Below are 168352 nucleotides of genomic sequence, written 5' to 3'. Positions count from 1 at the left end.
CCGCCGAATGGCGACTGGTGATGCAACATGAACATTTTTTAAGTTCGGTGTTTCAGCAAAATAAATTTACATAAATTAGATATTCAACACGCGTGTTTTTTATTATGAAACTGGCTTCAAATCTGCTTCCTTTTTACAGCGAAATGGAGTCCCCCGGTGCCAGCACACGGCCCTCTAGCCCTCTTGCAGCGAGCTGCTGCACAAATTGCTCTGCGTCCTGACGGATGACAGGAAAGGTGTCATAGTGAACGGGAATGGTCAGCTTGGCATTAAACCATTCTGCCGCCTGCAGTGCATCCTCGGGTCCCATCGTATAATGCCCGCCAATTGGCAGAAAAGCAACATCAATGTTGTGACGGTCCCCGATCATTTTCATATCACCGAAGAGACTTGTATCTCCGGCATGCAGCACCGTTTTGCCATCAATATCAATAATAAATCCGGCGGGTAATCCCGCATACATAATCCGCTGCTCCTCTTCCAGCACAATGCCGGATGTATGGAAGGCCTGGATCATTTTTGCTTTGGCAAAGTCAAGATCGACTGTGCCGCCCATATTCATGCCAATGGTATCCAGCCCTTTCCACGACATATATGTAGCCAGTTCCACAATCGCCACCACTTTGGCATCATTGGCTTTGGCAATCGGTTCAGCATCCAGAATGTGATCCATATGTGCATGGGTTAACAGCACCACATCTGTCTTGATATCTTCCGGTTTAACCACCGCAAGCTCATTGCCACGCAGGAAAGGATCAATAATGAGCGACTTTTCTTCTGTGCCCAGCTGCACACTGGAGTGTCCGTGATACGTAATGTTCAACAATTCAGGTTCCTCCTGACATCTATATAAGTTGAATTAACGTTGTTCACAGTTTCTACTTCGATGACAGAATAACCTGGAGAGTAGCTGTTATCCCCAGATTTTTTCGATTCCTTTTCTAAAGGGAAAAATCCGGTGATAAAGGCGAAGCTTATGCTTCCGATGTAGCTTTCTTGCAGAAAGCTTTTAGCTCCGCTTTTCCAGGTTTTTTCTGTTCTCTCCGTGTCTGTGTGAACAAAAATTTCAACTTATATTCGAATATATTTTTAAATTAATTATAATTCAGTACACACTGCGAGCGCAAAACTGTCATCTTTGTTACGTACGACAGCCAACCACACTCAATAACATACTTACATACATGTAAGATGAAACGGTTTGAACGCATCCAATCTTGTGACGCAAATGTTATGGTTCTTTCTGTATACTGCCATGCTGTCAGCATAATGTGCGATCTGGATACTTACACATGATATTTATACACTGCTTGCAAGTTGCTTACTCGCCGCTCTTACGCTTCTTACAGTACACCCTCGCTTCATACGGCTGCAGCAACATAGCTCCTTCGTCGGTCGAATAACGCCTGCTGACGTTACACATCATACATTTGGCCTCTTCTGCATTCCAGCCCTCCGGCCAAGCCATTTCGGGCTCGTTGGCACTAAAGTTCATCACAATCAGCCACCCTTCCTCCTCCAGAGTACGCGTATATGCATAAATCTCCGGGTGATCCGGCAGCAGCAACTCATAGGCTCCATAGATCAGAGCGTGATGCTGTTTGCGCAGTGCAATCAATTTGCGGTAATAATGCAAAATGGAATGCGGATCCCTTTCCGCTTCCGCGACATTGATCCCGGCATAATTGCCGTTTACTTCAATCCACGGCTCGCCTGTCGTAAAACCTGCGTGCTTCGAGTCATCCCACTGCATGGGTGTACGGGCATTGTCCCGGCTTTTCAGCCAGATGGCCTCCATGACTTCATGTTTGGATTTCCCTTGCCCGATATAGTGATTGTAATAATTTTTCGTTTCGATATCCCGGTACTGCTCGATATCCGGGAAAGCCACATTGGTCATGCCAATCTCTTCCCCCTGATAGATGTATGGTGTGCCTTCCAGGGTTAACATCCACGTTGCCAGCATCTGAGCCGAGCGTACTCTGTATTTTCCATCATCTCCAAAACGCGACACCGGGCGCGGCTGATCATGATTGCCCATATAATTGGCATTCCAGCCCCGGCCATGCAGTACCGTCTGCCAGCGACTCATAATTTCTTTTAACTCGGTTAGCTTCCATGGCTTGTAATTCCATTTGCCAATGCCGGAAGAGCGGGCATCAATGAACATATGCTCGAACTGAAACACCATGTTTAACTCATCCCGATCTGTACCCACATAAGCCAAAGCCTGCTCAGGTCCAAGCCCCGAGGTTTCCCCTACTGTCATCGGGCCATACGGCTTGAGAATCATGTTGTTCAGCTTGCGCAGGATGGCGTGCACTTGCTCCAGATTGGAAAACAGCTCATACGCCTGCACCACAGGCAGATTGTTCGGGTTGTGGGCACTTGGCAAACCATCTGCCTTGGCGATATGAGCCACTGCATCGAAGCGGAAGCCGTCCACCCCTTTTTCCAGCCACCAATGCACCATCTCGTACATCTCTTCCGCCATCTCCGGGTTGTTCCAGTTCAGATCGGGCTGATGCTCCGAGTACAGATGCAAATAATATTCATTGGTTTCCGGGTCATGCTTCCACACCGAGCCTCCAAAATAAGACTCCCAGTTGTTCGGCACCTGCCCGTTTTTACCTGAACGCCAGATGTAATAGTCACGCTTCGCGTTTGTTCTCGAGGAACGAGATTCGGCAAACCAGGCATGTTCATCCGACGTGTGGTTAAGCACAAGATCCATCATAATTTTGAGTCCGCGCCTGTGTGCCTCGGCAAGCAGACGGTCGAAATCTTCCATCGTGCCGTATTTTCGTAAAATAGCATAATAATCACGGATATCGTAGCCGTTATCATGACCTGGTGAATCGTATATCGGACAAATCCAGATTACATCCACCCCGAGCTTCTCCAGATAATCCAGCTTCTCACAGATTCCCTGTAAATCGCCGTAACCATCGCCGTCAGTATCCTTGAAGCTGCTCGGGTAAATCTGATATACCACACTTTCCTTCCACCAAACGATAATGCCCACCTCGCTTTTCTCTCTTGTGAAGTAATTCACCCGTTAATATGTTTTATCCGAAAAGAAACCCTTGTAAACACCTGAACCCGGTTCATACGCAAAAAAGACCCGAAACCCTGGTCGCATCAAGCGATCCGCTTCGAATCTTTACTCCCGGAACGTCTATTTTAACGGAATATATATCTTCATATCCAGCCGCTCCGGTGTTGATTTCCACACATCCGTCACTTCAAAATCCGGCCCTTCGCGGCGCTCGTATTTGGATGCAGGCAGCCAGCTGCCATAGATCATTCTGCGCACGTCCTGCTCGGCGCCTTCGGTAATAAACTCGGCATACAAGCCGCCCGGAATCTCCAGGCTGGTATATCCGGGTTCAAGAGCGAAAGTTTCCAGAGATTCATTCCTTCCACCGCTCTCCTCCCCTATAATAAACGAAAATGCTCCATCCTCTTGAAAATGAGTCGCAACCCCGTACGCCATATCCGGGCGAAACCGATCAGGAATGCTCATGAACCTTTGCTCACGACCAAACTCATGATAGAATCCGGGAATTTCTCCGTAATGCTGCTCACCATTCAGATGTGTCTGATATTCGTAACCTATAATATGGATCGGCTTCAATGTAACCAGACGTGGCGGATTCATATGGAACGCAGTGCCAAGCTGTGAGCGGAATTCGTTAAAATTGATGCTGCACTGCATTTGTGCCTCTACAGCGGGTTCTTCTGCTTTTCGAAAACGGGCTGGTGTCGTTCCAAAGTGAGCATCAAATGCCCGGGTAAAAGCTTCCTGAGACTGATACCCATAATTCAAAGCAATCTCCAGCACCCCCATCGCCGTATTCCGCAGCGCAGAAGCCGCCTCTGTTAACCTGCGTTTGCGCACATACTCCAGCACAGTAAAACCGGTAATCGCTTGAAACAGTCGCTGAAAATGAAAAGCCGAAAAGCTCGCTGCTGCTGCAGCCTCCTTCATATTAAAAGGTTCATGCAGATGTGCTTCCAGATGTTCAATGGCAAGCTGAATACGTGAGTAATGATCCATAACATTTACATCTCCTGTTCCTGAATAGAATATGTACTTTACTGGTCTGTTCCTTCACTTAGTATGACTGGAGTACCCGGGCTTTTTTTGATACTGAATGCGAACTTGCTCCCTGTATGGGGGGGCGACTCTTGTATTGTTCAAATGATGACCAGAGCAAGTCGTGGGGAACTGCTCACATTATCCAAGCATATAGCAAAAAATCTCTTGTCCGCAGCTGCATCCTGCGGCAGACTTGGCTAACCACAGGATGCAGACTTTGAACAAGAGAGAACAGATTTCCTTTGAAACTTCTACGGCTAACCTCTTTAATACTCTGACAACTAAGCTCTCTAATCTCTCGACAACTAACCTTCTAATCTCCCGACAACTAACCTTTCCAATATCCCGACACCGGCTGAATGCCCCATATGTCTGTAGCATACTCGCTAATCGTGCGGTCGCTGGAGAAAATGCCTGAATGTGCTGTATTTAACACAGCCTTGCGGGTCCAGCCCGGAACATCCCGGTAGGCCAGATCAATGGCGGCATGTGCATCCGCATAGGCTGCAAAATCACGCAACACAAAATATTCATCGCCATGGGCAAGCAGCGAATCATAAACATCCCAGAACTCCCCATCCCGATAACAGAATGCGCCCGGGTGCACAAGCTGCTCCACGACCTCACGGATGCGCTCATCCTGCTCGACAATCTCGTTTGGCCGATAGCTGCCCGTTCGATAATACTCCAGCACTTCATCCGCGCGCAGACCATAGATGAACATATTTTCTTCGCCTACCTGCTCTGCCATCTCTACATTCGCACCGTCCATCGTGCCGATCGTTAACGCACCGTTCATCATGAACTTCATGTTGCCTGTACCCGACGCTTCCTTCCCCGCCGTCGAGATCTGTTCACTGACATCAGCCGCCGGAATAATCTTCTCGGCCAGTGAAACGGAATAATTTTCGAGGAAAAAGACCTTTAATCGATCATTCACGCCTGCATCGCGGTTCACCGTGTCCGCCACCGTGTTAATCAGCTTGATAATTTTTTTGGCAAAATAATAACTCGGCGCTGCCTTGGCTCCAAAAATAAAGGTTCGCGGCACCATATCAAACGAAGCATCACGCTTCAGCTTGTTATACAGATGCATCACATGCAAAATGTTCAGCAGCTGTCTTTTGTATCCATGCAGCCTTTTTACCTGTACGTCAAATACCGAATCCGGGTCAACGGTCGTTCCGGTATGATCGAGAATGTATGCCGCCAGGCGATTTTTATTGTCGCGTTTGATCGCACGAAACTGCTCCTGGAAGGAGGCCTGATTCGCAAAACCTGCCAGCTGCTCCAGTCTGCCCGGCTCGGTGACCCATTCATTGCCGATCGTTTCTGTAATGAGACTCGCCAGCTTCGGATTGGCATGCATTAACCAGCGGCGGTGTGTAATGCCATTGGTTTTGTTGTTAAAGCGCTCCGGGTACAAGGCGTAAAAAGGCGCCATCTCGCGCTCCTTCAGAATCTCCGTGTGCAGTGCGGCTACACCGTTCACGCTATGACTGCCCACGATGGCGAGGTGAGCCATGCGAACCTGATCATTCGCAATAATTGCCATATGCTCAACCCGATCCGAATCCCCCGGATAACGATCCAGCAGCATGCCGCAGAAGCGTTTATTGATCTCTTCGATAATCATATAGATCCGTGGAAGCAGCTTGCTGATCATGGACACAGGCCATTTTTCCAGTGCCTCACTAAGTGTTGTATGATTCGTATAAGACACGGTTCGTGTAGTAATATCCCACGCCTCGTCCCAGCCACAACCCTTCTCGTCCATCAGAATCCGCATCAGTTCAGGAATGACCAGTGTCGGATGGGTGTCATTGATATGAAACGCCGCTTTGTCTGGCAGACGGTCGTAAGACAGCCCCAGCTTGTTAAATGTACGAAGTGCACTCTGCACACCAGCCGAGCACATAAAATATTGCTGCTTCAAACGCAGCAGCTTGCCTTCATACTGGGAATCATCCGGGTACAAAAATTCGGAGATAGATTCTACCGAACGGCTGTAATCGAGATATCCATAATAATTCGACGGCGTATCCATCGAGGTTTCACGCTTCGGTTCAGCGCTCCAGAGACGTAATGTATTGACGTGCGGATGACCATAACCGATGACAGGCACATCGTAAGGCACAGCAATGACCGATTCGGCATCCTTCGTTACAAAATGGTACCGTCCATCCTGTTCATAAGTCTCGACCCGGCCCCAGAACTGCACCTCCACCTTCTTGTCTGCACGCCGGACCTCCCACTCATTGCCCTTTTCCAACCAGTTATCCGGCAGTTCCACTTGGTTGCCATTAATAATTTTCTGCTCAAATAACCCGTATTTGTACCGGATACCGCATCCATGTCCCGCATAACCAAGTGAGGCCAGGGAATCAAGAAAACAGGCAGCGAGTCGTCCAAGACCACCGTTACCCAAACCTGCATCCGACTCCTGCTCCTCTATACATTCCAGTGAAAAGCCCAGCTCAGCCAGACTGTCACGGACCAGCTCCAGCTCATTCACGTTCAGCAGATTGTTGCCGAGCAGACGTCCAATCAGAAATTCCAGCGAGAAGTAATACACCTGTTTATCCTGACGTTTCTTGAATCCCTGATTCGAGGCTGCCCAGTCCTGGCCTGCATATTCGCGAATCATGCTGCCGAGCACGTGGTACACGTCTTCCTTTGTAGCTTCTTCAATCGGTTTGCCCAGTTTGCTGACGAGATTCCGTTGAAAGATCGACTTGAACGTTTCCTTGTTGTCAAACAAAAGTAGGTTCCTCCCGGTGAAATCACTGCGAGCTTTGTGCGGTTCATGGCTTGTTTATCAGACATGAGGCGGCAGCTTTAAAATGCTGGACGTTGGCGCCGAGCACCCGTTTCGGTCACGAATCGTTCTTTCGATCGCTGTTGTCTCTTCCATTTCCTGATCACCTTTTACAAGGTTGAAATGGAGAGACAAAGGCGAGCGCTTCGCTTCTCCAGAATCGATTTCGTTCCCTCCACTGCGTCTGCACCAACATAGCAACTTTAACGGTGGCACTTCATGCGTTCAAAAAGGCAAGAACCTGAAAATTTACCCGCAGGATTTTATTTTTATATATAGTTATAGATGATATCGGATAAGGCTTTGTTTTAAATAATAGTGCTTTTTGCCAAAATATACGGCTTCGACGGGGCACCGATTAATGTCTGCCCGCCCGTCAGCTTCACATCTTTGTCCAGAATGACGTTTTCCAGCACGGTGCCCTCGCCGATGTAACATTTCTGCATAATGATCGAGCCCTTGATCCTCGCTCCTTTGGCAACATGCACACCCCGGAACAGGATGCTGTCCTCTACCTCGCCGCCTACGATGCAGCCGTTGGCAAGCAAAGAGTGTTTCACATCAGCCGACTCCAGATATTTGGCAGGAGCTTCATATTTGATCTTGGTTTGCACCGGATCTTCCTTGAACAGCTGGTCGTACTGCCCTGTATTCAGCAGGTCCATACTGTTGCGATAGTAGCTGTCGATGGAATTAATAACGGCATGATATCCTTCGTAGGCATAAGCCGCGATCTTCAGACCGCTCGGATTTTTCTGAATCGCGTCACGGAAGAAATGTGTTTCACCATGCTCGATGCAGCGCTGCACTTGCTTGAGGAACAGCCCTTTTTCCATAATAAAAATCTCCGTATATATATTCGTATGGTCCGCACATTGGTGAATGTCCACCACATTGCCATCTACATCATGATCAACTTTGATGCAGGCCTCATGCTCAGGCAGCAGCTGATCTACTTTTTTGCAAACGAGTGTTACGTCCGCTCCCGAACGGATATGATGCCGATAGACATCCTGAAGATCGGCTTTGGTCACATGCCGGCTGCCCGCGTGAACGACGTACTGCCCGGCACCCCTGTGGAAGAAATCCAGATTATTATGAAAATGCTGCAGGTCTCCCTGCGAAGTATCGGTCGGATCGTTCCAATCCGGGGGAAGAATAAACATGCCGCCGTGCTTGCGGTCCAGGTCCCACGGCTTGCCATCTCCCAGATGGTCCATCAGCGAACGATATTTACGGCGGACAAACACACCAATGCTCTCAATACCTGCATTCATCATGTTGGACAAGACAAAATCAATCAGACGATAACGCCCCGCATAAGGCACCGCAGCTCCGCAGCGAAAATACGTCAATTCCTTCAATTCTTCAAGTTCATGGTCCAGGTTAATAACTCCGATCAATGATTTCATCGCGCGCACCGTCCTTTTTGAAACAAATTGGTAAAATAAAACGTCTTGTATCCACACATTGCTCTCATCAACGGGTCAGGGTGTAATGCCTTGGCGCAGCTGACGCTCCAGCTCCTCCTGATCCACCAGCAGAATATCACTTTCGTCTCCGGGCGCAGGTGCAATACGGGTATCATCCGGTATCACTAAACCTTCCGAGATAATCGCTTTGTGGATCGATACATTCCGGCCAATGCGAACTCTCGGCATAACAACGGAATCAATGACGGTGCTGTTCTCTCCCACCTCGGTGCCATAGAACAGGACAGAATGCTTCACCTCTCCGTGCACGATGCTACCCTCGCTGATAATGCAGTTACGCACCTTGGCGGCAGGTGATATATATTGAGCAGGCTGATTCGGGTTGCGGGTAAAAATACGCCAGTTCGGATCATTCAGATTCAGCGGCGTCTCCTCATCCAGCAGGTCCATATTGGACTCCCACAGACTGCGAATCGTTCCAACGTCTTTCCAATAGCCTTCAAACGGATAGGCAAATAAGGATTTGTCATTTTCAAGCAGCAAAGGAATAATGTCTTTACCAAAGTCATAGGAGGTGGACGGCTGCTGTTCATCCTGGATCAGGAAGCGTTTCAGCACATCCCATTTGAAGAGATAGATGCCCATGGAAGCAAGGGTGCTTCGAGGCTGAGAAGGTTTTTCCTCGAATTCATAGATGCTGTAGTCTTTATTGGTATTCAAAATGCCAAAACGGCTTGCTTCCTCCAGCGGTACATCAATCACTGAAATGGTGCAGTCGGCATTTTTTTCCTTGTGATACTGAAGCATCTTGTCGTAGTCCATCTTATAAATATGATCGCCAGATAGAATCAGCACATGTTCGGGATCAAATTGTTCAATGAAGTTCAGGTTGCGATAAATCGCATCTGCCGTACCCCGGTACCAATTGCTTCCATCTTCCCGTTCATGGGGAGGTAGCACGAAGACCCCGCCATTTTTGCGGTCCAGGTCCCAGTCACTGCCAATACCAATATAGGAATGCAGCACGAGCGGTTCATACTGCGTCAGAACCCCCACCGTGTCAATTCCCGAATTCGAGCAGTTGCTTAGTGGAAAATCAATAATACGATACGTTCCTCCAAAATAAACCGCGGGTTTCGCGAGTGATTTCGTCAACCCTTTCAACCGTTTGCCCTGCCCTCCGGCCAGAAGCATTGCGACGACCTCTTTTTTTGCCATCATTACAGCCTCCTCCACATGCATTCATTCTGATTCATTTCAGAGCCCATAATCGTAATATTCAGTTGTGATAACACGGCTGTTATGACTAGGAGCGTGCTGTACAGATGTGTAACAAAACAAGACATCGCTCCTATGTAACGGGAAGTCTTTGTTTGAGATAACGAAGATGTGATCTTGGTGCTGATCTTGGTGCTGCTCCATTAATGGTGAAGATGACTGATGGCCTTTGTACTGCGGATCATGTTAATGGTATTCAGGTTGTTGAAGGTGCTGATCATTCGGAAAACGTTGCTCAACGTAGAATACGACTTTACTTGCGTTGAAGATGTTACACAGACAGGTATCGAAAAATAGTCCTAATACCCATTAAACAGGAATGTAATCGAGGAAACGTGCTGTAACTGCGGCGTTAGAAAAAATTGTGCTGTCCAGGCTGGAGAACAAGCATTTTTCTACCCTTTTCTGGCCCGGCCGCTGTTATTTTAATGTATTCGCTAAACATGAATTAAAATCCTTTTGGTAATATTCTGGTAAAATATTAAGTGTGAGCCCATTATCCTACAAAAATGAAAAAAGAGGGTCTTATGAATCACAAAACGGCAATTCGCTTGTAAATTTTTAGAGGAATATATATAAATGTGTCGAATGATATAGGAAAGTATGAAAGTAACATCGAATTGCGTCTGGCAATGAATCGAGAAATTACATACTAATAATTTATAGTTATTAGGAGGTTTTTCGCTACACCTTCAAGTTATTTCGTGGGTTAAATCTCGATAGTACGTCCTTCTTCCGCTCCACCGATACCTCTGTGTAAATTTGTGTTGTGCTGACGTTAGTGTGTCCCAGAATTTCTTGTACTGATCGGAGATCAGCGCCGTTGTTTAACAGGTGCGTTGCAAAGCTATGGCGAAGATAATGAGGCGTTGAAGTTTTACTTACCTTAGCCAAGTCTCTATATTTAGAAAAAATATCCTCAATGGAATATATGGAGAGTCTTTGACCGTATTTATTCAGAAAAAGCGCCTGACTCTGAGGCCGGAAATGCTCACGAGCTTCAAGCCAGCTTTTGATTTTTTGAATAACCTCTTCACTTGAGATATACAGTAATCGTTCCTTACGGCCTTTTCCGAAGATTAATACCGTTCTCTCTTCAAGATCAATATGGTCAAGGTCAATATTGACTAACTCACCAATTCGAATGCCAATGACATACAACAATTCGATGATCGCGGCGTTCCGAAGATTAATTCTTTTGCGAAAAATCGTATGCAGGTGGGCCATGTGCTCTTGCGGAGCATTCAATAATTTCTCAATCTCATTAACGGAGAGTGTCTTCGGAATACGTCTGGCTGTTTTAAACTTCTTTCCATAACCATATATTGGTGATTCCTCGATATCCCCATTTTGAACAAGATAATTGAAAAAAGCTTTGAAGCATATGTATTTTCTCTTAATCGTAGAGTCTTTAAGCGTCTGCTCGCTCGTTAAATGCTCAAGGTACATCCGTAGATTATTTCCAGTCAAATCATTCATTTCGTTAGCATTCAGCCATAGTACCAATCTGTTCAAATCCGAGAGATAGGCTTTAATGGATTTATGGGATAGGTTGCGCTCTACACTCAAATAAACCTCGTACTGCCTTAGATAACGGCTTAGATCGTTTGTACTGAGTTTCATGTGACCTCCTGATGTCATGTCATATGTTGACAATAGTCCGACCTACATTATTACTTATTACACCTTATTTGTGAAGATGTCTACAGCCACACTTCACAGATGCACGTCAAAAAAGCCGGATCTGCCCGGCTCAAACCTCGCCTATTTTACATTCCAATTGCCCTCATAGCGTACATATACAACATTGCTCAGCACATACTGCCCCTGATTCACAAAAATCTCGATCAAGTTGGGCTCCACAAAAATATCAAGCTATCACTCTCCATGTCATTCAGGCGTTTGAAAGTGAAGATTGTACTGCTCAAGACCCCGAAATACGTCCGAACGATCCGTACGCAATCTGCCATCCTTCAGCCATATGCGATAACCGCCGATATCCAGAACGTGATGCTCATGGAGCGTAGTTTGCAGCTGGAACGGCTGAGCGTAATCGAGCTGCTCCAAGGAGATATTTCTTTGGAAATATTGCTGCACCTCAGGATGCACACGGAAATAAATATGCTCCTGCTCCACCTCGATGACACGCGGTAGTACCATCATGCCAATCCACGACTCTTCTCCCGGCTTCTCTACAGGTTCTGGCATTCGCATCCAGGCTACCATGACTCGGCGTCCTGCCTCATCCAGATTAGTCTGCGGGGCATACAGATCCTGACCGTAATCTACCATATGCAGCTGGTCTGGAATTACGATATCACAGCTTTCCTCCTGAAAGGAAACCAGACTACACATCGCATGACTATGATATAACAGCCCCGGTTGAATACCCTCTGGAGACATCAGCAGCACATTTCGCTGTTCCCCACTTATCCGATCCGTCAGATTGAAAATATCCGGGCATTCCCACATAAATCCTGTTTCATAACAGCCTCCATCCCACAATGATTTCCTTCGAATTTCTATCATAATATGGAATGCAACTTACGTTAACTTTTTTATCATACAGGCTTCACTTCGAATTATGTTATCGTAAACCCGATCAGGTCAAAAAAGCCGCCAAGGTTGGCGACTTCAATGAAAGCAGGATTCAAATAAATAAATAAATAAATAACAGCGTGATTAGATTATTTTGCGGAACAAGTCTATGACTTCATCCCTGGATGGCTGGTACGGATTGCCTGGTGCGCAGGCATCCTTCATCGCATTGCTCGCCAGCAGCTCCACATCAGGGTTATGCACGCCGAGCTCAGACAATTTTTCAGGAATACCTACTTCCCTCGCCAGCTCGCGAATTGCTGTAATCACATAGTCGGCACATTCCTCATCCGTACGTTCCTTCACATCCAATCCAATCGCCTTGGCAATATGACGGAATTTGTCCGGTACATGCTTGGCATTCAACTCTTCTACATAAGGCAGCAGCATCGCGTTGCATACCCCATGTGGCAGATCGTATACACCGCCTAATTGATGCGCCATAGCATGAACGTAACCTAAGCCCGCATTGTTAAAAGCAATACCTCCCAGGAAACACGCATAGGTCATATACTCCCTGGCTTCCAGATCCGTACCATCCTTCACCGCTCGTGGCAAATATTCAAAGATTAACTTCACCGCAGCCGCAGCCGTTGCACTAGTTACCGTAAAACCACCAGGGGTTACCATCGCTTCTACAGCATGGGTTAACGCATCCATCCCGGTAGCCGCGGTCAGACTGGCAGGTTTATTCAGCATAAGCTCGGGATCATTTACCGACAGATCAACAAGACAGTTCCTATCCACCATTACCATTTTCACTTTTCTCTCCTCATCTGTAATGACATAATTCATCGTGACCTCGCTTGAAGTGCCTGCTGTTGTGTTTATAGCTACAAGCGGTACAGATTTATATTTCGATTGATGCAATCCTTCATATTCACGGATGTGTCCACCATTCGCAGCAACGATGCCTATCGCTTTAGCCGCATCCTGCGGTGAACCCCCGCCTATCGATATAATGGCGTCACAGCCATGTTTCTGGAATACTTGTAATCCCTCATGCACCTGATGACATGTTGGATTGGGCTGTACCTCATCATATACGACGTAGTCTACCCCTGCGGTCCGCAGCATAGACAAGACACGCTCGGCTACACCGGATGTGACCAGTGTATGATCCGTAACCACCAGCGCCTTGCGTATAGCCATCTGTTCAATCAATGGAGCTGCATCCTGCAAACAGCCTATTCCCATTAAATTCACGGGTGGGACATAATATGCATGTGTTGCCATCTGAATCAGCCTCCTGCAACCTGATTTACTAATTTTATTGTAACTGAATCCGTTTGCACTCATAGTGAATTAAATCACAATCAACTGATAAATGTTACATTCTTCCTATGTACAGGAAAAAAACGACCTGGACACCCGAGGGTCCAAGCCGCCTGAACGAAGTACGAAGATCGAGGTAGAAGGTCTAACGATCTCCAGAAGCCTCATTTCCACTCATTTACGCATAAAAAAATCTAACGATTCCCAGCGACGCTATTTCGCCTATTTGCGGATAAACACAGGACGAAACGGGCGAAAACCCGTAAATAACGTTACTACGAATCGTTAGATCACAAAATCACATCAAAATAGCGAAATAAGCTCTGTGGGGATCGTTAGCCGCCGCCTTTAAATCACTACAGCGCCTTGTCGTTCACACCATCAAGCCATGCCTCAATGTCACCGATGACGGAGGAAACACAGCCATCCTCAAATGGTGAGTTTAATCCAGCCAGCTCAACCAGTCCGGTGAAGGACAGACTTCCGCCAGCCTTACACAGTGTCAGATAATCTGCCCATGCCGATTTCATATCCTCATTGCTGCGTTTCCAGAACTGGAATGCACAGATTTGAGCCAGCGTGTAGTCGATATAATAAAATGGCGATGAGAAAATGTGCCCTTGCTTATGCCAGAATCCACCTTGCTCCAGATACGTATTATCCTTGTAGTTGATATGCGGCAGATAAATTTTCTCGATATTGCGCCATGCCTGCTTACGCTCTGTTGGTGTAGCATCAGGGTTGGCATACACAAAGTGCTGGAATTCATCTACAGCTACGCCGTACGGAATAAACAGCAGTGCAGAGGAGAGATGATCAAACTTGTACTTGTCCGTGTCTTCCTTGAAGAACAGCTCCATCCACGGCCAGGTGAAAAATTCCATGCTCATCGAATGAATCTCTGCAGATTCATACGTCGGCCAGTTATACTCCGGCACAGCAAAGTTACGGCTTTGGTACACTTGGAACGCATGTCCCGCTTCATGTGTCAACACATCAATATCACCCGACGTGCCGTTGAAGTTGGAGAAAATAAACGGAACTTTATAATCGTTCAGGAAGGTACAGTATCCCCCGCCCTGTTTACCTTTTTTGCTGACCAGATCCATCAGTTCATTATCCGTCATCATCTGGAAGAACACATCGGTTTCCGGGGACAGCTCGGCATACATCTTTTTGCCGTTCTCCACAATCCAGTCTGCATCACCTTTCGGTGTTGGGTTTCCCGTCTTGAAGCTGAAGCCTTGATCGTAAAAATAGAGCGTGTCTACATCGATCCGGCTGCGCTGACGTTCTCTGAGCTTAGTGGCTACGGGCACGATATAATCGCGAACCTGTGCACGGAAATTAGCTACCATCTCCGCATTATAATCCGTACGATTCATACGATCATAACCCAGCTCCACATAGCTTGCATACCCGAGCTTCTTCGCAATCTGTGTGCGCACCTTCACCAGCTCATCATAGATGCGGTCAAATTCAGCTTCATGCTCAGCCATGAAAGCATATCGAGCGGCCGAAGCACGTTCCCGCATAGCGCGGTCTGTTGACAACTCAAATGGATGCAGCTGTGGCAGTGTACGCTCTTCGCCTTCAAACGGAATTTTGGCTGAAGCAATCAGCTGGTTATATTCAGTAGAAAGTTTGTTTTCCTTTTGCAGCTCCTCAATCACTTCCGGGCTGAATGTTTTCAGCGAAAGCTCTGCCAGCTGGAACAGCTGTGAGCCCAGCTTCTCTTCCAGTGCCGCACGAAACTTGGAGTTTACGAGTGCACGGTAAAAATCAGTAATGTACTCCTGCACCACCGGCTGATTTTCATCCAGAAACTCATTCTCTGCTTTATAGAACTCATCGTTCGTATCAATGGAATGGCGGATGTAGACCAGTTGTGCCTGGGTTTCAAAATCACTGCGCATCGCATTGATCTTGTCCATGAATTCAGTTTGCTCTTCCACCGTAGCCGCTGCTTCAAATCCCTTCAGCAGCTCACCGAAAGAGGTTTTGATATGTTCCAGATCGGGACGTGTATACGTGTATTCACTAAACTTCATTTATGTACACCCTTTCCTGTTTGGCAAATTTCGGGAGAAACCCGAGAAGAAGCTTATCCCCTATTATACAAAAGTGAAGCCTAAAAATCCCAACTTTACGAAAAATATTTGTCCATCGGTCAAATGTTTTTATATAAAAATCAAAGCGCTCACATCATGGCGTGAGGTATTTTCATCAATAAGCGATCTCAAACACAAATAAGCCAGCCTCGCATCAGCGAAGCCAGCTTACAGGCTTGTCTTTGTCTAAATATGGCCCGGAGCCCGCAGCACGCCGAATTAGTGCTGGTCCTTATCAACGATCTGATAGAACCATCCCATTCCGATCATGCCCACAACCATAACAGCAGCCAGAATAATAATATAAGTCATGAATGTAACCCCCCTGCCCGTATATTCATCTCTATACCAGTTTACACGCGGAACCGCTGTTTGAATTGACGGAACATTGACAAAAATACGAAATCTTTAATTTTAGTCAACCTCATATGTCACTTTAAGAATATTATCACTGCAAAATTATATTTTTTCTTAACTTACCGCAAGGTTTGCCTTGGGATACGTGGTATTCGCATCTGTAAACATTCCGTTGTATACTATTTGCATATTACGAAATAGGACTTAAGCAGAAAGGCAGGAGCACATGTCAACTCGCAATACGATACGTCAATTATTATTTACTTGGTTGTTAATCTTCATGCTTGTTTTGTTATCCGCCTGTGCGAATGGAGAAGCCCATGTCACCGTAAATACGGATGGATCGACCGATCTGGCGCTGGACCTTAGTGTGTCAGACTCCGCTCTTGGCAAAATAGGTCAGGAGAATGCTATGCCTATGCTGGCAGAAGCTCTGGAACGAAACAATTTCAAAACTGAAGTCACCAAACAGGGTGATCAGAACGTGCTGAGAGCAACTACCCGTTATGAAAAAAGCAACATGACCGGCTTTGATGCCTCCAAGCTGCCAACGGGCATTCATATCGAACAATCCGCGGTTCCAGGCTTTTTTACGTCCAAAATGCATATTACTGCCGATGCAGACCTTATGGAATCCATGCCTGATGGGGATATTAAAGAACAGATCAACAAAGTTCCAGGCTTTCTCAAACGCCTGCTGTTGAAAGATATGAAATTTGATTTCAAGCTGACTCTGCCAATCAAGGCTGACGATTCCAACGCAGACGAGGTGCAGGATGGCGGTAAAACGTTAATCTGGAACATCTCCCCCCTGCAGAAAAATACGCTGGATTTAACCGTACAAATTCCGAATATCCGGAATATTCTGCTGGTGGCCATTCCGGGTCTGGTGCTGATTCTGGCGCTGCTCATCTGGTTCTTCATTCGTCGTAGACGAACAAGGAAACAATAACAGGTAATGCATAGTGCAACTAACCCATCTAATTTGTAACTTGCCAAACGCTGTTATGGATAGTAGAATACATCCGTACTGTGTGAACGGTTAACATTTTGGCCAAGCAAAAGTTAAAGAGGTGAACAAGTTTCATGAATATCCGGGAATGCGCCCTGCCTGGTATCGGGGTGAAGTACCAGTTCCATACAAAAGGCGGCAACCAGCTCGTTATTATCAAACATGAGGACGGACGCCGTGAATTATTTTCGGTGAATCCGTTGGATGAAGAAGAGCTTACGCTGATTGCAGAATTGGAAGATGATGAATGTGTAACACTCTCCGGTTTAATCGGAGGATGGTCTTAAACACTTCACGGTGATTCGAACTGCTGAATGATTCAATCGTTACTGCAGCTCCCAACTTCAAAACCTGTACCTCCGCTGGAGATACAGGTTTTTTTGGGGTATGAAGCACTTATCATTTCAGGCATACTATAACATGTCCAATCGGTATCATCTGATGTGTTTGGTCTGAATGTATGGCACCCACGTATGGAGTACCCGAATGATCTCTGCTGAATGGAACGGCTTGCTTATAAAATCCTGCATGCCGCATTGCAGACATGCCTCCCGATCACGTTCTTCTGCAAAGGCGGTAATCGCAGCGATCACCGGGATTTCAGGATGTTTTTTTCTAATCTCGCAAGTGGCTTCAATCCCGTCCATAACCGGCATTTGAATATCCATAAAGATCAGATCATACGACCTTTTTGCCAGCGATTCCACAGCCTGGGCACCGTTTGCTACAATATCACATACACCGCCGAATTTACGCAGCATCTCCTCCAGCAGATGACTGTTCACGGCCTGATCCTCGGCAATCAATATGCGAATGCCTTGAGCGAGACGGCTGCGGTCCAGCACCGCACTGCCTGCTGCAATTTCCGCTGCCGCATCTGTAACCGCCGCGTCTCTCCACTTCTCCATCACAAGGGTAAACTGGAACTCTGCTCCTTTGCCAATCTCACTCTGAACACCGATAGCTCCGCCCATGAGCTCCACCAGTTTTTTGCTGATCGCAAGCCCCAGCCCTGTTCCACCGAACTTGCGATTGATGGATGGGTCCAGCTGCGAGAAGGATTGGAATAACTGGTGCTGCTTGTCCAGAGCAATGCCAATGCCCGTGTCCTTCACCTTGAACGACAGCATGAGATGATCAGGTCCGTATTCTGGCGAATGAACTGCCTCGACGCTAACCGTGATGCTCCCTTGCTCGGTAAATTTAACGGCATTGCCGACCAGATTAATCAGAATCTGACGAATTCTCGTCTCATCTCCACAGACACGCTCAGGAATCTCACCCGTGACCTCACTGTGAAGGTCAATATTTTTCTCCGCAGTTTTGACAGAAAACAATTCAATTACACTGTTCAGCGTATCGCGGATATCCACTGGTCCATGGTCCAGATCCATTTTACCTGCTTCAATTTTGCTAAAGTCCAATATTTCATTCAGGATACATAACAGCGATTCCCCGCTGTCGATCATGATCTCGGCAAACCCTCGCTGTTCCTCGTCCAGCTCTGTATCCATCAACAAATGGGCCATGCCCATCATACCGTTTAGCGGTGTACGCAGCTCGTGGCTCATCACAGCCAGAAATTCTGATTTCGCACGATCGGCATGCTCGGCTGCTTCCTTGGCTCTTATAATTTCTTTGACAGACGTCATATCCCGGAATACGAGCACAGCCCCCCGTGTCTGCCCCTGATCCATAATAGGTTTCAATTGAAACTCTGCAAGAAAGCTGGATCCATCCTGACGCCAGAATACCGATTCTGTACGCGGCAGCGCTCTTCCTTCACGCACGGCCTGAAGCATCGGTGTACCTTTCCCTGAAAAAGGAATACCCTCGCTCTGCATCTGAATCATTATCTTTTCCAAAGGCTGACCGTTCATCTCGTTTGGACAGATATGCATCATCTCCGCTGCCGCCGGATTGGCAAAGTTCACGTTTCCATCCAGATCAAGCCCGATGACACCTTCAGACATACTATTGAGAATCAGAGCCCGCTCATAACTTAAATTTTCGATTTCCTCCACATAACGCTTCGCCGCAGTTACATCACTTGTGATGCCATACACCCCAACCACTTTGTCTTCCAGCAAAATCGGAACGTTAATGACACTGGTTTCAATTCGCTGACCATTTTTGTGAATCAAACCAATCTCGTAGCTCTGCGCTGTTCCTTTCACCGTCTCTTCAAAATGATGCCTTGTCTTCTCCAGATCCACCGGATCGATGAGATGATCAAAAGGACGGCTTAACAGCTCTTCCCGTGTATGACCGGTCAATTGCTCTTGCCCGATGTTTGCTTTCAGCAGGTTTCCATCCCTATCAAGAGATGCAACCCCCAGCGGATTGCAGTCAAATAACGATTTATATTCCTGTAAACTCAGCTGCTGCTGTTTACTTTCGGTAATATCACGCGTGACTGCAACCATCTCCTGCAGATTGCCCAATTCATCACACACATAATGAGTCAGTGTATCGGCCCATACAATGGAGCCATCCTTGTGTTGCAGGCGATAACTGATCCGCTCTGGTGCAAGTCCCTTCATCTGTTCGCGGATATATGCCTGCACTGCGGGGATATCATCAGGGTAAATGCAGAATGTCCCCGATTGTCCAACCATTTCCTCAGGTTCATAACCAAGCATGCTTCTGCTGGCATCAGATACATATTTAAACGTGCGCTCATCATCTGCTTGATGAATTGCAATCAGATCCATGGAGGATTCAGCCAGAATACGTGAAATACGACTGCTCTCCTCCAGCTGCTTGCGTTGTTCAAGCAGCCGTTCCTCTGCTTCTTTTTGCTTCGTAATGTCCGCAGCCTGTACTAACAAATACAGCGGCGTTCTGCTTTCCTCGTCCCGGACGATACAGGCGCTGATCGTTGCCCACACCAGCGTACCGTCTTTTCGTTTCAGACGTACTTCTGTTTCGTACATCGGCTGGCCACCGTTTGTCATTTCCCAGAAATTGCTGCGAAACTCTTCGTATCTAAGGTCTTCCTCATAAATCATATGTACAATTGAAGTGTCTAGCAGTTCCTCTTCGGTTGATCCAAGCATTTTGCAAAAGGCCGGATTCAGCTGCAGCCACAGCCCATTAACATGAGAAGCGACAGCAATGCCGATTGGCGCATGTTTATATAATTGTTCGAACAGAGAGCGACTCTGTGTGATGGAGTTCGACACTACGTATCCTCCTTTGATAAGAAGATGAAATGTTATTCGTATGAACAGATCGACCTGAACATAAGTTTATCTATAGAGGTAGTACCCCAAAAGCGATGATCGTTAAACGAAACAGATGAAAAATCTCTGGCAGCAATCAACATGTCTAGATTTAACAGCGTTTCTGTCATCTCCCAAGCCTATTGATGAACGGAGGTTTTGCCCCATGATTATTGTAGCTAATCAACCGGTTCAACTGTCGCCCTCCGAATGGTCTGCATTTGCTTGGCAGTGGTTACAACAGCTTCAGAATCACCCGGGACGATATGTATATCAATCGATGGAGCATCTGCACTTTGAATGGGATTTGAGAGAATCCCTCGTGAATGCTGCGGAAGGACTGGATCGAAGCGGAGTCAGCTTTGCCTCCTTCGAGGATTCACGATGTAATCCTGTGTTCTGGAATCGGAATGCCGAGGGTGGGTTTGAACTTCGACCGGATGTAACACCTGCAAACGGGATCAGAGATATATGGAACAACGGGCATTTATACGCATTTGAATGTGCCACTGCCGCTGTCATTGTACTGTATGGAGGAGTGCTTGGAAGCATACGTGAGGACGCCTTTAATTCTTTATTTCGTAACCTGCTGCTGTTTGACTGGCATTACGACAGTGATCTGCGGTTGACAGAAAAGAACGGCAAGGAAACGGCCCTGCCGGGAGATGTGCTGTATTTCAAAAATCCCGATGTATCTCCCGCAACACCTGAGTGGCAAGGTGAAAATACAATTATGCTGGGGGAAAACAGCTACTATGGGCACGGCATTGGCATAGCAAGCGGTGAGCATATTATACAAACCTTGAACCAGTTTCGCATTCCGGGTAGCCAGATCTCCGCGTATTTAATGGATACGGTTATTTTTCCGGACTTCCTGTATTTATCCCGCTACGCCAAAAACAGTCCTGTCAGCAACCCTGATGTATCCACACCTGTGTTGCCCGGACAGTTGTATGTCAGAGTGGGCGGCCGTCGTTATTTACGAGTACCCGGTCCAACCCATGTCGCAAGCGGCTAATTTAAGCCGTTTTCGTCACCACCTGGCATAAGCCCAATAAAGCGTGGCTGCGCCGTCTCTTCATTGGGCTTTCCTACAGTTGAAAATAATCAGCTAACCGGATCAAGCTGCACAACCACTTGTTTTCCGCTGACCTGAATACCCGTCGTCTTGCTTCCGACATCTTTAAGTGCTTTGCAAAGCTCTTCAGCCCAGGCTTTACCTGCTTCGCCCTCTTTGGCACCATGAACCTGAATCACAAACTTCACGGAATCGCCCTTTTTCAAAATGCGCTCTGCCTGTGACTGCTTAACATCACGATCATGATCCTCCATCTGGAGCTGCAGCCGAATTTCCTTTATTTTGCGTTTGTCCGGGGATTTGCTCACCTGTTTCTTCGCCTGCTGTGCTTCCTCACGCGCCGCACCGGCTCCGATTAGTTTGCAGGGAGGCGGGCTGCTCATCAAGGACGTGCATACGAGATCTACTTTATGTTGTTTAGCCAGCGCCAGTGCCTCCCGTGTGGACATGATACCCAGATCTTCTCCATTCAGACCCGTGAGCTGTACCTCGGCTGCTTTGATTTTTTCATTTTTAATGATCTGAGCCATAGTTGTTTCCTCCTTGACATGAAAAGCCTGTCCTGATCCATGAAAGATCAGAGCAGGCTTCATTATTGTGCTGCTTGTTATCAATTATACCGCTTCTTTGAATTACAGTGTGTTGAACGCTTCCGTCAGCACAGGTACAATCTGCGATTTGCGGGATACAACGCCTTTCAGCAGTGCTTTGTTGTCTGCCAGTGTTACGTTGTATGCTTTCTCTACTGCTTGGGTAGATGCACCATAAGCCAGGGCAACAGAATCATTGTTCAGGATATCTGTTACAACAAACAAGAACAGGTCAAGCCCTTTGCTGGAGATGATCGCTTCAATAGCCGCTTGAAGCTCTGGTTGTTTTACAAGCACATCATTGACGTCAACCGCATTCACCTGCGCGATTTCAACCTTAGCTGTACCCATAGCGAATTCCTTCGCATCCAGAGAGATCAATTCAGCAATTGTTTTCTGGCTCAGATCCGCTCCGGCTTTCAGCATGTCCAGACCGTAGCTGTCAGCATCTACACCAGCAATCGCTGCCAGCTCACGCGCTGCTGCAACGTCCTGCTCTGTACAAGTCGGGGATTTGAACAGCAAGGAGTCAGAGATGATAGCCGACAGCATCAGGCCCGCGATTGGAGCGCTGATTTCCACGCCGTTTTCTTTGTACATTTTATTCAGAATCGTTGCCGTACAGCCTACAGGCTCCGCACGGAAATACAAAGGCTGGCTTGTCTCAAAATTCGCAATACGATGGTGATCTATCACCTCAACAACCGTCACGTCTTCAATATCACTTACGCTTTGCTGACGTTCGTTGTGGTCCACCAGAATGACCTTGTTTACTTCGTTCGCTGCTGTTTTGATCAAACGTGGTGCTGCAACCTTGAATTGATCCAGCGCATATTGGGTTTCACCGTTCACTTCGCCCAGACGAACCGCTTCAACGTCCTGTCCCAATTTGCTTTTCAGGTCTGCATAAGCAATCGCTGAACAGATCGTGTCTGTATCCGGGTTTTTGTGGCCGAAAATTAATGCTTTTTCCATATTCATAGCCCTCCGTCAATTCGAATTTAAGTTCAATTCTAGTCTATATTAAATCATACCTTACTGATTATAGCGCTTATACGTCTTAATTCCAATCCCTTTACAGCGAATTAATTACAGATCAAGCTGCCGGCAGTGGAATAAACAAAAAATGACCGCGATCGCTATTAATTGGCTGATGTTTTGGCTACGTTAGCAATGAGATGTTTGTCCAGTTTGTCCCCATTACACAGAGCCTGCACGAGTTCCCGGCCTGATTCCGGCGTCATTTTACCATACCAGTCTCCCTGCGGATATACGATTGTTACACACCCGTCGTCACAGCGGCCATTACATTTGGTGCGCGTTGTATGAATAAATCCTCCAGCCTGCTGTTTCGCGATTTCGTCCCGCACCGCCTGAGTAACCTCTTCCCCCTCATTACGCATGCATGTTCCGCCGTTACAGAGTAAAATATGGTGTTGCAAGTGATCCAGATTATAAATAGCCAAACTCGCTTCATTCCCCTCACATTAATATAGTATGTATCCTGAACGATTACACAGACAACATGTATAACACTATAAATTAGCACACTAATCCAGGTTCGTGCAATGATATTTACAGTAAATTTTCAGGCTTTGGAGTCTGCTGTCCTTTGTTCACATAAAACGTCTCGATCCTGCCCTCTTCGTCAATCTGCAGCAGATTCAACTGTGCGCCATAGGCACAGCCGCCATCGATCCCTATTTTGTCTCCTCGCGGGTCCATCCACACTCCATGCTCATCATGCAGGTTCATGACAGGCGTATGTCCAAAGATAACCACTTCCTGAAGATTTGTCGGTCTAGTGTAAAAAGGTTCACGAATCCAGATAAAATCCCGTTCAGACTGGCTTCTCCAATCGGCTTCATCCGGGTTAATCCCGGCATGTACAAAAATGTAACCCGGGATCTCATACGACAGCGGAAGCTTGTCCAGAAAGTGCAGATGTTCACTGTAATGAGAGCGCATCCAATCTTTATCCTGAGCATAAGCCTGCCAATCCATCTGTTCCGGGTCGTAAGACACCTGCAGATAACTGGCCAGCGTCTGCAATCCCCCATTGCGAATCCAGTGCAGATCATACTCCTGCACGTCATGCTGCAGAGCCTTAACCATCATGGCATCATGATTGCCTTTAAGTACAACGATCCCGTGTTCCTGCCTCAGCTGCATAATCTGTTCAATGACCTGTTTGCTCTTTGGACCCCGATCCACATAGTCACCCAGTAAAATCAACTCATCCTGCGAAGGATCATAACCAGCCTGCTCAAGCAATGCATTGAATTCATCATAACAGCCGTGAATGTCACTTATAACACATCTGCGCAAGGTAATCTCCTCTCTCTCTGAAGCAGCCAAAAAATAAAAACGGGAATGCTGCTAAAATCTGCCCAGAACAAAACAAGCAGCACTCCATTCTATCATTAATATGCTATTCCCGCTCTGACCCCGTTACTCCTGCTTGAGCCCGAACGCTTCTGCAATCAGGCTGAACGAGCGCAGACGTGCTTCAAACGAATGAATGGCCGATGCAATAATGACTTCATCGGCTTCGTGGCGTTCAGCCATAGCGATAATTTTGTCCTTCACCTGATCCGGTGTGCCAATGATGGAGAAGGAACGGCGCTGCCGAATCTGCTCCAGCTCCATCGCTGTATAAGGGTAATTTTTCACCGTCTCCAGCGAAGGGAACGAGCGCTGCTCCAGTCCCCGCCCAAGGCGCAAGAAAAACAGTTCATTGCTGCGGGCCAGCTCGGCCGCCTCTTCTTCGGTTTCTGCACAGAAGGCCGATACCGCAATCATACTATGCGGCTTGTCGTTCAGAATCGAAGGTTTGAAGTGACGGCGGTAATGCTTCATCGCTTCCTCTCCTCCCGGAGTTCCAAAAAACTGGGCAAAAGCATACGCTGTACCTTGTGCCGCAGCAATTCTTGCCCCTTCCGAGCTGGAACCGAGCAGCCATACCTCGGGAACGGTGGAAACGGAAGGTCCGGCTACAAGAGAAGCAAATCGATGGTCTTCAGGCAACTGCTCGTGGAAATAACCACCAAGGTCAGCAATCTGCTGCGGGAAAAGGTGTATATTTGAGGCTTTGCCTTCATTCAGCGCCCGGCTGGCCAATGGCATGCCTCCCGGCGCCCGTCCGATGCCCAGATCAATCCGGCCCGGATGCAGGGCTTCCAGCAGACGGAAATTCTCGGCTACCTTATACGCACTGTAATGCGGCAGCATCACGCCTCCCGAGCCTACCCGAATATGTTCCGTATGAGCAGCCACATGTGCGATCATAACCTCCGGGCTGGAGAAGGACAATGCCCCGCCGCCGTGATGCTCTGACATCCAGAATCGGGAATATCCCAGCTGCTCGGCATGTCGTGCCAACGTAACAGCCTCCTGCAAGGCGTCCTGTACCTGACGTCCCTCACTGATGTGTCCATGCTCCAATACGCTCAATTTCATATATATTCATTCCTCTCGCTCGTGAAGTATGTCGTTTTTATCTTTCTTACTTGTTCATTGTAACATTAAAAATTACAGTTTCAAACGTTATGGCTCTTCTTACACGTTGAAAAAAAGAGATATGTTCGAACATTTCAATGAAAGAATATCTGCATTCCTTTGTGCAAAAAGCATAAAAAACGCTGCCAGCGTTGATGCTGGCAGCGTTCGAAGCGTTCACGTGTTGATCCTGTTACCATCACTGGTGCTGATCCGTTCGCGCGTTAAATCAAATTGGTCCCGCTCGCGTTATTTGAGTTCATCCCGATTGCAGGATTCAAATTAATACCGTTCATTCCCTTATGGTGTTCGTTTCGGCAGCAGCTTCACATACTCGTCAGAGAGCTTCATCAGATTCAGCACATGTTCATAGTCTGAACGGTATGGCTCCAGATCTGTCACCTGCTCATACGTTTTAAGCGAATAAGCTGTTCCGTCATCAAAGCCTGCACCAGGAATAAACATGATGTCATTGTTGACAAACGATCCTGTTGGCAAGTAATAACGAATACCAAATGCATTATGATCCATATTCAGCAGGTCATGCCCGAATGCAGTGAAGTTTTCCTGCTTCAGCGAGACGCCCATAAGATTCATTACAGTTGGTAAAATATCAAGCTGACCTCCCGGCTGCTCTATCACTTGCCCTTTCGTTTGCTTAGGGGTATGAATCATCAGCGGGATGTTGAGTCGGCTTACTTTGCCGTCATACGGGATATTGAGATTAGCCTGAATCTGCTGTGTAATTTCCTCCTCCTCAGGTAAGCCAAAGTGATCCCCGTATAGGACAAGAGTTGTGTTGTCCCACAAACCATTTGCCTTCAATTCCTGAATGAGCTGACCAACCGCATAATCGGTATAATTGATCGCCTGCAGATAATCGTGCAGAAGTTTATTGGTAATCGTCGCGGGAATTTCAATTCGCGCGCGGTCTGCTGGCACGGTAAACGGCGAATGGCTCGAGGCCGTAATAAACTGAGCATAGAACGGCTGGCTCGCAGCCTGATGCGCAGTCATTTTTTCCACACCGACCCGATATAACTCTTCGTCCGATGGACCAAAATCGTTAAATTTGTCATTGGTGAAGCTTGGTTTGTCAAAGTAACGTGTAAAACCAAGGGCAGGATACATTTTGTTGCGATTCCAGAAGGTCACGTCGTTCACGTGAAACGTCTCGGATTCATACCCTTCCTTGGCAAGCAGCTTGGGCAGACTCGGAAGATCACGGTCACTATACCCCGCTGACATCGGCACAACCCCCGTAGGATAGATCGATGTATTCGACATGAACTCCGCATCCGATGTATTGCCTTGCCCGATCTGTTGGAAGAAATGATTGAAATAATAGCTTTCTTTCGCAAGATTGTTTAAAACTGGCGTTAAGGCCTGACCATTCAGCGAAGCATTAATCGGAAAGTTCTGAAAGGACTCCAGCTGAAGCACAATCAGATTGCTGCCTTTGGCCTGACCGAAATATTTTGCTTTTACGGCTGCACCGTTTTTTGCTTTATCCTGATAAGGGTACTTGCTTACCAGTTCATTGATTTTAGTAATCGTTTCGTTAATGTTACCGTTAGCGATGGCTTCATTTTCCTTGCTTGTCAGAATAGCCGAGGATACCTGGTAGTTCAGAAAGCCGAGATTTTCGGCCCGCACCAGCTCGTTATCAATCGTTTCTCCTTTGACGATAAAGCTGCCTGAGCAGATGATACAGAAGGCCGCGGTAAGTGCAACTCCAAGCTTGCCCCAATAGCTGCTGCGTTTTCTGCCAAATGTCAGATGGCTGTCGCTATAACTGCTGCGATATGCATTTTTGCTTCTAATGCGTCGGCGTCTGATCCACCAGATCGGCACAGCAAGAATGATATCTGCAAAAAACAAAAAGTGTGTCGGCCGAATCAACGGCCCTATACTTCCTCTCACCTGCGCAACCTGCCCCAGCTCACTAAGTGCGGTATAGGTAGGAACCGAACTGAAATGTGCGTTATAAAGTGTCGCTGCAAACAGGATTAGCGAAAAGAGCACGTTAAATATCGCATACACCGTGCGTTTCCAGCTGAGTGGCACAATGAGATCAAGCACACACACAATGGTGAGCGCAGCAAGTGCATCCGTTAACAGCCCTACGCCTGACAGTCCGTTGAAAAAGAAATACCGCAGAAGCGATAACTTCAGCAGCATTAAAATAAACAAGACAGCGAATAAGGCCCGTGATGACGTCTGCCTGCTTTTTGTAGTCGATGTAAACATGGTCGATTTCAACCCTTATCTGAAATATTTTACGTTCATTTTACAAAACGCATATTTCAGTATAACAGTTTTCGGGTTACTGTTCCATTCAGATTGTGGTTCAGCATATAAAGGCCCACACTGGAGCAGTGTTTTTTTTAAAATGAAGATTCAGGCGATGGTGGATATATCCTCATCCTCGCTAGTATTTTGTTTCTCCTTTGCCTTTCGGATCACCGCCTGTGCTGCTGCAACCCGGGCCCATGGTATGTGCTCTGGTCTGACGCATACTGCGTCAAGTCCGATTTGCTGAATAAATGCCATCGACTGCACGTCTCTGCTGTACTCACCTGATATGACCGTTTTCAGATGCGGCTTGCGCAATCGGCTCTGGGCCACCGCGTGTTCAACCAAACGACCAACGCCTTCAATATCAAGTTTCCGTAAAGGGTCGAGCTCCGTCTGCAACATCGTTGCGTAATCCTCCTCCCGCTGCTCCGCTTCCTCACGAATGCAGCCCGAAGTCGATTCGCTTAACTCATCTCCAGCAAACAGAATAAAATCCGCGTATCTCGCAATCTGCGACGCTGTCAATGCAGCTCTTGGTAAGGAAATTACAGCGCCTACCTTATATATGCAGTGCCTCCTCTCTTCACCAAGCACCTGTGCAGCCACATGATCTGCCAGCTCTCTTATGTCCTGCATCTCCTGTGCATGCTCGACATGCGGAATGAGAATCTCGGGACGTACCCATAACCCTTCACGAATGCATCGTACAGCCGCCCGGAAAACAGCTTCAAGCTGCATTTCATACAATTCGAATAGATCAACGTGTCGCTGGTCGTCATGCTGATCTTCCTCATCTCGACCTGGAACCAGCTCATAGCGAGAAAAATCAAACAATTGAATCGCTGCCGGACGACCGTTCATGGCTTCAAAAAGAACTTCCAGGTCAGACTGCTGCATCGGCAGCAATCGTTCCAGACCACGCCTGCGTTCTTCTTCCGTATTTGCCATCATCATCTTCTGCACAAAAGGTTTTCTGTGTGGAGACATGAACATCGCATCGGTTACACACAAGCCAATTCCGTCGGCCCCCCAGGCCTTGGCCTGCAAAACATCAGCCGTTTCTTCCACTTTTGCGAGAATCGATATATCTTTTATTTCATCAGCCCACTCCAGCAGCCGTTTCATTTCCGGTATTTCCTGTTTCATGCCCTCCGCTACATTGTTTGATCTCATTCGCAGAATGGCATGTTCTGGTTGAATTACACCCTCCAGCACAAGGTCTACTGCACTCTTGATCGCAGCTGCCGGACTTAACAACGCGGACCGAATATGCTCTAAACAGATGGATGCCGAGTCTACCGTATAGGTGATCTCCAGCACTGTCCCTGTTTGTTTCTCCAATTCCGTACAGATCGCTTCAAGCTCTGCATACCGTTCTGAATCATGCCGTCTCAAATAAGAGAGCGCATGCAGCATGCCCGACTGGCTTTCAGCTGGCAAGTAGTCTCCTATTATGCCTTTTTCTCCCGTTGCCGGGTTACGTGTATATACGCTGCCTTTACCTTTCAAATCGCTATATTTACCTTGTCTGACTGCATGTATAAAGACGGGCCAAGCTATAGGCTCCTGTTGTGATGTTAAAGTCTCTACGGAACTTTCCTTCGGATTGGAAAAAGGCAACCCTTGGTTTGATTTGGAAAAAGACACTCCATGTATCGTTGCTTGAAGCTGAAGCCGCACATCCTGCGGAAACGGATGGCCACTCTTCTTCTGAATCAACTGTTTCCACTCGGCAATGGAACATTCAAGCTCCGCTTCTCCAGAAGAACGCTGGGCATCAATAGGCTGCACGGCAGCTGGATAGGCAATGCCATACTTGATGTGCCCATAGTGCTGTATTGCAGTCAGGTAACATTGAAGCGCATACACCCGATTGCCTGTCTGACGGGCAAAACCTTCCACCGTATTGTCATTCAAGCCGACATATGGTATGACACATGCTTCAGCCGTAACTGGAGCAACCAATGAATCTGCCTGTACATGAAGCAGCAGCGGATGGTCTGCATGGCCAAAAAGCTTACCCGTTTGCTGCTCCAGTTGCCTGATGGCATTGCCTGTTTCCTCGTTCATCTCATCCGAAAGATACCCAGGACGGGCACAGCATGCACGGCAGCTATCTGTCGTTACAACCCTTCCCGTAGGAACAGGCCATCCTGCTTCCCTTAGCGCTGCAAGAGCAGCTCCGATACTAGGAGTTATCCCTTTCATCTCTGCCGTACCGTCCTCTAACAGCATTACCCGTTTTATCATTGCAGCTCTCCCGTCTGCCGTCCGTGGCTGTGATTGATTGGCAGCTTCACTTATGCATATCTGCCTTCTCTCTAATGTTATGTTGCACTGCCAGCGTCAAGGACTATCGGTTCAGGTTTTTGTCTGCGTAATTCATTATTTTTGTAAAAATTAGATCATCATTAAAAAGAACAAGCAAAAAGCTCCCTCAGCCAATGCTGAAAGAGCCTGGATTACAGCCTGCATGCTTTATCCCATAAACCGCAGAATATCATCGATTTTCTTGTTGTGTGAGAGAACACCGTAATTCATCCACGTCATAAAGTCTACTTCATACACCTTGCCATGCCTAACTGCCGGGAGCTGTTTCCATTCCTGCGTGTTCAGCAGTCGTCGTTCCTCTCCGAAATTACAGGAATTAAGTGTATCAAAGGTAATTAAAAGATGATCCGCATCCAGCTGATTTAACTGCTCCAGCCCAATCTTCACTCCACGCTTCCCCCGTGTCCACTTCTGCACGTATGGATGCGGACGGAGGCCAAGGTCTTGATAGATGATTGGCCCAACATAACCGCATTCATCACCATACAGCGTGATTTCAGAAGCAGAGACTCGAAGGAAAGCAACCGTTTCCTGACGCACTCGAGCATGAAGATGCCTTCTGGCTCTTGAAACCTTGTGTTCATACGTATCAATAACGTCCTGTACCCGGTTATTTCTGCCAAGGATGTCCGCCGCTGATTTCAGGATCGTACGCCAGTCCTCACCGTCATGACTCACATAATAAACGGGGGCAACCTGTTCAAGGCGATCCAGATTCCACGTCTTATATCCCATGTCCAGCATAATAACTTCGGGAGTATGTTCTGTATGAAAACCAGCGTCCAGCTGACTTACATCAAATTCAGGTACATCATCCAGCTGCAGGTAACGTTGTCTTCCCCAAGCGCGATGTGAACCCTGAATGATCGGCTTGATTCCCAACGCCAGCAAGAAATCCTCCAGATAAGGAGCAAACACACGCACCTCCTGCCGATGATGGCGGCGGTATATGCCGGGTGAAACACCAGTGTACTGTTTGAAACGGCGGCTGAAATAATATTCATTGCTGAAGCCCACACGACTCGCAATCTCATGCAAACGATCATCGGTTGCTTGTAAAAGCTGCTTGGATCGCTCCAGTCGAACCCGGTTCACATAGTCAAGTGGAAGCTGTCCCGTCGATCTCTTGAAATGGCGTGTATAACTTGCTCTGGAAAGACCAGCGCGTGAAGCCAGTTCATCCACTGTAATCATCTGATCATAGTGTGCATCAATGTAATGAACGGTTTCCTGTAAAGAAAGGCGATCGTTATGCAGTTCAAGCCCGGCATCATTTTGACGAACCAGATCCCTGAACCACTGTTGAAACCGAATCTGTACATCCCATTTTTCATAACAATCTGCAGAGAATTGCTGACGATATAGCTGCTCTATATACTCCAGACATGCACTCCATGGCACATAAGCAAACGTCTTGACCATTGGAATGCTTGCAGTGCTCAATTTGGGACCAGCATCGGGATCAACATTGGCATTAACATTGGGGTCAACAACATCATGTCGTTCCCAAGCATTCTCACCCGGCTCCGGATGTTTACGATGTTTGTCAGCCATGTTTTGCATATCGATCTTGTACATTTTCAATGCTATCTCTGCTCCAGAATCAGCTCTTACAGAGAACTTTACATCTTCTGGCCCCGCTACCATATAGACAGAACCCGGCTCTACGCTTGCTTTATCATCCTTGTATTCCAGAACGCCTCTGCCTTGGATGACAACGATAAAAGAATAAACGTCGTCTGCATTCCAGGCATACTTTGCATACGTATTCGATGAAAATTCAAATTGTTGTATCGCTTGTAGGGAAAAGAGCCAAGGTGTGCTTGTTATGTCTACCAATGGCGAGTGCATGTTTATTCATCTTCCTTATTTGAGAATAGTTATCATTTAGATGAGTGTAATCGAAAAAAGAAAGCTCTTCAAGATAAATTGAAGAACTTCCTTAGCCAGAACGTTTCTTTTATGGCGTCATCTTAGTCAACAAATCATCGATCTTCATCGAGTTTGCAATAACTGCCCCGGACTGCCAATGGGATCTTTCCATGAAATACACCTGTTTGTTTTTGACTGCAGGAAGGGACTGCCACAGTTTTCCGTCCAATATATGAACGGCCTCCTGATTTTCTTTGGAATCCCAGGTTCCATTGGAAGGAAACACAATGATATGATCGGCATCGAGACTCGGGATGGCTTCCTCGGACAGAATCTCCTGATATTCCTGCATATCACGAGCGAGCGGATGAGGTGTCAGTCCAAGATCAGAATAGATGAAACCCGTATATCTGTTTTTGGCCCCGAATAATGCCAATCCTTTATCCGCAACATTGAGCCTTACAACAGCAACCGTTTCATTGCCGATGGAATGATGCAGTGAAGCTTTGGCATCTGCAATTTTTTGTTTAAACTGCTCGCTAAATTCTTTACCTTTCTCTGGCTGTCCAACGACATCGGCAACGGTTGCCAGGACTTGATTGGAGTCCTGAAGGACCTTTTCAGGTATACGATAGGTCGGTGCCACTTTTGTGTATTGTTCGTATTGTGCAGCATCTACCCCGCCATCCACAATGATCAGGTCTGGATTGTATTCCAGCAGTGCTTCAACACTTCCTGTGATATCAAACTGGGGCACATCCAAGTTCAGATAATCCTGCACACCCCATGCGGGATGATACCACTGCACAATCGGAGTGATATCCAGAGCTTTAAGATAGTCCTCTACGTATATACCTGCAATTCGCTGCGGATGGACCGGAATTGTAACTTCCCCGTATTCATCCTGAACCACGCGAGTATCCGCATTCGTCGGTTGCGCTTCCGCACTGCTGTTGCTGCCATCCCCTTGTTGATTAGCAGGTGAAGCTGTATTTGCTCCGCACCCGGATAACACCAATCCTGCGATCAGCAGCAGAAGTAACCACCCTTGAATATTGTAACTGAGCCTTGCCATAATGCCCTTCCCCCTAAATCTAATCTGTTTTTGTGCTTATGAGAAATGTTTAATTTATAATGATAATCATTCTCATATAACATGATAGGTGAATTGTACATGAAGTTGGCATCAGCACACAATACACATTTGAAGCCTCTTTTTTATACAAATAAAGCAGACGGATGAAACAAAACAACCCCTGGTATCAACCGAGGGGCAGTTTTCCTTGACGATAACTTCCTAACAATCGCTTCACAAAATCATTCTGTTCGTGCTTATGCAGCAAATAACAGCCGATCAGCCCAAAGTCATCGCTAACATACCCCGCCAACTCCGGATCACCTGTCAACGTAATCGTGCGTTTAAATGCTGTCTCTCGAATACTCCGCAACACCTCTTGCTCGGCCACAGCCGAATCACCCGCATATCGTTCATATGCCTGCATCCATTCGTCTGCAAAGGAAGGTTCATCACGTTCATCCAGATACGCATCTATATCCAGCCCTTTGAAATTCTGATCATCAAGCAGGTGTCCATCCTTCAATTCCGCGAGCAGGGTGTGCACATCGTCTCTGTCCATACATTTCAATCTCCCTTCTCTTTTGTCAAATACATCTCCGGGATGACAAAACGTTTCATATGTTTTCCTGAATCCGCTGTAAAATGATCCAAACCACGCTGCTCATATTCCTCCAGCACACATTCGAAAATCCGGGCAATGATCCCGCAATCCTCCAGTGCATCATGTCTGTGAATGCCTTCTGTATCGAGATTGTAATAACGAATAAGAAAATCTGTCGATACCACATCCTTTACCTCGGGATGAATATAAGTGAACATTGCTTTCGTATCCAGCACTTTATTTGTGAACATCGTTAGTCCAAACTGCTTGCAATGACGCTCCAGCATGGGCAGATCATATTCATATCCCGCATGAGTCACCAGCACCTGATCCCCGATAAAACTGCAAAATTGCTTATATACCTGGTCAAAATGTGGCGCCTGCAGCATCGCTTCGTTCTTGATGCCTGTAAGCTTCTCTACTGCTTCCGGTATCGGTTTGCACGCCCGAACCAGAGAAGTAAAGCTTGCCTTATCGGCCGCTTCTCCCCTTTTGTAATACATCGCACCGAACTGCGTCACACTCTCCACAGCTGTATCGATCCCCGTTCCTTCCAGATCAAATATACAGTACGTCCTATCTTGAAGCGGTGTTACACTAAAGCCTTCGACCGTATATGTATCCGATTCAAACGTAATTTTCATATGAGCTGCTCCATTCTGTCGTCATTGCCACAATCGAACAATCCGCAGCATGTGGTGATTCCTATCCAGATCAAGCCGGTAAATATCTGGCATCGTTGTGCTTTCCCAGAATTCGAACCCGTAAGCCGGATCAAAATGCTGAAAAATAAGCGTCATCACATCCCCATGTGTACCGATCACAATGCTCTGGCCTGCATGCTTCTGCACAATCCTTTCTATCACACTTATTGCTCTTGTCCGCGCTTGTTGTCCGGATTCTCCACCTGGAAAAGCAAACGTAGCGTCAAGGTACAAACGCCGTTTGGCTTCATGAAAATGCTCATGTTTCACATGAGGGCCAGACAGCGTTCGCTCACGTAAATCCTCCTCCGTGCACACCGTTTTTCCGCAGAACTCAGCCCAAGCCTGGATGGTCTGCACAGCTCTGAGATATGGACTGGAGTAAAAAATGTCTACAGCCTCTTGCTGCATGAGATTGGCAATTTTCCGGGCATCCAGACACCCCTGTTGCGTGAGCCCACGCTCACGCTCCCTGCCCTCGACATATCGGGATTCCGCATGTCTTACAAAATATAGACGTGTGTGAGCTTCCTGGCTCATGCAAGTACCCTTCCCTTTTTTTCAATCACAATCAGACAGGTGCTGTCGGGCAAGGCCACAGGCTCACCGTGCTCATCCATGATCATAATCCGCTCTGCCAACGCCTCGGTATAGCCATCTTGCAGAAAATGACGCAGCATCAAAATATCTGCTTCTTCCCCCAGCGTCTCCCGGATGCACTGCTCATAAGCCTGCGGTGTGAATATGCCGAACTGCTCCTGAATTTCGTGCACATAAGCCTCCTCACCCCAGGTATACGTGTACAGGAACTCCATCGCGTCATTAATCGGGAGTATAACCTCATGATCCGACAGACGTTCATACGTAATCACACGACCTTTGAAATCCGCAGCATAACGTTCCAGCCATTGCATGCCATCCGGCTCCAGAAAGCGAATACGCCGTTTCAATGACTCCGGCTCACTCATAATGCCGTCCCGAATCAGAATTCTTCCTCCCGGAGAAAGCACTTGAAAAGCACTGCGCAGCGCAGCGGCCACCGTATCTGTATTAAATCTGTGTCCGTCCCGCTCAATATAAGAATATAACTCATGCAGAATCGAGGAAAAAATGACCGTATCTACCGTGCCAGCCTCGACATATTGATCCAGTTGCAGGGCGTCCCCTTTCATTACATGCCACCGGTGGGATTCCATCTGCTTCTTACGCTCCAGCGCTTCAATTACATTGGACGAAATATCAATGCCGATCGGCTCCACCTCCGGCTTTTCCTGTTCAATCAGATCCAGCAGAACCCCCCCGCCTGGGCCGATGTCAAGCACACGTTTGCCAACTATATAGTCCAGCAGCACCTTCTTGTAATCCCCCGAGCTGTTCATGTCTGCTAGATAGGTTTCTTCGTTGTGGAAACGGTCATATGCATCCCGGCGCAGCCCGAACAGGTCAAATAACAACAGCACAGCCTGCTCATACAATGGAGATTTCTCAGCCTCAATACAGAACGCAATCAGTTTTTCTGCGGCAGGTGAGAATTCAAACGTCACAAACAGCGTATCCGGCACGTCCGAGTATCGTTCAATGCGATGTCCGAGATGCGGATAAGGCAGCTGCTGCCCCGTAACGAGCTGTTCCCACGAATACTGCTCCAGATATTTTTCAATCATGCGTTTCTTGTAAATATTCAGCTTTTTGACACCCTTGTAGTCGTAATACATCGTGTTCATTAACGGCTCAAAGCTGATATGATGAATCGAAGTCGCAGAAATACGTTCATCATGCTGCTTTATTTGTTTGATCTCCGTGATTCCCGTGTTCTCCGCATTCCCCGTATTTATTGTGTTCTGCATATTTCCCTGGTTCCATTCTTCACTGTGAAGTGCCAGCATGAACACTTTGACCATCTCTTCCAGCGAAAAATCTCGCATGGCTGACTCGACGTACCACAGGGTACGCGAAGCAAGGGGTGCTAACTGCTGCTCTACAGTAATCCGCTTTCCTAGCTCTGCATACGTTTTATCCATAGCTTCACCATGCCGGATCGAACCACTTCTCAGACGGGACAAACGCTCCTTCACAGTCCAATCCCTGTGCTCCGTTCCATCCACAATCCAGCCTATGATTTGCCGCGCCTCGTCCTGAACCTGGCTCCACAGGTCTTCATGCACACCTGCAATGATGCATTCATTCAAGGCCATCAATATTTCACGCAGTTCACCATCGGTAACCCAGCCTTCGGCAGTCAGTGAGCGGAGAGGCAGGTTCTCCACAAATGGAATCTCACCTCGAATATACTGTCCAATAAGACCATGCGTTGCAATCAAGGTGCGAATAATCTCATGCTTTGGTGTCCGGATTGCAGATGCTGCATACAGCTCGTATAACTGGGCTGAGCCAATATTATGTACAAACAGGTTAATGCCCTGCTGCTGCCAAGCTCTGCGCTGTTCCAACGAACCACCCTTCGCTGTCTCCGACCAGGCCAGCACCTCCTCCAGCAGCTCACGGATCCAGAAGGAAAGCCGCAGTCCCTCCAGTACCTGAAGTGTGCGCTCCGTATAATCCATGACAGCATTGGTGTGCTCGAGTTCAGCCATCGAGTGAACACGCTCCAGATTGATGCGCGGCTTCTCTGCCGCTGCCAGCAGCTGCAGCCACTGCGGCTCGGCTGTTATATGCTGCTGTGTATCTTTTGATTTGGATTTGTACATTCGGATTGCTTTTAGCGCGTGCAGCATGAAGCCTCACCTCTTTATCTCATGATGTTGTTTATATTGATTCGGGCAGCATCCGTAATCGGGTTCGCACGAATTCAATCAATTGCGCTGCTTCCGAGGGCGGCAAATTTTCATCCAGCCGTGCCGCTGCTACTGGCAGCATCCAGGCTTCAATTTGTTCACGACTGATCCCTGAAAGAGCGATATACCGCTCTAAATAATGCTGCAGCATGATGCTGCGGGCCCGTTCGAATGCTTCCCGAATTGCTGGTGCTTCATTATCAGGCAGATTGCCGCTCATTAATATTACCCACGTTCGGGCCACATCACCCGCAGGATCACCCGCCATACCTGTCATCCAATCAATGATACAATACTGCTCACCGTCCCTGGCAAGCATGACATTATCGGGATGATAGTCACCATGACAGATATAACTCATTTCAGGCAAGCGGGACAAGTGGTTGATCAGGCACTCCTGTTCACGTTCAGAGAACTTGGACACGCGCTGGATGGCATGCTTCAGAACCTTTTTCTGGCCAGGCATTGTACTGCTCTCATCGTGTAATCTGTGGAGTTGGTAATGATAGTCCGCCATGCGGGATGAGAACTGCTCCAACTCTTCGGGCTGCTGCATCATCAAGGATAACAGCGTTGAGCCTTCAAAACGTTCAAACACGACGCCCAGACGTGAATCTTTTTCCAGCAGCTGCACTGCACGAGGTACAGGGAGCCCTTTCTCATAGACCAATTCGCTGATACGAAATTCAGTTTCAACGGCTTCCCTTGAAAAACCTGGACGATATAACTTCAGCAGCAGATTATCCGCATACTGATAAATCTCCGCTGTTCTTCCTTGACCCATGCATTCCATTCATTGTCCTCCTGACGTTCCATTCAATTGATTCCCCTGAGTAAGAACCTATGCCCCTGATCTGTTTATTCTGCATGGTCACAATATCACACCCACTTGGGTTTCCCTCTATACTTCTTCCTTTTTATTTAAACTCACTGCCTCTGACTTTGGCAAAAACCATCATATCCACCCCTTCACCTGTGCGATCCTGCTTGACTTTGCGCAAAATCCCTTCCAGTGTGTACCCTGCCCGTTCAGCCACCTTTGCACTGCGGACATTTCGGGAATCACAGCGAATTTCGAGCCGATTGGCCTGCAGATGCATGATCGCAAATTGTTCGATTCCCCGCACCGCCTCTGTGACTAACCCTTCACCTGAGCGCGAAGTTCGCACCCAGTAGCCAATCTCGAAGCAGCGCACATTCCAGTCAATCCGGTGCAAACCACTGCAGCCAATAAACTCATCCGAAGCTTGATCACGCAAATGGAGCATCAGGTCACTGCGGTCCATAAATTTCAATCTGGCTTTGCGTACAACGATTTCGGACTCTTCTATTGAAGGAATGTTCTCGGCAAAGGGCATCCAGGGCCGCAGCTGCTCGGCACTTTCCCGAATGGCTTCATTCATCTCTTTGCCGTCTCCCCACCGCGGAGCACGAATAGTCAGACGTTCCGTCTGAAAACTCTCGGGAAAGTCCAGCATAATCGAATTAATTGCCCCTTTATCTGTCATCAGAACTTACGCCTCCACATGAAAAATAGAATCAATGATCATCATTCCATTCACAATGACGGCATTGGCATATTTTCCGGCAGGAGCACTGGAGCGCGGAAGTATAATTCCCAATTCCTGTAGTCTGGCATCGATTCTACTCATAAACAGCATTCCATCTCCTTTATGTACAATCAAATAAAATACATCCTGAAATGATTATATAATGCTATGTAAAACATGGAAGTTGTTTGTGCAATGCACCAAAATTGGATATGCCCCTGATTTTGATTTTATTTCTTTGACTCCACCCCGTTCTTGAACTCCTGCCTGTATGCTCTGGGCGACAACTGCACGATACGCTTGAACACCTTGCCGAAATGTGAAAAATTCCCGAATCCCGCAAGCAGGGCGATGTCTGTGACAGACTGCTCCGTTTCACGAAGCAGACGCTGAGCTTCCTTCACACGCAGCAAATTCAAATAATCACTGAAGGTGAAACCCGTCGTTTGTTTGAACAGCCGGCTGAGATAATGTGGACTGATTCGAAACCGGGCAGCGGTCTCCGGCAATGTCAATGCTGCAGCATAATGGTCATTCAGATAGCGGACTACGGTCTGAATCTTCGGGTGAAGAACAGGTTCCTGCTCACTCATATGTATACGGCCCAAGTGACGGCAACGATACGTATGAAGCAGCAGCTCCAGCGCCCGGTGACGAAGCATCATGCCCGTGCCCTCATCAGGATGACGCATCTCCTTCAGTATTTCGGTCACAATCCCCTCAGTCACCTTCCCGCTCTGAGCGGGCAGCCTGACAATCGGCACATCCCAGCGAAACGGCTCTGTCAGCGCATCTGTCAATGCTGATGCAACGGCCATAGCGGCAAACAGCTCAGGCTTCACATACAAAACAATTCGTTCATGGTCGGGCATGCCGCTTTCAAGTGTTTTATGCACCGTGTTGCGATCGACAAACACAAGATCCCCTGCCTTCACCCGATACGAGCGATCCTTGATAAAATAAATGCGTTCACCAGACAGCAGGTAATAAAGCTCATAATGGTCATGAAAATGATCGTCCGCCATGGAAAAATATCCGATACGACGATCGTATTCCATATGTAAATAACCCGTCTCATCCCGGTATTCCGCACGAATGGCTTCTGTCATATTCGGTCTCTCCTTTGCCACAATTATAGCAAAATATGCGGTGTTTGAAAGCGATTACGCAAAAAATGCGGCGAAAGAAGTGTTCCTTTGTTATAGGCTAGACCTATATTCAAGGAGGCGATATGCGTGGGTAACAAGAAACGATATGTATTGGTCGGTACTGGCGGCCGGGCTGAATTTTTCTATGGAGCCTTGACCCGGGATTTCAACGAAACTTCCGAGCTCGTCGGCTTTTGCGATATGAATCAGATTCGTATGAATTATGCCAATCAGCTGCTGCGAGAAAAGTATAACTACCCTGAAGTGCCAACATACACGGCAGATCAGTTCGATCAGATGATTGAACAAGAGAAGCCCGACTACGTCATTGTTACCAGCGTAGACCGGACGCATCACAAATACATTATTCGTGCGATGGAACTGGGATGTGACGTTGTTACCGAGAAACCGATGACCATTGACGAAGAGAAATGCCAGGAGATTCTGGATGCCGTTAAACGTACAGGACAGCATGTACGCGTAACCTTTAACTATCGTTATGCACCACATCACACCAAAATCCGGGAACTTATTCTGAACGATACGATTGGAAAAGTAACCTCCGTGCACTTTGAGTGGCTGCTGAATACCCGCCACGGCGCAGATTATTTCCGGCGCTGGCATCGGGACAAGCGCAATAGCGGCGGTCTGCTGGTGCACAAATCCACTCACCACTTTGACCTGGTGAACTTCTGGATCGGATCGCAGCCGGAGACGGTATTTGCCTTCGGAGATCTGATGTTCTACGGCAGAGAAAATGCCGAAGATCGTGGCGTGACTCAATTTTATAATCGTGCAACAGGCAACCCGCTTGCAAAGGAAGACCCGTTCGCCCTGCATCTGGATTCGGATGCTCATCTGAAATCCATGTATCTGGATGCCGAAACCGAGGACGGATATCAGCGGGATCAAAGTGTATTCGGGGATGGCATCAACATTGAAGATACGATGGGTGTTCTCGTCAAATATCGCAACAAAGCCATTCTGACTTACTCCCTTGTCGCTTACCAGCCATGGGAAGGTTATCGCATCGCCATCAACGGCACAAAAGGCCGGATGGAGATGAACATTGTAGAACAGTCCTACGTTAACTCGCTGGGTGACAAGAGTAAGGAAGGCGCATTAATCGGCAAAACACTGCGTGTGCTGCCCATGTTCGGTGCCCCTTATGAAGTTGAAGTGGAGGAAAAGGAAGGCGGTCACGGCGGCGGTGATCCTGTGCTGCTGAACGACCTGTTTGGTGAGCCGGCAGAAGATCCATTCCATCGCGCGGCGGATCATGTGGACGGCGCCCGTTCGATTCTGACGGGTATTGCAGCCAATCGTGCGATTGCAACCGGCCTTCCGGTCAAGGTAGATACGCTCGTTCAATTTTAGTGTCGTTACGTGTCTTCGAGACTGGATCATCTCAACCTAAACAAGGGTGCAAGCTTTAGAGACGTTTCATCTCTAGCCTGCACCTTTTCTTATTCACTTTTCCCATGTTCTATATAAACAGAGCATTACGAACATGGGCTGTCAATTGCTCACCTTCCTCCCCTGTTCATTCATATACTAGCTATAAATGATGAACGGAGGATGACTTATGAGCTGGCATCATCTTCGTACAGGCAAAACCCTTCAACAGCGCTTGGCCCAATTCCAGGGGCATATCGCTGAACTGAACACCCCGCGATCCGGTCTGGAACCTGGACGCATTCGGCAGGTATTCCCGCGTAATTTTATCAAAGTAAATCATCAATTATTTATTCCGCTGAGCCTGAATTCCATTCGTGTATTCGATATACCGCGCACACGGAGGGGTGCAAGAGTAGGGATTCGCACGACCTTCCCTTCCCGCAATGCGTTCCGAAATATGAGACTGGTGGGTGTAGGGATTGACTATATCGAGCTGCAGGGCAAAGGCAGAGTTCCGTCCCGCATTCTGTTTCCACTCTCCAGTGTGGAGTCAATCTATCGTCCCAACCGACGAAGCTATAAGCTGAAACGCACTTGTATCCGCCGACATTAGCTCAATTGAAACGGCTCCAGCAAAAAGCGGTGAGAACCGGTTCATTCCAGTTCCCACCGCGTGGCATGTCACCTGTCGTTAAAATGCAACAGTCATGGATTCATTTTATCGTTAAAACAAACCACCTAACCTCCGTCAGTTACTTCCCAACACACCCTTATCTCCGCTCAGTTGCCTGCCCACACATCCTTGGCATAACGGCCCTGCTCCTCCAGCTGCTCAAACCAGACCTGCGCCTCTTCAGAAGTTTTGCCTCGAACAGCGGCATAAGCCTGCTTGAGTGCTTCTTCTACATCCGGAGCCATATGGCTGCCATCTCCACAGATATAGAGGTGTGCACCGCTCTCCAGCAAAGGAATCAACAGTTGAGCATCATGCTTCATTCGATGCTGTACATAACACTTCTCTTGCCCGTCAACGCGGGAGAATGCCGTATGAAGCTGGACAAGTCCCTCTTGCTCTGCAGCTTCAAGCTCGTTTTTGTACAGATAATCATGCTCGGGATTGCGGCAGCCAAAGTAGAGATGAGCCTCGCCAATCTGCTGCCCCTGCTGCTTCATTACATATCGGGTCTGCAGGAAACCACGGAATGGCGCCACACCGGTTCCAGGGCCTACCATAATGATCGGTACCTCTGAGTGCTCTGGCAGCTGGAAGCCGGATTCAGGGCTGCGGACAAACATCACAACCTCATCACCAGCCTTCAAACCCGCCAGATAATTGGATGCTACGCCTTTATAAATGCCTTTACCGTTCCATGCAGGTGCCTGCACTACACTTACCGTAATACTCGCCTGCGTCGCCTGTACCCGTGGTGAACTGGAGATGGAATAATATCTGGCCTTCAAGGAAGGCAGCAATTCAAGGAAACGTTCAAACGGCAATTCACAGGCTTCATACTTTTCCAGAAAATCAAGCATGGATATACGTTTGTTACGTACTTCCTCCATATACAACGATTCATCCAGCAGCGCCTCAAGCTCCTTCTTGTGCGGAGGACAAACGGTGTAGGCGGCAAGCTCTCGCAGTTGTGCGCGCGTTGCAGTCTCCTGCAGCTCCACGCTATGACTGAGCAGATCGTACAGATTCACTGGCTGCTGTATCGGAAGATGTGCTGCACTTCGACCTGATGCATCCAGCACCAGATGTTCCGCGCCCGTAAATCCGTAGCGGCGAAGCACACGTTCCACAAGCTCAGGTGAATTTTTCGGCAGTATGCCCAGGTGATCCCCTTCCTTGTATGTGATGCCCTCCGGCAGCTGAATCTCAAGATGTCTTGTACTGCGTTCGCTGCCCTCGTCATGAAGCTCTCTGTTCTCCACGATGGAAGCTGTGTGAGCATTATACGTATCCACCAGTGGCGTAACAGCCATCCCGGTAACAAATTGCACGGACAGAGAGCTGCGTTCATTATTGGACCGGGTATTCAGCTTCAGCTCCAGCGTACGCGCAAGGTCTGGCCATAATTGTTCTGTCCAATCCTCCACCTGTTTCTCAAAATCACCACTGGCATCCGATTCACCAAGGGAGGAAAGCCGCTTCGCCCCGCGTGAGGACAGCTGCTCATCAATCAGACGTGGAATGCGCTGATACGTGCTGGCCCAGTTATGGTCACCACAACCCAGCACTGTATACTTCACACCCTTAAAGGCGTCGCCATCTGCCTGTTCGATCCATTCTACGAACTTTTTCGCATTGCTTGGCGGCTGACCATTATACGATGCACTGACAATAAGGACAGCCCCTTCTTTTGGAAGTGTGCCTACCCGTTCATCCAGGGCAGCCACTTCGCTGCGGAAGCCCTGATATGTGGCAGTATCAGCGATCTCACGAGCAATGCCTTCCGCCGTACCCAGATTGGACCCGTACAATACAAGCAAGGGTGTATCGTGTGAGTCCACAGCCTGCATTTCACTCTTTTTGGCTGCTGAAGCCGATTCTTGCACCGCACCACCACCACCAGCAGGCACAGCCATCACTGGCTGCCCCCCACGAGCGCGCACACGAATGATGAAATGATCCGGTTTAAGCGTCAAAGATTCCTTGACATCGAGCTGATAATTCATGTGGTCAATGAAATCAAAATGCTTCAGCACCATGCCCAGCACAAGCGCTGCTTCCTGAAGGGCAAACTGCTGTCCGATACATGCACGCTGTCCATTGCCGAACGGCTTGTAGGCGTTATGCGGTACTTTGCTCGGGTCTTCGAAGCGCTCAGGCCGGAATTCCTCCACATCGTCCCCCCAGGCTTCCTTGTCCCGGTGCAATCTGGGGATCAGTACGTTAACGCTGTCGCCCTTTTGCAGCGGATATTGACCTCCGAGCACCGTATCTTCCTTCGCGTACAGAGAAAATGCCGGGGCTGTTGGCCACAGACGCAGCGCTTCATTCAGCACCATACGTACATACTTTAATTGCCGAACCTGATTATAGGTAGGAACCGGATCTTTCAGAATCCGATCTGCTTCGGCCTGAGCCTTTGCCAGCTTATCGGGATTTTTCATCAAATAATATACCGCAAAGGATAGCAAACCGCTTGTCGTCTCATGTCCGGCAATCAGGAACGTAATGATCTGATAACGGATGTTCTCATCATCCAGCGTTTCCCCGGTTTCCGGGTCTTTACCACTGAGCATGTGGGATAACAGATCGTCTGCATCTTCCTGCGGATGCGCCTTGCGCTCTGCAATGATGTGATCCACCAGCTCGAACATAGAGCGAATGTCCTGTTCAAATTGCTTCTTTTTGGCGAACATCAGCTTATCCTGCAAAGGCAAACGCTGCAGCGAGCTCATCGATTCATCAAGCGCACGGACCATGCTTCCAATAAAGGGATGTGGCTCTTCCCGATAAAAGCTGTTAAAACGATAATTAAATCCGCACAAACCGATTGTATCCAGCGTAAGCCGAGTCATGTCCTCAGGCACATTGACCGTTTCATCCGGATTCAGTCTTGCCCACTTCTGGACGAGCTGCACGGCAAGGTCCACCATTTTCGTATGATAACCCTGCATTGCCCGCTGGCTAAAGCTGGGGAGCAGCACATTATGCGCTTTTTTCCAGTTAGGTTCATCTGTACGGCTCGTGAACAGCCCATCTCCTGCAAAAGCACGTACCTTGGCAAGCGGTGCCCATACTCTTTTATCAAATCTGGATTCATCCGAGGCTTCGGCTACATACTTCTCGCTTGAAATGTACAGCTCACTTCGCGCTGCATACTCCATTCGAAAAATAGGACCGTATTCTTCTGCTAATTTGACCAGAGATTGCGTTGGCTTTTCCAGATCCAGATGGGGCAGATTACCCAGTGGACCGTACTTTTTGGGTTGAGGCACAGAAACAGATGGCATAACTCTCACTCCTTCTTTTTCTCAAAAAATGTAAATGATGAGTGCTGCGACATAGCAACCTTGCTTGCATTTCCCCTTCAGCTTATAGCATGGTGACTCCCATTTCACTTGATTCATGATCAATCGTATTTCTAAAATATTACAGACAGTACCGATTGACCAGAATCGTAATCCAGTCATTTTCGAGTAAAAAAAATGGGCGTTTCTCTTTATGTATCTTTACAATAGCATCTACCGTCTCAGTCTTCAACTCCACCAAAGTAGTAGGTCCTGAGGCTCGTTTTGATATATGTAAAAAAATGCAAAAACTGTCCCTGGCGTTAAAACGCCATCAGGACAGTCATGAAATTCGATATCTATATGCTGCACAGCCCTGCTAGCCTACAATTAGACCGTATACAATTCCGGGGCCGTGAACTCCGATGGTCAGATCATTTTCGATATCGGAGGAACGGCTGGGACCGGATATAAAGTGAATACCCGCAGGCAGCTGTTCTCTTCCTGCTTCGTCGAAGCGATCCAGTGTCTCACCCAATCTGGTGTGCAGCCTCTCGACCGGAATGATCAGAATCAGCACCGTTGGCAGCAAGCTGACGGAGCGGCCTTTCTCCGGGGAAGAAAGCACGGTAACCGAGCCTGTATAGGCTGTAGCATAATCAGCCATCACTACACCAATATCCGCTTCTGCCGCCCGTGCTCTCCAGTTCACACCAGGCTCACTGTTCCAGACGGAGACCTGTACATGCGAAAGCTTTTCCTCCAGTCCCAGAGCGGTCAGTGCCTGCTCATTCTGACGAATCAGATATCTGGCACTTAGTTCATGTGCTTTGTTGGTGATAAACTGTGCAACCTCGTCCATGCTCTGAACCCTCGCGATATGAGCACCCACACTGACAAAGTTATCTGTAAACGCCTGAATTCGCTTCTCCACATCCCATTCCAGCTCGTTCCAGAAGTCCGGGGCCCCTCGAAAAGCATGAGCTGGTGCGCTGTGCTGTCTGGGTCTTCTCAACTTGGCAGCGATGTCGTCCATGAACTGCTCCTGCCTGTGCCTTGATTTTACATCCATGGCTTCCAGCCATTGCTGATGTTCACTTTCCATGCTTCCCGCCCCCTTCCCCGCGCTCGTGGATGATCTGCTGCATTCGCTCATGTACAGCGGTATCCATAACCTTGGGCTGCTGACTCAGTTCCTGCTCCAGCTTGCTCCACTGCTGCCGGAAGGACTTTTTCGCCAGACTTGGAGCCACTCTGTAGGTGTTCCAGCCTTTCAGCGGCCCAAGCTTTAACGTAATGCCCTCGTTCCGCACCACAGCCTTCTGTCCCAGCTGTCCCAGCCGAATCGCAGCTGCGAAACGTTTGGAGTTCGCCGCTACAGCAGCGAAGCCCTTCATGCCCATCGTTTCCAGCTTGTTTCCATGGCCCTCCTCCACCTTGCGCCGGCGCAAATAGACGAGCATGTCATGCAGTGGAATTTTGACCGGACATGCTTCGTAACAGGCACCGCACAGACTGGATGCACTCGCGATATCATTCCATTCATCAATGTTGCCGTTTAATGCGGGGGTCAGCACTGCCCCAATAGGTCCGCTGTAGGTCCCGCCGTAAGCATGACCGCCAATATGGCGATACACTGGACAGGCATTAAGACAGGCTCCGCAGCGAATACAATTCAGCAGCTCCTGGAACTCGGGATCACCAAGCTGCAGCGAGCGGCCGTTGTCCACGATAATGATGTGCATCTCGTCAGGTCCATCTGCATCTGCCGTGCGGCGAGGACCTGTAATGCCGGACATGTACATCGTAAGCTTTTGTCCAGTAGCCGACCGTGGCAGCAGGGTAGCCATCACCTCCAGGTCTGCCCAGGACGGGATGATTCGCTCCATGCCCATAAGTGTAATCTGTGTCCGGGGAACGGTAGATACCATGCGGGCATTGCCTTCATTTTCAAATAAAACCATCGAGCCCGTCTCCGCTATCGCAAAATTGCAGCCCGTCAAGCCGATGTCGGCCTCCAGAAATTTCTCGCGCAGCTTCTTGCGTACAAACCCGGCCAGCACAGTTGTATCCGGCTCCAGCACTTCTCCGGCTTCTTTGGACAGCAGCTCCGCGATCTGATACCGGTTTTTGTGAATGGCCGGAATAACGATATGAGACGGGGCTTCACCCGCAAGCTGGATGATATATTCGCCAAGATCGGTTTCGATCGCTTCAATGCCCGCCTCCTCCAGCACATGGTTAAGATGCACTTCCTCGGAGACCATGGATTTGGATTTGACCACGCTTGAAGCCTGCTTGTGCTCCGCAATATCCAGCGCAATGGCTGCCGCTTCTACAGAGGTGTCTGCAAAATGAATATGCACACCGTTCGCACGTGCGTTGTTCACAAATTCATTCAAATAATAATCGAGATGTGCGATCGTATGCAGCCGAATCTGGCGTCCTCGCTCCCGCCACTCTTCCCAGTTGCCATGCTCTTCCGAAGCGGCTTTCTTGCCGTTACGCAAACGTTCTGTTGTAAACTTCACGGCTTTGCGAAGAAAATCATCATTCAGCGCCAATTCCGCTCGGGATTTGACCGTTTCAGCCATAACGCCAGGTTGGCTCATCTTGTCTGCACCCCTTCATATAACAACTCAGCCAGATGCATCACGCGCACAGGCTCATTTCTATGCCTGAGATTGCCCGCAATATTCATCAGACAGGCCATATCCAGTCCGACGAGCACCTCCGCTTGTGTTTCTTTGACATGATCCACCTTCTCGGTCACCATCGCCCCGGAGATATCAGACATTTTGATAGCAAACGTACCTCCGAATCCGCAGCAATCTTCAGCGTGAGGCAGTGGAACCAGTTCCAGTCCTTTAACATTGGCAAGCAAGGCGAGCGGCTCATCCTTCACGCCGAGCAGACGACTGCCATGACAGGAAGGATGGTATGTTACTTTATGGGGAAAGGAAGCTCCGATATCGGTTATGCCCAGCACCTTCACAAGAAACTGCGTAAATTCATACGCCTTGTCCTGAAGCCGTTTCGCTTTTTCCAGCCAGATCGGCTCCTCTGCAAACAGCTCGGGATAATGGTGAATCATATAGGTGCATGAGCCTGACGGACAGACAACAAAATCACTGTCATCAAACGCTTCCAGTATGGTCTTGGCCGCTGTTCTTGTCTCGTCCCAGTATCCACTGTTATAGGAGGGCTGCCCGCAGCAGGTCTGCACCTGCGGAAATTCCAATTGAACACCGTAAGCCGCCAGCAAACGAACCATTGCCTCTCCCACTCGGGGATAGATGGCATCGCTGAGACAGGTTATAAACAAGGAAACCTTCATCGTCCCATTCCCTGAAACCTTCATCATCCTATTCCCTGAAACCTTCATCATCCCACCTCCAACTTAACCAATATATTGTTCATGCCGTTTATACTAAAAAGAAACGGCTCATTGCTGTATTGACGTCAATGCTCTGCATAATCAAGCCAGCCGCATCCTGTTTCCGTTATACCGTATGGACCTCCAGATGATAGGTACTGCACAAGGACTTCTGCTCTTCACTCAAAGGCTGATCCGTAATAACGGTGTGCACCGCCTCCAGTCCCGTCACACGTGCGAACGCCCGAATGCCAAACTTGCTTGCATCCGCCAGCAGAATCACCTGATCCGCGATTCCCACCATCTTCTGTTTCAATCTGGCCTGTAGTTCACTTGATTCACTGATGCCGCCGCTCTCAACATGAACTCCCTTGCAGGACAAAAACAGTTTGTCAACATGGTAGGTTTCCAGTGAACGCTCTGCCAGCGGGCCAACAAAGGATAAAGAGCGAGCCGCCAATTGTCCTCCAGTGGAGATGACCTCGATGTTGTCCCGGCTGCTCAGCTCCGTAGCGACTTGAATGGAATTGGTCAGCACCGTCAGCGGTATATCCGGCATATTGGCTGCCATGTACCCTGCCGTCGTGCTGGCATCCAGCAAAATACGATCTCCCGCTGCAATGAAGGCCAAGGCTGCATCAGCAATCCGTTTCTTCTCAAGCGCATGTGTCGTTTCCCGAATTCGATAAGGAATCTCCGGCTGATCCTCCTTCACACTGACGGCCCCGCCGTGTGACCTGCGCAGTCGCCCGGCCCGCTCGAGCCGATCCAGATCTCGGCGAATGGTTTCTTCCGTTACACGGCAGCGCTCGCTGAGCTCTGATACACGCATGCTGCCCTTGATATTCACAAGTTCCACAATTCGGTCATATCGCTCTGCCGCCAGCATTCCTACACCTCATTCCCGCTGTCTGAACCCGGCAATGCAGCGGATGCGGCAGCCGTGATTCGCATAAATCGCTCATAAGCTTCCGCCCATACCGATCTGTCCTGTGGCTCATATTCCGCTACAGGAAATGAATCGCGAATGACGCGGCGTGCTTCCCATATATCCTTGAATGCTCCACTCGCCATCCATTGCACAGCCATATTGCCGATGGCACTCCCCTCCGCTGGCCCGGCCCATACCGGCTTGCCGATCGAGTTTGCCGTCCACTGGCACAACAGCTGGTTCTGAATGCCGCCGCCCACCATGTGCAAACCATTGAAGGACTGGACTGACAGCTGTTCTGTCCATTCCAGTACTCTGCGGTATTTGAGCGCAAGACTCTCCAGTATGGCACGAGCTATGCTGCCTTGATCCTCGGGTACTACCTGCCCCGTGTTGCGACAATACTGACGAATTCGCTCCGTCATATCTCCCGCAGGCAGAAACAGATCATCATCCGGGTCAAACAAGCTCGCAAACGGAGGCGCAGCCTCTGCCTTCGCCAGCAAAGCTGCATAACTGATGCCTTTTCCTTCGCGCTCCCACTGACGCATGCTTTCCTGCAAAATCCAGAGCCCCATAATATTTTTGAGCAGGCGATACGTGCCTCCCGCTCCACCCTCATTTGTAAAGTTCAGCGCAAGACTCTCGGCACTTATCGTCGGCTGATCCAGTTCGGTGCCCATCAGTGACCATGTTCCGCAGCTAAGGTACGCAAACGCTCGTTCCGTCGCCGGAACCGCCACGACAGCGGAGCCGGTATCATGCTCTGCTACTGCAATGACAGGAATAGATGCAAGACCCAGTTCATGGCGTATGCTGCTGCGCAGCTGTCCAACCGAAGTACCCGGCATTACAACTTCACCGAAGCATTGCCTGGAGACACCAATATGGTCAAGCAATTCCCCATCCCACTCGGCAAGCATCGGATTGTAAAGCTGGGTAGTGGTGGCATTGGTGAACTCATTCACCGCTTCGCCAGTAAGGAAATAACGCAGCAGATCAGGAATCATCAGAAAGCGCTCAGCCTCACGCAGCAGCGGAGACGCACTCCGTTTCAGCACGGCCAGCTGATATAAGGTGTTAAACGGAAGAAACTGTATGCCTGTACGTTCAAAAATACGTTTTGCCGATAATTCCTGACAAATCTGATCCATCATGCCATTAAACTGTATGTCACGATAATGATAGGGGTTGCCAAGCAGTTCGCCGTTTCTGCCCAGCAAACCAAAATCCACACCCCAGGAGTCGATTCCCAGACTCTCAGGCACTTCACCATGCTGTTTTACAAGCGTTAATCCCTGAAGCACTTCATGGTGCAGCCGCAAAATATCCCAATGCATGCGCTCTCCAACCTTCACCGGTTCATTTTTGAAACGATGAATTTCGCGGGTTTCCATGCCTCGATCGTTCAGATGCCCGAGTATGGCTCGGCCGCTGCCTGCACCCAAATCATAAGCAAGTACACTCACTGCTTTTCCCACCTTTTCGGCACGTTATAGTTTAAAGCATCAACGCCCGTAACTCTTTACTTCAACTCCAAACATTGTTTGTTTATGTTTGTTTAATATTGTTTTGTTTTATTTTATGAGTATATCATCAATGTAAACGTTTGAATACCCATGAATTCGCTTTTTCGCTCCCACAACAAAACGGCCCGCTCCCTGTTCGGGAGGAGCCGCTGCACTTTTACATATAAAATTGTCCACTTCTGGTTTCGGTTTGCCCGGACTGCGGCTGAATATCTCGCTCAAAATGTTTGAAGCGGGTGCCCTGATACGTCAGCATGCCTCGATCCTGCTCCACCAGCATACCGTACATTTGCCCGCCAACATTCAGCTCCACCCGTTCCCCGTTATCAAACTCAAAGGTTGCATAGTACCTCGTTGTAGCGCTGCTGTCTCCGCTTCCCCCACTAACCTCGGTTCGTTTGGTCACCACTCTGGAATGCAGCGTCAGCACCGCAGTCGCATTGTTGGAGGACCAGGTTCGCACACCGGAAAAAATAGCATAAACGATGCCGCCCGCTACCACCAGAAACACAATGGCGATAACAATTTGAACAAATGCACCCATGGCTCCAAATTCATTAAAGCCCGAAAAAAAACCGCTCTGATTGCCCTCAAATCCCGGTACACCACTCATATCATCAAAACCTCCGAAGCCATCTACACTCAATCGGCCCAAGGATGAGAATAAGTCCGTTACCGCCATAACACATCGTTCCTTTCCATCTGCAAAATTACAGTTCACCAATCCCCGCTCAGAGAACGGTGCATGCAGACAACCCGCTCTGCCTTGTCCTTATACTATATGAGCCGGATTACGAATACAGACGTTCAAGTTCGTCAACAAGTGTGCCAACATAAGCAACAGCTGTGCGAATCGGCTCAGGCTGTGACATGTCCACCCCTGCCAGCTTCATCAGCTCCAGCGGCTCCAGGCTGCCGCCAGCTTTCAGCGCTTCAAGCCAGCGCTCTACCGCAGGCTGACCTTCCTCCCTGATCTTCTGTGCAGCTGCTGTTGACGCGGTTAAACCGGCTGCATACGTATATGGATACAGACCCATATAATAATGCGGCTGTCTCATCCAGGTCAGCTTGGCTCCTTCGTCAACAATGAGTTCAGAACCCCAGAACTCAGAGAGGACTGCACCTTTCAGCTCACTTAACGTCTTCGCCGTGATGGGTGTATCCTCGGTGGCAAGTGCGTACACCCTGCGCTGCAGCTCACCTTCGAGCAGATGGGTAACGAAATTGTGATAATACGTATTGAGCAATTGTAAAATGACCCAACGCCGCATTCTCGGGTTGTCGGAACGCTTGAGCAAGTGATCTGCAAGCAGCATCTCGTTCATCGTCGAAGGCGCTTCTATAAAATAAAGAGAAGGACGTGTATTTATCAGTCGTTGATACTTGCCAGCCAGCATGAAATGACCTGCATGTCCCACCTCATGGGCAAGTGTGAACGCCCCACGCATGTTGTCAGCCCACGAGATCAAAATGTAAGAGTGCGCACCATAGATAGAGGAACAGAATGCTCCCGTAGATTTGCCTGCATTGTCCGCGTAATCCACCCAACGTTCACTAAAGGCCCGTTCAACAATCTCTCCATACTCGGGACCGAGCACTTCCAGAGCTTCACGAATCAGCGTGCAGGCCTCATCATATGTAATCGCCGGACTGAATTCGGGATCAAGCGGAGCCTTGAGATCACAGAACATCAGCTTGTCGAGTCCAAGCTCACGCTTTTTCAGCGCAGCCAGTCTGCGCATATGCGGAGCGAGCTCCTTTTGAATAATATCAAGCACGTTATTGTACATCTCCCTGCTCACTTGCTGCGGAGCAAGCAGCATATCGGTTACGTCGTCATATCCGCGCAGACGTGATAACACCACTTGTTTCTTCACTTCGGCGGCGTATCCTTCGGCAAACGTGTTTTTATAGCTATTCAAGGATGCGCTGAATGCAGCATAAGCCGAGCGGCGCAGCTCCGTATCTGCTGACATCTCATAATTATTTTCGTATAAAGACCAGGATAACGGACGGGACTCATGCTCACCATCCAGCGCTTCATCAAACGTCATATCCGCCAGCTTGCCTCGCTGATAGATTCGATACGGTGAATCCAAGACCTCGCTGAGTGAAGCAAGCACCTTCTCCGTTTCCGGTGAAAGGCGATGTGCTTTTTCCGCAATCAACCGCTCCAGGCTGCGCTTGTACGGCTCCAGAGCCGGCAGCTCCTCTACATACCGCTCGATCGTACCGTCTGGCAGCGAGACAATCTCGGAAGAGATAAAAGATAGACTCGAAGACAGACTGGACACAATATCTCCTGCTTTGGCAGCATTCACAATGTTTGCCGGGTTGATGCTGTCCTCCGATTGCTTCAAACGGGCATAGGCAGCAGCTTTGCCAATCCGCTCCTGCAGAACTTCACGAGCTTCCAGACAAGCGAGCAGTTGCTGTGCACTTTGACCCAATGAACCCTGAAATGCCTCGATATGAGCAGCAGCCTCAGGCAGGGACATGAGCTCCTGCTCCCATTCCGCATCTGTTGCAAACAAGTCGCGCAGATCCCAGGTAGCTTCCTCCATAACCTCGGCACGTGTACGTATTTTTACCATTTTCACTGTCCCCTTCCCCGAATTCATCATCAGCTTGCTCCTCCGTTCCTCAGCTCATCATCGTTTTCTCATGGACAATCTTTAACATACTTTTTCTCAAGCTTCCATCATACTTTTCTCAACATTCCTTCATACTTTTTCTCGGGCTTCATTCATATTTCTTCTTAACATTTCAACATACTTTCTTCTTAAATTTCCATCATACTTTCTTCTTAAATTTCCATCATACTTTCTTCGTAACACTACTTCTTCTCATCGTGCCTAAAATCATAAGCTTCTTCTTTCAAACTTTTCCAATATCTCTCATCGTATCACACTCTGCTTATCTATACATGACATTACCTGAGAATGAGTCTTTTGGTTTACAAGTACAGAAATCAAGCCCGGCTATAAAAGTTAAACTAAAGAGTTTACACAATCCACTCTGAGATCTTACACGATCACTCCGATGACAGAACAACTTGGAGAGTAGCGGCAGCGGTTATCCCCGGATTTTTCTCTTCCTTATTCTCACAGGGGAAAAACTGTTGAGAAGCCTGTGCTTCCGAAGTTGCTTTCTTGCAGAAAGCTTTCAGGCGAGCACATCGCTTTTTCGGTTTTTTCTGTCCTCTCTGCTCCGTTCATGTGTAAAATGAATCGTTCAACTTATCATAGAAGGTCGAGCCGGGTTCGTTTATAAAAGATCAAGCTGGATTAGTTGGCTTGCTTCCGCTGCGTTCAATCACGAACTAACTGACAGCATTTGGTGTTCGTTGGTTGTCAGCCAGTTTGGCAGGAAAGAGCAGTCAGTTTGGCAAAAAGCATGTAGGCTTGGCCGCACGGCTGAGCATCAGAGCAGCCAGGTGGATGTTAGCCATCCAAAGCCCGCCGATATCAGGTGGTGTGATTCGCTCAGACCGCTAACGATTCCCAGAAGCCTTATTCCGTGCAAATTGGGTCGTTTGAAAATGTAACGATTCGTAGGAACGCTATTTCGCTGGAAATCATGCAAAAGTGGCGGGAATGGCGTCATTTTGGCAAAATAGTGTCTCGTGAAATCGTTAGAATTTCAGGAGGGTCTAAATCGCGTAAATAACGTTTCCTGGAATCGTTAGCGAGGTCAGCAACGTTGCAATAACGTGCGGCAATTCATGGACGAGATTATGAAAGGACCTTTGACGATTAGTAACCGGCTATGTGTCAGGTTCTAATCAATTGTTTCTTTTCAATCGATCTAAAAGATAAAAAAACGCCAAGCGCTGGACGTGTCCAGTTCCTTGACGTTGGGTTAAATCCTTCTCTTAAAGGTCTTTCCAGATAACATTCTCTCCATAGTTTTTGCCCCAGTTGTACATGGCGTGCAGCACGGGCATCAGACTCTCCCCATGATCTGTCAGGGAATATTCCACTCGTGGTGGGACCTCGGCATACACCTTGCGCTCTACCAGCTTGTCCTCCTCCAGCTCACGCAGCTGGTTGGTCAGCATCTTCTGTGTAATATGGGGAATCAGACGTTTCAGCTCACTGAATCGCTTCGTGCCCTCAAGACCCAGATGCCACAAAATAATGAGCTTCCACTTGCCGCCAATCACCGCCAGCGTCAGTTCCTTCTCACAGTTGATTTCTTTCAGATTAATACGTTCTTTGACCTCAGATGCCATCATCCAAGCCCCCTTTATTCTCTTAAATGGATACCTCTATAGCAATTGTCGATATTCCAGATTCTAAACGATACTGAATGCTAAGCCTGCTTTCCCGCACGCCCGCTGTACAGCATCTTTATTACATCATGTCTAATCATTTATTGTACTATAGCAGCTTCGCAATGAAAAGCCAGATAAAAACCCCCTACTCGCCAGAAAAGGCCGCAATCTTTGCATCAGCAAAGATCACGACCTGCTTCTTATTTTACAGCCCCATCTCAGTCAGGGGTTTCTTTCCAAAATCTATTCCAGATTGGCATGTTTGCTGAACATGTCGGCACCTGTCATGCCTTTCATTTCCATGATGGTGAGAATCAAGGCGTCCATACTGATAAGCAGACTTTGTTCAAACAAAGAGCCCATCGGCTGTATCGTCACTTCTCCTCCGGCTGCTGCTGTGTCCTCTTTGGCCGAAGCTGGAAGAACAACAACCGTCTGCGCCAGCCGGGCAATTGTAGATTCGGGCTTAATTGTGATTAAACCTACGGATGCACCCGCTCCGCTTGCTTTACGAGCCATAGCGGCCAGACTGCCCGTCTCCCCGGAACCGGAGCATAACAGCAGGAAATCCTCTGAGCTGATGCCTGGCGTCACCGTCTCACCCACCACGTACACCTCTAGTCCCATCTGCATCAATCGCATTGCAAATGCCTTGCCCATCAGACCGGAACGACCAGCCCCGGCTACAAAAATCCGCTTCGCCGCCAGCAGCTGCCCCGCCAACGTCCGCATTTCCGTATCATCAAGCTGGCTTAACGTGCGTCCCAATTCCTTGAGGATCACTTCGCCGTATTGTCTGCTGCTCATGAGCTTACCCTTGTTTTACAAGACGCTGCATTTCCGCTGCAACTGCCGCTTTGTCTGCTTGTCCTGTAATGCCGCCGCCTACAATAACCAGATCCGGTTGTGCTTTGATTACTTCTGGCAATGTGTCCAGCTTGATGCCGCCAGCAACTGCGGTTTTCGCGTTTTTCACCGCACCTTTGATTGTTTGCAGATCTTCGAAAGGGCTTTGTCCTTCAGCTTGCAAGTCATACCCTGTGTGTACACAGATGTAATCTACGCCAAGCGAATCAACTTCACGAGCACGTTGTTCAAGGTTAGGCACGTTGATCATGTCTACAAGAACTTGTTTGTTTTGTTTCTTCGCTTCTGCTACTGCACCTTTGATGGTACTGTCATTGGTTGCCCCAAGCACAGTGATCAGATCTGCACCAGCCTCAGCAGCTTTCATGATTTCATAACCACCAGCGTCCATGATTTTAAGGTCTGCAAGAACTTGCAGATTAGGGAATGCTTCTTTCATCGCTTTTACCGCGTGCAAACCTTCATTAATAACAATTGGTGTACCAATCTCAACGATATCAATATATTGTTCAACCTCTTTAACCAATGCAATCCCATCAGGAATGTTAACCAAGTCAAGTGCGAGCTGTAATTTCATTATCTTTGTTCTCCTTTGTTGTTCGAGTATGACTAAATTGTAGACCCTAGCGTTCATTTCAGGAAGTACGCACTTTGAAGTGAGGTAGTTACGTGGGAGAAACTAATGAAATTAACACCTTGTTATCCGAACAAAAAATCGAGCAACTATTCAGATTACATCCAATGATTCAACTCCCATCCAATCCGTTTGCCAGCGTTTTATCATGAAGCAAAAAGATTCATTTACCAATCCATGCAGACTGTTTTTAAAAAATCTCATTTTGCTACCTCTCAACCTCTGCCTAAGTCTGCCTGACTGTTTCTGCATTCCTTTGATGATGCTCGGGAGGCTGCAGCCGGTACAGCTATGGTTCATCCAGTTCCTGTTCTATAGGAGCCAGACGTCCGGATAATTCCCACGGATTCAGCTGCCGCACGCCGAGTTTTCATAATTCACTGAATTCTTAAAGACAAACATAACAAAAAGCATAACCCTCGAACATTTCCGTTCGAAAATTATGCTTCTTTTCATATGGCTAATCATCATTTTAATATAAACAATCCACGATAAATTTGCAGTCAGGTCGTTTCCATAGCTTAATATACAACCTCAATATGTTAATAAAGTAAACGTCTAATTATCATCCGTTAAACTCCAATTAACTGAAACGAATAGCACTCATGTTTCTTACTTCTGCCGTTGCGCTCGTAACGTTTGTAGTTGTTGTAAATTGCAAAATTAAAAAATATGTTATTGCCGTTGTAGTAGAAGGGAAAGTACTAACAGTGCCGCCAATGGGATGAATCCTTATTGTACCTGCGGCATCCCCCCTTTGGGTGTAGTTCAACTGGATCCCCCCCCCGCTCCTGCAAAATTGGTCAGGGTAATGTTACAATCGAAGCTCCAGTTATCTTCCACAACCACTGCGATCTGCGAAGTAAAGTCCAATTTTACAAGATCATCTGCCGGAATAGAGCCTGGGTTTACAGTTATGGAGCCAAGCGTAATTGTTCCTGCCAACGGAAGATCAAGCAACGCTGGCTGACTGGCAAAAAACAGCGAAGAAACTGCCGGGGCTCCCGTTGCTCCTGTGGCTCCTGACACTCCTGTCTCGCCTGTGGCACCTGTAGCTCCGGTTTCGCCTGTAGTATTATTTCCAGCTCCTATAAGTTCACTCGACACCAGACGATGCGCAGTCACCAGCTCTCCATTCTGGTCTCTTCCCCATACCGAAATTTTGGCGTCTGCTACAGCAGCATCACCCATTGTAAAATTAAACTCAACTGCATCAAAATTCGCATCAAAGTCTTTCGTTATCACTTGATTAGGCAAAACAATAAATAATTCTTCAACATATAATGTGCGGACGTCCGATAAATGATATCCTTGAACCCAAATATGATATACATCGGTTAAATTCTGATTGACCATTCTTACCTTAATTCTCTGGGTAGACCGTACACCCCTTCCTGCAACAATAGAATTTTGATTGGCCCCGTTGATAAAACTGCCATACTAGATGCCTCCTTTTCTCAGCCCCTGTCGGTGAATTGAGATCATCTAATATGATTATGTATAATACCAGGCAATCGTGAAGTACAAGTTGCCCATTTACAACTTCATGCATGGTTGAATGACCGTGTCCTGACTCCTCCTGCACAAAACCATGCTGATGAAGCAACTGAAGTCAAGAGCCAAGATCGTGGATCTTCTCTGTTATCAGACGATTTCCCTGCATGATATGCCTGCCCCTCTATCTATTCCAGCATTTTGCAAACCATCTCGAATCCTTCAAGAAGCGAATTAAAAAAAGAATACCCCCGCCTGATCGGGCAGGGTTATTCTCCATCTTCATACCAGCAGAAGCTGCTGTAAAGAGATATGTTTTTTCAAATAAAGCAATTACAGATAAACGGGCTTAACACACACCGGTTTGGATACACCTGTGCTGTGACCTGTGTATTTCAGACGACCGCTCTCTTGATCCACGGTGAACGTAACCATGTTGTTCGTATCACGGTTAGCTGCAATCAGCATTTTACCATTTGGTGTCAAAGCGAAATGACGCGGGTGCTGTCCTTCTGCGGAAACATGCTCCACCAGGGTCAGATGTCCTTTGTCTGCATCTACAGCAAACACCACGATGCTGTCATGTCCACGGTTGGAACCATACACAAAGCGACCATCATTGGAAACAGTGATCTCGGCTGTTGTGTTCTCGGCACCATCATAACCGTCAGGCAGGGTTGAAATGTTCGAAATCTCTGTCAGCGTACCCGCAGCCGCATCATACTTGTAGGATGTGATGGACGAGTCCACTTCATTGATCACATACGCAAACTGTCCGTTCGGGTGGAACGCCAAGTGACGTGGTCCTGCACCTGGATGTGTCTTCGTTTCACTGTGCAGCACCAGTTCGTTATTTTCTGCATTGATGGAATAGATCGCAATTTTATCTGCGCCCAAATCCTGTACCATCATATATTTGCCGTCCGGGCTGAAAAATGCGGAGTGCACATGCGGCTTGTCCTGACGTTCAGGATGTGCCCCGTGGCCTTCATGTTTTTTCTCGTCCAGAAGCGCACCAACCTCGCCGTTGTCCGTCAGCGCCTGAAGACCTACCAGTCCGCCATGATAACTGGACAGAATCAAATATTTACCGGAAGGATCACGTTGGATATGGCAAGGAGGAGCAGAGATGGAATCGTTGCGATTCAGCAGCGTCAGCTTGCCTGTCGAAGGATCAACGCTCAGCGCCACCGCTTCTGACATTTTATTGCCTTCGGCAGATGCCGTTTCACCAATCGCATACAGCTTGTTCGCTTCTGCGTTCACGTTAACAAACGTCGGATTCTTCACACCTGCAATGCCGTCCAGCTTCGCCAGACTGCCTGTGTCCTCATTTAATTCATATGCGTAAATGCCCTCATTTTCCGCTTCGGCATAAGAGCCCACTAATACAAGCAAACGTTTTGATTCACTCATTACAGTTTCCTCCTCTATGTGTATGTAGTCTTGCTGCACCTCTTCTATAATAAATCTGTCATATCAAAATAGCAATCCGGGCCGTACTGCTCACTGCTCTCAGCCCGTCCATTTCCAGCTCCGAACAAGGGTATTCTCCGTACGTGTCAACAGTCAAGCATTCAACTGCAATGCAATTCCTGATATGATAAGATAGGTTTTTCATCCGGAAAGGACTGAACAGATTGTTTACCTCATTTATAGTGACGCTCTACCATGTATTTCTCCCCATATCCCTGCCTGTCATTGGCGGAATGCTGTTAAAACATTTCAAAGGCTGGGATACGCGGCCCCTATCGACATTTTCACTCTATATTTTGAGTCCTGCGCTCATCTTCCATACCTTGCTGCATGCAGAGATCACATGGACGGATGTCACCAGCACCTTTTGGTTCTCGATTCTGAATCTGATTGCCCTCTGGGCCCTTGCCGAGCTGCTGAGCCGGATTTTCGGTCTGGGTGCACCGGAAAAAGCAGGCCTTACCCTCGTATCCACATTTACGAACTGTGTCAATTACGGGCTCCCGCTCGTGCTGCTTGCCTTCGGTCAGCTTGGACTGGACAAGGCTTCTGTATATGTCATTGGACAGATGATCATCGTAAATACCGTAGGTATTTTCTTTGCCGCAAGATCAGAATTCACCGTCAAAAAGGCCATCGGGTCCGTGTTCCGCATGCCTACCATATATGCAGCTGTGGTTGCTATCCTGCTGAGAACCTTCAGCATCAGCTTACCTGAGGCACTGGATGGCGGCGTGTCCATGGTTGCCACAGGTTATGCACCGATCGTGCTTGCCATTCTTGGCGCGCAGATGCTGCGTTCCAAAGGAGACCGCGAGCCGTGGCAGAACAACGTTCGCCGGGCGTTCTGGGCCGGACTCGTCGTGCGGCTGGCGGCAGCACCGCTCCTGTCCTGGCTTATTCTGAAAGCACTGCACGTCGAGGGAACCTTGTTTCCGGTGCTGCTTATTCTGGCGTCTATGCCAACGGCAGTGAACGCGGTTATTTTGGCTGAACAGTTCGGGGCATCCCCGCAGTTTGTCTCTCGCTGCATTCTGTGGACAACCGCTGCATCCATGCTCATCCTGCCAATTATGATTGTGATGTTTTCCTGATCAACACAGGCGCTGTGGCAGCACCAGAAGCGTTCGCTGCTTGGCGGCGCTTCTCCACCCGGCGTTCATGCCGCCGATGCAGCGCTCTTACATAGAAAAATTTAACGATAAAGTACGAAATGAAGCCCAAAATCAGGCCAAACACACTCATGCCCGTCAAAATATCCAGCCCGCCCAGCAGCAGTTCACTTACTGCTGACCAGTTCCCACGAAACAATTCCATCCATGCACTCTCATGCACAGGACCCTGCCCCATACTGTGAGCTGGCAAAATCCATGAACCAATCTGCTTCGCAAGCGGCATCAGAATAATAGGCAGAAACGTCAGCTTGCCCACGACATTGCCTACAATGGCCGCTGGCATGGAACCTCCAGACAAACGCACAATCGGATAAAACACAAGATAAATCAGGGATGCGGTCGAAATCACAATCAGTTCAAGGCCGAAACCTATGGCAAATCCGGTAGACACCTTGTGAGCACCACCCGGAGCACGTAAAAGTTTGAGAAAATTCAGTTTTATCGCACGAGTCAAACGTGCCAGTCGATTAGGTTTGCGCTTCCGGTTTTTCATCCTGAATTTCTCCTTATTTTGCACAAATGACGAATATTGTCGCCTATCCCCCATTATATCACACTGCGTCAGCACCAGTGGTTACAATCACAGGCCGCGTTTCCATCGCCACATTACCTGCCACAGCGCGAGATATCATACAGGAGGCTTCCGCTTTGTGCGCCAGACGCTCTGCCTTGCTCTGATCGGACTCGGATGCTTCCAGCGGCAGCACAATCCGCGGCCGATGAACAATTCGTTCATACGTAAATACGTTATCTGTTACATCCACCGTCGCCTCCGACTCCAGCGTCAGCTCATCCGGGGTGATTCCTGAACGCTCCAGCATTGCAGCCAAAGTAATCAGATAACAGGTTGACGCTGCGCCCAGCAGCATTTCGTCGGGATTGGTTCCAGTGCCCGGCCCGCCCATCTCCTGCGGGATGGAAATGACCGTTTTCAACCCCCCTGCATCAATCGTACCCTCACTGTTACGCCCCCCATTCCATACGGCTTTCAAGTGAAACGGATGTTTCATTCTAATCGGTCCCTTCTATATTTAGCTTTCGCATATTCGTTGTCATTCTTCAAAAGCATTCAGGCTACACACGTATACACGTAATATGAAGCTCGTTCAGTGCATCAACATGCTCTTCCAGCACGCCTTGATCCGTAATCACCTTATGCACACTTTCCATCGCCGCCACTCGGGTGAACGCCTGAATGTTAAACTTGCTCGAGTCTGCCAGCAGGATCACTTCATCTGCAATATGAATCATCTTCTGCTTCACCAGAGCCTGTAGTTCATTTGACTCGCTGATGCCTTTGCTCAGATGCACACCTTTGCAGGACAAAAACACTTTATCTACGTGATATGCATCCAATGAACGTTCGGCGAGCGGCCCGACAAAAGACAGCGATTTTGAAGCAAGCTGCCCGCCTGTCGCAATGACACGAATCTGCTCCTTTGTGCTCAGCTCGGCCGCGACCTTGATCGAGTTGGTCAGTACTGTTAGCGGAATGTTCGGAAGTCCCGCCGCCATATACCACGCCGTTGTGCTAGCATCCAGTGCTATTCGGTCTCCTGGCTCCACCAGTTTCACCGCTTCCTCTGCGATCCGGCGTTTCTCCTCTGCATGCGCAACAGCACGCTCTGGATATGGAATCTCGGACTGAAGCTCGTCCTTGTACTTCACACTTACCGCCCCGCCATGTGAGCGCCTGAGCCTTCCCGCCTGCTCCAGCTTGTCCAGATCACGGCGAATCGTCTCTTCCGTCACGCCGCAGCGTTCACTAAGCTCGGTTACACGCATGCTTCCCTGCGCATCTACCCATTCCACAATTTTCTCATATCGTTCTGCAACGAGCATATTTCTTCACTCCAAACCGTTAATGTTCCACTGCATCCTGTCCTCCATCATAACACAGAGACGTTATAAGGAGAATTTCACGCATATATAGAACTGGGTTGACCTGTAGTCACATATGTGACTTACAGGTCAACCCAAAAGAGAATAATAATTGTTATGATGATATACTTGAAAATTCTCGACTAAGCTCGATGAGATATTCCCTGAACCTTCCTTGCAAATCTTTATTTTTTAACGCAAAGTCCACAGTTGCTTGAAGAAAACCAAATTTGTCACCCACATCGTATCTGCTGCCTTGGAACTGCAGAGCAATTAACCCTTTGTTATGAGCGATTCCGCGCAAAGCATCGGTCAATTGGATTTCGCCATTAGCTCCAGGTAAAATATGTTCCAAATAAGTGAATACTTGTGGATCTAGTATATAACGTCCCATTATTGCAATATTAGAAGGCGCTTGGAGCTTAGGTTTTTCAATTAAATCCAGCACCTCACTCTGATTTGATTTTTGAGCCCCCGGCTCGATAATTCCATATTTATGGGTTTCATTCCAGTCCACTTGTTGTACACCTACCACAGATTTGTGTTCCTGTTCATATACTCGAATCAATTGCTTCAAACATGGAACTTCACTATCAATAATATCGTCCCCTAACAGTACAGCAAAAGGCTCGTTTCCAACGAACTTCCTGGCACACAAAACGGCATGTCCTAATCCGAGAGGCTCCTTCTGACGTATATAATGAATATCTGCCATTTTGGAAATTTCCTGAACGATTTCAAGCAGCTCTGCTTTTTTTTGAAGAGCTAGCTCCAGTTCAACAGAGCGATCAAAGTGATCCTCTATAGCCCGTTTGTTTCTACCGGTTACAATCATGATGTCCTCGATCCCTGAGGCGATTGCTTCCTCCACGATATATTGAATTGTCGGTTTATCTACAATGGGAAGCATCTCCTTCGGTTGGGCCTTTGTGGCTGGAAGAAAACGTGTACCTAGACCTGCTGCGGGAATAATAGCTTTTTTTATCATAAGTGGAACCACCTTTGTCTAGTGTATTTTGTTCATTAGAGGGTTAGCTATTTTTTGCCTACAACTCTTCCCTACCGGAAGCAAACCCTTTCGCATACAGATTTGTCAGCTCTTCCGCAACAGATTCATTATGATTGGCTAGTTGGAGTATATGGTTAGCAGTCTTTAATTCGATTTCCTCATGTGTCCAGCGGTAAAACAAATACGCCTCCAAGCTCTTATGCTTATTACAAAAATAAAAAGAATTCCTTCTGAAATCCTTCTCTGCCTGAAATACGTTCCCTCTCGGATGAAACTGATGCAAATTGACCAGGTTTGAACAGAAGCGAAAGATGCCTCCAGCTTTATACAGGCGATAAGATAGATCTGTGTCTTCCATTCCCCAGCCTTTGTATTGCTCATCAAAACTGCCAATCTCTTGAAGAAAAGAACGATGCAGCGACATGTTGGCGGTTGTACCCAAAACCCATTTAAGCTGAAAATCTTTCAAATCTTCTCCATATTCGGCGAAAATCTCAGGAAAACTATCATAACCGTCCACGGTTGTATATCGTTCAACCCGCTCACTGTGATATGGATTCAAATGTTCTTCTGTAACTAAAGGAACAGATACTCCCGCTCCCACATCCGTTGCCATAGCTGCAAACTCAGGATTCTGGCGAACAAGCACCAGCATATCCTCTGCACTAAAGGGCAAGCGATGCTTGAGAATAGATAGCATATTCTTTTTCCAGCCTATGACGACTGTTCTTTCGTCCTGTTCCGTAAGCTGGTCGATGTGGCTGGCGATATAATCCGGTGGTACAATGCGATCATCATCATTAAAAATAATAAAATCCCCTTCAGCTAACTGCAGACCTGTGTTTCTTGCTCTGGATCTTCCCTTATTTTGTTGAAAAACATATTGAATATTTAACAGGTTTTTATAGTTATCAACAACCTGTTTTGTATCATCCGTGCTGCCGTCATCAATAATGATGATTTCAAAATCTTGAACCGATTGACTTGCAAAAGAAGCCAGCGTTAACTTTAAATACTCTGCTTTATTATATGTTGGCATAATGACACTCGCTTGACTCACAATGCTCACCCTTTTTCACATTTATGTCAGCCTTGGACTACAGTTATTTTTTGAAGCATTTCCTCTTGCTCATGATCCTTCGCAGCATGGAGCAAACCGGCTCCAAGTTTATAAATATGACCGTCAACAAAGGAAGAAAATGCATTCCGCGTATCAAAAATAGGCACATGCAAATCTTTCAACTCTTCATAACGGAAAGCCTTGTGCGCCGTCATTAAAATGCAGCATTCATACTGTTTAAATGCGTTAACATCGTAATCGACTGAAAACAAGGTATGACCATTTTCAAGCTTGATATGCCCTACATAAGGATCGTAATAATCAACATGAGCACCCTCGTCTATTAATAACTTAATCAGTTCCAAAGCAGGAGACTCCCTGTCGTCATTGACTTCCGGTTTGTATGCGACACCCAGAACCAAAATTTTGCTCTTGTTGATATGAAGTGACTTCTGATTAAGCAGTTGATGTAGTTTGCTCACAACGTAATCAGGCATACCACTATTAATGCTGTTTGATAACTCAATAAACCTGCTGAAAAATTTATAGTACTTCGCTTTCCATGACAAATACATGGGATCGAGCGGTATGCAGTGCCCTCCGATCCCGGGTCCAGGATAAAATGGCATAAAACCAAACGGTTTGGTGGAAGCGGCTTGGATGACCTCCCACACATCGATTCCCATTTTTTCACTCATCATTGCGATTTCGTTGATAAAAGCAATATTTACACTCCGAAACGTATTTTCCAGCAATTTTGTGAATTCAGCTACTTTGGGTGAAGAGACCGTAATGACATCTTTACATATTTTCTTATATAATTCAGAAGCCATATTAGAGCACTCCAGAGTAACTCCGCCAACAATTTTAGGTGTATTATTCAACGTAAAATCCCGATTGCTTGGGTCAATCCGTTCAGGGGAAAAGCATAAGTAGAAATCTTTGCCGACTTGTAATCCTGTTGCTTCAAGACGTGCCTGGATAATCTCTTCTGTGCAGCCTGGATATGTTGTGCTCTCCAAAATGACTAAACTGCCTTTTTTCATATAGGTTTGTAAATAGTCAACTACAGCATAAATAGAAGATAAATCTGGGTCCGTATAATCATTCAAGGGAGTTGGAACACAAGCAATGATAACGTCAGCATATTGGATCAAAGAAAATTCACTGCTAGCCATGAATCTTCCGGTATGATTGACCTTCCTCAGAGCTTCATTGGAAATATCACTAATGTAAGATTCTCCTCTGTTAAGCAGATTTACTTTGGACACCGACAAATCAATACCTGTTACCGTATAACCTGCCTCGGCCAGATTCAGCGCCAAAGGCAGTCCGACATACCCCAGTCCAATTACCGAAACATTTGCTTTAAGATTCAATATTTTATTCTCAACACTCATGTCATCCCACCTCTCATAAGATCATCCATTCACTTGTACAACCATGCTTTCACAGGTTATGTGTTAGCCACCGAGTTAGAGTCGGCTACTTTTCGCAAATCGATCTCCTTAGCGCGCTGAATCAATCTATCCCAATTCTCAATGAGCTTGACATGAAATTCGTATTCTTGATTCGCTTCTCTTACAAGTTGCTCCGAGTGTTCTATGATATAATCACCGACCTGTGAATAATTCTCGTCAAAAGGAATCAACACTTCATTCGCAATGCGATCTATACGTTCAACACGCTCATGCACGCCAAGCTTGGAAAATTCGGAAACATAAGACTTGATTGCTTGTACGATGTCATCGGTAATGACTTCCTTACGGTCAGGTCCAAACGTCTTATTCAAATCACTGTCATAAATACTCATGTAGGCGTTAAAATAATCAGCAAATTTGGAAACACCCTCCCAGTATTTTATTTTGTTTGCCAACTGGAACTCATCCTTTTTGTATTCGTGAAATACTTCTCTGGTGTGATGAATAGACGGAATGCCCAGCGCCGTTGCTGTGTCAAAAGCAAAATAATCTGCGGCAGCAGTATTACGCCCAGGCAAGTTAGGCAGCTTCTCATGAAGCTTGTACACAGCCACATTACCGCAATCTGGATTCAATCCATCATTCACTGAAGTAACAAGTGTCTGCTTCTCTTCCTGTGTAAATTGCTGATCCAGCTGAAAAGCCGTATTGCAAATGTCCACGACGCTCTCCTTGGGGAAACCGAGCAGTTCGTACAATCTATAGATCGGATCGAAAGAAACCTGAGCAAAATCTCTTACATCCAGATTCCACTCGCCATAATAGTTGCCGCCTACCACCCAGATTTCCCGGTTTAAAATAGACTTGTCCGCCGTATTAATGGTTATATTGCTGCAATCAGAAATTCTTTTACCCAGATAATTCAATTCAAGCTCAATCGGATATAGTTCCTCAGCTTTCAATTCGTCAAAGATTAGCCTCGTATCCGAATCTCTGCGATGCAGCGCATCTGCACCAAGTGAGCAGGTCATCAAAAACAGCTTGTTCATGCAATTACCATAGTCTGTTTGCTGTGCCAGGAACACTTTTTTGAACTCGGGATCTTCCCCAGCCAACAAAATATCAAAATAAGCTTCCTGCATTTTGGTAGTTAAATGTAAAATTTCGATTTTCGGATACTTCTCTTGCAATAGATTGATGGTTCGTGCATTTTGAGCTACAAATTCCTTATCATTTGTTTCCGGAATAACGATCGGAATATGAATACCATATTTCTTCTGGGCAAAATCAATCTCTTTCATATAGCTGGTCAAACATTTTTCAATATTGCGATTTGAGGGAATAAAATAGACTGATTTCATCGGGCATGCTCCTTTGTCAATCGTATATATTTTTGAATATGACAACCCCAGCCAAGCTTCGACTTAGCAATGTTAGGGTTGTGAGAATAACCGAAGTTCAAATAAGACTTTGTGGCGTATGCGTCATCAATGGCCTGTTTAAGAATCAGATAATTGCCTCGTAAGTTTCTGAATTCCGAATGTGAAGCATTGATCCAATAAAACAGATTATCTTCGTTTTGAAGAAATATACTCCCCGCAATGACGCGATTCTGTTCCGTTAACGCGATATAAAGCCGGGCCTCATGCGAGTAGTGAAGTAATTCCTTTAGAAGTTCATAAGGTGTTAAATAACTTGCTTGCACACGTTCCATCGTAGACTTGTAAATCTCGTAAAATTGTTGAAGCTCTTGTTCAGAATCATATAATCTAACATATACGCCGGCCTTCTCAGCAAACCGGATATCAGTCCGAACGCTGCCTTTGAAAAGCATATCCTTTTGTTCTCGATATTCAGCAAAATCTAAAATATAAGTGTCCATAACTTGCCGATCAAAGCCGGATCTGGTCAACTCCCAACTCAAAATATGCTCTCCCATCGGCGGCAGTGTAATTTGAGAGATCATTCCGTATGATTCTGAGATTATATCTATAATGTCCAGGAAATCTGGAAGACTTTGTGGAAAAGGAATAATCCCGCCATATCCTACGGCTCCAATCTGGTATGATTGGGTTTTGATATTTTTATATAGAGATATGGCATAGACTTGACCCTTGCAGCACACTTCCACGGGCATATACTCAAAATCCAGGTATTGTCCGACAAGTGCTGCAAAACCTGGTTCAATGAAAGGGGTCCGTGGACTAAGTATCTGTTGAGTATTCATCATATTGGCGAATGAACCTTTCCAGTTTTTTTATATGACGCGGAGGTGTATCCGTGTGGATCGGCAGCAGCAATATTTCACTAAAAATACGATCAGCATTGAAGCAATCGTGAAGCTGAAAACGCTCCTTGTATCGCTCTATGTTATGCAGTGGATAATAATAGAAAGTCGTTTGTACCCCCTTTTGTGCGAGGTACGCTCCAATTTTTTTCCTTTTGTGATTGGGGATACGAATCGGAAGCAGACATTGCTGATCACGGGCAAGAACAAATCGCAATGTTTGTTTGCCGAATGTACTCTCCAGAGCATCTAATAGTCCTGGTACATGAACCTTCTGTCGCTCCATCTGTTTTAAAAAAAACTGCAAGCGCCGGAGCGCCATTTGCGCTTGCAGAAGTGTGATGCCTCGCGGCTTGCGCTGGCGGATTTGCTGTGCACGGTGCAGAGCTGCCAAATCAGCATACCTATATTGGAGCCCGTTTACTTTGCGCCACCAGCTGTACTTGCTTAATTGACGGCGGGTGACAGCTCGAAGATAGGGGAACCAGGGTTCTTGATGCTGTAATGCATCCTCTGAATACGTTGTAAACATTGTATTCATCTCAGGCTGATGAACGATGAGTGCACCGCCCCCGATAGAGGATAGAGGCTTTGATTTTCCAAATGAGATGACTGAAAAAAAAGCTCCAGGTGTGGTCCCACGAAATTGCGGAGCCATTGGAAATGACTGTGCCTCGTCAAAAATAACGGGCATCTTCAATTGATGCAGCACATCCATAAGTTCCGATGGTATTGAGCGTGAACCGAACAACGCCGGGATCAGGAATGCGGCCTGCTGCACACCAATCAAAGAACGCACGAATTCAAGCTCTGGCCTGAAATCGTCTGTGATGTCATAGACATTAAGCGTAAGCCCAGCGGAGATTACTGAATCAGCCAATTCTGTACACGAGTATGAGGGCATGTATACACACTCAATGTTGTGTTGATTTTTCAAAATCGTTAACAAGGCAGTAATAGCGGAAGAAGCACTGTCAAATAGGTAAACTTGTGATGGGTTTCTAATATCAAATACGGTGGCGATTCGATCTCGTAAACGAGAGAAAACTTCGTTTCTGTTTCCCTTCAAGTTGGACATACCGCTATAACACAATGAATCGTATTGATATTCCGAAGGGTATAACACATATTTGATGTTGTTCGGAGGTGTGAAGTCGGTATTCATTGCAGTGCCTCCCAATTTATCTGAAAAATTCGATCAAATACGCTTTTAGCTGTTGTGCATAATGTTCAACTTCGCTTATCTCAATATATTCGTCCTCGGTATGAGCTTGAGCCAACCGGCCCGGTCCAAAAATAACGGTCGGATATCCAAAATGATGGAATACGGAAGCATCACACGCGCTAGGAAATTCATGCTGTTCCGCCCCGCGGCCAAACTTCAAACCATCGTTTTTCATAGGTTCAATCATCAAATTGGGATAGTGCACAGTGTAAGGTGATAATGCCTGCCTGAGATTGTTCTGTAACGTTTGGATCGTATACCTGCTGTCACTGGCCATCACGCCTTCAAGGATCAACTCCTGAATTGGCAGGCTGGGATCAGACCCGCCCGATATCGTACCAACATTCAAATACAGTCCCTCGTGCTCTTCTTTGAAGGAATAAAGTGAATTGAATAGTGCATTTAAATCTGCAAGCTGGTTGTGCTCTTGTGCATTCATGTGTATGTTTTTAGAGCAAATTTGAATTTTGAAGGGAAGAAAACCAAGAGAAGAAGTACATATGGTTGTATTTGTAGGTTCAGCAATAACGACTTCCACCGGTTCGCGCCCGTCAGGGAAATAGCCATTTTTGTTAAGCCACTCGCAGGCTCGAATAGAGCCGTTGCCTCCAATTTCCTCATCTATGACGGAAGTGAAGATCAATTTTCCTTTATTAAATCGTTCTCTAATCAAGCTCAAAGCATAAACGAGAGTGCTAAGCCCGAGCAGCATATCCGTAGCTCCTCTGCCTAGCATCCTCCCTTCTACAATGTTTCCACTCACATTCCAGGGTAATTCCGTTTCTTGGTTACCGTTCAGAATATCTACATCAATATGACCATTTAAGATTAATGTCGGGCCTGGGTGTCCCGAATCAGCAACAGCATATAAATTATGCTTTGTCATTTCGAATCCATCTTTGTAGAAACGGTTATACTCCCAAGGATGCCGTATGAAGTCTCTACTGACCAATTGAGATACGGTGAACACATCCAAATAAGTTGTCCATCCCTCTTGCTCCAGCTGTTTCTGTATCAAAAGCTGAGCTTGTTTCTGAGAATCAGGTCTGGTGTAGGTTGGATGCAAACGAATGAGTCTGGAACCCAGATCAAGAATACGTTCATGGATTGGATCAGAAGCTGTAGTTATCATAAAAAAGAATGCTCCTTTACTACCTTTTGTGCCCATTCCAGCATTTGAAGAACATAATAGCGATGTGTATAGTCTTTTTCTGCAATTTCAAAAATGATCGCTTTATCGTTTTTTACAGCATCCTCGTAGATTAACCGCAGAGCCTTCTGGTACATGCTCTCTTCTACACAGCTTTCCACAGGAAGAACACCTTCTCTGCAAATGGTCTCGGTCAATGGATTAGCCATTTGATCAAATGCTGAAAAGTGCCAGTGTTTAATTTTGTTTATAATCCTTGTAAAATCCATGTAGTCGCACGGCTGATAACTAGGAAGCATATCTCGAAATACTGGATCATTGCTGGCATAATGCATGGTGTATACTGTATTGAAATAATGGCAAATATCCCATGTGATACCTACGTTCCGGATATCAATCTCTTGGAAATCCTCAGTAAATATAAACACAGGATCAGCATCATCATACAAATTACCGATAGGTGGTAAATTTTCCAAGCAGACTAATACATTACTTCCAGCCTGATAGATGACCTCCTGCAAGCAATCGAGAAATCCGGACCTGAGCTCTGTCAAATTTTGATGTTTACATTCTTCCAACAGATACAACTGATTGGCATGAATCACCACATGAGGAATACCAAGCTCCTCTGAGCGCTTCAAGGTTTCGATCAAACGCGATCTTACGAAAGGGTCCGTCACAATATTGCTATTGTTCACAGGAAAATGAAAGCTTGTATTGTTGCCGCCAAATAACTCAACAGCATGACGGGTATTTGTCCAGACTGAATCCCAAGCAGCCCCCATCAAATCTTCGCGATTAAAAATCGTAGCCTCTACTTTTCCAAATATATCTTTATAACGGGATTGAAGCTGATTGTCATATATAGCATAGAATGAGAACCCAAAGACATTATTTGCGGTCATTGTGATATCCCCATTTTTTCGTTGCTCTCCATCTTTTTCGCCCAAGTAATATACTTTTTCAAACCTTCGCGTAAAGATACAGATGGCTCATATGCAAGATAACTTCGAGCTTTGGAAATATCGACTGTTCTCTGCCTCACATCAGGTTCATTCGAGTGCGAAATAACAACTCTTGACTTCGATTCCGTCAGCTCCACAATGAGATGCGCCAAATCTTTGATGCTGCATTGTTCGTTCGGATTACCCAGGTTGAAAGACTCTCCCTCATATTCGGAATGTAAAGCATGGATAACCCCGGAAACAAAGTCGTTAATATAACACCATACTCTTGTCTGCTCGCCTGTGCCGCTGATCAATAAATCCTCGTTTTTAAGCGCTTTGCGAACAAAACTGGATATTGCATTATTTCCAAATCGATACTCTCCATAAACGTTAAACGGTCGAATAACAATCGTTGGGATAGACTCCTCCCTGTGATAGGCATATGTTAAATGTTCGCTTAATACTTTGCTTGCAGCATAGCACCACCGTGGGGTCTCCGGAATTCCAATGGTAAACTCGTCGGTCTCCTTGGCGGATACAGTGTATTGTCCATATACTTCACTTGTACTGAAGGTCAGAAATTTTTGAAGATGCTTCTGTCTGCTCGCGAGTTCAAGCGAATACAAGCAGCTAAGATAATTCGTATTGATGGTAAGAATGGATTCCTGTGCCACCTTGTTGATGCCTAGAATAGCTACCGCATGCACAATATAATCGTAATCTGTACCCAAATCCAATACACCGGAACGATCCGCAGCATTGACTTGTACATAATCAACATGGGTTATCCCTCTTAGATAAGCAACGGTTTGCTTAAATGGGACCGCATCAGCAATAGTGACCTCATGATAGGGTGCGAGTTCCTCTGCAATAGCTGAACCTATGAATCCGCCTCCACCCAAGAGCAAGTATTTCCTTCTTCTCATATACTCATCTCCTTTTCATTGGACGATCGTATTTCGGCTTTAACCAGTCCTTTTGTAACCCAACCCATTCTCTTCCATCTGAAATAAAAAATTAAACCTCTTAACCACTCATCGAGAATAAAAGCAAGCCATACTCCCGCTAATCCGTATCCAAGTACGTTTCCCAAAATAAATGCAGCGGGTACACATAATCCCCACATGCTGATTAAACCCAGTAGCGTTGGAAATCGGATATCGCCGGATGCCTTCAACGAGCTACTGAGAACAAGATTAAACGCTCTGCCAGGCTCCAATAAGATAGACAGCGCAAGAAGTGTTTTGCCGGTTTCAATAATATCTCTGTCCGATGTAAACAGCCCCAGGACAGTTTCAGAGAAGAAGTAACACACAAGCGCAATGCCCAATGAGACCAAAGATGAAATTTTCAGGCTAAAAATAGCTTGGTCATGCGCTTTTTGATGTTCTCTTGCCCCAACGAGATGACCTATCAAAATTTGTGTTGCTTGTCCCATAGAATAGGAGAATATCATGATCAGCAGCATAATATTGTAAGTAATGACCTTGGTTGTAATCGCGATTACTCCGAAAAAAGTGACAAAATACGTAATCAGGATTTGGGAGGACTGGTAGGAAAAGCTCTCCCCTGCTGTCGGGATGCCTACCTTAACAATAGATTTCCAATCCTGAATAAAATGACGGCCTTGCAATCTCAGTTTTAATTTGAGCTTGCGCTTGTATAGATAGACCATACAAATCATTGCCAGCAAACGACTGACGCACGAGCTGACTGCCACACCTGTAAGACCCGTCTCAGGAAAACCCAGAAATCCGAACAAAGCAATGCAGTTCCCTAGTACATTAACAACATTCATTCCCACAACAACAAACATCGGTTCTTTGGCAAAACCATAATTTCTCATTGTGGTACTCATACAAATCAGAATAGCCTCAAAAAGAAGAGAAACGCTAACAATTTGCGTGTAAAGCACTCCAAAATCGTAAGCTTCAGCTGAAAGATTGAAGAGGCCAAACAAAAAAGGTGCAGAGAAAAAAAGCACAAAAATAAGAACTAAACCTATAAGCCCGTTTAAATAGATGGAGGATTGTGCAATATTAGCGGCTCGATTACGCTGACTTGCTCCAAGCATTTGCGCAATCAGTATGCCAGACCCCATGGCCATAAATTCCAGGATAATAATAAACATGCCAAATATTTGTGATGATATGCCCACAGCAGCGACAGCTTGTCCTGAATAATGTGAGAGCATTACTGTGTCAACATTACCTAACACGATATGAAAGAAGGCATCCATGAAAATAGGCCAGGTTAAACGAAATAAGTTGAGCTGCTTTGGCTGCAATACAACATCCTCCTTTGAGTTAAGCCCAAGCATGTATGCATTACTTCAAAAAGTAGTTATATACCTTGACAACGGCATCCACGACATCCTGCAGATCGCGATCCGTCATCAGCGGAAACAAAGGAATGGTAATTAACTCTTCATATACGGCTTCCGCATTTGGACAAATGCCTCGTTGATAGCCCAATGCCTGATAATAAGGATGTAAATAAACCGGAATATAGTGAAGATTGACCCCGATATTCTCTGCGAGCAAAGCTTGAAAAATGGTGTCGCGGCTTACGGAGAAAAAGTCTTTTTTCCATCGCAAAGGATATAAATGCCAGCTTGATAATACTTCTTCAGCTTGTTGCTGGAATGCTAATCCTGGCATCTGCTCAAAGGCCTTATTGTATAGAACCGCTAACTCTCGCCGTCTCTTCACAAATTGCTCCAGCCTATTTAACTGGCTAATGCCTAATGCAGCTTGTATATCAGTAATCCGATAGTTATAACCAAGGAACTGCATTTCGTAATACCATTTTGGAGAATTTTGCTGTTCCAGCATCCTTTCATCACGTGTAATTCCATGATTTCTGAACATTAGCAATTTATGATATAAGTCTTCCCGATCTGTCACAACAGCCCCGCCTTCTCCTGTAGTAATATGCTTAACAGGATGAAAACTGAATATGGCCATATCGGTTGACATCCCTACTCGCCGATCTTTATAGATGGAACCGATCGAATGGGCAGCATCACGAATGGTGACAAGCCCGTGATTGGAAGCTATGTCATAAAGCTCGTTATATTGAGCAGGCTGTCCGGCAAAATCAACAACGATTAGCGCCTTCGTACTCGGGGTGATTTTCTTATAAACCTCCTGAGAATCGATGTTGAAGGTAAGAGGATCAATATCGGCAAAAACCGGCTTTCCGCCTGTATATAATATACAGTTGCTGCTTGCTGCAAACGTCAGAGGCGAAGTAATCACTTCACTCCCAGTCTCGACGCCAGCAGCAAAACACGCAGCATGCAACGCAGCAGTACCACTGGAGAATGCTACAGCATACCGAGTACCTGCCTCGTGAGCCAGTGCTTCTTCGAATTTTGGGATTTCAGGACCTGAAGAAAGAAAGTCACTTCTTAAAACATTGACCACACTTTCAATGTCTGTCTCGTCCACCCATTGTTTTCCATACGGGAGCATTTTTTCTCTTACAGGTTTGGCTCCGTACATAGCCAACTGTTCTTTTTGCATATTCAGCATGCCAATCTCCTCTTTTCCAGTTAGGTAATGAACATTTTCAATATTGTCGAAAACGTTTTTTCAATGGTACTGGAAAAACCATATATATTCTTCTATCTAGGGCGTGTCTTGAAACCTACTGAAGTGCATCTTTTACCGCCTTTTCGCCCCCTGCTGCGTCACTTTCCCTTGACGTGCCCCGGCACGCCTGCGGAAAACTTCCTGGCTTGGAACGAAAATTCAGCAAAATCTGCTTCCTTCAGAGTTTTCAGACACGCCCTAGCAAAATTCGACTTGATAATTGAATATATATGGTTTTTATTAAAATATATAACATTTTTTCATTGTAACACCGCGCGCGTTTATTGTAAATATTTACAATAAACGAAATAAAAAGGCCTGGAACAAGACATTACATCTTGATCAGGCCCTCCGCTATTTCGAATCAACTTCATACTTTTCCATCACAATCATATCCACGGCCCTAATGCCGTTCTCCCAGATCTCTTCAGGGTAATCTAGGAAAAAATCTTTTTTTATATCACATATTCGAAACCCCAGTTTCTGATAAAATGCGAGATTGTTGATACTGGAATTGGCTGTTCCCACCACAAAATGTCTTATTCCACGCTCTTTATGTAAGGATATGGCTTTGTTTATCAACAATTTGCCGAACCCTTGACCCTGGTGGTCAGGAGAAACGGCAATATTCTTTATTTCAATCGATTCACTGTTTAGTCTCACCGTCACGATCACACCCAAAGCATCATCAGAATCATTAGAAAGGCACAATACATCCCCTTCCTCTAAATATTCCATGACTTTCTCCTCTGATTCATCAGCAAGCAGCAGCAATGGCATCATTTTTCTTTTTTTCAATTGATCCTCGATTGGATATATTCGTTTATTCAAATCGAATCCCCCTTGGTGTAAATTATGTTGGTTACATCTCTATTTATGTAATATAATAACAAATTAAGGGTATGATTACATGTACATTTTTCATTCCGATCATTTGCATCTCGAATACATCATTGTTTTTTGATATCTACATATATTCACTCTATTCTCAATAAATAACTTCAACAGTAAATAAAATGATTTTTTTAGAAAATACAGTCCGATGTAATGGTTGGACTACATTATAAGGGATCATTACGGAGTCACTGTTAGTGTTAAATCAAAAACGGCATGAGTTTCATCACTCATACCGTTTCTGATCGGCAACCACTGCTCTCCTTCTTCAAGCGGGAAGAGAGTATTTTTTATTTATCGTCAGCCATAGGGAACCAGCCCGGTGTGTGGATAATGGCATTCCACAAGCCGTCCGGAATAACCAGACGCTCCTGATCCGATTTGGTCAGCACCGTCTCGATGTCCTCTTCCCGTCCACTTTCAATCTTCTCCACCCAGTCCGGCTCGATAATCAGCTCACGTCCGATCGCCAGCAGCGGCACGCCTGTCTCCAGCGCTTCTGCTGCCTCGTCAGCAGTGTGAATTGCGCCGACACCAATGACAGGCACTTTTCCACCAACACGATCCAAAATATACTCCATTCTGGATCGTTTATCTTCCTCTCCACGTCTTGGCTTCGACCAGAACTCATTCAAGGAAACATGCAGATAGTCGAGATTTTTTTCTTTTAATGCATCAACCAGCGCATATGTGTCTTCCATTGTCAAACCTGGTGTTTCAGGCTCTTCTGGCGAGAAGCGGTACCCTACAATAAACGGAAGCTTGGTATGCTCGGCAACGACACGCTGCACCTCTTCCACCACAGCGAGCGGGAACGCCAAACGTTTCTCAACACTGCCACCCCAGCGGTCTTCACGGCGATTGGAGTGTGGAGAGAAAAATTGCTGGATCAGATAACCGTTCGCACCATGAATCTCGACACCGTCAAAGCCCGCTTCAATCGCACGGCGAGTCGCTTCACCGAAATCACGAATGACCGAGGTAATCTCTTCATCCGTCATTTCTCTTGGCTCGGGTGAGCCTGGACGTTCACTTGCAACCGCGCTCGGTGCAACCACCTGGCCAGCAGAGACAGCCTGCTCCGGAGTCAGTCGCCCTGCGTGGAACATTTGCAGCACCGCTACAGAGCCTTGTTGTTTAATGGTTTCAGCCAGACGTTTCAAGCCGGGGATAAAGCTGTCGTCATAAGAGCCGAATTGCGCCGGGAAACCGATGCCGTTTGGTGTGACATGGGTTACCGCTGTAACCGACATTCCTGCTCCGCCTGTACGGCGTGCATAATACGCCAGCTCGGCATCGGATACCGTACCGTCTGGATTAGAGGACATATGAGTCATAGGAGCAAGCACGATCCGGTTTTTCAGTGTAATGCCGCTAGGCAGTGAAAGAGGTTCAAACATTTTCGAATACTTTGGATTCATTCGTGGTTCCCTCCTGATTAATATCTCTTTAATTAGATATATGGATATATGCATTTTGTTACTGTAATGATTATAGTTACGTTTCGAACCAATTGCAACTTTTCCTTCATGAACACCACGCAGGCGCCGGATGAAAGAACAACAAAGAAAAGGACAGAGTGTCCTCGGACTCCCCATCCTGTTGAATTAACGACTCTTCCGAAGCTTCGGATTAGCCCTCTTTAACCCGTTCTTAAATATCAGAAACACTTTGCAAGCTGCATCATACAGGTTGCCTCTCGCACATGGAGGCTTGCTTCAGAAGCTTCGAACATATGCCAGCTTTTGCTCCATCTCTTCCACACACTCATAGCAATCATGCTCGTCGTTGGCTACCATAGGTGTGACCGGATACAGATTCATGTCGGTACGATTATATGTCTTGAGCAGTGGAAGCAGCTGTGTCACCCTTGTATTGGCAGGGTCCAGCCAGGTGTTGATTTCATCCTCTGACAGAATTGCCGGCATTTTATTGCCAAACTCACGAGTCACCAAATTCGCGCCAGCCATGAGCATCGTGCAGGTACGCAGTGGCTGCTTGCGTGTATCTTTCCAGATTTCATACAGGCCAGCAATGCCAAACAGCCCCCGATCCGGCATCACAACACGCACTGCATAACGCTTTTTGCCTTCCTGACGCCAGTAATACAGTCCATTGCACGGAATCACACAGCGTTTCGTTTCAACCAGCTTGTAATATGCCGGGTTCTCATGCACCGTCATCAGGTTTGCATTGACCGCATCCCGTCCCCAGAACGGGATAAATCCCCACCGGAATTCATCCAGCACACGCTCCCCGTCCTGATGCAGAATAATTGGCGTATGCTGCGTCGGGCTGATATTATAGCGATTTTTATAGTAATACATTACACGTTCGATTTTAAAATGGTCCCGCACCTCGTCCAGATCAGCCGCAAGTGAAAAGCGTTCACACATATCTTACACTCCTTTTTCCTGTCAGGTTGAGTGTATTGTTTGTAAAAAGAAGGAATTTATGCATGGACTCCACCAGACAGAAAGCGACTTGTTGTGACAAGCCTTCCCAAGCGACTCACGTTTTTTCCTTTTTCCCCCGACAAAAACAACGACTTGGGACTCATTCCATTCACACATTTCCTTGTTACGATAATAGAGAAAATATACATTTATTGGAGGTTTTTAGTATGAAAAGGAAGTTGTTGATGAGCATCATGTTATTCTCTGCCCTCGCGATGTTTGGAAGCACCGTCTTTGCAGCCACCTTTCTGAGTTATGGCTATCCCAGCTCCACTATCCCGATCCGTTCCTACAACTATGCTTCAGCATGGCAAGTCCCAATGGATACTTCCATTGCCAACTGGAACAATGCCGGAGCCAAGGTGCAATTTGTCAAAACCAGTAATTCACCCAACACGATTACCGCTGGCAACTTCAACAATACCGCTTATGGTGTCAACTACGCCTCCGTCTCCGGCAGTCAGATCGTGAGCTTCCGCGTTGAGCTGAACGCCTCCACCATCACCGCTGACGCCTCCAACCTGTCCAACTTCATCCAAAGTGTGTTTGTACATGAACTCGGTCATTCCATCTGGCTGGGTGACAACCCCACAACGAACAGCCCTTCCATCATGTCTTACTCGCGCAACCGGAATTCCATGACCCAGCCGCAAGCCTTTGATATCAACAATGTCAGATCCCGTTATTAATCGCAGGAGCCCCATGAATCGCATGAAATGAATTCGCAGGTCTAACACCTTATATCCAAGGAGGATTCCGTTCCATGAAAAAAAATAGAGCACTTACGCTGCTTGTATCATCCATCTTCATTTTATCTGCTGTCGGCTGCTCTTCCATGACCCCGGCCGCTTCAACCACCAACGCTCCCGTAACGATCATCGCATCCGAGGACTATCCCAGCTATGGCAGTGTGGATGCCTTGTCTGAGCGAGCCGATACGATTGTGAAGGGCAATTTGATCCAGACCCGTGTTCAGGCACTGGATGACATGGCTCAGGCAAACTCCTCTGCACCCAATGACATCAATGCAGCTGAAAGCGCAGTGAACGAACAGGTTTCTTTTGACAAAATCTATACAATCTATACGGTTCAGGTAACTGACTCCTACAAAGGACGTTACTCAGCCGGGGATCAGATCGAGGTCAAGCAGCTCGGCGGCCAGCTGGGCCATACTGAAATTGTGAACGATGACAGCGTCAAGCTGATACCAACCAAAGATTACGTGCTTTTCCTTGAAACCTATGAGGACACACCTGCAAGCCTGCTGAACACCGTTCAAAGCCTCTACGTCATCAAACCCGCTTCGAAGTCAAACCAGCCAAGTGAACATAGCTCATCCGACGTGATCATCAGCGCAAATCCGGAGAACGATCTGACCTTGAGCCTGAGTGAACTGCAGCAGATCAAGGACGAACAATCCAATCCATAATCATTTTTCGGGCCAACCTCTCGACATACCGCTTGCAACCTTTGGTTCTACATAAAATACAAAACGTGCGCTCGGTCAGCCGGGCAGCACGTTTTGTGTTTAATTTATGTGATCAAGGCTGCAGTACACATGGCATCTTTCCGTCCTGACCCAATATTATTCAATCAACGATAATACATAACCGTATCTTTCCTGCTGCAGCTGATCTAGCGGAACAAAGCGGATAGACGCACTGTTAATGCAATAACGCTTGCCTCCGCGATCCTGTGGCCCATCCTCAAAGACATGCCCAAGATGTATGTCTCCAGCCCGGCTTCGCACCTCCGTGCGCTCCATTCCGAAACTTGTGTCTTTCGTATAGGTTACAACCTCAGGCACAATGGGCCGGGTAAAACTTGGCCAGCCGCAGCCTGAATCATATTTGTCCCTGCTGCTGAACAGTGGTTCTCCTGTAGCGATATCGACGTAGAGCCCTGGCTGCTCATTATCCCAATATTCATTGCTAAAGGCATGCTCTGTATCGTTGTTAACTGCTACAGCATATTGTTCGGCGGTTAGTTTATCCCGAAGCTGTTCATCTGTTGGTCGCGGATATTGAGCGGGATCTATTACGATGTCTTGTTCATCCAGAACACGCATGTCAATGTGGCAGTAGCCATTCGGATTTTTCTCCAAATAATCCTGGTGATACTCCTCTGCCAAGTAATAGTTCTGTAATGGCATGACTTCAGTTACGATAGGCTGCTTATAGTTGGCCTGCTCCGCAGCCACAGCCTGCTGAATTACCGCCTCATCCTCAGGTGACGAATAATAGATGCCTGTTCGATATTGAATACCGTGATCGTTGCCCTGTTTATTCAGGCTCGTCGGGTCTATCACAAGAAAATAAGCTTCAAGCAGCTTCTTCAAAGAAACCTGCCTAGGATCATACTTTACATGCACCGTCTCTGCAAAGCCCCGGTCACCGCGGATCACATCCTCATACGTTGGATTCTCTCCTTCACCGTTGGCATAACCGGAGGTTACATCCTGAACTCCCTGGATACGAGCCATATAAGCCTCGACGCCCCAGAAACAGCCTCCTGCCAGATACAAATCGCGCAGCTCTTCTTCTGGAATACTGGATATGTTAACAGTATGAGCAGGAACAGACGCGGAACGTGACTCCATCCTGCCACCACAAGCTGTCAGGATCAAAGTAATGCTAAGGAGACACAGGCCTAACAAACGACCCTTCATGACATTATTCCTCCTTCCTCACATCATCTCCTGTACCGTCTCCATAATCTCTTCGTTGGAAGCATGGCCCGGTATAGATCTCACTAACATGCCTTCGGAGTTAATATAGAACGAGCTGGGATACGCACGAACGCCAAACTCTTTGGCCCACAATCCCTTTTCATCCAAAAGAACCGTCAGATTTTTATAGGGCTGCCTGTTAAACCATTCGGTAAACGCTTCGGAGTTTTTCTCTCCTTTATAACCTGGTGTTACAATAGTAATCACTTGAAAATCATGCTTCTGACCTGCTAACGTATTCAGATCCTCCAGACCAGCAAGACAGATTGAGCACCAGGAGGCCCAATATTTAACATATACCTTTTTGCCCTGAACATCAGCGAGCCCGACCGGATTACCTGCCAGATCATGCAGTTCGAATTGCGGTGCCGCTTCACCTTTGTTCATCTGGGCAGACGAATCCATGTCAGGCGAAGACACCGGAGCAGCAGCGATTCCATGTTCCCTTGATCCGCATGCCGTCATGATGAACAAGGCTGCACCTAACAGCAATACATACTTCACGTAGGTTCGTACGTTTTTCATGTCCAACTCCTCCAAACCTTATTGAAACCAGCTTATCAGGTTGTTTAGCCGATCTGTCATCAGAAACACCCCCATCACAATCAAGATACAGCCCGAGCCTATTTTGATCACACTCATATATTGGTTTACACGACGTATTCGTTTCATGACATAGTCCGAGAATACGGACAAGAACAGAAACGGAATCGCGAGACCGAGTGTGTATAAACACATTAGAAACCCGCCATATACCGGAGAGCCTTCTCCTGCAGCAATACCAAGAATGGCGGCCAATACCGGTCCAATGCAGGGCGTCCAGCCAAAACTAAACGTCAAGCCAAGTATAAACGCCCCAAGATACCCGCCCCGTCTGGCATGATCACTTGATAGCTTTCGCTCGCGCTCCAGCCAGGATAATCGGATAAGCCCGGTTTGATATATGCCGAACAGCACTACAATCGTACCGCATACTGCAATAAAAGCAGGACTGGAGATGATATTGCCCAGTACTCCAGAGCCAAAACCGAGTAGAACAAAGACAACCGAAAGTCCAAAAACAAACAAAAGCGTTCTTGCCACAAAAGCAAAACGAGGCTGAACGAAGGGAGTACCTTCAGCTCCCTGCTTCGCTCCAATCACCATGCTCCCTGACAGATAAGATACATAGACCGGAAGCAGTGGAAGAATGCATGGTGAAAAAAACGATAACACCCCCGCGCCAAACACACCCAAAAGAAATATCCAATCACCCACCAGGTCATTCACCACCTGAATTCATACTGCCGATTAATTTCTAAACGTTTGAGCTGCTGACATAGATCGGAAGTGTAAACCAGAAGCAGCTCCCTGCTCCTCTTGTGCTCTGCACCCCGATCTCGCCTCCATGTCGTTCAACAATGGATTGGGCTATAGCCAGCCCGATTCCCGCTCCACCATTATTTTTACTTCGAGATTTATCAATACGATAAAAACGTTCAAAAATAAGTGCTGTCTCTTCTGCTTCAATGCCTTCTCCCTCATCTATTACTTCAATGCGTATACATTCTTCCTGTTCAGCGGCAGCCAGGATGATTTTGCCCTCAACCGGAGAGTATTGAATCGCATTTTGCAGCACATTGGACAGAACCCGCTTCATCTGAGCAGGCACCATCAAGGCAGCAGGCAATCTCTCTGGCAAGTCGATCTCCACATTCAGCTGTTTCTCCGCAAGGTGAAATGAAAAGCTCTCCAGTGTGCTGAGCAGCAGTTCATCAACATGACCAGGCTGCGGATCGAATCGGTCCCCTTTTGCTTCCAGACCGGACAGATCAAACAAGTCCTGAATGAGCCCGCCCAATCGCTTCGTTTCCAGACGAATCGTGTTCAAATACCGTTGAAAGGTGACTTCATCCTTAATCACATCATCCTCCAGCGCTTCAACAAAAGCCTGAATGGATGCCAGGGGTGTACGCAGGTCATGGGAGATATTTGCAATCAACTCTCGTCTGGCCGATTCTGAGTGATGCAGATCGTCAAAGCTTTCCTTCAGTCTGGAGCTCATTTCATTGAATTGCTGTGCAAGCAGCTTGAATTCCTGCGGACCGACGAGAGGGACTTCCGTCTGGAAATCCCCTTCGGCCAGTCGCTTGGTGCGTTCTGTAATTCGTGCGATGGATTTCTCCAACGGTTTGGTCAGTACATATTGAAGCACAAATGATAACAAACCTATACCGGCACTTATAGCCGATAACCAATAAAATTGTTCAATGGTTAGCAGCATTTTAGAATAACTGACAAACAAACAGATCAGAAGCACGCCAATCCCCGTAAGACTGGACACGACTAGATACGTACGCAGCTTCATGAGTACCCACCTGCAAACTTGTAACCGATACCCCAAACGGTTTTGATATATTTCGGATCTGAAGCATTCTGCTCAATCTTCTCCCGTAATCTCCGAATATGCACAGTCACCGTGGTTGTATCTCCCTCATAACTGAAATCCCAAATTTTGCTTAACATCTGAGTACGCGAAAACACCTGTCCAGGGTGACTTGCCAGCAAATACAACATATCAAACTCCGTCACCGTCAGGTCAATGACCTGTCCGCCGATCTCTACCTCACGTTTTACAAAATCAATCGTCAGCCCTTCATAACTAATCGTATGCGTAGGCGCAATAGTAGATGTACTCTGTGCCGTCCGCATTCTCCTTAATATAGCCTTGACACGCAGAACAAGCTCTCTTGGACTAAACGGTTTCGTCAGATAATCATCTGCCCCCATGGTCAGTCCCATCAATCGATCCTGCTCTTCTCCGCGAGCCGTCAACATTACAATCGGTACCTCTTCAGTCTGCCGAATCTCGTTACAGACCTCCCAACCGTTTTTACGAGGCATCATCAGATCAAGCACAATCAGACCCGGTTTGTGACTTCGCCACAGCTCAATTGCTTCCATGCCATCTGTTGCAGTGATAACCGTATACCCTTCCCGTTCCAGATATCTCCGGCATACGTCTGTAATATTGCTATCATCATCGGCAACCAAAATCCGTTCATTCATTCAACCCACCCCCTATTCCAAAAACACTCATTTGGCATAATCATATCACAGGGCGATGGTCATGCTACGTTATGTTTTCTTCTTTGTTAAGCGTATCTTCGTTATTACATCGCCTTCATAGGCTTCATATATTTGGACACGACCATATCACTTACATACGTATTCCCTTCGTAAATGGATGGCATCGACTTCAGATTAACCTGAATACCATCGACCATCATTTTCTTAGACCCTACCCACACTTGAATGGTTTTAGCCGCAGGCATCATCGCTTCTTCCATCATCATGTCATCTTTCATCTTCATGTCGTCTTCCATCATACTATCATCTTTCATCTTCGTGTTATCCTTCATCATACTATCGTCTTTCTTCATCATGTCGTCCTTCATCATTCCATTCGTTTTGCCCATGTACATTAACGTAACGGATCGATCCTTGCTGTCCCACATAATGCTGTATCCATACATTTTTGCTGCCTGTCTCAATTGTACAAGCTCCATACCATCCTTTTTGATCGTTTTCATGTCAGCAGCACTTGCCAGTCCTGAAAAAGTTAATGACATCATTAACAACGCTGCTGCGATCGCCTTTTTGCTTTTGCTTGCTTCCATCATTGTTATCACTCTCCATCGTTTAATAGCTTGCAAGGACTACAATAAAGAGAACAACTTACGAATTGCTAAGCAAATGATTACGAAAAGATTACAATGTTAAAGTTTGTCTATGTCTGTATTTCATTGTCTATATCTATGTACGTTCTTCATACATAATAAACGGTTGAAATCTCTTTGGCAGAGACTCCAACCGTTATATATTATTGAATAAAATCGACCATCGAGCGAACCTCAACCGATCCCGGATTCGAGATTATACCCGCATGTTGTAACCCTTCTCTGGACGTGAACCGCACCTTCACCGGAAGGCCGGGAACGAGATCAAAGAAATTATCAGAGAATACCCCTTCGGCTTCAGAAGACATCCACACCTGCTTGGCAAGCACATCACTTTCCAGCAGGAGATACACGCCCTCTTCATCGGCGCCGCCGCTGACGGTGATATTGGCAGGCTGTAGTGCAAGGTCTTTGGTAGGTACAAAATAATGCTCCTGCACAAGATCAGGCTCACCGCTTTGTCTCAGATCCACTCGCAGCAGTACAGCTGCCGGATCATGTCCCTGAAGCCAATCAGTATGATGCAGAGAGATCAGTTTTTCACCTAAGTTTGGTGCAAGGCTCACTTCAAGTACCTCTTCCCGTTGCACCGTTCCATCGAATCCGATCAGTCGAAGCTGAAGTTGACCTTGCACCGGCTTTAGTTGATCCGAGATCACGTAAACCTCTGTGACATCCGGCTTCGTCCCGTCCACGGAAACAAGCACATCATTGAAGCTGCGTTTCGCATAATACTGCAGTGCCTTCCAGCGGCCCAGATAATCCATTCCTGCCCATGAGGCGACGGGCCAGCAGTCATTCATCTGCCAATACAGTGTGCCCATACAGTATGGTTTACGGCGTCTGTGAGCTTCTATGGCTGTTTTCATCGCTTCCGCTTGAAGCACCTGACTCATATAGAGGAAGGATGGAAAATCTTTAGGTTCCGGCAAATACATATCCATATATTGTTTGATCAGCCGATTGCCTGCTCCATTTTTCTGATGTGCAAGCATAACCTCGGACTCCAGCGCCAGATCCTTTTCCTCCGCATAGGTGCGAACCGACTTGTATTCCGGGAACGACTGGAATCCGTATTCACTCATAAAACGACCGACATATACATTGTAATTTTCAAAAGGTTCCACGTTGTGCCACACACCCCAGTAGTGGATGTCGCCTTCGGAAGTAGAGGCATGAGCATGCTGCTTCTCGTCACCTGTCAGCGATACAATCGGTGAGGAAGGCCAGTAGTCGATCCCGGGTGCATAAGCTTCAACCACTTCTGGCAGAAGGTGATGGAAAATGGCTTCATAATCCGCCCAGATGCGTTCGCGCTGCTCTGCGTTGTAGTCCTTTTTCCAGCCCCAGCCACCGTTCTCGATATAATGCGCCCAGGCCGAATCAATCTCGTTATTACCACACCACAGCACGATACTCGGATGGTTCCGCAGACGCTTCACATTGTCAATAGCCTCATGTCTGACACTATTCAGGAATGCTTCGTCCCCCGGATACATGCTGCATGCAAACATAAAGTCCTGCCACACCATAATGCCATATTCATCACAGAGCTCATAAAAAACATCTTCCTCATAGAAGCCGCCGCCCCATACACGAAGCATATTCATGTTGGATTCAGCTGCCGAACGAATCTCATGCAAATAACGCTCCCGTGTTACTTCTGTAATAAAGCTGTCATTTGGAATATGATTTGCTCCTTTGGCAAATACCGCAACACCGTTCAGTTCAAAATAAAAGGATGCACCCGCTTCATCCCGATCACGGACAAGCCGGATGGAGCGCAGACCCGTCTGCACCTCCGCTTCCGCCAAAGCTCGCTCGCCCTGAAGCACTTCAGCAGCAAAGGTATACCGATACGGATCACCCAGACCGCGGCTCCACCAGAGCTTCGGATCTTGTATAGAGATGGGAAGCTCCACCGTCTGCGTACCAGGCTGCAAAGCTGCTGCCATCTCCCAGCGCTGACCCGCGGCTTCGATACGAATTACAGCATCCACAGCTTGAGAGGTTTCAATCTCCACCATGGCAGTTAAGCTGGCCAATGCAGCATTCACTTCATTTTGCCGGATAAACACATCCGTAATTCGAACATCATTCCAGCCTTCAAGCCTTGCTTCCCGCCAGATTCCACTGGTCACGAACCGTGGTCCCCAATCCCAGCCATAGTGATATGGTGCTTTACGTGCAAAAATGCTGACACGTTTATCCCCAAGACCACCCACATCGGATTGGTCATTGGATGCAGGCAATGCGTAACCCAGCTTTTCCAGCTTCGGTAAATCCTCCTGAATCGGAGAACGAAAACGGACACGGAGTACATTCCCTTTTTCCTTCACCAATGCTTTGACTTCTGCCTTCCACACCCGGAACATGTTATCCGCGGACAGCACATGAACGCCATTCACATATACATCCGCATACGTATCCAATCCGTCAAAAACAAGTTCCAGATGATCCTGCGTATAAAGTTCAGGCGCCACATCAAATGTGGTTTGATACTCCCAGTCCTTCTTGTCGATCCACTGGACTTCCTTCTCATTGGTTCCATAGAACGGGTCGGGGATGAGGCCCAGCCTCAACAGATCGGTATGCACGCATCCAGGAACCTGAGCCGGCATCCATTCCTGGTCTTCACATGCTTTGAACGTCCAGTTCTCAAATTGCTGCAATTGGTTCATGCTCATGATAGCCTCCAATAGGTTAGAGTAAAAGAAGAAACCTGTTTTGTTAGGTTTTGTTATTATATAAACAAACAATTAACAAAACAAAATTAACATGTTATCCGTGTGCAGTCAATGTGTTTGGTCGAAAAGTTTTGAAACAGGCACCGATAAAACGAAAAAGGACATAGCGCGTCACATTGTGAACCGCTCCATGTCCTGTTCTGTTTATTCTTTCATTTTATTTTATCTTCTTACCTCTTCATTTCTCTTCTCATCTTATGTTATATCTTCTTCATCTGCACTTGTCTGTTCTGAACTTTGAGCTTGTCTTACCCTTCACTCTCGCAGCGAATGATGCTCCTCACGCATGATGAGTTCAGCGTGAATCAGCTTGCGTTCACAAGGAGCTTGCGGATGCTCTATTCGCCACAACAGCTGATCCACCGCTCGCGCACCGAGATGCTCCTTATGAATATGTGCCGTAGCCAGAATCGGATCTTCTGTGCGTGTATTATCAAATCCCGTTACCGTACATCGTTCGGGCATCTGAAGCGCCCGACCCTGCAGCGCCTCGATGATAATTGAAGCTGTATGGTCATTCGCACACACAAACACTTCAGGAATGTCCTCAAGCTGCATGTCCCTAACCACCTGCTGCATCTTTGCATACTCCTGCACCAGCAGCCCTGGATGTTGTTGCTCCTGCAGCCCCAACTCCTCAATGCCCATCCGATAGCCAAGCCAGCGCTCTCTGAAGCTGACTGCATCAGGCAGCTGCCCCACGAATTGAAGCTTCCTGTACCCCTTCGCGCCAAGCATAAGCACCAGTTCTTTCATACATTTCACATTGTCGGTAAATATTGCATCTGCATGAATGGCCGTATCCTCATGATCGACCATCACAAGTGGAATACGCAGACGATATATTTCGAGCAGCACGGACGTTGAGATGGTGCCTACTGTGATTACCCCTCGGATGGCCTCAGGGTTGAGAACCGAAAACATATGATCGGAAGACGGCTCTGTCAGTGTCATAATATCCATGCCAATCTCATTCAGGCGTGCTGAAATGCCCTCAAAAACCGGCCCCCAATACAAGGAAGACCGATTCTGCGAGCGTATATTTGGAAAAAGAACCAAGATGGTCCCTTCCCTCTTATCGCCAGCTGCCTTTGTACCAAGCTTGGTATGCGGCGGCTCTACCGAATAACGCTTCGGTTCCATTTTAAAATACCCCAGCTGCCCCGCGGTCCTGACAATCATCTCCCGCGTGTGCTCACTAACCCCCGACTTGCCCGTCAGTGCACGCGAGACAGCAAATTTGGATACACCCGCAGCATCTGCAATCTGCTGCATCGTTACTCTTTTCCCCATCCTGCTCACCCGATTTTCCTGATTTTCCATCCAGTGTAGCATAAAATGCCTGAATAACAAAACATGTTTTGTTATTCAGGACTTTGTTAGGTTTAAGCGTTAAACAGGGGTATCTTACAAAGCTTGGTGCTCTATGCATAGAAGAGGGGGTGAAAATGATCTGGCTCCTGCTCACTTGCGATCTTTATTGCCTCATTCAGCATGTATTTGCCAAGGCCATATTTTTGAAAATGACGCTGGACATAGATTCGTTCGACCTCAAGTGAATCATTCCCCATATTTTCAGATTGCGAGTCATTGATGTTTAATTTAATATATCCGGCGATCTCCTCATTAAAACGAATGAAATAGAACTCTGATGAGTTATTGTTGATCTCCTTCTCCAACTGCTGTAGATTAAAAGCCTTTTCTAAATAGGAATTCATATTTTCTGAAGAGTTCTGTTCTTTAAACGTATCGTTGAAAGTTTGAATGCTTAATTCTTGCAGTCGTGGTAGATCTCCAAAGCTAACTCTCATCATTTGTATAGTCATAATATATACTCACTCCTATATCGTATCAGTTTCGCATTATTTTTGTTGCATTTACAACATAAATAAACAAGTTAATGTTATCTTAGTTTTATTACATTTGCAATGGGCAACTACCCAACTGACTTCCATTATTAAAACAGATATCCCATCTTTTCAGGAGGACAATGTTTTGTCCATTCTAGCAAGGGTGCAAGCGTTTGTCCGTTGCTTAGCCTATATATTGGTAAAATAAAAAAAGCCGCTGAACATAGCGACTTTAATGGAAATATGTTCTTCCGCTCGACATCAATAAACAAACCATTCACTTTCTAAGTTAATTCAGAACAAATAACCTAATAAATCTAAATCTCCGTTTATCCATTTTTTCTTACCAACTGCCTTTACCATTAACTCGTCAATCAACTCATAGCCTATTCCTTTTGTAATCAGAGATTCATTATCAATTTTCAACCATTTACATTTGTTCCCAACCGAGGTATACCCATTTTTCGAATATAAAGTCATATTATCTGCAAACAACAATATAAAATCAATATTTCTGCCTTCAGAGAATTTTTCAACTTCTGATAGTAACAAACTACCTATTCCTTCAGAACGAGCGTTCGGTGAAACGCATAGATCAATTACACCTAAAATTTTTATGGGTTCTCCATTTAAATTCATCACTCTGTAGTCTAGACCCACATGACCGACGAGTTGATTTTCCCGATTAAAAGCAAGAAATCTACACTGGGGCAATTGCTTAAAATAAATCCGATGCGCAGGATATATTTTTGGAAAACAAATAGTTAATAGCTCTTGTATTTTCGCCTCTATTTCCCCGTTAATATCATACTCATGTATCTTTTCAATTTTCAAATTACCACTCCTATAATTACGTCAGAGATTTATAAAGAGACAGAACTTCTTTGTCAACTGCATGCCATTTCCGTCCATACTTCAGAGTCGGCTAAGCCATTAAGGAAAAGTCGCTAATATAGCGACTTCAATTGGGATATGACCTTGTCTCCTGACTTCCACGCCTAAAGACAGGCTGTGACAGCTTGATCTCCATAATCAATACACCTGCCAGCATGAACGCTGCTCCGATGTATCCTTGCAGGGTTAACATTTCTCCCTGAAAAGTAAAAGCAAAAGCAGCTGCAAACAGGGGCTCTAATGAGAAAATAAGGCTTGTTCTCGTCGGAGAGGCGTGACGCTGTGCCAAGGTTTGCAAAATGTAACCCAGACCACTGCACAATATACCCAGACCCAGAATCGCTGCCCAGGATTGAGGAGTATCCGGCAGCCTGGGGCTTTCAAACACAAATGTGGCGGCAGTGCCCCACAACGCTGCTACACCCAGCTGCACCGTTCCGAGTGTCAGCGGGTCATGCTTGGGAGTAAATTTGCCCGCAAGCATAATATATACGGCATAGATCAGGGCGGCAACAATACAGAGCACGTCCCCGATATGCAAACTTAATTCTTGTTGAAGTGTCAACAATGCAAGCCCTGTTACAGCGACCAGAATACTGACGAGCAATCGTTTATTCGGCATTCGGCGGCGCAGTATCGTCGTTAATACCGGAACAAAGATGACAGCCAGGCTGATCAAAAATCCGGCCTGGGATGCCGTCGTTCGCTGAACGCCATAGGTAATGAAAACAAATGCTGCAAATAAAGCCGTACCCAATATAGCTCCGGCAACCAGCGTTCCACGATCCACTTTCCTTAATCTTCTGTGAAAGAAAAGGGCTGCCGCTATAAAGGCAATCCCGAATCGCAAAGCGATCAGATTCAGTTCCTGAATCGATGCAAGCCCGGATTTCATAAATAAATAGGACGAGCCCCATATTACTGTCGCAAGCAGCATCTGCATATCTGCTCTTCGCGATGCATGAATCTGTTTACCGTGTGCCCCGTTCATTTTACTTCTACCTTCATTCTATATAGTCTGAGCTGCGCCTGTATGTATATCAAACTAACTAACTCGCCTTGGCAAGTATAAACGATCTCTTTGCATTATAAAAATGAATATTTATAATAGTTAATATGAAATTAACTCATGGTTAGGAAGCCAGTTCACATGGAGAGGAAGTCATTGCATAATGTCACTAATCAAATACGAAATATTAAATACTGTTGTTGAATACGGGAGCCTGACTAAAGCCTCCGAAGCGCTGAACATCACACAGTCTGCCGTCAGCCATGCCATCGCCAGTCTGGAGAGCGAGTACGGCTTCTCCCTGCTGCATCGGAACCGCTCCGGTGTACGTGTTACAGCTGAAGGAGAGCGAATATTGGCATACACCCGTGAGATTATGCGGTGGACGGAACTGATGCATCAGGAAATCTCTCTGATCCGTGGGGCCGAGATTGGTACTGTGCGTATCGGGACATTTGCCAGCGTCTCCACCCAGTGGCTTCCCGGAATTCTCAAACAGTTCAGGCTTCGCTATCCCGGGATTGAAATCAAGCTGTGGGAAGGTGACTATGCGGAAATTGAACACTGGCTGGCCAGCGGTGCTATTGATCTTGGCTTTCTATCCCTCAGTGACACCTCTCCATTCGAAACGATTCCATTACAAAAAGACAGGATGATGTGCATCCTGCCTCTCGATCACTCTCTTGCATCTGAAGAATCCGTATCGTTTGAGCTATTGCTGGAGCAGCCCTTTATTCTTCCCAAATGGGGGGGCGACAACGAAATTGAACGTTTGATCCGGCAGCATAACGCCAAGCTGAACGTCGTCTACGAAGTAGCCGAGGATCAAGCCATTATGGCCATGGTGCACAACGGACTGGGCATCAGTCTGCTGCCCGAGATGGTCTTGCAAAATCACACGAAATCACTTGCGCTTGTGCCACTTGCAGGTGATCCGTATCGTACGATCGGACTGGCTTGCGCTTCTCTTCGGAATCTGTCGCCTGCATCTCGCCGATTCATTGAAGAAGTAGAACAATGGCTTGATTCAACGAAAACATCCGGTTAACCCACGTTCACAAATTGAAGAATGCCAATAGTTTAATTCCATACCCGATCAAGCTGATCTGCGTAGTATCGAATGGCCCGGCTGTAATCGCTTATTCCCTGTTCCGCAGACGTATCCGCAAGCTGTATGAGCAGTCGCTGCATCGCCTCTGCATGCTCACCCAGGTTATAGAGCACCATCGCATAGAATACCTCGAATTCCCGGCGCTCGGGGAATTCTTTGATGCCGGTGAGCAGCCACATTTTGGCCTGTTCATATTGTGCAAGTGTGCGGTACGTGCTGCCGAGCCCGAGAATCGCACCTGCCCGATCTTCTGCAGAGAGTTCGAGTTGTAATGCTTTTTCATAATAAGGCACAGCTTCGCGCTCCAAGCCAAGTGAATCATGGGCCCATGCGAGCTGATACCATGCTTCTCCATGATCAGGTTCCTGATCGGTGATCTTATGTAGAAGCTCAATGGCCTCCTTGAGTTTACCTTCCTGCCGCCAGCCTATAGCCTGCTGTAAAAAACTCATGCTGTCACATCCAATAACATAAAATAGGTTCACAAATTCTATACATCTTGATTATTGTACCATATTTCTCCATAAAAATAAGATATTGACCTATAACAAAAAGCACACCTTGAAATGATTGGTTCAACCGAGGTTGTGCTCTCAATCATTCAGCGTGTGCTTTCTGAAGCTGCATTACCTTCAATGCTTGTTAAGACCAGGTAGTATTGGCAACCATTACAATGAAAATTAACATGAGATAATTGACCGAGATCAAAAAATTGATCTTTGCCCATTGCTCATCATTGTCTGTTTTCAGACCGCTGATGGTATGTACAAACCAGATGATGCTGCTAATCAAGGAGATGATCAGAAATACCAGCCCAACGTAATCGTAATAATACAGCAGGAATACGGCAGGAATCAGCAGAAAAACATACGGAATCATCTGCAGCTTGGTACGTTTCACACCTTTCACAACTGGCAGCAGCGGAAATCCCGCAGCACGGTACTCTTCTACCCGACGAATACCGAGCGACCAGAAATGCGGGGGCTGCCATAGAAATAACAGTGCGAATAACAGCCATGCTCCTGCATCAATCTCATCCGTTACCGCCGTATAACCGATAACCGGCGGCATCGCCCCGGCAATTCCACCAAGCGATGTGCTCCAGGTAGAGCTGCGCTTCAGCCACATCGTGTAGATCACAATATAAGCGAACCAGCCCAACAGGGCCATCCAGCCGGATAGCGGATTTACCCACAGGAACAATACCGCCAGTCCCGCGATGCCGAGTGCCAAGCCATAGCCAAGCACAAACCCGGGTTTCAGATGGTTAATGTACTCCATCCTTTTTTTCGTTCGTTCCATCTTTTGATCCAATTCCCGGTCCCAATAGTTGTTAATGACACAGGCTGAAGCAATGACCAGCGTTGAGCCAAGCACGACCAGCAGCAATGACACCCAATCGATATCCCATTTTGAAGCGACCCAGAAACCAACGGCTACTGCAAACACATTCAGCCTTAACAGTCCGGGCTTGGTTAATGCAATCATGTCTCTAAGCATCAGAAGCCTCCTGAATGATGTAAAAACGCCATTCCTATAATGATACATGGACAAATCATGAATTACAATCGCTTTCATGGATTTGTCATAACAAAAAGCATTCTTATCCGCTTCATTTACGGAAAGAATGCTCGTTTTGTCGTTTTTATTATATTGCATCCAATTTCATGATTCATGCATGTTTAAGGGATGTACTGCTGTACAATTTGAATCACTTTTCCATCCTGAACGGTAAGGTGATACGGGAAGACCGACAAATCCACGATTCGTGTATCTCCGTATAATGATTCGAACTTGGACAGCGATACAGGTTCATTCCACTGAATCTCCGCTCCCTGCATTGTACCATCGTGATCATAAAGCTGCATAAGAACTTTGGCATCAGCCTTAACCTCAACCTGCTCCTGCTCCTTGTTATCATTCACAATATAGTAACCATCAGGAGCTTCATCTATGCCTGCATCCGGATTGCGTTGTTTGAAAACTGTATTTGCTTCTTCGCCCTGATACCAGCCGACCTTGTCTACAGTCAGCATTAATTTGCCGTCCTCGACACGTATTCCTTCAATATACGCCGTGTATACTTCGGAATTGGCAAGCTGTGCTTTATTCGCTGAAGGTGACTGAACATTCGTACGCTGCTCTGCATTGGCAGGGGGAAGCAAATATGTAGCCAGCACGATGATGCCTAATAAAGCTGCTGCTGCACCAATCATCTGTAATCTCCATTTTTTCGCCGCGTTTTTCATGCCAGCATCTCTCCTTATTTCACTATGGCTTTTTTCACTAAACAATTCGAAGTTTCAGAATGCCAATGAATAGTTCAATACATATGATTATTAACCGAAAGCTTTTCTCCTCAAACGGACATGTTCCGTTGTAACAAATTCAATGGTTATGTACACATCATACGCCAAATCGTTTCTGCAAAAGTTTCATCCAGATTAAAAATAGTTACAATTCACGTCATACTTCAAGCCTGTCCGTTTATTAAACACAGAGAAACCCTGAATGAGCTTGCTTCAGGGTCTCTGCGGTGTCTATATACTGTATGCTTGTATCCTCACCTTATGCCTTAAATGTACAGTGAGTCGTTTAATGGCTCGTTCTGGTGTCTTGAGCCAAGCGAACCAGCATATGAGCGAGCATATGCCGCTCGTCCTCTTTACCCACATTCCAGAGCTCCTGCAGCAGCTTCTCCTCACGGTTGCGAGGTTCCTCGTTAGCCGCGAGATGATCGGCCACTTTTTGGGCGATTTTAGCCATTTGTTCTTCGCTTAGACCTATGGATTCACCCATGGCAATCCGTTTGCCCAGATATTCCTTGAATGCATCAAAGTTTTGCAAGATGTGATCTCTTTCCTCCGGTGCAATCTTTTCAATGGCATTGTCTACCTGATCGGTGGAGACCTGTCCGTCTTTGTGAATCACATGATTATGTTCATTCATCTCGATTACCTCCCAGAGTTTAATTTCATTGTGATCTTGTGATCATCTTTCCATCGCTGTAACTGGCAGATTGTTCTGCTGTACGCTTCATCAGCACAGGACACTTATAATATAAACGTCCTGCCGAAGTTTAATCAGCCCGTTTTCAAACGAAGCAACATTTCGAGCATAAGGTACACAGCCTGCGTTTCAAAAAAGCTCATCGGGTTAATCGTTTTACATATACATGATGGTGTTTGGTTATGTTAGTAAGCATCGTCACTACTACGTAAAACGAGGAGGAATTCTCATGAACAACGATTCCAAACGTGATAAACGGAACGATGAACTCCAACCGGGTGTTAATACAGTTATCGAGCCTGACCAAAGAAATCCTGGGCCAACGGATATGATCGAAGATGCTGTTGGCGATATCGTAGATAACATTCGCAAAGATTTTACCCGCAAGCCGGAAGATTCCTCAAATAATGAGTGAACAGACCATACAGTCGAACAGATTGTGCACATATTAAAACAATTCAAAAACAAGTCCTCCCTGCTGCCAATCGCTTTGGGAGGACTTGTTCTCGTATCAGACCGTTTTTTTCATACGCTGCAGCTCTTTATGAATCCAGATTGCGGCGATCGAGCCTTCTCCCATCGCAACAGTGGCCTGCTCTGCATGCAGACCCAGATCCCCGGCAATCCACACCTGTGGTGCTGCTTGCATGCTGCGCGGGTTAGCTTCCACATGTTTGTTGTCCGCGATCACTGCACCCAGCTGCTCGGCCAGTTCATAGTGCACCCGGTTGCCGCCAAACGCAATAAATCCACGCTCCGATTCATAAATCTGCCCATCCTCTGTCAGCACACCCGTAATATGACCGTCCTCCAGCTGCTGCACCTCCTGCACGGCAGCTTCCAGATAACGCACTCCTGCTTGCTTCATCTGCCGATGCAGGTCTGCCGAGATGGGTGTCTGATCATGATTGATATATAACAGATCATCTGTACGTTCGATCAGAACCATGGCCATATTGGCCCCGGCTTCGCCCGCTCCGAGCAGAATCGTGCGCTGTCCTTGAATTTCGTAGCCATCACAGTCGGGGCATACATACACCGTTCTGCCCAATGTAGGTTTAAGACCCGGAATGTCAGGCATTCGGTCCGACAAACCTGTTGCCAGCAGCACCGTTTTTGCCTCATAGATCGTGCCGGAGGAACCCTTCAGTCTGATTCGTTCCTCGTGTACACGACTTGCTTCAATGATACGATCCTGTTCAAATTGAACTCCTGTGCGTTCGGCCTGCATCCGGCCGCGTGCTCTGAGCTCTTTACCCGATATGCCCTCAGGATAACCAAGGATATTATGATAGGTCCGACATAGTGTTGATCGTCCCTCTCCTGCATCGATCACCAGAATCTGGTGCACGGAATAACGTCCAAGCTGGATGGCGGCTTGAAGCCCTGCGAGTCCTCCACCCACAATAATGCAATCAACCTCTCGCATGCTTCCTCTCCTCCTCTGTGTCCAGTACTCTCACTCCATAGCTTAAACCAAAATCAAAAAACCCAAACCTTCGCTTTCATATGCGAATGGTTCGGGTCCGTTATAAGAATACAAATGATATTAACATAGATGAGATCATAAATTGCTGTTAAAACGTATAAGAATCAAACCGCAGCGCATTGGTAATGGCATTCCATACATCCGCTGTCTCACCGCCCATATACCAGTAAGCCAGCCCTGCAATGTTCTGCTCGCTGCTCATCAGCACCTTGGCGGAAAGAGAGCGACTTTCCTCTGCCCATATCTCTCTTGCAGCATGGGCGGCAGTATAATTGATCCTGTACTGACTCAGGCTTGTGTCCCATTGTGTTCGAGAACCGGCTGCGGCTGCCCGAATACCCTGCTCTCCTAGCGTAATATCCCATGAGGCTGTCTCTGGACTTGCCATCGACCAATCCCGAGTATATAACGGTAAAGCCAGAATCGTTTTGCCATTTGCCACTTGAGTCAGCATTGTTGCCAGCGCTCGCTCCACCCAGGGCAGCGAAGCTACTGAGCCTGGCTTCGGATCACCGCTCCAGTGCTCCTCGTAACTCATCAGCACCATATAATCAGATATCTCACCCAGCTTGACGTAATCAAAGGCAGCCGTCCAATCCGTGCCCAGATCAGGCGAGACATCCACTGAAACAACAGCACCCAGCTTGTGCAGAGCGTTTGTTAAAGAAGTCACAAAAGCGGTGAAGCCTGCCCGATCAGATGGGTCTACATTTTCAAAATCAACATTGATCCCGCCAAGCTTATAGGTTTTCACAAAACTGGTCACTTGTTTGACCACTGCTTCCCGATTCGCGGAACTGGATAACATCTGATGGGTGATCTCTTTGCTGGAACGATTGCCAAGCAAAGGCCAGAGCTTGCGGTCTGTACTTGATGCCCATGAGATCAGAGTGGAGTCAACATGATTGGATACACTCATATCCCCATTCAGGAAAAACCAGCGCGGCACCAGTGTGTTTACTGGCGACTGCTGCACCTGCTTGATGAATTCCGCCGTTGATGAATTATACTGCCAGCCCAGCTGGATGCCATGCTGCTCTTTACGCTTGAGCTGCGCGGCCCAATTTTGATTCTGGAGTATAGCATCCAGCATAACGGCTGCCTCTTCACGTGTTACCTGCTCACCCGGCCGAAATAAACCGTCACTGCCTCTCATTAAACCAAGCCGATACACCGTCTGTACATATGGCCGAGCCCATGACGAAATCTCCGCTGCGTCCGAATATATATAAGCCAGGTTATTCATTTCCACGGGGCGCTGTTTGAGCATTCGTACGAGCAGTGCCGCTGCCTCCTCACGAGTGATGGATGCATTCGGTTGAAACAGGCGCTGGCCCTTCCCCTCCAGAATGGATAGATTGGTCATAGCTGCCACGTTGCCATAATACCAAGCCTTAGCAGATACATCTGCATAAGGATTCATGCTGTTCTTGACCGGCTTTAACGCGAGCAGGCGTACAGCAAACGAAGCAAATTCTGCTCTTGTAACCGACTTTTTTGGTTCAAACGAATACTCGGTCGTTCCAGCCACAATCCCTTGATTCACCAGACGATCAATGGCCTCTCTTGCATAACTTGTGCGAGTATCCTGAAAAGCAGACTGATTTCCTGCTGCATGAACGATCCCGCCTCCATTACCAGCCACAGAACCTAACATAATAGCGCCGATAAGGACCGTTTTCCACAGGGAACGACAAGCTTGTTTCATATCTATTTTTTTCACAGTAAAAAGCCTCACTTCAATAATTTACGATTGTATTCATCGTATCAAATTGAGGCGAGGCCGTATGTGGTTAAATATTGGAAATGGCGAAACTTATTTGTGTACTTTCACGCGCTCCTGGATCGGTTGGAACTCTTTCTCACCTGGTGTTGCTGTTGGTTTACCAAATGGCATCTGAGCGATCAGTTTCCAGTGCTCCGGAATGTTCCATTCCTGCTTCACTTTCTCATCGATCAATGGATTGTAGTGTTGCAGGGACGCACCAAGTCCTTCTTGCTCCAGGGCAGTCCAGATTACCAGCTGCAACATGCCGTTAGATTGGTTTGCCCAGATCGGGAAGTTATCTGCATAGGCTGCAAAGTTCTGTTGAAGCTGTGCAATGACATTGTTGTCTTCAAAAAACAGAACCGTACCATAACCACTACGGAAACCTGCCATTTTCTCAGCTGTGGACTGGAAAGCCTCTTCGTTACCCACAACTTCACGCAAAATTTCTTCAGTGTGATTCCATAATTTATCGTGTTGTTCACCAAGCAATACAACAGCACGGGAGGTTTGTGAGTTAAATGAGGTAGGTGTATATTTTACCGCTTCTTCAACGATTTCCTGAATTTTCGCATCCGAGATCGTGGATTCCTTGCTTATTCCATAATAAGATCTTCTGTTCTTCAACGCATCAAAAAAAGTAGACATTCATTTACGCCTCCTAAGTAATTTAATTCATTGCCAACACAGTAACTATAATATAGTAACATACATTAGTCAATAAACTATTTTATATATATGGAAAATTAAACAAACAGGATGGAAATTTTAAAGCGTGTGCTGCTTTTATACTTCCCTTCATTCTCATTATGCTTCCATAACTGCTTTTTTTTCATTCATTTCTCTTCCGATAATCTGCACGATACTTTTCTTCCGTGGACGAATTACTCTTGGTTTGATGTTTGTTCTTCTCCTCCTGCGCTTCCATATTTAAATCCTGCATCGGAATCGGGTCTACAGTCTGTTCCTGCTCGTACCGATCCAGCATGCTTTCATTTTCCGTCTTATATTGTTCTGGTTGGTCATGCATTTTGTCCCGTGTGTCATTTTTCCCAGTTTGTGCCGGTGTTTGTTTATTCATGCCGCTTCGCCTCCCAAGTTTGAAAATGGTTCATCAATTGACAGATATCGATTCTTTACCTTTCTTTACCTGTTCGCATGAAATTCTAAACATCCGCTGCTTCTGGGCAGTGTCGATTCATGGTCGTTATTGGTTCTGATTGTGAAAATGCAACTAAAAAAGCCGACCCCACATGCTGGTCGACTTTGAAGTAATATAACGATTAATCTACACTTGAAGCTTTGTTTTGGCACTGTTCTGTCATTACATTTGGCGGTGCAGCTGGCTTCGATACAGATCAGGAGAACATCCCACACTCTGTTTGAATATTCGGCTAAAATGAGACAAACGCTTGAAACCGGCCAATCGACTGGCCTCCGTCACACTCATCTCTGGCTGAAACTGAAACAGCAGCTTGGCCTGATTGATACGCCGATCATACAAATATTTAAAAATCGTCAGCCCCGTCATTTCTTTGAACATACCTGCCAGATAGGGCTTGGACAGATGCAGCTCCTGTGCCAGATCATCAAGCCCGATATCCTGCATATAATGGGTATCTACATATCGAATAATATGCTGGACATGCCGTTCTTTTTCCGACGATACACGTTGTTCCTGCACATGTCCCTGACAGATTTCCGCCACACAATACAGCAGGTCACATACCCGGATATGCATACGCTCTTCTCTGAACTTGGAAGGGTGACGGGATAACTGATGCAAATCCTGCAGCAGCGCTTCAAACTCTGAACGAATCTCCCCAGTAAGATTTACCCGACAATTACCGAGCTCATCAAATGGCTTCAGCACCTCCTGAATGCGATCCGGGTGCAAACTGCTGCGTACAGCGGAAGGATCAAAGTGAAGGGTGGTCCGGACATACGGTTTGCCAGCTTTGGGATGCGGCCGGTGCAGTGTCAGTCCATGCATGAGCACCAGATCACCCGGCTCCAGGTTGTATACCCGATCCCCGATAATGTAAGTGCACTCTCCCTCATGAAAATAATAAATTTCATAATGCGGATGTGAATGGAAACCGTCGGACTTTCCAGGGTCAAACTGACTTGTAGCTCGGTAGGTATACGCTAGTGGCGCAGTAAACTGCATCATGCTGGGCACGTCATCACCTCCTGTCCATAACGAAAGCGGGAATCATATTATGCTTCACTCCCCCCGCTGACAGACTACCTTTTTTATAACAGCTCCTGAATGCTTGCTTTGATCTCATCCATAGGTGCAACCGGTTCAAACCGCCGAACCACTTGACCTTCCGCATCAATCAGGAATTTCGTGAAATTCCATTTGATTGCATCGCCATGCAGCCACTCTGGTGCTTTATCCGCAACCATCAGCTTGAGCAGCTTGGCCTGAATGTCGCTCTCGTCAAAGCCGGCAAACGGACCTGACTTTTTCAAAAAGTCGTACAGCGGATGCGCTGACTCGCCATTCACATCCAGCTTGGCAAACATCGGGAATTTCACCCCGTAGTTAATCTGGCAAAAAGACTCCGCTTCTGCACTGCTGCCTGGCTCCTGCTCCGCAAACTGGTTGCATGGGAAACCGATAATTTGCAGGCCCTGGTCTTTGTACTCATCATAAAGCTTCTGAATGTCATCGAATTGATGCGTATATTTGCATTTGCTTGCTGTGTTCACAATCAATACAGGCTTGCCTTCATATTGATAGAGCGGAAAACGCTCTCCATTGGTTCGGGTTACGGTGAAGTCATAGATGGTTGGCATAAGTCTGTGTGCACCTCGCAATAGTTATGTAGTTACTAATAATGTAGAATTCCTTTTCATTATATACGAAGAGAGTCCGCTTGTATTGAGGAAGCTTTAGATTTTGCTCTAACGATTCCTACAAGCCTTATTTGCCCTTTATGAAACGCTTTAAAAATGTAACGAATCTCAGAAGCGCTATTCTACCAAAAAGCAGCTTCAATCCTATCAAAATAAGCTAATTTGACAAATAACGTCGCTCAGATTCGTTACACTCCCAGCAGAGCCAAACGAGAGCCAATAGCGTCATCTGAAATCGTTAGAAGAAATTCATGTCCAATCCTGCCAATGCTGCTCCAGAAAAAGCACCTCCTGCTCATAGTGAGCCAAATGACCTTCTTCAACCATCTTAACGAAGGCAGCATCTCCAGCCGCCGCGCGCTCCTCTAATGTTCTGCACATAAAGCGAATACGCGACAGTACCCAATTATTCATATTCGGTGGAACCTTCATTCCATAGGCATCCATAAACAGCTTGATTCGTCTTTTCCGAATAGATGCGTGGCTCTCTTCATTATAGGATGTAACAGCCTTCCCATGACCTGAAGACAAAGGTGAAAAACTCGCCAGCGGAACACACGTATACAGGGCGTAAGCAATATCCCATAACCGCGGACCCGGAGCAGCCATATCGAAATCAATCACTCCCTGCAGCAAACCATTCCTGAAAACCAGGTTGTACGGGGCAAAATCGTTGTGGCAGACCACTTCCGCTTCCAACTCAGTTCCCACTAACCAAGTATTTTCAACTTCCAGTCCTTTTTTCAAGACCTGCATCCCCGGAAACCGATTGCCCGGCTGAGCCCTCGTTGTAAAACTAGCCGTTGCATCGTGGTATGTTCTCAACAGTTGAGCAGCTGCAATCAATGCTTCGTCTGACCACATATATGCATCCATCTCTGGATAATCATCACCTGGCACGTCTCCCTCCAGATAAGAAAGCATCTCCCTTCCCTTCTCATCCATACCAAGGTATCGCGGTGCTTGATGGAAGCCCTGCTTTTCCAGAAACAACAACAGTTCATTCGCATACTCATTCGGCTTTGCGCTCCGGCGCACCGTCTCTCCAACACGTACGACTTCGTTCACATTCCCTCCTGCCATCCGTTCCTCCTGATGTTTAGACAGGCAAATCCCTCCTTTTCATGCGATTCTTCAGCCATTTCCTGCTACCATCCATCCTCGGTCATTTCCTGCTTCCATCTATCCTCGATCCTTCCTCTTGTAACTCCCAGGGAAACCGGCAACCAATAGAACAAATCCGACAAAAAACATGAAATACACTAACAGTCCTGTAGGCACATCGACCGTCCGGGTTACCTCCCGCAGACCTTGCTCCGAGCCGCTTCCCGCTTCTACCAGTGCAGCCGACAATCTCACCGATATGCGCTCCAGCGTGGATATAAACACACTTGCAATCATCAATACAACACCTAAAATCTTGTTCATCTGATTCAAAAGGTAAAACCTCCCACATCTATGATCTGTTTTATTCAAAAAGCACTTCGCTATACGTTCCCGCCAACATGGCTTTTAACGTTTGAGCCAAAGTATAATGGTTCGGCAGGTCCTTGGAGACAACTGCTCCGATATTGCCCGCCTCCCCCTGTGTCAAACAGGTCAACTGAAGCTCATCCGAATTGCCGTGTATGTAAGAAAGCAAATATTCCGTGTACTGCTCTGAATGCTCTGCCTTGTTTTGCTTCTGTTCGTTCTGCTCAACTCCGTTCGGGGAAAACTCAAACATTCGTATTCTCGTTCCTGCCCAGATTGGCTCTTGATCCTGAATGTGATCGATGGGAATCCATATATTGCTTGTCAACCTAATCCTCTCCTTCATCCAACTCTCCTTAGTATAATCCATCTTCTTCCATTCGTGAATTCAACGGACTACAAAAATGCCTTATTTCTGCATATCAAACAGCGTCGTCATCGCTGACGGCGCTGATGTACTTTTTTTCAACGTATACCTGTCCGTTACATCTTGTGATTAAAAGTTTACGTCACCATCATGTGCTGCGACTCCAGTCCGCTGGCGAGAAATGAGTCCCTGTCTACATGATATAGATCAAATATAGGCTGCTCCATATTCATGTTCCTGACGATTTCCGGATACAGGTCATGAGCGAGACTGACATAAGGCAGTTTCTCCACCGCTTTGCGGGAACGGACATTTTGCTTGCGTATTTTCATAAAAACCGTCTGCATTCCGTGCTCAAGAAACAGTTCTGTCAAAAAAGCCGACTTCGCTCGCTGGCTGTACCCGTTCCCGAAATAGGGCGCACCGATCCATGTTGCCAGAAATCCGGTGTGATTCACGATGTGATACAGATCAATTGTACCGATGGCCGTACCTGTCTCATTCAGAATCGTGCGTGAAATGACGGTTCCCTGCTCTTCTTCCGCAATCAACTGCCGGGTTAAAAACATCATCTCTTCCTGGGACTGACATACGTAACGAACATAAGGAGAAACTGCGGGGTCCATCATCAAATTGTACAGCGATTGACATTCATGCAGTTCACGTTTCTTCAACATTCTGCCTACCACCCAATCCTTAAAGTTCGCTAGATCAAAGCAAAACTAAGTATAACGATGGATGTGTGGCTTTTCGTGAATTCTGCTTGAGGCTTGTGTAAAATTCATGGGCAGAAACGCCTTGATCAGACGCTTGTTGTAACCCGACACAATTCAAAACGGCATACTCCTATTTTTGATAGGAACATGCCGCTCAATTCCTACTGCGGGGCTAATGCAATTACTGCATTCCCTGCATAATGGCATTGATAATATTTTGCTGTGTCACCGTGTTGTTGAATCGGTTAAACAGCGCAAATCCATGCTGTCCGTTATACCCGTTATCCCAATAAACAGGAACCAGCTTGTACTTTTTGGCTGTAGCCGTAACCGCTTTGGCATACACTGCACGATAGTTATTATTGCTGGAGTCATAGGAAGACTTATCAATGGAGCCGAACTCTCCCATCACAACCGGATAGCCCTGCGTTACAAACTTGTCGTACATGGATTTGAACTGGGAGTCCAGATAATCCTCCTGTCCCCATGTTGAGCGTTTGGCAGGATTGGTCGCTGTTGCTCCCCATTGCGTAATGTTACCATTCTCTTCACCTGCAAAATCCCATGGAGAGTAGTAATGCGCCGAGATCATGATGCGCTTCTGCGAGCTAGGGATCGCGGAGGAACGGAAGTTATCCGTTGGAACTACAAAGCCGTAATTACCTACCGTATAATCAATGTTTGTGTTCCAGCCTGGAACAAGCAGCCATCTGGCATTGTTGTTGCCACCTGTCTTCCGAACCGTATCTACAAAAATCTGATTATATGCATTCAGGTTGCTATAATACGACGTATTCGGGTTGTTATAATTACCGTCAAATACCTCATTCATGGATTCAAAAATGAGACGCTCATTATACACGCTGAACTTGGTAGCAACTTGCTGCCATACCTTTTGATACTTGTCCCGAATCACGCTCTGATTACTGCTGTTCACATGCAGCCATGAACCCGGAATCGAGTGAAATCCGTCGCCATGCATATTAATGACAACATAAAGTCCTTCATTATAGGCGTAATCCACGACCTGCTGGATACGATTAAGCCATGCCGCATTCACTGTATAGTTGGGAGCGCTTCCAATATAATTCAGATAAGAAACGGGAATACGAATCGTTTTGAACCCTGCCGCTTTTACCTTTTTGATCAGTTCAGGTGTGATCGTAGGATTGCCCCATGACGTTTCATTCGGTGTGCCATTTACCGTAGCTTCCAGCTGATTGCCCAGATTCCAGCCTGCACCCATCTCTGCTGTAATCTGAGCCGCGGTTAACGACCTCATATCCGCTGCCGATGCCTTGTTGCTCCAACCAGCGAATGCCGCTGTAGCCATAAAGAGCAGTGCTAGACTGGCAATGCTGAATCTTTTAAACGTTTTCGTCATAACCTAACCTCCGCTTATTTTATTGGTTAACAAGCAGTGCCGTTGCTCTAGTCTAACGAAACTTCTAAACTCTGTTTAGCATGTGAAACGAAGACGCAATCCTCCCTTCTCAACGATATCGATCAATAAGCGAAAAAGCGGTTCGCTAAAAACATAATAACACAATTATGGAAAATAAAGTGCATATTTTTGTCTATTTAGACAGGTTACTACACCTTTTTTAACTCGATCTGAAATGCTCATACAGCCAAGAGGTAAATCTATCATTTTCTTCGAATTGCGGATAATGCGCAGAATGATGAAAAACAATCAGCTCCTTCTCGGGAGCTTTCAGCTTGTTTAAGTAAACGTCAGCCTCTTTCAACGTTGTCATGTAATCATGTTGACCCATCAGGAAATACACCGGGATGTGAACCTCATCTACCAGCCCGGGCAAAGGCTGCTCCAGTGCTTCTCGCACGAGACCGTCTTGGGATTGAAGAATTCCTGTATAAAAGCGTATGACATCCAGTCCGTTATACTCCGGTCCGAAGAGAAAGCCGGCAGCATAGTCACCGTTCTCGTTGATTTGTCTGGCCGATCCACCATACTTTTGTACAAAGGTTCTTGGAGTAAGCCCTTCTCCCTGATGAATAGTATTTCGCAAGAGCTTCAGTTCACGCACATCTTCCGTATTGCCAGCCGTGCTTGCCTGTTTTATCGTGTAATCTAACGTTTCAATCTCACTCTGAACGGTATCCCCCATCTGTCCGATACCAATATAAGCCTGGAACTGTTCAGGTGCCTTCGCAACCGCCTTCATGCCAATGTATGTACCAAAAGAGTGTCCGATGATCACGACCTTATCCTGCTGCAGATCCTCTGTGACATGCTTCGTTAAAGCAATCAAATCGTCGACAAGCATATCTGTTGTCAGGTTTGAGTAGTCTTCTGTAAAATGATAAGACTTGCCGCTCCCGCGTTGATCATAATGCACAATGGTGAAATGCTTCTCCAGTTCACGCTGGTATTTTCGGACATATGGAATCTCGGAGCAGCCCGGCCCCCCATGAACAAAAAGCAGCACCGGGTTACTTCGGTCCGCTCCTCTAATCATGACTTCATGCCCTGTACCGTTAATATCAATCTGCTCAAGTCTGCTTACACTATTCTCTCCTTGGATACCTGGTGTCCAGGTAGGAAAAAGAAGCGCAACGGCTAGAATTCCTATCATGGTAAGGAAGGTATACTTCATGGCTCTAGCTATCTTTTTTCGCATAGTCTCTCCTTCTACCAACAGTTGTCATGAATCCAGCTCCTTTATCATGTGAACATCCTTGGGCTCTTTGGCAAACAATTCTTCATCCACATCTGTAGTTATCCGACTTCCCTGGCTTTGATAAAAAGAGATGGATTTGATTGGATTTAATTTACTTGCAGCCGATAAATAATCTCATCGTTGAAATTGAACTTATTCTCACTTATAAATGACATGGCTGTATATAAACGTTGAGCAGTTACGTTATCTCTTTCAACCGTTAGTGAAATAACACGGCATAACGGATGTTCTTTTTTAATAAAATCAATTACTGCTCCTAGTGCTCGTTTACCCATGCCTTGGCCTTGAAACGCCCTGTCCAGCTGAAAGCCACCAATCCAGTAGTTATCTGCACTCTCAGGTGTATAGCTTAAATAAAAGAACCCAAATACTTGGCCTCCCAGCTCCAAAACGTAAGGATCAAATGCTTCATCCCACGGTTTGATATATGCATATGCGAGACCCTCTATCACACTTGGAACCCGATGTGTCTGGTATTCATGCAATGAAATTTGCAGCGCCTGTTCCCAATTATCTCGGGTAACGGGTTGAATCTGGACGATGTTAGTTTTCATGTGATCTCCTTATCTCAAAAGTTTAGTGCTTGCCTGATGCAGGCTTATATGTACTTTCGATCTCTTCTATAGCTTGCTTGGTATTCGTAATCATAATTGCTTTCTTGCCGTATCGACTCGTCATCTCGATGACATCCTGAACAGGATATTGATGATTCCATTTCACAATCATTTTGCACAGATTGCTGAAGGTCTGCTTATAATTCCATGCTTGCAAGCCTGTTCTGGAGAGCACAAACCTTCTAACAATCCGATAATCTCTCACCATCACATGGGGATGCAGCATCAGCACCAAATCCGCTTCCAGAATAGATGGAGAAGTCCAGGCTTCAAGCTGAGCACCTTCAATAATCCATGCTTCCGAACTCACAATGGCTTGCAAGGCTTGGTCTCTCACCTTTTCAGGGTATCTCAAATTCACTGCGTTTCTGTCCCAGATCAGATTGTCCAGTTCGTGGCAGGTGATACCATATTTACGAGATAAAGTTCTCGCTAAGGTTGATTTTCCGCTACCACAGGCGCCAATAATCCGAATTTTCATTGTGTGTTACACCTCTAGTGAAAATACCGCCACCTGTTTCCCAATGATGTCGACATCCTTCTCATGAACCATGCCATTTTTTTGCGCGATGCGCATTGAACCTGCGTTTCCGTGCTGGATTAGAGAAATCAAACGTTTATGCCCCAGCTTTAGACCCTGTTCCTTCCACGCATTGGCTTGCTCGTACCCATAACCCTGTCCCCAATACTGCTCTCGCACCCAATAACCGACTTCAAGCTCCTCCTTGCCTTCAATCACTTGTGGTATGAGTCCTGATGTCCCAACAAGCTGGTTATCTTCCTTTTTAAAAGCCAGCAAAAGCCCTATTCCCGATTCATTCCTTTGGATAAATTTCTCCAGCGTTTGCATCGTCTCTTCCTTTGTCCATGGACCACCGTGCCGGATATACTTCATTACATTGGGCTCGCTTGTCATCGTATACAGATGTTCGAAATCATTTTTGGTATATTCGCGAAACACCAGTCGTTCTGTCTCCATACTCCCACCACTCCTTGTTGTATAATCTCATTCAAGAATTGTTCGCTCCCGATCCACCGTCGAGGTAAAAAACTGCTGCTGAATCTCCTGCCGAAATACTTCGGCATACCGATGTCTTCCAAGCTGGTCGTATCGCTCCTGCACTCGCCTTACATGTTTTTGATCCGCTTTGATCTTTCGTTCAATCTCCTCATATTGTTCCAGCGTATCGTATTCCCACATCGCAAAAATTTCACTGCTCTCTTCATCCAGCTGCGTATGCCATCGGCCAATTAAACGGGCTCCGTATTTCAGTTGCGCAGGCAGCAAGATATCATTGAAAAGCGCATTAAATTCATCTACAAAAGTAGAGGCAACAATATACGTTTTCCTGCGATAAATCAAAGATATCTCCTCCATGCTTTAGATTTTTCATTCATCGTGCTACGATTCCACTCGTGATTTTCATATTCGGAGCATAGGTCATGCACACATTTTCATTAAACTCTCTCGCGAATCTCTCTTCTGCATCGTATTGTTGATTGGCCTCTTCGAGAGTCAATCCCCGGTCTACAAGCTGGGCAATAACATCGGGCCGGTTACCGGGCATTGCACCTAATCCTTCTTCTTTTAAAGCATGAACCAGTCTCTGCTTGTCCGCATCAGCCATATGTTGATCCAGAAAGTTAACCCGATCGCTTACTCGACACTCCACCCCTCTAACCCCTAATTGACTCAAGAGAACGGGAATGCTCATGCCGATGTTTCCATCTTTACCGCTTCGGATCGCATCCTGCTCATATATCTTCTGGAGCGTGCCCAAATGCATAATGCTGGACTGCTGCACACCTTCGAGCGCACAACTCGACATGTTTGCAATCCAATGCGGCTCAAAGCAGATAACTCTGCCTCCATCTACCACACTGCCAATCATCTTCTCCAAGATCGATTTAGGTTCCGGCATATGTAATAAAAAAGCATGGCTCATCGCTATGTCGTAAGCACAATCCACCTGCATCGTTTCCATGTCGCCCTCAATAAAGTCGGCTTGATAAGGCATTTGTTCATAGATTTCTTTAGCATGTTTGATCAGTTCTGTTCCTTTATCTACACCCGTGTACTTTGACCCCTCTGGCAGGAGTGGAAGCAGCTTCAAGCCCATATACCCGAAACCGCATCCGTAATCAATGATATGTACAGCTTTCTCAATCTTCCAGACTCTTTGAACCAGAAATTCCAAATAGTCATCGTTATAATATAACCAACGTGTCTTCCTCAGGTATTCAATTTGCTGATCCCAGTAATATTCGGACAATGCACAGCCTCCTTTAGATGAAATCGCATTCAAAAACACCCAGACAAGCCACTTTCATTCCAATTCCTTACATCCTATTGTACTGCTAAACTTTATCCTGGTCTATCCGCCCTCAGCATGATTTACTTCTGAAACTCTTGCTTATTCATCTGCAACTGTTTGGAGAAATGGGAAAGACCTGACCAGATTCGCCAGATATGCGATTTCTCCATCTCAACCCTTCACTTTCTCCAGAATGATATCAATCACATCGCCAGTGTCCAGTTGATCGGTGCAAATACGGGTTTCGAATACATCCGCCTTGAACGCTTCAACACACTTGGGAGCTTGTTGATATTGCCAGCCGCCGAATGGATCCCCGCGCTTGGCGAGACGCTCATATATTGTATCTAAAGAGGCTGTCAGACAAACATGATGCAGATCCTGATCCATTTCCTTCAACCCATTGTAGATGTAATCAAAGTTTTCTTTTTTATAGATGGTCATGGGAATGATGAGATGTTTATTGTATTTCTGCTTCACCTCTCTGGCGATCTTTACCGTCAAAACTCTCCACAGCTCGATATCCTGAAAATCGTCAGTACGCTCCTGCTCCTCCCGATGTTCTTCTGGAAGCAGCTTGCGAAGCATATAACCGATCTCTTCCGGGTCATAGACCATGCAGTTAGCAATTTTGGGCTGCAGTGCTGCTGCAGCTGAAGTTTTTCCCGCACCAAAGGCGCCATTAATCATGATAATCATACGAGCACTCCTCCTCAGCGTTTTCAGACACGCCCTAGAATCTGCGATGAAGCATCTCACGGCTGGCACTTTCCTGGGTGAAAATATCCTCCCGGGGCACCATACGTTTGGGCAGTGTACGCCCTGCAATAATCTCTTTGGCTGCCTGCATAAGCTGCGGCCCCAGCAGCGGGTTGCATTCAACCACCGCGTTAATCTGCCCATCGGCCAGAATTCGCAGCGCTTTGCGGGAACCGTCTACCGATACAATGATCATATCTTCGCCGGGCTTCAAGCCAGCCTTCTGAATCGCCTGAATCGCACCAAAAGCCATCTCATCGTTATGGGCAAAAAGAACCTGTGCCCTTTCCTCCTTCGACACTTGAAGAAAACCGTCCATAACCTGCCGACCCTTATCCTCTGTAAAATCAGCAGGAGCACTTTGCGAGATTAGAATATTATCTCTCTCAGCCAAGATGCTTCTGAAGCCCTCGCCACGCTGGATCGAAGGTGTTGAGCCGCTAGTTCCCTGCAGTTCAGCAACACGAATCGTTCCCGGAACATTCCGCAGCCGATCCCGAATATACTTCCCCGCCTTCACGCCCTCTTCATAGAAATCCGAGCCAATCGTGGTTACAAAAAGGGAGGAGTCCTGAACATCTACGGATCGATCCACAATAATGACAGGAATGCCTGCACGCTTCGCCTCCTGAAGGATGTCGTCCCAGCCGGATTCTACTACGGGCGCAATGGCAATCACATCAACCTTTTGCCGGATAAAAGAACGAACAGCCTCAAATTGTTTCGTCTGAGACTGCTCTGCATTTTTCAAAATAAGCGTAATACCTGATTCCTTGGCAGCATCCTGAATCGATGTCGTATTCGCCATACGCCAGGCACTCTCTGTGCCCAGCTGCGAGAAACCGACGACGATTGATTTCTTGAGCGGAGTCATATATTCAGCCGATTGCATCCATTCCTCTATTGAAGGTAGTGATTCTTCGGCTGCTGGAACAGGAGGCGGCTTCGATTCGGACTCATACGTTGTGCAGCCCGTGAGACATAACAGAAGCAATATACACAACAACCAGCTCGCCATTTTCCCCAACGAATTTCTCCCTCCTCCAACTTGATGGAACAGACTAACCCGACCTATACAATGATCCGAAGCTAATGCAAAGACTTGGCAGAACTTCGTCGTTCACTGAGAAGACGCTGGAACAAAATAAAGACAAACAGCATCAGACCAATCACAATTTTAGTCCACCATGAGCTGAGTGTGCCTTCGAAGCTAATTATAGTTTGGATTACGCCCTGGATCAATACGCCGAGGAATGTACCTGCCACGTAACCGACACCACCTGTGAGCAGTGTACCGCCAATCACAACCGCAGCAATCGTATCCAGCTCAAGACCCATGGCATGTAATCCGTAGCCGGATAACATATAAAATGTGAAGACAACGCCTGCAAGCGCTGAACAAAAGCCGCTGAGTGTATATACCAGAATTTTGGTACGGGCTACGGGAAGTCCCATCAGCATTGATGATTGCTCACTTCCGCCAATCGCGTACACATTACGACCAAAGCGGGTATAGTGCGCAAGGAAAATGGCGAGCAGCAGCATAATGACGGCAAGCAGCACGTTGATCGACACAAAGCTTCCTCCCGGGAGTGAAATCTTAGCCTGTGCAACTGTAGTATAGAAAGAGTTCGTTATCGTGATGGTATCGGTACTGATGACATAACAAAGCCCGCGTGCCAGAAACATGCCTGCCAGCGTGACGATGAAGGGCTGAATTTTAAAATAATGAATAATGGCCCCCATCATGGTACCAAACAATGCGCCCATCACCAGCACCATCGGAATGACAACCGAGGGCGACCAGCCTTGCTTTTCCACCAAACTGGCACTGATGATCGTTGTCAGCGCAATGACTGAGCCTACAGACAAATCGATTCCCCCGGACACAATGACAAAGGTCATGCCAATCGCCGTAATGATGAGAAATGCATTATCAATCAGCAGGTTAAACAGAACTTGTGTGGAAAAGAAGCCGGTATAACGAAATGAGCCGATGGCAATCATGACGGCGAGCAGACCAAAGGTAACCAGGACCGGTAGAAGTTTTCGGTTAAGATACATGGCGATTTACCCCCTGCTCAGCTGGAAACTTCCGCTTTTTGAGACGCTCGGCCATCGTTTGGCGGAAAGCTTCGGATTGAATTAAACATACAGCGAGTACCACAAAGGCTTTGACTACAAGCGTAACCTCTGGCGGTACGCCAATCATGTAGATCGTGGTTGTTAACGTTTGAATAATCAGTGCTCCGATCACCGTGCCCATCAGATAGAAACGTCCGCCATTCAGTGAAGTTCCTCCGATCACAACGGCCAGAATCGCATCCAGCTCGTACCAGAGACCGGCATTGTTTCCGTCTGCACTGGATACATTGGAGCTGAGGATCAAGCCTGCAATACCGGCACACAAACCACAGAAAACATAAACAGCGAGGATGACGGTTTTGGAGCGAATACCCGCCAATTGGCTGGCACGAGCATTGTTGCCTACCGATTCAATAAACAGCCCAAGCGCCGTTTTTCGTGTGAGCAGCACAGCAATGAGCAATACCGTCAGTACGATAAAAATGGAGAAGGGCAAAGCGGCCAAGGAACCGGCACCAATGTATTGATACTGCGCATTGGACACCGTGATAATCTGTCCACTCGTAATCAATTGAGCAATGCCACGTCCAGCCACCATCAGAATCAAGGTTGCGATAATAGGCTGAATCCGGGCAACGGATACCAGCGCCCCATTCCACACGCCAAGTGCAAGCGACAGACCGATCGATAATGCGAGCGCACTTAGGACAAGCCAAAGCGAGCTTTGATCTGTGACTTTGCTGATTGTCAGACAAGCCATTGCTCCCGATATGGCAACGATGGAACCGACAGACAGGTCAATGCCGCCCGTTGCAATGACCAGTGTCATACCGATGGAGACGAGTATGAGCGGAGCTCCAAAGTTGAGAATATCAATCAAACTGCCATACAGATTGCCATCACGCAACACAAGCGAGAAAAAATCCGGCGAGTAGAGCAAGTTAAACAATAAAAGAAAACCGAGCATACATAACGGCCAAAACAAATGATGTTTGCGCATTCTGCTGATCATCACTCAACCTCCTGCCATAGCTTTCATGATTTGCTGCTGATTAATGTCATCGCCGCTCAGCTCTTTCACCTTTTTGCGGTCGCGCAGCACCGACACCCGATCACTGACCCGGATCACTTCCTCCAGCTCGGAGGAAATAAACAGCACACCCATCCCCTGCCTGGATAGCGACAGAACCAGCTTCTGTATCTCTGCCTTGGCCCCGATATCAATGCCGCGTGTAGGCTCATCCAGAATCAGCAGATTCGGGTTCATCAGCAGCCACCGCGCAAGCAAAACCTTCTGCTGGTTGCCACCGCTCAGGTTTTTGATCAGATGCTCCGGGTTCTTCGGATGGATCTGCAGCAGGTTCATATATTTTTCCGCCAGCTCATCCTGCTTTTTACGAGAAATCGGCTTGGACCAGCCTCGCGCTGCTTGATAGGCCAGAATAATGTTTTCGCGGATCGTCAGATCATCAATGATGCCTTCCGTTTTGCGATTCTCGGAGCAGAACGCGATATGCTGATCAATCGCATGTCGTGGTGACTTGACAGTGTTACCGGTGTCTGCAACGGTCAATTTCCCTTCATCTGCACGATCAGCGCCAAACAACAGTCGAGCCATCTCCGTTCGTCCTGAACCCAACAAACCAGCGAGCCCAACCACTTCCCCCTTGCGGATCGTAAGGTCAAACGGATCAATGGCCCCCTTCCGTCCGAGTCCAGCTGCGGTGATCATAATGTCGCCAGCACCGTCAGTTCCCATGCCTTTCTCTGAATGACCTTCCTCAACCTGCTTTGGCAGATCTTCCAGCACTTCAAGCTCTTTGCCAATCATCTTGAGCACCAGCTCCATACGCGGAAGCTCCGCGGCAAGGTATTCCCCCTCCAGTTCTCCGTTGCGAAGCACGGTCAGACGGTCGGACATTTCATACACCTGATCGAGAAAATGGGTCACGAACAGAATCGCCAGCCCTTCACTCTTCAGCTTGCGCATAATCTGGAACAGCTGCTGCACTTCATTTTTATCCAGACTGGATGTCGGTTCGTCCAGAATAAGTACTTTTGCCGAGATGCTGAGTGCCCTTGCAATCGCAATAAGCTGCTGTATCGCAACGGAATACGTCTGCAGCGGGGCCTTCACATCAATGACCAGATTTAATCTTTCCCGCAAAAGGTTCTCCGCATCTTTGTTCATCTGTTTCCAGTGGATGCGGCCAAATTTCATCGGCTCCCGGCCGATATAGATATTTTCTGCCACCGTTAAGTTCGGACACAGATTCACCTCCTGATACACCGTGCTGATCCCTGCTTTCTGAGCCTCGAGCGGCCCCGATATCGCCAGAGCGTGATCATCCATCGTCACGATGCCCTCATCAATGGAGTACACACCTGTGAGCACTTTGATCAGCGTTGATTTTCCTGCTCCGTTCTCACCCATCAGCGCATGAATTTCACCCGGAAACAGGCGAAAGCTGACATTGGAGAGCGCCTTGACACCCGGAAATTGTTTCGTGATCCCGGTCATTTGCAATATGGGGGTGTGAACAGCATCCATGTAACCCTCTCCTTTTTCATAAAATCTTTAAAATAAAGTTGAACAAAAGAATTTACACAATCCACTCCGATGACAGAATAACCTTCCAATCGCTGTTATCCCCAGATTTTTTCGATTCCCCTTTCTAAAGGTGAAAATCCGGTGATAAAGGCGACCGCTCCGCTTTTTCAGGTTTTTTCTGTCCTCTCCGTTAACGTGTAAATGAATAGTTCACCTTATATAGTCAGATCGAATAAAGCGATCATCAGGTATCTGCAAGGTTGCTACAGAAAAAAGTCATTTAGCGACAGTCAGGTCGAAAAATGACTTTTCTTTGTTATTCGCATTTGCTTTTAATATTCACGTGTTGGCAATGCTTCTTTGGCTTGCTCGGATGTGAAGGTGGTTTCGTCAGTAACGATACGTGCTTCAATCTCTTTGCCGTCCACGACGGCCTGCACTGCTTCCATTAATTGAGGTCCAAGCAGCGGATTACATTCAACGATAAAATTGATTTTTCCGTCAGCTGCTGCCTGCATTCCATCCTTCACGGCATCCACAGAAATGATTTTAATATCCACGCCCGGCTTCAAGCCGGCTGCTTCAATGGCTTGAATAGCCCCAAGTGCCATATCGTCATTGTGTGCATACAGAACATCGATCTTTTTATGTGCTTTGAGGAAAGCCTGCATAACCTCTTTGCCTTTGGCACGTGTAAAATCACCTGTTTGCGATGCAATGACTTTTAATTTGGCATTCGAACCGATCACTTCCATAAACCCTTCCTGGCGGTCATTCGCTGGTGCAGAACCTGTTGTACCCTGCAATTCAACGATATTAATGTCCTCTTGCGCATCCTTGTACTGATCCGCCAGCCACTGTCCCGCCTTACGTCCCTCTTCCACAAAGTCTGAACCGATAAACGTTTTGTATAAGGATTTATCAGCTGAATCCACCGCGCGGTCAGTCAGAATCACAGGAATACCTGCGTCCTTGGCTTCCTTCAGTACCGTATCCCAACCGGACTCCACCACTGGTGAAAAGGCAATAACGGTTACCTTTTGCTGAATAAAAGAGCGCAGGGCTTTGATCTGATTCTCTTGTTTCTGCTGTGCGTCCGAGAATTTGAGATCATAGCCAGCTTCTTTAGCTGAATCCTGAATGGATTTTGTATTCGCTGAACGCCAGCCACTCTCCGCACCGACCTGAGAAAAACCAAGGGTAATGGTCTGTGCACTCGCGGGTGTACTCCCCTCTCCCCCTGTCGAGTTCGTCTGTTCTGTGCCGGATGCTCCTTTGCTGTTACAGGCCGTGCTGACAAGCATGACCATCGCCAGCGTTATTACTAGTCCCCACTTTTTTTTGCTTCGCATCAGTTGATCCTCCCTTTTCAAGTTCACCTTGTGCGGTGTGATCACATTATAAAACGCTTACAACATGAACTAACATGGAATGTGATGCGATTTTTATGTAATAATTTAGTAATTTTAGAGGACTTGCTGTGAAAATGTGGAATTTCTTTGGATATTGGTGTACTATTTTGCGATCATCTGTAATGGTTAAAATTCATGTTATAATAATGCTACCTAATATTATCCTGATCCCTTCAGATGGAGTGGAAGACGTTGAAACTTGTCCAATGGATAACTTCAAGCCTCAGACTAAAATTGCTCAGCATGTTCATCATCCTCAGCTCAGTGCCGCTCATCGTTGTAGGATTAATCTCTTACCATAAGTCGTACACCGTTGTATCGAATCATAACAAAGCTTCCACACAGCTGGCTGCTGATCAGCTTGCAAGAAACATTGATATGATGTTCGAGGATACAGAACGACTGCTGGAGCTGGGTAAAAATCCGCAGGTGCTTCAATATTTGTACTCCCAATCCGAGTCTTATGCCGAAGCCAAAGCCATTTTACAGACGTACAATCTTTATCGTGAAACCTACAAATATGATAAGGTTCTGAATATTTCTTTTGTTAATTTCTATGGCAAAGGCCTCAGTGAACGCAAAGGCGTATTCAAGCTGGAACGCAACCCGCTTCGGAATCCCTATTTTCAGTATCTGGTGCAATATCCCGATGCCATTTTACGCATCCCACATGCAGCACCCTACGCTGAACAGAATCAATTGGACGGATTTGTGTACCCAAAGCAGAATGCGCTTTCAATTATGACCACTGTCAAAGAACGCATTACACAGGAGGTCATCGGTTTTATTGTGATTGATATGAATGACGCATTCATTGATAATTTTTTGACAACAACAAAGATCAAGGATTCCGGCTTCTTTTATATTAATGATCAATATGGTCAGACATTGTTTAAACCGCCATCTGGGCAGGCCACGCCTGCCGTCATCGAGCAGATTAATTCAATGTCCGTACACGCCCGGAAGGACAGCTTTAATCTGTCCACAGGTGCCAAACCCCAATTTGTCGTATACAGCACGTCAAAACAAACGGGATGGCAGATCGTCGGAGCAGCTCCTTTTCAAGAAATTCTCGCAGAGGCCAACAGCATTCGGCAGTTAATCATCATCAGTGTTTTGTTAAGCGCATTCTTTGCTATTTCTTTATATTTTTTCCTGAATAATCGACTGATTTTCCCCATTCAGATTCTGATGAACAAGATGCGCAAGGCGGCGAGCGGTTATTTGGAAGCCAAGGTCTCCCCTGCCGGCTCTGACGAAATCGCGGATCTCGGTCAAAGCTTTAATACGATGCTGGAGCAGATCAAAGCACTGATGGAACAGAGCATCAAGGAAAATGAGCAGGTTAAAATAGCTGAGCTGCGCACACTGCAAGCACAGATTAATCCGCATTTCCTGTATAACACACTGGAATCGATTATCTGGATGGCTGAAGCTGACAAAAAGGAAAGTGTGATCACGCTTGTTCAGGCCCTCTCTAAATTCTTTCGTTTAAGTCTGAACAACGGCTTCGATTGGATAACGATTCAAACCGAGCTGGACCATGCCCGCAATTACCTGGTTATTCAGCAGATGCGTTATCACGATATTTTGTCATACGAAATCCAGGTTGACCCTGAGCTGCAGCATTATCCGATTTTGAAAATGACACTGCAGCCTCTGATCGAAAACGCGATCTACCATGGGATCAAAAACAAACGTGGTCAAGGGCATATCTTGATCCAGGCCTGTGCTGATGAAACAAGTATCGTGCTGACCGTACAGGACAATGGTATTGGCATGTCTGAAGAGCAGCTGGCTCAATTAAGAGAAGCACTGGAACAATCTTCAGACTTCCATTCCCCTCCCAAACAAGAGCAGGAAGGCGGATTTGGTCTGATGAATGTACATCACCGGATTCGGCTCTATTTCGGTCCTTCCTATGGCGTAGAAATGGAAAGCACATATATGGAGGGCAGTACATTTAAAATTCGAATTCCAAAGAGCAAGGAGGTTCGGCATTGAAAAAGGTGATAATTGTAGACGATGAGATTGCTATTCGGGAAAACATTCGCAGCAGCGTCGATTGGGAGAAGGAAGGGTTTCATTATTGCGGGGATGCCCCTGATGGAGAGATGGCTTTACCTTTAATTGAAGAATGGGCACCTGATATTCTGATCACCGACATTAAAATGCCGTTTATGAACGGATTAGAGCTGGCCTCCATCATCCGTGCCCAAAAGCCTCAGATCAAGATCATTATTATGAGCGGTCATGATGAATTCCGTTATGCTCAGGAAGCGATCCGACTTGGTGTAACCGAGTATTGCCTGAAGCCTGTCAGCGCGGCAGAACTTCTTCAGATTTTGCATCAGGTCAGCCAGAAAATGGATGAAGAGGAGCAGCGGATGATGAGTCTTGCCATGACTAAAGAAAAATTGCTGGCCGATCTGTGTGGTGGTCTCATCGGTACAAGTGATGCTATTGATTCCGCCAAGAAGCTGTCACTCCCCCTATCAGCCAGGTTCTACGCCATCGCCATTGTCGATATAAGACTACACGATGAGTCTCAGCACTCGGAGCAGCTGCTGAATAAAATACTCCATGTTCTAGAAACAGCTTGCAGCGTGCATGCCGAGCTTCTGGCTTACATCCGAAGCCGCACCGAATTGGTGCTGCTGCTTAAATCCAACTCGGAGGACAGCATCAACACGTGTCTGGAAGCGCTTAGGGAGCATACCCGTCTGGAGCTGGAGCAGCAGTTTAACTGCAGCATCATTCTGGGTATTGGCAGCATGCAGGAACGTTTGCAGGGCATTCATATTTCCTATCTGGAAGCAGATGAAGATAAATATATTACACGTCTGACCCTGCAAAATAAAGCTTCGCTGCGCGGCATTCAGCTGCATGAGAAAATGAATATTTTTCTGGATCGCCGTCAGTTCCTTGAATTTCTCAAGCTCGGCAGCCCTCAGCTGCGTGACAGCTTTGTACGGGAATTTGCTTCCCCGCTGAAATCTGTTGACTGGCATACCTCAACGTATGGCTTTTATTTGTTAAACGATCTGACCCTCGAGTCCTTTCGCATGGCGAATCAGCTATTTCGGATGGGGGCTGATGCAGATGAGAATATCAGGAGCCTGCAGCAGATGATCGAGAGCATTGAAAGCTGGGAGCATTGCAAGCAGTACCTGTGCACTTTGCTGGATCAATTATGGCAGCGGAGGGCTGCATCCTCTGGCAAATATAGTGATGTCATTGATCAGGTCAAATCCTACGTATCACAACAATATAATAATGAGCAGGTTTCATTGAAAACCATCTCTGCCCATGTTCGAATCAGTTCAAGCCATCTCAGCAAAATTTTCAGTCAGGAAACCGGTCAGACGATCACAGAGTATCTAACTCAGGTGCGTATCAACAAGGCCAAGGAACTGCTGAAAACAACAAGCAACAAGACCTTTGAAGTTGCCTACAAGGTAGGTTATAATGACCCGCACTATTTCTCTAATATTTTCAAAAAAACAACGGGCTGCACGCCCAAAGAATTTCGCTCACAAGGAGTTATGCCATTTCATGAGCCGCCATCCGATCAGATCGAAGAGCCCATGTATGACTAAATTCAAATGTACTGCCTGGCTCCTATTTACGATGCTGCTTCTATTCACGCTCACTTCTTGTGCGGTCGTAACTTCTGATTCAAGTGTGCCTGCTACCGGTCCGAATGCTGCGGCACCCACAGACCAACCTGAGAAGAACAAAACCTTCGGCATCATCTACCCGATGACATATCCAACCTACGAGATGATTACGATGGACGCTGCCCAGGCCTCTGAAAAGCATCATGTCACCTTGAACGTCAATGCGCCAGATGAAGCCAATACGGAGCAGCAAATCCGCATTCTGGAGAACATGATCAAACAGCGCGTTGATGGCATCGCCATATCCCCTGTGGACGCAGCAGCGCTCACGCCTGTTATTGATAAAGCAATAGCAGCCGGTATTCCCGTGCTGACGTTTGAATCCGATGCTCCTTCCAGCAAGCGCACTGCTTATATCGGTGCTGACAACTACCGTACAGGACAGCAATTCGCGATCACCACCTCAAGACTGCTGCATAATCAAGGTATGATTTTGGTCGAAAGCGGGCTGCAAGAGATGCACGGGCTGCAGCAGCGGCTGAACGGATTTATTGATTATATTCGCAATGAAACAGCGATTGAAGTGCTGGAGGTCAAATACAATCAAGGCAATGAAGCTCGAGCTGCAGCCGATATTGAAGCCATGATTAATGCCCATCCGCATTTTAATGCGGTGGTCGGGCTGGATTTTGTATCTGTCTCGGCCTCTGTTCTTGTCTGGAAAGCCAAAGGGTTAAACAGGCATCTTATTGCTTTAGGTGACACCTCTATAAGTAATAAAGGACTGACGAATGGACAGTTATCGGCTGTAATCTCACAGAATGAACGGAAGTGGGGAGCGGAAATTATTGAAACGCTGCTTCGTTCAAGCGACAGGCTTGATGTTGAGAAATTTATGGATACGGGGATTACTGAAATCAATCAGAACAATGTTTCTCATGAATAGCTTAAGCTTCATTAATACAGCCTTGGCACACATCAAAAACACCCTATAGATAGACCCTTAAGGGCTCATTCTATAGGGTGAGATTTAATCATTCATACACACGAAAACAACATTTATTCGGCTTCTGGAATCCGTAATGCCTCAATCAGAATAAACAGGGTAAGCGCTTGCCCATAACCCATCGGACTGATCGGTATTTCTTTATAAAACTGGGCATCGTTGCCCACAGGCGTTCCATAAGACACCTGCTGTACTACTCCGTTATCATCAATGTGTCGCAGCACCGCTTCAAGTGCCTTCATACCGATATTCCGATAGGACTCGTCCAGGTAGCCATACCGAATCCCTTTAAGAATACCGTATCCAAACGCTGCCGTTGCGGAGGTTTCTTTATACGAGTCTGGATCATCCAGAACCGTGTGCCACATCCCGTCCTCATGCTGCAGCTTGCCAAGCGCTCTAACCTGTGCAGTCGCTGTATCTAACAGATAAGCCTTTAGCCCATCCTCAATCGGAATGATATTCAGGAAATCCATCACTCCAGCCGTATACCAGGCGTTGCCTCTTCCCCAATGAACAGCACCATAGTTATGATTTTCATTGAAATCCCAGCCATGATAGAACAAACCGGTTTGTTTATTATAGAGATATTTAATATGCACAAGGAATTGCCGCTTGGCTTCTTCCACATAGGCTGGTTTCTTAAAGTGCACTCCTGCTTTGGCCAAAAACAACACGGTCATAAATAGAGTATCAATCAGAATTTGGCCGTCATTTGCATCACCCGTGATCATATGCTGAAATGCACCATCGCCGGTTCGCAGCAGTTCCTCCATAATCCAGCTGCTCCACTCTTCACAGACACGTTCATACTTCTTGTTCCCGGTCAGTTCGCATAGTGAAATCAACGTAAGCATCGGAGCACACGTATTTACATTTTTCTCCGGTAATCCTTCCGTTAATCTTGCATCGTACCAGGATTCAAGAAAACGAAGCACCTCTGCATCCTTTGTTGCTTCATAGAGCTGAAGGAGACCATAAAGTCCAACCCCTTGCGGCCATTCCCACAAATGGATATCGATTAGTCCAATCGGAAACTGTTCATTGATGCTTGTATTTTTCATCGATTTCATCGCATCGGATACCTTGTTTATGTTCTCCAGAAGTACGTCTTGATTCGGCATTATGGCTGTCACTCCCTAGATTTATTACACACGATTCAACGCTTTATATCCTGCAGCACCAACTGTCCCTTTACTCCATAGCCTGAATGGATGACTTCCTCCCCTTGAATAAGAAAAGGTTTGTTCATTCCCCATTGAATGGAACCATATACAGGGTCGATCAGACTGAGCGTAAGAGAAGTGCTGTCGAATTGCGGGCTGGTGGAGCAAACCTGGTTAACAAAGTTGCTAAATGATCCGAATTGCAGTTCGTTTCCTGCCCTGATGATCCAGGCATTACGCAATCCAGGGGAAATAAGCTCACGCTCTCTTGTCACTCCGTTCTTCTCCATGCTCATTCCATTCGCTGCATATAACGCCACATACCCTTTATCCAGACGGGCAAAATACCAGTTCTCATGCTTCTCCCACTCTGTAAAGAAACTTGTAGGAAAATAAGCATGTGTCCAATCTGAAGTATGGGTTGCTGGAATATCAAACATCATCAAAGCTATAGCTTCATGCTGAACGACGTCGGGCAAAATCGCGTTACCAGCCCAGAAGCAAGGGCGGCCATCTCCATGCTTGTATATTTCTGCGGGATGATTCACCCATACCTGCGCCTCAGGTGACAAAGAGAGATGATTAACATGCTCCTGATAACCTTGCTTGCCTGGTCTAAAGCGTATGATGGATGAAAGTGCGTACTCTGCTGTTCGATAATGATAGAGTTTGGCATATCCTCCCTTGCCCTGCTGATTGGTAAACGTTAGCTGCTGATTTTTCTCAAGCAGGAGATGTTCCTGATATTCCGCGGGAGGCATGTAATCGGATAAACTCAAGGCTACATTGCTGATTGAATAATTATTTACGTGACCGACACCATAACCGATCCAGCACATTGACGTTGTTCCCGCCGCATAACTACCCAGCAATTCCTTCTCGTAGCTACGCCCAAACGTAGTAGACATGACCCCTTGATGCATCTGAGCCGTAATATAATAAAATAATAAATCCATAGCTTTTTTCGCTTGCTGTCTAAGCTGTTCATTCTGAGCAAACTCATAGATATGCAAGAGTCCTACAGCATCGATCGGAATGTATGCACTGGAATTCCATTCTGCCAATCCTTCATCCATGAAGCGCTCAAACCATAAGGCAAGTCTCTCCTCCGCTTTCTGACGATGCACTTCACCCGTTTCCCCACTATTCGTGAACATTTCTTCCCCAAACAGTTGTCCAGCTAACAGCTCATTGGTGTGGAACAACAAGGCATGATTTTCACTGAAAAACCACATCACATCGTCACCAGGTTCATCAATCCAGTAACGATAGTTCAAAATACTTGCTTTTACCCGATCCCAGAACGCTTCACTGAACAAACCGCTATTGCGTTCATCTCTCCACAGGCGGAACAATCCAACAAGATAAAAATCGCTGCAATCCTTCCGCTGTTCAATGCCTTCGATGCCTTCCAGCAGCATGTTCTCCGCTTCCTGTACATTGCCATTTGTTTTGAGCATGGCGATCGCCGTGTGAATGTTAGGACAGCCCTTCTCGGCAATGCACTGGAGAGCCAGGGATTTGCGAGCTTGCATATCCTCAGCTTGCCGGGCAGCCTCATCATAACGCGTATCATAGGATTGACATCCGAACTTCTTGGTAAGCAATACGTTTGAAACTGAAATCGTCAGTGTGAAGTATACGTAATGATGGCCGAGTTCATTGGTATGTCCCAGAATCAGATCCGTTTCTTTCTCAGCGAAGTGAATCGTTTTGTTTTCGGTGCCATCAAAGAAGTTGCCATACTGGACATGCATCTCTCTAACCATATCTGGCAAGGGAAGTGGAAGACGAAGCTTAATCTCTTCACCTCTAAAAATATCTGAAGCGAAATAGGCTTGTTCCAGTGCTCGCTCAGCGGATTGCACAGGCTCTACCAAATGGGAAGCAATAGGCAGTGAAATATGTAATTGCTCGTTCCCAAGGTATTCTACTGCAAATGCATACATCGTATCTCGTTCAGCCAGATCCTCCCAGCAGGCATAAATCTCATTGATTCCGGCTAGCAGTTCGGCTTGAATAATGACTTCCTGCTCCTTGTTGCGAACGAGCGGCGCAAAATCCGTCACCTGTTCTCCATTGATCCACAGTGTCAAGCTTCCATACGTTTTGATTCGGAATGAGGCCGTATGAGCGACCGGAGATACGAGGCGTGTCGCCGCATAACTGCGAAGATGGGTAGGTACAAACCAAAAACCTGATTTCTCTACTCGTGGATTACCCCAGGGAGAATAAATCTCCCAGGACATCCTATCCTGCTCCCCCTCGAAATGATCCCCGGGACTTGGAAACTCACTTAATTGTTCAAAAAATCGGGGTACAGATTGTGATCTTCTATTTTCAACAAATTCCTGTCTGCACGGGTTCTCATGAATGGCAAATCCATCAATAAGCCAATCATTAATATCGCCTTCCATCGTTGTTGGAACAAAAGCTACAGGCTGCGTATATATGCCACTGATTAACCAATGATTGATAACCTGATTACCGCCCAATGTCATGGGCTTGTAATCCAAAGTTTGCATCCCGCTACGGGTGGGTTCTAACATCTAACTCATCCTTTCATGCCTGAAGTAATCATACCGCTGACAAAATAACGCTGGAAAACCATAAACACAACCAGTACCGGAAGCATCGTGATGACGGACATCGCAAGCAGGCTTCCCCAATCGACGTTGTATTCACCAATAAAATTAGAAAGCGCCAGCTGGATCGTATATTTGGATGGATCACTAATTGCGATTAACGGCCATACAAAGTCATCCCATCTCCACATAAAAGAAAAGATTGCAAGCACAGCGAGGATCGGCTTTGCTATGGGAAGAATAATGCTCCAGTAAATTTTCCATTCACCCGCTCCATCCATTCGTGCCGCTTCCAGCAGCTCGTCCGGTACGGTCAGCAAGTATTGCCGCATAAGGAACACCCCTGTCGGAGTTGCGGCAGGCGGGATAATGATTGCAAGCAGCGTATTATATAAACCAAGTGCACTCAGCACTTTGAAGATCGGAATCATGATAACCTCAATGGGAATCATAAGGGTCGAGATAAAAGCAATTAATATAATTGAGCTTCCACGGAAACGATACTTTGCAAGTGCAAAACCTGCCATGGAGTTAATCAACAGCAGCAGCAGCGTTGAAGACAGCGTGACAATCGTACTATTCATAAAATACAAGCCAAAATCGCCTTTTTTGAATGCCGCCGTGAAATGTTCAAAGGTCACTGGATCTGGCCACAATTTTGGAGGAAAGCTGTACAGATCGCTATTGGTCTTCAGGGCAGAGATCACAACCCACAGCACAGGCAGGAGCCACAACACTGCGGCCACAATCAATATACCGTAGATCATTATTTTGGCCATAGGTTTCATCACCATCAGACAGCCCCTCCTTTCGATAAGCGGAATTGAAGTGCCGAGAAACCGCCAATAAGTATAAACAAAACGACGGACATGGCACTGGCAAGACCTAATTCCTGCCTGTTAAAGCCAATCTCATAAATATATTGAACAATATACGTGGTTTCTTTGCCCGGGCCTCCGCCTGTAAGCGCAAACATAAGTGGGAAGGCTTTAAATGCGTCAATGAGACAAAGCATGACCACGAGCAAACTTGTCGGCTTCAATAGCGGCAGGGTAATATAACGAAACACTTTGGTACCCGTTGCTCCATCCAAACGAGCTGCCTCATAATAATCTGTAGGTATAGCCTGCAAGCCCGCGATAAAAATGACCATGAAAAAGCCCGCCCGTGACCATACCGTTGCGACAATTACGGCCGTGTTGGCCCAGAAAGATGAGGTCAGAAAGCCGATCGGCTCGGCACCTGCCATCGTGAGCAAATGATTCAGAATGCCAAACGAATCTCCGAAAATCCACTTCCAGGTCAAACCTACGATGATAAAAGATATCATGGTTGGCCAGTAAAATATGGCCCTGAAGAAGCTGCGCATTCGAATCTCACGAGCAAGCAGCAAAGCAATACCTAATGCTGCTGCATAAATTAGCGGAACAACAATGACGGCATAGACGCCTGTTCGGCCAATGGTTGACCAGAATTCCCCATCTGTCATGATCTTGATATAATTGTCCAAACCGTTGAACTTCATCGGATTCAGTCCATCGTAAACATGGAAAGAATAATACAATCCCAGCAAAGAGGGAAAAACGATGAAAATACCAAAGATCAGGAGGTTGGGAAGTATAAACAGATACGGAGCGATGAGAAGCTTCCTGTTCTGTCTTGCCAAGGTTTTTGGATTGGATCGTTGTGTTTCGCTCATCTGTATGCTCCTTCCTTATAAATACATGCAAAGGGGGCCTAACAGGAATCGATAAGCCCCCATTGTGATTACCACGTAACTTTATGTCACGCTTTACGTGTTATTGACTGGCAATCGCTTCGTTAATCTTCTCGGCCATAATGTCCAAGGCTTGCTGCGGGGTTGCTTTGTCGGATAACACGTCCATAATATTGTTTTTCAAGTCCGTTGAAATTTTGGAGATCAGTGTTTGCTTGGACCAGTCACTCGCTGCAAGAGGCGAACTGTTTTTCAGTTCATCGGAAAACACTTCAAACATTTCCTTGCCAAATTCGTAATTCAGCTTGGCACTGTCTTTACGTGGGCTCATGAACAGTGACTCCTGATTATATTTGGAATTGACTTCCTTGGACGTTAAATATTCGATGAATTTAGCTGCCTCCTGCTCTTGTCCACTGCCTTTGAAAGCCATAAGGAACTTTCCTCCTGGCACGGAAGAACGCTGCGTACCTTTTGGCATATAGGTAACTCCCCATTCGAAGTCGGTAATATCCTTATAGTTGTTAATCATCCAGTTACCAGCCCAGTGAGTTGCTACTGTACCGGAACGGAACAGGTTGTTCGGGTTCTCTCCACCGAGCCATACCGATTCAGGCATGATTCCATCTTGATGAAGCTGTTTGAACATCTCCATAGAACGAACTCCAGCCTCGCTATTAATCGCTGCCGCGCTGCCATCCTCCGTCAAGATGCTTCCGCCATTCTGGTACAACAGCGTAGACCACCGATGCGGAGTGACATCCCAAACCATCCCGTATCGTGCTCCGCCTTTGGCCATCACCTGTTTTAATGCAGCGATATATTCATCCCAGGTCCATACGTCATCTGGAGAAGTTGGCACTTTGACACCGGCTTTATCAAACAAGGTTTTGTTATAAATCAATCCATTCGCGGTGACATCCATCGGCGCGGCTACCAGTTTGTTATCCATAACATAATAAGGTTTAAGGGAATCGATAAATTGATCCTCGAATTGTTCCGCATTTTCGACATAAGGGGTAAGATCAACGGCCTGATTCGCAAAAGACCCCGTATCTGTAACCCGGCTCAATGCTGGCGGTTTCCCTCCAGATAACATCGTTTTTAATTTGGTCTGGATATCTTTAAAGCCGACTTCAATGAGATTGATTTTAACGTTGCTATTGTTCTGCTCGTAATCTTTAATAATTTGTTTAACGACTTCTCCTTCGTTCCCATCCGAGAACCATAAGAAATCGAGCGTTGACTGTTTACCACTGGCATTGTTCCCCGTATTATTGCAAGCAGTCAGTATGGCAAGCACCGCGATCATTAGAACGCTGATGCTCATTTTAATCCATGTTTTTCTTGTCATATCAACATCTCCTTCAGAAGAATTAATGGTGTTTAACTGCGTTAAGCAACTCGTTTTTACGGAAAAGCTGCGGCGAGACACCTACATATTGTTTAAAAGCCCTGCTGAAATATACAGGTGTATTAAAGCCAAGTGTCTCTGATATGGACAAAATCGGTGCATCTGTGGAGATCAGCAGCTTTTTGGCCTCTGCTACCCTTTTGCGTATGACATAATTACTGATGGTATATCCCGTAGTCTCCTTGAAGGAATGACAGATATAATATTTATTCAAATGCAGCGTTTGGGAGAGTTCATCCAGTGAAACATTCTCCGCATAATTCTGGTTTAAATAGTGTAAAACCCGGCTCACACTGGACTGCTTCTGGGAAGAAATCAGAATTGGATCGGCAGACTGTTCGCTGGTCATTTTCCGGTAAATTCGCAGCAGCAACTGAGTAATCATTAGCTTGACCATCGTTTTACATCCCGTACTTCGGGCATCCATCTCATCTTTGATCCCCTTAAATGTGCCTGTAATGTATTCACGCTCCTCGGGAGACCAGTGTACCAATAATCCATTCGGATGACGAAATATGGACATGAGATTATCTAATTGACTAAGTTCGAGCATGTCCATTAGCAGAAGTTCCGTAAAATTAACAAAACTCCGCTTGTATACAATCTCCCTGGAAGGATTAATCCGATGGGGAACTCCGCCTCTGAAAATAAACATATCCCCAGGCTGCGGCTTGTATATTCGGTCACCGATCAAGAAGGTTGCATCCCCTTGAATAAAATAATGAATCTCGTAACCGTTATGCGTATGCACGGGCCATTCATCCTGAAAATTATCAGCTTCTGACCGTACATAAACTTCGTTCTCCTGCAATGCCATATTCGTCGGGGTGTGTATGGTTAACATCAATGAGGATCTCCCTTCTCAGAATATAAATAGCAATATAGTTCAATAATTTAAAATGATAGCGCTTTACAATGAATTGTATCACAGTTATTTCGATATAATCTGAACAATATTGCTGTATTGTTGATCACAATTGTTGCAAATGTTTTAAAAGATTTCACGCAGCTGCATGCTGGAAATAAAAAAACCGCTGTCCAGCCCAAGGGCTATGACGCGGTAATAAAGAGAACTAATGATACGTGTGCTTATTTTTCATATTCATTTTTCAGAATACTCATCACTAGACTGTCCCAATATGTTCCGTTCTTATATATTTTCTTTCGATATCGCCCTTCTTCTTGAAATCCACACTTGAGATAACACTTGTGAGCCGCCTGATTAAACTCATATACTTCAAGTTCCAAGCGGTTGAGATTAAGCTCTTCAAACGCAAATTTCTGAAGAAGACGGATCGCTTCGCTGCCATAACCTTTGCCCAAGCACTCTTTTCTTCCAACGACGATGGCTAGCGACGCGAAGCGGTTTTTCCAATCTATCTTATACAGGTCAATCTGACCGATATATTGCAGTGATGCTGCATCCCCGATGACAAAGCTTTTGTTGGCAGACGTCCCCTCAACCATTGTTTTGAAAAAAGATTCTGTCGCATAACTTGAATGAGGATATAAGAAATTGTCTGATAAATTGGCTGTTATATTCGGATCATTAACCCACGTTTTCATATACTCCAGATCGGCATCCTGGTATTCTCTGAGCACGATGCGTTCTCCATATAAACGAGACAAATTCGTCACCTCCCAGTGTGTTTCTTGCTTCTATCCTCTTTTATTAACTTGTCGAGAAAAGCACAAACCAGAAGGTCAGCTTTTTGAAAATGTTCATCTTCGTCTGTACCTCCTCTCTTGAAGACGATTCGAGCGGGTCAATCAGACCTAGAGATGTTATTGAGCTGTTCAATATAATCTCTTTTGTGAAAATGGAGAGGGCGGAAATTAGAATAATCCCAGTATCCTCCTGCGGAATCTTCCGTTCGATGGGGTTGTTCAAAATGACTCCAAATGATGGAGTCACCTATTTCTGTGATTTTCACCAACAGCGGCCAGCAACCTGGCAGTCCACAGTTACAGCCCAGAACTAAGGTTTTTCCTTCATAATTAAAGATATCATCCTCCTGCAGCCTGCCTGTAAAGTGTGCTTCAATATGATCCACCAAATCGATATTAAGCCCTTCATACAAATCAGCGATTTCGGACTCGAATTGAGCTTCGTAACGTTTCATGCGCTCGATCAAAGATTCATCATTAACATAAATACTAATAACGGAAGCCTCTTGCTCTTCTGAATATTCAACTTTAAATTGTATTGAATCCATGATCCTATCTCCTATTTGAATAAAACTGTTGTACCTAAGCAGATATCGTCCATCAATTGCACTTCAAAGCTCGAACAACCTCACCATCGCTAAGCTCTTCACTTATCCGGTGAAAACCGAGAGATTCATACAAACTACTTGCCGCCCGATTCTCAGGTCTATGTCCTATCAGAATACGTTCACAGTTCAGCGTTGTTTTCATCCATTGAACTAAAGCCAGCAATGCTTCTTTTCCATACCCTCTGCCTTGAAATTTACTGTCAATCATTAGAGCAGGAAGCCAATAGTCACTCATATCATGAGCTTGATCGGAATACACTGCAAAACCAACCAGATTCGTATCGTTGTAGATCGCCATGGGTTGAAAATCTGTAACAAATCTGGATTCAGCCAACCAATAAACGACGGGTGCAGGGAACATTTTTTTCTGTTGCTCACTTACCTCTAATTGAGTACAAGCAAACCAATCATCCACTGAAACTGGTTTTACCTGAACAGTCATTTGATATTCCTCCTAATCGTTTCCTTTGTTTACACCAAAATTAGTTTGCAGCGTCCATTCCAATCTTCGCAGCCATTCCTTCTGTACATCTGGATGAGCATGTTTAATTCGGTTCATAATCTGAATTACCTTCGATACGGAATATGTCCGAATCACCTCACCTGTTATTTCAATATTTGTACGTTCTGTATATGCATTGAGGAAAACTTCTGAGAGTTCCTTCGCCATATGAGGATAATGAAGATGTACAAACCACACTACCCATGCGACATCCAACAGAGGATTGCCCCATCCTGCCCACTCCCAGTCCAAAATGAACATCGAATGCTCAGATAACATTACATTATGCGGTCCGTAATCACCATGAATCAACGTTTGCTCTCTTTGATCCAGAGTGCTCAATACCTCTTTTACTGTACTGATCATCTCAGAGGGGACAAACTTCAGTTCGTGCATATGAACAGCTGTTTTCTCTATCACTGGCAGTTCTGCTTCGCCACGATTTCGTTTGATGGAGTGCACGTCTGTAGCAAGATATACCCCAAGCTGCTCATATATTGTCTTGGCTTGATCCAGGCCACCTTGATCGATAAGCGCCTGCGCGTTTACTCCCGGAACGTAGTCCATCGTAACAAACAACCATTCATCTTGTTCAAAGGAATCATACACTCGCGGAGTCAACTTAGAATGAGTTAACAGTTTAAGTGCACTTATTTCTGTTTTTGCATCTGTATTATTCACATGATAGATTTTGGCAATGATCAATGGATCAGTTCCCTCAAGTAGAAGGGTGTTATTGGTATAGCCCCCTGTTAATTCAATAATTTTCACATTCGGATACCTACTGAACAAAATATCGTGCATCATCACATACATTCCTACTTTCTTACTGCCCTCTACTAATTCTCATTCTTGTCATGCTTAAGTTGCTCCAGGACTTCAGATAGCCTCGGGCTATGTTTAACCAATTCAGACATTTCAAAAGTCGCGTTGGCAGCTAACTCTTCCCGAACAGCCTCAATCCCTTCTGACTCCCAAACCGAACAAAGATACTTGGAAAAAGCATACCCATTCAACGCATATCCGCTATCTTGCAGCCGGGTGAACAATCTCACACTTTCCCCATGCTTCTCGATGTCCGTCAACATGCATGCCAGATTATTCATCGCAATGTGAATATCTCTCTGTGAGCTTCTGGATGCATTTAGCCACTGCCAGCTGCCGATCACTTCCTCTTTTTTCATCTGATCCAAGGAAGACCAATCGATCTTATCGATTAAATGCATCGTATCATGCAGTAGCGAATCTGCTTCTCTTTCGTCTCTGGAGTGATACAGATAAGCCAGACGCTGTTTGTTATATGTAATCCGGGCAAAAAGAAGATTGCACCACTGATCATCTTCCTCAATGAGCTGTTCCATGTTCTCCAGTACTTGGGCCATCTCGCTGTACCTCTCTAATGCCCAGAACGTGCCGCATAATGCCCGATGGCTCTCGAAACGAGCGCCGCGATTGGAATCCAGCTTCGGTGCATGATCGCAAGCATACTGGTACCAATCGATCCAATGATTAAAGTCGTCTCCTAGAGAAAGTGACAAAGCTTGTGTCGAATCCGTAACGATCCAGTGTAACTGCTCCGGCGCGAGGTTTTCTTTTCCCCATTCGAAGAATGCCAGATGATTGGCATACAGCGGTTTCGGCTCTCTTAACAAGGCATAGCCATCTGAAACATTCCAGTACACCCAGCCGCGTTCATTGATGGACAGCCTGTTAGTTTGTTCGTATTTTTTCAGTAAATCAATCATGCCCCGGTGATCTCCTTGAACTACAGTTTCCTGAAAAGCTTGAGTTATATTCATTCCCACCCTCCGTCTCTTAGGAATCTTATTCTGTCATAGACCGTGTCCGAGCACCAAGCAAGTAAACCATATTTCAAACGTGCGCAGCTCTTACAACGGCTTCGTGCCGCAGGCTGTAATAAAATTCATCATGGCATAAGCTTCCGGTGAATGATTTATCGCTTCAAAAGCTTGCTGCAGCTGAGCGAATTCCTCCGAACTGATCACACCTTTTTCTACAAAATGTACAAAACGCTGCAGGTTAAACTGCTGCTTGAAACCTTCGATGCCCAGCACGTCACTGTGCTGCAGAACGGAATCAATATCGATATTCATGTATCCGCTCTCAGAAAGGAGTCGCGGCAAACTTCTGCCAATTAACCGATTACCGCCGTGTTGTGCAACAACCTTCGAAATTTTCATCAATACGGTGTGCAATGCAGGAACGTCCGGATTGACTGCCCCAAAGACACCATCATCCACATCTATTATGGCAAGGCGGCCACCGGGCTTGAGTACACGGTAAATCTCCTGCGCTGCTTCGATAGGATTGTTCAGATGAAGAAAGATCAGTCTTGCCACGACAAAATCAAACGATTCATCCGGCAGATCGATCTGATAAATGTTGGATTCCACAAATTTCAATCGCTCGGAAGAAACGTCTTTCAGTCGTTCTTTGGCTTGCGCCTGTAACGTACGATCAATCTCAAGCGATGTAATCTCGCTGCCCGGAAGACTGTCTAGCAACTGTTCTGTGATGTAACCAGGTCCGCTTCCGACCTCCAATACACGCATCCCGTTTTTCAAACCATACCATTCCAGATTGCGGAACTCCTTGGGCCACCCCATGATGGCCTGAACCTTTAACCGCTCCAACTCCTCTTGAAAACTTAACACCGCCGTTTGAATATTATATGTTGAACGCAGATCACTCATATGTTCTTCCTCCCTAGAAATAGAGCAACCTTGTGCTGTTTATCGATCGTTCCACCTGCATCATCAATGGAATGTTTGATTCGCTCCAGCAGTGAACGCCGAACATCCTCAGCCAGCTGCTGATGCTTGGAATTTGTATTCAATAATGCGACATATTCGTCGCTGGAGCAAGTCTGTATCCAGTTATACTCCTTAACCTCAATATCCGTGAACAAGCCGGATTGTTCTGTAATTTCCTTACGCTCCTGAATCACTTCATCTGGCGAAGGATAGTGAGAATCATCGAGATGAGGGGCTAAAGCGGTGTAGTGGGAACGAATTTCATCATGCAGCGGGTCAAAGGTCGGAACATGAATCGTCCAGAAAAGGCCAATGCCACCTTGATCCTCGAGCAGCTCCCACGCCCGGCGATAACCGATTTCCGGTTTGATGAAATGAAATGCTGTTCCTGATACGATCAGTTGAAATTGCTTTCCTTCGTTGTTCCAGTCCTCAAAAGAAGTGTTGATCACTTGGACCGAGGGATATGCCTTGAATTTGTCTGCGGTGAACTGTGCAAGGTTACTTCCAAGTTCAATACACGTAATGTTTGTGTAGCCCTTACTTACCAAACCTCCAGTAGCCTGCCCTGTTCCGCATCCAATCTCCAGAATGGAATCTTCTTGATTGATCTGTACATATGTAAAAATATCTTCAAACATTTCGCTCGGATAGACGGGTCTATATTGTTCATATTCATTAACTACAAGGTTAAACGTTTCTTTGTTTTCCATTGAATCAGCCTCCGATTTCTATTGTGAATGATGCTTTTTAAGTTGATTTAAGAATTTTACACAATCCACTCCGATGACAGAACAATCTTCTGTTATCCCCAGTTTTTTTCTGTCCTCTCCGTTCACGTGTAAATGAATATATGCATTCTGTTATGATTTCTTTCATTGACTGACCAGATTGGCAGGTAATATCCGTAGTTTATTGGATTCTGGATTAAACGCCAAATACAGCGTTCTTCGTTCTCCTTTTTTCACATGTACATAATCTGTTCCCATACCGAATAAACTTCTGCCGGAATCCACTGCGATCCCATAATTGTTAGATTGCGATGCACAACAAAATATTCTTTTGCTTCAATCGTACTTCCTTCATCCAGAGCCAGTGGGGTTTTATTCCAGTTCGTACGAATGATTTTCAGGGTGGTGAACACTTGATCATCTGAAATTTGCTGCTTTCCTGTTCCTTCATCATTCTCTTTCTCCTGATTTTCATGAATTCCCTCCCTTTTCGGATGATATGGTTGGGTTACAATTTTAGAAAAATCCCATGACATAATTTAGCTTAATAACACATTTCTGCATGTATCAAGCTCCATTATATCATGGGCGATATCGAGTGAAACCCTGACTATTTACTCTTTCAATTCTATTCTTTAACACCACCAGCGAAGGTCACAACAGATTTCCCCGGAATAGTCAGGATAAATGACTGCTCTCCTGCCTCGCTTGTAACTGTCTCCTGAGAGGCTAAATCAAGTTCAGCACTGGTCACATAAGACTCCATTGTGGTAATCGGTCCATTCAAGCCCAGTTCCAGAAGGTTCACTTGAATGCCCTTATCTTGTTCACCATGGTTTACGAAAACAACCGTTAACGTCTGCTCAACCTCATGAATGTAGGCAGAACCGAGCAGGCCGCTGTCAGCTTCCTCTCCTAGTCCGTTGAGTTCAACTCGCTTTGCTCCGGGACGGATGAATCGGCTGTAGTTGCCGAGCACCCACAGCATTTTCGAGGTCAGAATATTCTGTTCGTCTCCAGGTTCCTGATAATCCGTATAGATCAGTCCATCCTTATAATCCACCTTGGAGACAGCCGTCCACCACTGCCAGGCAGCGGCATGTGCTTCAACCAGATCAAAATGAATTGTTCTTGCGACATGCAGCGCTGTTTCAATGCCTAAATCACGTCCAGGTCCATAATCCCCCAAAATGCAATATTCCGTGACCCAATATTTGCTGTCTTGATCGTAATGGATGAGGTTGTTGTGAAGCAGCTGCCTGAGCCTCACCAGTCGATCATCTCCCGGATTACTGTAATCGGACCAATAGGAATGGGAAGCGATTTTGTTGCCAATGGCTTCTTTCATCTGAGGATCGCCAATCAGGTCTTTTATGTACTCCCGGTATTTGCCCGTCCCCAGCTGGTTTGCACCACTGGAATAAATTCCGCTGCCCGCAAACTGACGATAATATTCATCGTCCAGCAGTGAAGTGATCTCCACACCGTCCGGTGCGCTTATTCGCGTGTGCAGGTCACTCTGCTGCAGCTGACGATATAACTCAAGAATGACTTGTTTTAGGTCATCGTTATTGTAGCGATTGCCCTCCTGCCAAGCCTGGTTCCAGTCCCATGTCGGCTCGTTGATCGGACTGATGTAATCAAATGCCAGCCCTTTTTGCTTGAAATGTGCCAATACGTCCATAAGATAGGCTGCAAATTTACCTTCATACCCTGTTCTCAGGTTAGTGGAACCGACTTCTGGATCAGGCTGGGCATGACCATTCTTGGTCATCCATACCGGAGGGCTGTTCACAAAGGCGATAAGTGTCTCTACACCCCGATCATGAGCTGCCTTCAGAAACCATTGCTGACCTGACTGCTTGCTCCAGTCATATTCACCTTCCTCCGCCATTTTGAAGGCTTCCGCTCGCCTCCACGGGTCAGGAATGCGATCCTGATCCGTTTCTGCCGATCCAGCGCCGATATTGAAACGCCAAGCGGATAATCCGATCCCTTTTTCCCTGGAAAACAAAAGATCGGCTACCCGAGCTTTGTTCTCTTCATTCCAATACTTGCCGAGTGGTTCCATCGACCATGCATCTGAAGCTCCGAAGTTGTCTATGCGCTGATAACGTATCCCCCCGTTAATCGTTACCCTCTTATCCGGTTTCACTCGTGTTTCTTGTGTATTACTCTCCATTTCTCTTCCCCTCTTCCTGACCTGTGCAGCCAACTTTCATTGCCAGCAGTACCTTTCAGGAGACCGTCTGTTTAGACAGGTCGCCCCGAATGGCCTGCAAACTTCCCAAAAGCATTCTCTTGCTTTCAAATCTTCAGCTCCAGTTACGTATCTCCTGTATCACATCTCCGGCTTTTCATTATCCTACAAGACCGGAACGCTCCACACTCTCTACGAAATGACGCTGAACGAACAGATAAATAATAATGAGCGGCAGAATCGCCATCAGCACACTGGTGTTCATCATCATTGACATGAAAAACGGATCTTGCGTATACGAAGCAGCAGCCTGACCGCCGCCCGTCAAATAGGTTGCAATGGTGAACCCGGATGATGACATCATTGACGACATCACCTTAGGCTCGTTCAGATACATGTTGGTGAAAAAGGAATCATTCCATTGCCATACAAACGAAAACAGCATGACGGTAATCATAGAAGGTATCGCGTTTGGCAGAATAATTCGCCCGAATGTTCTGAAATACCCCGCTCCGTCCACATATGCTGCCTCTTCGATTTCACGCGGAATACCTCTGAAAAACTGGCGGAAAATGTACACGTACAAGCCTGTCTTGACCCCCATACCAAGGGCTGCCGAGATCAGAAACGGCCAGTACGTGTTGATCAGATTGGCAGGGCTGCCGCGAAACAGCTCAATCAGCCCCATCACATCAAAGTTTTTGAAATTCAGATACAGCGGGATCATGATCGTCTGCGTGGGCACCAGAATAGTAAAGATCACTGCAGCAAACAACAAACCGCTGCCTTTGAACCTGATTCGTGCAAACCCGTAGCCTGCCAGCACACAGGTTATCGTCTGCAACAGCATCACCGCTGACGATAACCACAAGGTATTCATCAGCACGCCAGGGTAATTCATCGCTGTGAAGACAAGCTTGAAGTTCTCCAGCGTAAAGGTTCGCGGAATCCAGATCACCGTAGGGTCATACAGATCGGACATGCTTTTGAAGGATATCGATATTTTCAATAAAATGGGATAAAGAATTACAAATGATATGCCAAAAATCAGCACAAACCGGACCAGAATCCATGCCCACTTCTTGATCCCTTCAAACCAGTAGGCCGTGGAACCCAAGCGCTGCAGCCATTCCTTTTTCACAGACGGCTGCCCTGCTGCGGTTTCTGTCTTCATGTCAGGCCTCCCTCTCCGTTTTTGTGTAAAAGATTAGTTCAAATGATATAGCTAATTTTGATAAAAGACCTTGCGGGACACAATCGCAGTGGTTACCCACAGAATCAGTGCAATGACGGCAAAATAGATCCAGGACATTGCCGCACTGAGTCCAAAATTAAAGCTTTTGAAGGCAGTATCCACCACAAGCCGGCTCGTCTGATCACGGATGAAGCTGTCCACAATGGTATAGACCAGATTTGTCAGAATCAGGGGGCTTAGCATTGGAAATGTGATTTTCCAGAAGGCCTCATATCCCGTTGATCCTTCAATCTTGGCGGCTTCATATAGGGATGGCGAGATCGACTGCAAGCCAGCAAGGAAAATCAGAATCTGCACACCGGACTGGCTGACAATTTCGTAAATCCGGCTTACTGCTCCTGTCAAATATTCAACCAGGATCGGACTCATGCCAGACTCGAGCAGCATAATGGTCAGATCCAGATTTTTCATGACGGATAAACCGCCGCCGGTCATATCATTTGCATTACGGACAACGGATTGCATCAGATCGCCGTTTTCGATGCTTGCAATAATGCCCGAAGCCAGAATAACCGGCAGGAAAAAAATCGCTCTCGCCAGCACCCTGCCATGGAACTTCTGATTCAGAATAACGGCAAAGAACAGGCTGAATATGATGATTAATGGTGTATTCACCACGATATTGATTACCGATTCCGTCAACATGCGCACATAGGATTCGTGTGAGAATAAAGCCTCGCGGAAATTGGCCAGACCAATAAATTCCAGACTAAAACCTTCGTTAGACACCTGCAGATTGCTCAGACTGTAACGGAACGACGAGATCAGCGGCACCATGAACAGAAACAGGAACCCGAGGAACCAGGGCAGGATGAAGTACAGACCGTAATATCTGTTTTTTTGCTCCAAGGATAATTTTTTGAATTTCATTCCGGCGTGTCACCTCCTACCTGGTAGCTCTTCGCAGCCACACTTACACCGTTCACCTTCACAGCAGCATCGTTGTAATTCACAATGACTGTTTTTCCTTTTTCATACGTCGTCTGATAGACACCTTCGCTCAGCTTTTCATGTTTGACAATGGTTTGATTCTGCACATCATGCAGCACCTCGTTCAGCTCAGCATACCGCTCAGCCGATTCCTGAATCCAGCGCCGATAATCGGCTGAATATAACTCGTCGAAGCCCGTCAGCTTGATCGCAGACGGATCAGCGTGGAACCACGTATAATACGGCGCTGAGCCCGTTTCAATCGCTCGCAACATCTGCTTGAGAGAATCCTGATCCTCAGCCATATTCCATGCCGTGCCTGTGTATTGAATGTAGCCGTGATAGACCAGCTGGAAAAAAGGAATCGTCTCGTCCGTGATGTTAAATCCACTGCTGCTCATCGGAGCGTCTACAATATGTCTGGCATAAGGACTGGCGTACGCATTGCCACCTTCCAGTAGTAGAGATGCATCCGAGGAAGCCTTCACTTGCTCAAGCTGCTCTACCACAACCTGCTTGGCTTGCTCACGGTTGATCACCTTAGCCCGGTTGTAATCGGAGTTAAGCTGATCACCCAGATCGCGCAGCGAAATGCCCTTGAGTCCGAGCGTTGCATAGTCCTGCATAAATCCGTTCACAATGCCCGGTACGGCCTCGGGACTGAGAACATACCCCGGAGAAGCCTCCTCATCCCGCGTAAACGTGGACATGCGATACGGAAGAACTTGTGCGAGTTTGCCCGTAATCTGACGTGACGCGTACGATTTCCTGAATGCATCCGCCTCCGGGAACACCTCCAGAAAAGATACATCCGGGTACAACCCGAAGCCATTTTCTTGCATATATGCCTGAAGGCTTTGCAAGCCCTTTGTACCTCCGAGCTTCTTGTCAACCTGGATGGACTTCGGCAGATCGTGATGTACCCCTCCGTTAAACCATCCCGAGTATTGCAGCTGGATATCCTTCACACCAAGGTCCTGCATCTCCTTTACGATATCCTGTGCTTCTTCAAACGTAGTCAGCGGCTCATAGGCATTGTACGGAATACCGAGAAAGAACTTTTTCTTCGGAATGCCTCCGATCAGTTCCACGTAGAAAGGCAATGTCGTGTCGTCTGCCAGGCGTGTGAGCTTCTTTTGCCCAATCAGATAATCCCGATACTTGGACGCCATCCCCGAATAACTCGCATTGTCCGCATTCAGAAATTCGTAGACAACAGCCATCTCGTTATGAAAGGGCTCTGCCTGAAACCGCTTGACTGTGCTGGAACGCCAGCCATTCGTAAGCGTAACCTCCTCCATACTGCTTAGCGCAAAGCTGGGATGCACGGTATTGTACTGATTCAGTCTGCCGCTGATATCCGCCTCAACGGAGACAACCGCATCCCCTTTATCAATGACAGCGAGGTATCCCTTATCTCCGTAACTCATACCAAACACGGGCATTCTCGCCTTCTGCTCCTTCTGAATCTGTGTAAGCTGATTGATTGCATGATCATTGCCGTACAGCGCTGTACTGTAAGGTGATGCATACGTCTTTTTGTTGTTAAAATGAATCAGGGAACCCGAACCGTCAGGCACCAGAATGTAGCCTTCCTCCTTAGGCCCGCTTGCTCCGAAGAACGGCAGCAGGGACAGGGATTGAATTTTCATCGCTTCAGGATATTCAATGCCATTCTCGGGTATGGATACCCTCAAGCGCCCATCCTCGAGCCGATAGTGAACGGGTACAACTACATTGGCGCCCCCGCTTTCTTCCTCTCCGTAAGCTGCTTTGTCGATGGCAATCTGAGCCTCGTCATAGCCGATGGATTCAAAAATGCGGGTGACCTTTGACAAGCCCACGCCCTTCAGAGAGGAGTCCCGTCTCTCATAACGTTTGTTCTGCTCATCGTGACGAAAGCGCTTCTCGATCTCCTTCTGGTCCTTTTCCTCCAGCTTCGCGAGAATCAATGTGTTAAAGCGTTCCTCGCTAATATATTTGGGGATCGCTTCGATATCACTTTTGACTTCGCCCAGCGTGTATACGATGTTGAGTCCATGCTCTACTTTTTCAATCTCGAACTGGCCACTCTGTACACTATGTGTAAAATTATCGTATTTCAGCGCATTGCCCGCATTATCGTAATACGTCAGCTCAAACTGCACATTCAGCTGAGACTTGTTATACCCCGTGGCAATGGCATCCTGTTCCCGATCCTGCGGATTGGAAAACCACATCACACCGTTCTGCTTATCCTTGACAGCAATCTCGGTCGTCTCCGGCTGCAAATACAGGATCAGCTCATCGTTCTCCGCGACAGCTTCCATACCAGCAGGGACAGACATCTCGGCTTGAGCAGATTTGTTCGCAGCCTTTGCCGCTGGAGACTTTGCAGCGTCTGAGGTCACTGTTACATCGGATGAGCCCTCCTGTGATTTATCCTTGCCTGCGCGATCGGTTTGAACTGCTCCAACGCCAGCATCCTGCGTATCCGCCGTTTGCTGCTCTGTAACCGCCGGTGTTTCGCCCTCCGCATAATTCACACTTTGTGTAATTAACAGACTGCTCATGAGCATGACCGCAACTATAGCGGTACGTTTTCTTTTCATCTCCGGTACCTCCTTCCTCTCCTATTCGCGCAGCGTGATCTCTTGATAGAGGGTGTAGCCAAAACTGATGATCTGCTGGATCAAGCTGAAGAAAAGCAGGCCCAGAAATATAACAACGCCCATCACAACGAGTGTGAGCAGCATGGTGGTGATCGTTTTCATAACCGTGTATTGATGCACCGTCTTCGTTCCGATAAACAGCAGCCATACAAACCAGAGCATAGCGAATGAATCCAGCAAATAATAAAAGGAGGATTCACGCAGCGTAATAACATTGCTCAGCAATATATTCGGAATGTTGACCAGGACCAGCGGAAGCATCGCATACCCGGTCGCAATCATAATATCCTTGAACTTGCCCTCCCCATCCATCAGCGTGGTCAGCGACCAATTGGAGATACACCAGAGCAAAAAAGGAAGCACGATATACTTGAACTCATTGATACTGTTCAGCGACAGCGGATAATTGTCATTCACGACATACCCTGCGTACTGACGTTTTACAATCATCGTTACCGTGACTGCAAGCAGTACCAGGAGCGCCACACGCAGCCTGCCTTTATTTTCATATTTCAAATCCCAGTATCCGTCAAAAGGGCGTACGACTACATGCAGAGAATATTTGAGCTCCTTAATTAGCGACATCTCCGATCCTCCTCTCATCTCTTGCTCTGGCGATGCGGCGCCATGCAATGACTCCGATCAGCAGCCCGATTGCTATGGTCATGTACATGCCGAAATACTCTCGCATATATTCTCTGCGATACTTCGCGAGTGCCTTGGAATAATATTCACGATCGTTGCCAAGCTTCAGATACGTCATCGCTTCCTTATATTTTCCTTCCCGCAGCATCGACTTGCCGATCCCGACATAGGCCATTTCATAATTGGCATCCAGACGTAATACTTCTTCCCACAGCTTGGCGGCCTCTGAATGTTTTCCCGAGCTGTATAATCGATTGGCTTCATTCACCAGGCTCCCGAAGGTTGTAGCTTTGAATTCGGTGATCCGGCCCAGGTCACGATCCAGCACATAGATGGCATCACCGTAGCTTTCGACCGCCACCGGATTTTTGAACGTGCCCACCTGATTGCCCAGTTGACCAATGACATACAATAAATTACCGTCTTCGTTATACGTGAATACACGCCCTCGCGTGGAATCCAGTGCACGGTAAACTCCATGACTGGACACCTTGATATCAATGAAGGAGGAGCGGTTTATGCTCAAGTCCCCGACAGGTGCAAATTCGCCGTTAACCCGGAGCACGTCGATCCCCGATGGATTCAGCCTTTTGACCGCAGATAGCGTATTTTTGTCCGCTGTTGTTGTGTAAATGAAACCACCATCATCCACATCGGCGTTGTTGAATTCAAGCGGAATAAAACGGATCATTTTCTCCCGCTGCTCCTTGGTGGACACCGTTTTCCAGAACAGATCAACCGGGTCAAACTGCACACGGTTCGTGCCCATGAAGCCGGTAAAACGTCCGTCACTATCAAACTCGATCAAGCCTTCATAGACACCCCGGCCCACCACATAGATGCGCCCCGCTTTGTCTACAATGACTTTTCGCGGAAAATATTCAAACGTATCACTGAGCACATCTGATTCCGGGGCACCGATGGCACGCACAAATGAACCGTCCTGATTCAGCTCCACAATTCGTTTATTTTCGGTATCCGCTACGTAAATTTGTCCCGCCTCCGTAACGAAAAGCCCCTCTGGATTCAGAAAGCTGTCCTGTTTGCCGTCATGTTTAAAGTTTTGTATGACACGAACCGTTTCCCATTTCTCATTTAACACAACAATTCGTGCATTCCCTGAATCCAGAACGTAGAGCAGACCATTCTTCGCAGCATATAAATCCAGTGGAGATTGCCACGTTCCTGTTCCGGCCTCATCCCCTGTAATGACTCTGGAAGGCAGAAACGCAATCGGTGATTTTACCGCATCCCCCCAGTAGTTGTAGGTATATCCCTCATACGGTGCCGCATGAGCCTGGTTATGTCCGAGTCCGGCAATCAGCAGGGAAGCTGCCAGAACGATCAGCCATGATCTCACTCTCATCTCTAACATCCCCCTCCCTTAATCCTTCATGCCGGATGAAGCCATCGTTTGAATGACATTGCTCTGCGACAATACAAACGTGACGATCGGCACCGTCATCATGATGACAGCCACAGCAGCCCCTACCCCTGCACGGGCAATTCCGCCCTGCACAATCTGTCCCATGGCATAATGCATCGTTTTGAGCTGCTCACTATAGATGAAGCTTCCGCCGTCCGTTCCCCACAGCATCTGCATCATCAGAATGAGCAGGGTCAGCCAGGCCGGTTTGACAAGCGGCATCACCACCTGGAAGAAAATCCGGTATTCGCTCGCGCCATCCATTTTTGCCGCCTCCAGCAGCGCATCGGGAATCTGCTCCATAAACTGCTTCATCAGATACAGGCCGAGCGGATAAGCAAAGGCCGGGATAATGATCGCTTGATATGAGTCGAGCCAGCCGAGTGTTGACATGATCATGTAGTTCGGGATGGCTGTCACATGCGGCGAGAACATCAGCGAAAGCACAATAACGGTGAACAATACTTTATGGCCGCGAAACTTGTGTTTTGCCAGCGGATAAGCCGCCGCCGAGGCCAGAATAATATGACCGAATGTACCTGCTGCTGTAATGAACACCGTGTTAAAAATGTATCTCGAGAAGGGAACCCATGAATTTTTCATGACCTGAAACAGATCAGAGAAATTTTCAAATGTCGGGTTCCGCACAAACAGGGTTGGCGGAAAGATGAACAGCTCATCCAGCGGTTTAAAGGCATTGTTGATGACATAAATGAGCGGAACCGCCATAAATGCGCCGAATCCGCCAAGCAGCAGAAACAGCAGAACATCGACCTGCCAGGATCGGTTGATTTTTCGTTTCATACGCAGGGCTATCTTCATCTGCTATTCCCCCACTCTCTTCAGAAGCTTTTGAACAAGCAGGTTGGAGCCCAGCATCAAACCGAACAGCACCGTTGCAATGGCCGACGCATAACCCATCTCGAAGCGGATCGTTCCGTAATCCATCAAGTGTGTAACAATCGTATGTGCCCCATACTGCACACTTGGGAAACCGGCCAGTGCAGTCGCCACTTCCGCAACCGCCAGTGATGCCGTAATCTGAATAACGGCACCAAACATCAGCTGAGGGCGCATCGAAGGCAGCGTAATATACCACAGCTCCTGCCAGCGATTCTGAACCCCGTCAATCGCTCCTGCTTCATACAGCGTACGATCCACTGTCTGCAGACCGGCGATAAATGCCAGGAAGCTCGTTCCCAGACTGAGCCATAGCTGTACAAGCATAATGATGGCAAGCATGTATTTCGGGTCTTGAAGCCACAGGATCGGCTCATAAAGAATGCCTGTTTTCATCAGAAAACCGTTCATAATGCCGTAGGAATCCCCGGAGAAAATAATCTGCCAAATAAAAAACACGTTGCCCGAGATCGAAGGCGCAAAAAAGATCAGGGTCATAAATGCTCTTACCTTCGGATTCAGCTCATTAATGAGCCACGCAAATACAAAGCAGGCTATGTAGCTGATTGGGCCGGTAACTACCGAGAAAATAATGGTATTTTTGAGACCAATCAAGAACACATCATCATTCCAGAGCAGCTTGGAATAATTCTCCCAGCCGACCCATTGCGGAAACTCCAGCATATTGAAGTTGGTAAAACTGAAAAAGATCGAGATGATGACTGGAAACACGGTGAATAGCAAAAATAACAGCATATATGGGGATAAAAGAATGTACAGATGTTTATCCCGCTTCATATCTCTGACAAAGAGTTCCCATCTCCCCGGCATGCCGGCAGGCGTGCGCTTGGGCTGAGAACCGGCTTTGGTCACAAGGTTTGCCTTTTGCAAAAGAGTCCCTCCCTAGCGCATTCCGTCCAATTTAAACTCTTTTCGTTTCTGCTGAATTTCGTAGTTAATTTCCTGCACATAATCGTATAAAGCATCGGTGGAGTTGGTACCGTTATTGACGACCTCACGCAGTGCGTTATCCAGATGGCGGCCTGTGAAGTAACCTCCGGGAACCTCAGGTACGCCTTGTACCCACTCCCACTGTTCTTCCAGACTGCGATAATCACGAATCGGCCAAGGCAGCTCTTGTAATGCTTCAATGTTCGCCGTTGGATAGCGCGCAGCAGCACCCATCAGACCTTCCATTTCCCGTCCGAAGCGAACCTGGGCATCCTTGCTGACCCACCACTTCATGAATTCCCATGCTGCATCCTTATGCTTTGACTGCTTGAGCATAACGGTCGCGGTTCCGCCGCTTGCAACATCACGTTTGATGCTTCCATCCTGTTGCTTGAGACCGGGAACCGGGATAAATTCCCACAGGCCTTTAATCTCTGGAGCAGATACAGACAAGTAGTTATAGAAGGTATAGTCCATGATGCCCACCGGCATTTCCCCTGTTCTGAAGCGCATCGGAAAATCAAAGGTCAGCGGCAGCTTGTAGCTGGTGTAGAAATCCGTCCATTCCTTGAACGCCTCCAGTCCAGTCTCCGTATCCATACCGCTTCTGGCACCATGGTCCAAATAGAAGGAACCGCCCATTTGATACAGCAGCATGGCATACGCCCGATTGACTTCCAATACAGGTACGCCAGTTGTCTGTGCCAAAGGCAGCGCCATCTCCATGTTGTGCTTTTGCAGCACCGGGATCATGGCATATACATCGTCCCACGTCTGCGGCGGCTGCAGATCAAGCTGCTCCAGAATATCCTTCCGATAAAATAACATGTTGAAGATCTGCTGCTCCGGCAACGCAAATACCTGGTCCTCAAACTTATACGGAACCATCGCACTATCCCTGAACTGTTTGATTAACTCGTGATAGCCAGGATATGTGGACAAATCCTCCGCTGCATGCCGCATTCCGAAGTTAACCGGCACATCGTTGCCAACCTGCATCGCTACATCCGGGCCTTCTCCTGCCAGCGAGGCACGAAGCAGCACGTCTGCATTAACCAGCTTGAGATTAACGCTAATGCCTGTCAGCGGTGTAAAGGTATCATCAATCATTGCCTTCAGCACCTGCGCCTGGTCGCGGCCTGTACCAATCCAGACGGTGACGGACTTATCTTCATCCGCTGTGCTGCCTATCGTGTCATAATCTTCAAAGAAAGAATGGAAGAACGACGACACCTCATGCCCCGCCTTGCTGAACACCGAATCATTCGCTTTTGGAAGCTTCTCATCAGGTGAGGCAAGCAGCAGATAGTCAATTTCGAGCGGCTGTTCACGTACTTCCAGAAGCCATGAGCCAACACTTCCGACGTTGATTTTGAACTGGGACAGCCGTTTCTGAACGGTTTCCGGTTTATTCGCCAGATCAGCCAGCTGATAGGCGGTTTTATTCAAAATCGCTGTTTTGTCGCTTTTCTCCCCTGTCAAACGAATTAACTCTTCAGAGACCGCGTTAAGAATGTCACTCTGATTGCGAAACACATCCACCATATCGGGAATCTGTTTATCTAATTGATAATCACGATACGGGTCTGGCACATTGCCCGTGATCATCAGAATTTTTCGATACATCGCATTGATCTCGAGCACACTGGCTTCAACCTGACGGATCAGCGGTGCAATGGCCCCGAGACTAACCTCAAGCTGCAGTTCATGTTTTCCCTTCGTCAAATAAAACAAGTACGGCTCCTCTTCATTGCCCAGCACATTCATCTGCCAATCGGCGTCATAAAAGAACGGAATCTGCATCATTTCCTGAAAAGGAACCTTATCATCAATCTGCAATGAGCGAGTTGAATATATGCCTCTCAGCAGTTCTTGTCGGCCCTTGATCGCTATCTTGTATAAACCGTCTTCCGGTACATCCATTTCCCATGCAATCCATTGTCCCGGCACCCGCCAGTTGTTCCCGCCAATCGTGTTCATTCTGATCTTGGAAACATCATACGGCTCTGTAGATGTACTGGAGCGATCTGTAATGGGATACAGTGTCGGTGAAGACTTGTATGAAGCCTGTTCTCCCTGCACCTTGATCAAATGTCCATTGGTTTGCTTGTATCCCTTGGCCTCATACTCCTGCTTGAGCTCTGCATAAGATGGCGGTGCCTCGTAATGATGCAGTTTGATGGAATCGATGACCACCGGCTCACGTGTAGAGACGAGTTTGATAGAATGTTTTCCCGCTGAAAAATAAAACTGGTACGGCTCTTCATAATAGCCCTCTTTATCCCTCAGGATCGACTCCTGCCACTTTGGCGCTTCCACCTGGCGCGGGCGAAGGTCATTGCCTCTATTGTCCTGTTCGATTACAGATTTTTCGTTGACCCATACCCGGTGGAAGCTCATATTGCGTGCACTGCTGAACGGTAACTTCCCATCAATCCACAATTCACGTTCGATGGCAGAACTTTTCCCTTGAATCGGGTAATAGCGTAATGACATGTGATACATTCCTGACTCGGGAATGTTCACTTCCCACTCCACCGAACCACTTTCCTCTGTTCTTATGAACTTGCCTGACTCGCCGCCGAGCTCCGTGATCATCTGCGGGTTCATGCCTTCGGCAGCTGTGTAATCAGCTCCATGGATGACAATTTCCCTTGAAGGCCGCTTCTCGTTCTGGAATTGCTTCAGATAGGCATCATAGCTATCCTCAGCAGCAGATTCGGATATCGGCATGATACGACTCGGATCTGATGATCGATTTCCGGTCTTGGCATCGCCGCTCGCACCGGAACTGGATATCGCATACACCACGACGAGCATTAACGTGACAACGACGATCACCACTCGGGATAATGTGAACTTCACCCAATGCCCCCCTTTTTGCTGACGTTCGTGAAAGGAATAAGATGCGGCCCATATGATTGGTGTTCCTAACTGACTCCGCTCGAAAACAGTATGGGCCGCACCATTATGCTCTAACTTCCGTGCATCATTTTTTCTTGTCCTGCTCTCCGCTCAATACTTTTTTCACTGCAGCCTGCGCTTTCGTGATCACTTGGGCAACACCCGTCGAAGGGGTAATTTCCCCTTTAACGAACTTCTCTGTTACACTGTCCAGCTGCTCCTTGATGCCCAGCCCGCCAAAACGTCCGCCAAACAAACGCTGCACTTTACCATCATCGTTCATCGCGTTGGCAATCGATGTTTCATCCGGCAAAATATTTTCAAGGGAAAGCCTGCGATTATCCTGCCAGTTATCAAAGTCCTGCAGATCTTCCCAGATTTTTACGATAACCTCTGCATCCTTCACCCCTTTTGGAATGACGTAGGCTGCAGTCTGACCGAAGGGTTCATGATAAGACTGGGCCTGTGGGCCTTTCGGCATGTATACGTATCCCCACTCATCTTTGAGCTTATCGAGAATACGGCCTTCAATCTCCCACAGCCCGCCTGGATACATCGCAATGGTGCCTTCCCCGAAATATTTGGCTGGATCTTCCCAGTCGTTTCCTCCATTCGCTTTAATGACTTTATGCTCCGTGTACAAGCTATGCAGGAAGTTAAGCGCTTCCATAGCTTCCGGTGAATTAAACGTGACTTTGCCTGTCTGCTCATCGTATAACTTGCCGCCATTACTTGCGATCAGCATCTCGGACAGCACATAATGCGCGCCAGCGAGGCCGTATTGATCCATTTTGCCATCACCATTGTTATCTACGGTCAGCTTTTTCGCTGCATCCAGCATCGTATTCCAGTTCCAGTTATCCTCATCCATCAATTGCTGCGGGTCCTTCAATCCGGCTTCCTTAAAAATCCGTTTGTTATAGAACATGCCGCTGTCATTTGGCGAATACCAGCTTTCCAGGCCATACACCTTGTCGCCACCAAAACGCATCGAATCAATAACATCCTTCTCCACCCGAGTGTCCTTGAGATAATCGTCCAGCGGTGTCAGAAATCCGCCATGCATAAGTCCCCAGATGAATCCGTCGGGAATTCGGACGATCTCCGCAAAAGGCTCGTTAGCGAGCACGGAGGAAGACAGCTTTTCAGAGGTAGACCAGTATTCTGTATTCAGATATTTGATCTTCACGTTATACTTTTCTTCCACCATTTTGATCCGTTCCCGCGCAAGCTCATCCGATTCCGAATCGCCTTTTGGTGTCGCATCCCACCAGTGAGAGATTCGAATGACACGTCCGTTCAGATTCGGGGCTGGCTCCGCCTCTTCTACCTTTTCTTCCTTCGCCGGCGTTGTGCTCGTCTCGACTTCAGCTGGCTTGGCGATCGGCTCGGCTGGCTTTTCACTTGTACTCGTGCATGCAGACAAAAGAGTAATTAATGTGGCAAACAAAACAAACAACATGATTTTGCTGATCATCATTTTTTTCAACATGGGCTGCCTCCCTCAAGTAAATGATCCTGCTTTGTTATGCATACTGTTATACTGTTGACACCAACCGTTACCGTTTGATGCTCCATAGAGGACTTCTAGCTGCATTTTGCTTACGCCTTACTTGCTCTTCTCTCCCTTTAACACCTTCTGGATGCCAGCTTGTGCAGGCCCAATGATCTGTGCAACGCCTGTAGAAGGTGTTACTTCACCTTTTACGAACTTTTCAGTTACACTGCCAAGTGCTTCTTTTACACCCAATCCCCCGGCGCGTGCGCCATAGACCCGTTCAACCTCTCCGTTGTCGTTCATGGCGTTAGCAATGGAGGTGTCATCTGGCAAAATGTTCTCCAGCCATAGACGATGATTCTCCTGCCAGTTATCAAAGTCCTGAAGCTCCTCCCAGATTTTCACAATCACGTCTGCGTCCTTAACGCCTTTCGGTATAACAAAGCTCTCTGTACTATTTACCGTATCCAGATAGGTAGCAGCCTTGGGGCCTTTAGGCATGTAAACATAACCCCAGTCATCCTTTAACTTGTCAAGAATGCGACCTTCGACTTCCCATAATCCGCCGGGATACATTGCAATATTGCCTTCCGAGAAATATTTGGACGGGTCCTCCCAGTCATTGCCTGCGTTAGCCTTTACGACTTTATGATCGTTGTACAGGCTGTACAGAAAGTTAAGCGCTTCCAAAGATTCAGGTGAGTCAAACGCTGCCTTTTGCGTTGTCTCATCGTACATCTTGCCGCCATTGCTTCCGATGAGCATTTCATGCAGCACATAATACGCACCCGACAGACCATACTGATCCATCTTGCCATCTCCGTTTTTGTCTACGGTCAGCTTCTTGGCCGCATCCAGCATCGTATCCCAGTTCCAGTTGTGCTCCTCCATCAGCTGCTGCGGGTCCTTTAAGCCAGCTTCTTTGAACAGGCGTTTGTTATAAAACATGCCGCTGTCATTCGGGGTATACCACCCGGTCAAACCATATACTTTATCACTGCCAAACCGCATGGAGTCAATGACATCCGGCTGGATCTTTGTCTCCTTCAAATATTCATCCAGCGGTGTCAGAAACCCGCCCTGCATCAGCCCCCATATATTGCCGTCAGGCACACGCACAATCTCAGCGAAAGGCTCATTCGCCATAACGGATGAAGATATTTTCTCCGACGTTGCCCCATAGTCTGTATTCAGATAAGAGATTTTGACGTTATATTTCTTCTCTACATTTTTGATTCGTTCACGTGCACGTTCATCTGCCTCCGAGTCCCCTTTGGGGGCCGCATCCCACCAATTGGATATTCGCACCGCTCTGCCCTTCAGATCGACGGCTGGCTCCTGCTTCTCTTCAGCAGGCTCAGCAGCCACTTCTTTGTTTTCTTCTGCTGGCGGCTTGTTTACAGCCTCGGTTGGCGCACCCCCTCCGCCGCTGCAGCCAGCGATGACGGTAACCAGCAAGGTGAACATCACAAGCAAGGTAAACCGCTTCTGTCTCATAAACTTCATCTTACGCACGCTCCCCCTTAAGTTAGATAAAGATGAATCGGGAACTTGAAAACCTGCAATCATACCTTCGATAGAAAGCGCTTACCAAGATGTCGAGTGGTAATGAAAAGGATTTCATGAAACCCATTTCATTATAGTATCGCGAAAAGCCTTGGGTCAATACTATTTATGTTATTATTTAGAATATTTTGATTATTGCGGTTTCATTCCTCACATTTTTATGATATTGAAACATTTAAATGTGTTTATAAATACAGAACCCTATGCTATAAAATTGAATTTTATGTCATAGGGCTCTGTATGAGTTGAACTAAAGATTTGATAGAGTCACTCCGAGTGCAGAATAACCTGGAGAATAGCGTTTATCTCCAGATTATTTTTGGATTTCCTTTCTCAAAGGGAAAAATCCATTGATAAAGGCAGAGCCTTTGCTTACGATGGATCTTTCTTTCAGAAAGCTTTTAGCTGCGCTTGCTCTAGTTAACCTCTCTGTGTACACTGTCAAATTGCGTCATGTCACGGTATATTGCAGTCATACTTTTAGTGCTCAGGGGAGGGCATTGGCAAAATTCACCCATCTCCCATGCAAGTCTGCTACTGCCGGCGCTAACGATCAGGAGAAGCCTTATTTCGGCATTTTTGCTCTTTCAAACATTCTAACGATCCACAGAGACGCTATTCATCTGAAATCATCCTGATTATACGCATTTTTCACAATTTTGAATGAAATAAGCTTCCTGGAGATCGTTAGAATTCTGATACCCCCGATTCAGGGCAAATAAGCTTTGTGGGAATCGTTAGGATTCCATCTCGTCCTTGAGCAAGCATGCCAATGCTGACTTCTTGCCCCTTACAGCTCTCTTTGACGATCATTGACCGGCTCTGTGTCAGATTCTAAAACCTTCATTTCTTTCGATTATTTGAAGGCATCATGGGGCAGGAAAGCATGTACACCCTTTACACCATTTACAATCTGGGTAATACGCAAGTCCACCACCGCACTTCCCAGTGCAATCGCTTCGACACGCTGCAAGCCGTATAACTCACCCATCAGGTTTAACATGCCATCCAACGCTTGAACTGTCGCCTCATTCAAATCTTCATGAAATCCGAAAGTAATCCAGCCAGATGGCGTATGCGCACGAGGATTCGTCAGCGGCATATCGTCAATGACATTGACTGTGATATCTACAAGCTCCATCGGACATTCTATTGCCTGACAACTCACTTCGCCATCACCCTGCCGTGCATGACCATCCCCTACAGCGAGATAAGCACCATCTACGGGGATAGGCAAATACAGCTTGCTTCCCTGCACCAGTTCCTTACAGTCTATATTTCCTCCACAAAAACGGGGTGGCCACGTCGTATGAATTCCTCCTGATTCGGGCGGCATCCCCACTACGCCCAAAAATGGACTTAATGATACTGTATAGGACCTACCCTGAACTTCACAGGACCCGCTCATCGAATGTCGATCAAGTGACCAATTCAGAGAAAGTTCTTCCACCTGTGTTAGATGCAACTTCTGGTTCTGCCAGTTCGGATATCCGCCAGCGGAAGTAAACCCGTAACTGCCGGGCACAATCTCATTGAATATAATCTCCAGCGTTTTCCCTTGCTTCGCTTCTTCAATGCAGATGGGACCAATTAAGGCATGCCCCCCATCCTTTTCACCTTGTCGCGAGAAAGGCTTCAAACGTTCGGCATAACTTACACCTGTTCCCCAGCCCGCGTCCAGCGTCTGAAAACGGATAGAGTCACCCGAATTAATGTTCAGCACGGGCTTGACCTCATTCGTAAATGAACCGATCAGATTGGCTTGAGATAATGTGATCGTATGAATGCTCATAACAATCCCTCCATATTGGATTAAAGTAAATAAAGCTCGAAGTACGCCGATCCATTAGCTGCATTCCATATACAAAGCCCTTGCCTACTATGTCCCTTTCCTTCACACTTCAAGACTGGCAAGATACCTTTTCAAGGGTTCCATATGATGCTGATCATGCCATATAAAATCTTTAAGGTATTGTGGAATATAAAACACGTTACCTTCTGCATCGATATACTTTTGATGAAGCCGCTCTTCCGATAATCCGCGAATGTCATTCATGATTTTATGGCGATATGTGATCGCTTTATCTACGATTTCCGCTGTCTCCGTGCGATTACCGTATTCCACAGCTTTGCGATTAAACTGATCAAAATCAAGATGCTTCAGCGTAATGGGCTGGTTCAGCGCAATCTTCTCAATGGCTTCCTTATAAAAATATCGATCCCATAACATGATATGGCTAACGATCGATTTTATCGTCCACTTCCCTTCTTCCAAGCTGGAATTCCAGATCTTCTCTTCAAGATGAGTCAGCGTTCTGACAAAGAGTGTCCATTCTTCAAATGCCTGAAGCAAATGTTCCATTTCCTTGGTCATTATATTTCCCCCTTCACCGTAAGCAACAGTTCAAGTGATTCTCTAGTCTCAGGGTGCAAAATAACATCTTCCGAATTTATCATGCGTTCTTCCATCTCATTTCTATGTCTTCATCTTTCTGGTTCGCATAAAACTTGACTGCATAAGGAAAGAATTCTTGAGGACAAAATTTGGATAAATCATGAAAAACACCCTGTACATATAACCCTTCATGCCAGCACTCAATAAAAACATTCAACTTATGTTCAGTTACATATAAGAAATACTTTCAGCAGGCAGAAAACATGCTCATCCCCTCCTAACCCGGCCATTCCTTTCCTCCCCTACGGTAACTTGGCATGATTAAACCGGTGTATCCCGAATTCCTGAAAATCGGACTTTAACACAGCATCTCTCAGAGGATATAGATTGGTTGTCATTCGCAATTCCACTCCTCTGGCAATAAGTCTCTCTACCAGATGGTCTATTTTCTCGATGCGGCTTGGTGTAATGACCTGCTCGGAAATATAATATCCTGCCGTTTCATCAAAAAGCCGGAAAGTAGCCTCCGGCAAGTGATAGCGATACAACGTCTGATTCACGATCCTTGAATACCACTCGCTCTCAACCGTTACAATGATGGCTGCATCCGTATGAGTAAAAAACAACTCCTGATGCTCATCGCTGATCTCTTCGTTCCTTCTGAGCACAATTCGCGGGCAGTCTCTTGGAAAATAATAGCTGCATTCGTGCTGCTCATCAATCGCCCAGACAACCGCCGGAAAATCAGGCCGATTCTGCTTGGCTCTCGGTATGAAAACGTCGATGTCTGCTTCTTCACTAAAATGATATAACATGAGATGCACCTCAGTGTAAAAGAAATTAGTTCTCAATCAGAGAGTTCAATCCTCTTCGGATTTCGTCCGTTAGATTGTCGTTTTCTAACAAACTCTTGACGAGATGTTGATCTACAATTTCATGGTTGGTTTGTAAATACGTTAAAATCAGTTCCGCTTTCTCACGCCTCCCCATAATATGATAAGCAACGTACCATAATTCAGGACTCGAAATGTTCATCCCCTGCCAGGTACGATCGGGAATACGGGATAAAGGCAGCTTCAGTATTTTCCCAGTGTAAACGGAATATCATTTTCATTTAATCTTTTGATTAACGGCATGATCTCTTGAGGATGCTTCATTTGTCGTCCCACCTCGAACTCTCTCGCTGTATACTTACTTCAATATAACATTTCAATCTGCTTGTACTCTTTTACCAACTCGTGATCTATGAACATCTTTGGATAGCTTTGCTTCGTAAGCAGCATATTCAATATATTCAACTCATAATACCATTCTCCCGTATCTGGATAGATATGCCTTCCGTTGTAGAGCACTCTTCCATATTCGTTCGAAGTCAATCCAAATGCCCGCTCGGTTAAAGTATGATTTTTCGAGTCATAGCGGGCGGGTTTGCCGCATTCTTGAGAATAAGTAAAGGTCACATCATATTCGGATTCACTCCCCTTTTTATCTATTTCAATACATCCGAGTTTCCACTTGTCTGCCCCCGGGTTCAAACGCATAACCTGGTCTTGGACCGTCTCCAGACCTTTCTTATTATGTACCATGACCACCTTGTGGTATGGCTGTCCATAGTCCGTGTCGTAACTGAACAGATTCTCCGGTAAGCTTAAGGCTTTCTCCATTTGGTTTCGTACAGCAGCATAAGGAGCCCCTCTCACTTCTTTTTCCCACCGCAAGGTAATGAATTGCAAAAGGAATCGTTCCTTTTTCATCAACCTGCCATGCTGTTTGCTATCCAGCATCTCTGCTTCTCCTTTCCTCCAGTCCCTCGAATAAGCCAAGAAGCTGGAACATCATGCAATAGACGCCCCAGCTTCTTTCTTGGATTCATTAGTTCAATTCAACCATAAATAAACCTTTATTCATTTTTAAATAGTGTGCTGATAATCATCTCTGCACATGCTTCAGGCGTATGCAGACTCGTATCTACCGAGTAGGTATACTGAATGTCAGAAGACATCATGCGATGCTGCTCCTCGGATTGATTTTCCCAGCGATCACCACGCTCAATATTACGCTGACGGCAGATATCAAGAGGGCAATACAGCTCGACAATATCCAGCGGATACCCTTCGAAAATCGTTTTCACTTGTTCATAATGCGGTGCAAGCTCCGGGCGTTCCACCAGAATACCGTCGATCAGCACATGCTTGCCATGATCCGAAAATACCTTTGCTGTGTGATACATCATGATGATGGCCTTACTCAGATACTTCCAGTAATCGGTCTGGAGATGTTTATCGCCAATCGTATTCTCGAATAAATCATTCGCCACCACATAGAAAAACGGTTCATCGTATGACTGCATCGCCTCTACAATCGACGTTTTCCCTGAGCTTGTTACCCCGTTCAAAAAAATAATTTTGCCTTTATTCATTATGTTATCTTCCTTTGCTAAAGTATGAATGTATAAATATTTTACATTGTGTACGGATACACACTGTAAAACGCTATTACACTGACAAAAATCGTTTTACGACATGTCAAAATGTTTTACCTCGTACGTATCATTTTGATAAATTAAACAATTCAGCTGCATTCCAGAGGCACATCCACCATCAATGCCTATTTTGTCTTCAGCGAACCAAACATCTGCTGAGCCATGAATATCTATCGTTTTTGTATGTCCAAAGATAACTTTTTTGTGAAGGCTGCTGAACGTGTGAGCAATAAATTTCTCTTTGATATACATAAAATCACGCTCTGGTTGATGCTTCCATTCACTATAGCCCGGATTCAAGCCTGCATGAACATAAATATGAGCGTCATCCTCGTAAAATAGAGGTAGTTTGCTCAAAAAATCAATATGATGACGGTAATTCGATTGAATGATTCCCCGAGCTTCTTCTATCATTTCCTGCGAAAAATCACGCTCTGGTTGACAGTAGCTTTGGAGCGTCGGAAGTCCGCCGTGTTTCATGAACTTTGATTGAATGGACGAACCTCCCTCTTGTATCCAATCAACGAATCGCTGGTCATGATTACCTCTTAAAGCGATTGCATGATGTTCATGCACTAATTGCATGACCTTATCAACAACTTCTTTACTACTGGGACCGCGATCTACGTAGTCTCCGAGCATAATCAACTGATCGTACTTTGGATTGTAATGAACATCTTCTAGCAATTGGTTCAATGCATCAATGCAACCGTGAATATCGCTAATCATGAGCGTTCGATTCATAGAAGCCCTCCAATGGATTATCTTTTAGAAGACATAAATAATCTCCAATGTATGTTCATAGTACCTTCTTGAGCTTCATACAATAAAAGCTGACATTAGAAAATCGGTTAAATTGTTCGATATGCATTAACTCAAACTTCAGCTCAGGCAGCAGCTCGAACAAATCTTCTTTTTTGTGGTATTTATCAAAATCCATATACATGAATTGTGCCTCTGGTTTTAACACCTCTGATATTTTTTGCAAGCATCTGCGGTATGCGCCAGTTTCTTGCAGTGCAGAGCCAATCATGGTAACTAGATCAAAATGCTTCTGAGGCAGCTTACACGCTAAAAAATCATCACATATAACAGTAGCGGCATTAGGATGGCCCTCCTTTTGTTGTCGGTATTTAAAAATGTCGCAAATCTCTGAATCAATATCAATGCTTATTAGAGAACCTGATCCGTTCAACAAGAATCCAATATAGTCGTCCCACTCTCCTACGCCAATGCCAACATTAAGTGCTTTCAGTCCATTGAAAACAGCAAAATATTTGGCTAAAAAATCACGTGTCTCCAGCTCCAGATACAAGCTTGCAGGCGATAGATTCCACTGATAGGCTTCCTGTTCTCTTATATGTAAATAAAAATTCAAGAGATGTTGATCGTTCATTTCGATCGTTCACCGCCCATTTGAAGATAAAAATATGACGTTTTCAGCGCATCTTCAATGAAATTACTTGTATTTCTCATGAAACTCTTTGTCTCTCAGCTTTATTTCAGTGATTGCATTGCGGAAGAAAGCTAGTTTGCTCAAAAAGTAAACTGCTCCGATCAAGATGCTGCCACCTCCAAACCAATAATTCAGTTCAAGATCCATCTCATAATCATACGGACTGTAACTTCCCGCTCCTGCGGATTGATAAGCAGCATACCCCAATTTTGGCATGACCTCTTCAATGGTTTTGGTAAGCGTTATTATAACGATTCCTAAGATGATCAAAATAAATGAAAAAACCATGGAGATTGGCTTCAATCTGGAAAACCTCCTTCCCAAATGAACCTTGGATTGTGTAGAATATGTTCAACAATTTCACATAATTGCTCTCTGCTGTACTGCTGCGTATAGAGTTTATATCGTTCCTTTAGCTCTGAGCACATCTTAAATTCCTCTAGCAAAAACAAACTGCGCTCACCCATCTGTTGATCTGCTGGTCGCAATTGATCTCTGTGTAACAAGGTACTCTGATCTGCCAATAAAACAACGTAAACGACTTGATACTCAAGGTTGGATAGCTGCTGTACAAGCCATTCTACTTCTGAAGGGAACGTAACATAGTCAATAACAACGTCATAATCCTGTTCTAACAGATTCCGAGTTATGCTCAGTATATTTTTCCATGTCAGATCATACGTCTCTTTACATAACCAGGGTTTTCCTCGTCCATTCACTAGAATATGACTGATATCGTCTCCTGAAATATAAGCACTTTTGCTTAATGTCTGAACAAGCTGTTGTGATGTCGTGGACTTACCTACCCCAGGAGGCCCGGAGATCATATATATGGTTTTATTCATGTTTGCTCACCTTCTATCTGTACATCTGGATATACCACATCTGGAATCCTAGCTCTTCGTAAAATGCCGCCGTATCTTTCCATCTCCGATTGGATGATCCAACCAAAGCCCGCTCAACCTGATGTTGCTGTGCCTGGTCTAATAAGCATTGAACAAGCTTCCTGCCAATGCCCTTCCTCCGATGTTCGGGATGGATGTATACCTCATGAAGTTCCAAATAAGCATCCGTTTGAGGAATGACCGGCTCTGCGTTCCTCTGCCTGATCTCTCCAAAGGCATACCCCACAATGACATCCTGCAGCTCCACGACATAGAAGTAATCATTCAGCTTCTTTTCTAATTTTTCTAGAGTCCAGGCCACATTTTCGTATCCCAAGGTGATGTCTTCTTCTGTCCAGCTGATCGTGAGATCGATAACTTGAGCAAGATCTTTCTTCTGACCCGTCCGGTAATGATACATATCATAGTCTCCTATTCAACACTGGTCGCTCTGCAAAAGATAAAATGAGGTATTTGTTAAAAATTCGACGCTGTAAAAGCTTTAATCTGAGCGATATGATGCTGCCCGTGCCAAACCAATCGTTGCAGAGCAATATCCAATGAGATTGTACCTAACACTTCTGTTCGAAGTTTTCGTTTATACTGCTCAGAATGTAAGCTGCGCATTAGCGTGACAAAACGCTTGTGCAATATTTCCAACAGCTGAATCGAATCTTCCATTAGCAGCTCCTGATAGTCGGGCAGGGATGCCCACAAATCTTCGCGATACGAGCTCGCCAACGGCTCCTCTTCAGTTAATGCTCTTTTGAATCTTATGTATGCGTTCATATCATTGTCTGCAAGGTGATGCACGATTTGTGTGATCGTCCAACCGCCAGTACGATAAGGAGTATGAAGCTGATCATCCTGAAGATGCTGTGTTACTTCTCTTAACGTCTTCGTGATTTCAGGAATTTGATCTATAATGCCTCTTCGATCCTCATTGGTGAATTCAAGCTGAGGAACAAAATGCCCGATCGGAAAACGGATATGATCATCCACGGTTAACACCTCACCATTCCTCTACTAGAGAACCAAATCATATCCAATATAACCCACAATGTTCCATTTGCGAAGAGTAAAAATCAAAAAAAGAAACAGCCCTAGTTCAAAAGCTGCTCCTTCATTGATTAATTTATAATATTCAAAAATTATACTTCAATTTCATTCTTTCATATAACTTGAAATTCGGATTCCGGTTCACAATTTCAGCAATCAACTCTTCCCATTTATCCTCAATCCACTTGGGACTTCGATCTTTCAAAGCCTGCTCGTTAAATTGACTATCAATATACTCCAGATCCTTTTTGAGAATTTCTATATCCTTGACCAGTTGACCACTTGAATCTTGTTCAAGTGACTGCTGATTCGAAACAATATCATCCGAGAGGTCTGCCCTTACATATCCATAGAAATCTCTGAATACGCTATATATAAGATTGCTTGATGATGATCCAAGCTCTTGAAAATCCGCATTTAGAAAAATAAAAGCTTCTTCGCCCACTTTTAACGTCACTGCCAGATTACCTAATGTATAGAGGACCGTTTCCTTTGAAGCATTGTTTTGCAAACTCTTCAAGACATAATCTACATTCTCGATAGATTGTTTTATGCCAATTTGAAGTCCATGATTTAATTTCAGATTATAATCTCTTTGTTGAACTTCCCTATATCCCTTCATTTGATAGTTAAAGAACAAGCTAATGATCAAGCCAACCGTTAATATAATAATTGCAATATTCTTCTTCATTTTCTCTCCCTTTTTCATGTGAATTTTTCGAGTCAAACTGTCAGGTATTGCTCTTGAACATCCTTCCCCATCTAATTCCAGCTATAATTAATATAACCCAACATGTTCCATTCGCGAACCGTAAAATAATAAAAGCAGCCCAGTGACTGCTCTATATCGATAAACTGTTCCTCTATATTACTATTTTTCACTTTGATCGTACCAAATTGAATAACCCTCAATGTTTGCTTCGGAGTGGTCACTAGCGTTGGATGTCCTGAAATATCTTGCGTGATAGGAATGTTCAATGGTTTCTTTATTTGTGTCAGTATTCACATCAAGATACACATTGGACATTTCCAATCCCCATTTTACACTGCGAGCCATCTCATTCATGTTATCTACTGTTGTAAACTCCTTTATTACCGTAAGCATTGATTCCAGTTCCTCTTTACTTGGTTCATTGCTCATGTCTATTCTGTAAGTAAGGTCTGGACGAGTAAACGTAAATTGGACTTTTTCGATTAGTGGAGAAAGTTGCTTTAAGTCTCTTGTTAGATCTTTGGTTAAATCGGTATCGATCTTGTGTGTAGTGCTGCAACCTGTTGTTAATAGTAGAAGTACACTTATGAATAATGGAATCCATTTATACATGCTTAACTCCTATCCCCCCTCTAATCTTTCCATTGCTTTTCTATATTTTTCGAGTCTATTATAATCGTGCTCCGTGGGATTCTTAATTCTGGATAAATTCATATTTTCTTGAATATCCGCGATCTTTACATTTCTTGCGATTCGATTCGTTGACGTTTTCTCAATAAATTGTTCGTAGCTATCCTCTTCCGATCTTGTCAATAAACCGATTGCCTTTACGATTTCTTCCGAAAATCCCAATTCTCTTAACTGTTCAATCGTGACTTCCGTATCTTCAATGACATCATGGAGAACAGCCACGACCTTCTCTTCGATGGTTTCCACTCGGTTCATGACAGCTAACGGATGTAAAATATACGGCTTTCCACCTTTATCAAGCTGGCCTTTATGGGCTTCTAACGCAATTGATATAGCTAATTCGATATCCAATATGATCAGCTCCTTATAACAACAGTATAATAAAATGCATGCTGCTTCTATGAATGACTTTCTTTTTCTAAAACATTGTATTTGATTACATCATAGAAAGATAGAATGTTATCTTCAGGACCGTTCATAAGCCGTTTATACACTTTATCTATTGGAAAGGCTTTAACGCTTCCAACCTGTAGATGCAGTACCTCGCCATCGCCAAAAACATTCTCAACATACCAGTTACATCTGTCCAGATTATGATTTCGTATCACTTCACCCAAATAAACACCCCATATCAATGCCATGGATTGAAGCTGATTTGTAGTGGGCTTGCGCCTGGTTATGGTTCTTATGACGGATTTAATCCATCCGGGGTTCAATTCCTTTGAATAATAATCCAGGATCTCTTCGACTTCGGTAATGCTTGTTTCTGAATAATCTAGATTTTTATGAAAAGATTTACCGTATTCAATTGCAGTTTCACAATTATCGTGAATAATTTTTTCGTTTGGTGATACTAGCATACATTCACTCTCCGATTAATTTTTCGATTCCATCCCTCTAGAAATTAAACTCCACCTTCTTCATCCCATGGCCATCGAATCATGCCACTTCCTTTTGAGTTTTTGATTACCTCTTCATACTCGCTTTTATTAAATATGTACTCTTCTATTTGATCAAAATAATGTACTTTATCCTCTTCCAGATCATCATTCAAATTATTTTGTGTTCCGAACCTAGACCAGATAACAGTATCATCATTTATTACAATGTTCACAGTTATAGCTCCACACCCTAAATCTGCGCAGGCAGGACAAATATAAATCGAATTTCGGTTATTAGGCAGATCAGAATCTATCTTTAAAAGCAACCGATCAACTTGCATTTCTTGAAATTCATGACTTCCCCACCCCAAACATGACACGAAATCATATTTGTGTGCAATCAAGTCAAATAGAGATTGGCCATCAATAATGATATCCGCGTAATTAATGAGCCCAGGATAACCTTCTCTTTGACGATTCCTAATTTCAATCTTTGAAAGCATCATTTTCCCTCCCCTGTTCGCTTTATTTAATCCAATGTATCCATTGTCCTTCACTTATTTTTTGTTCCATGATAAATGTCTTCAAGCGTTTCTCTATTTCATGCATCACTTTGTCGTACCTTCTTAAGTTCAATTGCTGAAGCAAGTTCAATTCCATCATGCCTTGATTAGTAATTTCTTTCAGAGTCGAATGAAGATTTAATTTTTCTATTTTTGCTAAGGTAATCGGACTAAATAGACGCTCTTCTGCCTGATCCCAAGTTAGAAGCTCTTCTTTAATCGCAGTTATACAGCCCAAAATCAGTATGGAGTAGAAGGCTTCAATTTCTTCTTTATCCGAAATTTCTATTTTAAAATTTATAATAATTCCCACCTATATATATTTCTCAACAAACAAGGTCTTCTCGCATCTCATTCCCATCATTGGACAAGATGATATTTATACCGTATTGAAGAAATATAGAGATTATTGTTTCACAGCCTAAAACACTATCTAGCTCGAATTTGTTTCTTTAACAGCATGATTTGTCCAATATGATAGGCATTATGAATACTTAGATTAGAAACAACTCCCCACCAAGGAGCATTGAAATATTCTGGCAGTTGTTTGGTGAGCTTCATTTCATCTGTTTCTTCTAAAACAATTCTCCAATCGCTAAATACATGCTCAAGTCGACTTAAAGTTTCCTTCCAGCCGGAATCAGTCAATTGATCCGGATCCAAAGAAAACGTCTCATCATTGTTAATCTCATGATTTAAGACAAATTCTCCAGCCTTAAAACGCCCAAGCCATTTCTCATTCCAGAAAATAAGATGATTTACAATGGACCATATGGTTTGTTTATTGTTATTCCCAGTGGCTGCTTCTTCTGCTGTTACATCTTTCAGTATATCCTCAAGAGAAAGAAACCAACTTTGGTCGTTATAACATGCTGTTAATTGATCTATTAAAATGGATTTATAGGACATTGAATGTTCCTCTTCTCTTCATTGATTTTCTTGTATTTTTGACCCTTCACCTAACGATCCTGTAATTATAGTTCATCAATATGTATGGATCATATTTTGTTATATTTTTCAATATTACTCTTATTATCGTATCTATCACTTATTCATCACTTTTTTTACATACTTCTCAGCCTTGTAATCCTTACGGATTTCATGGAGCGCTGTGGAATTCGATTCCGACCAGGATTCAAGTATCTTTCTGGGTTCCGCTTCAATTATCCTGCGGGCTTCAAAGGTATCGCCAGTTCTTAGGGCATCCATAATGTTAGATAAGTCAGTTCGGTCAATCAATTTTACATAATTGATACCAGCTAACGTTTCACAAGAATCTGTAAATCTCGATGTTGCAATGACAATCGCTTTTTTAGCCTTATAATATCTCATACAAGAAAAGACCTCTTGAACAGCGCTGATGCCTACCGGGTTATGTACAGCATATCTTTTGGCTTGAATGACATTCCTAACTCCATCTGCATCAGTAAAAACGACGTCAGCTCCAAAGTCACGACTACCGACAGTCTTATACACACCAGAATAGCCTAGCTCAATTAATAATCTATATATGTACATTTCAAAACCTGAGCCGTCCTCCATCCTGTCTATATCAGCTAAAGTAATATCTTTCAGATCGTAGTCATCTTTATCGAAAACAACGGTAACCTTTTGTTTTCTCCATAAGATAAGGATTAATATAGAAAACACAACAATCGCAGCAATAATCATCAGGAAAATAAAATAATCCATTAAATCTCCCCCCGTCTAAATTCCAGTACGACATTCCCATAAAACTGCGAGGAAATATTTGGTTATCCCACCGCTGGTATTACACATATTACTACCATTAAGTCTCCATTCTCATATTTGTGTAATATGGTTTAAATCCTGCCTTGTTCCAGAATCTCTTCCCGTCAGGGTTAGTCTCTAATACATCAATCTCAATTCTCTTTACATCCTTCAAACGCGTCTTCTTTAAGAGTTCAATTCCAGCAATTCCGTATCCCATCTTTCGACATTCTCGTCTAATACAATATTGTCTTATATACACTTGTCGTCCTTCACTATTATGTGAATTCACCTGATATTGATAGAGTACATATCCAACTACACCATCTTCCTTCATAATTAAGTCAATCTCCCAATCTCCGAAAAACTGACGCATACGTTCCTCCAGTTCTTTCATTCCCATCGGGTTGGAGCTTTTCTCATCTTCAATTAACTGCTTATTCATTTCAGCCAAAATAGGAAGATCACCTTCCACTGCACTTTGCAATCTAAGCGTCAAGGTTTCGACCTCCTTGTTATTAATGATGTTACTTGATGTCAATGGTGTTCTCGAATCAGCTAAATTTCGTTCTATATTCATAGTTAGCAGATATTATAATTTTCTTGCCTTAATCACAAACGTTACAGGAAGCACCTTTGCTCTCTTTGCCATATCGCTATTACCATCCAGCGTTTGCATAATCTCATCATCCGTTTCTTCAATCATTTGTTCAATTACAAATCCCGCTTTTGCTAACGCATTCACATAGGTTGATAACTTACGGTCCGCTAATAACAGTTCACCTTCATCAACAGCGACCGGATACCAATTTTCATCGAAATAAGTCTTTTTAAAAGTAAACATGCCATTGTCTGAAGCGACACATCTATGTATAGGATGAGACCAACTGAATATAAATACTGCATCTTTTTTCAGGTAAGAAGCGATCCGACTTAAAGTACCCTCCAGATCCGTGGTCCAACCTATAGCATAAATCGAATAAACATAGTCAAAATAACCCACAGGGATGCCGCATTCTTTTTCCATAGGAGAACAGATCAATTTTGCCGAAAGACCTCTTGCCTTCAATTGTTCTGCTGCTTTTTCGATTTGTTTTTCCGATATATCCATAGCCCATAACTCAGATGGGTTTCGCATGAACAAGGCATTCCTCAAGTAATCTTAATGGTTTCAATGAATCCTCATACATATCACTCGTTATTGCAATAACCATACTCAAGCTAGGGATTATACATATATATTGACCACCAAACCCTAAAGCAAATATCATTTCTGTGCTGCCTGCTTCAGCATTGTTGATATTAAGGTTTCTTACCCACCAATGGTAAGCATAATAACCGATAGCTTCATAAGTTAAATAATAAGGTTGTGTTGACCTTCTCAACCAGTCTGATGATACAATTCTTTTGTCTTTCCAGTTCCCTTCCTGCAAATACAAAGTACCCATTTTCAACATATCAACCGTAGTCATAGTTAAGCCGTCTCCGCCTCGGTTAATTCCTTTACTGTCCTCATACCACTGAACATTTGTGATTCCAAGAGGTTTGAACAGATGAAGGCTTGCAAATTCTATAGCTTTCATTCCTGTAGTCTTCTGCAAGATCGCTGTTAACACATGCGAACAACCAGAATTGTAATTCATCTTTTCTCCTCTGTCATTTTCAAGATTTCTTTCAAACACATATTTTATCATGTCTGAACTAAATAACATCGGAGTAGAATAATTCCATTCACCGAATTCGGGCCATTCAAATCCCGCCGACATCGTAAGTAAATCCTCAATAGTTATGTTTCGTTTTCTAGGATCGTCAAGTATATTCATTAATTCCGGAAAAAAACTGCACACTGGTTCTGCAATACTCTTTATATAGCCCTTATCAAGTGCAATGCCAATAAGTATGGATAAAATACTTTTAGTGCACGAATTTATTTTTTGAGGATTGTTTTCTATCTTACGATTTTTGTAATATTCAAACACTAAACGGTCTTCCCTCATGATTAGACAGCTTTTGATTTTTGCCTTTTTTATCGTTCGTGCAAATTCATCAAATATTTTCGAATCCATTCTATCATCCTTATCTGCATATTATTTCGTCTAATGTTTCTGAATTCACGAACACCAACGGGTTTGTTATAGATGTCAGCTTCATCTTTGAATTACAATCATATATGTTCAACAACCCACACTTTCTTGATCTTTCCTTATGTATTGTATTAATTCCTCTAGTGTTCCTTTGCATTTATGCACTCCATCTTGATGATAAAACACACTTGTCTTTTCAATATCATTTACTTCATCATTGGGTGAATATAAATATGTTTTAATACTGTTACCCAGTGCAATTCCTAGCTCAATATGACTTCCTTTACCTGCCGGTAATAAAACCACAATAAAATTTGACTTCTTTACTGCAGCCATCTCTTTCCGTCCTATATCTCTCATTTGATCTATTGAAGTTACTTTATCATTCTGAGTCCAATCATATGAATGAATAAAACCCATTCCCTTCAATTGATCGATTACATATTTTACATTTTCTACATTCTTGAGACTTGATGCAATATAAAATTTTTTCATGCGCATCTCCCGAACACCTTCCGTTTTTTATAGTTCAACAATCCAAGAGTCTTTTACAATTATTTCATTTAATAGTTTGTCACGAACCTCAGGAGAATTTTTCCCTGCCATTTCTACTGAACTACTCCACATTACCTTGTCCAGTTCATAGTAAGGAATGTCAAATTGCTTTGATAAATTTTTGGCTAGATATGTTTTACCGCTTCCAGTGGAGCCGATGATGTGGATTCTTCTTGGCAATTTAGTCATATTTTCTCCTTTCTTTAAACAAGTGATCTGTTACTTCGAGCTACTTTCAATGAATTTATGAATTTCATTGTGCTTGGTTCGTTACGATTGAGATATATTCTTCATCTTTAAGCCTTGTCACCTTACAATTCTCATTGGATTCAAATTCTACTATTCTCTCTTCAATTGTTTTATTAGTACTATCTTTAAATATGTCCTCTCTATCATAGTGAGGAAAAATAAGCTTGTCGGTTACACCTAATGCCTTAAAATCCGTTAAATCCATAGTGTTCATTTGTGGAGTAAAGAAATCGACAATGTTAATATTTGGCCCCAGTAGTAACGCTCCAGCACTTACTCCGACTATAATTACATTCTGTGCGGCGAGCGTCTTAATAATGTCGTCGGCCCCGCTTTTCTTCGCGTAATACAATAATGTAAAGGGATTCCCACCGTTGATATATATAACATCTCGATCTACGAGAATTTTCGGGTCATCGAATTCTATATCTACAAAATCGATATGCTGAAATCCCATGTCCTTGAAATCTTGCTTCGCCCTTTGCGCATACCTATTATTTTCTTTCATAGGGGAGCCTGTTGTAATAATAGAGACCTTTAATCGAGAAATATCTCTATCCATAAAATCAAGAAATTGATTTTTGATATCTTCAGTAATAAAACCGCAAGAAGTTAGTAACAATCTACTCATTAAAAATCCCCTTCCTTAAAATAATTCTTGATGCTTCGGACTATGCAGCAAACAGTTTCACATGCCAGAGAGTAGATGACATCCTTGGTGTATAGGTATTCTCATTTATCATGTCTTCTAGCACTTTTATACCTTCTTCGATATTCCTGTCATCTATGTCTGTCTGTCTTCACCTCTATTACTATTATATTTTTTCACGCGTGTTGAATAACCAATAAAAGGTAGAAAAAGAACCGCAACCTCGGTAAAATGTTTGTACCCCTACAAACTCCGAAAGGTGGCGGTTC

The 168352-nt window shown here is 46.0% G+C and carries 159 protein-coding genes and 3 pseudogenes; 14 read left to right on the top strand and 148 right to left on the bottom strand.

The genetic code is table 11. The features are described from left to right. Positions 1–133: 133 nt before the first annotated feature. From HNR77_RS17205 to HNR77_RS17160, 11 genes are all read right to left on the bottom strand, one after another. Positions 134–826 (bottom strand): metal-dependent hydrolase, encoded by a 693-nt coding sequence (locus HNR77_RS17205; RefSeq protein ID WP_184186840.1) that lies wholly within the window; start codon positions 824–826, stop codon positions 134–136. 495 nt (positions 827–1321) lie between these two features. Then, on the bottom strand, positions 1322–3055 hold the full coding sequence (locus HNR77_RS17200; RefSeq protein WP_397367010.1) for a glycoside hydrolase family 13 protein: 1734 nt from the start codon (positions 3053–3055) through the stop codon (positions 1322–1324). A gap of 123 nt (positions 3056–3178) precedes the next feature. After that, complete coding sequence (locus HNR77_RS17195; RefSeq protein ID WP_184186837.1) at positions 3179–4060, bottom strand: AraC family transcriptional regulator; 882 nt, start codon at positions 4058–4060, stop codon at positions 3179–3181. A 370-nt stretch (positions 4061–4430) separates the two neighbouring features. Next, complete coding sequence (locus HNR77_RS17190; protein ID WP_184186834.1) at positions 4431–6863, bottom strand: glycogen/starch/alpha-glucan phosphorylase; 2433 nt, start codon at positions 6861–6863, stop codon at positions 4431–4433. Between the two features lie 365 nt (positions 6864–7228). Further along, positions 7229–8332, bottom strand: coding sequence for a glucose-1-phosphate adenylyltransferase subunit GlgD (glgD, locus tag HNR77_RS17185; protein WP_184186831.1), 1104 nt, complete (start codon positions 8330–8332; stop codon positions 7229–7231). Positions 8333–8407: 75 nt separating this feature from the next. Next, positions 8408–9571, bottom strand: coding sequence for a glucose-1-phosphate adenylyltransferase (locus HNR77_RS17180; protein ID WP_311768642.1), 1164 nt, complete (start codon positions 9569–9571; stop codon positions 8408–8410). Between the two features lie 744 nt (positions 9572–10315). Then, the gene (locus HNR77_RS17175) at positions 10316–11254 is read right to left on the bottom strand and encodes a tyrosine-type recombinase/integrase (RefSeq protein ID WP_184186825.1); all 939 of its coding nucleotides are present in this window, start codon (positions 11252–11254) and stop codon (positions 10316–10318) included. 141 nt (positions 11255–11395) lie between these two features. Further along, positions 11396–11494 carry a hypothetical protein gene (locus HNR77_RS30800; protein ID WP_397367007.1) on the bottom strand — a complete coding sequence of 33 codons (99 nt, stop codon included), beginning with the start codon at positions 11492–11494 and terminating at the stop codon, positions 11396–11398. A gap of 27 nt (positions 11495–11521) precedes the next feature. Further along, positions 11522–12103, bottom strand: a complete 582-nt coding sequence (locus HNR77_RS17170) for a glycoside hydrolase family 32 protein (RefSeq protein ID WP_221443887.1) — start codon at positions 12101–12103, stop codon at positions 11522–11524. Between the two features lie 210 nt (positions 12104–12313). After that, the gene (locus tag HNR77_RS17165; RefSeq protein ID WP_184186819.1) at positions 12314–13465 is read right to left on the bottom strand and encodes an iron-containing alcohol dehydrogenase; all 1152 of its coding nucleotides are present in this window, start codon (positions 13463–13465) and stop codon (positions 12314–12316) included. A gap of 395 nt (positions 13466–13860) precedes the next feature. Beyond that, the gene (locus tag HNR77_RS17160; protein WP_184186816.1) at positions 13861–15555 is read right to left on the bottom strand and encodes a M3 family oligoendopeptidase; all 1695 of its coding nucleotides are present in this window, start codon (positions 15553–15555) and stop codon (positions 13861–13863) included. Positions 15556–16198: 643 nt separating this feature from the next. Here HNR77_RS17160 and HNR77_RS17155 point away from each other — a divergent pair. Continuing rightward, on the top strand, positions 16199–16924 hold the full coding sequence (locus HNR77_RS17155; protein WP_184186813.1) for a hypothetical protein: 726 nt from the start codon (positions 16199–16201) through the stop codon (positions 16922–16924). A 134-nt stretch (positions 16925–17058) separates the two neighbouring features. After that, positions 17059–17271, top strand: coding sequence for a cation:proton antiporter regulatory subunit (locus tag HNR77_RS17150; protein WP_184186810.1), 213 nt, complete (start codon positions 17059–17061; stop codon positions 17269–17271). 147 nt (positions 17272–17418) lie between these two features. On the opposite strand, the gene HNR77_RS17145 is transcribed toward HNR77_RS17150, so the two are convergent. Further along, a complete protein-coding gene (locus HNR77_RS17145; RefSeq protein WP_184186808.1) occupies positions 17419–20169 on the bottom strand; it encodes a PAS domain-containing hybrid sensor histidine kinase/response regulator in 2751 nt (916 codons plus the stop codon). 205 nt (positions 20170–20374) lie between these two features. On the opposite strand from HNR77_RS17145, the gene HNR77_RS17140 reads away from it, so the two are divergent. Then, positions 20375–21226 carry a protein-glutamine gamma-glutamyltransferase gene (locus HNR77_RS17140; protein ID WP_184186805.1) on the top strand — a complete coding sequence of 284 codons (852 nt, stop codon included), beginning with the start codon at positions 20375–20377 and terminating at the stop codon, positions 21224–21226. A gap of 89 nt (positions 21227–21315) precedes the next feature. Here HNR77_RS17140 and infC read toward each other — a convergent pair whose 3' ends face one another. The 17 genes from infC to HNR77_RS17055 all read right to left on the bottom strand — a co-directional run bounded on the left by infC (position 21316) and on the right by HNR77_RS17055 (position 39712). Next, a complete protein-coding gene (gene infC, locus HNR77_RS17135) occupies positions 21316–21807 on the bottom strand; it encodes a translation initiation factor IF-3 (RefSeq protein ID WP_184186877.1) in 492 nt (163 codons plus the stop codon). 111 nt (positions 21808–21918) lie between these two features. Beyond that, positions 21919–22851 (bottom strand): manganese-dependent inorganic pyrophosphatase, encoded by a 933-nt coding sequence (locus tag HNR77_RS17130; RefSeq protein ID WP_111270799.1) that lies wholly within the window; start codon positions 22849–22851, stop codon positions 21919–21921. A 167-nt stretch (positions 22852–23018) separates the two neighbouring features. Then, complete coding sequence (locus tag HNR77_RS17125; protein WP_184186802.1) at positions 23019–23342, bottom strand: (2Fe-2S) ferredoxin domain-containing protein; 324 nt, start codon at positions 23340–23342, stop codon at positions 23019–23021. A gap of 109 nt (positions 23343–23451) precedes the next feature. Continuing rightward, positions 23452–24234 carry a metallophosphoesterase family protein gene (locus HNR77_RS17120; RefSeq protein WP_260410610.1) on the bottom strand — a complete coding sequence of 261 codons (783 nt, stop codon included), beginning with the start codon at positions 24232–24234 and terminating at the stop codon, positions 23452–23454. A gap of 93 nt (positions 24235–24327) precedes the next feature. Then, positions 24328–25335, bottom strand: a complete 1008-nt coding sequence (locus tag HNR77_RS17115) for an LLM class flavin-dependent oxidoreductase (protein WP_184186799.1) — start codon at positions 25333–25335, stop codon at positions 24328–24330. Between the two features lie 339 nt (positions 25336–25674). After that, entirely contained in the window at positions 25675–27624 is a 1950-nt protein-coding gene (locus HNR77_RS17110) for an LTA synthase family protein (RefSeq protein ID WP_184186796.1), read from the bottom strand. A gap of 150 nt (positions 27625–27774) precedes the next feature. Then, positions 27775–29922: a putative PEP-binding protein gene (locus HNR77_RS17105; RefSeq protein ID WP_184186795.1), complete on the bottom strand. Its 2148-nt coding sequence runs from the start codon at positions 29920–29922 to the stop codon at positions 27775–27777. 228 nt (positions 29923–30150) lie between these two features. After that, positions 30151–31854 carry an AraC family transcriptional regulator gene (locus HNR77_RS17100; protein ID WP_184186792.1) on the bottom strand — a complete coding sequence of 568 codons (1704 nt, stop codon included), beginning with the start codon at positions 31852–31854 and terminating at the stop codon, positions 30151–30153. A 109-nt stretch (positions 31855–31963) separates the two neighbouring features. Further along, positions 31964–32950 carry an ABC transporter substrate-binding protein gene (locus HNR77_RS17095; protein ID WP_184186789.1) on the bottom strand — a complete coding sequence of 329 codons (987 nt, stop codon included), beginning with the start codon at positions 32948–32950 and terminating at the stop codon, positions 31964–31966. A 187-nt stretch (positions 32951–33137) separates the two neighbouring features. Then, on the bottom strand, positions 33138–33512 hold the full coding sequence (locus HNR77_RS17090) for a hypothetical protein (protein WP_184186786.1): 375 nt from the start codon (positions 33510–33512) through the stop codon (positions 33138–33140). Between the two features lie 5 nt (positions 33513–33517). After that, positions 33518–34198 (bottom strand): 3'-5' exonuclease, encoded by a 681-nt coding sequence (locus tag HNR77_RS17085; RefSeq protein WP_184186783.1) that lies wholly within the window; start codon positions 34196–34198, stop codon positions 33518–33520. A gap of 21 nt (positions 34199–34219) precedes the next feature. Continuing rightward, positions 34220–34798: a histidine phosphatase family protein gene (locus HNR77_RS17080; RefSeq protein WP_184186780.1), complete on the bottom strand. Its 579-nt coding sequence runs from the start codon at positions 34796–34798 to the stop codon at positions 34220–34222. After that, positions 34795–36993, bottom strand: a complete 2199-nt coding sequence (locus tag HNR77_RS17075; protein ID WP_184186778.1) for a class I SAM-dependent methyltransferase — start codon at positions 36991–36993, stop codon at positions 34795–34797. The genes HNR77_RS17080 and HNR77_RS17075 overlap by 4 nt, the downstream gene beginning before the upstream one ends. A 31-nt stretch (positions 36994–37024) precedes the next feature. Next, positions 37025–37846, bottom strand: a complete 822-nt coding sequence (locus HNR77_RS17070) for a phosphotransferase family protein (RefSeq protein WP_184186776.1) — start codon at positions 37844–37846, stop codon at positions 37025–37027. Between the two features lie 124 nt (positions 37847–37970). Further along, positions 37971–38561: a GNAT family N-acetyltransferase gene (locus tag HNR77_RS17065; protein ID WP_184186774.1), complete on the bottom strand. Its 591-nt coding sequence runs from the start codon at positions 38559–38561 to the stop codon at positions 37971–37973. A 6-nt stretch (positions 38562–38567) separates the two neighbouring features. Then, positions 38568–38705, bottom strand: a complete 138-nt coding sequence (locus HNR77_RS17060; protein WP_184186772.1) for a hypothetical protein — start codon at positions 38703–38705, stop codon at positions 38568–38570. Between the two features lie 128 nt (positions 38706–38833). Continuing rightward, on the bottom strand, positions 38834–39712 hold the full coding sequence (locus HNR77_RS17055; protein ID WP_184186770.1) for an AraC family transcriptional regulator: 879 nt from the start codon (positions 39710–39712) through the stop codon (positions 38834–38836). A 126-nt stretch (positions 39713–39838) separates the two neighbouring features. Here HNR77_RS17055 and HNR77_RS17050 point away from each other — a divergent pair, with 126 nt between their 5' ends. Then, the gene (locus tag HNR77_RS17050) at positions 39839–41128 is read left to right on the top strand and encodes a Gfo/Idh/MocA family oxidoreductase (protein ID WP_184186768.1); all 1290 of its coding nucleotides are present in this window, start codon (positions 39839–39841) and stop codon (positions 41126–41128) included. A gap of 208 nt (positions 41129–41336) precedes the next feature. Beyond that, positions 41337–41762: a hypothetical protein gene (locus HNR77_RS17045; protein WP_184186766.1), complete on the top strand. Its 426-nt coding sequence runs from the start codon at positions 41337–41339 to the stop codon at positions 41760–41762. 167 nt (positions 41763–41929) lie between these two features. On the opposite strand, the gene HNR77_RS17040 is transcribed toward HNR77_RS17045, so the two are convergent. From HNR77_RS17040 to pepF, 8 genes are all read right to left on the bottom strand, one after another. Then, positions 41930–45112, bottom strand: a complete 3183-nt coding sequence (locus HNR77_RS17040) for a bifunctional cytochrome P450/NADPH--P450 reductase (protein ID WP_184186764.1) — start codon at positions 45110–45112, stop codon at positions 41930–41932. Between the two features lie 376 nt (positions 45113–45488). After that, positions 45489–46214 (bottom strand): LutC/YkgG family protein, encoded by a 726-nt coding sequence (locus tag HNR77_RS17035; protein ID WP_184186761.1) that lies wholly within the window; start codon positions 46212–46214, stop codon positions 45489–45491. Beyond that, positions 46204–47721: a LutB/LldF family L-lactate oxidation iron-sulfur protein gene (locus HNR77_RS17030; protein WP_184186758.1), complete on the bottom strand. Its 1518-nt coding sequence runs from the start codon at positions 47719–47721 to the stop codon at positions 46204–46206. The genes HNR77_RS17035 and HNR77_RS17030 overlap by 11 nt, the downstream gene beginning before the upstream one ends. After that, complete coding sequence (locus tag HNR77_RS17025; protein ID WP_184186871.1) at positions 47718–48446, bottom strand: (Fe-S)-binding protein; 729 nt, start codon at positions 48444–48446, stop codon at positions 47718–47720. Before HNR77_RS17025 ends, HNR77_RS17030 begins: the two co-directional genes overlap by 4 nt. A 166-nt stretch (positions 48447–48612) precedes the next feature. Then, the gene (locus HNR77_RS17020; RefSeq protein WP_184186755.1) at positions 48613–49374 is read right to left on the bottom strand and encodes a DeoR/GlpR family DNA-binding transcription regulator; all 762 of its coding nucleotides are present in this window, start codon (positions 49372–49374) and stop codon (positions 48613–48615) included. A gap of 2 nt (positions 49375–49376) precedes the next feature. Further along, positions 49377–50885: a rhamnulokinase gene (locus HNR77_RS17015; RefSeq protein ID WP_184186752.1), complete on the bottom strand. Its 1509-nt coding sequence runs from the start codon at positions 50883–50885 to the stop codon at positions 49377–49379. Between the two features lie 217 nt (positions 50886–51102). Continuing rightward, a complete protein-coding gene (locus HNR77_RS17010) occupies positions 51103–51627 on the bottom strand; it encodes a DUF2500 domain-containing protein (RefSeq protein ID WP_260410609.1) in 525 nt (174 codons plus the stop codon). A 109-nt stretch (positions 51628–51736) separates the two neighbouring features. Continuing rightward, a complete protein-coding gene (gene pepF / locus HNR77_RS17005; protein ID WP_184186749.1) occupies positions 51737–53539 on the bottom strand; it encodes an oligoendopeptidase F in 1803 nt (600 codons plus the stop codon). A 756-nt stretch (positions 53540–54295) separates the two neighbouring features. On the opposite strand from pepF, the gene HNR77_RS17000 reads away from it, so the two are divergent. Then, on the top strand, positions 54296–54442 hold the full coding sequence (locus HNR77_RS17000) for a hypothetical protein (protein WP_184186746.1): 147 nt from the start codon (positions 54296–54298) through the stop codon (positions 54440–54442). A 377-nt stretch (positions 54443–54819) separates the two neighbouring features. On the opposite strand, the gene HNR77_RS16995 is transcribed toward HNR77_RS17000, so the two are convergent. The 5 genes from HNR77_RS16995 to HNR77_RS16975 form a co-directional block, all read right to left on the bottom strand. Then, positions 54820–55179 carry a winged helix-turn-helix transcriptional regulator gene (locus tag HNR77_RS16995; RefSeq protein ID WP_145403742.1) on the bottom strand — a complete coding sequence of 120 codons (360 nt, stop codon included), beginning with the start codon at positions 55177–55179 and terminating at the stop codon, positions 54820–54822. A 285-nt stretch (positions 55180–55464) separates the two neighbouring features. Continuing rightward, positions 55465–56028: a 6-phospho-3-hexuloisomerase gene (gene hxlB, locus HNR77_RS16990; protein WP_184186743.1), complete on the bottom strand. Its 564-nt coding sequence runs from the start codon at positions 56026–56028 to the stop codon at positions 55465–55467. 4 nt (positions 56029–56032) lie between these two features. Then, positions 56033–56665, bottom strand: coding sequence for a 3-hexulose-6-phosphate synthase (gene hxlA / locus HNR77_RS16985; protein WP_184186740.1), 633 nt, complete (start codon positions 56663–56665; stop codon positions 56033–56035). Positions 56666–57490: 825 nt separating this feature from the next. Continuing rightward, positions 57491–57967, bottom strand: coding sequence for a hypothetical protein (locus tag HNR77_RS30660; RefSeq protein WP_184186737.1), 477 nt, complete (start codon positions 57965–57967; stop codon positions 57491–57493). Positions 57968–58549: 582 nt separating this feature from the next. Continuing rightward, the gene (locus tag HNR77_RS16975; protein ID WP_184186734.1) at positions 58550–59632 is read right to left on the bottom strand and encodes a lactonase family protein; all 1083 of its coding nucleotides are present in this window, start codon (positions 59630–59632) and stop codon (positions 58550–58552) included. A 224-nt stretch (positions 59633–59856) separates the two neighbouring features. On the opposite strand from HNR77_RS16975, the gene HNR77_RS16970 reads away from it, so the two are divergent. Further along, positions 59857–60786, top strand: coding sequence for an AEC family transporter (locus HNR77_RS16970; protein ID WP_184186731.1), 930 nt, complete (start codon positions 59857–59859; stop codon positions 60784–60786). Here HNR77_RS16970 and HNR77_RS16965 read toward each other — a convergent pair. The 17 genes from HNR77_RS16965 to HNR77_RS16885 form a co-directional block, all read right to left on the bottom strand. Then, the gene (locus tag HNR77_RS16965; protein WP_184186729.1) at positions 60764–61360 is read right to left on the bottom strand and encodes a DUF2062 domain-containing protein; all 597 of its coding nucleotides are present in this window, start codon (positions 61358–61360) and stop codon (positions 60764–60766) included. The two genes, HNR77_RS16970 and HNR77_RS16965, sit on opposite strands and share 23 nt — an antisense overlap. A gap of 58 nt (positions 61361–61418) precedes the next feature. Further along, the gene (locus HNR77_RS16960) at positions 61419–61877 is read right to left on the bottom strand and encodes an OsmC family protein (RefSeq protein WP_184186727.1); all 459 of its coding nucleotides are present in this window, start codon (positions 61875–61877) and stop codon (positions 61419–61421) included. Positions 61878–61941: 64 nt separating this feature from the next. Continuing rightward, on the bottom strand, positions 61942–62709 hold the full coding sequence (locus HNR77_RS16955; RefSeq protein ID WP_184186725.1) for a DeoR/GlpR family DNA-binding transcription regulator: 768 nt from the start codon (positions 62707–62709) through the stop codon (positions 61942–61944). Between the two features lie 154 nt (positions 62710–62863). Continuing rightward, positions 62864–63736: a UTP--glucose-1-phosphate uridylyltransferase GalU gene (gene galU, locus HNR77_RS16950; RefSeq protein ID WP_184186723.1), complete on the bottom strand. Its 873-nt coding sequence runs from the start codon at positions 63734–63736 to the stop codon at positions 62864–62866. A 58-nt stretch (positions 63737–63794) separates the two neighbouring features. Then, complete coding sequence (locus HNR77_RS16945; RefSeq protein ID WP_184186721.1) at positions 63795–64817, bottom strand: glycosyltransferase family 2 protein; 1023 nt, start codon at positions 64815–64817, stop codon at positions 63795–63797. Positions 64818–64843: 26 nt separating this feature from the next. Further along, complete coding sequence (locus HNR77_RS16940) at positions 64844–66217, bottom strand: nucleotide sugar dehydrogenase (protein ID WP_184186718.1); 1374 nt, start codon at positions 66215–66217, stop codon at positions 64844–64846. A gap of 56 nt (positions 66218–66273) precedes the next feature. After that, complete coding sequence (locus tag HNR77_RS16935) at positions 66274–67599, bottom strand: DUF6271 family protein (RefSeq protein WP_184186715.1); 1326 nt, start codon at positions 67597–67599, stop codon at positions 66274–66276. Next, complete coding sequence (locus HNR77_RS16930; RefSeq protein ID WP_184186712.1) at positions 67596–68465, bottom strand: peptidoglycan bridge formation glycyltransferase FemA/FemB family protein; 870 nt, start codon at positions 68463–68465, stop codon at positions 67596–67598. The genes HNR77_RS16935 and HNR77_RS16930 overlap by 4 nt, the downstream gene beginning before the upstream one ends. Beyond that, complete coding sequence (locus tag HNR77_RS16925; RefSeq protein ID WP_260410613.1) at positions 68443–69603, bottom strand: DegT/DnrJ/EryC1/StrS family aminotransferase; 1161 nt, start codon at positions 69601–69603, stop codon at positions 68443–68445. The genes HNR77_RS16930 and HNR77_RS16925 overlap by 23 nt, the downstream gene beginning before the upstream one ends. 103 nt (positions 69604–69706) lie before the next feature. Further along, on the bottom strand, positions 69707–70882 hold the full coding sequence (locus tag HNR77_RS16920; protein WP_184186706.1) for a M20 family metallopeptidase: 1176 nt from the start codon (positions 70880–70882) through the stop codon (positions 69707–69709). Then, a complete protein-coding gene (locus HNR77_RS16915) occupies positions 70879–71850 on the bottom strand; it encodes a sugar phosphate isomerase/epimerase family protein (protein ID WP_184186703.1) in 972 nt (323 codons plus the stop codon). Before HNR77_RS16915 ends, HNR77_RS16920 begins: the two co-directional genes overlap by 4 nt. Next, positions 71802–72773 carry an NAD-dependent epimerase/dehydratase family protein gene (locus HNR77_RS16910; protein ID WP_184186700.1) on the bottom strand — a complete coding sequence of 324 codons (972 nt, stop codon included), beginning with the start codon at positions 72771–72773 and terminating at the stop codon, positions 71802–71804. Before HNR77_RS16910 ends, HNR77_RS16915 begins: the two co-directional genes overlap by 49 nt. Continuing rightward, positions 72770–74134 (bottom strand): MATE family efflux transporter, encoded by a 1365-nt coding sequence (locus tag HNR77_RS16905; RefSeq protein WP_184186697.1) that lies wholly within the window; start codon positions 74132–74134, stop codon positions 72770–72772. Before HNR77_RS16905 ends, HNR77_RS16910 begins: the two co-directional genes overlap by 4 nt. Positions 74135–74174: 40 nt before the next feature. After that, entirely contained in the window at positions 74175–75383 is a 1209-nt protein-coding gene (gene pseC, locus HNR77_RS16900; RefSeq protein WP_397366987.1) for a UDP-4-amino-4,6-dideoxy-N-acetyl-beta-L-altrosamine transaminase, read from the bottom strand. A gap of 414 nt (positions 75384–75797) precedes the next feature. Beyond that, a complete protein-coding gene (locus tag HNR77_RS16895) occupies positions 75798–76274 on the bottom strand; it encodes a GNAT family N-acetyltransferase (protein WP_260410608.1) in 477 nt (158 codons plus the stop codon). A gap of 353 nt (positions 76275–76627) precedes the next feature. After that, positions 76628–77758, bottom strand: a complete 1131-nt coding sequence (locus HNR77_RS16890) for an NADH-dependent flavin oxidoreductase (protein WP_184186695.1) — start codon at positions 77756–77758, stop codon at positions 76628–76630. Positions 77759–78055: 297 nt separating this feature from the next. Continuing rightward, on the bottom strand, positions 78056–78733 hold the full coding sequence (locus HNR77_RS16885) for an SOS response-associated peptidase (protein WP_111269389.1): 678 nt from the start codon (positions 78731–78733) through the stop codon (positions 78056–78058). A gap of 227 nt (positions 78734–78960) precedes the next feature. Between HNR77_RS16885 and HNR77_RS16880 the strand changes: the two genes are divergently transcribed. Beyond that, positions 78961–79482, top strand: a complete 522-nt coding sequence (locus HNR77_RS16880; RefSeq protein WP_184186692.1) for a zinc metalloprotease — start codon at positions 78961–78963, stop codon at positions 79480–79482. A gap of 74 nt (positions 79483–79556) precedes the next feature. Then, positions 79557–80222: a hypothetical protein gene (locus HNR77_RS16875; protein ID WP_184186689.1), complete on the top strand. Its 666-nt coding sequence runs from the start codon at positions 79557–79559 to the stop codon at positions 80220–80222. Between the two features lie 156 nt (positions 80223–80378). Here HNR77_RS16875 and msrB read toward each other — a convergent pair whose 3' ends face one another. The 11 genes and pseudogenes from msrB to HNR77_RS16820 all read right to left on the bottom strand — a co-directional run bounded on the left by msrB (position 80379) and on the right by HNR77_RS16820 (position 91722). Further along, entirely contained in the window at positions 80379–81461 is a 1083-nt protein-coding gene (gene msrB / locus HNR77_RS16870; protein ID WP_184186685.1) for a peptide-methionine (R)-S-oxide reductase MsrB, read from the bottom strand. Between the two features lie 18 nt (positions 81462–81479). Continuing rightward, positions 81480–82046: a redoxin family protein gene (locus HNR77_RS16865; RefSeq protein ID WP_184186682.1), complete on the bottom strand. Its 567-nt coding sequence runs from the start codon at positions 82044–82046 to the stop codon at positions 81480–81482. Between the two features lie 18 nt (positions 82047–82064). Further along, positions 82065–82778, bottom strand: a complete 714-nt coding sequence (locus tag HNR77_RS16860) for a cytochrome c biogenesis CcdA family protein (protein ID WP_311768641.1) — start codon at positions 82776–82778, stop codon at positions 82065–82067. 40 nt (positions 82779–82818) lie between these two features. Further along, complete coding sequence (locus HNR77_RS16855; RefSeq protein WP_184186679.1) at positions 82819–83868, bottom strand: sensor histidine kinase; 1050 nt, start codon at positions 83866–83868, stop codon at positions 82819–82821. After that, positions 83865–84569 carry a response regulator transcription factor gene (locus HNR77_RS16850; RefSeq protein WP_184186676.1) on the bottom strand — a complete coding sequence of 235 codons (705 nt, stop codon included), beginning with the start codon at positions 84567–84569 and terminating at the stop codon, positions 83865–83867. The genes HNR77_RS16855 and HNR77_RS16850 overlap by 4 nt, the downstream gene beginning before the upstream one ends. A 104-nt stretch (positions 84570–84673) precedes the next feature. Beyond that, positions 84674–85180: a hypothetical protein gene (locus HNR77_RS16845; protein WP_221443885.1), complete on the bottom strand. Its 507-nt coding sequence runs from the start codon at positions 85178–85180 to the stop codon at positions 84674–84676. 203 nt (positions 85181–85383) lie between these two features. Next, positions 85384–87921, bottom strand: a complete 2538-nt coding sequence (locus tag HNR77_RS16840) for a beta-mannosidase (RefSeq protein ID WP_184186860.1) — start codon at positions 87919–87921, stop codon at positions 85384–85386. Positions 87922–88242: 321 nt separating this feature from the next. Continuing rightward, complete coding sequence (locus tag HNR77_RS16835) at positions 88243–89310, bottom strand: LacI family DNA-binding transcriptional regulator (protein ID WP_260410607.1); 1068 nt, start codon at positions 89308–89310, stop codon at positions 88243–88245. A 140-nt stretch (positions 89311–89450) separates the two neighbouring features. Further along, a pseudogene (locus HNR77_RS16830) lies at positions 89451–89813 on the bottom strand (GNAT family N-acetyltransferase); the annotation flags it as partial. 318 nt (positions 89814–90131) lie between these two features. Next, positions 90132–90671 (bottom strand): GNAT family N-acetyltransferase, encoded by a 540-nt coding sequence (locus HNR77_RS16825; RefSeq protein ID WP_184186667.1) that lies wholly within the window; start codon positions 90669–90671, stop codon positions 90132–90134. A gap of 127 nt (positions 90672–90798) precedes the next feature. Then, the gene (locus tag HNR77_RS16820; RefSeq protein ID WP_184186664.1) at positions 90799–91722 is read right to left on the bottom strand and encodes a DMT family transporter; all 924 of its coding nucleotides are present in this window, start codon (positions 91720–91722) and stop codon (positions 90799–90801) included. A gap of 181 nt (positions 91723–91903) precedes the next feature. Between HNR77_RS16820 and HNR77_RS16815 the strand changes: the two genes are divergently transcribed. After that, positions 91904–92788: a LysR family transcriptional regulator gene (locus HNR77_RS16815; protein WP_184186661.1), complete on the top strand. Its 885-nt coding sequence runs from the start codon at positions 91904–91906 to the stop codon at positions 92786–92788. Positions 92789–92820: 32 nt separating this feature from the next. On the opposite strand, the gene HNR77_RS16810 is transcribed toward HNR77_RS16815, so the two are convergent. The 4 genes from HNR77_RS16810 to HNR77_RS16795 form a co-directional block, all read right to left on the bottom strand. Further along, on the bottom strand, positions 92821–93303 hold the full coding sequence (locus HNR77_RS16810) for a tetratricopeptide repeat protein (protein ID WP_184186658.1): 483 nt from the start codon (positions 93301–93303) through the stop codon (positions 92821–92823). A 190-nt stretch (positions 93304–93493) separates the two neighbouring features. Then, positions 93494–94351: a heme o synthase gene (cyoE, locus tag HNR77_RS16805; protein WP_184186655.1), complete on the bottom strand. Its 858-nt coding sequence runs from the start codon at positions 94349–94351 to the stop codon at positions 93494–93496. A gap of 182 nt (positions 94352–94533) precedes the next feature. Next, entirely contained in the window at positions 94534–95100 is a 567-nt protein-coding gene (locus tag HNR77_RS16800; RefSeq protein WP_184186652.1) for a hypothetical protein, read from the bottom strand. Between the two features lie 346 nt (positions 95101–95446). Further along, the gene (locus HNR77_RS16795) at positions 95447–95800 is read right to left on the bottom strand and encodes a DUF3243 domain-containing protein (protein WP_145402639.1); all 354 of its coding nucleotides are present in this window, start codon (positions 95798–95800) and stop codon (positions 95447–95449) included. A 289-nt stretch (positions 95801–96089) separates the two neighbouring features. Here HNR77_RS16795 and HNR77_RS16790 point away from each other — a divergent pair, with 289 nt between their 5' ends. Next, positions 96090–96275, top strand: coding sequence for a hypothetical protein (locus tag HNR77_RS16790; protein ID WP_184186648.1), 186 nt, complete (start codon positions 96090–96092; stop codon positions 96273–96275). 96 nt (positions 96276–96371) lie between these two features. Here HNR77_RS16790 and HNR77_RS16785 read toward each other — a convergent pair whose 3' ends face one another. From HNR77_RS16785 to HNR77_RS16675, 23 genes are all read right to left on the bottom strand, one after another. Beyond that, a complete protein-coding gene (locus HNR77_RS16785; protein WP_184186645.1) occupies positions 96372–97289 on the bottom strand; it encodes an NAD(P)/FAD-dependent oxidoreductase in 918 nt (305 codons plus the stop codon). A 148-nt stretch (positions 97290–97437) separates the two neighbouring features. Further along, on the bottom strand, positions 97438–99072 hold the full coding sequence (locus HNR77_RS16780) for an S-layer homology domain-containing protein (protein ID WP_311768640.1): 1635 nt from the start codon (positions 99070–99072) through the stop codon (positions 97438–97440). A 93-nt stretch (positions 99073–99165) separates the two neighbouring features. After that, entirely contained in the window at positions 99166–99765 is a 600-nt protein-coding gene (locus HNR77_RS16775) for a nitroreductase family protein (RefSeq protein WP_184186642.1), read from the bottom strand. A gap of 184 nt (positions 99766–99949) precedes the next feature. Then, entirely contained in the window at positions 99950–100198 is a 249-nt protein-coding gene (locus tag HNR77_RS16770) for a hypothetical protein (protein ID WP_184186639.1), read from the bottom strand. Between the two features lie 243 nt (positions 100199–100441). Beyond that, positions 100442–101290 (bottom strand): AraC family transcriptional regulator, encoded by an 849-nt coding sequence (locus tag HNR77_RS16765; protein ID WP_221443889.1) that lies wholly within the window; start codon positions 101288–101290, stop codon positions 100442–100444. An 83-nt stretch (positions 101291–101373) separates the two neighbouring features. Then, a complete protein-coding gene (locus tag HNR77_RS16760; RefSeq protein ID WP_184186632.1) occupies positions 101374–101922 on the bottom strand; it encodes a glutathione peroxidase in 549 nt (182 codons plus the stop codon). Between the two features lie 309 nt (positions 101923–102231). Then, the gene (locus HNR77_RS16755) at positions 102232–103065 is read right to left on the bottom strand and encodes an aminoglycoside phosphotransferase family protein (RefSeq protein WP_184186629.1); all 834 of its coding nucleotides are present in this window, start codon (positions 103063–103065) and stop codon (positions 102232–102234) included. A gap of 99 nt (positions 103066–103164) precedes the next feature. After that, a complete protein-coding gene (locus HNR77_RS16750) occupies positions 103165–103419 on the bottom strand; it encodes a hypothetical protein (protein WP_184186626.1) in 255 nt (84 codons plus the stop codon). A 31-nt stretch (positions 103420–103450) separates the two neighbouring features. Beyond that, complete coding sequence (locus HNR77_RS16745) at positions 103451–103783, bottom strand: hypothetical protein (RefSeq protein ID WP_184186623.1); 333 nt, start codon at positions 103781–103783, stop codon at positions 103451–103453. Positions 103784–103959: 176 nt separating this feature from the next. Beyond that, entirely contained in the window at positions 103960–104499 is a 540-nt protein-coding gene (locus HNR77_RS16740; protein WP_184186618.1) for a GNAT family N-acetyltransferase, read from the bottom strand. A gap of 220 nt (positions 104500–104719) precedes the next feature. Next, positions 104720–105922: a glycoside hydrolase family 5 protein gene (locus tag HNR77_RS16735; protein WP_184186614.1), complete on the bottom strand. Its 1203-nt coding sequence runs from the start codon at positions 105920–105922 to the stop codon at positions 104720–104722. A 220-nt stretch (positions 105923–106142) separates the two neighbouring features. Continuing rightward, positions 106143–107135 (bottom strand): alpha/beta fold hydrolase, encoded by a 993-nt coding sequence (locus HNR77_RS16730; RefSeq protein WP_260410606.1) that lies wholly within the window; start codon positions 107133–107135, stop codon positions 106143–106145. Between the two features lie 191 nt (positions 107136–107326). After that, positions 107327–107794: a GNAT family N-acetyltransferase gene (locus tag HNR77_RS16725; RefSeq protein ID WP_184186608.1), complete on the bottom strand. Its 468-nt coding sequence runs from the start codon at positions 107792–107794 to the stop codon at positions 107327–107329. 22 nt (positions 107795–107816) lie between these two features. Further along, positions 107817–108335 carry a P-loop NTPase family protein gene (locus HNR77_RS16720; protein ID WP_184186605.1) on the bottom strand — a complete coding sequence of 173 codons (519 nt, stop codon included), beginning with the start codon at positions 108333–108335 and terminating at the stop codon, positions 107817–107819. A 6-nt stretch (positions 108336–108341) separates the two neighbouring features. After that, positions 108342–108833: a GNAT family N-acetyltransferase gene (locus tag HNR77_RS16715; protein WP_184186601.1), complete on the bottom strand. Its 492-nt coding sequence runs from the start codon at positions 108831–108833 to the stop codon at positions 108342–108344. A gap of 27 nt (positions 108834–108860) precedes the next feature. Then, complete coding sequence (locus HNR77_RS16710; RefSeq protein WP_184186598.1) at positions 108861–109217, bottom strand: NIPSNAP family protein; 357 nt, start codon at positions 109215–109217, stop codon at positions 108861–108863. Between the two features lie 31 nt (positions 109218–109248). Continuing rightward, positions 109249–110127 (bottom strand): class I SAM-dependent methyltransferase, encoded by an 879-nt coding sequence (locus tag HNR77_RS16705; protein WP_184186595.1) that lies wholly within the window; start codon positions 110125–110127, stop codon positions 109249–109251. 213 nt (positions 110128–110340) lie between these two features. Then, positions 110341–110868, bottom strand: a complete 528-nt coding sequence (locus HNR77_RS16700; RefSeq protein WP_184186592.1) for an AAA family ATPase — start codon at positions 110866–110868, stop codon at positions 110341–110343. Positions 110869–110902: 34 nt separating this feature from the next. Continuing rightward, a complete protein-coding gene (locus HNR77_RS16695) occupies positions 110903–111946 on the bottom strand; it encodes an ABC transporter substrate-binding protein (protein WP_184186852.1) in 1044 nt (347 codons plus the stop codon). 71 nt (positions 111947–112017) lie between these two features. Then, complete coding sequence (gene yjfF / locus HNR77_RS16690; RefSeq protein ID WP_184186589.1) at positions 112018–112992, bottom strand: galactofuranose ABC transporter, permease protein YjfF; 975 nt, start codon at positions 112990–112992, stop codon at positions 112018–112020. Further along, complete coding sequence (locus HNR77_RS16685) at positions 112982–114025, bottom strand: ABC transporter permease (protein ID WP_221443884.1); 1044 nt, start codon at positions 114023–114025, stop codon at positions 112982–112984. Before HNR77_RS16685 ends, yjfF begins: the two co-directional genes overlap by 11 nt. Before the next feature lie 3 nt (positions 114026–114028). Continuing rightward, positions 114029–115564, bottom strand: a complete 1536-nt coding sequence (locus tag HNR77_RS16680) for a sugar ABC transporter ATP-binding protein (protein WP_184186585.1) — start codon at positions 115562–115564, stop codon at positions 114029–114031. A gap of 332 nt (positions 115565–115896) precedes the next feature. Next, positions 115897–116916: an ABC transporter substrate-binding protein gene (locus HNR77_RS16675; protein WP_184186582.1), complete on the bottom strand. Its 1020-nt coding sequence runs from the start codon at positions 116914–116916 to the stop codon at positions 115897–115899. A 252-nt stretch (positions 116917–117168) separates the two neighbouring features. Between HNR77_RS16675 and HNR77_RS16670 the strand changes: the two genes are divergently transcribed. The 3 genes from HNR77_RS16670 to HNR77_RS16660 are packed head-to-tail and all read left to right on the top strand — an operon-like array spanning position 117169 to position 121542. After that, on the top strand, positions 117169–118980 hold the full coding sequence (locus HNR77_RS16670; RefSeq protein ID WP_184186579.1) for a cache domain-containing sensor histidine kinase: 1812 nt from the start codon (positions 117169–117171) through the stop codon (positions 118978–118980). A 5-nt stretch (positions 118981–118985) separates the two neighbouring features. Then, on the top strand, positions 118986–120575 hold the full coding sequence (locus HNR77_RS16665; protein ID WP_311768643.1) for a response regulator transcription factor: 1590 nt from the start codon (positions 118986–118988) through the stop codon (positions 120573–120575). After that, positions 120568–121542: a sugar ABC transporter substrate-binding protein gene (locus HNR77_RS16660; RefSeq protein ID WP_184186573.1), complete on the top strand. Its 975-nt coding sequence runs from the start codon at positions 120568–120570 to the stop codon at positions 121540–121542. The genes HNR77_RS16665 and HNR77_RS16660 overlap by 8 nt, the downstream gene beginning before the upstream one ends. 113 nt (positions 121543–121655) lie before the next feature. Here HNR77_RS16660 and bglB read toward each other — a convergent pair whose 3' ends face one another. The 51 genes and pseudogenes from bglB to HNR77_RS16410 form a co-directional block, all read right to left on the bottom strand. Further along, positions 121656–122726: a beta-galactosidase BglB gene (gene bglB, locus HNR77_RS16655; RefSeq protein ID WP_184186570.1), complete on the bottom strand. Its 1071-nt coding sequence runs from the start codon at positions 122724–122726 to the stop codon at positions 121656–121658. Between the two features lie 35 nt (positions 122727–122761). Next, entirely contained in the window at positions 122762–125293 is a 2532-nt protein-coding gene (locus HNR77_RS16650) for a hypothetical protein (protein ID WP_260410605.1), read from the bottom strand. Between the two features lie 29 nt (positions 125294–125322). Beyond that, the gene (locus HNR77_RS16645; RefSeq protein WP_184186564.1) at positions 125323–126147 is read right to left on the bottom strand and encodes a carbohydrate ABC transporter permease; all 825 of its coding nucleotides are present in this window, start codon (positions 126145–126147) and stop codon (positions 125323–125325) included. Further along, a complete protein-coding gene (locus tag HNR77_RS16640) occupies positions 126147–127052 on the bottom strand; it encodes a carbohydrate ABC transporter permease (protein WP_184186561.1) in 906 nt (301 codons plus the stop codon). Before HNR77_RS16640 ends, HNR77_RS16645 begins: the two co-directional genes overlap by 1 nt. Before the next feature lie 100 nt (positions 127053–127152). Next, entirely contained in the window at positions 127153–128424 is a 1272-nt protein-coding gene (locus tag HNR77_RS16635) for an ABC transporter substrate-binding protein (protein ID WP_184186558.1), read from the bottom strand. A 22-nt stretch (positions 128425–128446) separates the two neighbouring features. Further along, positions 128447–129328, bottom strand: coding sequence for an AraC family transcriptional regulator (locus HNR77_RS16630; RefSeq protein ID WP_184186555.1), 882 nt, complete (start codon positions 129326–129328; stop codon positions 128447–128449). 245 nt (positions 129329–129573) lie between these two features. Continuing rightward, on the bottom strand, positions 129574–130113 hold the full coding sequence (locus HNR77_RS16625) for a GNAT family N-acetyltransferase (RefSeq protein ID WP_184186552.1): 540 nt from the start codon (positions 130111–130113) through the stop codon (positions 129574–129576). A gap of 137 nt (positions 130114–130250) precedes the next feature. Continuing rightward, positions 130251–130700: a hypothetical protein gene (locus HNR77_RS16620; protein ID WP_184186549.1), complete on the bottom strand. Its 450-nt coding sequence runs from the start codon at positions 130698–130700 to the stop codon at positions 130251–130253. A 52-nt stretch (positions 130701–130752) separates the two neighbouring features. Continuing rightward, the gene (locus HNR77_RS16615) at positions 130753–131202 is read right to left on the bottom strand and encodes a GNAT family N-acetyltransferase (protein ID WP_184186547.1); all 450 of its coding nucleotides are present in this window, start codon (positions 131200–131202) and stop codon (positions 130753–130755) included. Positions 131203–131214: 12 nt separating this feature from the next. After that, the gene (locus HNR77_RS16610; protein WP_221443883.1) at positions 131215–132078 is read right to left on the bottom strand and encodes a phosphotransferase family protein; all 864 of its coding nucleotides are present in this window, start codon (positions 132076–132078) and stop codon (positions 131215–131217) included. A gap of 23 nt (positions 132079–132101) precedes the next feature. Next, on the bottom strand, positions 132102–133061 hold the full coding sequence (locus HNR77_RS16605) for a hypothetical protein (RefSeq protein WP_184186542.1): 960 nt from the start codon (positions 133059–133061) through the stop codon (positions 132102–132104). A 90-nt stretch (positions 133062–133151) separates the two neighbouring features. After that, a complete protein-coding gene (locus tag HNR77_RS16600) occupies positions 133152–133976 on the bottom strand; it encodes a methyltransferase domain-containing protein (RefSeq protein ID WP_184186540.1) in 825 nt (274 codons plus the stop codon). Beyond that, on the bottom strand, positions 133973–134749 hold the full coding sequence (locus tag HNR77_RS16595; RefSeq protein ID WP_184186538.1) for a class I SAM-dependent methyltransferase: 777 nt from the start codon (positions 134747–134749) through the stop codon (positions 133973–133975). The genes HNR77_RS16600 and HNR77_RS16595 overlap by 4 nt, the downstream gene beginning before the upstream one ends. Positions 134750–135000: 251 nt before the next feature. Beyond that, entirely contained in the window at positions 135001–135303 is a 303-nt protein-coding gene (locus HNR77_RS16590; RefSeq protein WP_184186536.1) for a hypothetical protein, read from the bottom strand. A gap of 92 nt (positions 135304–135395) precedes the next feature. Further along, positions 135396–136949 (bottom strand): glycoside hydrolase, encoded by a 1554-nt coding sequence (locus tag HNR77_RS16585; protein WP_184186534.1) that lies wholly within the window; start codon positions 136947–136949, stop codon positions 135396–135398. Between the two features lie 178 nt (positions 136950–137127). Continuing rightward, complete coding sequence (locus tag HNR77_RS16580; RefSeq protein ID WP_184186532.1) at positions 137128–138141, bottom strand: carbohydrate ABC transporter permease; 1014 nt, start codon at positions 138139–138141, stop codon at positions 137128–137130. 51 nt (positions 138142–138192) lie between these two features. Then, the gene (locus HNR77_RS16575) at positions 138193–139092 is read right to left on the bottom strand and encodes a carbohydrate ABC transporter permease (protein WP_184186530.1); all 900 of its coding nucleotides are present in this window, start codon (positions 139090–139092) and stop codon (positions 138193–138195) included. Next, entirely contained in the window at positions 139089–141743 is a 2655-nt protein-coding gene (locus HNR77_RS16570; protein ID WP_184186527.1) for a DUF5696 domain-containing protein, read from the bottom strand. The genes HNR77_RS16575 and HNR77_RS16570 overlap by 4 nt, the downstream gene beginning before the upstream one ends. Before the next feature lie 21 nt (positions 141744–141764). After that, on the bottom strand, positions 141765–142388 hold the full coding sequence (locus tag HNR77_RS16565) for a Yip1 family protein (RefSeq protein ID WP_184186524.1): 624 nt from the start codon (positions 142386–142388) through the stop codon (positions 141765–141767). Then, positions 142375–143814, bottom strand: a complete 1440-nt coding sequence (locus HNR77_RS16560) for a gluconolactonase (RefSeq protein WP_184186521.1) — start codon at positions 143812–143814, stop codon at positions 142375–142377. Before HNR77_RS16560 ends, HNR77_RS16565 begins: the two co-directional genes overlap by 14 nt. A gap of 18 nt (positions 143815–143832) precedes the next feature. Next, entirely contained in the window at positions 143833–144696 is an 864-nt protein-coding gene (locus HNR77_RS16555) for a carbohydrate ABC transporter permease (protein WP_111271151.1), read from the bottom strand. A 3-nt stretch (positions 144697–144699) separates the two neighbouring features. Then, on the bottom strand, positions 144700–145605 hold the full coding sequence (locus HNR77_RS16550) for a carbohydrate ABC transporter permease (protein WP_110896201.1): 906 nt from the start codon (positions 145603–145605) through the stop codon (positions 144700–144702). Positions 145606–145677: 72 nt separating this feature from the next. Further along, a complete protein-coding gene (locus tag HNR77_RS16545; protein WP_221443888.1) occupies positions 145678–148545 on the bottom strand; it encodes an extracellular solute-binding protein in 2868 nt (955 codons plus the stop codon). A 169-nt stretch (positions 148546–148714) separates the two neighbouring features. Then, the gene (locus tag HNR77_RS16540; RefSeq protein ID WP_184186515.1) at positions 148715–150121 is read right to left on the bottom strand and encodes an ABC transporter substrate-binding protein; all 1407 of its coding nucleotides are present in this window, start codon (positions 150119–150121) and stop codon (positions 148715–148717) included. Between the two features lie 117 nt (positions 150122–150238). After that, positions 150239–151633 carry an extracellular solute-binding protein gene (locus HNR77_RS16535; RefSeq protein WP_184186512.1) on the bottom strand — a complete coding sequence of 465 codons (1395 nt, stop codon included), beginning with the start codon at positions 151631–151633 and terminating at the stop codon, positions 150239–150241. A 916-nt stretch (positions 151634–152549) separates the two neighbouring features. Continuing rightward, complete coding sequence (locus HNR77_RS16530) at positions 152550–153485, bottom strand: acetamidase/formamidase family protein (protein WP_184186510.1); 936 nt, start codon at positions 153483–153485, stop codon at positions 152550–152552. Between the two features lie 102 nt (positions 153486–153587). Next, complete coding sequence (locus HNR77_RS16525; RefSeq protein WP_184186508.1) at positions 153588–154067, bottom strand: DinB family protein; 480 nt, start codon at positions 154065–154067, stop codon at positions 153588–153590. Between the two features lie 79 nt (positions 154068–154146). Beyond that, a pseudogene (locus HNR77_RS29950) lies at positions 154147–154320 on the bottom strand (DUF5662 family protein); the annotation flags it as partial. 70 nt (positions 154321–154390) lie between these two features. After that, positions 154391–154903: a DUF6886 family protein gene (locus HNR77_RS16520; protein WP_184186506.1), complete on the bottom strand. Its 513-nt coding sequence runs from the start codon at positions 154901–154903 to the stop codon at positions 154391–154393. A 381-nt stretch (positions 154904–155284) separates the two neighbouring features. After that, a complete protein-coding gene (locus tag HNR77_RS29945; protein WP_221443881.1) occupies positions 155285–155872 on the bottom strand; it encodes a hypothetical protein in 588 nt (195 codons plus the stop codon). Between the two features lie 116 nt (positions 155873–155988). Beyond that, the gene (locus tag HNR77_RS16510; RefSeq protein ID WP_184186504.1) at positions 155989–156507 is read right to left on the bottom strand and encodes a phosphotransferase-like protein; all 519 of its coding nucleotides are present in this window, start codon (positions 156505–156507) and stop codon (positions 155989–155991) included. A gap of 96 nt (positions 156508–156603) precedes the next feature. Then, positions 156604–157314, bottom strand: a complete 711-nt coding sequence (locus HNR77_RS16505; protein ID WP_184186502.1) for a metallophosphoesterase — start codon at positions 157312–157314, stop codon at positions 156604–156606. Positions 157315–157369: 55 nt separating this feature from the next. Beyond that, complete coding sequence (locus HNR77_RS16500; protein WP_184186500.1) at positions 157370–157966, bottom strand: class I SAM-dependent methyltransferase; 597 nt, start codon at positions 157964–157966, stop codon at positions 157370–157372. Positions 157967–158029: 63 nt separating this feature from the next. Next, positions 158030–158329: a hypothetical protein gene (locus tag HNR77_RS16495; RefSeq protein WP_184186498.1), complete on the bottom strand. Its 300-nt coding sequence runs from the start codon at positions 158327–158329 to the stop codon at positions 158030–158032. Beyond that, positions 158326–158871, bottom strand: a complete 546-nt coding sequence (locus HNR77_RS16490; RefSeq protein WP_184186494.1) for a P-loop nucleotide/nucleoside kinase family protein — start codon at positions 158869–158871, stop codon at positions 158326–158328. The genes HNR77_RS16495 and HNR77_RS16490 overlap by 4 nt, the downstream gene beginning before the upstream one ends. A gap of 13 nt (positions 158872–158884) precedes the next feature. Beyond that, positions 158885–159331, bottom strand: a complete 447-nt coding sequence (locus HNR77_RS16485; protein WP_184186491.1) for a GNAT family N-acetyltransferase — start codon at positions 159329–159331, stop codon at positions 158885–158887. Positions 159332–159387: 56 nt separating this feature from the next. Beyond that, positions 159388–159912, bottom strand: coding sequence for a YfiT family bacillithiol transferase (locus HNR77_RS16480; protein WP_184186487.1), 525 nt, complete (start codon positions 159910–159912; stop codon positions 159388–159390). Between the two features lie 142 nt (positions 159913–160054). Further along, positions 160055–160678: an oxidoreductase gene (locus HNR77_RS16475; protein WP_260410604.1), complete on the bottom strand. Its 624-nt coding sequence runs from the start codon at positions 160676–160678 to the stop codon at positions 160055–160057. A gap of 162 nt (positions 160679–160840) precedes the next feature. Continuing rightward, positions 160841–161293 carry a hypothetical protein gene (locus HNR77_RS16470; protein ID WP_184186484.1) on the bottom strand — a complete coding sequence of 151 codons (453 nt, stop codon included), beginning with the start codon at positions 161291–161293 and terminating at the stop codon, positions 160841–160843. A 9-nt stretch (positions 161294–161302) separates the two neighbouring features. Continuing rightward, positions 161303–161722, bottom strand: coding sequence for an HD domain-containing protein (locus HNR77_RS16465; protein WP_184186481.1), 420 nt, complete (start codon positions 161720–161722; stop codon positions 161303–161305). Between the two features lie 47 nt (positions 161723–161769). Next, complete coding sequence (locus HNR77_RS16460; RefSeq protein WP_184186478.1) at positions 161770–162231, bottom strand: hypothetical protein; 462 nt, start codon at positions 162229–162231, stop codon at positions 161770–161772. Positions 162232–162275: 44 nt separating this feature from the next. Continuing rightward, the gene (locus HNR77_RS16455) at positions 162276–162755 is read right to left on the bottom strand and encodes a hypothetical protein (protein WP_184186475.1); all 480 of its coding nucleotides are present in this window, start codon (positions 162753–162755) and stop codon (positions 162276–162278) included. 22 nt (positions 162756–162777) lie between these two features. Beyond that, positions 162778–163128, bottom strand: coding sequence for a DUF3969 family protein (locus HNR77_RS16450; RefSeq protein ID WP_184186472.1), 351 nt, complete (start codon positions 163126–163128; stop codon positions 162778–162780). Positions 163129–163244: 116 nt separating this feature from the next. Continuing rightward, on the bottom strand, positions 163245–163724 hold the full coding sequence (locus HNR77_RS16445; RefSeq protein WP_184186471.1) for a DinB family protein: 480 nt from the start codon (positions 163722–163724) through the stop codon (positions 163245–163247). Between the two features lie 135 nt (positions 163725–163859). After that, positions 163860–164507: a restriction endonuclease gene (locus tag HNR77_RS16440; RefSeq protein WP_184186468.1), complete on the bottom strand. Its 648-nt coding sequence runs from the start codon at positions 164505–164507 to the stop codon at positions 163860–163862. A 97-nt stretch (positions 164508–164604) separates the two neighbouring features. Further along, positions 164605–165045 (bottom strand): GNAT family N-acetyltransferase, encoded by a 441-nt coding sequence (locus HNR77_RS16435; protein WP_184186466.1) that lies wholly within the window; start codon positions 165043–165045, stop codon positions 164605–164607. Positions 165046–165138: 93 nt separating this feature from the next. Then, a pseudogene (locus HNR77_RS16430) lies at positions 165139–165681 on the bottom strand (class I SAM-dependent methyltransferase); the annotation flags it as partial. Further along, positions 165668–166612 carry a serine hydrolase domain-containing protein gene (locus HNR77_RS16425; RefSeq protein WP_184186461.1) on the bottom strand — a complete coding sequence of 315 codons (945 nt, stop codon included), beginning with the start codon at positions 166610–166612 and terminating at the stop codon, positions 165668–165670. The gene HNR77_RS16425 and the pseudogene HNR77_RS16430, both read right to left, overlap by 14 nt. Before the next feature lie 108 nt (positions 166613–166720). Beyond that, positions 166721–167125 (bottom strand): group-specific protein, encoded by a 405-nt coding sequence (locus tag HNR77_RS16420; RefSeq protein ID WP_184186458.1) that lies wholly within the window; start codon positions 167123–167125, stop codon positions 166721–166723. 27 nt (positions 167126–167152) lie between these two features. Next, positions 167153–167374, bottom strand: a complete 222-nt coding sequence (locus HNR77_RS16415; RefSeq protein ID WP_184186455.1) for a P-loop NTPase family protein — start codon at positions 167372–167374, stop codon at positions 167153–167155. A 64-nt stretch (positions 167375–167438) separates the two neighbouring features. Beyond that, the gene (locus tag HNR77_RS16410; protein WP_184186452.1) at positions 167439–168065 is read right to left on the bottom strand and encodes a Type 1 glutamine amidotransferase-like domain-containing protein; all 627 of its coding nucleotides are present in this window, start codon (positions 168063–168065) and stop codon (positions 167439–167441) included. Between the last annotated feature and the right edge of the window lie 287 nt (positions 168066–168352).

Origin of the sequence: Paenibacillus sp. JGP012 (assembly GCF_014203995.1) — a bacterium.
Lineage (GTDB): Bacteria > Bacillota > Bacilli > Paenibacillales > Paenibacillaceae > Paenibacillus > Paenibacillus silvae.
Note: the sequence above shows the minus strand (reverse complement) of the source record. Positions and strands in the feature narration are given on the sequence as shown.

What these genes read in the sequence shown, in the direction of transcription:
- HNR77_RS16590 (WP_184186536.1), bottom strand. Translation starts at nt 135,303, where the DNA reads ATGTCATGGGATTTTTCTAAAATTGTAACCCAACCATATCATCCGAAA.
- HNR77_RS29945 (WP_221443881.1), bottom strand. Translation starts at nt 155,872, where the DNA reads ATGCTGGATAGCAAACAGCATGGCAGGTTGATGAAAAAGGAACGATTC.
- galU (WP_184186723.1), bottom strand. Translation starts at nt 63,736, where the DNA reads ATGATAAAAAAAGCTATTATTCCCGCAGCAGGTCTAGGTACACGTTTT.
- HNR77_RS16605 (WP_184186542.1), bottom strand. Translation starts at nt 133,061, where the DNA reads ATGAATATAACTCAAGCTTTTCAGGAAACTGTAGTTCAAGGAGATCAC.
- HNR77_RS16650 (WP_260410605.1), bottom strand. Translation starts at nt 125,293, where the DNA reads ATGCAAACTTTGGATTACAAGCCCATGACATTGGGCGGTAATCAGGTT.
- HNR77_RS16540 (WP_184186515.1), bottom strand. Translation starts at nt 150,121, where the DNA reads ATGTTGAAAAAAATGATGATCAGCAAAATCATGTTGTTTGTTTTGTTT.
- HNR77_RS16995 (WP_145403742.1), bottom strand. Translation starts at nt 55,179, where the DNA reads ATGGCATCTGAGGTCAAAGAACGTATTAATCTGAAAGAAATCAACTGT.
- HNR77_RS16890 (WP_184186695.1), bottom strand. Translation starts at nt 77,758, where the DNA reads ATGAATCCAAAGTATTCGAAAATGTTTGAACCTCTTTCACTGCCTAGC.
- HNR77_RS16410 (WP_184186452.1), bottom strand. Translation starts at nt 168,065, where the DNA reads ATGAGTAGATTGTTACTAACTTCTTGCGGTTTTATTACTGAAGATATC.
- HNR77_RS16535 (WP_184186512.1), bottom strand. Translation starts at nt 151,633, where the DNA reads ATGAAGTTTATGAGACAGAAGCGGTTTACCTTGCTTGTGATGTTCACC.
- HNR77_RS16500 (WP_184186500.1), bottom strand. Translation starts at nt 157,966, where the DNA reads ATGAACGATCAACATCTCTTGAATTTTTATTTACATATAAGAGAACAG.
- pepF (WP_184186749.1), bottom strand. Translation starts at nt 53,539, where the DNA reads ATGGTAAAAATACGTACACGTGCCGAGGTTATGGAGGAAGCTACCTGG.
- HNR77_RS16485 (WP_184186491.1), bottom strand. Translation starts at nt 159,331, where the DNA reads ATGTATCATTACCGGACGGGTCAGAAGAAAGATCTTGCTCAAGTTATC.
- HNR77_RS16875 (WP_184186689.1), top strand. Translation starts at nt 79,557, where the DNA reads ATGAAAAAAAATAGAGCACTTACGCTGCTTGTATCATCCATCTTCATT.
- HNR77_RS17060 (WP_184186772.1), bottom strand. Translation starts at nt 38,705, where the DNA reads ATGAGTAGAATCGATGCCAGACTACAGGAATTGGGAATTATACTTCCG.
- HNR77_RS17070 (WP_184186776.1), bottom strand. Translation starts at nt 37,846, where the DNA reads ATGGAATGCATGGGTCAAGGAAGAACAGCGGAGATTTATCAGTATGCG.
- HNR77_RS16680 (WP_184186585.1), bottom strand. Translation starts at nt 115,564, where the DNA reads ATGGATGCTGTTCACACCCCCATATTGCAAATGACCGGGATCACGAAA.
- HNR77_RS17090 (WP_184186786.1), bottom strand. Translation starts at nt 33,512, where the DNA reads ATGGACAGAGACGATGTGCACACCCTGCTCGCGGAATTGAAGGATGGA.
- HNR77_RS16415 (WP_184186455.1), bottom strand. Translation starts at nt 167,374, where the DNA reads ATGACTAAATTGCCAAGAAGAATCCACATCATCGGCTCCACTGGAAGC.
- HNR77_RS16765 (WP_221443889.1), bottom strand. Translation starts at nt 101,290, where the DNA reads ATGATGCAGTTTACTGCGCCACTAGCGTATACCTACCGAGCTACAAGT.
- HNR77_RS16575 (WP_184186530.1), bottom strand. Translation starts at nt 139,092, where the DNA reads ATGAAATTCAAAAAATTATCCTTGGAGCAAAAAAACAGATATTACGGT.
- pseC (WP_397366987.1), bottom strand. Translation starts at nt 75,383, where the DNA reads ATGCTGAATATGCAAAAAGAACAGTTGGCTATGTACGGAGCCAAACCT.
- HNR77_RS16845 (WP_221443885.1), bottom strand. Translation starts at nt 85,180, where the DNA reads ATGGAAGCAAGCAAAAGCAAAAAGGCGATCGCAGCAGCGTTGTTAATG.
- HNR77_RS16640 (WP_184186561.1), bottom strand. Translation starts at nt 127,052, where the DNA reads ATGAGCGAAACACAACGATCCAATCCAAAAACCTTGGCAAGACAGAAC.
- HNR77_RS17095 (WP_184186789.1), bottom strand. Translation starts at nt 32,950, where the DNA reads ATGGCAAGGCTCAGTTACAATATTCAAGGGTGGTTACTTCTGCTGCTG.
- HNR77_RS16880 (WP_184186692.1), top strand. Translation starts at nt 78,961, where the DNA reads ATGAAAAGGAAGTTGTTGATGAGCATCATGTTATTCTCTGCCCTCGCG.
- HNR77_RS16925 (WP_260410613.1), bottom strand. Translation starts at nt 69,603, where the DNA reads ATGTCCAACTTGAAGGGAAACAGAAACGAAGTTTTCTCTCGTTTACGA.
- HNR77_RS17045 (WP_184186766.1), top strand. Translation starts at nt 41,337, where the DNA reads ATGAGCTGGCATCATCTTCGTACAGGCAAAACCCTTCAACAGCGCTTG.
- HNR77_RS16960 (WP_184186727.1), bottom strand. Translation starts at nt 61,877, where the DNA reads ATGAAACATCCGTTTCACTTGAAAGCCGTATGGAATGGGGGGCGTAAC.
- HNR77_RS16460 (WP_184186478.1), bottom strand. Translation starts at nt 162,231, where the DNA reads ATGCTAGTATCACCAAACGAAAAAATTATTCACGATAATTGTGAAACT.
- HNR77_RS16760 (WP_184186632.1), bottom strand. Translation starts at nt 101,922, where the DNA reads ATGCCAACCATCTATGACTTCACCGTAACCCGAACCAATGGAGAGCGT.
- HNR77_RS16770 (WP_184186639.1), bottom strand. Translation starts at nt 100,198, where the DNA reads ATGAATAAACAAACACCGGCACAAACTGGGAAAAATGACACACGGGAC.
- HNR77_RS17100 (WP_184186792.1), bottom strand. Translation starts at nt 31,854, where the DNA reads ATGCACTCGCCATTGGTAGACATAACAAGCACACCTTGGCTCTTTTCC.
- HNR77_RS16530 (WP_184186510.1), bottom strand. Translation starts at nt 153,485, where the DNA reads ATGAGCATTCATACGATCACATTATCTCAAGCCAATCTGATCGGTTCA.
- HNR77_RS16505 (WP_184186502.1), bottom strand. Translation starts at nt 157,314, where the DNA reads ATGAATCGAACGCTCATGATTAGCGATATTCACGGTTGCATTGATGCA.
- HNR77_RS16420 (WP_184186458.1), bottom strand. Translation starts at nt 167,125, where the DNA reads ATGAAAAAATTTTATATTGCATCAAGTCTCAAGAATGTAGAAAATGTA.
- HNR77_RS17150 (WP_184186810.1), top strand. Translation starts at nt 17,059, where the DNA reads ATGAATATCCGGGAATGCGCCCTGCCTGGTATCGGGGTGAAGTACCAG.
- HNR77_RS16545 (WP_221443888.1), bottom strand. Translation starts at nt 148,545, where the DNA reads ATGCTCGTCGTGGTGTATGCGATATCCAGTTCCGGTGCGAGCGGCGAT.
- HNR77_RS17175 (WP_184186825.1), bottom strand. Translation starts at nt 11,254, where the DNA reads ATGAAACTCAGTACAAACGATCTAAGCCGTTATCTAAGGCAGTACGAG.
- bglB (WP_184186570.1), bottom strand. Translation starts at nt 122,726, where the DNA reads ATGCCGAATCAAGACGTACTTCTGGAGAACATAAACAAGGTATCCGAT.
- HNR77_RS16525 (WP_184186508.1), bottom strand. Translation starts at nt 154,067, where the DNA reads ATGACCAAGGAAATGGAACATTTGCTTCAGGCATTTGAAGAATGGACA.
- HNR77_RS17020 (WP_184186755.1), bottom strand. Translation starts at nt 49,374, where the DNA reads ATGCTGGCGGCAGAGCGATATGACCGAATTGTGGAACTTGTGAATATC.
- HNR77_RS17085 (WP_184186783.1), bottom strand. Translation starts at nt 34,198, where the DNA reads ATGAAAATTACGTTTGAATCGGATACATATACGGTCGAAGGCTTTAGT.
- HNR77_RS16635 (WP_184186558.1), bottom strand. Translation starts at nt 128,424, where the DNA reads ATGACAAGAAAAACATGGATTAAAATGAGCATCAGCGTTCTAATGATC.
- HNR77_RS17155 (WP_184186813.1), top strand. Translation starts at nt 16,199, where the DNA reads ATGTCAACTCGCAATACGATACGTCAATTATTATTTACTTGGTTGTTA.
- HNR77_RS16595 (WP_184186538.1), bottom strand. Translation starts at nt 134,749, where the DNA reads ATGGAAAACAAAGAAACGTTTAACCTTGTAGTTAATGAATATGAACAA.
- HNR77_RS16940 (WP_184186718.1), bottom strand. Translation starts at nt 66,217, where the DNA reads ATGAGTGTTGAGAATAAAATATTGAATCTTAAAGCAAATGTTTCGGTA.
- HNR77_RS16700 (WP_184186592.1), bottom strand. Translation starts at nt 110,868, where the DNA reads ATGATTATCATGATTAATGGCGCCTTTGGTGCGGGAAAAACTTCAGCT.
- HNR77_RS16755 (WP_184186629.1), bottom strand. Translation starts at nt 103,065, where the DNA reads ATGGCAGGAGGGAATGTGAACGAAGTCGTACGTGTTGGAGAGACGGTG.
- msrB (WP_184186685.1), bottom strand. Translation starts at nt 81,461, where the DNA reads ATGAAGGGTCGTTTGTTAGGCCTGTGTCTCCTTAGCATTACTTTGATC.
- HNR77_RS17165 (WP_184186819.1), bottom strand. Translation starts at nt 13,465, where the DNA reads ATGGCAACACATGCATATTATGTCCCACCCGTGAATTTAATGGGAATA.
- HNR77_RS16730 (WP_260410606.1), bottom strand. Translation starts at nt 107,135, where the DNA reads ATGATAGGAATTCTAGCCGTTGCGCTTCTTTTTCCTACCTGGACACCA.
- HNR77_RS17030 (WP_184186758.1), bottom strand. Translation starts at nt 47,721, where the DNA reads ATGAGCCAACCTGGCGTTATGGCTGAAACGGTCAAATCCCGAGCGGAA.
- HNR77_RS16955 (WP_184186725.1), bottom strand. Translation starts at nt 62,709, where the DNA reads ATGCTCGTTGCAGAACGATATGAGAAAATTGTGGAATGGGTAGATGCG.
- HNR77_RS16885 (WP_111269389.1), bottom strand. Translation starts at nt 78,733, where the DNA reads ATGTGTGAACGCTTTTCACTTGCGGCTGATCTGGACGAGGTGCGGGAC.
- HNR77_RS16850 (WP_184186676.1), bottom strand. Translation starts at nt 84,569, where the DNA reads ATGAATGAACGGATTTTGGTTGCCGATGATGATAGCAATATTACAGAC.
- HNR77_RS16675 (WP_184186582.1), bottom strand. Translation starts at nt 116,916, where the DNA reads ATGCGAAGCAAAAAAAAGTGGGGACTAGTAATAACGCTGGCGATGGTC.
- HNR77_RS16580 (WP_184186532.1), bottom strand. Translation starts at nt 138,141, where the DNA reads ATGAAGACAGAAACCGCAGCAGGGCAGCCGTCTGTGAAAAAGGAATGG.
- HNR77_RS16570 (WP_184186527.1), bottom strand. Translation starts at nt 141,743, where the DNA reads ATGAAAAGAAAACGTACCGCTATAGTTGCGGTCATGCTCATGAGCAGT.
- HNR77_RS16685 (WP_221443884.1), bottom strand. Translation starts at nt 114,025, where the DNA reads ATGATCAGCAGAATGCGCAAACATCATTTGTTTTGGCCGTTATGTATG.
- HNR77_RS17180 (WP_311768642.1), bottom strand. Translation starts at nt 9,571, where the DNA reads ATGGCAAAAAAAGAGGTCGTCGCAATGCTTCTGGCCGGAGGGCAGGGC.
- HNR77_RS16555 (WP_111271151.1), bottom strand. Translation starts at nt 144,696, where the DNA reads ATGAAGATAGCCCTGCGTATGAAACGAAAAATCAACCGATCCTGGCAG.
- HNR77_RS16600 (WP_184186540.1), bottom strand. Translation starts at nt 133,976, where the DNA reads ATGAGTGATCTGCGTTCAACATATAATATTCAAACGGCGGTGTTAAGT.
- HNR77_RS16695 (WP_184186852.1), bottom strand. Translation starts at nt 111,946, where the DNA reads ATGGCGAGCTGGTTGTTGTGTATATTGCTTCTGTTATGTCTCACGGGC.
- HNR77_RS17195 (WP_184186837.1), bottom strand. Translation starts at nt 4,060, where the DNA reads ATGGATCATTACTCACGTATTCAGCTTGCCATTGAACATCTGGAAGCA.
- HNR77_RS16475 (WP_260410604.1), bottom strand. Translation starts at nt 160,678, where the DNA reads ATGAAAAAGGGAGAGAAAATGAAGAAGAATATTGCAATTATTATATTA.
- HNR77_RS16470 (WP_184186484.1), bottom strand. Translation starts at nt 161,293, where the DNA reads ATGTATAAATGGATTCCATTATTCATAAGTGTACTTCTACTATTAACA.
- HNR77_RS16445 (WP_184186471.1), bottom strand. Translation starts at nt 163,724, where the DNA reads ATGTCCTATAAATCCATTTTAATAGATCAATTAACAGCATGTTATAAC.
- HNR77_RS16855 (WP_184186679.1), bottom strand. Translation starts at nt 83,868, where the DNA reads ATGAAGCTGCGTACGTATCTAGTCGTGTCCAGTCTTACGGGGATTGGC.
- HNR77_RS16820 (WP_184186664.1), bottom strand. Translation starts at nt 91,722, where the DNA reads ATGAACGGGGCACACGGTAAACAGATTCATGCATCGCGAAGAGCAGAT.
- HNR77_RS16645 (WP_184186564.1), bottom strand. Translation starts at nt 126,147, where the DNA reads ATGGTGATGAAACCTATGGCCAAAATAATGATCTACGGTATATTGATT.
- HNR77_RS16455 (WP_184186475.1), bottom strand. Translation starts at nt 162,755, where the DNA reads ATGCTTTCAAAGATTGAAATTAGGAATCGTCAAAGAGAAGGTTATCCT.
- HNR77_RS16550 (WP_110896201.1), bottom strand. Translation starts at nt 145,605, where the DNA reads ATGCCGGGGAGATGGGAACTCTTTGTCAGAGATATGAAGCGGGATAAA.
- HNR77_RS16565 (WP_184186524.1), bottom strand. Translation starts at nt 142,388, where the DNA reads ATGTCGCTAATTAAGGAGCTCAAATATTCTCTGCATGTAGTCGTACGC.
- yjfF (WP_184186589.1), bottom strand. Translation starts at nt 112,992, where the DNA reads ATGTATCTTAACCGAAAACTTCTACCGGTCCTGGTTACCTTTGGTCTG.
- HNR77_RS16510 (WP_184186504.1), bottom strand. Translation starts at nt 156,507, where the DNA reads ATGAATAAAGGCAAAATTATTTTTTTGAACGGGGTAACAAGCTCAGGG.
- HNR77_RS17170 (WP_221443887.1), bottom strand. Translation starts at nt 12,103, where the DNA reads ATGTGGGAATGCCCGGATATTTTCAATCTGACGGATCGGATAAGTGGG.
- HNR77_RS17025 (WP_184186871.1), bottom strand. Translation starts at nt 48,446, where the DNA reads ATGAAGGTTTCCTTGTTTATAACCTGTCTCAGCGATGCCATCTATCCC.
- HNR77_RS17115 (WP_184186799.1), bottom strand. Translation starts at nt 25,335, where the DNA reads ATGAAATTGAGCGTATTGGAGCATGGACACATCAGTGAGGGACGTCAG.
- HNR77_RS16740 (WP_184186618.1), bottom strand. Translation starts at nt 104,499, where the DNA reads ATGTTGAAGAAACGTGAACTGCATGAATGTCAATCGCTGTACAATTTG.
- HNR77_RS16840 (WP_184186860.1), bottom strand. Translation starts at nt 87,921, where the DNA reads ATGAACCAATTGCAGCAATTTGAGAACTGGACGTTCAAAGCATGTGAA.
- HNR77_RS16735 (WP_184186614.1), bottom strand. Translation starts at nt 105,922, where the DNA reads ATGACGAAAACGTTTAAAAGATTCAGCATTGCCAGTCTAGCACTGCTC.
- HNR77_RS17080 (WP_184186780.1), bottom strand. Translation starts at nt 34,798, where the DNA reads ATGAGCCAGGAAGCTCACACACGTCTATATTTTGTAAGACATGCGGAA.
- HNR77_RS17105 (WP_184186795.1), bottom strand. Translation starts at nt 29,922, where the DNA reads ATGATAAAACGGGTAATGCTGTTAGAGGACGGTACGGCAGAGATGAAA.
- HNR77_RS17140 (WP_184186805.1), top strand. Translation starts at nt 20,375, where the DNA reads ATGATTATTGTAGCTAATCAACCGGTTCAACTGTCGCCCTCCGAATGG.
- HNR77_RS16920 (WP_184186706.1), bottom strand. Translation starts at nt 70,882, where the DNA reads ATGATAACTACAGCTTCTGATCCAATCCATGAACGTATTCTTGATCTG.
- HNR77_RS16800 (WP_184186652.1), bottom strand. Translation starts at nt 95,100, where the DNA reads ATGAAAAACGCGGCGAAAAAATGGAGATTACAGATGATTGGTGCAGCA.
- HNR77_RS16835 (WP_260410607.1), bottom strand. Translation starts at nt 89,310, where the DNA reads ATGGAAAATCAGGAAAATCGGGTGAGCAGGATGGGGAAAAGAGTAACG.
- HNR77_RS16630 (WP_184186555.1), bottom strand. Translation starts at nt 129,328, where the DNA reads ATGTTAACCATACACACCCCGACGAATATGGCATTGCAGGAGAACGAA.
- HNR77_RS16965 (WP_184186729.1), bottom strand. Translation starts at nt 61,360, where the DNA reads ATGAAAAACCGGAAGCGCAAACCTAATCGACTGGCACGTTTGACTCGT.
- HNR77_RS16785 (WP_184186645.1), bottom strand. Translation starts at nt 97,289, where the DNA reads ATGCGAGAGGTTGATTGCATTATTGTGGGTGGAGGACTCGCAGGGCTT.
- HNR77_RS16910 (WP_184186700.1), bottom strand. Translation starts at nt 72,773, where the DNA reads ATGAGAAGAAGGAAATACTTGCTCTTGGGTGGAGGCGGATTCATAGGT.
- HNR77_RS16520 (WP_184186506.1), bottom strand. Translation starts at nt 154,903, where the DNA reads ATGTTATATCATTTTAGTGAAGAAGCAGACATCGACGTTTTCATACCG.
- HNR77_RS17010 (WP_260410609.1), bottom strand. Translation starts at nt 51,627, where the DNA reads ATGGCGGTAACGGACTTATTCTCATCCTTGGGCCGATTGAGTGTAGAT.
- HNR77_RS16725 (WP_184186608.1), bottom strand. Translation starts at nt 107,794, where the DNA reads ATGAAAACTAACATCGTCCAGATTCAACCCGTTACCCGAGATAATTGG.
- HNR77_RS16660 (WP_184186573.1), top strand. Translation starts at nt 120,568, where the DNA reads ATGACTAAATTCAAATGTACTGCCTGGCTCCTATTTACGATGCTGCTT.
- HNR77_RS17055 (WP_184186770.1), bottom strand. Translation starts at nt 39,712, where the DNA reads ATGACAGAAGCCATTCGTGCGGAATACCGGGATGAGACGGGTTATTTA.
- HNR77_RS16440 (WP_184186468.1), bottom strand. Translation starts at nt 164,507, where the DNA reads ATGGATTATTTTATTTTCCTGATGATTATTGCTGCGATTGTTGTGTTT.
- glgD (WP_184186831.1), bottom strand. Translation starts at nt 8,332, where the DNA reads ATGAAATCATTGATCGGAGTTATTAACCTGGACCATGAACTTGAAGAA.
- HNR77_RS17160 (WP_184186816.1), bottom strand. Translation starts at nt 15,555, where the DNA reads ATGAAGTTTAGTGAATACACGTATACACGTCCCGATCTGGAACATATC.
- HNR77_RS16615 (WP_184186547.1), bottom strand. Translation starts at nt 131,202, where the DNA reads ATGACTGTTCAGGTAAAACCAGTTTCAGTGGATGATTGGTTTGCTTGT.
- HNR77_RS16975 (WP_184186734.1), bottom strand. Translation starts at nt 59,632, where the DNA reads ATGAGTGAATCAAAACGTTTGCTTGTATTAGTGGGCTCTTATGCCGAA.
- HNR77_RS17130 (WP_111270799.1), bottom strand. Translation starts at nt 22,851, where the DNA reads ATGGAAAAAGCATTAATTTTCGGCCACAAAAACCCGGATACAGACACG.
- HNR77_RS16930 (WP_184186712.1), bottom strand. Translation starts at nt 68,465, where the DNA reads ATGAATACTCAACAGATACTTAGTCCACGGACCCCTTTCATTGAACCA.
- HNR77_RS17065 (WP_184186774.1), bottom strand. Translation starts at nt 38,561, where the DNA reads ATGACAGATAAAGGGGCAATTAATTCGATTATGCTGGACTTTCCCGAG.
- HNR77_RS16795 (WP_145402639.1), bottom strand. Translation starts at nt 95,800, where the DNA reads ATGAATGAACATAATCATGTGATTCACAAAGACGGACAGGTCTCCACC.
- HNR77_RS16775 (WP_184186642.1), bottom strand. Translation starts at nt 99,765, where the DNA reads ATGTCTACTTTTTTTGATGCGTTGAAGAACAGAAGATCTTATTATGGA.
- HNR77_RS16720 (WP_184186605.1), bottom strand. Translation starts at nt 108,335, where the DNA reads ATGAAAATTCGGATTATTGGCGCCTGTGGTAGCGGAAAATCAACCTTA.
- HNR77_RS16715 (WP_184186601.1), bottom strand. Translation starts at nt 108,833, where the DNA reads ATGGAGACAGAACGACTGGTGTTTCGCGAATATACCAAAAATGATTTC.
- HNR77_RS16560 (WP_184186521.1), bottom strand. Translation starts at nt 143,814, where the DNA reads ATGAGAGTGAGATCATGGCTGATCGTTCTGGCAGCTTCCCTGCTGATT.
- HNR77_RS16585 (WP_184186534.1), bottom strand. Translation starts at nt 136,949, where the DNA reads ATGGAGAGTAATACACAAGAAACACGAGTGAAACCGGATAAGAGGGTA.
- HNR77_RS16490 (WP_184186494.1), bottom strand. Translation starts at nt 158,871, where the DNA reads ATGAATAAAACCATATATATGATCTCCGGGCCTCCTGGGGTAGGTAAG.
- HNR77_RS16610 (WP_221443883.1), bottom strand. Translation starts at nt 132,078, where the DNA reads ATGTATGTGATGATGCACGATATTTTGTTCAGTAGGTATCCGAATGTG.
- cyoE (WP_184186655.1), bottom strand. Translation starts at nt 94,351, where the DNA reads ATGCTTAGAGACATGATTGCATTAACCAAGCCCGGACTGTTAAGGCTG.
- hxlB (WP_184186743.1), bottom strand. Translation starts at nt 56,028, where the DNA reads ATGAGCAGCAGACAATACGGCGAAGTGATCCTCAAGGAATTGGGACGC.
- HNR77_RS17035 (WP_184186761.1), bottom strand. Translation starts at nt 46,214, where the DNA reads ATGGAAAGTGAACATCAGCAATGGCTGGAAGCCATGGATGTAAAATCA.
- HNR77_RS16935 (WP_184186715.1), bottom strand. Translation starts at nt 67,599, where the DNA reads ATGAAATCAGTCTATTTTATTCCCTCAAATCGCAATATTGAAAAATGT.
- HNR77_RS16425 (WP_184186461.1), bottom strand. Translation starts at nt 166,612, where the DNA reads ATGGATTCGAAAATATTTGATGAATTTGCACGAACGATAAAAAAGGCA.
- HNR77_RS16815 (WP_184186661.1), top strand. Translation starts at nt 91,904, where the DNA reads ATGTCACTAATCAAATACGAAATATTAAATACTGTTGTTGAATACGGG.
- HNR77_RS16810 (WP_184186658.1), bottom strand. Translation starts at nt 93,303, where the DNA reads ATGAGTTTTTTACAGCAGGCTATAGGCTGGCGGCAGGAAGGTAAACTC.
- HNR77_RS16790 (WP_184186648.1), top strand. Translation starts at nt 96,090, where the DNA reads ATGAACAACGATTCCAAACGTGATAAACGGAACGATGAACTCCAACCG.
- HNR77_RS17110 (WP_184186796.1), bottom strand. Translation starts at nt 27,624, where the DNA reads ATGTTTACATCGACTACAAAAAGCAGGCAGACGTCATCACGGGCCTTA.
- HNR77_RS16620 (WP_184186549.1), bottom strand. Translation starts at nt 130,700, where the DNA reads ATGGATTCAATACAATTTAAAGTTGAATATTCAGAAGAGCAAGAGGCT.
- HNR77_RS17075 (WP_184186778.1), bottom strand. Translation starts at nt 36,993, where the DNA reads ATGCTGCACGCGCTAAAAGCAATCCGAATGTACAAATCCAAATCAAAA.
- hxlA (WP_184186740.1), bottom strand. Translation starts at nt 56,665, where the DNA reads ATGAAATTACAGCTCGCACTTGACTTGGTTAACATTCCTGATGGGATT.
- HNR77_RS16865 (WP_184186682.1), bottom strand. Translation starts at nt 82,046, where the DNA reads ATGAAAAACGTACGAACCTACGTGAAGTATGTATTGCTGTTAGGTGCA.
- HNR77_RS17040 (WP_184186764.1), bottom strand. Translation starts at nt 45,112, where the DNA reads ATGCCATCTGTTTCTGTGCCTCAACCCAAAAAGTACGGTCCACTGGGT.